The organism is Amycolatopsis oliviviridis (assembly GCF_014654365.1).
Taxonomy (GTDB): Bacteria; Actinomycetota; Actinomycetes; order Mycobacteriales; family Pseudonocardiaceae; genus Amycolatopsis; species Amycolatopsis oliviviridis.
Genome location: NZ_BNAY01000001.1, coordinates 1,080,550 through 1,311,235 on the forward strand (window position 1 = coordinate 1,080,550; position 230,686 = coordinate 1,311,235).

The 230,686-nt window shown below is 69.0% G+C and carries 198 protein-coding genes and 2 pseudogenes (2 of these 200 running past the window's edge); 105 read left to right on the plus strand and 95 right to left on the minus strand.

Annotated elements, in window-relative coordinates:
- From IE302_RS04610 to IE302_RS04620, 3 genes are all read right to left on the minus strand, one after another.
- Positions 1-365, minus strand: partial view of a Glu/Leu/Phe/Val dehydrogenase family protein gene (locus tag IE302_RS04610; protein WP_268246727.1) — the 5' portion only. 703 nt of this gene lie to the left of the window's left edge; the window shows 365 of its 1,068 coding nt (coding positions 1-365); the start codon lies at positions 363-365; its stop codon lies beyond the left edge, outside the window.
- Positions 305-1,204: a DMT family transporter gene (locus tag IE302_RS04615; protein WP_229907594.1), complete on the minus strand. Its 900-nt coding sequence runs from the start codon at positions 1,202-1,204 to the stop codon at positions 305-307. The genes IE302_RS04610 and IE302_RS04615 overlap by 61 nt, the downstream gene beginning before the upstream one ends.
- A 95-nt stretch (positions 1,205-1,299) precedes the next feature.
- The gene (locus IE302_RS04620; RefSeq protein ID WP_191252023.1) at positions 1,300-3,450 is read right to left on the minus strand and encodes a hypothetical protein; all 2,151 of its coding nucleotides are present in this window, start codon (positions 3,448-3,450) and stop codon (positions 1,300-1,302) included.
- 656 nt (positions 3,451-4,106) lie between these two features.
- Here IE302_RS04620 and IE302_RS04625 point away from each other — a divergent pair.
- The 16 genes and pseudogenes from IE302_RS04625 (at position 4,107) to IE302_RS04695 (ending at position 23,748) form a co-directional block, all read left to right on the plus strand.
- Positions 4,107-5,435: a lysine N(6)-hydroxylase/L-ornithine N(5)-oxygenase family protein gene (locus tag IE302_RS04625; protein ID WP_268246728.1), complete on the plus strand. Its 1,329-nt coding sequence runs from the start codon at positions 4,107-4,109 to the stop codon at positions 5,433-5,435.
- The gene (locus tag IE302_RS04630; RefSeq protein WP_229907596.1) at positions 5,432-6,526 is read left to right on the plus strand and encodes an NAD(P)/FAD-dependent oxidoreductase; all 1,095 of its coding nucleotides are present in this window, start codon (positions 5,432-5,434) and stop codon (positions 6,524-6,526) included. Before IE302_RS04625 ends, IE302_RS04630 begins: the two co-directional genes overlap by 4 nt.
- Before the next feature lie 2 nt (positions 6,527-6,528).
- Complete coding sequence (locus IE302_RS04635) at positions 6,529-8,802, plus strand: class I tRNA ligase family protein (RefSeq protein ID WP_191252025.1); 2,274 nt, start codon at positions 6,529-6,531, stop codon at positions 8,800-8,802.
- Positions 8,799-12,092: a non-ribosomal peptide synthetase gene (locus tag IE302_RS04640; protein ID WP_191252028.1), complete on the plus strand. Its 3,294-nt coding sequence runs from the start codon at positions 8,799-8,801 to the stop codon at positions 12,090-12,092. The genes IE302_RS04635 and IE302_RS04640 overlap by 4 nt, the downstream gene beginning before the upstream one ends.
- Complete coding sequence (locus IE302_RS04645; RefSeq protein ID WP_191252030.1) at positions 12,092-13,639, plus strand: AMP-binding protein; 1,548 nt, start codon at positions 12,092-12,094, stop codon at positions 13,637-13,639. Before IE302_RS04640 ends, IE302_RS04645 begins: the two co-directional genes overlap by 1 nt.
- Positions 13,629-13,895, plus strand: coding sequence for a phosphopantetheine-binding protein (locus IE302_RS04650; protein ID WP_191252032.1), 267 nt, complete (start codon positions 13,629-13,631; stop codon positions 13,893-13,895). The genes IE302_RS04645 and IE302_RS04650 overlap by 11 nt, the downstream gene beginning before the upstream one ends.
- A complete protein-coding gene (locus tag IE302_RS04655; protein WP_191252034.1) occupies positions 13,892-14,509 on the plus strand; it encodes a GNAT family N-acetyltransferase in 618 nt (205 codons plus the stop codon). The genes IE302_RS04650 and IE302_RS04655 overlap by 4 nt, the downstream gene beginning before the upstream one ends.
- A complete protein-coding gene (locus tag IE302_RS04660) occupies positions 14,506-15,531 on the plus strand; it encodes a C45 family autoproteolytic acyltransferase/hydrolase (protein WP_191252035.1) in 1,026 nt (341 codons plus the stop codon). Before IE302_RS04655 ends, IE302_RS04660 begins: the two co-directional genes overlap by 4 nt.
- An 18-nt stretch (positions 15,532-15,549) precedes the next feature.
- A complete protein-coding gene (locus IE302_RS04665) occupies positions 15,550-16,305 on the plus strand; it encodes a thioesterase II family protein (RefSeq protein WP_191252037.1) in 756 nt (251 codons plus the stop codon).
- Positions 16,305-17,228 (plus strand): beta-ketoacyl-[acyl-carrier-protein] synthase family protein, encoded by a 924-nt coding sequence (locus IE302_RS04670; protein WP_191252039.1) that lies wholly within the window; start codon positions 16,305-16,307, stop codon positions 17,226-17,228. Before IE302_RS04665 ends, IE302_RS04670 begins: the two co-directional genes overlap by 1 nt.
- Positions 17,218-19,422, plus strand: coding sequence for an iron-containing redox enzyme family protein (locus IE302_RS04675; RefSeq protein WP_191252041.1), 2,205 nt, complete (start codon positions 17,218-17,220; stop codon positions 19,420-19,422). The genes IE302_RS04670 and IE302_RS04675 overlap by 11 nt, the downstream gene beginning before the upstream one ends.
- A complete protein-coding gene (locus IE302_RS04680; protein WP_191252043.1) occupies positions 19,419-20,459 on the plus strand; it encodes a saccharopine dehydrogenase in 1,041 nt (346 codons plus the stop codon). Before IE302_RS04675 ends, IE302_RS04680 begins: the two co-directional genes overlap by 4 nt.
- Positions 20,452-21,306 (plus strand): annotated as a pseudogene (locus IE302_RS04685) (saccharopine dehydrogenase C-terminal domain-containing protein); the annotation flags it as partial. The gene IE302_RS04680 and the pseudogene IE302_RS04685, both read left to right, overlap by 8 nt.
- Positions 21,307-21,419: 113 nt before the next feature.
- Positions 21,420-21,590, plus strand: coding sequence for a hypothetical protein (locus IE302_RS42645; protein WP_229907597.1), 171 nt, complete (start codon positions 21,420-21,422; stop codon positions 21,588-21,590).
- A 20-nt stretch (positions 21,591-21,610) separates the two neighbouring features.
- Complete coding sequence (locus IE302_RS04690) at positions 21,611-22,930, plus strand: ATP-grasp domain-containing protein (RefSeq protein WP_191252045.1); 1,320 nt, start codon at positions 21,611-21,613, stop codon at positions 22,928-22,930.
- Between the two features lie 521 nt (positions 22,931-23,451).
- Positions 23,452-23,748, plus strand: coding sequence for a YkvA family protein (locus tag IE302_RS04695; protein ID WP_191252047.1), 297 nt, complete (start codon positions 23,452-23,454; stop codon positions 23,746-23,748).
- Between the two features lie 450 nt (positions 23,749-24,198).
- On the opposite strand, the gene IE302_RS04700 is transcribed toward IE302_RS04695, so the two are convergent.
- Positions 24,199-25,593: a KamA family radical SAM protein gene (locus IE302_RS04700; RefSeq protein WP_191252049.1), complete on the minus strand. Its 1,395-nt coding sequence runs from the start codon at positions 25,591-25,593 to the stop codon at positions 24,199-24,201.
- 84 nt (positions 25,594-25,677) lie between these two features.
- Positions 25,678-27,072, minus strand: coding sequence for a hypothetical protein (locus IE302_RS04705; protein ID WP_191252051.1), 1,395 nt, complete (start codon positions 27,070-27,072; stop codon positions 25,678-25,680).
- A 52-nt stretch (positions 27,073-27,124) separates the two neighbouring features.
- Between IE302_RS04705 and IE302_RS04710 the strand changes: the two genes are divergently transcribed.
- The 3 genes from IE302_RS04710 to IE302_RS04720 are packed head-to-tail and all read left to right on the plus strand — an operon-like array spanning position 27,125 to position 31,131.
- The gene (locus IE302_RS04710) at positions 27,125-28,735 is read left to right on the plus strand and encodes an amidohydrolase (RefSeq protein WP_191252053.1); all 1,611 of its coding nucleotides are present in this window, start codon (positions 27,125-27,127) and stop codon (positions 28,733-28,735) included.
- Between the two features lie 9 nt (positions 28,736-28,744).
- Entirely contained in the window at positions 28,745-30,337 is a 1,593-nt protein-coding gene (gene lnt, locus IE302_RS04715) for an apolipoprotein N-acyltransferase (RefSeq protein WP_191252055.1), read from the plus strand.
- A 26-nt stretch (positions 30,338-30,363) separates the two neighbouring features.
- On the plus strand, positions 30,364-31,131 hold the full coding sequence (locus IE302_RS04720; RefSeq protein WP_191252057.1) for a polyprenol monophosphomannose synthase: 768 nt from the start codon (positions 30,364-30,366) through the stop codon (positions 31,129-31,131).
- Here IE302_RS04720 and IE302_RS04725 read toward each other — a convergent pair.
- The gene (locus IE302_RS04725; RefSeq protein WP_191253109.1) at positions 31,085-31,882 is read right to left on the minus strand and encodes a DeoR/GlpR family DNA-binding transcription regulator; all 798 of its coding nucleotides are present in this window, start codon (positions 31,880-31,882) and stop codon (positions 31,085-31,087) included. The genes IE302_RS04720 and IE302_RS04725 overlap by 47 nt on opposite strands.
- A gap of 51 nt (positions 31,883-31,933) precedes the next feature.
- Here IE302_RS04725 and IE302_RS04730 point away from each other — a divergent pair, with 51 nt between their 5' ends.
- The 3 genes from IE302_RS04730 (at position 31,934) to IE302_RS04740 (ending at position 34,472) form a co-directional block, all read left to right on the plus strand.
- A complete protein-coding gene (locus IE302_RS04730; RefSeq protein ID WP_229907598.1) occupies positions 31,934-32,308 on the plus strand; it encodes a DUF4406 domain-containing protein in 375 nt (124 codons plus the stop codon).
- Between the two features lie 179 nt (positions 32,309-32,487).
- On the plus strand, positions 32,488-33,618 hold the full coding sequence (locus IE302_RS04735; protein ID WP_229907599.1) for a sigma-70 family RNA polymerase sigma factor: 1,131 nt from the start codon (positions 32,488-32,490) through the stop codon (positions 33,616-33,618).
- A gap of 68 nt (positions 33,619-33,686) precedes the next feature.
- Complete coding sequence (locus IE302_RS04740) at positions 33,687-34,472, plus strand: SDR family NAD(P)-dependent oxidoreductase (RefSeq protein WP_191252061.1); 786 nt, start codon at positions 33,687-33,689, stop codon at positions 34,470-34,472.
- On the opposite strand, the gene IE302_RS04745 is transcribed toward IE302_RS04740, so the two are convergent.
- Positions 34,365-35,375, minus strand: coding sequence for a LysR family transcriptional regulator (locus IE302_RS04745; protein WP_191252063.1), 1,011 nt, complete (start codon positions 35,373-35,375; stop codon positions 34,365-34,367). The two genes, IE302_RS04740 and IE302_RS04745, sit on opposite strands and share 108 nt — an antisense overlap.
- 73 nt (positions 35,376-35,448) lie before the next feature.
- On the opposite strand from IE302_RS04745, the gene dapA reads away from it, so the two are divergent.
- On the plus strand, positions 35,449-36,348 hold the full coding sequence (dapA, locus tag IE302_RS04750; RefSeq protein ID WP_191252065.1) for a 4-hydroxy-tetrahydrodipicolinate synthase: 900 nt from the start codon (positions 35,449-35,451) through the stop codon (positions 36,346-36,348).
- Positions 36,349-36,503: 155 nt separating this feature from the next.
- On the opposite strand, the gene IE302_RS04755 is transcribed toward dapA, so the two are convergent.
- The 3 genes from IE302_RS04755 to IE302_RS04765 all read right to left on the minus strand — a co-directional run bounded on the left by IE302_RS04755 (position 36,504) and on the right by IE302_RS04765 (position 39,267).
- On the minus strand, positions 36,504-36,851 hold the full coding sequence (locus IE302_RS04755) for an RNA polymerase-binding protein RbpA (protein WP_005151365.1): 348 nt from the start codon (positions 36,849-36,851) through the stop codon (positions 36,504-36,506).
- Between the two features lie 226 nt (positions 36,852-37,077).
- Entirely contained in the window at positions 37,078-37,836 is a 759-nt protein-coding gene (locus tag IE302_RS04760; protein ID WP_191252066.1) for a thymidine kinase, read from the minus strand.
- Positions 37,837-37,866: 30 nt separating this feature from the next.
- Complete coding sequence (locus tag IE302_RS04765; protein WP_191252068.1) at positions 37,867-39,267, minus strand: MFS transporter; 1,401 nt, start codon at positions 39,265-39,267, stop codon at positions 37,867-37,869.
- A 270-nt stretch (positions 39,268-39,537) separates the two neighbouring features.
- On the opposite strand from IE302_RS04765, the gene IE302_RS04770 reads away from it, so the two are divergent.
- Positions 39,538-40,212: a transglycosylase family protein gene (locus tag IE302_RS04770; RefSeq protein WP_191252070.1), complete on the plus strand. Its 675-nt coding sequence runs from the start codon at positions 39,538-39,540 to the stop codon at positions 40,210-40,212.
- A 59-nt stretch (positions 40,213-40,271) separates the two neighbouring features.
- Here the strand turns inward: IE302_RS04770 and IE302_RS04775 are convergent, their stop codons facing one another.
- Complete coding sequence (locus IE302_RS04775; RefSeq protein ID WP_191252072.1) at positions 40,272-41,051, minus strand: glycerophosphodiester phosphodiesterase family protein; 780 nt, start codon at positions 41,049-41,051, stop codon at positions 40,272-40,274.
- Between the two features lie 66 nt (positions 41,052-41,117).
- Here IE302_RS04775 and IE302_RS04780 point away from each other — a divergent pair, with 66 nt between their 5' ends.
- The gene (locus IE302_RS04780) at positions 41,118-41,501 is read left to right on the plus strand and encodes a hypothetical protein (RefSeq protein WP_191252074.1); all 384 of its coding nucleotides are present in this window, start codon (positions 41,118-41,120) and stop codon (positions 41,499-41,501) included.
- A gap of 1 nt (position 41,502) precedes the next feature.
- Here IE302_RS04780 and IE302_RS04785 read toward each other — a convergent pair whose 3' ends face one another.
- Positions 41,503-42,483 carry a tyrosine-type recombinase/integrase gene (locus tag IE302_RS04785; protein ID WP_191252076.1) on the minus strand — a complete coding sequence of 327 codons (981 nt, stop codon included), beginning with the start codon at positions 42,481-42,483 and terminating at the stop codon, positions 41,503-41,505.
- A gap of 686 nt (positions 42,484-43,169) precedes the next feature.
- Here IE302_RS04785 and IE302_RS04790 point away from each other — a divergent pair.
- Positions 43,170-43,310 (plus strand): hypothetical protein, encoded by a 141-nt coding sequence (locus IE302_RS04790; protein WP_444541937.1) that lies wholly within the window; start codon positions 43,170-43,172, stop codon positions 43,308-43,310.
- Here IE302_RS04790 and IE302_RS04795 read toward each other — a convergent pair.
- Positions 43,307-44,485 carry an epoxide hydrolase family protein gene (locus tag IE302_RS04795; RefSeq protein WP_191252080.1) on the minus strand — a complete coding sequence of 393 codons (1,179 nt, stop codon included), beginning with the start codon at positions 44,483-44,485 and terminating at the stop codon, positions 43,307-43,309. The two genes, IE302_RS04790 and IE302_RS04795, sit on opposite strands and share 4 nt — an antisense overlap.
- A gap of 82 nt (positions 44,486-44,567) precedes the next feature.
- On the opposite strand from IE302_RS04795, the gene IE302_RS04800 reads away from it, so the two are divergent.
- Positions 44,568-45,134, plus strand: coding sequence for a CGNR zinc finger domain-containing protein (locus tag IE302_RS04800; protein ID WP_191252082.1), 567 nt, complete (start codon positions 44,568-44,570; stop codon positions 45,132-45,134).
- Positions 45,135-45,162: 28 nt separating this feature from the next.
- Here the strand turns inward: IE302_RS04800 and IE302_RS04805 are convergent, their stop codons facing one another.
- Both IE302_RS04805 and IE302_RS04810 read right to left on the minus strand, forming a co-directional pair.
- A complete protein-coding gene (locus IE302_RS04805) occupies positions 45,163-45,981 on the minus strand; it encodes a class I SAM-dependent methyltransferase (protein ID WP_191252084.1) in 819 nt (272 codons plus the stop codon).
- 9 nt (positions 45,982-45,990) lie between these two features.
- Positions 45,991-46,362: a winged helix-turn-helix transcriptional regulator gene (locus tag IE302_RS04810; RefSeq protein ID WP_191252086.1), complete on the minus strand. Its 372-nt coding sequence runs from the start codon at positions 46,360-46,362 to the stop codon at positions 45,991-45,993.
- A gap of 91 nt (positions 46,363-46,453) precedes the next feature.
- On the opposite strand from IE302_RS04810, the gene IE302_RS04815 reads away from it, so the two are divergent.
- Both IE302_RS04815 and IE302_RS04820 read left to right on the plus strand, forming a co-directional pair.
- Complete coding sequence (locus IE302_RS04815) at positions 46,454-47,293, plus strand: SDR family oxidoreductase (protein WP_191252088.1); 840 nt, start codon at positions 46,454-46,456, stop codon at positions 47,291-47,293.
- A gap of 46 nt (positions 47,294-47,339) precedes the next feature.
- On the plus strand, positions 47,340-48,179 hold the full coding sequence (locus IE302_RS04820) for a class I SAM-dependent methyltransferase (protein ID WP_191252090.1): 840 nt from the start codon (positions 47,340-47,342) through the stop codon (positions 48,177-48,179).
- A gap of 1 nt (position 48,180) precedes the next feature.
- Here the strand turns inward: IE302_RS04820 and IE302_RS04825 are convergent, their stop codons facing one another.
- Genes IE302_RS04825 through IE302_RS04840 form a run of 4 tightly spaced genes read right to left on the minus strand, consistent with a single transcriptional unit; the run spans position 48,181 to position 50,893 of the window.
- A complete protein-coding gene (locus IE302_RS04825; RefSeq protein WP_191252092.1) occupies positions 48,181-48,822 on the minus strand; it encodes a class I SAM-dependent DNA methyltransferase in 642 nt (213 codons plus the stop codon).
- Between the two features lie 10 nt (positions 48,823-48,832).
- Entirely contained in the window at positions 48,833-49,591 is a 759-nt protein-coding gene (locus tag IE302_RS04830) for a putative protein N(5)-glutamine methyltransferase (protein ID WP_191252094.1), read from the minus strand.
- A complete protein-coding gene (locus IE302_RS04835; RefSeq protein WP_191252096.1) occupies positions 49,588-50,355 on the minus strand; it encodes an NAD(P)-binding domain-containing protein in 768 nt (255 codons plus the stop codon). Before IE302_RS04835 ends, IE302_RS04830 begins: the two co-directional genes overlap by 4 nt.
- A 10-nt stretch (positions 50,356-50,365) precedes the next feature.
- Entirely contained in the window at positions 50,366-50,893 is a 528-nt protein-coding gene (locus tag IE302_RS04840; protein WP_373307897.1) for a DinB family protein, read from the minus strand.
- A 129-nt stretch (positions 50,894-51,022) separates the two neighbouring features.
- Here IE302_RS04840 and IE302_RS04845 point away from each other — a divergent pair, with 129 nt between their 5' ends.
- The 5 genes from IE302_RS04845 to IE302_RS04865 all read left to right on the plus strand — a co-directional run bounded on the left by IE302_RS04845 (position 51,023) and on the right by IE302_RS04865 (position 54,881).
- A complete protein-coding gene (locus tag IE302_RS04845) occupies positions 51,023-51,547 on the plus strand; it encodes an RNA polymerase sigma factor (protein WP_191252100.1) in 525 nt (174 codons plus the stop codon).
- 41 nt (positions 51,548-51,588) lie between these two features.
- Positions 51,589-52,047, plus strand: coding sequence for a peroxiredoxin family protein (locus IE302_RS04850; protein WP_191252102.1), 459 nt, complete (start codon positions 51,589-51,591; stop codon positions 52,045-52,047).
- Between the two features lie 32 nt (positions 52,048-52,079).
- Complete coding sequence (locus IE302_RS04855) at positions 52,080-52,685, plus strand: TetR/AcrR family transcriptional regulator (protein ID WP_191252104.1); 606 nt, start codon at positions 52,080-52,082, stop codon at positions 52,683-52,685.
- Positions 52,669-54,288: an acyl-CoA dehydrogenase family protein gene (locus IE302_RS04860; RefSeq protein ID WP_191252105.1), complete on the plus strand. Its 1,620-nt coding sequence runs from the start codon at positions 52,669-52,671 to the stop codon at positions 54,286-54,288. Before IE302_RS04855 ends, IE302_RS04860 begins: the two co-directional genes overlap by 17 nt.
- Positions 54,289-54,449: 161 nt before the next feature.
- Positions 54,450-54,881, plus strand: coding sequence for a hypothetical protein (locus tag IE302_RS04865; RefSeq protein ID WP_191252107.1), 432 nt, complete (start codon positions 54,450-54,452; stop codon positions 54,879-54,881).
- A gap of 5 nt (positions 54,882-54,886) precedes the next feature.
- Here IE302_RS04865 and IE302_RS04870 read toward each other — a convergent pair whose 3' ends face one another.
- On the minus strand, positions 54,887-56,047 hold the full coding sequence (locus tag IE302_RS04870; protein ID WP_191252109.1) for a 4-hydroxybenzoate 3-monooxygenase: 1,161 nt from the start codon (positions 56,045-56,047) through the stop codon (positions 54,887-54,889).
- A gap of 54 nt (positions 56,048-56,101) precedes the next feature.
- Here IE302_RS04870 and IE302_RS04875 point away from each other — a divergent pair, with 54 nt between their 5' ends.
- Positions 56,102-56,857: an AraC family transcriptional regulator gene (locus IE302_RS04875; protein WP_191252111.1), complete on the plus strand. Its 756-nt coding sequence runs from the start codon at positions 56,102-56,104 to the stop codon at positions 56,855-56,857.
- Positions 56,858-56,882: 25 nt separating this feature from the next.
- Positions 56,883-57,530 (plus strand): DUF4865 family protein, encoded by a 648-nt coding sequence (locus IE302_RS04880; protein ID WP_191252114.1) that lies wholly within the window; start codon positions 56,883-56,885, stop codon positions 57,528-57,530.
- On the opposite strand, the gene IE302_RS04885 is transcribed toward IE302_RS04880, so the two are convergent.
- Positions 57,467-58,627, minus strand: a complete 1,161-nt coding sequence (locus IE302_RS04885; RefSeq protein WP_191252116.1) for an SWIM zinc finger family protein — start codon at positions 58,625-58,627, stop codon at positions 57,467-57,469. The genes IE302_RS04880 and IE302_RS04885 overlap by 64 nt on opposite strands.
- A complete protein-coding gene (locus IE302_RS04890) occupies positions 58,624-61,341 on the minus strand; it encodes an SCO1167/SCO6262 family helicase (protein WP_191252117.1) in 2,718 nt (905 codons plus the stop codon). The genes IE302_RS04885 and IE302_RS04890 overlap by 4 nt, the downstream gene beginning before the upstream one ends.
- Positions 61,342-61,409: 68 nt before the next feature.
- Here IE302_RS04890 and IE302_RS04895 point away from each other — a divergent pair, with 68 nt between their 5' ends.
- The 5 genes from IE302_RS04895 to IE302_RS04915 all read left to right on the plus strand — a co-directional run bounded on the left by IE302_RS04895 (position 61,410) and on the right by IE302_RS04915 (position 67,656).
- Complete coding sequence (locus IE302_RS04895) at positions 61,410-62,204, plus strand: TetR/AcrR family transcriptional regulator (protein ID WP_191252119.1); 795 nt, start codon at positions 61,410-61,412, stop codon at positions 62,202-62,204.
- 182 nt (positions 62,205-62,386) lie between these two features.
- Positions 62,387-63,523, plus strand: a complete 1,137-nt coding sequence (locus IE302_RS04900) for a sensor histidine kinase (protein ID WP_191252121.1) — start codon at positions 62,387-62,389, stop codon at positions 63,521-63,523.
- Positions 63,520-64,245 (plus strand): response regulator, encoded by a 726-nt coding sequence (locus IE302_RS04905; RefSeq protein WP_181772075.1) that lies wholly within the window; start codon positions 63,520-63,522, stop codon positions 64,243-64,245. The genes IE302_RS04900 and IE302_RS04905 overlap by 4 nt, the downstream gene beginning before the upstream one ends.
- A 179-nt stretch (positions 64,246-64,424) precedes the next feature.
- A complete protein-coding gene (locus IE302_RS04910) occupies positions 64,425-65,162 on the plus strand; it encodes an ABC transporter ATP-binding protein (protein ID WP_229907600.1) in 738 nt (245 codons plus the stop codon).
- 1 nt (position 65,163) lies between these two features.
- Positions 65,164-67,656, plus strand: coding sequence for an ABC transporter permease (locus IE302_RS04915; RefSeq protein ID WP_191252125.1), 2,493 nt, complete (start codon positions 65,164-65,166; stop codon positions 67,654-67,656).
- Here IE302_RS04915 and IE302_RS04920 read toward each other — a convergent pair.
- Complete coding sequence (locus tag IE302_RS04920) at positions 67,639-68,304, minus strand: response regulator transcription factor (protein ID WP_191252127.1); 666 nt, start codon at positions 68,302-68,304, stop codon at positions 67,639-67,641. The two genes, IE302_RS04915 and IE302_RS04920, sit on opposite strands and share 18 nt — an antisense overlap.
- Positions 68,305-68,601: 297 nt before the next feature.
- Here IE302_RS04920 and IE302_RS04925 point away from each other — a divergent pair, with 297 nt between their 5' ends.
- Both IE302_RS04925 and lanKC read left to right on the plus strand, forming a co-directional pair.
- Positions 68,602-69,747 carry a cytochrome P450 gene (locus tag IE302_RS04925; protein WP_191252129.1) on the plus strand — a complete coding sequence of 382 codons (1,146 nt, stop codon included), beginning with the start codon at positions 68,602-68,604 and terminating at the stop codon, positions 69,745-69,747.
- Positions 69,748-72,267 carry a class III lanthionine synthetase LanKC gene (lanKC, locus tag IE302_RS04930; protein WP_191252131.1) on the plus strand — a complete coding sequence of 840 codons (2,520 nt, stop codon included), beginning with the start codon at positions 69,748-69,750 and terminating at the stop codon, positions 72,265-72,267.
- Positions 72,268-72,690: 423 nt separating this feature from the next.
- Here lanKC and IE302_RS04935 read toward each other — a convergent pair whose 3' ends face one another.
- Positions 72,691-73,731, minus strand: coding sequence for a coiled-coil domain-containing protein (locus IE302_RS04935; RefSeq protein ID WP_191252133.1), 1,041 nt, complete (start codon positions 73,729-73,731; stop codon positions 72,691-72,693).
- Between the two features lie 83 nt (positions 73,732-73,814).
- Between IE302_RS04935 and IE302_RS04940 the strand changes: the two genes are divergently transcribed.
- The 3 genes from IE302_RS04940 (at position 73,815) to IE302_RS04950 (ending at position 77,022) form a co-directional block, all read left to right on the plus strand.
- Complete coding sequence (locus tag IE302_RS04940) at positions 73,815-74,948, plus strand: glycosyltransferase (RefSeq protein WP_191252135.1); 1,134 nt, start codon at positions 73,815-73,817, stop codon at positions 74,946-74,948.
- Entirely contained in the window at positions 74,945-76,177 is a 1,233-nt protein-coding gene (locus tag IE302_RS04945) for an RNA polymerase sigma factor (protein WP_191252137.1), read from the plus strand. The genes IE302_RS04940 and IE302_RS04945 overlap by 4 nt, the downstream gene beginning before the upstream one ends.
- A 71-nt stretch (positions 76,178-76,248) precedes the next feature.
- Complete coding sequence (locus IE302_RS04950; protein ID WP_191252139.1) at positions 76,249-77,022, plus strand: alpha/beta fold hydrolase; 774 nt, start codon at positions 76,249-76,251, stop codon at positions 77,020-77,022.
- Positions 77,023-77,108: 86 nt separating this feature from the next.
- On the opposite strand, the gene IE302_RS04955 is transcribed toward IE302_RS04950, so the two are convergent.
- Positions 77,109-77,600 (minus strand): anthrone oxygenase family protein, encoded by a 492-nt coding sequence (locus IE302_RS04955; RefSeq protein ID WP_191252141.1) that lies wholly within the window; start codon positions 77,598-77,600, stop codon positions 77,109-77,111.
- Between the two features lie 32 nt (positions 77,601-77,632).
- Positions 77,633-78,460, minus strand: coding sequence for a Rossmann-fold NAD(P)-binding domain-containing protein (locus IE302_RS04960; RefSeq protein ID WP_191252143.1), 828 nt, complete (start codon positions 78,458-78,460; stop codon positions 77,633-77,635).
- 81 nt (positions 78,461-78,541) lie between these two features.
- Here IE302_RS04960 and IE302_RS04965 point away from each other — a divergent pair, with 81 nt between their 5' ends.
- Positions 78,542-79,480: an AraC family transcriptional regulator gene (locus IE302_RS04965; RefSeq protein ID WP_191252145.1), complete on the plus strand. Its 939-nt coding sequence runs from the start codon at positions 78,542-78,544 to the stop codon at positions 79,478-79,480.
- On the opposite strand, the gene IE302_RS04970 is transcribed toward IE302_RS04965, so the two are convergent.
- Both IE302_RS04970 and IE302_RS04975 read right to left on the minus strand, forming a co-directional pair.
- Positions 79,459-80,412: a helix-turn-helix transcriptional regulator gene (locus tag IE302_RS04970; protein WP_191252147.1), complete on the minus strand. Its 954-nt coding sequence runs from the start codon at positions 80,410-80,412 to the stop codon at positions 79,459-79,461. The two genes, IE302_RS04965 and IE302_RS04970, sit on opposite strands and share 22 nt — an antisense overlap.
- 114 nt (positions 80,413-80,526) lie before the next feature.
- Positions 80,527-81,330: a pentapeptide repeat-containing protein gene (locus IE302_RS04975; protein ID WP_191252149.1), complete on the minus strand. Its 804-nt coding sequence runs from the start codon at positions 81,328-81,330 to the stop codon at positions 80,527-80,529.
- 268 nt (positions 81,331-81,598) lie between these two features.
- Here IE302_RS04975 and IE302_RS04980 point away from each other — a divergent pair, with 268 nt between their 5' ends.
- The gene (locus IE302_RS04980; RefSeq protein ID WP_308436838.1) at positions 81,599-82,780 is read left to right on the plus strand and encodes a S8 family peptidase; all 1,182 of its coding nucleotides are present in this window, start codon (positions 81,599-81,601) and stop codon (positions 82,778-82,780) included.
- Between the two features lie 78 nt (positions 82,781-82,858).
- Here IE302_RS04980 and IE302_RS04985 read toward each other — a convergent pair whose 3' ends face one another.
- Positions 82,859-83,689, minus strand: coding sequence for an SGNH/GDSL hydrolase family protein (locus tag IE302_RS04985; protein WP_191253116.1), 831 nt, complete (start codon positions 83,687-83,689; stop codon positions 82,859-82,861).
- A gap of 152 nt (positions 83,690-83,841) precedes the next feature.
- Between IE302_RS04985 and IE302_RS04990 the strand changes: the two genes are divergently transcribed.
- Complete coding sequence (locus IE302_RS04990) at positions 83,842-85,053, plus strand: PucR family transcriptional regulator (RefSeq protein WP_191252151.1); 1,212 nt, start codon at positions 83,842-83,844, stop codon at positions 85,051-85,053.
- On the opposite strand, the gene IE302_RS04995 is transcribed toward IE302_RS04990, so the two are convergent.
- Positions 85,012-85,857 carry a helix-turn-helix transcriptional regulator gene (locus tag IE302_RS04995; protein ID WP_191252153.1) on the minus strand — a complete coding sequence of 282 codons (846 nt, stop codon included), beginning with the start codon at positions 85,855-85,857 and terminating at the stop codon, positions 85,012-85,014. The two genes, IE302_RS04990 and IE302_RS04995, sit on opposite strands and share 42 nt — an antisense overlap.
- An 85-nt stretch (positions 85,858-85,942) precedes the next feature.
- Here IE302_RS04995 and IE302_RS05000 point away from each other — a divergent pair, with 85 nt between their 5' ends.
- Together IE302_RS05000 and IE302_RS43230 are read left to right on the plus strand one after the other, a co-directional pair.
- A complete protein-coding gene (locus tag IE302_RS05000) occupies positions 85,943-86,722 on the plus strand; it encodes an SDR family NAD(P)-dependent oxidoreductase (protein WP_191252155.1) in 780 nt (259 codons plus the stop codon).
- A 19-nt stretch (positions 86,723-86,741) separates the two neighbouring features.
- Positions 86,742-87,203: a hypothetical protein gene (locus IE302_RS43230; RefSeq protein ID WP_373307900.1), complete on the plus strand. Its 462-nt coding sequence runs from the start codon at positions 86,742-86,744 to the stop codon at positions 87,201-87,203.
- On the opposite strand, the gene IE302_RS05010 is transcribed toward IE302_RS43230, so the two are convergent.
- Positions 87,200-87,796, minus strand: a complete 597-nt coding sequence (locus IE302_RS05010) for a TetR/AcrR family transcriptional regulator (protein WP_191252157.1) — start codon at positions 87,794-87,796, stop codon at positions 87,200-87,202. The two genes, IE302_RS43230 and IE302_RS05010, sit on opposite strands and share 4 nt — an antisense overlap.
- Positions 87,797-87,887: 91 nt before the next feature.
- On the opposite strand from IE302_RS05010, the gene IE302_RS05015 reads away from it, so the two are divergent.
- The 3 genes from IE302_RS05015 to IE302_RS05025 all read left to right on the plus strand — a co-directional run bounded on the left by IE302_RS05015 (position 87,888) and on the right by IE302_RS05025 (position 91,427).
- Positions 87,888-88,676: an MBL fold metallo-hydrolase gene (locus IE302_RS05015; protein WP_191252159.1), complete on the plus strand. Its 789-nt coding sequence runs from the start codon at positions 87,888-87,890 to the stop codon at positions 88,674-88,676.
- A gap of 130 nt (positions 88,677-88,806) precedes the next feature.
- Positions 88,807-90,255 carry an amidase gene (locus tag IE302_RS05020; protein WP_191252161.1) on the plus strand — a complete coding sequence of 483 codons (1,449 nt, stop codon included), beginning with the start codon at positions 88,807-88,809 and terminating at the stop codon, positions 90,253-90,255.
- A 440-nt stretch (positions 90,256-90,695) separates the two neighbouring features.
- Positions 90,696-91,427 (plus strand): dienelactone hydrolase family protein, encoded by a 732-nt coding sequence (locus IE302_RS05025; protein WP_191252163.1) that lies wholly within the window; start codon positions 90,696-90,698, stop codon positions 91,425-91,427.
- A gap of 571 nt (positions 91,428-91,998) precedes the next feature.
- Here the strand turns inward: IE302_RS05025 and IE302_RS05030 are convergent.
- Together IE302_RS05030 and IE302_RS05035 are read right to left on the minus strand one after the other, a co-directional pair.
- Positions 91,999-92,712, minus strand: coding sequence for a class I SAM-dependent methyltransferase (locus IE302_RS05030; protein ID WP_191252165.1), 714 nt, complete (start codon positions 92,710-92,712; stop codon positions 91,999-92,001).
- Positions 92,713-92,753: 41 nt separating this feature from the next.
- Positions 92,754-93,305, minus strand: coding sequence for a dihydrofolate reductase family protein (locus IE302_RS05035; protein WP_191252166.1), 552 nt, complete (start codon positions 93,303-93,305; stop codon positions 92,754-92,756).
- 232 nt (positions 93,306-93,537) lie between these two features.
- On the opposite strand from IE302_RS05035, the gene IE302_RS05040 reads away from it, so the two are divergent.
- Complete coding sequence (locus IE302_RS05040; RefSeq protein ID WP_191252168.1) at positions 93,538-96,519, plus strand: 3-keto-alpha-glucoside-1,2-lyase-like domain-containing protein; 2,982 nt, start codon at positions 93,538-93,540, stop codon at positions 96,517-96,519.
- A 103-nt stretch (positions 96,520-96,622) separates the two neighbouring features.
- Here the strand turns inward: IE302_RS05040 and IE302_RS05045 are convergent, their stop codons facing one another.
- Together IE302_RS05045 and IE302_RS05050 are read right to left on the minus strand one after the other, a co-directional pair.
- A complete protein-coding gene (locus IE302_RS05045) occupies positions 96,623-97,369 on the minus strand; it encodes a dienelactone hydrolase family protein (RefSeq protein WP_191253118.1) in 747 nt (248 codons plus the stop codon).
- 19 nt (positions 97,370-97,388) lie between these two features.
- Complete coding sequence (locus IE302_RS05050; RefSeq protein ID WP_191252170.1) at positions 97,389-97,985, minus strand: helix-turn-helix domain-containing protein; 597 nt, start codon at positions 97,983-97,985, stop codon at positions 97,389-97,391.
- 85 nt (positions 97,986-98,070) lie between these two features.
- Here IE302_RS05050 and IE302_RS05055 point away from each other — a divergent pair, with 85 nt between their 5' ends.
- Positions 98,071-98,664, plus strand: coding sequence for a class I SAM-dependent methyltransferase (locus IE302_RS05055; RefSeq protein ID WP_191252172.1), 594 nt, complete (start codon positions 98,071-98,073; stop codon positions 98,662-98,664).
- A gap of 14 nt (positions 98,665-98,678) precedes the next feature.
- On the opposite strand, the gene IE302_RS05060 is transcribed toward IE302_RS05055, so the two are convergent.
- A complete protein-coding gene (locus IE302_RS05060) occupies positions 98,679-99,446 on the minus strand; it encodes an MBL fold metallo-hydrolase (protein WP_191252174.1) in 768 nt (255 codons plus the stop codon).
- A 90-nt stretch (positions 99,447-99,536) separates the two neighbouring features.
- On the opposite strand from IE302_RS05060, the gene IE302_RS05065 reads away from it, so the two are divergent.
- The gene (locus IE302_RS05065) at positions 99,537-100,175 is read left to right on the plus strand and encodes a CGNR zinc finger domain-containing protein (RefSeq protein ID WP_191252176.1); all 639 of its coding nucleotides are present in this window, start codon (positions 99,537-99,539) and stop codon (positions 100,173-100,175) included.
- Here the strand turns inward: IE302_RS05065 and IE302_RS05070 are convergent.
- Positions 100,166-101,299, minus strand: coding sequence for an FAD-dependent oxidoreductase (locus IE302_RS05070; protein WP_191252178.1), 1,134 nt, complete (start codon positions 101,297-101,299; stop codon positions 100,166-100,168). The two genes, IE302_RS05065 and IE302_RS05070, sit on opposite strands and share 10 nt — an antisense overlap.
- Positions 101,296-101,970 carry a TetR/AcrR family transcriptional regulator gene (locus IE302_RS05075; protein WP_191252180.1) on the minus strand — a complete coding sequence of 225 codons (675 nt, stop codon included), beginning with the start codon at positions 101,968-101,970 and terminating at the stop codon, positions 101,296-101,298. Before IE302_RS05075 ends, IE302_RS05070 begins: the two co-directional genes overlap by 4 nt.
- Positions 101,971-102,220: 250 nt before the next feature.
- Between IE302_RS05075 and rox the strand changes: the two genes are divergently transcribed.
- Entirely contained in the window at positions 102,221-103,648 is a 1,428-nt protein-coding gene (gene rox, locus IE302_RS05080) for a rifampin monooxygenase (protein WP_191253120.1), read from the plus strand.
- Between the two features lie 68 nt (positions 103,649-103,716).
- Positions 103,717-104,106: a VOC family protein gene (locus IE302_RS05085; protein WP_191252182.1), complete on the plus strand. Its 390-nt coding sequence runs from the start codon at positions 103,717-103,719 to the stop codon at positions 104,104-104,106.
- A gap of 29 nt (positions 104,107-104,135) precedes the next feature.
- On the opposite strand, the gene IE302_RS05090 is transcribed toward IE302_RS05085, so the two are convergent.
- The gene (locus tag IE302_RS05090) at positions 104,136-104,582 is read right to left on the minus strand and encodes an Lrp/AsnC family transcriptional regulator (protein WP_191252185.1); all 447 of its coding nucleotides are present in this window, start codon (positions 104,580-104,582) and stop codon (positions 104,136-104,138) included.
- 92 nt (positions 104,583-104,674) lie between these two features.
- Here IE302_RS05090 and IE302_RS05095 point away from each other — a divergent pair, with 92 nt between their 5' ends.
- Together IE302_RS05095 and IE302_RS05100 are read left to right on the plus strand one after the other, a co-directional pair.
- Positions 104,675-105,538 carry an LLM class flavin-dependent oxidoreductase gene (locus tag IE302_RS05095; protein ID WP_191252193.1) on the plus strand — a complete coding sequence of 288 codons (864 nt, stop codon included), beginning with the start codon at positions 104,675-104,677 and terminating at the stop codon, positions 105,536-105,538.
- Between the two features lie 2 nt (positions 105,539-105,540).
- On the plus strand, positions 105,541-105,966 hold the full coding sequence (locus IE302_RS05100) for a nucleoside deaminase (protein WP_005151213.1): 426 nt from the start codon (positions 105,541-105,543) through the stop codon (positions 105,964-105,966).
- Here the strand turns inward: IE302_RS05100 and IE302_RS05105 are convergent.
- Positions 105,957-106,145, minus strand: a complete 189-nt coding sequence (locus IE302_RS05105; protein WP_191252195.1) for a hypothetical protein — start codon at positions 106,143-106,145, stop codon at positions 105,957-105,959. The two genes, IE302_RS05100 and IE302_RS05105, sit on opposite strands and share 10 nt — an antisense overlap.
- A gap of 422 nt (positions 106,146-106,567) precedes the next feature.
- Here IE302_RS05105 and IE302_RS05110 point away from each other — a divergent pair, with 422 nt between their 5' ends.
- On the plus strand, positions 106,568-107,680 hold the full coding sequence (locus IE302_RS05110) for a tyrosine-type recombinase/integrase (RefSeq protein WP_191252196.1): 1,113 nt from the start codon (positions 106,568-106,570) through the stop codon (positions 107,678-107,680).
- Here IE302_RS05110 and IE302_RS05115 read toward each other — a convergent pair.
- A complete protein-coding gene (locus tag IE302_RS05115; RefSeq protein ID WP_191252198.1) occupies positions 107,671-107,859 on the minus strand; it encodes a hypothetical protein in 189 nt (62 codons plus the stop codon). The two genes, IE302_RS05110 and IE302_RS05115, sit on opposite strands and share 10 nt — an antisense overlap.
- A gap of 25 nt (positions 107,860-107,884) precedes the next feature.
- On the opposite strand from IE302_RS05115, the gene IE302_RS05120 reads away from it, so the two are divergent.
- A complete protein-coding gene (locus tag IE302_RS05120) occupies positions 107,885-108,397 on the plus strand; it encodes a CGNR zinc finger domain-containing protein (RefSeq protein ID WP_191252200.1) in 513 nt (170 codons plus the stop codon).
- On the opposite strand, the gene IE302_RS05125 is transcribed toward IE302_RS05120, so the two are convergent.
- Together IE302_RS05125 and IE302_RS43040 are read right to left on the minus strand one after the other, a co-directional pair.
- The gene (locus tag IE302_RS05125; protein ID WP_229907602.1) at positions 108,394-109,539 is read right to left on the minus strand and encodes a putative hexosyltransferase; all 1,146 of its coding nucleotides are present in this window, start codon (positions 109,537-109,539) and stop codon (positions 108,394-108,396) included. The two genes, IE302_RS05120 and IE302_RS05125, sit on opposite strands and share 4 nt — an antisense overlap.
- Before the next feature lie 250 nt (positions 109,540-109,789).
- Positions 109,790-109,921 (minus strand): hypothetical protein, encoded by a 132-nt coding sequence (locus IE302_RS43040; protein ID WP_268246729.1) that lies wholly within the window; start codon positions 109,919-109,921, stop codon positions 109,790-109,792.
- A gap of 268 nt (positions 109,922-110,189) precedes the next feature.
- On the opposite strand from IE302_RS43040, the gene IE302_RS05130 reads away from it, so the two are divergent.
- Positions 110,190-111,731 (plus strand): FAD-dependent oxidoreductase, encoded by a 1,542-nt coding sequence (locus IE302_RS05130; RefSeq protein WP_191252203.1) that lies wholly within the window; start codon positions 110,190-110,192, stop codon positions 111,729-111,731.
- Here IE302_RS05130 and IE302_RS05135 read toward each other — a convergent pair.
- The 4 genes from IE302_RS05135 to IE302_RS05150 all read right to left on the minus strand — a co-directional run bounded on the left by IE302_RS05135 (position 111,715) and on the right by IE302_RS05150 (position 116,429).
- Entirely contained in the window at positions 111,715-112,941 is a 1,227-nt protein-coding gene (locus IE302_RS05135) for a glycosyltransferase 87 family protein (RefSeq protein WP_191252205.1), read from the minus strand. The two genes, IE302_RS05130 and IE302_RS05135, sit on opposite strands and share 17 nt — an antisense overlap.
- Positions 112,942-113,044: 103 nt before the next feature.
- Entirely contained in the window at positions 113,045-113,707 is a 663-nt protein-coding gene (locus IE302_RS05140; RefSeq protein ID WP_191252207.1) for a response regulator, read from the minus strand.
- Complete coding sequence (locus tag IE302_RS05145) at positions 113,704-114,945, minus strand: sensor histidine kinase (protein WP_191252208.1); 1,242 nt, start codon at positions 114,943-114,945, stop codon at positions 113,704-113,706. The genes IE302_RS05140 and IE302_RS05145 overlap by 4 nt, the downstream gene beginning before the upstream one ends.
- 26 nt (positions 114,946-114,971) lie before the next feature.
- Complete coding sequence (locus IE302_RS05150; RefSeq protein WP_191252210.1) at positions 114,972-116,429, minus strand: glycoside hydrolase family 5 protein; 1,458 nt, start codon at positions 116,427-116,429, stop codon at positions 114,972-114,974.
- A 107-nt stretch (positions 116,430-116,536) separates the two neighbouring features.
- Between IE302_RS05150 and IE302_RS05155 the strand changes: the two genes are divergently transcribed.
- Positions 116,537-117,154, plus strand: coding sequence for a TetR/AcrR family transcriptional regulator (locus tag IE302_RS05155; RefSeq protein WP_191252212.1), 618 nt, complete (start codon positions 116,537-116,539; stop codon positions 117,152-117,154).
- 63 nt (positions 117,155-117,217) lie between these two features.
- Here the strand turns inward: IE302_RS05155 and IE302_RS05160 are convergent, their stop codons facing one another.
- Complete coding sequence (locus IE302_RS05160) at positions 117,218-117,955, minus strand: TetR family transcriptional regulator (protein ID WP_191252214.1); 738 nt, start codon at positions 117,953-117,955, stop codon at positions 117,218-117,220.
- A 105-nt stretch (positions 117,956-118,060) separates the two neighbouring features.
- Between IE302_RS05160 and IE302_RS05165 the strand changes: the two genes are divergently transcribed.
- Positions 118,061-118,525, plus strand: a complete 465-nt coding sequence (locus IE302_RS05165; RefSeq protein WP_191252216.1) for a glycogen operon protein GlgX — start codon at positions 118,061-118,063, stop codon at positions 118,523-118,525.
- Between the two features lie 3 nt (positions 118,526-118,528).
- Here IE302_RS05165 and IE302_RS05170 read toward each other — a convergent pair whose 3' ends face one another.
- From IE302_RS05170 to IE302_RS05190, 5 genes are all read right to left on the minus strand, one after another.
- Positions 118,529-119,257 (minus strand): VanZ family protein, encoded by a 729-nt coding sequence (locus IE302_RS05170; RefSeq protein WP_191252218.1) that lies wholly within the window; start codon positions 119,255-119,257, stop codon positions 118,529-118,531.
- Positions 119,258-119,381: 124 nt separating this feature from the next.
- On the minus strand, positions 119,382-119,987 hold the full coding sequence (locus IE302_RS05175; protein WP_191252221.1) for a TetR/AcrR family transcriptional regulator: 606 nt from the start codon (positions 119,985-119,987) through the stop codon (positions 119,382-119,384).
- 27 nt (positions 119,988-120,014) lie between these two features.
- The gene (locus tag IE302_RS05180; protein WP_191252222.1) at positions 120,015-121,088 is read right to left on the minus strand and encodes a hypothetical protein; all 1,074 of its coding nucleotides are present in this window, start codon (positions 121,086-121,088) and stop codon (positions 120,015-120,017) included.
- Positions 121,085-122,557: an FAD-dependent oxidoreductase gene (locus IE302_RS05185; RefSeq protein ID WP_191252224.1), complete on the minus strand. Its 1,473-nt coding sequence runs from the start codon at positions 122,555-122,557 to the stop codon at positions 121,085-121,087. Before IE302_RS05185 ends, IE302_RS05180 begins: the two co-directional genes overlap by 4 nt.
- Positions 122,558-122,630: 73 nt before the next feature.
- A complete protein-coding gene (locus IE302_RS05190; protein ID WP_191252226.1) occupies positions 122,631-124,460 on the minus strand; it encodes an alpha,alpha-trehalose-phosphate synthase (UDP-forming) in 1,830 nt (609 codons plus the stop codon).
- Positions 124,461-124,571: 111 nt separating this feature from the next.
- Here IE302_RS05190 and IE302_RS05195 point away from each other — a divergent pair, with 111 nt between their 5' ends.
- Positions 124,572-125,267 (plus strand): nucleotidyl cyclase domain-containing protein, encoded by a 696-nt coding sequence (locus tag IE302_RS05195; RefSeq protein ID WP_229907603.1) that lies wholly within the window; start codon positions 124,572-124,574, stop codon positions 125,265-125,267.
- 20 nt (positions 125,268-125,287) lie between these two features.
- Here IE302_RS05195 and IE302_RS05200 read toward each other — a convergent pair whose 3' ends face one another.
- On the minus strand, positions 125,288-126,955 hold the full coding sequence (locus IE302_RS05200; RefSeq protein WP_191252228.1) for a phosphotransferase: 1,668 nt from the start codon (positions 126,953-126,955) through the stop codon (positions 125,288-125,290).
- Entirely contained in the window at positions 126,956-131,749 is a 4,794-nt protein-coding gene (locus IE302_RS05205; protein WP_191252230.1) for a hypothetical protein, read from the minus strand.
- A 456-nt stretch (positions 131,750-132,205) separates the two neighbouring features.
- Here IE302_RS05205 and IE302_RS05210 point away from each other — a divergent pair, with 456 nt between their 5' ends.
- Both IE302_RS05210 and IE302_RS05215 read left to right on the plus strand, forming a co-directional pair.
- On the plus strand, positions 132,206-136,099 hold the full coding sequence (locus IE302_RS05210) for an nSTAND1 domain-containing NTPase (RefSeq protein ID WP_373307903.1): 3,894 nt from the start codon (positions 132,206-132,208) through the stop codon (positions 136,097-136,099).
- Positions 136,100-136,252: 153 nt separating this feature from the next.
- On the plus strand, positions 136,253-137,011 hold the full coding sequence (locus IE302_RS05215; protein ID WP_191252234.1) for an SGNH/GDSL hydrolase family protein: 759 nt from the start codon (positions 136,253-136,255) through the stop codon (positions 137,009-137,011).
- Here IE302_RS05215 and IE302_RS05220 read toward each other — a convergent pair.
- Genes IE302_RS05220 through IE302_RS05240 form a run of 5 tightly spaced genes read right to left on the minus strand, consistent with a single transcriptional unit; the run spans position 137,002 to position 139,754 of the window.
- Complete coding sequence (locus tag IE302_RS05220) at positions 137,002-137,574, minus strand: TetR/AcrR family transcriptional regulator (protein ID WP_191252236.1); 573 nt, start codon at positions 137,572-137,574, stop codon at positions 137,002-137,004. The genes IE302_RS05215 and IE302_RS05220 overlap by 10 nt on opposite strands.
- 32 nt (positions 137,575-137,606) lie before the next feature.
- Positions 137,607-138,053 (minus strand): SRPBCC family protein, encoded by a 447-nt coding sequence (locus IE302_RS05225; RefSeq protein WP_191252238.1) that lies wholly within the window; start codon positions 138,051-138,053, stop codon positions 137,607-137,609.
- A complete protein-coding gene (locus IE302_RS05230; protein WP_191252240.1) occupies positions 138,050-138,367 on the minus strand; it encodes a metalloregulator ArsR/SmtB family transcription factor in 318 nt (105 codons plus the stop codon). Before IE302_RS05230 ends, IE302_RS05225 begins: the two co-directional genes overlap by 4 nt.
- Entirely contained in the window at positions 138,367-138,753 is a 387-nt protein-coding gene (locus IE302_RS05235; protein WP_191252242.1) for a VOC family protein, read from the minus strand. The genes IE302_RS05230 and IE302_RS05235 overlap by 1 nt, the downstream gene beginning before the upstream one ends.
- A gap of 32 nt (positions 138,754-138,785) precedes the next feature.
- Entirely contained in the window at positions 138,786-139,754 is a 969-nt protein-coding gene (locus IE302_RS05240; RefSeq protein WP_191252244.1) for a hypothetical protein, read from the minus strand.
- A 120-nt stretch (positions 139,755-139,874) separates the two neighbouring features.
- Here IE302_RS05240 and IE302_RS05245 point away from each other — a divergent pair, with 120 nt between their 5' ends.
- From IE302_RS05245 to IE302_RS05255, 3 genes are read left to right on the plus strand one after another with little or no spacing between them, the layout of a single operon-like run.
- Positions 139,875-140,459, plus strand: coding sequence for an NADPH-dependent FMN reductase (locus IE302_RS05245; RefSeq protein WP_191252246.1), 585 nt, complete (start codon positions 139,875-139,877; stop codon positions 140,457-140,459).
- Entirely contained in the window at positions 140,456-141,913 is a 1,458-nt protein-coding gene (locus IE302_RS05250; protein WP_191252248.1) for a DHA2 family efflux MFS transporter permease subunit, read from the plus strand. Before IE302_RS05245 ends, IE302_RS05250 begins: the two co-directional genes overlap by 4 nt.
- Complete coding sequence (locus tag IE302_RS05255) at positions 141,910-142,290, plus strand: MerR family transcriptional regulator (RefSeq protein ID WP_191252250.1); 381 nt, start codon at positions 141,910-141,912, stop codon at positions 142,288-142,290. Before IE302_RS05250 ends, IE302_RS05255 begins: the two co-directional genes overlap by 4 nt.
- Here the strand turns inward: IE302_RS05255 and IE302_RS05260 are convergent.
- The 3 genes from IE302_RS05260 to IE302_RS05270 all read right to left on the minus strand — a co-directional run bounded on the left by IE302_RS05260 (position 142,280) and on the right by IE302_RS05270 (position 144,783).
- Positions 142,280-142,762: a pyridoxamine 5'-phosphate oxidase family protein gene (locus IE302_RS05260; RefSeq protein WP_191252252.1), complete on the minus strand. Its 483-nt coding sequence runs from the start codon at positions 142,760-142,762 to the stop codon at positions 142,280-142,282. The genes IE302_RS05255 and IE302_RS05260 overlap by 11 nt on opposite strands.
- A gap of 247 nt (positions 142,763-143,009) precedes the next feature.
- Positions 143,010-143,870 (minus strand): NAD(P)-dependent oxidoreductase, encoded by an 861-nt coding sequence (locus IE302_RS05265; protein WP_191252253.1) that lies wholly within the window; start codon positions 143,868-143,870, stop codon positions 143,010-143,012.
- A 10-nt stretch (positions 143,871-143,880) separates the two neighbouring features.
- Positions 143,881-144,783 (minus strand): NAD(P)-dependent oxidoreductase, encoded by a 903-nt coding sequence (locus IE302_RS05270; protein WP_444541933.1) that lies wholly within the window; start codon positions 144,781-144,783, stop codon positions 143,881-143,883.
- Between the two features lie 77 nt (positions 144,784-144,860).
- On the opposite strand from IE302_RS05270, the gene IE302_RS05275 reads away from it, so the two are divergent.
- From IE302_RS05275 to IE302_RS05290, 4 genes are all read left to right on the plus strand, one after another.
- On the plus strand, positions 144,861-148,049 hold the full coding sequence (locus tag IE302_RS05275; RefSeq protein WP_191252257.1) for an AfsR/SARP family transcriptional regulator: 3,189 nt from the start codon (positions 144,861-144,863) through the stop codon (positions 148,047-148,049).
- Positions 148,050-148,196: 147 nt separating this feature from the next.
- The gene (locus IE302_RS05280; protein WP_191252259.1) at positions 148,197-150,776 is read left to right on the plus strand and encodes an FtsX-like permease family protein; all 2,580 of its coding nucleotides are present in this window, start codon (positions 148,197-148,199) and stop codon (positions 150,774-150,776) included.
- Positions 150,769-151,461 (plus strand): ABC transporter ATP-binding protein, encoded by a 693-nt coding sequence (locus tag IE302_RS05285; protein WP_191252261.1) that lies wholly within the window; start codon positions 150,769-150,771, stop codon positions 151,459-151,461. Before IE302_RS05280 ends, IE302_RS05285 begins: the two co-directional genes overlap by 8 nt.
- Positions 151,461-152,123 carry an ABC transporter ATP-binding protein gene (locus IE302_RS05290; RefSeq protein ID WP_191252263.1) on the plus strand — a complete coding sequence of 221 codons (663 nt, stop codon included), beginning with the start codon at positions 151,461-151,463 and terminating at the stop codon, positions 152,121-152,123. The genes IE302_RS05285 and IE302_RS05290 overlap by 1 nt, the downstream gene beginning before the upstream one ends.
- A gap of 81 nt (positions 152,124-152,204) precedes the next feature.
- Here the strand turns inward: IE302_RS05290 and IE302_RS05295 are convergent, their stop codons facing one another.
- Positions 152,205-153,848, minus strand: coding sequence for a tannase/feruloyl esterase family alpha/beta hydrolase (locus IE302_RS05295; protein WP_229907604.1), 1,644 nt, complete (start codon positions 153,846-153,848; stop codon positions 152,205-152,207).
- A 239-nt stretch (positions 153,849-154,087) separates the two neighbouring features.
- Here IE302_RS05295 and IE302_RS05300 point away from each other — a divergent pair, with 239 nt between their 5' ends.
- A complete protein-coding gene (locus tag IE302_RS05300; protein WP_191252265.1) occupies positions 154,088-158,380 on the plus strand; it encodes a GH92 family glycosyl hydrolase in 4,293 nt (1,430 codons plus the stop codon).
- Positions 158,381-158,736: 356 nt separating this feature from the next.
- Here IE302_RS05300 and IE302_RS05305 read toward each other — a convergent pair whose 3' ends face one another.
- Positions 158,737-160,152, minus strand: a complete 1,416-nt coding sequence (locus IE302_RS05305) for an MFS transporter (protein ID WP_191252267.1) — start codon at positions 160,150-160,152, stop codon at positions 158,737-158,739.
- 179 nt (positions 160,153-160,331) lie between these two features.
- On the minus strand, positions 160,332-163,067 hold the full coding sequence (locus IE302_RS05310) for a M36 family metallopeptidase (RefSeq protein ID WP_191252269.1): 2,736 nt from the start codon (positions 163,065-163,067) through the stop codon (positions 160,332-160,334).
- 205 nt (positions 163,068-163,272) lie between these two features.
- On the opposite strand from IE302_RS05310, the gene IE302_RS05315 reads away from it, so the two are divergent.
- From IE302_RS05315 to IE302_RS05330, 4 genes are read left to right on the plus strand one after another with little or no spacing between them, the layout of a single operon-like run.
- Positions 163,273-164,175 (plus strand): RNA polymerase sigma-70 factor, encoded by a 903-nt coding sequence (locus IE302_RS05315; protein ID WP_191252271.1) that lies wholly within the window; start codon positions 163,273-163,275, stop codon positions 164,173-164,175.
- A 31-nt stretch (positions 164,176-164,206) separates the two neighbouring features.
- Positions 164,207-164,965, plus strand: coding sequence for an SDR family oxidoreductase (locus IE302_RS05320; protein WP_191252273.1), 759 nt, complete (start codon positions 164,207-164,209; stop codon positions 164,963-164,965).
- Between the two features lie 56 nt (positions 164,966-165,021).
- A complete protein-coding gene (locus IE302_RS05325; RefSeq protein WP_191252275.1) occupies positions 165,022-168,105 on the plus strand; it encodes a GH92 family glycosyl hydrolase in 3,084 nt (1,027 codons plus the stop codon).
- Complete coding sequence (locus IE302_RS05330; protein WP_191252278.1) at positions 168,102-170,189, plus strand: FUSC family protein; 2,088 nt, start codon at positions 168,102-168,104, stop codon at positions 170,187-170,189. Before IE302_RS05325 ends, IE302_RS05330 begins: the two co-directional genes overlap by 4 nt.
- A gap of 90 nt (positions 170,190-170,279) precedes the next feature.
- Here the strand turns inward: IE302_RS05330 and IE302_RS05335 are convergent, their stop codons facing one another.
- Complete coding sequence (locus tag IE302_RS05335; protein ID WP_191252280.1) at positions 170,280-170,924, minus strand: DUF4360 domain-containing protein; 645 nt, start codon at positions 170,922-170,924, stop codon at positions 170,280-170,282.
- Positions 170,925-171,206: 282 nt separating this feature from the next.
- Positions 171,207-171,848 carry a DUF4360 domain-containing protein gene (locus tag IE302_RS05340; RefSeq protein ID WP_191252282.1) on the minus strand — a complete coding sequence of 214 codons (642 nt, stop codon included), beginning with the start codon at positions 171,846-171,848 and terminating at the stop codon, positions 171,207-171,209.
- Between the two features lie 380 nt (positions 171,849-172,228).
- Between IE302_RS05340 and IE302_RS05345 the strand changes: the two genes are divergently transcribed.
- Entirely contained in the window at positions 172,229-172,717 is a 489-nt protein-coding gene (locus IE302_RS05345) for a MarR family winged helix-turn-helix transcriptional regulator (protein ID WP_191252284.1), read from the plus strand.
- A 44-nt stretch (positions 172,718-172,761) separates the two neighbouring features.
- Positions 172,762-173,751, plus strand: a complete 990-nt coding sequence (locus IE302_RS05350) for a malate dehydrogenase (protein WP_191252286.1) — start codon at positions 172,762-172,764, stop codon at positions 173,749-173,751.
- A gap of 257 nt (positions 173,752-174,008) precedes the next feature.
- Here IE302_RS05350 and IE302_RS43155 read toward each other — a convergent pair.
- Positions 174,009-174,233: pseudogene (locus IE302_RS43155) on the minus strand (MerR family DNA-binding transcriptional regulator); the annotation flags it as partial.
- On the opposite strand from IE302_RS43155, the gene IE302_RS05360 reads away from it, so the two are divergent.
- Together IE302_RS05360 and IE302_RS05365 are read left to right on the plus strand one after the other, a co-directional pair.
- Complete coding sequence (locus tag IE302_RS05360) at positions 174,199-175,035, plus strand: NAD(P)-dependent oxidoreductase (protein ID WP_191252288.1); 837 nt, start codon at positions 174,199-174,201, stop codon at positions 175,033-175,035. The pseudogene IE302_RS43155 and the gene IE302_RS05360 overlap by 35 nt on opposite strands.
- Positions 175,036-175,212: 177 nt before the next feature.
- On the plus strand, positions 175,213-176,046 hold the full coding sequence (locus tag IE302_RS05365; RefSeq protein ID WP_229907605.1) for a helix-turn-helix domain-containing protein: 834 nt from the start codon (positions 175,213-175,215) through the stop codon (positions 176,044-176,046).
- Here IE302_RS05365 and IE302_RS05370 read toward each other — a convergent pair whose 3' ends face one another.
- Entirely contained in the window at positions 176,047-177,144 is a 1,098-nt protein-coding gene (locus IE302_RS05370) for a HesA/MoeB/ThiF family protein (RefSeq protein WP_191252292.1), read from the minus strand. It abuts the gene before it with no gap.
- Between the two features lie 270 nt (positions 177,145-177,414).
- Here IE302_RS05370 and IE302_RS05375 point away from each other — a divergent pair, with 270 nt between their 5' ends.
- The 3 genes from IE302_RS05375 (at position 177,415) to IE302_RS05385 (ending at position 181,179) form a co-directional block, all read left to right on the plus strand.
- Positions 177,415-178,284: a helix-turn-helix domain-containing protein gene (locus tag IE302_RS05375; RefSeq protein ID WP_191252294.1), complete on the plus strand. Its 870-nt coding sequence runs from the start codon at positions 177,415-177,417 to the stop codon at positions 178,282-178,284.
- Complete coding sequence (locus IE302_RS05380) at positions 178,274-178,498, plus strand: DUF397 domain-containing protein (RefSeq protein WP_191252296.1); 225 nt, start codon at positions 178,274-178,276, stop codon at positions 178,496-178,498. The genes IE302_RS05375 and IE302_RS05380 overlap by 11 nt, the downstream gene beginning before the upstream one ends.
- A gap of 233 nt (positions 178,499-178,731) precedes the next feature.
- The gene (locus IE302_RS05385; RefSeq protein ID WP_191252298.1) at positions 178,732-181,179 is read left to right on the plus strand and encodes a DUF6493 family protein; all 2,448 of its coding nucleotides are present in this window, start codon (positions 178,732-178,734) and stop codon (positions 181,177-181,179) included.
- Here IE302_RS05385 and IE302_RS05390 read toward each other — a convergent pair.
- From IE302_RS05390 to IE302_RS05400, 3 genes are all read right to left on the minus strand, one after another.
- Positions 181,162-182,295: an SWIM zinc finger family protein gene (locus IE302_RS05390; protein ID WP_191252300.1), complete on the minus strand. Its 1,134-nt coding sequence runs from the start codon at positions 182,293-182,295 to the stop codon at positions 181,162-181,164. The two genes, IE302_RS05385 and IE302_RS05390, sit on opposite strands and share 18 nt — an antisense overlap.
- 231 nt (positions 182,296-182,526) lie before the next feature.
- Positions 182,527-182,727: a hypothetical protein gene (locus IE302_RS05395; protein ID WP_191252302.1), complete on the minus strand. Its 201-nt coding sequence runs from the start codon at positions 182,725-182,727 to the stop codon at positions 182,527-182,529.
- Positions 182,728-182,808: 81 nt separating this feature from the next.
- Entirely contained in the window at positions 182,809-183,687 is an 879-nt protein-coding gene (locus IE302_RS05400; protein WP_191252304.1) for a TetR/AcrR family transcriptional regulator, read from the minus strand.
- An 88-nt stretch (positions 183,688-183,775) separates the two neighbouring features.
- On the opposite strand from IE302_RS05400, the gene IE302_RS05405 reads away from it, so the two are divergent.
- The gene (locus tag IE302_RS05405; RefSeq protein ID WP_191252306.1) at positions 183,776-185,575 is read left to right on the plus strand and encodes a right-handed parallel beta-helix repeat-containing protein; all 1,800 of its coding nucleotides are present in this window, start codon (positions 183,776-183,778) and stop codon (positions 185,573-185,575) included.
- A 37-nt stretch (positions 185,576-185,612) separates the two neighbouring features.
- On the plus strand, positions 185,613-186,242 hold the full coding sequence (locus IE302_RS05410; RefSeq protein ID WP_191252308.1) for a phosphatase PAP2 family protein: 630 nt from the start codon (positions 185,613-185,615) through the stop codon (positions 186,240-186,242).
- An 84-nt stretch (positions 186,243-186,326) separates the two neighbouring features.
- Here the strand turns inward: IE302_RS05410 and IE302_RS05415 are convergent, their stop codons facing one another.
- The 4 genes from IE302_RS05415 to IE302_RS05430 all read right to left on the minus strand — a co-directional run bounded on the left by IE302_RS05415 (position 186,327) and on the right by IE302_RS05430 (position 191,174).
- A complete protein-coding gene (locus IE302_RS05415) occupies positions 186,327-188,369 on the minus strand; it encodes a M3 family metallopeptidase (RefSeq protein ID WP_191252310.1) in 2,043 nt (680 codons plus the stop codon).
- A 103-nt stretch (positions 188,370-188,472) separates the two neighbouring features.
- On the minus strand, positions 188,473-189,183 hold the full coding sequence (locus IE302_RS05420) for a histidine phosphatase family protein (protein ID WP_191252311.1): 711 nt from the start codon (positions 189,181-189,183) through the stop codon (positions 188,473-188,475).
- Between the two features lie 105 nt (positions 189,184-189,288).
- Positions 189,289-190,128 (minus strand): undecaprenyl-diphosphate phosphatase, encoded by an 840-nt coding sequence (locus IE302_RS05425; RefSeq protein WP_191252313.1) that lies wholly within the window; start codon positions 190,126-190,128, stop codon positions 189,289-189,291.
- Positions 190,128-191,174 (minus strand): LLM class F420-dependent oxidoreductase, encoded by a 1,047-nt coding sequence (locus IE302_RS05430; RefSeq protein ID WP_191252315.1) that lies wholly within the window; start codon positions 191,172-191,174, stop codon positions 190,128-190,130. The genes IE302_RS05425 and IE302_RS05430 overlap by 1 nt, the downstream gene beginning before the upstream one ends.
- A gap of 136 nt (positions 191,175-191,310) precedes the next feature.
- On the opposite strand from IE302_RS05430, the gene IE302_RS05435 reads away from it, so the two are divergent.
- The 3 genes from IE302_RS05435 to IE302_RS05445 all read left to right on the plus strand — a co-directional run bounded on the left by IE302_RS05435 (position 191,311) and on the right by IE302_RS05445 (position 193,620).
- Entirely contained in the window at positions 191,311-192,276 is a 966-nt protein-coding gene (locus IE302_RS05435) for an aldo/keto reductase (RefSeq protein WP_229907606.1), read from the plus strand.
- A gap of 112 nt (positions 192,277-192,388) precedes the next feature.
- Positions 192,389-193,402 (plus strand): YncE family protein, encoded by a 1,014-nt coding sequence (locus tag IE302_RS05440; protein ID WP_191252317.1) that lies wholly within the window; start codon positions 192,389-192,391, stop codon positions 193,400-193,402.
- Positions 193,399-193,620 (plus strand): DUF5703 family protein, encoded by a 222-nt coding sequence (locus IE302_RS05445; RefSeq protein WP_093935187.1) that lies wholly within the window; start codon positions 193,399-193,401, stop codon positions 193,618-193,620. The genes IE302_RS05440 and IE302_RS05445 overlap by 4 nt, the downstream gene beginning before the upstream one ends.
- Here IE302_RS05445 and IE302_RS05450 read toward each other — a convergent pair.
- The 4 genes from IE302_RS05450 to IE302_RS05465 are packed head-to-tail and all read right to left on the minus strand — an operon-like array spanning position 193,613 to position 197,194.
- Positions 193,613-194,356 (minus strand): SRPBCC family protein, encoded by a 744-nt coding sequence (locus IE302_RS05450; RefSeq protein WP_191252319.1) that lies wholly within the window; start codon positions 194,354-194,356, stop codon positions 193,613-193,615. The two genes, IE302_RS05445 and IE302_RS05450, sit on opposite strands and share 8 nt — an antisense overlap.
- Complete coding sequence (locus tag IE302_RS05455) at positions 194,357-194,953, minus strand: winged helix-turn-helix domain-containing protein (RefSeq protein WP_191252322.1); 597 nt, start codon at positions 194,951-194,953, stop codon at positions 194,357-194,359.
- A 40-nt stretch (positions 194,954-194,993) separates the two neighbouring features.
- Positions 194,994-195,872 carry an alpha/beta fold hydrolase gene (locus IE302_RS05460; protein WP_191252324.1) on the minus strand — a complete coding sequence of 293 codons (879 nt, stop codon included), beginning with the start codon at positions 195,870-195,872 and terminating at the stop codon, positions 194,994-194,996.
- Positions 195,872-197,194: a M20/M25/M40 family metallo-hydrolase gene (locus IE302_RS05465; protein ID WP_093935191.1), complete on the minus strand. Its 1,323-nt coding sequence runs from the start codon at positions 197,192-197,194 to the stop codon at positions 195,872-195,874. The genes IE302_RS05460 and IE302_RS05465 overlap by 1 nt, the downstream gene beginning before the upstream one ends.
- A 285-nt stretch (positions 197,195-197,479) precedes the next feature.
- On the opposite strand from IE302_RS05465, the gene IE302_RS05470 reads away from it, so the two are divergent.
- Positions 197,480-197,857: a hypothetical protein gene (locus IE302_RS05470; protein WP_191252325.1), complete on the plus strand. Its 378-nt coding sequence runs from the start codon at positions 197,480-197,482 to the stop codon at positions 197,855-197,857.
- A 133-nt stretch (positions 197,858-197,990) separates the two neighbouring features.
- Here the strand turns inward: IE302_RS05470 and IE302_RS05475 are convergent, their stop codons facing one another.
- The 3 genes from IE302_RS05475 to IE302_RS05485 form a co-directional block, all read right to left on the minus strand.
- Entirely contained in the window at positions 197,991-199,667 is a 1,677-nt protein-coding gene (locus IE302_RS05475) for a threonine/serine exporter family protein (RefSeq protein ID WP_191252327.1), read from the minus strand.
- 213 nt (positions 199,668-199,880) lie between these two features.
- A complete protein-coding gene (locus IE302_RS05480) occupies positions 199,881-201,347 on the minus strand; it encodes a trypsin-like serine protease (RefSeq protein ID WP_191252328.1) in 1,467 nt (488 codons plus the stop codon).
- Between the two features lie 50 nt (positions 201,348-201,397).
- Complete coding sequence (locus IE302_RS05485; RefSeq protein ID WP_229907607.1) at positions 201,398-202,948, minus strand: S8 family peptidase; 1,551 nt, start codon at positions 202,946-202,948, stop codon at positions 201,398-201,400.
- A gap of 228 nt (positions 202,949-203,176) precedes the next feature.
- On the opposite strand from IE302_RS05485, the gene IE302_RS05490 reads away from it, so the two are divergent.
- The 3 genes from IE302_RS05490 (at position 203,177) to IE302_RS05500 (ending at position 208,245) form a co-directional block, all read left to right on the plus strand.
- A complete protein-coding gene (locus tag IE302_RS05490; RefSeq protein WP_229907608.1) occupies positions 203,177-206,026 on the plus strand; it encodes an ATP-binding protein in 2,850 nt (949 codons plus the stop codon).
- Between the two features lie 228 nt (positions 206,027-206,254).
- A complete protein-coding gene (locus IE302_RS05495) occupies positions 206,255-207,007 on the plus strand; it encodes a hypothetical protein (RefSeq protein WP_191252329.1) in 753 nt (250 codons plus the stop codon).
- Positions 207,004-208,245, plus strand: a complete 1,242-nt coding sequence (locus IE302_RS05500; RefSeq protein ID WP_191252330.1) for a DUF4407 domain-containing protein — start codon at positions 207,004-207,006, stop codon at positions 208,243-208,245. Before IE302_RS05495 ends, IE302_RS05500 begins: the two co-directional genes overlap by 4 nt.
- Positions 208,246-208,352: 107 nt before the next feature.
- Here IE302_RS05500 and IE302_RS05505 read toward each other — a convergent pair whose 3' ends face one another.
- Positions 208,353-209,213 carry a DMT family protein gene (locus IE302_RS05505; protein ID WP_191252331.1) on the minus strand — a complete coding sequence of 287 codons (861 nt, stop codon included), beginning with the start codon at positions 209,211-209,213 and terminating at the stop codon, positions 208,353-208,355.
- A 198-nt stretch (positions 209,214-209,411) separates the two neighbouring features.
- Entirely contained in the window at positions 209,412-210,008 is a 597-nt protein-coding gene (locus IE302_RS05510) for a TetR/AcrR family transcriptional regulator (RefSeq protein ID WP_191252332.1), read from the minus strand.
- Between the two features lie 90 nt (positions 210,009-210,098).
- Here IE302_RS05510 and IE302_RS05515 point away from each other — a divergent pair, with 90 nt between their 5' ends.
- The 3 genes from IE302_RS05515 (at position 210,099) to IE302_RS05525 (ending at position 212,652) form a co-directional block, all read left to right on the plus strand.
- Positions 210,099-210,539 (plus strand): nuclear transport factor 2 family protein, encoded by a 441-nt coding sequence (locus IE302_RS05515; protein ID WP_191252333.1) that lies wholly within the window; start codon positions 210,099-210,101, stop codon positions 210,537-210,539.
- A complete protein-coding gene (locus IE302_RS05520; RefSeq protein WP_191252335.1) occupies positions 210,536-211,408 on the plus strand; it encodes a Rossmann-fold NAD(P)-binding domain-containing protein in 873 nt (290 codons plus the stop codon). The genes IE302_RS05515 and IE302_RS05520 overlap by 4 nt, the downstream gene beginning before the upstream one ends.
- A gap of 161 nt (positions 211,409-211,569) precedes the next feature.
- Positions 211,570-212,652 (plus strand): serine hydrolase domain-containing protein, encoded by a 1,083-nt coding sequence (locus IE302_RS05525; protein WP_229907609.1) that lies wholly within the window; start codon positions 211,570-211,572, stop codon positions 212,650-212,652.
- Between the two features lie 154 nt (positions 212,653-212,806).
- Here the strand turns inward: IE302_RS05525 and IE302_RS42655 are convergent, their stop codons facing one another.
- The 3 genes from IE302_RS42655 to IE302_RS05540 all read right to left on the minus strand — a co-directional run bounded on the left by IE302_RS42655 (position 212,807) and on the right by IE302_RS05540 (position 215,262).
- On the minus strand, positions 212,807-213,016 hold the full coding sequence (locus IE302_RS42655) for a dihydrofolate reductase family protein (protein ID WP_229907610.1): 210 nt from the start codon (positions 213,014-213,016) through the stop codon (positions 212,807-212,809).
- A 330-nt stretch (positions 213,017-213,346) separates the two neighbouring features.
- Positions 213,347-214,318 (minus strand): penicillin-insensitive murein endopeptidase, encoded by a 972-nt coding sequence (locus tag IE302_RS05535; RefSeq protein WP_191252339.1) that lies wholly within the window; start codon positions 214,316-214,318, stop codon positions 213,347-213,349.
- A 26-nt stretch (positions 214,319-214,344) separates the two neighbouring features.
- Complete coding sequence (locus IE302_RS05540; RefSeq protein WP_191252342.1) at positions 214,345-215,262, minus strand: peptidoglycan-binding protein; 918 nt, start codon at positions 215,260-215,262, stop codon at positions 214,345-214,347.
- Between the two features lie 146 nt (positions 215,263-215,408).
- Here IE302_RS05540 and IE302_RS05545 point away from each other — a divergent pair, with 146 nt between their 5' ends.
- The 3 genes from IE302_RS05545 to IE302_RS05555 all read left to right on the plus strand — a co-directional run bounded on the left by IE302_RS05545 (position 215,409) and on the right by IE302_RS05555 (position 220,323).
- Positions 215,409-217,109, plus strand: coding sequence for a glycoside hydrolase domain-containing protein (locus tag IE302_RS05545; protein WP_191252343.1), 1,701 nt, complete (start codon positions 215,409-215,411; stop codon positions 217,107-217,109).
- A gap of 74 nt (positions 217,110-217,183) precedes the next feature.
- Positions 217,184-218,800: an FG-GAP repeat protein gene (locus IE302_RS05550; RefSeq protein WP_191252345.1), complete on the plus strand. Its 1,617-nt coding sequence runs from the start codon at positions 217,184-217,186 to the stop codon at positions 218,798-218,800.
- Positions 218,797-220,323: an alkaline phosphatase D family protein gene (locus tag IE302_RS05555; RefSeq protein WP_191252347.1), complete on the plus strand. Its 1,527-nt coding sequence runs from the start codon at positions 218,797-218,799 to the stop codon at positions 220,321-220,323. Before IE302_RS05550 ends, IE302_RS05555 begins: the two co-directional genes overlap by 4 nt.
- 39 nt (positions 220,324-220,362) lie before the next feature.
- On the opposite strand, the gene IE302_RS05560 is transcribed toward IE302_RS05555, so the two are convergent.
- Positions 220,363-221,325 (minus strand): ArsR/SmtB family transcription factor, encoded by a 963-nt coding sequence (locus tag IE302_RS05560; protein WP_191252349.1) that lies wholly within the window; start codon positions 221,323-221,325, stop codon positions 220,363-220,365.
- A gap of 180 nt (positions 221,326-221,505) precedes the next feature.
- Here IE302_RS05560 and IE302_RS05565 point away from each other — a divergent pair, with 180 nt between their 5' ends.
- Entirely contained in the window at positions 221,506-222,504 is a 999-nt protein-coding gene (locus tag IE302_RS05565) for a C40 family peptidase (protein ID WP_191252358.1), read from the plus strand.
- 31 nt (positions 222,505-222,535) lie between these two features.
- Entirely contained in the window at positions 222,536-223,669 is a 1,134-nt protein-coding gene (locus IE302_RS05570) for a peptidoglycan-binding protein (protein WP_191252364.1), read from the plus strand.
- Here the strand turns inward: IE302_RS05570 and IE302_RS05575 are convergent, their stop codons facing one another.
- From IE302_RS05575 to IE302_RS05595, 5 genes are all read right to left on the minus strand, one after another.
- Positions 223,670-224,371, minus strand: a complete 702-nt coding sequence (locus IE302_RS05575; protein ID WP_191252365.1) for a response regulator — start codon at positions 224,369-224,371, stop codon at positions 223,670-223,672.
- The gene (locus IE302_RS05580; protein ID WP_229907611.1) at positions 224,368-225,564 is read right to left on the minus strand and encodes a sensor histidine kinase; all 1,197 of its coding nucleotides are present in this window, start codon (positions 225,562-225,564) and stop codon (positions 224,368-224,370) included. Before IE302_RS05580 ends, IE302_RS05575 begins: the two co-directional genes overlap by 4 nt.
- Before the next feature lie 1,075 nt (positions 225,565-226,639).
- Positions 226,640-227,875, minus strand: coding sequence for an acetyl-CoA hydrolase/transferase family protein (locus tag IE302_RS05585; protein ID WP_191252366.1), 1,236 nt, complete (start codon positions 227,873-227,875; stop codon positions 226,640-226,642).
- Between the two features lie 70 nt (positions 227,876-227,945).
- On the minus strand, positions 227,946-228,821 hold the full coding sequence (locus IE302_RS05590) for a PfkB family carbohydrate kinase (RefSeq protein WP_191253136.1): 876 nt from the start codon (positions 228,819-228,821) through the stop codon (positions 227,946-227,948).
- Positions 228,818-230,686 carry the 3' portion of a hypothetical protein gene (locus tag IE302_RS05595; protein ID WP_191252367.1) on the minus strand. The gene runs 327 nt beyond the window's last position, so only the last 1,869 of its 2,196 coding nucleotides appear in the window; its start codon lies beyond the right edge, outside the window — the gene reads right to left on this strand; the stop codon is at positions 228,818-228,820. Before IE302_RS05595 ends, IE302_RS05590 begins: the two co-directional genes overlap by 4 nt.

A 230,686-nucleotide genomic window follows, 5' to 3' on the forward strand; every position in this document is an offset into this window, starting at 1 on the left:
GTGGCGATCGCCCGGCCGTGGGACAGCAGCCTCTCCGGCGTCTTGTCGGAAGTGTCCGCGGGAATGATGCTCCAGCCGCCTCCGAGGTCCAGCCCCGCCGCGGCGGCTTTCACGGTCATCGCGCGAGCCAGGGCGAGGCATTCCGAGACGGCATCGCTCTCGTTCGGGTATGGGCGCATCCGTACGCCGCCGAGAGCGGGGCCGAGACGGGTGTCGTGCACCGCGACGATCGAGCGCGCTTCGCCCGTCGGGTCCCGGTCGACGACGACTCGTTCGAAGCCGTCGACGGAAACCTCTTCCACAGTCACGTTTCCTCCACCTTTTCTCGCGGTCTGCGTCGGGACACGGCCACGCCGATCAGGCACAGTGCGCCACCGGCGAACGACAGTGCTGCGGGGATCTCGTCGAGCACGACCCAGCTCACGAGGACCACCAGCACCGGGACCAGGTAGGTCGTGGCGCCCAGTTTCCCGGCCGTTGTCCGGGAGAGCGCGTAGGCCCATGTGGAGAAGGCCAGAGCGGTCGGGAACGCGCCCAGATACACGATCTCCAGCAAGGCGCTCGAGGGAGCCGCCGCCACCTCCCGTATCAGCGATCCGGCGAAGGGCAGGCACACCAGCGCCCCGATCGCGTTTCCGAACGTCGTCACCTGCAAGGCCGTCGCGTGCCGCAGTGCCGGCTTCTGGGCGATCACTCCGATCGCGCTGCCCGCCGCGGCGAGGCCGCACAGCGATACACCGATCAGGCTGGCGCTTCCTCTGTCGGAGGACGCGAAACCGACCAGGACCGCGCCGGCGAAGCCCAAGGCCAAGCCCACCATCAGCTGCGCCGGGAAACCCTCTTTGAGTAGCCAGCCTCCCAGCGCGGCCATCAGGATCGGGCCCAGGTTGATCACGAGTGAGGCGGTACCCGCGTCGATGCGTTGTTCACCGGCGTTGAGCGCGACCATGTACACGCCGAACCACGCCACCCCCGAGACCAGAATGCCCGGCCATGCCGCTTTGGGTGGGATGCCTTGCTTGCGTACCAGCAGAAAGGCGCCCAGTACGAGCGCGCCGGTCGCGAGCCTGCCCAAGGCGAGCGCTCCCGCGGAGATGTGTTCCCCGGCATCCCGGATCACCACGAACGCCGATGCCCACAGAACGATCGTGATGCCTGCCGCGGCGAGCGCTCGATAGTCGGTTTCCTGGCGTGTACTGGCCACGTCCGGCTTCGGTCCCCTCGTGCCCTTCCGGGGCCGTCGCTTCTCGTCGCGCTCCGGCGACCTGGCTCCGGCCGCGCTCGCGGCCCGGCTTTCGATCATAACGGTGAGACGGGGAGTCGGCAGCCCAGCGCGGCCAGCCGTGAGGCGGCCTCGTCCCGCCGGTCCGGGAGCAGGCTGAGGGTGCAGGCCAGTTCGAAACGGGCGCCGATCGCCCGCCAACCGGTGACGGCTTCCTCCAGGGCCGCGCGGTCGTCGTGCATTCTGCCGCGAGCGCGGGCGAGACAGGCCGCCGCCCAGAGGTTCTCCGCCGCGGCGGGTTCCGCGGCTGCCAGCCATTCCCCGGCCCGGGGATCGCCCGCGACGATCGCGCTCTCCGCGGCCACGGCCCAGGCATAGGCGTCGTAGAACTGGTGAGTGCTGTCGTACCAACCGCCCTTCGGTGTCAGCGACGTGGACAGCGCGAATTCGACATCGCCCTGGTGCAGGGCGACCCGGGGGAGGACGAAGGCCTCGAAACTCTCCCTGAGCCCGCTGTGCACACCGGGTTCCGACAACGTCAGCGCCCGCGCGGCCCAAGCGTCGTACTCGGGGACATTCCCGCGAAGGGCGTGCGCCATACCCGCGGCCAGGGCGGCGGGGGCCATCCAGCGTGCGGGTGGCCTGCCGAGGCGCTGCCAGGCGTCCCAGGAGATCTCCGCGTATTCCAGAGCTCTGTCGAGGTGACCGCTGAGGAGCAGCGGGACGACGAGCTTGCCTGCCCGCATGTAAAGGCCGCGAAAGGGGTCCTTCCAGGATGCCTCCGCCGCGAGTACCGCCTCCGGCAGCCTCCCTGCCGCGAGCGCGACCAGCGGCACCACGTGCAGCGTGTCCACGATCTCGACGCCGATATTCGGCTCGTGCCGGGGAAGCCTTTCCAGAAGTGACAGCCGTTCCCCACACGAATGGTGCGCGCGGGCGAAGCGGCCGGCGGTGACGTCCGCACTGGCCACCGCGTCCAGCGCGGCCGAGATCAGCACCGGCTGATCGGTGGCGCGTGCGGCGTCCAGCGCGATCGCGGTCAGGTCCAGGTCGGGTGTGGTCTTTTCGCCGGTGGCGTTCCAGGCCCGCGCGGCCGCGAGATAGGCCTCCGCGATGGGATCACCCTCCGGTGCGACTCGTTCGGCCTCGCGCATCAGCTCGACCAGTCGTTCATGCGGGACCAATTCGGTGAACGTGGCGGGAAACCGGTTCCCGACGCAGACCGCGTACGCGAGTGCGATCGCCGCCCCCGCATGGTCCCCGCCCCACTCCGCGCGTTCCGCGGCCTGCTGGAGCAGCGCGAACGCCGGCTCGCCCCGGTGCTCGGCCATGGCGACGTCGGCGGCCGAGCGCAGGTCACGGGCCGCGGCGCGGTCGTCGGGCGCCAGCGTCGCCGCGAGCTCGAAGGTGGTGCGTGCTTCGGCGAGCAGTTGCCGCGCGTACAGAAGTCCGGCCAGCGTGCGGGCGATGTCGTGCTGACGGACGTCCGCGTCCGGCCCGGTCCGGTCGCGCACCGTGGCCCGGAGGTCATCGGCGACGAAGTCGAAGCGATCACGCCAGGCGCCACCGGTTTCGACGAGAGCGCGGAGCTCGGCGGCTTCCTGGGAAGCCCAGTCGAGGCGCCGCTCCAGGGCGTCGCTCTCCGGTCGGGGGAGAAGTTCCATGACATCCGGCGGGAGACGCCAGCCGTCGTCGTCTCGCTGGATCAGGCCTTCCGCTGTGAGCCTGGTCAGGAGGGCCTCGGCGTCTTCCGGGGTGGTTCCGGCGAGCACCGCGGCCATCCGGGTGTCGAAAGTACGGCTGTGAAGGGAGAACCTCGCCACCCGCGTGACCTGCTCCTCGTCGAAAGGGCCGGGTGCCGAGGGCAGCGCGACGACCTGCTCTCCGGGCACACCGAGCGGGGCCGGCGCCTCGGCGAGCACGGTCAAGCCCGGGCATTGGCGGAGAAGGTCGGCGATCGTTCCGGCGACGTCCGCGTTGCTGCGCCTGCCACCTCGGACGACGAGCAGCGGGCTGCCCTGCCGCAGCCGCGTGCGCAGCGCCTCGGCCAGGGGATCGGCGGGGCGTTCCACGACGTTCAGCGCCGCCGCGGCGGTCTGCGGAAACGTGTCGGGGAGATGGCCGGCCGTGATCACCGTGATGTCGGAGGTGATGCTTCCCGCGGCCTGGATCGCCTGGTCGAGCGCTTTCGCCCGGTCGGACGGTGATAGTCCCGTGATTGTCGTCATCCGAGTTTCTGTCAAGCTATCGATACTCTCCTCCGGTTTCCTCACTGATCCAGCTTGTCAGGTCGCGAGGAACTGACAACCCGGGAAAGTATCTTCACGCGTTCGGCGTACGACGAATGCCGGTGAGTCGTTTCGCTATTTCGTCCATAAAGGACGGAATGTAGGCGGAACGGGCGCGGTAATCGTCGGCCATGTGGCGGCGTGGATGGCGGCGGACGGTGCATCGAACGGGCATTTCCGCAGGTTTTCCGTTGTGCAATAACGGAAAATCACTGTTCGGCGTGCGGTGTCGGTGAATCGCGTGCTAGCGTCGATGGGGACACCGGAGAAGGCGCCGAAATGGATGTGCGCGCCTCGTGTTGATGGTGTTCGACCCTGGTTCTCGATGGATTAATCGCGGCAGCAGGTCCTGGGGAACGTCGCTCAAGTGAGCGTATTCAGCCGGATTTCGGACACAGCGCGAATTCGGCGTGTCCTCAAGTTGAAGTCCTGATTAATCGCACTGGTGGGCATCGATCGTCCGTCGGGTGATTCGTCCTGGGGCATGCACGGCCGTGACAGGTGGCGGAGGTACGGGAAGGGATCCCGATGTGCGAGAAGAACGAGCCGACCGCAAGGCGGCAGCCGACTAAGGCCTACGAGGGGAGAGGCGAGTGGTGACCGCTCCGTTGCCGCGTCAGCGACGGCACGAGACCGCCCACTACAGGTGTCTCGGAGTCGGCGTGGGGCCTGCCAATCTGAGCTTGGCGTCCCTGTTGCACGACAGGAACGAGATCACCAACCTCTTCCTCGACAGGGAGGAACGGTTCGGCTGGCACGACGGACAGCAGATACCGGGTGCGACACTGCAGGTGTCGTTGCTGAAAGACCTGGTCACGTTGTCCGAGCCGACCAACCGGTTCTCCTTTCTGTCCTATCTGCACGATCAGGGCAGGATTTACCACTTCATCAACGCCCAGTTCGACGCTGTGCCACGACAGGAGTTCCGCAACTACCTCGAATGGGCGAGCAAGACCAACACGAATGTCCGCTTCGGTGAGGAAGTCCGTGAGGTCGATTTCGACGGGACGTCTTTCGTCGTGCGCACCAGCAAACGGACGGCCTCGGCGGATAATGTCGTGGTGGGGATCGGCACCCGGCCGTGGGTGCCCGAACCGGCTCGCGGAAAGCTGGGCGGCTCGCAGTTCCACGTGAGCGATTTCGTTTCGCGCGATCGGGACTTCGCGGGGAAGCGGGTCGCTGTGGTCGGTGGCGGGCAGTCCGGCGCGGAAGTCTTCCTCGACCTGATTTCCCGCCCGATCGAACGACTTCCGCGCCGCGTCATCTGGATTTCGCGTCGGCACAACTATTTCCCGATCGACGACACGCCGTTCACGAACGAGTACTTCGTCCCCAGTTATTCCGACTACTTCTTCGACCTCGACCGGCCCGCCCGGGTGGCGCTCAACGCGCAGAACGTGCTGACCAGCGACGGGATTTCCGAGTCGACCCTGCGGGAGATCTACCAGCGTTGCTACGCCCGACGCTTCGTCGACGGCGCCGACGACCTCTTCGCGCTCTTGCCCAACCGGACCGTCACCGGAGTGAGAGCCGACCACGACGCGTGGGATCTGACCGTCGAGGGAAACGACGACCCCGGCCTGATCGAGCACGTCGAGTCAGACTTCGTCGTCTGGGCCACCGGCTATCGCCCCGCGACGGCGGACTTCCTGTCGCCGTTGGAGGAGAAGCTCGCCCGCGAAGGCGAGGAATACAACGTGGACAAGGACTTCGCGATCCGCTGGGACGGCCCTCGCGACCGCTCCGTGTTCCTGCAGAACGGGGTCCGCGACCAACGCGGCCTGGCCGACCCGAACCTGAGCCTGGTCGCCTGGCGCAGCCAGCGGATCATGGACCGGCTGCTCGGGGTGCACTCCAACGAACAACTGGAACCGTTCATCGACTGGGCGGGAAAACACACCACCGAACTGCTGGACCGGGCGTGAGAGCGGCGGCAACTGCCGGGATCTCCGGCGTCCGGACGCGGAGCGCGCCGGCCAGGGCGGACATCGCCGTGCTCGGCGGCGGCATCATCGGCTGCCTCACCGCCCGCGAGGTCGCCCGCCGGAGACCGGACGCCTCGGTCCTGCTGATCGACCGTGATCTGGTCGGCGGGGGCGCCTCGCTGCGGTCGGCGGGGTTGCACACCCCGCGTGGTGCCACCCCGGCGGTGCGCGAGATGGCTCGCTTCAGCCAGCGGTACTACACCGAGCTGGTCCGCCGCCGCCCCGATCTGCCCATCCGCCCCGTGGCCATGCGCGTGGTGGGCACCACCGACGACGAGCCGCGCCTGCGCTCGGACTACCTGCCCGAAGCCGGCCTCACCGCGGCCGAGGACCTGCCGGACGGGGTGCGCCCGCCGGCGGGATCGGTCGCCTGGTCCGTCCAGGGCGCCCAGTACGCCGACGTGGCCGCCGTGACCCGTGCCGTGGTCGCCGACCTGCGCACCGAGATCGAGGTCCGCGAGGCAGTCCGGGTCGAGGCGGTGTCCGAGGACGCGGACGGGGTAGGGCTGCGGCTGGGCACCGGTGAGGAACTGACCGCGGGCCGGGTCGTGCTCGCACCCGGCCCGTGGCTGGGAGCTCCCGCGTGGCGATCCCTGGTCGATCCCTTGGCGGCCAGGGTGAAGAGAATCGTCGCGCTGCACGTGGGCGGGCGGCCGGGTCCGGCCGACGCGGCGGTGATCTTCGAACGCGAGGACGCCTTCCTGTTGCCGTTGCCCGGCCGCGGGCACTGGTTGTTCAGCTACACCTGTGCGGAATGGGACGTCGATCCGGACACGCCGTCGCCCGGGCTGACCGGGCGGCACCTGGACGACGCACGGGAGATCCTGCGGCGTCACGCCCCGGGTATGGCGGTGGACCGCCTCTCCGGCCGGGTCTTCTGCGATGCCTACAGCGGCACCGGCGAACCCTTGGTACGTGCACTCGGCAACGGGCGGATCGTGTTCGCCGGCGCGGCGAACGGTTCCGGCTACCGGCTCGCGCCCGCCATCGCCGCACGTGCCGCCGACCTGCTCGAATCGGGAGGAAGTTGATCGTGGACATCAGTACGTTCACCGGCGAAGGGCTGAGCCGCGCGTTCGGCATCGACGTCGCCGCACTGGATCCGGGCGCCGCCGGTGACCTGGGCGTGGGCGCGTCCTGGGGCAGGGTGGCCCCCGGAGTGCGGTCGCTGACCCATCAGCACGACGAGACCGAGGTGTGGGTGCTGGTCGCGGGCGGAGGCGACCTCGTCGTCGACGGTGCCGAACACCGGATCGAGGCCGGGGCCGTCGTGCGCTTCGACCCGTTCGAAACCCACTACGTCACCAACACCGGCGAAACCGATCTCGTGCTGGCGTCGTTCTTCTGGCGTGACACCGCCCGTGCGACCGCCGCCGCCGGGCGATCGGTGCGCCGCCGCTTCAGGGAGCGCCCGGTCTTCGTGTTCTCGTCCGCGCCCACCCCCAACGGCGACCTGCATCTGGGACATCTGGCCGGGCCGTTCTTCGCCGCGGACGCCTACACCCGGTTCCAGCGGATGAACGGGGTGCGGGCCTGGCACCTCTGTGGCAGCGACGACTACCAGAACTACGTCGAGGCCGCCGGGGCCAAGGAAGGGCGCTCCGCTCCGGACACCGCGGCGCACTACAGCGGGCGGATCCGCGAGACCCTCGCGGCCATGGACATCGAGGTCCACCAATTCACCGCGACCAGTGCCGACGACACCTACCCGGACGGCCTGCGTGGCTTCTTCGGCACACTGATCGCGTCCGATCCCGTCCGGCTGGTCGAGGCCGACGCGCTGTTCGACCCGGAATCGGGAAGGTACCTCTTCGAATCCGGCGTCAGCGGCAAGTGCCCGTCGTGTGGGGAGACCACCGGCGGCAACATCTGCGAGGGCTGCAAGGAACCCAACTCGGTCGCCGACCTGGTGGACCCGGTCTCGGCGGAATCCGGTGCCGCACCCCGGCGCGGCACCGTGCGCCGCTATCAGCTGTCCCTGCACGAACTGGCCGATCACGTCCGCGATCACCACCGCAAGGGCCGGGTGCCGTCGTCGGTGAAGGAACTGGCCGCACGGGTCCTGTCGCGCGGCCCGGTCGAAGTCCCGCTGACCCATCCCGCCGACTGGGGCCTGACCCCCGCCGAGTCCGAAGTGGATGGACAGGTGATCTGGTCGTGGATCGACTACGCCTACAGCATCTTGCACGGTGTCGGCGCGCTCGGAGCGCGCTCCGGTGAACAATGGCGTGCCGACGAGCCGGACGCGGACTGGAAGATCGTGCACTTCCTCGGCGCCGACGGGAGCTTCTTCCACCCGATCGTCATACCGGCGCTCTACCGGGCCGCGCATCCCGACTGGGCACCCGACATCGACTACCACATCAACGAGTTCTACCTGCTTCAGGAAAGCAAGTTCTCCACCAGCCGCCGCCACGCGGTCTGGGGACGTGACGTGCTCGGCCCGGAGAGCGCCGACGCCTACCGGCTCTACCTGGCGCTGACCCGCCCGGAGGGCAGGCGCACCAACTTCGACCCCGACGAGTTCGACGCGTTCACCCGGGACACGCTCGAAACCCGATGGCAGGGCTGGCTCGCGGACCTGGGGGAGCGAATCGGCCGCGATCACGGCGGCAAGGTTCCCGACGCCGGAGTCTGGACCCCGGAGCACACCGCGTTCCTGGCCCGGCTCACCGAGCGGCTGGCCGCACTGACCCGGTCACTGGGCGCCGACGGGTTCTCCCTGAACTCCGCCGCCGCCGAACTGCTGGGCCTGGTCGAGGACACCCGCGCGTTCGCGGCCACGGAATCGGCCGCCGCGCAGATCGGGGACTGGGCCGACGAGGCGCGCACCGCCCTCGCTCTGGAACTGGCCGCCGCCCGGCTGCTGGCCACCTGCGGCACGCCGGTCATGCCGCGGTTCGCGAGCGTTCTGGCGGACGCACTGGGACTGCCCGCGGACCGCACCTGGCCGCAGACCGTCGACCTGGTGCCCGCGGGAACAGCCGTCACCCTCGCCGGTCGTGTCTTCTTCGGCGCGAAACCCGAGAGCGCCGCGGAGTCGCCGTTGCTGCCCTGGCTGTCGGGCGTGGTCCGCGAGGTGCTCAGGCTGCCCGCCGACGAGCCGGTCGCGCATCTTTCCCTGACCGAGCTGGGCATGCAGTCCATGCAGGCCGTCGCGCTGCAGTACCAGTTGACCGACCGGCTGGACGCCGACATACCCCTGGAGACGCTGCTCAACGGCGGCGACGTCGCCGGGCTCGCCGACACCCTCGTGAAGGACCTGCCCGGAGACGTGGTGCGCAAGCACGCGGAGGTGGGCCGATGACGACGACCGAACGGGAAACCCCTGCCCAGGTGGTACGGGAACTGCGCTCGCGGGGGCTCACCGTGAGCCTCTCGGGAACCGACCTGAAACTGCAGGGCCCGCGGGACCGGATGGACGCCGATCTGGTCGCGAAGGTCAAGGCGCACAAGGCCGAACTCGTCGGGTACCTGGACGCCCCGCCCGGCACACCCCTGACGGCGTTGCAACGCGGCTACCTGATCGGCCGCGACCGGCAGGTGGAAATCGGCTCCGCCAGCCACGTCTACCATGAGATCTCCGGCTGCTGGGACATCGACCGGCTGGAACGCGCGCTGAACACGGTGGTGGCGCGACACGGCATCCTGCGCACCCGATTCACCGAGGACGGGACCCAGATCGAGCAGCGTTCCGCGCCCGTCCGGATACTCCGATACGACCTGCGCGGCAAACCCACCGACGAGCAGGACGAGCACCGGGAAGCGGTGCGCGCCGAGCGGGCCCACCGGAGCCTGCCCGCCGACGAGGCGCCGTTGCTGGCCGTCGCGGTCACCCGGCTCTCCGACGAGGAGATGCTGCTGCACGTCGACCACGACGGCCTGATCCTCGACGCGATCAGCATCTTCCTGTTCTTCCAGCAGTGGCACTCCGAGTACCTGGGTGAGCCGGCGGAGGCGGGGGAGGAAGCGGCGTTCGCCGACTTCGTCTCCGCACAGGAACGAGCCCGCGGCCGCGCACCTGCCAAGCGGTCCCGGGAATACTGGCTGGCACGCCTGGACGACCTCGCACCGCATCCGGATCTGCCGCTGCGTACCAGCCCGTCTTCGATCACCGAAGCCCGGTTCACCACGCGGTTCGTCCGCCTTGACAGTCCACAATGGACTTCGCTCAGGGAGCTGGCCGCCGGATACGGGCTGACACCGTCCGGATTGCTGCTGGCCGTCTACAGCGAAGTGCTGACCTGCTGGGGCGCGGGTGATCGGTTCACGCTCAACACCACCGTGGCCAACCGGCCGCCGATCCACCCACGGATCCACACCGCGCTGGGGAACTTCGGCGAGACCATGCTGGTGCGGGTGGCACCGGACCCCGGCGCGGGATTCGCGGACCGGGCCCGCGCGATCCAGGCCTCGCTGCGCGAATCGCTGGACAACCGGCACTTCTCCGGCATCGACGTCCTGCGTGAGCTGGCCAGGAACGGCGGCGCGGACGCCAGGATGCCCTACACCTTCAACAGCGCCATCGGCTACGACGGCGCCGACGGTTCGGCGATGGAACTGTTCGGCCCGGAGGTGTACACCGAGAGCCAGACCCCGCAGGTGTGGCTGGACGTGTCACCCTACGAGCAGCACGGCGGGCTCGTGGTGCAGTTCGACAGTGTCGACGACCTGTTCCCTGAAGGGCTGGTCGACGCCGTCGTCGACGGGTGCCGGCGAATGCTCGGTGAACTGCTCGACCCCGGCGCCTGGTCGCGCCGGATCTTCGACCTGCGCCCGGACGACCAGCGCGCCCGCCGCGCGGAAGTCAACGAGACCGCGACCGAGATCCCCGACCCTGTTCTACCGCAACGCTTCCTCGCGTGGGCCGAGTCCACTCCGGACGCCCCTGCGGTGATCACCGGAACAGCCGAGATCAGCTATCGCGAGCTGCTCTCCCACGTCCAGCGAGCGGCGCGCTGGCTGCGGGATCGCGGAGTACGTCGTGACGAGCCGGTCGGGCTGGTGATGACCCGCGGGCCCGAGCACGTCGCCGGGATCCTTGCCGTCGTGCTCGCCGGCGGGGCGTACCTGCCGGTCGACGCCGGGCTGCCCGGGGAACGACGTGCGCTCATGCTCGCCGACGGCGGCACAAGGTTCGTCCTCACCAACGTCGGCCACACCGATGACGAGCGCGCCGTGCTGGACCTGGATCTCACCCGTCCCGCCGAGTCGGTGCCGCCCGTCGAGCCCCTGCCTGACGCCCATCCGGACGATCTGGCCTACGTGCTCTACACCTCTGGCACCACCGGCAGGCCCAAGGGCGTCATGGTCACCCACGGCGCGGTCGCCAACGTCGTCGCCGACTGCAACAGCCGGTTCGGCGTCGAGCCCGGTGACCGGTTCTTCGGCATCAGCATGTTCTCGTTCGACTTGTCGGTCTACGACGTGTTCGGTGCGCTGTCGGCAGGGGCGGCCGTCGTGCTGCCGGACGCCGATCAGTCGGCCGATCCGGGGCACTGGCTGCGGTTGTGCGGCCGGACGGGCGTGACCGTGTGGAACTCGGTTCCCGCCATCGTCGGGCTGCTGCTCGAACAAGCCGAGGCTGACGGCGCCGAGGCGCTGAAGACGCTGCGGCTGGTCATGATGAGCGGCGACCGGCTGCCCCCGGCGCTCCCGGCCGCTCTGCGGGCGGTGTGCCCCGGCGTGGACGTGATCTCGCTCGGCGGGCCGACCGAGACGACCATCTGGAACATCTCGCATCCGGTCGGCACCCATGAGGACGGCTCGGAGTCGATCCCCTATGGCAGGCCCAACGCCAACAACCGGGCCTACGTGCTCGACGCGGCGGGCCGTGACCTGCCGGACTGGGTCACCGGCGAGATCTGCGCGGCGGGCACCGGCCTGGCGCGCGGCTACTGGAACGACGACCAGCGGACCGCCGAGCGGTTCGCCGACGACCCCGTCCGCGGCGAACGGATCTACCGCACCGGTGACCTGGGCCGCTGGCTGCCCACCGGCGAGATCGAGATCCTCGGCCGCACGGACTTCCAGATCAAGGTCAACGGCTACCGCATCGAGGCGGGCGAGGTCGAGACCCGGCTGGTCGCCTTGGACGAGGTCCGCCGAGCCGTGGTGGCCCGCGAGTCCACCGGGCGGGGAGACCGCCTTGTCGCGCATCTCGTGCCCGCCGGGGACGAGCGGCCCACCGTCCACGACCTCGGTGCGCGGCTGCGCGAGGTGCTGCCGCAGTACATGGTGCCTTCCGGGGTCTATTGGCATGACGCGTTTCCCTTGACCCGCAACGGAAAGGTCGACCGCGCGAAGCTGCAGGAACACCAGCCCGGCCAGGCGGCCGCCGCCCAGGTGCCACCGGACACCGAACTGGAGCACGAGGTCGCGCTCCTGTGGGCGGACGTGCTCAAGTCCGGCGTGCCCGCCGCCACCGCGACCCTGTTCGACCTCGGCGGTGACTCGCTGGTCGCGGCCCGGATCCTCGCCGGTGTCCGTAAACGGTTCGGTGTCGGCTTCACCTTGGATCGGTTGCCCGAGCTGGACACCGTGCGCCGCATGGCCGCGATGATCGCCGCCGCTCCGAGGAAGAAGGGAGTCCGTTGATGACCACCCTCGAAACCAGGACCCCGGACGGGCTGCTGAACGCCATCATCGCGGCCCCGCCCGAACCCGGTCACCGGTTGCGGGTCGCGAGGCTCGACAAGACCGAGGAGTTCGACCTGCGCGAGGTCTATGAGATGGCGGGCAGGGTCGCCCGCGCCCTCGCCGACCTCGGTGTCCGGCGCGGCGACCGGGTCGGGGTGCTCGCGCCCAATTGCCTGGAGTGGGTACTGCTGGACCTCGCCGCCCTGCGCGTCGGCGCGGTGACCGTGGGGTTCGACCCGGCGAAGTTCGACGCCGATCCCGTGCTGGCCGTCCGGTACGGCCTGACGGTGCTCTTCGCAGACGGGGACGGCGACCGGGTCCATCCGCTGGCGGACGTCCGGGCACTGGCTGCGGACCGGGACGCTGTCGCGCCCGAACCGGTGCGCTACGGGCCGGAGGACGTCACGACCCTGAAGCTGACGTCGGGCAGCACCGGCGAGCCCAAGGGCATGACCGCGTCGGTCGGCAGCATCGACGCCGGGATCGCCGCCGTGCAGGAGATCTTCCGGCACGGCGCCGACGACGATCTGTTCGTCTTCCTTCCGCTGGCGGTCCTGCAGCAGCGGTACTGGGTCTACTCGGCGTTCCGCCACGGGCATGACGTCACGTTGAGCACCTATGAGGCCGCTTTCCCCACGCTGCGGCGGGTCGCGCCCACCGTGGTGATGGGGGTGCCGGGGTTCTTCGCCACCGCCAAGGCCTTCATCGAGCGCCAAGTGGCCAGGACGGGCCCGGAGACCCCGCCGTCGGAGGCACTGGCCCACGGTGCCCGCCGGGTGTTCGGTGACCGCGTCCGCTACCTGTGGACCGGCTCCGCGCCCGCGTCCGAAGACGTCCTGCGATTCTTCACCGACGCGGGACTGCCCATCTACGAGGGATACGGGCTCAACGAGACCTGCGTCGTGACCAAGAACCATCCCGGCGCGCATCGCCAGGGGAGTGTCGGAAAGGTGCTCCCACACAAAGAAGTCCTGATCGGCGACGACGGCGTCGTGAGCGTCCGCAGCCGGTTCCCGGTGTGCGACCGGTACGAGTTCGCACCACCCGGCGCGTCCGAACGGGTGTTTCCCGAGCCCGGCCTGGTTCGCACCGGCGATCTGGGGGAACTGGACGACGACGGCTTCCTCTACATCAAGGGGCGGGCCGACGACGTGATCGTGCTCGAGAACGGCCGGAAGGTGGTGGTGCGCCCGGTCGAAGACCACATGCGCACCAGTCCCGCCATCGCCGAATGCGTCCTGTTCTGCCCCGCCCAGAGCTACTTGGTGGCGGTGGTGTCCCCGGCTTCACTGCCCGCCGACGAAGCGGCCATCACCGAACAGCTCGCCCGCACCAACGCGGCGTTCGGTGCCGACGAGCAGATCCGCAAGGTGGTCGTCGCCGACGAACCGTTCAGCTCCGCCAACGGACTGCTCACCTCGCAGTTCAAACCACTGCGGTCGCGTATCGCCGACCGCTACCACGACGAGATCCACGACGACCAAGGGAGCGTGCATGTCTGCTGACCTGTCCACCATCGACGACGCGGTGCGGGACAACCTGTCCCGTGTACTGAGCAAACCGGTCGACCCCGCCGACTTCGAACCGGACCGCGATCTCGCCGACGGCTACGGGCTGACCTCGATGCAGAAGGTGATGTTCCTGATGTCCGCCTGCGACGACACCGGGGTCGCGCTGGAGACGTTCACCGAGCCGGACGTGGCCGCCATGAAGACTCTCCGCGACGTCACCGACGCGCTCGCCGGGGCGGTGGCCGAATGACCGGGCCGCGCTGGGCGGACGCCGCCCGTATCGAACTGTCCGACGAGCACGTGCTGCTGCGGCCGATCGCCCAGACCGATCGCGAACCGCTGCGCACGCAGGCGCTGGACCCGGCGATCTGGCGTTACTTCGTCCAGCTCATCGAAACCGACGAACAGTTCGACGCCTTCTTCGACGCCGCCGTCGCCGACCAGGCCAACGGCGACCGGGTCGTGTACGTGATCACCGACCGGGCGTCCGGGCTCATCGCGGGCAGCATGAGCTTCTGCAGCATCAACCAGGACGCCGGACGGCTCGAGATCGGCTGGTCCTGGCTGGGGACGAAGTTCCACGGCAAGGGCGTCAACCACTGGGCCAAATACCTCATGCTGCGCGAAGCCTTCGAACGGCTGGGCGCCGAGCGGGTCGAGTTCAAGACCGACGCGCTGAACGAACAGGCCCGCCAGGGGCTGCGCAACATCGGCGCGGTCGAGGAGGGCATCCTGCGCAGCTTCAACCCCATGCCGGGCAACCGGCGCCGCGACGCCGTCTACTACAGCGTCCTTCGCGCCGAGTGGCCCGAGGTGTCGGCCACCCTGCTGGCGGGGAAGAAGGGCAAGGAGCGAGGCTCGTGACCGTCCCTTTGGTCCGCGCCCACGGTGACCCCCGCACCCGTGGCCGCGCCCACGGCGAGGCGCTGAGAAAGGAACTGCGGGCCTTCCTCAGCGACCGCTTCGCCCGGCTCAACGCGCTCTCACCCGACCCCGTGGACCTCGACGCGTTACGCCCGGACCTCACCGAGTACGCCCGCGCGATCGACGCTCAGCTCCCGGACCTGGCAGAGGAGATCCGCGGCCTGGCTGACGGTGCCGGCATCTCCCACGACGAAGCGGTGCTGCTGCAGATGCGCCGCGAGGTGCTCGGCTACCGGAAACTGCCGACGATGGGCGACTGCACCACCTACGCCCGGACGGGATCCGAGCCGGTGCTCGCGCAGACGGTCGACCTCAACGGCGATCTCGACGACCACATCGCGGTGCTCGACGTCCGGGCTGGACCGCGCCGGTCGCTGGTGCTCAGTTTCGGCGGCCTGCTCGGCTACCTCGGCGTCAACAGCGCCGGGCTCGCAGTCGGGCTGAATCTGGTACTGGCGGGCAAATGGCGGCACGGGCCGTCGCCCTACCTCGCGATCCGGCATCTGCTCGACACCTGCGACAGCGTCACCGAAGCCCTTGACGCGGTGCGTGCCCTGCGGCTCGCCAGCTCACGGTCGCTGACCCTGTGCGACAAGGAAACGGCCGCGTGGGTGGAGATAGCCGACGACGACCTCCGGGTGAGCGAAGGCGCGGAAGTGGCCCACACCAACCATTTCCTGCATCCGGACCTCGCCCCACGGGACGAGCTGACCATCTTCGCGCGCAACTTCTCCGTCCGACGGCTCGACGCCTGCGTCGAGCGGCTCGCCGCGCTGCCGGAACGAGCGTCCACAGAGGACCATTTCGCGTTGCTGTCCCGCGATCCCGTGCGCGTCGCGGGCGACGGTGACATCCGCCGCGACCGGACCGTCGCCGCGGTGGTACTCCGCCCGGAGCGCGGGGAGCTGCATGTGCGCCCCGGCGACCCGGCCGCCTCGTCGACCGAATCCTTCGCGCTGTGACCCGAGAGGAGACACCCGGTGCCCGACTGGTTCCTCACCCGCGGCGATGATCGCCCCGCCAGGGTCTTCTGTTTCCCCTACGCCGGTGGAGACCCGCGTACCTACCTGGAGTGGCAGCCGCTGCTCGACGGCCACGTCGACGTCGTCGCGGTCTGTCCTCCGGGCAAGGCACACCGCGCGCACGAACCACTCCCCGTGTTCGACGAGCTCGCCGACCGGATCGCCGAGGCGATCGCCGATGAGGTCGAGCGGGATCCGCGACCGGCGCAGCTGTTCGGCCACAGTTTCGGCGGGTTGCTGGCCTTCGAGGTCGCCCGCAGGCTGCGGGACGTTCCCGCGATCGGTCATCTGACCGCGTCCGGGATCTCCGCCCCGTCGCTGCTGCCCTCGGAGCGGGTGCTCGGCATCGCCGGGCTGGACGGCGCCGAATTCGCCGAGGCGCTGGTGTTCTTCGGCCAGTTCCCGCCCGACGCCGTCGCGGACGAGGACGTCCTGGCCCTGCTGCTTCCCGGGCTCAAAGCCGATTTCGACCTGGCCGTGGGCTACCGCTACCGGACGGCGCCACCGCTGGAGATCGGCGTCTCGATCATCGTCGGCACCGAGGATCCGCATGTCGGCTCCGCGCAGATCGCCCCGTGGGACACCGAATGCGCCGAGCCGCCGGAGCACGTCCGTGTCCCCGGTGGCCATTTCTACTTCGATCCCGACCCGGGCCCGGTCGTGTCGGTGCTGAGCGCGCACGCCGAATCCGTGACACACGTGGAGGTGATCTGATGCCGGTCTTCCTCGGCGAACCTCGCTACGTTCTCGGCGAGCAGGAGATCGACCACGCGGACCTGCCCGGCCTGGAGACCAAGGCGGAACAGTACGGGCTCGCCCTCGAACCCGCCCTGTGGGGCTGGGGGAGCGTTTTCCGCACCGAACGCGGACTCGACGACCTCGCCGTCGACGCGGGCACGGAAGCACTGAAAGCCGGCGGTACCGACCCGGAAACGGTCGAGGCCCTGGTGCTCTGCTCGACCTACATGCCGGGACCGCCGGAAGGACACGGCACCTTCATCCGGGGCGTACTGACCCGGCTCGGCCTCGGTGACATCCCCGTCTACGGCACGAGCATGGGCCGGTGTGTCAACCTGCTGTCCGGGCTGGACGTCGCCACCGCACTGGTGACCGCCGGGCGGTTCCGGCGCGTTCTCGTCGTCACTGCGGACCGGGTGTTCGACGAAGACACACGGATCACCGGCTACGCGCTGTTCAGCGACGGTGGCGCAGCCTGCCTCGTCGACGCCGACGGCGGCGCCTACGAAGTCCTCGGGTGCTCGTCCGCCCAGGAGACCGCGTCGCTGGACTGGTCGTCCGAGATCAGCTCCGACCTCGCCAAACGGGTCAACGAACAACTCCTCGGTGCCCGGGGGATCGACGTCGGGGAGCTGGACGCCTTGCTGCACAACAACATCTACCTACCGCTGCTGGTGATGAAGGAACGCCAAGCGGGTTTCGGCCCCGGCCAGCTCGACACGACGAACATCAGCCGCGTCGGGCACTGCTTCGCCGCCGACCCGCTGATCAATCTCGCCGACCGCGAAACGGCGGGCCGCATCCGCCCCGGCGGGCACTACCTGCTGGCCGCCAGCGTGCCCGGCTCCCGGATCGCGGTCCTGGTCCGCGCACCGGAAGGAGCGATCGATGACCGTTGAGCCGACTTTCGTCCCCGACGACACCACGACTTCCCTGCCCCGCCGGCCGTTCCGCTTCACGCCTGGGACCGACAGCGCCGTCGACGCGATCATCGCCGCGGGCCCGCGCGAGATGTTCCGCACGCTTCTCCAGGAACGCGAATCCGAGGCGACTCTGCTCCTCGCCCGCCGTCTCCTGCACGCGTTCCTCGGCCACGCTCGCGAACCGGTCGACGATCTGCCCGGCGCCGCCAGTGAGCTGATCGAGCGGGCGCGAGCCGATCTGGCGCCCGCGCTGGAGGCCCTGTCCGCCCTCGAACCGGGAATCCGTGCCGATCTGCTCCGTCAGCGTGGGGTGATCGCCCTGCTCGACGGCTGCTGGCTCGACGCCGTGTCCCAGCCCGCCACACAGCCCGCCGTCGTGGTGAACCGCCTGTTCGCCCATCACTTCGACCTGGCCGGGGGCGGCGAGCCGCTCGAATCCGCACAGCACCGCCGGGCACGGGCGCTGGAAGACCAGGGGGCTGCTCTCCCGGACGTCGCCGCCGCTGATTTCCTCGACCGTGCGGGTGCCCGTCCCGCGACGGTTCTCCTCGCCTGTCTCCCGCTGTCGCTGGCGGTGCTGCCGGGCAACTTCCTGCCCGAGGTCGTCGGCCTGCACCACGCCTTTCACCGGCTGGGTGTCGACGATCTGTTGCTGGGCACCCCGCCGCCGATCCCGGCGGGCGATCTCGACGACCTGCTCGGCGAATACGCCGCCCAGGCGAGCCCGGAAGACCGCGAACGGGTGCTGGCCGCCGTCGCGGTGACCCTGTCGTGCGAACGCGAGCACGTGCGGTTGCTCACCGAACTCGCCGAGTTCCGCAGTACCCAGACGCTGGAGTCGCGGGTCGCCGAGGTGATCTCCCGGCACGCGCCGCTGGCCGGTCGGCAGCACGGCCGGGTCTCGCTGGGTGACCGGCACCTGGTGGACGTGTTCGCCGGGTTCGGCCGCGCCGCCGGTGGCGCCGACCCCGACCTGCTCGCCGCGTTCCTCACCGAATTCCGGGAGTCGCCGTACCTGGCGGAGCGGGACGACGGCGACTGCTGGTTCCTGGCCGCCACCCGGTTCGGCGGGCCGATGTTCGGGATCTTCGACGAAGCCGAAGCCGCGGTGCTCGCCGAATGGGCCGCCACCGTGCACAAGGGAGACCGGCCGTCGATCACCGTGCGGCTCAACACCGTCGGCGACGAGCTCGCCGCCCGGTGGTCGGCCGCGTTCGCCGAGGCCGCACCGGGCGACGTGGTGTTCGACGACACGCCGCCTGCCGACGAGCGCGAGCTGTTCCACCGGCTGGTCAACATCGAGAACCACGCCAACACCCTGCCGGTGGCCATCGAGCGTGCGGAGCGCTGCTTCGCCGAGGCGCGGGTGCTGTTCGAACACGGCGCAGGCGGCCGCTACACCGACGCGAGCTTCTTCGAGTACGACGCCGACGCGCTCTACGCGAGGGCGGAAAGGATCTACTGGGAGAAGCTGGTGGATCCGTACGAGCCACTGCACGAGGTCCCGGACGTGGACGACGTGCTGTTCCGGCAGAGCACCTATCAGCTGACTTACCTGATCGACGGCGCCTGGTTGCATCGCGTCGGCAGGCTGGGCCGCCGGGAACGCGAAAGCGACGGGATGCTGTTCCGCATCCACGCCGACGAGATGGGGAACGGGGACCTGCGCAAGAACCACCTCACCCTGACCCGCCGCGCGATGGCCAGCCAGGGCCGGGACCTTCCGCACATCCGCACCGAGGAGTTCGCAGACCAGGACGAGCTGCCCGACGACATGTACGGCTTCGCGTTGCAGCAGCTGTCGATGTGCCTGTTCCCCGACCGGTTCTACAACGAGATCCTCGGCTACAACCTGGCGATCGAGATGTTCGGCTCCGGCGAGATGCGGCTGCACGAGATCCAGAAGCTGCGCCACCACGGTTTCGACGACTGCTACGAACAGGCGCACCTGACCATCGACAACTTCTCCGCCGGGCACGCCAAGCAGGCCGCCGACATCATCGTCGCGTACCTGGATCGAGTGCGGCGCACCAGCGGGGAATCGGCTGTGCGGGGGGAGTGGCACCGGATCTGGCAGGGCTACGCCTCATTCGCCTACTTCCTGGAACAGCCGCTACTGCGAGAGGTCGCAGCAGTGGCCGAAGACGACAGTGCGGAGCTGGTGCTGTGACCGGGTTGACGTTGCTGATGCGCGAAGAGTCCCGGCCGACCGAACGGCGCGCGCCGTTGTCCCCGGAGACGGCCGGGGACATGCTCCGCGAGGGCGTCGCCATCAGCGTGGAGCGCTCGCCGCGGCGGGTGTTCCACGACGAGGAGTACGCCGCCGCGGGCTGCGCGCTGGTCCCGCCGGGCAGCTGGCCGGACGCTCCGGAAGACGTGTACGTGGTGGGCCTGAAGGAATTACCCGACCGGCCCTGCCTTCTGCGGCACCGGCATGTCTTCTTCGGGCACGCCTACAAGAACCAGCCGGGAGCCCGGGACCTGCTGCGCAGATTCGCCGAGGGCGGCGGAGCGCTACTCGACCTGGAAAGCCTCGTCGACGAGCGAGGTCGCCGGGTCGCCGCTTTCGGGTACTGGGCCGGGTATGCCGGCGCCGCGCTCGCTGTCCTGCGTCACCGCGGCGAACTGGCCGGACCACTGACGCCGACCAGGCGCGAAGATCTCGACAAGGCTCTCGCCGCGCACAGAAAACCCTTGCGGGCCTTGGTCATCGGCGCCCTCGGCCGGTGCGGGCGCGGGGCAGGGGACGCGCTCACGGCGGCGGGCGCGGAGGTGACCCGGTGGGACCTCGAAGAGACCGAGACTCTCGACGTCACGGCCCTGCTCGACCACGACATCCTCGTCAACGCCGTCCTTGCCACCGGGCCGATCACTCCCTTCCTGACCGCCGGGACGCTGCGCCGTCCCCGGCGGCTGTCCGTGGTGGCCGACGTCACCTGCGATGTCGGATCGCCGTGCCACGCCCTGCCGATCTACGACCGGACCACCACCTGGCAGGACCCGGTGCACCGGGTGGACGGACTCGACGTGATCGCGATCGACAACCTGCCGTCGCTACTGCCCTGTGAGGCCACCGTGGACTTCGCCGCGGATCTGGCGCCGTATCTGGCCGCCCTCGGCGATTCCGGCGTGTGGCGCCGCGCCGAAGCCGCGTTCACCGCCGCCTGCACCTCCCACGACCTCCTTCGGAAGGAAGACCATGCCTGACACCCCGACCGTGCACTGGGTCGGCACCGGCCTGTCCACCGGGCCCGGCCTCACCGCCCTCGCCGAGCGGAAACGCGTCGTGCTCTGGGGCCGCACCGAAGCCAAAGCGGCCGCCTGCCTGGCTCGTCTCGGCGCGGCAGGCGAACCTCGGTGCTTAACCCCGGACGCACTGGCCGCGGAGATCACCGCGGGAGACGTCGTCGTCTCGATGCTGCCGGGCACCGAACATCCGCGGCTGCTGGCTCTCTGCCTGGACAACGGCGCGCACTTCGCCTGCAGCAGCTACGCCTCGGACGAGATCCGGAACCGGGCGGAGGAGGCGGCAGCGGCCGGACTCACGGTCCTCACCGAAATCGGGCTGGATCCAGGAATCGACCACCTCTTCGCCGACGCCCTGGTCGAGCGAGCCTCGCGGGCACTGGGACCCGACACGAGAGCCACCGCCGCGTTCACCTCCTACTGCGGCGGCGTGCCCGCCGAGCCCAACGAGTTCCGGTACCGGTTCAGCTGGGCACCCCGTGGCGTACTGACCGCCCTGCTCACACCGGCGCACTACGTCGAGGCGGGCGACAAGCACATCGCGGACCGCCCGTGGGAGGTAGCGCGGCCGCTCGATCTCGACGGGGAACGGTTCGAGGTCTACCCCAACCGGGACAGCCTGCCCTACATCCGCCAGTACGGAATCCCGGAGAGCTGGCGGCTGGACACCTTCGTACGCGGAACCCTCCGCCTCAAAGGCTGGCTCGACGCCTGGGAGGAGGTGTTCACCGAGCTGCGTGAGGGCGACGCCGACCGCATCACCGAGCTCGCGGGAGAACTCGCCGGCCGCTACCCGACACGTGCCGAAGACCGGGACCGGGTGGTACTCGCGGTCGAACTGTCCGTCCGCCGCGAGGACGGCCGAAGACCTGGTCCGGCCGGTATTCGCTGGACCTCACCGGTGAGCCCGGCGCCAGCGCCATGGCCCGGTGCGTTTCCGTTCCGCTCGCCCTCGGCATCGGCGAACTACTCGACGGAGCTCTCCCGGCAGGGCTCGTCCAAGGCGCCCCCGATCCGGTCACCGCAGGGCAGTGGATCGAGAACCTCCTCTCCTGGGGAATCCCGATCCGCAGCACCGGCACCGCCAGCTGAAACCGACCAGAGGAGGCAGCATGACCCAACGGACCGGCAAGCCCGGCGCCGTCATCCTCACCGGCTCGTTCCCGGTGATCCGGCGCAACCCGCTCTATCTCGACGAGGTGACCCGGCGCGGCCTGCGGGTCCTGGTGATCACCGCGGAGTCCTACCGCGAGCAGGCGACCGCCGCGATCGGGGACCCGGACAACCCGGCCTCGCAGATCACCGAGATCGGCTATGTCTCGGGCGACTTCACCGTGCAGGGCGCCTTTCTCGCCGGGGCGATCGCACAGGCCACCGCGTGGCGGACCACGTACGACATCGCGGGTGCCTACGCCGTCGGGGACTACCTGGCCGAGCCGACCGGACTGCTCTGCGACGCACTCGGCGTCCCGTCACCCGGCCTGCGTGCCAGCCGCGCCTGCCGCAGCAAGTTCCTGCAACGCTGGTACGCGCCCGAGCTCAGCCCGCCGTCCCTGACCATCCCCGCCGGAGACCGCGAGTCAGCGGATCTGTCCGGCGTCACCTACCCGGCGGTGGTCAAACCAGCCGGTCGCGCGTCCAGCTCCGGGGTCGAGACCGTGCACGATGAAGAAGAGCTGCGCCGCCGCCTCGCCGGGTATCCCGCCCACGAGGTCGTCCTGGTCGAGGACAAGGTCGACGGCCCGGAGTACTCGGTGGAAAGCCTCGTGCAGCGAGGAGAAATAGTCTTCGCCTCGGTCACCGGCAAGGAAACCACCGACTCGCACGCCCGGACATTCGTCGAACTCGCGCACAGCGTTCCCACCGCCGACGACGGAGTGCGAGACACCGTCCTTGACGCGAACCGCGCACTGCTCGGCACCCTGGCGTTCGCCGACGGCATCGCGCACTCCGAATGGCGCGTCGGGCAAGACGGGGTGCCCCGGCTGATGGAGATCGCCGGCCGCACCCCCGGCGACGGTCTTCTGGTGCTCTATCACCTGGCCACCGGCGCCCCGTTGGAACCGGAGATCATTCGCATCGCCCTCGGCGAGCGTGCCTCCTATCCGCGGCCGACCCGCTACGCCCGGCAGGTCTACCTCGAGCATGTGCCAGGGGAACTGGGCGATGTCACCGTCGACTGGCCGGATGTCGACCCCGTGTGGATCGGCGCCAGCGGCGTGTGGCCGGACATCCTGCCCGGGGCCCCGGACGACGCCCCCACCCTGCGCGCGGTCCTGGTACACCAGCCACGGGGAACGACCCTGGTGCCACTGGGCAGTTCCGATGATCGGTCCGTCAGCTTCTTCATCGACGCGGCCATTCCGGGCGACCTGGACGAACTGGAGAAGCAGGTGCGCGCCGCGATCTCGATCGACGTCATGCCCGATTGACCCCCGTCGATACCCACGCGAAGCTCGTCGGCGAAGTCGCGCAGCCGCAGGGAGTTTTCGTAGAACTCGCCGGTGCGTTCCTTTTCGAAGGCCGCGGCACGGCTGGGGCCGGTCGTGAATCGGAACATCGTGGCGAACGCACGTGAGCCCGGGATGCGGGCTCTGCCGGATGGCGAATTTCGCGCTTCTCGGCGAGTTGGACGACTGAGCTGACTCGAACTTGTCCCGTTCGTAGCGTTCGTTGATCGAGAGAAGCTTCTCGTGCAGGGTCGTACCGCGCCCGCGCGAAGCACCGGCGAGCGGCAGCTCGCGATTGAGGCGGGTGGCCGCATGAGATCTGCCAGGATGGGATGATGGTGTTCTGCTCGCGGCTGCCGACGTGCTCGTCTACCCGTCGGGCGCCGTACTGGTTGAACTCAAGGTGTGATCGGTTTCCGGGGAATATCTACAACCATGGACGGGCTGTCTGCAAGCACTGTGGCATGAGCCCTACGACCGTGTTGTGGTGATGAAAGGATCACATGGAATCTCTGTGGACGACACTCGGCGTTGCGGCCGTGGTGGTGGTCGCCATCCTCGTTCTCGTCGCACTGTTCCTTGTGATCAAACTGGTGCGGAAGCACCGTCAGGTCCATCAGCCTGGCACGCCGGTGCCGACCAAAGCCGCCTACTGGGTCTCCCTGGCCTACACGGTGTTCCCGTTCGACTTGTTGCCCGACCCGGTCTACTTCGACGACATCGTGGTCCTGACCAGCGGGCTGGTCTACGTCAGCAGGTCGCTTACCAAGAAGGCGCGCGACGGCCGCCGAGCGGGTTGAAGCGCGGCGTGTAGCCGACGGCCATGATCGAGGGCTCGGCACCGGCTCAGATGGCGTCAGCGAAGACCGCCTCGTCGCCTTCTGAGCCTTCTGACCTGGCTGTATACGCACTTGTCGCCGACAGGGACCGAACGAGCGAACAGGAGCGGTATGACCGACGATGTGGCCGGCCAAGTGATCAAGGCGGAGCAGGATCCCTTGTTGAAAGAAATTCTTGGTGCCAAATCACGGAGAATTCGACAAGAAGGGGCCAGGATTCGGCTGGATGACGCGTCGTCGAGTGGCTCACTCCGGTTGGCTTCCAGGCCCTCTGACTGTCCATTGTGGATTTCCTGGGCCGTTCGACGTGCGGTCGCGACTGGCAGCAGCCGGTTATGACGGAGGGGGCGTTTGAGGCTCCCACATGAGCCTCAAACGCCCCCTCGACAGGTCTTTCCGACGCCCGGTCCGCTAGGGCTGCCGGGGCTGGTCGCGCCACCAGCGCTGGCCGGCTTCGGGGAGGGTGGAGATCGGGTCGTAGTACGGGTACTTGCGCTGCAAGGCTTCGGGGTCTTCGTGTTCGATCCCGGTGCGGTAGTTCTTGGTCCAGTACGAGATGCCCAGCTCGCGGTCGTACTCGGCCAGCTGGTGCACCCACCGCTTCCCGACGTAGGGCACGTCGCAGACGATGCGCGGAGTGGCGTAGCCGGGCAGATACCCCATGATCGCGTGCTGCAGTTCCTGCGCCTCGTGCACGGAAACCCGCCAGTGCTCGGCGTTCGGGATCATGTCGCACATGTAGAAGTAGTACGGCAGGATGTTCGCTTCGCCCTGGAGCGCGAAGCAGAGGTCCAGCAGTTCCGCCGGGGTCGCGTTGACGCCCTTCATGAGCACGCCCTGGTTCCGCACGTCGCGGACGCCGACGTCGAGCGCGGTCCGGGCGGCTTCGGCGACCAGCGGGGTGACCGACTGCGCGTGGTTGACGTGGGTGTGGATGGCGAGGTTGACGCCGCGGCGCTGGGCGGTGCCGGCGACGCGCTCGAGGCCTTCGACGACCTTCGGCTGGATCCAGTGCTGCGGCAGGGCGGCGAGCGCCTTGGTGGCGAGCCGGATGTCGCGGACGGTGTCGATGTCCATCAGCCGCATCAGGAACGACTCCAGCTGCGGCCACGGCACGTTGGCGACGTCGCCGCCGGAGACCACGACGTCGCGCACGCCGGGGGTCTTCTTGAGGTACTCGATCATCGCGTCCTGGCGGTCGACCGGCTTGAGCGAGAGCTTGTGCTTCTCGATCTGCTCGGTGGAGTTGCCGACGAGGTCCATCCGGGTGCAGTGCCCGCAGTACTGGGGGCAGGTGGAGATCATCTCGGCGAGGACCTTGGTGGGGTAGCGGTGGGTCAGCCCCTCCACGACCCACATCTCGGCCTCGTGCAGAGAGTCCCGTTCGGAGTGCGGGTGGCTCGGCCACTCGGTGTCGCGGTCGCTGCGGACCGGGAGCATGTAGCGGCGGATCGGGTCGGCGTACCAGGCCTCGGTCACCTTCGCCGGGTCGGTGCCCGCGTTGGGCGCCATCGTGTTGATCATCTGCGGCGGCAGCAGCATCGACATCGTGGCCATCTCGCGCTGGTCGGCGAGCATGTCCTCGTAGAAGCGCTCCTCGAGCTGGTCGCCCATCAGGGCGCGCAGCTGCTTGGCGTTGCGGATGCAGTGCACGCGCTGCCACTGCGCGTCACGCCACTCTGCCTCGGTCACGTCATGCCAGCCGGGGAAGCGGCGCCAGTCGGGTTCGACCAGTTCGACTCGGGTGTAGTCGTAGGGCTGATCGTAGGCGGCCACCGGCGAGGTCGGTTCCTGGATCGCAGTCACTTGTACTCCTCGTCGTCGGAAACGCGTGAAAATATCCTGTCACATCGTTCGGACGACGTAAATATTCCTGTCTTGCCCGGAGGGTCAGGCCGACACTGCCTCCTGCTTCGAGCGAGCTCGAAGATGTTCGACGGCAGCGATTCCGGCGATCAACGCCGCCGCGAGCAGGAGCAGACCGGCCGAGTATTCGAGGTGATGAACCGCTTCAAGCTGACTCGATGGCGCGTTCTGGTCTCGGGTGCCGACGGCGGTCATCGCCCCGGCGCCGCCGAACACCAGCACCGACGCCAGCGGCCCCAGCACGGGGACGACGACACCGTCCTCCGCGAGACGAGAGCCGGTCGTGACGATCACCGCGACGACGGTGGCGCACAGCAGCGCCAGCAGCAGCGCGCCCGGGATCACCGCCTCGTGGTCGATCAGCTTCTCCGGCACCCCGCCGGTCCCCAGATCCAGGATGAACAGCACCAGCGCGGACACCACGGCCCCGCCGACCGCGAACTGCACCCTCCAGCGTGTCGCCCCCACCAGGCAACCGGCGGCGACGCCCACCGCGGCCGCCAGCCAGCTCAGCACCGGCTGGAACGCGACCGAGTACACCGCCAGCAGCAGTGGCGCCATCGCACCGACCTGCACACTCGCCGACGTCGCCGCGGCGAAGAACGCGCGCGATCCGGCGATCGCGCACGCGACGACCCCGCCGACGAGCACGATCAGCCCGCCGATGGCCACGACGACCTCCGGATGCCTGCCGATCGACTCGACCGGCAGCTCGAGAACCTCGCTGACCTTCAGCACGTCCACCGCCTGCCCCGCCATCGGCAGCAGCACCGCCAAGATCGCGGCGACGGCGAACCGCGCTGACAGCGGCCGCGGCTCGGGCCAGTCGGGATCCTGCGCACGGGCACCACGAGTGACAACGGCGAGCACGGCTCCAGCGACGCTCAACGCGGTGAGAACCAGGCGCCAGACCAGACCGCCGGGTGTGAGCATGAGCCACGACGCGCCCGCCAAGCTCGCGGCGAACAGCTGCGTCCCGACGGCGAGCCCGATGACCACGAGCCCCGCCGCCCGAGCGCCCCGCCGCAGGAGATCCTGCGCGGCGGCGAGCACGGCCAGCAGCACCACCGGCGGCCCGGCCAGGGCGATGATCGACAGCGACGGATACGCGCCCAGGTCCGGGAACAGGTGCACGAGCGCGGTCGGGAGGGACAGCACGACTCCCGCCACCAGGAGCCACGGCCACCATCTGGTCAGGAACACGGCCGCGAGCACCGCTACCAGAGGCACCAGCGAGACCGCCACCAGATCGGACGGCCAACTCTGCGGCACGGCCAGTGCGATGAGCGGCCGCAGGAGCGACGTGCCCCGGACAGCGGTGAAAACGACCACCGCCCCGAGACCCAAAACCGCCGACAAGGTGGTCCCGACGACGGCTCGACCGGCCCCTGACTTCGTGTTCTCGGCTCCCCAGCTCATTTCGCCGACCCTAACCACGCCGTGATCATCCGCACGCTGCAAACTCGGACGGGTGACCAAAGCGCGAACCACGCTCCTGCTCGGCGGGCGCGTCTACAGCCCCTCGGCCCCCGACGCCACCGCCATGGCGATCACGGACGGCACCGTCGTCTGGGTGGGACAGGACGGCCCGGCCAAAGCACTGCATCCCGACGCCGAGGTGGTCGACCTCGACGGCGCCTTCGTCGCCCCCGCTTTCGTCGACGCGCACGTCCACGCCACCGCGACCGGCCTGCACCTCACCGGGCTCGACCTCTCCGGGATCCGAAGCGCCGGCGAGCTCCTGGCCGCGGTCCGCGACGCCGTCCGGCCCGGGCAGGTGCTGGTCGCGCACGGCTGGGACGAGTCGCGCTGGACCGACGGCCGGCTGCCCAGCCGCGCGGAGATCGACGAGGCGGCCGACGGAACGCCGGTGTACCTGAGCCGGGTCGACGTCCATTCGGCGCTCGTCTCCAGCGCGCTCGTCGCCCTCGCCACCGGCGTGCACGACGCGCCGGGCTGGTCGCCCGACGGACCGCTGACCCGCGACGCGCATCACCTCGTCCGCGCCGCGATGCGGGAGGCGATCTCGCCGCAGCAGCGACGTGAGGCCCAGCGCGCGTTCCTCGCCGAAGCCGCCGCCCGCGGGGTCGTCAGCGTCCACGAATGCGCGGGCCCGGACATCTCCGGCGCCGAAGACCTCACCGACCTGCTCGCGCTCGCCGCGGAGCCGGGCCTGCCGGAGGTCGTCGGCTACTGGGGTGAACGCGGCGGCGTCGACACAGCCCGCGCGCTGGGTGCCAGGGGAGTGGCCGGCGACCTGTTCGTCGACGGCGCGCTCGGCTCCCGCACCGCCGCGCTGCACGAGCCGTACACCGATGCCCACGGCGACTCCGGGACGCTCTACCTCGACGCCCCCGCGATCGCCGAGCATATCGGCGCCTGCACCGAGGCCGAACTGCAAGCCGGCTTCCACGTCATCGGCGACGCCGCGGTGGCCGAGGTCGTCGAAGGATTCCGGCTCGCGGAGAAGACCGTCGGACGGCGGGCGCTGGCCGCCCGGCACCACCGGCTCGAACACGTCGAGATGATCGACGCCGTCCAGGCACGGGAACTCGCGGGCTGGGGCGTCGTCGCGTCGGTCCAGCCGCAGTTCGACGCGGAATGGGGCGGCACGCACGGCATGTACGTCGACCGCCTCGGCGCCGAACGGGCCCCGAAGCTCAATCCCTTCGCCGCCATTGCCGCCGAAGGACTTCTGCTCGCCTTCGGCTCCGACGCACCGGTCACGCCGGTCGACCCGTGGGCAACCGTCCGCGCCGGGACCTATCACCGCACCCCCGGGTCGGGGTTGTCCGCTCGCGCGGCTTTCACCGCTCACACCCGCGCCGGGCACCGTGCCGCCGGGGTCAACGACGGGGTCACCGGCAGCCTGGTCCCGGGCGCTCCCGCGCACTACGCGATCTGGGACGCCGCGGACCTGGTCGTCGCGACCCCGGACTCGCGGGTGCAGCGCTGGTCGACCGACCCGCGGGCGGGGGTGCCGCCGCTGCCGAACCTGGAAGAAGGAGCGACGCTGCCCCGCTGCCTGCGCACCGTCCGCGACGGGCAGGTCATCCACGACGTGTTCACCCGGACGGCCTAGGGTTCAGACGTGTCTGAGACCGTCACGAACGTGGCCCCCGAAGCAGCGCCCCGGAAGCGATTCTCCCGCGCCTGGCTCCTGCGGTTCCTCGTCGCCGCGGCGTCGGGGTTCACGCTGTACCTGAGTTTCGCGCCGCGTCCGCTGTGGTGGCTCGCGCCGCTGGCGTTCACCGGGTTCGCCCTGGCGGTGCACGGACGCCGGTTCCGGGGCGCGTTCGGCTACGCGTTCGTGTTCGGGATGGGGTTCTTCCTGCCGCTGCTGACCTGGCTGCTGGACTTCCTCGGTCCCGATTTCGGGCCGTGGCCGTGGCTCGCGCTGTCGATGGCGCTGTCGGTGTACCTCGGTTTCGGCGGCGCGTTTGCCACCGTCGTGTGGCGGCTGCCGCTGGGGCCGATGTGGGCGGCGCTGGTGATCATCGCGCTGGAGACACCGCGGACCTGGTTCCCGTTCGGCGGTTTCCCGTGGGGCCGCGTGGCGTTCAGCCAGCCCGAGGGCGCGTTCCTCCCGCTGGCCTCGATCGGCGGCGCCCCGCTGGTCGGTCTCGCCGTCGTGCTGACCGGATTCGGGCTCGCGGCGCTGTGCCTGCGGCTCAAGGGAGCCGACCCTCGGCGTTCCCTCGTGGCCGCGTCGGCGCTGACGCTGGTGCCGGTGGTGGCCGGGCTGGCCGTGTGGCCGACGATCGGCACCGACGCCCAGGACGGTGAACTCACCGTCGCCACGGTGCAGGGCAACGCTCCCGACATCGGCCTGGCGCTGGAGGGCCGCCGCGACGAGCTCCGGAACAATCACCTCGCCGAAAGCGGCCGGCTGCTCGAAAAACTCAAGGCGGGCAACACCAAGGTCGATCTGCTGATCTGGCCCGAGACCGCGATGGCCATGCGCACCGGGGACGCGGGTGTCGACCAGATGGTCCGTGACTACGGCACACAGGCGATCATCGGCGCGCTGGTCCGGCTGCCCGACGGCACGGCGCAGAACTCCGCGCTCGTCTGGGATCCGGTGACCGGCCCGGGACAGCGCTACGCCAAGCAGCAGCTCGTCCCGTTCGGCGAGTACGTCCCCGCCCGCGAGGTCGCGAAGCTGGTGACACCGTTCGTCGACAGTGTCGCGAACATGACGCCGGGTGACGGCGCCAACGCCGCCCTGTCGGTCGCGGGGACCAAGGTCGGGGTCTTCATCTGCTACGAGACCGCGTTCGACTATCCGGCCCGGGAATCGGTCGCCGACGGCGCCGAACTGCTCGTGGTGCCGACCAACAACGCCTGGTACGGACCGGGGGAGATGAGCTACCAGCAGCTGGCGATGTCGCGGCTGCGGGCGGTCGAGCACGGTCGCGCGGTGATCGTTTCCGCTACCAGCGGAGTCAGCGCGATCGTCGCCCCTGACGGTTCGATCACCGCCTCCACCAGCCTGTTCACCGCAGACTCCCTGGTGGGGCGCGTACCCCTGAGGCAGCAGACTACGCTGTCGGATCTACTCGGTGTAACGACGGAGTACGGGCTGCTGGCCCTGGCGATCGCCGGGGTTACCGGCGGGTACGTGATCCGTTTCCGCACCCGGCGCGCGAGCGCCGCCAAGGCAACGAGGGAAGCGGCGGGCTGACCCGCCGGAACACGGAGGAAAAGCGGATGGCGCAGGCGCCACGGGGGGCCCAGGGAATCGACCCGGTGCTGGTGGTGGTCCCGACGTACAACGAGCGGGACAACATCGGCCCGATCCTGGAACGCCTGCTCAAGGCACTCCCGGACGTGAACGCCCTCGTCGTCGACGACGGCAGCCCCGACGGGACCGGCGACGTCGCCGACGAACTCGCCAAGGCCGACGAGCGGATCCACGTCATGCACCGGACCGAGAAGGCCGGTCTGGGCGCCGCGTACGTCGCCGGATTCCGCTGGGGTCTCGCCCGGGACTACGCGACGATCGTCGAGATGGACGCCGACGGCTCGCACGCGCCGGAGGATCTTCCCCGGGTACTGGCGGCTCTCGAGGACGCGGACCTGTCCATCGGCTCCCGCTACGTCCCCGGCGGCAGCACGGTGAACTGGCCGTTCCAGCGCAAGGCACTGTCCTGGGTGGCGAACTTCTACGCGAGGATCGCGCTCGGCACGAAGATCAACGACATCACCGCGGGTTTCCGCGCGTACCGCCGGACGGTGCTGGAGAAGCTCCCGCTCGACGAGATCGCCTCGCGCGGCTACTGCTTCCAGATCGACCTGGCGTTCCGCACGGCGCTCGCCGGCTTCGAGGTGGTCGAGGTGCCGATCACCTTCACCGAACGTGAGGTCGGTCAGTCGAAGATGAGCGGTTCGGTCGTGCGCGAGGCGATCGTCCTGGTCGGCATGTGGGGCCTCAAGCGTCGCTGGCAGCAGCTTCGCGGGCTGGCCAAGAAGGGCTGACCCCCAGCACGCTCACGCCGAGCTTCCCCAGTTCCCGCACCGTCGGTTCGTCCGGCGCCGCGTCGGTGATCACGCCCGCGACGTCGGACAGGGGGAGCACGGTGAACGGCGAGGCCGCGCCGATCTTCTCCGAACTGGCCAGCACGTAGGTGTCGGCGGCCCGTTTGGCGAGGGTGCGTTTCATCGCGGCCTCGTCCGAGTCGCCGGTGGTGAGCCCGGTCTCGTGGTGCACTCCGGTGACGCCGAGGAAGAACAGATCGGCGTTGATCCCCTCGGCCGCCTCCGCCGCGGCCGCCCCGCAGGTGACGGCGGAATGCTTGAAAAGCCGTCCGCCGATCAGGAACACCTCGACCTTCGGATGCGTGACGAGCGCGGCCGCGACCGTGGGGCTGTGCGTGACGATCGTCGCTTCGAGGTCGACGGGGAGCGCCTTCGCCAGCGCGAGGGCGGTCGTGCCGCCGTCGAGGATGACGGTCGATCCGAGCCGGATCAACGCTGCTGCACGTTTCGCGATGCGTTCCTTGCCCGCAACGCTGACCGCCATCCGCGTCGCGTAGTCCGCGGTGGCGGGGGAGACCGGCAGAGCTCCGCCGTACACGCGCTGGCAGAGTCCGGCGTCCGCGAGTTCTCGCAGGTCGCGACGGATGCTGTCCTCTGATACGCCGAGTTCGGCGGCAAGGTCCTTGGCCACGATCCGGCCTTCGGTCTTCAGGCGTTCCATCAGCAGATCTCGTCGTTGCGCAGCCAACATGTGCACGTTCCTCCTTGTTCTTGCCGATTGTTGCACATTATGCTCCGCCGCATGAGCAAACCTCTGATGATCCTCATCGCCGGCCCGTTCCGCTCCGGCACCGGCGACGACCCCGAACTGCTCGCCCGCAACCTCGCCCGGCTCGAAGAGGCCGCCTGGCCGATCTTCCGCAGCGGACACGTGCCGATGATCGGCGAATGGGTCGCGCTCCCGGTGCTGCGCGGCGCCGGCGGGAAGACCGTGGCCGACCCGGTCGCCAAGGAGGTCATGTACCCGACGGCCGACCGGCTGCTGCACCACTGCGACGCGGTCCTGCGCCTGCCGGGCGAATCCACCGGCGCCGACCAGGACGTCGCCATCGCACTGTCCCGCGGGTTGCCGGTCTATCACCACATCGAAGACATCCCGGGCTATCAGGCCGCATAATGCGTAACTCGACCGAGCGTGACGTTTATCGGGGAAGGTGAGCCGTGACCGGTCAGGTCTGCGGGGTATGCGAAAGGCCCTTGCCTGCGAAGGCGTCTTCCCGCGGACGCGCGGCCGTCTACTGTTCGGCCGCGTGCCGTCAGCGGGCCTACCGGTCACGGCGCGACCCCGCCCCCGACATGCAAACCCTCATCGCCGAGGTCGGCCGCGTCGCGAACCGGCTGGCACCTCAGCCGCCGGACGTGTTCCTCACCGATCTCACCTCCCTCACCTCCGACGTCGGCAGGCTGCGGCGCATCGCTCAACTGGCACTGCGGACCAAGGACGAAAACGTCACATCGGAGCCCGTGACGGAAACCGTCGACGAGATCACCTTCGCCGGGAGGATCGAGGAGCACCAGCGAGAGCTGCGCGTGCACTGCTACCGCATGGTCGGGTCCTACGACGACGCGGAGGACCTCGTCCAGGAGACATTTCTGCGAGCGTGGCGCGGCCGCGAAGGGTTCGAAGGCCGGTCGAGCTTCCGCGCGTGGCTCTACCGGATCGCCACCAACACCTGCCTCGATTTCCTGCGGCGCAACAAACGGGTCCCACGTCCCTACGACCCGTTGCCCGACGTGGAACAGGGCGAACCGCCTCAGTTCCTGCCCTGGTTGCAGCCGTTCCCGGACGACTCCGCGGAGATCGCCGAGACCAGGGAGACGATGGAGCTCGTCTTCCTGGCCGCCATCCAGCACCTCCCGCCGAAACAGCGGGCCGTGGTGATCCTCAACGACGTCCTCGGCTGGAAGGCCGCCGAAACCGCGGACCTGCTGGAAACCACCGTCGCTTCGGTCACCAGCGCCCTTCAGCGCGCACGCCCCACGCTGCGCGAACGCCTGCCGGAACGCCGCGCGGACTGGGCAAAGACCGTGCGGCCGACCGGGGAGGAGCAGGCGATCCTGCGGCGCTACATGGCCGCCGCCACCGCCAACGGGGACAGCCGGGTCATGGCCGAGCTGCTCAGGGAGGACGTGCTGGTCACGATGCCGCCGAATCCGCTGTGGTTCTCCGGGCGCGAGGTCTTCCTCGACTTCGTCGCCCAATCCCTCGATCCCGCCTCACCGACGTACTTCGGAGAGTGGAAACATCTTCCGGCCGTGGCCAACGGGCTCCCCGCCGCAGCGGGCTACGTCCGGCGGCCCGGCACCCGGATCTACCGGGCACAGGTGCTCGACGTGCTGCGCATCGAAGACGGGAAGATCGCCGAGATCACCGCCTTCGAACCGCACCTGTTCCCCGCGTTCGGACTGCCACTGACGCTGACCTGAAGGACCGATGAGATCTCCGTGCCTTCCGCGTCTCAACGGTCGTAACCGATAACGCGGAAGGAAAACCCATGAGCCTTCAGAACAAGAACGCGATCATCTACGGCGCCGGCGGGGCGATCGGCAACGGCGTCGCCAAAGAGTTCGCCGCACGCGGAGCCCGCGTCTTCCTCACCGGCCGCCACGAACCGGCACTGACGAAGCTCGCCGGCGAGATCAAGGAGGCCGGGGGACGAGCCGAAGTCGCCGTCGTCGACGGCCTCGACGAAACAGCGGTCGACGCGCACGCGGCCTCCGTCGTGGCCGAAGCGGGCAGCATCGACGTCTCGCTCAACCTCGTCCCGCGTGGCGACATCCAGGGCATCCCGCTCGTGGAGATGTCGGTCGAGGACTACGTCCGCCCGATCACCGCAGGCATCACGACGAACTTCATCACCGCACGCGCCGCCGCCCGGCACATGATCGCCCAGGGCTCCGGCGCCATCCTCGCCCTCGACAGCGGATCCGCCCACGGCAGCCCGATGATGGGCGCCACGGGCTCGATCGACGCCGCGCTGGACACCTTCATCCGCAATCTCGCCGTCGAGATCGGACCGCACGGCGTCCGCGCGCTCGGCATCTGGGTCGCGGGCATCCCGGAAACCTTCACGCCCGAGAAGCTCTCCGCGGTGAACAACCAGCTGCCGGCGACCCCCGAAATGGTGCAGAACGTCCTCGACGGCCTCACCGAGGCTCGGATGACCAAGCGCTCACCGCGCCTCGCCGAGGTCGCCGCCACGCTGGCGTTCCTCGCCTCCGACGACGCCATGGGGATCACCGGCACGTTCGTCAACGTGACCAGCATGTACCCCAGCTGACCGAGCTGTCCCCAGCTCCGCCAGCTCCGCCAGCACCGCCCGGATCGCGGGACTCGACTCGGCACTGCGGCGCCACGCGGCATGCACCTCGCGCGTCGGCGGGCGCCGCAGCGGCCGGGCGATGAGCCCCTCGGTCAAAGGCGGTCGCGCCAGCCGCGGGATCAGTGCGAGGACCTCGCCCGAAGCGACCAGCGACAGCTGCGTGGAGAAGTCGTCCACCAGGTGCCGCACGTCGGGCTCCTCGGGCGAACCGGCGAACAGCCGCCGGAACCACTGGTGGCAGACCGTGCCGGGCGGACTGGTCACCCACGCGTGCCCGGCCAGATCCGCACCGTCCAACGGTGACCCGGCTCGTGCCAGCGCGTGGGTCTCGGCCATGACGACGTCGCCGAGGTCGGTGTGCACCAGGCGCCGGGAGAGAGCGGGGGACAGCGGGACGGGCAGGCCGTCCGCGTCGTGCAGGAGCGCGAGGTCGGCGGTCCCGGCGTCGACGCTGTGCAGCGCCTGGTCGGGGTCCTGCTCGCTGATGCGCAGACGGAGACCGGGGTAGCGCGCCAGCAGCCGCGGATGGACGGGGGCGAGCAGCCCGCGGATACCCGTCGAAAACGCGGCCACGCGCAGGACACCGCGAGGCGCGCCCTCCGCGACCGACTGAGCGGCCTCGGCACAACGCTCGAGCGCCTGGAACACCTCCAGCGAGGAGTCGACGACGGCCTGCCCGGCCGGGGTGAGCACGACTCCGCGTCCCGCCGGAGCGAGTACGGGCATCCCGATCTGGCGTTCCAGCCGTTTGATCTGCTGCGACACCGCCGAGGACGTGAAGCCCAGCTCGTCCGCGGCCCGCGCCAGCGTCCCCAGCGCGGCCACCGACCGCAGCGCCCGTAGCGCACCCACCTCGATCATGAATCCAGGCTACGCAATATTGACCAAAAAGCATCGCTGGACCGCAGGTATCGACGCCGAGAGGATCGGCGTCATGACCGAATCGCTCTTCGGCTCCAACCTCGTCGCCATGGTCACCCCGATGGAACCCGGCGGCGCACTCAGCGAACCCGGCCTCACCGGCCTGGTCGACCACCTGCTCACCACCGGCTGCGACGGCATCGTCGTCGGCGGGACCACCGGCGAAGCACCCACCCTGACCGACACCGAAGCCGCCCGGCTCGTCCGCACCGTGACGAACCTGGCCGGGAACAGCGCCCGCGTGATCGCCGGCGTCGGCACCTACGACACCACCACCTGCATCCGACGCGCGAAGGAAGCCGAAGCGGCCGGAGCCGACGCACTCCTGCTCGTCTGCCCCTACTACTCCAAGCCGACCCAGGCCGGGATCGTGGCGCACTGCCTGGCGGTGGCCGATGCCACCGAACTACCCGTGATGCTCTACGACGTCCCCGCCCGTACCGGGACCGCCATGGAGGCGGCCACCCTCATCGAGCTCGCCCGCCACCCCAGGATCCGGGCCGTGAAGGACGCCAAGGGCGACCTGTTCGAAGCGATGTCGGTCATGGCACACAGCCCGCTGGCCTACTACTGCGGCATCGACGAACTCAACCTGCCCTACCTCGCCGCCGGCGCCACCGGCCTGGTCAGTGTCGTGGGCAACGCCTACGCCGACCGCAACGCCGAGCTCATCCGAGCCGTGCGCGGGGGAGAGCTCGACACCGCGCGAGCCCTCAACGCCGCGCTGCTTCCCCTCGCCGACGCGATCATGCGCACCTCACAGGGGGCGATCATGGCCAAAGCCGCACTGGCCGAACTCGGCGTCATCCCACACGCGGCGGTCCGGCTCCCGCTGCTCGAATCGCCACCCGAACACCTGCGGCGGCTGCGCGACGCCCTGACACCTCTCGCCGCCGGCCTGCTCCCTGCCTGACCCGCGCCCGCCGGATGTCATGAAAGGGTCGTTCCTGACGTTTTTTGTCCTGAACGGCCCTTTCATGACATCCCGGAGACGTGACGAAGCCCCCGCGGAGGGAGGTCGCGGGGGCTTCGTCGATTCGTGGTGGGGCTAGCTACTTGTGCCGTGCGTCAGGCGGACCGGGTGGTCCTGCGTCCCTTCAGCTCGGCGAGACGTTCGTTGAGCAGATCTTCGAGCTCCGGGATCGAACGGCGCTCCAGGAGCATGTCCCAGTGCGTCCTCGGGGGCTTGACCTTCTTCTGCTCCGGCTGCCCGCCGTCCACGATCTCGGACTCGCTGCCGTGCAGCCTGCACTCCCACACCGAGGGGATCTCGGCGTCGTCGGAGAAGGGCACCTCGAACTCGTGGTTCTTGGGGCAGGCGTAGCGCACGGTGCGCCGAGGGGCGAGGTCGTGGTTGCGGTCGGTCTCGTAGCTGACCGCTCCCAGCCGGCTTCCACGGAGAACACGGTCGGCCATGATGGGGGTCCTTTCAGTCAGCTCCGGGTGGAGCCAGGGTGATGCTCACCCTATGCAACGACGGAGGGGGCCAGAGGATTCCCTGGACACCATGTCTTTGCTCACGATGAGCTGTGTCACCCGGTGGCAACAGCTTCTCCTAGTAGGAGTGATTTCGCGCTCTGGCGTGACGTCAATACGGCCATCTTGGTGCGGATATCCCCCAGATGGGCTAGTAGTACGCCTGTCACGTCAACCGTAACTGACCGTGTTGGGCCGAGGAGGGCCCCAGGTCGCCCAGTCGAAAGTGCCGACGGCACAATACCTGATAACGGACCGTATTCGGTTCGCCCTCGGAACGTGATGCCGATGAACTTTCAACTAGCGACTGCTCGGTATCCGCCACGACCACAGTGTCCCCGGCCCGCAGAACCTCACCGTCGGCCACCCTCGCGTTGAACCGCCCCGTCTGCCCGCACCAGCACAACACCTCGACCTGAACCGGCTGCAACTCGTCCGCCAGCTCGAACAACCGCGCCGCCCCCGGGAACAGCACACTCCGGAAATCCGTCGCGATACCGAAGCAGTACACGTCGATCTGGACGTCATCGGCCAGTTCAGCCAGCTGATCCACCTGAACAGGTGACAAAAACTGAGCCTCGTCGACGATCAAGTAGTCCACGTGCCGACCGGCCGCCCACTGCTCACGCACCAGCAACCGCAGATCGGTCCCGTTCCCCACCTCGATCGCCTTGCGCGTCAACCCGATCCGGCTGGTGATCTGCGGCTCACCGGACCGGTCGTGCCGCACCAGCACCATCCCGCGACGACCCTGCCGCGCGTGGTTGTGGTCGATCTGCAGCGCCAGCGTCGACTTCCCGCAGTCCATCGGCCCGTAGCAGAACTTCAGCTTCCCGACGACCGGCACACCCCGCCGTGAACCCGCCACCGGCACCGACGACAACGCGTCCGTGGGATCCGGGCCACTCTCCTTCAGTACGGTCACGACGCTCGACCCTATCGGCACCCTCCGCCCTCACAGCACCGCCGGTGGTCGGTTACCCGCAGCCTCGATCGCACGACGCACCGGCACCAGCCACACGAACACGAAGCCGAGCACGAAGAAGATCACCAGCGCGATGATCGCCCACCGGAACGAGCCGGTGATCTGCCCGACCGCCGCGAACAGCAGGGGACCGAGCCACGACGTACCCCGCTCACCCACCACGTACAGCGAGAAGTACTGCGCGTCCTTCCCATCGGGGATCATCTGCCCGAACAACGACCGCGACAACGCGTTCGTCCCGCCCAGCACCAGCCCGATCCCGACCGCCACCGCGTAGAACTGCACCGGCTGACCGGCCTCGATGAAGAACGCGAAGCACAACACGACCACCCAGGCCACCAGACTGCCCAAGATCGTCTTCTTCGCCCCGATCCGAGCCGCGATCGCCCCGTGGATCATCGCCCCGGCGTACGCCAGGAACTGGATCACCAGGATCGTGACGATCAAGACCTGAGTGCTGTACTTCAGCTCGTCCTTCCCGTACTGCGCCGACACCGCCACCACCGTCGTGATCCCGTCGGTGAAGACGAGGTAGCTCCCGAGGAACGCCAACGTCAGGGGATAGGCTCGCGCCTCCTTGATCGTCCGCTTCAGCTCCTTGAACCCGGCCGTCAGCACCGACAGGCCACGCTCGGCCGACTTCGGCACATGAGTCTGGGGGAGCGCCCGCACCGCCGGGACCGTGAACACCGCCCACCAGATCCCCGACGTCAGGAAGCAGATCTGGATCGCCAGATGCTCGCTCACCCCGAAGAAGTCATGCCCCATGAAGAACCCCAGCTGCAACGCCAGCGCCAGACCACCACCGAGATACCCGAACGCCCAGCCCTTCGACGACACCGCGTCCCGCTCGTCCGGCTCCGCGATGTCCACCAGGAACGAGTAGTAGACGACCAGCGCACCGCCGTAGCCGATGTTGGCCAGGATGAACGTCCAGACCCCGACCTCCCAGTTCGTCCCCGCGATGAAGAACATCAGCGCCGACGCCAGCGCCCCCAGGAACGCGAACCCGCCCAGAATCCGCCGCTTGTGCCTGCTCCGGTCCGCGATCGCGCCGGCGATCGGCAGCACCAGCACCTGCGTCACCGTCGCGACCGACAGCAGATACCCCCACAGCGACCCGGCCGGGAAATGCAGCCCGAACAACGAGACGTCGCAGTTCTGCAGCGTGCTCGAAGCACCACTCGAATCGGTGCACGCCCTGTCCCCGTTAAGGGTGAAATTCGTCTTGGCATCCGCGGACGCGATATCGCTCAAATAGAGCGCCCCGAACACCGTGATGACCGACGAATAGAACGGCGAATTGGCCCAGTCGTAGAGGTACCAAGCCCGCCACACCCGCTTGCGTTCACGGGTCACGGCCACCGTCATGCACTGCTCCTGAAGTCGAGAACGTCGAGGTCAGCGGGAGACTACTGGTGATCACGGCGCCCTGTCCGGCACGAGTCCGGACCGTGTTCGTTTCGACGCGCGACGAACTCTTCCCGGCCATCCGCCAGACCATCGTCGGCGTGTCGTTGCCACGAACCACGTGTGTTTCATGTGAGGCTGGTGAGCGAGCTGTGACTCTTGTGAAGCAAGTGTCCGGTATTTACTGTTCCGCTCATGAGGACCCATCGCCTTCGCACAGCACACCGCGTAGTGGCGAGAACGCTCCTGCTCGCCCTCGCCATCACGGGCTTGCAGATCGCCACCACCGGATCCGCCGCCGCGGATCCCCACGGCTCCCACTGGGCCAAGCTCCGCATGTGTGAATCGAGCGGGCGCTACAACATCAACACCGGCAACGGCTACTACGGCGCCTACCAATTCGACCTGCCCACCTGGCGCAGCGTCGGCGGCCAAGGACGCCCCGACCAGGCCAGCCCCCGCGAACAGGACTACCGGGCCCTCTACCTCTACCGCATGCGCGGCTGGCAACCCTGGGAATGCGCCGGCAAACTCGGCTTCCGCAACGACGGCGACGGCCGCAGCAAACGCGTCCCGTCCTATGAGGACTCCGCCTACATCGGCGGGGGAGGACAACCCGCACCGCCGCCCCCGCCCAAGCCGAAGCCCACCCCGCCCGCCCCTCCCGGCGGACCCAAACCCGCCTGGCCCGGCGTCGTCTACGCCTACGGCGACTGCGCCGCACCACTCAAGCAGTTCCAGCTACGGATGAACGCCTACGGCTACGGCTTCACCGGAACCGGCTGCTACTACGACAAGACCCGCGAAGCCGTCCTCGCCCTCCAGCGCGCCAACGGCATCAACGACTCGGGCCGCCTCGGACCCAAGACCTGGGACGCCGCCTGGAACGGCAAACCACCCCGATGACCACCCGCGTTTAGTCCTCTGAATGCGCTCAAAACGCATTCAGAGGACTAAACGCGAAATCACGAAGGCCAAGCACCCCGCTCCCGAAGCACCTCACGCAGCAGATCCGGCCGATCCGTCACGATCCCATGCACCCCCAGATCCAGCAGCGTCCGCATCTCCGCCGGATCGTCCACCGTCCACGTGTGCACCTCGAAACCCCCACGCGTCGCCTGCCGCAGGAACGCCCGGTCCACCACCTTCAACCGCCCCTGCCGCACCGGCACCTGCGCCATCACACCCCGCGACAACGCCCGCAACGACACCAGCGGCACAAAACCGTTCGCCCACATCACCGCCACCGAACGCGGCCCCATCGCCGTCACCAGCTTCGGCCCCGCCAGCTTCCGGATACGCGCCAACCGCGCGTCGGAGAACGACGCCGCCGCGACCCGGTCATGCGCACCGGTCCGCTCGATCGCCCGCACGAAGGGCACCACCGCGTGGTTCGACTTGATGTCGATGTTGAAGCGCGCCTCCGGCAACTCCTCGAGGACGTCCTCCAGCCGCGACAACGGCGCACGCCCCCCGATCTTGACGGACTTCAACTGCGCCCACGTCTGCCGGGAGATCAACCCCGCACCATCGGTCGTCCGATCCAGCGACGCGTCATGATGCACGACCACCACGCCGTCCGACGTCGCGTGCACGTCCGTCTCGAGGTAGCGGTAACCCTCCGTCACCGCCTGCTGGAAGGCAGGCAACGAATTCTCCAGTCCTTCCAGGTCACCGAGGTGCCAGCCCCGATGGGCGAAGGCGCGCGGAAGCGGATCGGCGAGGTACGGAAACAGTGTCGACACCCCTCTAGTGTGCACTTCGGTCGTGGCCCCGGCGTGAGCGTCCGATGGCCAGCTAGGGTCTGGTTCGTGAGGGAAGTGGCCGAACACCCCAAGACGTCCGCCGAAGAGGTGTCCGAGCTACGCCGCGCCGGGGCACCCAAACACTGCGGATGGTGCGGCCGACGGATCGAACAGGGCGGCAATGTCGGCAGGCGCCGCCGCTACTGTGGGCAATCCTGCCGCCAGCGCGCGTACGAACGCCGCACCGCCCTGCAGCGCAGCGGCCTCCCGGAAGACGCCGTCGTCCTCTCCGACACCGAGATCGCCACCCTGCAGGACCGGCTCTTCCAACTCCGCTGCGCCGCGGAAGACGTCGTCACCGCGGCCGACGACGGCGCCTCCATCGCCGAACTCCGCGGTCTCGCCGGTGAGATCGCCCAGGCGGCCAAGGACCTCGAACAGCTCCGCTGACCTACACGATCCCGTCCAGCGCCCGATACGTCCGGTTGCTCGCGGCAGCCGCCCGCTGCTCGCGCCCCGTCGCCTCGATGTAGTTCTGGCTGGTCGCCAGGCTCGCGTGCCCCAGCAGCGCCATGATCTCCGACGCGGTCGCGCCGTCCTCGGCCAACCGCGTCGCGAACGTGTGCCGCAACGCGTGCAGGTTCGCCCCGACCGGCACACGGTCGTGCAACCCCGCCCACCGGTAGCAGGACTTGACCAGGTACTCCAGCGCGCCGCGGCCGATCGGCTCGCCGGCGCGATCCCGGAGGAGGGGAGTGGAGGGTCCGAAGCGCTGCTGGGGGAAACGACGGCGACAGGAGGCCAGGTACTCCTCGATGATCTTCTCCATGATCGGCTGTACCGGGATCGACCGATCGCGGCTTCCCTTGCCGTGGACGTGCAGACGCATCTCACCCTGGCGGCCGACCAGCGACCGTGCCGTCAGCGCTCGCATCTCCGCGGCACGCAGTCCGGCGACCAGCCCGAGCGCGATGACCAGGACGTCCCGCTCGGGCCACGGATCCCGCGTCCGGCGCGAGCCGTCCGCGGCCGCAGCGAGCAATTGCTCCGGGGTTTCCTCGCCTCGCAACGGTTTCGGCGTCAGCGGAGGCGCTTTCGGCCGGGCGACCGCGCCCATCGGGTTGCCCGCGAGCAGCCCGTCGGACACGCAGAAGGTGAGAAACTGGTTCCAGGTCGACCAAGCACGCAAGACCGAGCTCTTGGCGTGGGTGTCCGCGAAGGCACCGAAGGCGTTGCGGAGGGCCTGGGCGGTGAGCATCTCGACGGTGAGTTCGTCAGGGGAGCGGTCCAGCTCGCGGAGCAGGAGAGCGGTGATGCCGGCGAGGTCGCGGCGGTACGCGTCGGTGGTGTGAGGAGAATCCTTACGGGGACGACGTGCGGCGAAAAAGGCTTGCTGTGCCTCGGAAACCCTCATGAGCATCTTGTACCGCATGGCACCGACAGTCTTACACTGGGTTATATTCCGTTTCATGCATAATAGTGATTATGCATGAAACGGAGTGACGGGTCCGGAAACCTCTCGCGGGGGGATCCCGGCTCGCTCGCCGCCCTCAGGTGTGTCATGAAAGGGCCATTCCTGACGTTTTTCGTCCTGAACGGCCCTTTCATGACATTTGAGCCACCTGGACGGCCTCACGACTCACGGGAGGTCGCCTGGCTGCCCGGATCGACGACCCGGGCCGAAGCTGACGCCTCCGCCGATCTTCGGTGATCAAGATCCCCGTATTGATTCGTCACAGTGACGTATTGAGGCCGGGTGATCGGACATCGGTTTCCCGCTACCGGGGGCCGCCTCGGCTCGACTCCGGGACCCACCGGCGGTGGCGTCCAGGGAGAGCTGAAGGGAGCAATGCCCGCATCCGACACGACGAAGGGAGCTTTCCCTGCGTGACATGCGTTGAAAGGCCCCTTCAGCCCGCGCCAGAGACCCCTCTCAGCGCTCGTTATCCAGGTCAGCCAAAGTGCCGATAATGTACATTATGTCAAGTAGCCGGGATGTCGGCGCTCCCCGGCGATTCCAGAGCATATGGTTCGATGGCCCGGTGATTCCGACCGAAGCGGACCTCGTGGACGCGTTGACCACCGCCGCTCGCTCCGCTGTCACGGACGGACGAAGGACTGTTCGGAGCCGCCGAAGCTCGTGCGGGCGTGGTGGTTCTGGTCGAAGTCGTTCCCGACGATGAGAAGAACGCCGACCGGGCCCGCCGCCTCAATCCGCCCGGACCGGCACTGGACGTCTGGCTGGCCGGCTGGTCCTAGGCTGCGCGACCAGTGGCCAGCACCGCCGCGAGGCCTTCCTGGAGGTCCTTGACGAAGTACTCGGGAACCTCCAGAGACGGGAAGTGTCCCCCGGCTTCGGGCGCCCTCCATCGGACGATCTGCCGGTACCGCTCCTGCGCCCAGGGGCGCGGGTACTTCTCGATGTCGCGTGGATACATGGTGATCGCGGACGGGACGTCGACCCGAAGCTCGGGATCGAGCGAGTTGTGGCTCTCGTAATAGATCCGCGCTGACGACGCTCCGGTCCGCGTCAGCCAGTACAGGGTGACGTCGTCAAGAATCCTGTCCCTGGGCATGGTCTCGAACGGGCTGTCTTCGGTGTCCGTCCATTCGGCGAACTTGTCGAGGATCCAGGCGAGAAGTCCGACCGGTGAGTCGACGAGCGAGTAGCCGATCGTCTGCGGGCGGGTCGCCTGCTGCTTCGCGTACGCCGCCCGGTGATGCCAGAAGTCGTAGGTTTCCTCGGTCCACCTGCGCTCGACCGCGGTCAGTCCTTCCGTCGTCAGTCCGGGCAGTCCCTCCGCGAAGGTCGTGTGGATGCCGAGGACGTGCTCCGGGAACCTGCCGCCGAGCACGGTGGTGATGTTGCCTCCCCAGTCTCCCCCGTGCGCCGCGAACTTGTCGTAGCCGAGCCTTTCCATCAGTTCCACCCAGGCGGCGGCGATCTTTTCGGTTCCCCATCCGGTGGTGGCCGGCTTGTCGCTGTAGCCGAAGCCTGGCAGTGACGGGACCACGACGTGGAACGCCGGAGTGTCCGCGCTCTTCGGATCCGCCAGTTCGTCCACTACGTCGACGAACTCGGCGACGCTGCCTGGCCAGCCGTGCGTCAGGATCAGCGGTGTGGCGTCCGTGCGCGGGGATCGACGGTGCAGGAAGTGGATCCCCAGGCCGTCGATGGTCGTGCGGAACTGTCCGATTTCGTCGAGGCGCGCTTCGAACGGCCGCCAGTCGTACTCGGTGCGCCAGTAGTCCACTAGCTCGACGAGGTCGGCGAGCGGGACGCCCTGGTCCCATCGGCGTGGGTCGGGTGCGGCGCGGTAGACCGTCTCGGCTTCCGGGAGTCGTGCCGCGGTCAATCGTGCGCGCAGATCGTCGAGTTCGGCGTCGGTCGCGTGGGCTTCGAATGCTTCGACGTCGCTGGTTGAGCGGGGCATGTGACCTCCTGACCATCGAGGAACCGGCTAAGACGGTTCTAACACGTCGCCGGGTCAGGGTGCAACCGGCTAAGGTGGTTCCATGTCTGCTGGGTTTCCCGACTTCCGCCTCGGTACCGTGCTGGCGACCAGCTTCACGGCGACCCTGACGGAGCGCCGCGGCGACGCTTTGGAGCGCATACCGACGCCGCAGCGGCTCGTCGACTGGCTGGCGGTGAGCGGCCTTGCCGTCGACTCCTGCACCGCCGCTCAGCTCGACCTGGCTCGGGAGTTGCGGGAGTCGATTCATGCCGCCGCGACGGCGGCCGCGATCCACGCCGCTCCCCCGGCGTCGGCTGTCCGCATCATCAACGAACGCAGCATTCAGGGTCGGGCCGCGGCTGTCCTGACGCCCGAGAACACTCGTGAGTGGCGCCTGACTTCGGCGTCCCGGGTGGAAGACGCCCTCGGTGTGATCGCCGCCGACGCGATCAGCATCATTTCCGGCGAGCGAGACGGGAAGCTGGCCTTGTGCGCGTCACCGACCTGTCAGGCTGCCTTCTTCGACACCAGTCAGAGCCGCACGCGCAAATGGTGCGACATGGGTACCTGCGGGAATCGCCAGAAGAAGGCGCGCTTCACTGCCAATCAGCGCAAGAACGCCGGTTGAGCCTGCTCACCACTCCCCTGATCCGAGGTCAGGAGCGTTCTGTGTCGGCGACGTGGACGTTCATCGTGCAGGGGATCCTGCCGTCGGCGTCGGCCAGTTCCGCTGCCTGCGTCAGGAATTCCGCTTCGAGTGACCGTACGACTTCGGAGTCGAGTGGCATGAAGTTGTAGATCATCGAGAGGCGTGCCCACACCTGTTCCGCGGTGCCACCGAGGTCGATGGGTTCGGTGCCCCACGCGACGGGTGAGAAGCCGGCGGGGGCGAGAATCTCGTCGAGGCCGTCCTGGCGCAGGGTGCGGCTGTCCCCCAGCAGGGGAATCCGCTGTTCCGGCGGGGCGCCGTCGAACGCCGGACGGATCAGTTTCTGGAACAGCTCGTAGCTTCCGCTTCCGCCCGCTCGGCCACTGCTGAGGATCAGCGCCAAGCGCCCACCGGGAGCCAGGACCCGGGCCAGTTCCGTGGCGACTTGGTCGATGTCGGACATCAGCATGAAGGCCATGTGGGAGACGCACGCGTCGAAGCCGCCGTCGGGGAAAGGCAGTTCCTGCGCCCGTCCTGTCGTCAGCGGCACGCCGTGGAGGGAGGGTCGCTGACGCGCGAGTGCCAAGTCTGCGCTTGAGAGGTCGACTCCGGCGACCTGGTGGCCTGCCCTGGCGAGTAGGTCGAGGAGGAAGCCGTCACCGCAGCCGAGGTCGAGTACCCGGGTGTGTCCTGAGACGCGGTCTCTGAGGATTTCGTAGCTCGACCGCCCATCGGGTGTGCGGCCGTCGCTCATCATGCCCGACGTCGCTGCCGGGTTCCGGGCGTGGAATTCGCGTAGGAAGGCCTCTTGAGTCGCCGTGGTCATGCTCCCCCGTCATTTCTCGTCGCGTGATCCGAGCCGTTGGGTGATCCGGTCGAACAGCTCCCCCAGCGGCTCGCCGACTTCCCGGCCGAACTCGGTCAGGCCGTAGGTGACCTGGGGTGGTGTGGTCGGTTCGACCTTCCGCCAGATCAGGCCGTCCTGGAGCAGGGCGCGCAGGGATTGGGCGAGCATCTTCTCGCTGATGCCTTCGATGCTCTCGCGGAGTTCGAAGAACCGGAGATCGTTGCTCTGCAGGGAGATCAGCACCCAGATTCCCCAGCGGCTGGTGATGTGGTCGACCATGTCACGGGCTGGGCAGTCGGTGTGAAACACCTCATACCGGGTCTTGGTGTCGGCCTGGGTGATCTGCGCGCCTCCGGTCACGTCGGGAGCTTACCCAGAGGTATGTACTTACCAGAAGTAAGCCCGGCTTCTAGCGTCCTGACCACAGAAGACATCGGACGAGGGAGCTTTCATGATCGTGGTGACCGGGGCTACCGGGAACATCGGCCGGCCGTTGACCGAGGCGTTGGTCGCGGCGGGCGAGCAGGTGACGACGGTGTCGCGGCACGCCGCGGTGGCGCCGGAGGGCGGTCGGCATGCGGTGGCGGACCTGGCGGACCCCGCCGGCCTTGAGCCCACCTTGGCCGGGGCGAAGGCGTTGTTCCTGCTGCTGTCCGGTGAGCTGCACGCCACCGGGGCCGACCCGGCCGACATCATCGGCCGGGCAGCGGCGAGCGGGGTTCGCCGGGTTGTCCTGCTTTCCACCCTGGGTGTGGCGACCAGGCCGTTCGGGGCGACGCGGATCGCGATGCGTGCGCTGGAGGACGTGGTGCGGGAGTCCGGTTCGGATTGGACGATCCTGCGGCCGGGTGGCTTCGCTTCGAATGCTTTGTGGTGGGCGGAGTCCGTGCGTTCGCGGCAGGTGGTCGCGGCGCCGTTCGGGGACACCGGGGTGCCGATCATCGATCCGGCGGACATCGGGGAGGTCGCGGCCGCTTGTCTGCTGGACGATCGGCATCTCGGCGAGGTGTACGAGCTGACCGGTCCGGCGGTGATCACGCCGCGCGAGCAGGCCGCGGCGCTCGCCGGGGTGTTGGGTTCTCCGGTGGGTTTTCGCGAGCTCACCCGGGCCGAGGCCAAGGCGGGGATGGTCCGGAGCATGCCGGCGGAGCTGGCGGACGACACGTTGGACATCCTGAGTTCGCCGACTCTGGCCGAGGTTCGGGTGAGTCCGGACGTGGAGCGGGTGCTCGGTCGTGCGCCGCGGTCGTTCGCTGAGTGGGCTGCCCGGAACGTCGCCGCGTTCCGCTGACGGGTGGCGCTAGGCTCATCGGGAATCGAAACTGGGGGTCACCGAAATGTCCGAGAGCAGCGCTGTGCGCGTCGATCCGTCCAACGAGCGCATGTTGAAGGCGTGGAACGGCGATGAAGGCACGCTTTGGGCGAAGCGTGCGCAGCGGTTCGACGACGGGGTCGCGGCGTACCGCGACACCTTCTTCTCCGCGGCCGGGATCCGGCCGGGAGACCGTGTTCTCGATGTCGGTTGTGGGGCCGGTCAGACGACGCGGGACGCGGCGCGGCTGGCCACCGAGGGGTCAGCGCTCGGTGTCGATCTCTCCGGTGAGATGCTCGGGCTCGCCCGGCGTCTCGCCGAAGAGGAGCGTGTTCCCAACGTCTCGTTCGAGCAGGTGGACGCTCAGGTCCATGGGTTTCCGGACGCGGGTTTCGACGTGGTGATCAGCAGGCATGGATCGATGTTCTTCGGTACTCCCCTGGCCGCGTTCGCCAATCTGGCCAGGGCGACCCGGCCGGGGGGCCGTCTGGTGCTGCTGACGTGGCAGCCGTTGCGGCTCAACGAATGGGTCACGACGTTCCGGACGATTTTCGCGGCGGGCCGCGAGGTTCCGTCGGTGAATCTCGCGCTCAGCGACCCGGGCGAAACCGAGGCGCTGCTGAGCTCCGCCGGGTACGGCGATGTCCGGTGCACCGCGGTGACCAAGCCGATGTATTTCGGGCAGGATGTCGACGACGCGGCCGAGTTCATCGTCGAGCAGCATGGCGGGCGGTTGAGTGGCCTGGACGAGGCCGCCCGGGCGAAGGCGGTCGGGAGGTTGCGTGCCGATCTCGCCGAGCACCAGACCGACCGAGGCGTTTTCTACGGCTCGGCGGCCTGGCTCGTCGAGGCCCGACGTCCTTGATCTAGGGCTTGCGGGCGATGAGGTAGGCCTGCGGGGTGTTCTCGAACTCCTCGGACGGCTCACGGACGAGCTTGGACAGCACGCTGAATCCCGCCTCCCCCAGCTGTTCGGCGATCTTCTCCGGCGAGAGCCGGTACGCGTCGCAGGTGATGTCGTGCCCGTACGCGTGCTCGATGTGGCGCACTTCGTCGCCGACTTGGAACGCCACCATCAGGTGGCCGCCCGAGGCGAGGATCCGGTGGAAGTCGGTGAAGATCTCCGGCAGTCGTTCGCGTGGGGTGTGGATGATCGAGTACCACGCGACGACGCCGGTCAAGGAACCGTCCTCAATGGACAAACCGGGCATCTCCCCGGTTTCGAAGTCCAGGTGCGGGTACCACTTCCGGGCGACGGCGACCATCTCCGGGGAGAGGTCGATGCCGCGGATGTCGAGCCCGAGGCCGTGGAGGTAGTCGGTGATGCGGCCGGGGCCGCAGCCGATTTCGGCGACGCTTCCGCCGCCGGCGGCCTGGACGAGTTCGGCGTACGCGCCGAGCATGGCCCTGTCCCAGGTGGATCCGGCGAGATGGTCGCGGAGGACTTCGGCGTAGTCGGCCGCGACGGTGTCGTAAGCGGTGCGGGTGATGTCGAGGTAGTCGGTCACGGCGGGCACCCTAGCGACGGGCTCCGACAACAATCGTCGCGTACAGGTCGTCGTCGGTGATCACTTCGGGCCGTAAACCGTTGTGCGTCATGGCTTCCGCGGTGCTCGCCGATTGGGTTTCGCCGGTTTCGATCAGCAGGTGCCCGCCGGGGGCGAGCCATTGTGTGGCCTCGGCGGCGACGCGGCGGTGGACGTCGACGCCGTCGTGGCCGCCGTCGAGCGCGACGCGGGGTTCGTGGTCGCGTGCTTCGGGCGGCATCATCGCGATGGCGTCGGTGGGGACGTAGGGGGCGTTGACGACGAGGAGGTCGACGCGGCCCCGCAGTGACGTGGGAAGGGGTGTGTAGAGGTCGCCTTCGAAGACCTCTCCCCCGGCTTCGGCGACGTTGATCCGGGCGCAGCGGACGGCGGCGGGTTCGATGTCGGCCGCGTAGAGCCGTGTTCCGGGGAGTTCGCGGGCGATGGCGGCGCCGAGCGCGCCGGTGCCGCAGCAGAGGTCGAGGACGACCGCGCGCGGTCCGGCGAGGGTGAGGGCGTGGCGGACGAGGAGTTCGGAGCGTTGGCGTGGCACGAAGACGCCGGGTTCGACGGTGATGCGGAGCCCGTGGAATTCGGCCCAGCCGAGGATGACTTCGAGTGGTTCGCCGTCGACGCGGCGTCGGACCATGGTGTCGAGGTCGGCGGGTGTGCGGGCTTCGGCGGTGAGCAGCCGGGCTTCGTCTTCGGCGAAGACGCACCCGGCCGCGCGAAGCCTGGCGATGATGGTCACTTGTCTCGCAGTCTGGCGAGGATTCCGTCGAGGGCCTGGCGGACGGTGTCGGGGACGCCGTTGGTGCGCAGGTCGGTGAGGAAGTGTTCGTTGAGCCCGCCGGGGGTCATGTGCTTGCCGGTGAGGGTTTCGAGGGAGCCGCCCTGCTCGATCAGGGACTGGCCGAGCTGGCCGAAGATGTGGCTGGTGAAGGCGGTCGCGACGGTGTCCTCGATGCCTTGGTCGGTCATCCAGGCGGCGATGGTGCCGAGGTAGTCGAGGTGGGCGGCGAAGGTGGCCGTGGCGCCGCTGAAGATGTCGAGGTCCTTTTCGGCGGCGGGGACGACGCTGCCGCCGATGCTGTCGAAGAGGGCGCGGGCTTCGGCGTTGTCGGGGTACATGGCGGTGAGGCTCTGGCGGCGGGCGGCCGGGGGCAGCGGGATGCTCCGGACGACTTCGCCCGCGGGGGCGGCCCAGTCGCGCAGCCGGTCGAGGGGGACGCCGGCGAGGGCGCTGATCAGGACGTGGTCGGGCCGGAAGGTGAGGTCCTGGAGGACTTCCTCGGCGATCGGCGGGCGGACGGCGAGGACGATGGTCGTGGCGCTGTCGACGACGGCTTGGTTGCTGTCGCGGACTTCGACGTTGGCGAAGCGGGCCGAGAGTTCCTGTCCGACGCTGCGGCTGCGGGGTGAGAGGAAGATCGAGGGCGGTTCGGCGATGTCCTTGCTGAGGCCTTCGACGATGGCGGCGGTGATCTCGCCGGCACCGATGAATCCGTAGTTCATGGTCGCTCCTTCAGGCTCCGGTGTGGCCGTCGACGCGTTCGCGGATGAGGTCGGCGTGGCCGTTGTGCCGGGCGTACTCGCCGATCATGTGGATGTAGAGCATGCGGAGCGAGAACGGGCTGTCGCCGAGGTCGAAGGTGTCGTCGAGGGATCCTTCGGCGGCGGCTTCGTCGGCGAGGCGGATCTCTTCGAGGAGGATGTCGTAGGCCTCTTCGGCTTTGTCGGCGTCGAGGGCTTCGAAGTCGTGGTCTTTGCCGAGGGCGGGGTCGTAGAGGGGGCCGATGTCCTGTGCGGCGTAGCGCAGGCGGAACCAGAAGCGTTCGACCTTGGCCAGGTGCCGGATGAGGCCGAGGAGGGTGAGGTTCGAGGGCGGGACCGACGCCGTGGCGAGCTGTTCTCCGGTGAGGCCGGCGAGTTTGTGGAGGAAGGTACTTCGGTGCCAGTTCAGCAGGGTGGGCAGGAGAACGCGTTCGTCGGCGGCGGTGTCGCCGGACGGACGTGTCACCTCGGGGGCGGTCCAGGTCATGACGGCGATCATGCCATCGGGTGACGGGGGCTTGTGGTGGACGGGACGTGAGCGGGGTCACGGGGCGCGGGCCGAATCCTTTCGTGGGGGGCGTGGCTCTTATGGGGGCCGGGACGAACCCGGCGGGAGAGGGAGGTAGTCGTGGAGTCCGAGTGGCCGAGGGAGTCTTTGGTCGCGGCGGCGCAGGGTGGGGACGCGGACGCCATCGCCGCCTTGGTCTCGGGTTCCCATCCGCATGTGCAGCGGTTCGCGCGCTCGTTGTGCGCGTCGCCGGAGGACGCGGAGGATTCCGCGCAGGAGGCGCTGATCATCCTGTACCGCAAGATCGGCACGTTGCGGGCGACGGGTGCGCTCGTGTCGTGGATGTTCCGGATCGTGCGCAACGAATGCCTTCGGCGGGCGCGGCGGGCGGTGCGTGGTGACGATCTGGCGGTGTCCGGGGCGGTGGTCTCGGCGGAGGACGACGCCTTGGAGCGGCTGGAGGCCCGCCGGGTCGCCGCGGCGATCGCCGAGCTGCCCGCCGATCAGCGTCGTGTCCTGATCATGCGGGACATCCAGGGTCATCCGGGCCGGGTGGTCGCGGACGCGCTCGGCCTGAGCACGGCGGCGATGAAGTCCCGTTTGCATCGGGCGCGGGCGACGGTCCGTCAACTGCTGCTTCCGTAAGTCGAATTCCCCCTTTCCGTCTTATCTCGTAAGGAGTCGTCATGCTCGAAATCGGTTCGACCGTCCCTGACCTCGTGCTGGAGGACACCGCCGGGCAGACCGTCCGGCTTTCGGATCACCGCGGCACGGACCACGTGCTGCTCTACTTCATGCGCTCGACGACGTGCCCTGTGTGCACCGGCCACGTGAAGGATCTCGCCAGGCGGGCCGCGGAGCTGGACGCCGCCGGGGTGCGCGTTCTGGTCGCCGTTCCCGAGGGCCGGGCCGAGGCCGCGGCGTGGCGGGCGAAGCGCGGGCTGTCGCTGCGGGTGGTCACCGGCCGCCAGGGCACTCCGCATGAGGCCTTCGGGCTGGCGAAGAAGATGCTGCAGCAGTCGGGCAGCGTGTTGATCGATCGGGACGGGGTGGTCCGTCACGCGCATGTGGCGACCATGCCGACCAGCGCTTATGACAAGAAGGGGATCGCGGAGGCGATCGAGGGGCTTGCTCGCGTGCGTTGACTGAAGGTGTGAATCGGTGCTTCACTTCTTGGGTGCCGTATCGCCGTACACCCAAGGTCCAGGAGCGACTGGACGCCCAGCGCGACGCCGTCCTCGCGGCGGCCATCGAGCAGCTGGCCGAGCGCGGGTACGCGGGGTGCTCGGTGTCCGCGGTCGCCGAGCGGGCCGGGGTGGCCGTCGGGAGCGTGTACCGCCACTTCCCCACCAAGGTCGCGCTGGTCGTGGAGTTGTTCCGGAAGGTCGTCACGCGTGAGGTCGAGGCGGTGCGTGCGGCGTCGGAGCGGCCCGGCGCGCCGGCGGAGCGGGTCGTGGCGGTCTTCGACACCTTCGCCGGCCGCGCGTTGAAGACCCCGCGGATGGCGTACGCGCTGCTCGCCGAGCCCGTCGACGCGCCGATCGAGGCCGAGCGGCTGGTGTTCCGGCGCGCGTTCCGCGACATCGTCGCCCAGCACGTGGCCGACGGTGTCCGGTCCGGGGTGTTCCCCGCCCAGGACGCCGAGGTCACCGCCGCGGCGCTCGTCGGCGCGGCGGCCGAGGTGCTGATCGGCCCGTTGACCACCGGCAGTGCGGACGAGGTGTCCGGGCTGCGCACTTTCGTCCTGCGTTCTTTGGGAGGTTCCGATGCCGGTCACTCATGAGGTCACCAACCAGGTGCCACCGCTGGTTGAGTACGACGTCGCCGCCGATCCGGCCCTGCTGGAGGGCCTGCAGCGGGCGGACGCCGGCTGGGCGGTGGCGGAACTGCACGCGCTCGGCAGGCTGGCCGGGAGCGAGCAGGCCCAGGAGTGGGGCAGGCTGGTCAACGAGAACGAGCCGGTGCTGCGGACGCACGACCGGGTCGGGAACCGGATCGACGAGGTCGAGTTCCATCCGTACTGGCACGAGCTGATGGACGTCGCGGTGTCCTACGGGCTGCACGCGACGCCGTGGCGGGACTCCCGGCCGGGCGCGCACGCGGCGCGGGCGGCGAAGATGTACGTCTGGGGTCAGGTCGACGCTGGGCATACGTGCCCGATCTCGATGACGTACGCGGCGGTGCCGGCGTTGCGGTTCAATCCCGAGCTGTCCGAACGCTACGAGCCGTTGCTGGCGGCGACGGAGTACGACTTCGGGTTGCGGGAGCCGAGCTCGAAGCGCGGGCTGATCGCCGGGATGTCGATGACGGAGAAGCAGGGCGGTTCCGACGTCCGGGCCAACACGACCACGGCGCGGCCGCTCGGTGACGGCAGCTACGTGATCGTGGGGCACAAGTGGTTCACCTCGGCGCCGATGTCGGACATGTTCCTGACACTGGCCCAGGCGCCCGGTGGGCTGTCGTGCTTCCTGCTCCCCCGCGTCCTGCCGGACGGCTCCCGCAACGGGATCCGGTTGCAGCGGCTGAAGGACAAGCTCGGCAACCGGTCCAACGCGTCGTCGGAGATCGAGTACGACGACGCGATCGGCTGGCTGATCGGCGAGGAGGGCCGCGGGGTCCGCACCATCATCGAGATGGTGAACAACACCCGGCTGGACTGCGCGGTCGGGAGCGCGTCGGGGATGCGGTACGGCGCCGTACGGGCCGTCCATCACGCGCGGCATCGTCGTGCGTTCGGGGCGGACCTGGTGGATCAGCCGCTGATGGGCAACGTGCTGGCGGACCTCGTCGTGGAGTCCGAGGCGGCGACGACGGTCGGGATGCGGCTGGCGGCGGCCACCGACCGGCCGGGTGACGAGCAGGAGCAGGCGTTCCGGCGGCTGGGCCTGGCGGTGACGAAGTACTGGGTGTGCAAGCGCGGTCCGTCGCACGCGGTGGAGGCGCTGGAGTGCCTGGGCGGCAACGGGTACGTCGAGGAGTCGGGGATGCCGCGGCTCTACCGCGAGGCTCCGCTGATGTCGATCTGGGAGGGCTCGGGCAACGTCGCGGCGCTGGACGCGTTGCGGGCGATGGCCAGGCAGCCGGAGTCGGTGGCGGCGTACTTCACCGAGGTCGAGCAGGCAGCCGGTGCCGACGCCCGGCTGGACGACGCGACGGGACGGCTGCGCAAGGAGCTGGCCGACCTGTCCGACATCGAGTACCGGGCACGGCGGCTGGTCGAATCGATGGCGCTGGTGCTGCAGGGCTCGTTGCTCGTGCGGCACGGGACACCGGCGGTGGCCGACGCGTTCTGCGCGTCGCGGCTGGGCGGCGACTGGGGTGTCGCGTTCGGGACGCTTCCGTCCGGTGTGGACACCCGGGCGATCATCGCCCGCGCCGAGGTCTGAGTCCGGCACCTCTCTTTCAACGCTCTGTACCTGCCTGGCCACGTCGTGCGCCGGTCCGGCCGGTTACCCCGGCCGGACCGGCGCCGCGCACTGCGAACAGCCGCAGGATTGCGGAATTCGGGTGCATCCAAGGGCCCGCGGGTCGGCTACGTTCCTCGGTCATGGTCGATCGCCGAAGATGCCTGGTCCTGATTCCCCTGGCACTGCTCGCTTCCGGGTGCGCGAGCACCGAGCCGACTCCGCTCTTCTCGGCGGCGAGTGCGGGACCGTCCACGGAGAACGTGCCGATGATGGAGGCGGCGGCCCCGTCCGGCTCGCCGTTCGTCGCGGTGGACGGACGGGATCTCAAGGCCTGCGCCGACGGGGAGTGCGAGGTACTGGTGCGGACCGGTGACCAGATCCCGAACGACGGCGGGGCCGGGCCGCTTTCGGTCGCGATCCAGGCCGGGCGGGTAGGTCTCGCTCCCGCCTCCGGTGGAATGGGTGAGGCGGTGTCGGGTCCGCCGGGGATGGTTCATCGGATCAACCGGCAGGAGATCGTCGTCGTCGCCGTGCAGGGCAGCGAAGGGATCATCCGGCTCAGCAAGAAGTAGCGCGATCAGTTCAGGCCGGCGATGAATTCGCCGAGCAGCCGGTTCGCCGGACCGGACGTGAACAGGCGCTCGAAATCCGCGCGCGCCACCTGATGACGGAACTCCCCTCGATAGGTCGCGTCCCCGGCGTCGTGGACGGTGTCGGTGAACCAGGTCGCGAACGCCTGGTAGTTCCACACGTCACGCAGGCGGTTGTCGGAGTACGCCGCGAGCAGGCTCGGGTCGTCGTGCCGGTAGTAGCCGACGAGGGCTTCGGCGAAGACGTCGGCGTCGTAGAGGGCGAGGTTCATGCCTTTCGCGCTCGACGGCGGGACGATGTGCGCGGCGTCGCCGAGCAGATGGAGCCCGCCGTGGCTCATCGGGCTGAGCACCTCGCCGCGCAGCGGCAGAGGTTGCTTCTCCACGATCGGGCCTCTCGTGGCGATCGGTTCGCCGAAGCGTGTTTCGAGTTCACTCCAGACGCGCTCGTCCGGCCAGTCCTCGGCGGTGTCGTCGAGCGGGCACTGGAGGTAGAACCGGCTCGCCGTGGGCCCCCGCCCGAACTGGGCCGCGAAGCCGCGCCGGTGGATCGCGAGCAATGTCGGGTGGACGGCGGGCACTTCGGCGAGGACGACCAGCCAGGCGTAGCCGTACTCGTGGGAGTGGCGGGTGAGGCGGTTCTCGGGGATGGCGGCCCGGGTCGCGCCGTGGCTGCCGTCGCATCCGGCGATGAAGTCCCCTTCGATGATCGACCCGTCACCGAGGCGGACGCGGGGGCGGTCGATGTCCTCCACGGTCACTTCGGTGCCGAACCGCAGGTCGCCTCCGTCCTGTTCGAACACGGTGATGAGGTTGCGGACGAGAACCTGCTGGGGACAGAACCGGCCTTCACGGTATTCCTCGGCGGGGAGTTCCAGCCAACGGTCCTGGCCGTCGATGCGGAAGCCGAGACCGGCTTGGACGGGAGTGCCGCCGACGACCCGGTCTTCGAGGCCTCTTTTGCGGAACGCGCGGGTGGCCCGGGTGTCGATGACTCCGGCGCGCTGTCGTCGTTCGACGTGGTCGCGGTCGCGCCGTTCGAGGACGACACAGTCGATTCCCTCGCGCAGCAGGAAGTTACCGAGCGCGAGCCCGGACACCCCGGCTCCCACGATCACGACAGGTTTGTGCTCTTTCGCTGTGGACATGCTTTCGAGTTTCACGCAGGTCGCGTCGTCCTAGTACCGGTATCCTGACGCATTATGCTCGAATTCCGCCAGGGTGCGCCGGGTGACACCGGCCGGGGATCACTGACCCACGGGCAACTGGTCGGCCCGCATTCCCATGTCCGGGGTCAGCTGCTCTACCCGTCCACGGGCGCGCTCGCGACCACCACGGAACGGGGGACCTGGGTCGCGCCCGCGAACCGGGTCACCTGGACTCCGCCGGGCTTCGAGCATTCCCATCGGGCTTACGGCGCGACCGAGGTCAGGCGCATCGACCTGCCCGTCAGGCTGTGCCGGTTCCTTCCCGCCTTGCCGTCGGTCTTCGCCGTGACACCCCTGCTGCGCGAGGTTCTCCTGGCGCTCAGCGACGGGCGCACGCGCGGCCCCGGGCCGCGTCACCGGCTCCGCGGGCTGATCATCGACGAACTGACCGACGCCCCGCAGCAGGAGCTGTACCTGCCCGAACCCGCCGACGACCGGCTGCGAGCGGTGACCTCACTGCTGCACGCCGATCCGTCGAGCTCGGCGACGTTGCGCGAACTCGGGCGAAGCGCCGGTGCCAGCGAGCGCGTGCTCAGCAGGCTGTTCCAGGACGAACTCGGGGTGAGCTTCCGGCAGTGGCGGAGCATGCTCCGCGTCCAGCACGCCCTCGTCCTGCTCGGCGACGGGCACCCCGTGACCACCGTGTCGTCCCGCTTGGGCTGGGCGAACCCCACCAGCTTCATCGAGGCCTTCGTCGGCGTCGTCGGGGAAACCCCAGGTCGCTACCAGGCCGGTTTGAGACACGCTTAGTCCTGTACCTACTAGTATGTACGACATGCATGCGATGCAGTACGAGATCACTCTCCCCGCCGACTACGACATGGGCATCATCCGCGAACGTGTCGCCACGCGCGGGCATCTGCTCGACGACTTCGCCGGCCTGGGGCTGAAGGTGTACGGGATCCGGGAGCGTGGCGTCGACGGCTCGACGCTGAACCAGTACTCGCCCTTCTACCTGTGGCACGACGAGGCCGGGATGAACGCCTTCCTGTTCGGCGGCCCGTTCAGCGGCATCGTCGAGTCGTTCGGGCGTCCCGCCGTGCAGCACTGGACCGTGCTCGGGTTCGAAGAGGGCCCCGCGTTCGGCACTCCGCCTGTCGCCGCGGGAAAGCACGTCGTCTCGATCCCCGCCGAGACCGACCCGGTCACCTTCCTGGGCCAGGCCCTCGACGGGCTTCACGAGCACCTGCGGCGGGACGGGGCACATTCGGGCGCACTGGCCGTCGACCCGCGAACCTGGCAGGTGGTGCGCTACAGCCTGTGGACCGGCGAGGCACCCGAGTCCGACGAGGTCCGGTACCGGATCCTCCACCTGTCCTCGCCACAGCTGGACGAGCTGCGGCGAGGACGGCAGTGGGATCAGCCCAGCAGCGCGGCGAACAGCGCGCCGGGATCGGACTCGGGCGGACCGGCGGGCCACTGATCCCGGTACGGGTACCAGAGCCCGTCCTTGCCCAGCCGCACCTGAACGCCCGTTCCGTGGACGGTGCACCGGTTGCGTTCGACGTCCAGGCCCTCGCCCGGATCGTCCACCACCTCGGCGAAGGCGACCCGTGCCCGGCCCATCGCCTGCGGCGGCGGTGTCCACGCGGTCTCCAGCACCTCGAGACCGGCCCGGCCGCCGTGCCGCCAGGCGAGGACCGCGCGGTCGAAGTCCTCACCCTTGCCGTCCGGGCGCAGGCGATCGGCCGTCTCCGGCCGGGTGGCGGCGAGGCGGACGGCGTCCTGCTTGCGGGTGAGCTTCGGCTGCGACGTCAGCAACGCGGTGGCCGCCTGACCCGCGTTGGCGACCAGCAGGGCGAAGGTCTCCGCCGGGATCCCGGGCGCTTCCGGCACGGTCGGGCCTCCGGAGGGCGCGAACGCGGCGAGGTCCGGCAACGGGCCCGGCTCGTCGGCGTAAGCCCGCTCGGCCGTCACGCCGTCGTCCCCAGTGCGCACGAACCGAGGCGCGTTGCGCCGCTGCAACTCGTCGAGGAGTTCCCGCTCCCCCTTGCCGCGCATCAGCAGCAGCACGAAAGGGTCCGCGTCGAGCAGCCACGACGCCTGGAACGACAGCGCCGCCGCGTGACGGCACGGCAGCTCCCAGCCGGGGCAGTCGCAGTCCGGGTCGAGGTCACCGATCCCGGGCAGCAGATGCACCCCGGCGTCGTCGGCGGCCTCGACGAGATCGTGCGGCATGTCCCGGTCCAGCAACGCGGCGAGATGCCCGGCCCGGGACGCGACCCGGTCGAGGAACCGGTCCCATTCGTCACCGGTCAGCTCCGCGAGACGGACCTCGGTGCGGTACTGGCCCTCCTGGTCGTCGACCACGGCGGCGATCCGCCCGGGGCTGACCGTGATCGGACCGACCCGGCCCGCCGCGGCGTACTTGCGGCCCTGTTTGAGCTGCCGCAGGTCCAGCGCGGTGTCCTCCATCGCGCTGATCCACGCACGGCCCCACCACGAGCGGGCGAACTGGCCGTGTCCGCCCTGCCGCCCGAAGGCGGGGAAACCGCGGACGCGATCGTCGGGCGTGCTCATCGGCGGCTCCTCAACTCGACCAGATCGGCCAGCTCCTCGTCGGTCAGTTCGGTCAGCGCGGCCTCGCCACCGGCGAGCACCGCGTCGGCGAGCGCGCGTTTCTCCCGCAGCATCGCCGCGATCCGGTCCTCGACCGTGCCCTCGGCGATGAGCCGGTGCACCTGCACCGGCCTCGTCTGCCCGATCCGGTACGCGCGGTCGGTCGCCTGGTCCTCCACCGCGGGATTCCACCAGCGGTCGTAGTGCACGACGTGATCGGCACGGGTCAGGTTGAGCCCGGTCCCCGCCGCCTTGAGCGACAACAGGAACACCGGCACCTCACCGGCCTGGAACCGGCGCACGAGATCCTCGCGCTTGGGCACCGGCGTGCCGCCGTGCAGCAACTGCGTGCCGATCCCGCGCTGCGCGAGATGTCGCTCCAGCAGCCGCGCCATGGCGACGTACTGGGTGAACACGAGCACCGCGCCGTCCTCGGCGAGGATCGTTCCCAGGAGTTCGTCGAGCAGTTCGAGCTTGCCCGACCGGCCGTCCAGCACCGCTTCGGCGGGTTCCTTGAGGTACTGCGCCGGATGGTTGCAGATCTGCTTGAGCCCGGTGAGCAGCTTGACGATCCGGCCCCGGCGCGCGATCCCCTCGCTGCCCGCGATCTCGGCCATCAGCTCCCGCACCGTCGCCTCGTACAAGGCAGCCTGCTCGGCGGTGAGCGTCACCGGCCGGTCGGTCTCGGTCTTGGCCGGCAGTTCCGGCGCGATCCCCGGATCGGATTTGCGGCGGCGCAACAGGAACGGGCGGACCAGCCGGGACAGCCGCTCGGCCGCCTCGGGGTCCTTTCCGGACTCGACCGGCTTCGCCCACACACGACGGAAGTCGGCCATGGTGCCGAGCAGTCCCGGCGTCGTCCAGTCCAGGATCGCCCACAGCTCGGAGAGATTGTTCTCCACCGGCGTACCCGTCAACGCCACCCGCGCCGACGACGTCAGCGTCCGCAACGCCTTCGCCGTGCCAGAGCGATGATTCTTGACGTGCTGGGCCTCGTCGGCGACCAGCAGTCCCCAGCGGACTCCTCCCAGGGGGTCCGGGTCGACACGCAAAGTGCCGTACGTCGTCAGCACGAAACCGTCGCCGAGGTCGTCGAGCGAGCGCTCGGTGCCGTGGAACCGTCGCACCGGGACACCGGGAGCGAACCGGGTGATCTCGCGTTCCCAGTTCCCCAGCAGGGAAGCCGGACAGACGACCAGGGTCGGGCCGTCCGCGCGGTGCAGATGCAGCGCGATCAGCGTGATCGTCTTGCCGAGTCCCATGTCGTCGGCGAGGCAGCCGCCGAGCCCGATGGACGTCATGGCGGTCAGCCACTGCAGACCGCGCAACTGGTAGTCGCGCAGCGTCGCGGCCAGCCCCCGCGGCGGGGCCTGCGGTTCCGGTGGCGCGAGCAGCCGCTCCCGCAACGCGGCGAGCCAGCCGTCGGTGAGGACGTCCACCCGCTCGCCGTCGACCTCCGCCGTCCCGCTCAAGGCGGCGCCGAGCGCGTCGATCGGGGTCAGCGGTTTCAAGGCGCGGTCCCGCGCCTTCGCCGCCAGCGCCGGGTCGACCAGGACCCACTGATCGCGCAAGCGCACGACCGGACGGTGCGCCTCGGCGAGTGCGTCCATCTCCGCCGCGGTGAGAGGAGCGCCGCCGAGAGCCAGCTGCCAGTCGAATTGCAACAGCGAGCCGCCGGCGAAGAAGGACGGAAGATCGGCCGATGGCGCGTCACCCCCGCCGACGACGGCCTTCGCGCTCAGGTCGCGGACGAGATCGGCGGGCCAGTGCACGTCGATACCCGCCGTGGCCAGCAAAGGCGCGGCCGTGGTGAGCAATTCGGTGACATCGCCGTCGCCGAGCCCGACCTCGTCGGGGACCGCGGCGCCGAGCAGGGGTTCCAACGGTGGCCACAGCTGCGCGGCGCGGCGCAGGGCCAGCATCACGTCGATCCGCGCCCTCGGGCCGAACCGGTCGTCGCCCGCCCACAGCGCGGCGGCGTCGATCAGGACACCCGGGTCGGCGAGGCTGTGCACCTGGACGACCCCGCTGAAACGCCCGATCGCGAAGTCGTCCCCGGGTGCCTCGATCCGCACCGACACCCGGACCCCGGAGTCCAGCCCGGCCGCGACCTCGGCCGCCCAGTCCCGCAGCTGCGGGACGCGATGCGAGGGCGGAGCGGCGAAAGCTTTGACCCCCGCCGCCTGCGCGGCCGCGGGCGTCCGGGGAAGGGTGTCGGCCACGGCGTCGAGGAACGCGCGCAGCAACGGATACCTCGCGGGAAGCAGATTCCCCTCGCCGGGGATCGCCCGCGCCCGCGCCGGCATCGCCTCGGACAATTCGCGCAACCAGGCCGCGTCGGCGGGTTCCAGCGGGCCCGCGCGCCAGGCGTCCACATCGGACTCCGTGACCCCGGGAAGCAGCCGGCCCGCCTCGGCGAGCTTCAACGCCGCCGCGGCGGCCGTACTCCAGAAGCGCGCGGAGTCGTCGTCGCTCTCACCGAGACGCAGCAGTGCGGGGAGTGCCTCGGCCATCGTGAGCCGGACACAGGGCACCGTGGTGATCTCGGGGAGGGCGACGGTCACCTCCCCGGTCCCCGGCGTGTTCCCTTCGGCGTTCCAGAAGATGAATCCGCTGGCCCGAGGGGGATTCTTCGGTTCGAACACGACACTGCCGAAACCGTCGTGAGACGTCACTCAGCCCCAATCTCTGTACGGTGTACAGTTCAGGATAACACGACTCTGTACAGCGTAGAGAGAAAGTGATGACGGACGCGGACCACACCGGGACGGGCGATCCACGGCGGACCATCGAACTGCTCTGGGGTGTGCGCGAGAAACCCCGCCGCGGCCCCAAACCCAAGCTCACCGTCGACGAGATCGTCACCGCGGCGATCGAGATCGCCGACACCGAGGGCATCAGCGCGCTGTCGGTGCGCCGGGGCGCGGAGAAACTCGGCGTCTCCCCCATGACGATCTACACCTACATCCCCAGCCGCGCCGAACTGCTCGACCTGATGATGGACCGCGTCCACGGCGAGCTGACCGATCCGCCGGAGAGCCACGACTGGCGGGTCACGATGACGATCCTCGCCGAGGAAGCCTGGGAGATGTACCACCGGCATCCGTGGCTGCTGCAGGTCACCACCGGCCGCCTCCCCCTCGGCCCGCACACCTTCGCCAAGCACGAACGAGAACTGGCCGCCGTCTACGCGATCGGTCTCACCGATCTGGAGATGGACGCCGTGGTGGCGATGGTCAACGGATTCGTCCAGGGCATCGCGCGCGGCTCGGTCGAATCGGCGAGTCTCGTACGGCGGTCCGGGCTCACCGACATGGAGTGGTGGACGGCGAGCGCCCCGGTGCTCGCCGAGATCCCCGAAGCCGACGCGGGACTGTTCCCGCTGGCGGCGCGGATCGGCCAGGCCGCGGGAGAAGCGCACGGCGCGGCGAGCGCGCCACTGCACACCTTCCGGTTCGGCCTGGCGCGGATCCTGGACGGGGTCGAGCAGCTGATCAACGGTGATTCCGACGCCTCGGGAGCCGAACTGCCCTCGTGAGCGCCGAGCTCGAAACCCCGCCGGCGTAACGATCTTCGGCCGTCCGGGAACACCGGTGTTCCCGCGGGCCGAAACCTCCGATGCGGTACTTTCGCCGCGATTCGTCTGTTCGTGTCTTCTTCGTTCACGGCCCTGCCCGGCCGACGCGATTTCCGGCAATCATGACCTGGGGGAGGTCTCGCATGACTTGGGTATCGACCTGGTGGCGATCCCGCAGGTCGCCGCCGCCGCTGGTGCAGGACATAGTGCTGGCGGCCGTGTTGTGCGCCATCTGGTGGACGTGGCTGCTCACCCACGCCGAGTCCGGCCAGCGCCTCGCCGTCGAACTCGTGCTCTCCGCCGCGGGCACCTGGCCACTGGCGGTCCGCCACAAATGGCCGCTCCCGGCGTGGGCCGCGGTGCTGGGCGTCGCTGTCGTGGTGGCCTGGGGCGGCTACCCCACCGCACTCGGCGACATCCCCGCGCTGCTGGCCGTGTACAGCGCGGGCAACTTCCTCTCCGGCAGAGCGCAGGTCGTCTCGGGTGTCCTGAGCGTGGTGTGGAGCCAGGCCGTCCCCGCGATCCTGGGCCAGACGACGTCGGTCACGCCGTACCTGAGCGGGTTGCTCCTGTTCGGGACGGCATGGCTGCTCGGCGCGCAGCATCAGCGCACCCGCCAGCTCACCGAGGCACTGCGGCGCGAGCAGGAGAAGAACGCGCAACGCGCGGTGATCGCCGAACGCAGCCGGATCGCCAGGGACCTGCACGACGCGGTCGCCCACCACATCAGCGCGATCAGCGTCCACGCCTACGCCGCGAGCGAGGCACTGGAGGTCAACCCCGCCACGGCCAGGACGAGCCTCCGCCACGTGGGCGCCGCCAGCAAGGCGGTGATCTCCGAGGCCCGCTGGATCGTCGGGCTGCTCGACAGCGACGACGGCGAGCAGCGCACCCAGCCGTCGCTGCGGAACGTCGCCCGGCTGGTCGAACCGGTGCGGGCGGCGGGCAACGAGGTCACCGTGACGATCGCGCCGGCCGCGCTGGAGGTGGCGGAGTCGGTGCAGACCGCCGCCTACCGGATTCTGCAGGAAGCGTTGACGAACGTGGTCAATCACGCCGGTCCGACCACCGTGCGGGCCGAGGTGGAACGGTTTCCGCACGCACTGCGAGTCGAAGTGGTGAACGGCCGCAGCGCGGCCAAGAAGACGTCGAACCCGAGGTCGGGACGCGGACTGGTCGGGATGCGGGAGCGAGTGGCGCTGTTCGGCGGCAGTCTCGAGGCGGGGCCGGTCGACGGCGGCTACCGGGTCGAAGCCGTACTGGTCGTGGAGGAACCGTGACGTTACGGATCATGCTCGTCGACGACCAGGACGTCGTACGTGCGGGACTCCGGCTGCTGCTGGACGGCCGCGGCGAGCTCGAAGTGGTCGCCGAGGCCACCGACGGGCGCCGCGTGCTGGAGACCGCGCTGCGGCACCGGCCGGATGTCATCGTGATGGACATCCGCATGCCGGAGACCGACGGGGTCGATGCGATAACCGAACTGCGCGGTCATTGGCCCGCCGACTTCGGGGAATGCCCGGCGGTGCTCGTGCTGACCGCGTTCGATCTCGACTCTTACGTCTACGCGGCTTTACGCGCGGGCGCGAACGGATTTCTGCTGAAAACGAGCTCCCCCGACGAACTGGCCGCCGGAATCAGTGTCGTCGCGGCCGGTGAATCCATTCTGACGCCGAGCATCACCCGCCGGATCCTGCGTCAGTACATCGCGGACGGCCCACCGATCACGGCTCGCCGCCGGGACCCCGGCACCGCGAAGCCGGACTCGGCGGTGGCCTGCGCCCGCGACCGGCTCGGCGAGCTGACCGCACGGGAACTGGACGTCCTGCGCTTGATCGCGCTCGGGTACTCCAACCTGGAGATCGCGGGTGAACTCGACCTCAGCGAGCCCGCGGTGAAGAGCCGGGTGGCCAGGCTGCTGAGCAAACTGGGACTGAGCAACCGGGTGCAGGCGGCGATCGTCGCGTACGAGACCGGAGTCGCCACATTCAGCTCCGGATAGCCGAAAAGAATCGAAAGATTCGCCGCCCGGAATCTTTAGTCTCAATTGTGCGTAATCAGACTCAACTCTCCGAGTGAACCATCGGAATGCGGCGAAAGAACCAGTTTCCCGGTCGGGATTCTTGTTATCCTCGGCCGATGCGGGTATCTGGGGGAGAAGAAACTCGGAGGGTACGGCCTGTGGCCGGAGCGGGGCCGGTGCAAGTCCGGCTCGATCAGGTGCGCAAGGGGTACGGACGCGGCGAAGGACGGGTTCTCGCTCTGGACGGAGTGTCACTCACCTTCGCCGCGGGTACCTTCACCGCGCTGATGGGTCCCTCCGGTTCGGGCAAGAGCACGCTGCTGCACTGCGCGGCGGGGCTGGACAAGCCGGACGAGGGCCGCATCCACCTCGGCGACACCGAACTCACCCGGCTCGGCGAGTCGAAGCTGCTGGACGTGCGCCGACAGCGGATCGGGGTCGTCTTCCAGTCGTTCAATCTGGTCGCTTCCCTGACCGCCGCGGAGAACGTCGCGCTGCCCGCCAGGCTGGCCGGGCAGAAGGTGCGCCGCGAAGCCGTTCACGAACTGCTGGCCAGGGTCGGGCTGGCCGACCGGGCCCGGCACCTGCCGAGCAGCCTCTCCGGCGGGCAGCAGCAGCGGGTCGCGATCGCCCGCGCGCTGTTCACCGGACCGGACGTGGTCTTCGCCGACGAGCCGACCGGGGCACTCGACACCCGTGCCGGTGCCGACGTGCTGGGACTGCTCCGCGAAACCGTCGACACCTGGGGCCAGACAGTCGTGATGGTCACGCACGATCCGCGAGCCGCCTCGATGGCCGACCGGGTGGTGTTCTTCGCCGACGGGAAGGTCGCCGGTGAGCTGACGTCGCCCAGCGCGGAGCGCATCGGTTCCTGGCTGGCCGAGTTGGGGGCCTGACATGTTCAGGCTCGCGTTCAGCTCTCTGCGCCACCATCTCGCCGGAGCGCTCGGCGCCATCTGCGCCGCCGTGCTCGCGACGGCCCTCGTAGGGGCCTGCGGGATCCTGTTCGAGTCGGCGCTGCGGCAGCCGACCGGCCAGCCACGCGGCTCCTCCGCCGACCTCGTCGTCCGTGCCAAGTCCACTGTGGACATCCCCGTGGAGATCGGCGGCCACGACAAGAACGTGCGACTCGCCCTCGCCGCCCCTCCTCGGATGACCGACGATCTCGCCCGGTCGGCCGCCGCCGTGCCGGGGGTTTCCGCCGCGGTCCCCATGGCCACGTTCGACGTCACCGTCCTGACCGGGCACGCCGCCGCTCAGCTGAGCCGGGCCTGGGAAGCACCGACGCCCGTAGCCGAAGGACGCGCGCCGGACCGGCCGGGCGAAGTGGCGTTCGACCGGAAGCTCGCGGCACGGCTCGGTGTGAGCGTCGGCGACACGGTGCGGACGCTCGAAGCCCCGTCCGGCTTCCGGGTGACCGGGTTGAGCGACGGACCCGAGCAGGCGGTGTACTTCGTGCCCGCCGACGTCGGGCTGCTCACCGGCTCCGATCACTGGATCGACCTCATCGGGGTACGGCTGGCAGACCCCGCCGCACAGCAGGCGGTGGCCGACCGGCTCGCCGGGCTAGCCGGGGTCGAGGTGCTCTCCGGAACGGCGAAGGACGAAGCGCTGGCGGGTTCGGACCGGGGCGCCGTCGAAGGGCTGGTCAGCCTGATCAGCAACATCGGCGGATTCGCGCTCGTGGCCGCCGTGTTCGTGGTCAGCTCGACGCTGGGCCTGGTGTTCGCCAGGCGGCACCGCGAAATCGCCGTGATCAGGGCGATCGGCGCGAGCCGTCGCCAGGTCCGGCGGCTGGTCGCGGTGCAGGCCCTGGGCATCTCACTGCTGGCGGGCGGAGTCGGCTGCGTGCTGGCCGCGCCGGTCGCCGACGGAATCCGCACCTTGTTCGTGCGCTTCGGCTTCACCGACGAGGGCTTCACCCTGATCCGCGGACCGCTGCCGCTGCTGATCGCGGTGACGCTGACCGTCTGCGTCGTCCAGCTCGCCTCGCTGTCGGCCGCCCGGCAGGCGAGCCGCGTCCGGCCGACCGACGCGTTGCGCGAGGCCTCGGTACCGGACCGCCGGATTCCCCTGCTCCGGACCGTTTCCGGTTTGCTGCTCTTCCTCGGCGGGCTCGCGCTGGCGGCGCTCTCCCCCGGGCTCGGCGGAGCGGGCGGGCTCGCCGCCTCCTCGATGGTGCTGGTCGTGCTGATCACCGCGCTCGTCCTGCTCGGCCCGGCCATCAGCCGTCCGGTGATCGCCGTCGCCGGCCGCGCGGTCAGCGGCCTCTCCGGCGCCGCCGGCCTGCTCGCCCGCGCCAACACCGCGCTCCGTCCTCGACTGGTGGCGACGGCCGCGGTGCCGGTCATCCTCGCCGTCGGGCTCACTTGTGGCCTGCTGTTCACCGGCGCGACCGAGCAGCACGCGACGGCGAAACAGGAGGAACAGCGCACCACCGCGGATCTGATCGCGAGCCGATCCGGCGGCCTTACCCCAGGGGCCGTGGCCGCGATCAGATCCGCACCCGGCGTCACCGCGGCCACCGCGATCCATGGCGGTTCCCTCATCGCGGAGGTCAGCGAGCTGGGCGAACGCCGCCCTCTGGCGCATGGCGCCGTCGCGCTCGACACCGGTGACGCCGGGCCCGTACTCGATCTCGGCGTCACCGAGGGAACGCTCACCGGGTTGCGTGGGGCGATGGTCGCGGTGAGTACGACGGTGGCCGAGCCGAACGGCTGGCACGTGGGCGACGAGATCCGCACCTGGGACGCCGCCGGTGCGGCCCGCCCGGTCCGGATCGCCGCCGTGTACCGGCATTCACTGGGGTTCGGGGACTTCGTCCTCTCACCGGACCTGCCGGAGTCGTCCGGCACATCGGCGCGTGCGGTCCTTCTGCGGTCGGCCGATCCACGCGCCACCGCCGGATACCTGAGCGAAGGCGACCTGGGCACGGCCGGCCTTCGCGCACAGTCCAAAACGGACTATCTGGCGAGCCTGACCGTCGACCAGGGCGAAGCCCGGTACGCCGGATACCTGATCATCGGGCTGGTCGCGCTGTACGCGGGGTTGTCCGTGGCGAACACGCTGGTCACGTCGACCCTGCAGCGGCGAGGCGAACTCGCCGGGCTCAGGCTGCTCGGCGCGAACGGCAGGCAGGTGCTGATCATGGTGGGCGGCGAAGCCTGCGTCGTGGCCGTGTTCGGCATGGCGGGTGGGACGGTGGCCGCGCTGGCCGGCCTGATCGCCACGGCCAGGACGCTCGACGGCAGCTGGATCCCGGTGCTGCCGCCGAGCCAATACCTGACCATTCTCGGTGTGGTGTTCGGGATCGTGCTGCTCTCCGCGCTCGTCCCGGCGGCGCTGTCCCTGCGCGGCAGGGCGGCCGAAGTGCTACGTGGCGCGGACTGAGTCGGGGCCCGCCTGCCGGGCGGACAGCAGCCCCGCCGCCACCGCCTTGTTCAGCGCGTCGATCCGTGACACCGCGCCGAGCTTCGTGTAAATATTCGCCAGATGACGTTTCACCGTACCTTGCGAAATGAAGAGCTGCCTCGCGATCTCGTCGTTCTTCAACGCTTGGCAAACAAGCTCCAGCACATCCGTCTCGCGCGCCGAAAGGCGCACCGACGCGGCCGAGGCGAACAACGGCAGATCCTCTCGCGAAATTGTTATCACAATATCGTCCGAACCCACCGAAACGGACTTTATGGTGGCCGCGAGCTGATCGAATAGCACCGTTCTCCGCAAATACGCGGACGCGCCTCTGGTAAGTAATTCACGAACTCGCCCCTGCTCCCTCTCGCCACCGATGAGGACGATTCCGCAGGAGTGCCACCTGTCTATTATGCGAAACGACTCGTCGACATCGATCGAGTCCAGATCCACGATGATCACATCGACCTGGACAGCGTCTTCGACGTCCGCTACCAGCCGGAAAGATGGATCCCTGTCCAGTAATGCGCGCAATCCATTGTGGAAGAGATCGTTTCCACCCATCAGTACCAGGTCAATACATCTTTCAACAATTCTCATGGTCGTGACCCCCACCTCGACCAACACCCAGGATACCGCGACGACGGCGACAGTATATCGGCCGAGCCCCGCGAAGTCGACTATTAAGTGTCATCTCCGTGCGCACTCGCGCATCCCTACGGTGAATCCTTGGACGAATATTAATCGTCGAAATGATCAAAAGGTGTACATCCTTCGTCCTCGTTCGACCCGGTCATGGTGCGCATATTTCCCGAAAGTGAACCGAATGCGTTGACACCGGAACGGCGATCAACCTAGCTTTGTCACTTGTCAACACGGCTAATCGCGGAACGAAACCGGGGGAATTCCATGGGAGGCGATGGCGTGTCAGCGGTCGAAGTCGACTTTCTTTCCGAATCCGCGCTCGCGGACCCGTACCCGGCCTACGCACACCTGCGCCGCGACGCGCCGGTGTACTGGGACGAGGCCAGCGGCGCCTGGCTGGTGACCCGCTACAGCGACTGCGTGGAAGTGCTGCGCGACAGCACGAGGTTCACCTCCGACCCGGCCCGCGCCGGCATTCCGGTGCCCACCACCAGTTACACCCTGCAGACGATGGACCCGCCGGAACACCAGGGACTGCGCGGTCTGTTCACCGCCGCGTACCGGGCACGGGATCTCGACTCCCTGACCGCGGGGCTGAACGCCTTCGCCGCGTCGAGGCTGACCGGCCTGGCCGGGCGCGGCCCGGTCGACCTGCTGGACGGCTACTTCAAGCCCCTCGCGCTGCACGCGATCGCTGAACTCGTCGGCATTCCCGAAGCGCACCGCCCCGCGGTCGCGCTGGCCGCCGAGGCGATGGCGGCCAGCATGGACGGCGTCTTCGACAAGGCGCGCCAGGCGGCCGCGATCAGCTCGCGGGCCACGCTCAGCGGGATCGTCGACCGCTGCATGCGGGCACCCGGCAAGCACGGCATCATCGCCCATGTCGCCAGGCATTACCGCGAGGCGGGCGTGGAGCGCGACGTCGCCGTGCACAGCTTCCGGCTGCTGCTCTCCCCCGGCTACATGTCGGTGGCGAGCGCCGCGGCCAACGCATTCGTCACCCTGCAGGCACACGCGAGCAGGCTGATCGATTGGGACGAGGACATCGCGGTCGAGGAGCTGCTGCGGTTCAGCGGTCCCGTGCAGGCGCTCGGCCGGATGTGCCGTGACGACCTCGATTTCCACGGGTTCGCCCTGCGCCGCGGTGACCTGGTGCTGGCCATGCTCGGGTCGGCCAACCGGGACGAGGACCGGTTCACCGACCCGGACCAGCTCCTGCTCGACAGACGGCCGAACCCGCATGTCGCGTTCGGCTGGGGCGTGCACTCCTGCCTCGGCGCGCTGCTGGCCAAAGTGGTGATCCGCACCGCGATCGGCCGTCTCGAGCGGCAGTTCCCGAACGTCGCGCTCGCCGGCACTCCCGGCTACATCGATCAGGCCGTCGTCCGCTGCCCGGAAACGGTCCCCGTCCACCTGGAGCCCTGAATGACCTCCCTCGAACGCTACGCGTTGGCGAGTGTGGCGAACCCGATGTTCTACGACGACCCCAGCCGCACCGAGGACGAGCTCTACACCGTCTCCACCGTGCCGCCGCCGGAAGGCTGGCGCCGCGCCGAGGAAGGACTGTGGGTTTCGTTCGCCCCGGGGACCAAGATCCCGCGACAGGGCTGGAAGATCCACGTCACCGCTCGGCTCGACGAGGCGGAGAAGACGATCGAGGACGTCCTCGCCTACTGCCTGCGCCACGGTGTCGCCCTGAAGTTCCTCCGCAGCGAGTTCGCGGTCCGGCTGACGAACGGGAAATACGCCCCTCGCGCTTCGAGCGGGAAGGTCCTCACGCTCTATCCCGCCGACGACACGGTGACCGAGCGGATCCTCGACGACCTGGCCACGCTGCTCGCCGATCGCGAAGGCCCGTATGTGCTCAGCGACCTGCGCTGGGGTGATTCCCCGGTCTTCGTCCGCTACGGCGGCTTCGTCGGAACGTTCACCCTCGACAACGACGGCGTGCCGGTCCCGTCCATCGAGGCCCCGGACGGCACGCCGGAACCGGATCTCCGGCTGCCGGTGTTCGCGCCACCGCCGTGGGCGACCGTGCCGGAGTTCCTGGCGAAACGGATGGCCGCGCTCGACGAACAAGCGTCCGGCGAGCTGCCCTACGAGATCACCGAAGCCCTGCACTTCTCCAACGGCGGCGGCGTGTACAAGGGAACCCGGCGCGGCGACGGCTTGGCCGTGGTGGTCAAGGAAGCACGACCGCACGCCGGGCTCGACGCGCTCGGTCGTGACGCCGTCACCCGGCTGACCCACGAGCACGAGTTGCTCACCGAACTGGCGGACACCGGGTTCGTGCCGCGAGTCCATGAGTACTTCACCTTGTGGGAACACCACTTCCTGGCGATGGAGCTGGTCGAGGGACCGACCCTGTATCAGGAGCTGACCCGCCGGAACCCGCTGCTGCGTGCCGGGGGCGACGACGACGATCGTGCCGCGTTCGTGCGCTGGGCGCTGCCCGTGCTCGACGAGCTCGCGGGCATCCTCGCCACGCTGCACGCCCGCGGTTTCGCGTTCGGCGACGTCCATCCGCAGAATGTGCTCATCCGGCCGGACGGGCGGCTGTGCCTGATCGACTTCGAAGCGGCGTCGACCGTCGAGTCGGGGTCGCGCGCGGCGATGGCGGCGCCGGGGTTCCGTCCCCCGGCCGGGCTCGCGCCGGTCGCCGCCGACGAGTACGCGTTCGCCTGTGTGGCACTGTTCGGTTTCCTGCCGCTGACCGCGATGGCCGAACTCGATCCCGGCTGCTTCGAAGACCTGCTCCACCACGCCCGGCGCGAATTCCCGCTGCCGAACGGGCTCGTGGCCCGGATCGCGAGCGCGTTGCGCTTCCCGGAGTCGGTGCCCCTGGTCACCCCCGCCGAAACCACGATGGACGGCCGGTCGTGGGAGTCGGTGTGCCGGTCGATCGGCTCCGCCATCACCGCGAGCGCCACCCTCGATCGCGACGACCGGTTGTACCCGGGGGACGCGATGCAGCTTCCCGGTGCCGGTCTCGGCTTGGCACACGGCGCGGCGGGCGTGTTGTACGCGTTGCACCTGACCGGGCAGCCGGTACCCGACGAGCAGGTCGGCTGGCTGGCGGAGCACGCGCTGACCGGGCATCACCAGGGCCCCGGCTTACTGAACGGGCGGCTCGGCGTCGCGTGGGCGCTGTACCGGTTGGGTGCGCGGGACACGGCGCTGGACCTGCTGAGCCGGAAGCCGGATCGGCCGTTGACCGTCTGCCATCTCGCCGGCGGCCTCGCCGGTCTGGTGCTGGGCAAGCTCGATTTCGCGGAGTGGACGGGCGATTCCGAGCAGACGGAAAGCGCGCTACGCGACGGGCTCCGGCTCCGGGACGCGCTCGACAGCCCGTTCGCACCACAGATTCCTGGTCTGCTCCGGGGTTTCTCGGGGATCAGCCTCGCGTTCACCCGGCTCTACGAAGCGACCGGTGACGCGTCCTGGCTCGACGCCGCGGCGGCCGCCCTGCAAGAGGATCTCGCCCGCTGCGAGCCGGATGCCCAAGGGGCGTTGCACGTCAACGACGGCAGCAGGCTGCTGCCCTACCTGGCCGACGGCAGCGCCGGGGTGGCGCTGGCCGTCGAGGCACTGCTCGAGCACCGGACGGACGCCATGCTGGCGCTGGCCCGCGACGGCCTGCTCGCCGGCTGCCGGGTCCCGCCGTGGAATGTCCACGCCGGGCTGTTCACCGGCCGGGCCGGGCTGATCACGGTGGCGGGCACGGCCGACGACCTGCCGACGCTCCTGCGTCACGCCGTGCCCGCGCCCGGTGGCACCGGCGTGGCAGGCGATCAGCTCCTGCGACTGTCCATGGACCTCGCCACCGGCGCCGCCGGTGTGCTGTCCGCCGTGCACACGGTCCGCCACGGCGGATCCGTGTTCCCCGGTCTGCCCGGCCGCCGGCGTGAGAAACCGGCGGCGGCCGGTGCTGCCCCTGTCCGGTAATCGAAGAAGGAGGTGAAGGAGATGGCCGCGGTTCTCAAGCTGCAGAGCCTGCAGACGTCGAACACGATCGCGCTGTGGAGCTCGCTGACGATTCTCGCCTACTGCCACTGAGAGGACGTGAACATCGTGACCGCAGTTCTCAAGCTGCAGGCGCTGGAGATGCAGAGCGACACCCCGATGTGGAGCTCGGCGAGCGTCTTCGGCTACTGCCACTGACCACCGCTTGACCCTACGAGGAATCCGGAGGAGGTGAAGGAGATGGCCGCGGTTCTCAAGCTGCAGAGCCTGCAGACGTCGAACACCATGGCGCTGTGGAGCTCGCTGACGATTCTCGCCTACTGCCACTGACGGCAGTGATCTGACGGGGTGGTACCTGGCCGGTATCCAGGTACCACCCCTTCGTCACGCGTTGACCTCAGTTTACTACGACCTACTCGTGTCGGCGTCTTGCGCCGAGGGATCCCAGTCCGCGGGCTTGTCCTCGACAACGGGTGGACGGGCGAGTTCGGCCAGCTGCCGGACGACGTCGTCGTACCGCGTCTGATCCGTGACCGCCCGCGCCTGCGCGCGTTCCAGTTCCTCGCCCAGCGCCGTCACCCGCGCCTCGGCCAGGCTGCGGGCGGTGTGCTCCCGCGCCAGCTCGGCCCGGACCCGGTCCAGTTCTCCGCGCAGTCCGACGGATTCCTCCCGTGCGGCGGCACAGTCCTTTTCGGACAAAGTCACCCGCGCCTTGGCCTCGTCGAGCCGGTCCAGCAGGGCTTCGAGTTCGGCCACCGCTCGCGCCAGCGCCGTGTCCCGCTCACCCAGATCCGCCGTCAGCCGGTTCTTCTCCTCGCGGACGGCCGCGAAATCCTCACGAAGCGTCCGGAGATCGGCAGTCAGGGCGTCCCGGGAGCGTTCGGCCGCCACGGTCGCGGCCTCCGCGGCGCCCCGGGCCCGTTCGTGGGCGGCGATCTCGGTCCACGAACGCTGCCGGGTCTCCTCCGCGTCCTTCAAGGCCTGCTCGGCGGTGCGTTCCGCCTTGGCCTTGGCCATCTTGTCGTCGCGTGACGCGGCCAGCGCGGTCGCTCGCGCGGTGTCGGCCTTCGCCGCCGCCTGCTGGGCGTCCTCTGCCTCGCGCCGGGCCGTGGCCGCCTCGGACTCGGCTTCGGTGACGCGGCCCAGCGCCGCCTCGGCGGCGTCGTCGAACCGGGAGCGCATCGCGCCCAGCAACTCCACGAGCGACGCCGCGGTCGGGGTGAACTCGTCGGCGATCCGGCGGACTTCGAGCAGCGGGTCCGCCACGCTCGCCACCGCGGCCGCCCGTCGGGCCCGCGAAGCGGCGTCGGCGTGCGTCTTACTGCAGTAGGCCGACGGCCTGCCGCCCTTGCGTTTGCCCTCGGCGTCGACCGCGGGCGGGGGCAGGGGATTCTCGCAGCCTTCCAGCGCGCACAGCCGGACCTCGTCGGCGTCCGTATCGATCACGGCAAGCAGGGTAGCGCTGCCCGGCGGGGTGGGATGCGGGGCAACGCCGCGAGAACCGCGGTTCCGCCGATAGGGTCGATCGTGTGCGTGTCCTGTTCACCTTCGCCGGCGGCAACGGTCACTTCCGGCCGCTCGTCCCCCTCGCCCATGCCCTCGCCACCGCGGGCCACAAGATCGCGTTCACCGGTGAGCCGTCCATGGTCCCGATCGTCGAGGCGGCCGGTTTCACCGCGTTCCCGTCGGGCCCGAACCTCGGCGGCGACGGGAAACGTCGCCCTCTGCTCCCCGTGGACCGGGACCGCGAGGACGCCGACCTGCGCGACGGTTTCGTCCGCCGCACCGCGCCCTTGCGCGCGGAGGACGTCCTGGCCCTGTCCGAACATTGGGCACCGGACCTGCTCGTCTGCGACGAGGCCGATCACGGTCCGATGATCGCCGCGGAGAAGCTCGGTCTCCCCCACGTCACCGTCCTGGTCATGGCCGCCGGCGCCCTCGTCCGCCCCGACCTCGTGGACGACGCGATCAACGAGGTCCGCGCCGTCCACGGCCTCGCCCCGCAACGAAACCTGGACCTGGCGTACCGCCATCTCGTGCTCTCCCCGTTCCCCGGGAGCTTCCGTGATCCCCGGTTCCCGCTACCGCCGACGGCGCGGTCCTTCCACATCCCTGTTCCCGGCCGCGGAGTGGTGCCGGACTGGTACGTCGAGGGCAGGCCGACGGTCTACTTCACTCTCGGCACGATCTTCAACACCGAGTCGGGCGACCTGTTCACCCGGGTGCTGGCCGGGCTGCGGGAGGTCGACGCGACCTGTGTGGTGACCGTCGGAAACCTCCTGGACCCCGCGGAGTTCGGTCCGCAGCCGGATCACCTCCACCTCGCCAGGTACCTGCCGCAGGACGACGTCCTCCCGTACTGCGACGCGGCCGTCACCCACGGCGGTTCGGGCAGCCTGCTGGGCGCGATCGCCCACGGGCTGCCGATGGTGGTGCTGCCGATGGGCGCCGACCAGCCCCACAACGGCGACCGCGTCACCGAACTCGGCCTCGGCAGGGTCCTCGACGTCATCGACGCGACCCCGGAAGACGTCCGTGACGCCGTGTCCTCGGTGCTGCGGGAACCGGCCTACCGGGCCGCGGCCGCGCGGCTGCGGGACGAGGTCACCGCCTACCAGCCGCCGGAGAAGACCGTTCCGCTGCTGGAAGGGCTGGTCCGGTGACCGCAGAGCTCGACGCCGCGATCACCCGGGCGTTCCGCGAGGAGTCGGGGCAGGTGATCGCCACCCTGATCCGGGTCACCGGGGACTGGGACCTGGCCGAGGAATGCGCCCAGGAGGCGTTCGCGCTCGCGTTGCGCACCTGGCCCCGCGACGGTGTCCCGGAGAAACCCGGCGCCTGGCTGACCACGACCGCGCGCAATCGCGCCACCGACCGGATCCGGCGGGAGGCCGTCGGCGCGGCGAAACTGCGGGAAGCCGCCGAGCTGACCGCGGCCGCCGAACCGGAATGGGACGAGAGCGGCGTCCACGACGACCGGCTCCGGCTGATCTTCACCTGCTGCCATCCCGCGCTGCCGATGGAGGGTCAGGTCGCGCTCGCGTTGCGGACCCTGGCCGGGCTCACCACCGCCGAGATCGCCCGCGCCTTCCTGGTTTCCGAAGCGACGATGTCGCAGCGTCTGGTCCGGGTGAAACGCAAGATCCGGACCGCGGGGATCCCGTACCGCGTCCCGCCGTCGGATCTGCTGCCCGAACGCACGGCCGCGGTGCTGGGCATGCTGTACCTGCTGTTCAACGAGGGGTACTCGGCCAGCACGGGCACCGATCTGCTGCGGACCGACCTGTCCGCGGAGGCCATCCGGCTAGCCCGGATCCTCACCGGGTTGATGCCCGGCGAACCGGAGGTCCTCGGGCTGCTGGCGCTGTTGCTCCTGCACGACGCGCGCCGCGCCACGCGGGTCGACGGCGAGGGCACGCTCGTCTCGCTCGAAGACCAGGACCGCGACGGCTGGAACACCGCCGAGATCGCCGAAGGCACCGAGTTGCTGGAGACCGCGCTTCGCCGCGGGAGCCCTGGGCGATACCAGATCCAGGCCGCCATCGCCGCCTGTCACGCGACGGCGGTCCGCGCTTCCGACACCGACTGGGCGCAGATCGCCGCCCTCTATGGGGAACTGCTGCGTTTCGTGCCCTCACCCGTCGTCGAGTTGAACCGGGCGGTCGCCGTCGCGATGGCCGAAGGTCCCGAAGCCGGACTCGAACTCGTCGACAAGCTCACCGTGGACGGCAGCCTCCCCGGCTACCACCTGCTGCCCGCGACCCGCGCGGACCTGCTCCGGCGTCTCGACCGGTTCGGTGAGGCCGCCGACGCCTACCGTGAGGCGCTCGCACTGGCCGGCACCGACGCCGAGCGCGCCTACCTGTCGGGAAAACTCGCCGAAATCTCCTGACACCGGGTGTCTGTCCGCGGGGACGCCGTTCGTCGGTGAGCGACAGGAACCGAAAAGGAAAGGGTCGGCTCATGGCCACACTCGACGTCCCTGGAGCACGGCTCCACCACACCGTCACCGGCAGCGGTCCGGTGCTGCTGTGCGTTCCCGGCGGTGCCTCGGATTCCGGCATGTTCACCCCGATCGCGGGGCTGCTCGCGGAGCACCACACGGTGATCACCTACGACCCGCGCGGGATCTCCCGCAGCACCCTCGACGATCCCGGCGAGGAGCAACGGATCGAGGTCCACGCCGACGACGCGCTGCGCCTGCTCGACAGCGTGAGCACCGAACCCGCGATCGTCTTCGCGTCGAGCGGTGGGTGCTTGCAGGCTTTCGACCTCGTCGTCCGCCACCCCGGACGGGTGCGGACACTCGTCGCGCACGAACCGCCGCTGATGGCCCTGCTCGACGGGCACCCCGGCGTCTCTCCCGACGAGCTGCTCCACATCCACCGGGAGCACGGCATCGAGGCGGCGATCGGCAAGTTCATGGCCGACGCCGGGTTCGAAGGGGGTGCGGCGGGCATCCCTCCGGAGATGCGCAAGAACTTCGAGTTCTTCATCGTCCACCTGATGAAGGCGATCGTGGACTTCACTCCGGACTACGAGGCACTGAAGGCGTCCGGGACGCGGATCGTCCTCGGCGCCGGGGAGGACTCGGCCGGTCAGCCGGCGCACGAGGCGGCCGTGGCCGCGGCGGGTCGCCTCGGGATCGAGCCGACCCGCTTCCCCGGTGACCACATCGGTTTCGCCTTCGAGGCCACGGCTTTCGCTTCGCGGCTGCGGGCTGTTCTCGCCGCCTGACCCGCGTCCGGATGTCATGAAAGGGGCGTTCAGGACGTTTTTCGTCTTGAACGCCCCTTTCATGACACACACCCGGCGGGCGCGGATCAGGCGCGGACGTGCGCGATCAGCCCGCCCACCAGAGCGCCGAAGCCGCCGATCCCGGCTATCGTGCGGACCAGGTTCCAGCGCTCCCAGACACCTTCGAACTTCGACCGCAGCGCTTCGAAGTCGGTGTTGTCGCCGTCGAAACCGGCTTCCAGCACGTTGTTCAGCGGCACGTTGACCGCCATGGTCACGACCAGCATCACCAGCAGCAGGACGAATCCCGCGATGATCCACGGCAGCGCGGCCCGCAGATCCGACTTGAAGTGCAGTGCCGCCGCCACCGCGGCGAGCAGGGGCGCGCCACCGAAGCTGAGCGCGAACCAGCCGTTGAGGATCGCGACGTTGATCTCCCGCATTCCCGTCACGTACGTCCGGGCGTCGGCCCGCGCCAGCCCCGGCATGACCGAGCACGTGTAGGCGTAGAACAGCCCCGCGATCAAGCCCGCCGCGATGACGGCCGCGATCAGGACGATCTCGCTCAGCGTCGACATTCCTGTCGCCTTTCTTCCGGTTACAGCTAGGTTCATCGATTCCAGACCCCGGTGGCCGCGGCCTTCGCGGCGTAGTCGGAGAAGTCCCTCGCGGGCCTGCCCAGCACCTTCTCGACGTCGCCGGTGAGCGATTCGTTCCGGCCGTCGAGGACCCGGGTGAACAGGTCGGTCAGTCCTTCGATCTCCTCCTCCGGCACACCCTGTTCGGCCGCCCCCGCGGCGAACTCCGCCGGGGAAACCGGAACGTACCGGACATCCCGCCCCGCAGCCTTGCCGATTTCCGCCGCCGCGTCCGCGAAACCCAGCAACCGGGGGCCGGTCAGCTCGTAGACCGCTCCGTGGTGCCCGTCGGTGGTCAGCGCGGTCACCACGACGTCGACGATGTCCTCGACGTCGATGAACGGCTCGGTCACCTGCCCGGCGGGCAGCACGATCTCGCCGGCCAGTACCGGTTCCAGCAGGAAGTGCTCACTGAAGTTCTGCGCGAACCAGCTGGCCCGCACGACCGTCCACTCGGCACCGGAGTCCCGCACGCCCTGTTCGCTGACCACGGCTTCCTCCTCGCCGCGGCCGGAGAGCAGGACCAGTCGCCGGACACCGTGTTCGACGGCCAGTGCCGAGAAGTCGCGGATCGCCTCGGCCGCGCCGGGGAAGGCGAGGTCGGGGTAGTAGGTCACGTAGGCGGCGCCGACCCCGGTGACCGCGGTGGTCCAGGTCGACCGGTCGTTCCAGTCGAACACGGGCCGCGACGCCTTCCGGACCGTGATCCCGAGGTCGGTCAGCCGCTGCGCCACCCGGCTCCCGGTCTTGCCCGTCGCGCCCAGGACCAGGACCGTCTCGTTGTTCTTCGTGTTTGTCATGGCACTAGTCAAGCGCCCCGGGATGAGACGGAACATAGTTCAGAGGCTCGTTTCCATGTTTCATCGTCTACACTTCTCGGCATGGATCCTCTCGCCGGTCTGCTCGACGGACCCCGTGCCCGCGGCGCGTTCCTGCTGAAGTCGGTCATGACCCCGCCGTGGTCGCTGCGCATCGAGGACGAGGCGCCGCTGACGGTCATGGCACAGGTCCGCGGCGACTCCTGGGTCGTCCCCGATCGCGGCGAGGCCGTCCGGCTCGGCACCGGCGACATCGCCATCGCCCGCGGTCCGGACCCGTATCTCGTCGCGGACGACCCGGCCACCCCGCCGCAGGCGATGATCCTGCCGGGACAGGAATGCCTGACACCGGAAGGGAAACACCTCACCGAACTGTCCGATCTCGGTGTCCGCACCTGGGGCGGCGACCCGGACGGCCCCGTCGTGCTGCTCACCGGCACGTACCCGCTGGAAGGCGAGATCAGCAAACGGCTCCTCAACGCGCTGCCGCCGTTGCTGATCGTGCGGGACGAGGAGTGGGAGAACCCGCTCGTGCCGCTGCTCGCCGGGGAAATCGTCAAGGACTCGCCTGGGCAGGAAGCCGTCCTGGACAGGATGCTGGACCTGCTCCTGGTCGCCGCGCTGCGGACCTGGTTCGACCGGCCCGGCGCCGAGGCACCCGCCTGGTACCGCGCGCACCGCGACCCCGTCGTCGGGCGGGCGCTGAAACTGTTGCAGCACAAGCCTTCCGAACCGTGGACGGTGGCCAGCCTCGCGGCCGACACCGGGGTCTCACGGGCCGCGTTCGCCCGGCGGTTCACCGCCGCGGTGGGCGAACCGCCGATGGCGTACCTCGCGAGCTGGCGTATCGCGCTCGCCGCGGATCTCCTGCGCCAGCATCCCGACGTCACGATCGGCGCGGTCGCGCGGCAGGTCGGCTACGGCAGTTCGTTCGCGCTCAGCACCGCGTTCAAACGCGAGCACGGCGTCAGCCCGCAGGGCTACCGCACCGGCGTCGCGTAACGCTCGACGAGTTCCGCGCCGATCCGCGCGAGTTCCTCCTGGACCGACGGAGGGCCCAGCACCTCGATCATCGAGCCCCAGCCGGCGAGCTGCTGGGCGATCATCCACGCCACCGGCGCCGACACCGTCACCCGTACGCGCCCGTCGTCGAGTGTCTCCTCGACCCGCGCCTGCCGTCCGAAGTGGTCCTGGAGGATCGGCAGATGCCGCTCGGCGATGAGCACGGTCGCGCCCAGCCCCGAACGGCGCCGCTCGACCTGATCGACCACCTGGTCCCACGCCCGCGACAGCTCGAAGTCGTCCGGCCGCCCGGCGGGCAGGTCGGTCACCTCTACATCGGACATACGATCGGCCCTGAAGGTGCGCTGCCCCTTCTCGGTGCCGGCGACGAGGTACCAGACGTCGTCCTTGTCCACGAGCCCCCACGGATCCACGACCCGCTCGACCGCTTCCGCGCCCTTCTTCGCATAGCCGAAGCGGACTTTGCGACGGCGGACGATCCCGGCTTGCAGCACGGTGAGCGTTTCGGGTCGTTCCTTCTCCTGTTCACCCCAGCGCGACGGATCGACGACGACCGCATCCGCGGCGGCTTGCGCGTCGGCCCGGAAGGTGTCCGGCAAGGCCCGGACCAGTTTCCGCAGCGCGGATTTGACCTCGGGCGAGATCGACGCCGCCGGACCCGCGAGCAGGAACAACGCCTGCGCCTCCGACGCCGACAGCCCGCTGAGGTCGGTCCGCGCACCGCCGATCAGAGACCAGCCGCCACCCCGGCCGGGTTGCGGATACACCGGAACGCCCGCCGCGGACAGCGCCTCGAGATCGCGGCGGGCCGTGGCCACCGAGATCTCGAGTTCGTCCGCCAGTTCGGCGGCCGTGACGCGGCCACGGGCCTGCATCAGCAGGAGGGTGGCCACCAGGCGATCGGCACGCATGCGCCCAGTCTCGCAGCCGAACCGCTCACCTGATGCGCACTTTGCTCCCGCATTTCGTCCTCTGAATGCGGTAGTTCCCGATACCAACTACCGCATTCAGAGGACGAAATGCGACTACCAGTGCGCGGGCGGGGCGAGCGATCCGGGCAGCTTCGTGGTCGCGTCGCCCTTGGCCGCGTCCAACTGAGACTGGATCAGGAACAGCGCGTCGCGCAGGTCTGCGCCCCGGATGTCGGCGTCACGCAGATCCGCCCCGATGACGTCGGCCTGCCGGAGATCGGCTCCCCGCAGATCCGCGCCGATCAGGTAAGCCCCGCGAAGAAGCGCGCCGCGCAGGTTCGCACCCTTGAGTTTCGCGCCGATGAGGTCGGCGCCGCGCCGGTCCTTCTTCTTGCCGGGTACCTCGGCACGGGCCAGCTCGCTCGCGCGCAGCAGCAGGCCGTTCACCTCACCCCGGTGCGTGTGGACATCCGTTTTCCGCAGCACGCCAGGCGTTTCCAGGGTCATCCGCTCGGTCCGGTCGATCATCCCGGCCAGGTCGTCGCGGATCGTGGCCGACGTCGGCAGCGCCGCCGCCTCGGTGAGGTAGTAGAGCAGTTCCTGCAGGTCCCGCATCACGGGGAAGACCGCGAACATCGACTTCGCCGTCTTCGGCGACTTCCGCCAGTCCTCGCCGCCGAAGGTGATCTGGGAGACCTTCTGGCCCGCGCCGAAGCAGTCGTAGACCGTGCAGCCGGTGAAGCCCTTGGTGCGGAGCTTGTCGTGGATGCCGCACCGGGAGTCCTCGCGCAGGTTCGGGCACGCCTGGCCCGCCGGTTTGGTGATCGCGAAATCGGCCGACGCCGCGAACGCCGGGACGACGCAGCACAGACCGAAGCAGCTCCCGCAGTCGGCGCGCAGGGTGGAAAGGTCTGGCACGGTGGTTCGGACTCCAGATGCTCGGCGAGTGTTCCGCCCACAGGGTACGGCGGGGCCGAAGTGCACTTTCCGTGCAGGGCACCCGCCGCCAATGGCCGCCAGACGAAGGTCGGGTCCTGCCCCATTCAGTCGATATCGGACATGCCGAACGCTCCATAACCTCGATCCCCATGGGATTGGCAGATGCCCTCCCATGCGGTCGAGCTGGACCGCTTTCCGCCGCTGTGGTCTTGACCGGCCGGTCCCCTGCGAACGACAGGACGAACACATGCGAGAGATGAGACAAGCGCGTTGGCTGTCCCGTGCCGGAATGGCGAGCGCGGTCGCGGTGGCGATCAGTGTGACCGCCGCTCCCGCACAAGCCGCCGAAGGACAGATCCTCGCCGCGGGGTCCGCTGAAGCGATCCCGAACAGCTACATCGTCACGTTGAAGGACACCGGCGTCGTGGGCGCGCTGGCGAACCGTTTCGGCGCGAAGGTGGAGCAGGTCTACAGCAGCTCGCTCAAGGGCTTCTCCGCGACGCTGTCGGAGCGGCAGGCCAAGCGCCTCGCCGCCGACCCGTCGGTGGCGTCCGTCGAGCAGAACCAGGTCGTCCACGCGGACGCGACCCAGACCAACCCGCCGTCCTGGGGTCTCGACCGCGTCGACCAGCGCAACCTCCCGCTCGACAAGAAGTACAGCTACACCAGCACCGGCGCGGGCGTGAACGTCTACGTCATCGACACCGGCGTGCGGATCAGCCACCAGACCTTCGGCGGCCGGGCCCGCAACGGCTACGACTTCGTCGACAACGACGCCGTCGCCCAGGACGGCAACGGTCACGGCACCCACGTCGCCGGCACCATCGCCGGTTCGCAGTACGGCATCGCCAAGGGCGCCACGGTCTATGGCGTCCGCGTGCTCAACAACTCCGGCAGCGGCACCACCGCCGGTGTCATCGCGGGCATCGACTGGGTCACCAAGAACCACGTCAAGCCTGCCGCGGCCAACATGAGCCTCGGCGGCGGTGCCTCCACCACGCTGGACGACGCCGTCCGCCGGTCGATCGCCGCGGGCGTCACCTACGGCGTGGCCGCCGGTAATTCCAACGCGAACGCTTCCGGCTTCTCCCCCGCCCGGGTCACCCAGGCGATCACCGTCGGCTCGACCACCAACACCGACGCGCGGTCCAGCTTCTCCAACTACGGGAACCTGGTCGACATCTTCGCGCCGGGTACGAGCATCACGTCGTCGTGGAACACCAATGACACCGCGACGAACACCATCAGCGGCACCTCGATGGCGACCCCGCACGTGGTCGGCGTCGCGGCCCGCTACCTGCAGAACAACAAGACCGCCACACCCGCGCAGGTGGCCACCGCGCTGATCAACGCGGCCACCACGGGCAAGGTCACCAACCCGGGCTCCGGTTCGCCGAACCGGCTCCTGTACTGGGCGCCGACCGCCTGATCCCGTTCTCCGCACCTGTCATGAAAGGGCCGTTCCTGACGAATTTCGTCAGGAACGGCCCTTTCATGACACTCGGCGCTACAACACCTTCCGGATGCTCGGCACCACGGCCGCGAGCCCGGCGGCGTTCGGATGCAGCGGCGCGAAGCTGTTGTTCACCACCGAAGGGATCAGCCCTTCGATCCATTTGACACCGATCGGCTGGCACGCGTCATGACCGATGCTCGGCGTCCGGATGTCGACGTACTTCGCCCCGTGCGCGGCGGACTGTTCGGCCATCCGCGCGTTGAGCCGGTCCATATTGGCCTGGATGTAGTCGGCGTCCTGCGGCAGCACCGGGACGAGCGGCCAGCAACCGCGCGGTTTGATCCCGGTCGGATAGCCGACCATGACGATCTCCGCCTGCGGTGCGCGCCGGCGGATCTGCTCGATCACCGTGCCGTACGTCGCGGCGAAGGCGTCGATCTTCGTGGCGTACTTGTCCACCCCACCCGCCGTGTTCGCCGCCTTGCACGACGTCCCGACCGGCAGCAGGTTCACACATGACGTCGCGAGCCCGACCAGCCCGACGTCGTTGCCACCGATGCCCACGGTCACCAAGGTCGTGTCGGCGGACAGCGCGTCGTACTGCGGCGGGTTGGTGCCGGAGACGATGCCCTTCTGCGGATTGGTGAAGTCGGAGGTGGTCGCGCCGCCGCAGGTGACGTCGCGCAGTTCGTCGACCTTGATCTCCTTCGCCAGCAGGGCCGCGTAGTTGATCGCGGACCGGGCGCAGGTGAACAGATCGGACTGCGGCAGTACCACCGAGCCCGCCGAGAACGAGTCACCCATCGCGACGTAAACCTGGCGTTCGGCCGCGGCGAGGGCCGGTGTCCCGATCGCGACGAGGGTCAGCGCGGTGCCCGCCACCGCGGCCGTCCGAGCGAGTCTTCTCCAGTGGGAACGTGTCACAGCCACCTCCGGCATGCGTCGTCGAATGCTGCGGTCAGGGTCCACCGGGAGCGGGTGAACCACTAGAACGGAGGCGCGCGTTCCTGATCGGAGTTTTGTAGGTTGCCTCTATGACGAAGGCGTCGGCACAGCCGTGGCGCCGGCTGGACGCCTCGGTGCTGAACCGGCTGGAGCCCGACCCCGCGGCGATCGCGTCCGCCGCGATGGACCAGGTCCGTGCCGGGCTGCGGACGCCGCTGGACGATCGGACCGTCGCTAACGTCCAGACCACTCTCGACGTCGCGTTGAACGCGTTCTTCACCGAGATCGGCCAGCCCGGCATCACCACCGACTGCGAGGTCTACCGCGCGCAGGGCCGGGCCCAGCACACCGCGGGCCGCAGCCTGGAGGAGATGCTCGGCTTCTACCAATCGGCGGCGCTGGGGGTCTGGCGGCAGCTGACGTCGGCGGCACCGGCCGTGGATCTGCCGACCCAGGCCATCGTCGAACTCGGCGAGGCGCTGTTCGCCTTCATCGCGGAGCTCTCGGCCGCCGCGGCCGACGGATACGCCGAAGCGCGGTCCCAGGCGGCACGGGCCGGGCAGGCACGGCGGGACCGGCTCCTCGGTCTCCTGCTCACCGAACCACCGGCCGACCCGGACGTCCTCGACGATGCCGCGAACCAGGCCGCGTGGACGCTGCCCGCACGTCTCGTCGTCGCCGTGACCAGCGCCGACGTCGCGCCGAGGTTGCTGGACCGGATGCCGGGAAGCGTGCTGGTCGGCCGTCACCACGACCTCACCGCCGTGGCCATGCCCGCGGACCGGATCGAGTGGTACCTCGGCCGGTTGCGGGACCTGCTCGGCGACGAGCAGGCCGGGGTGGGCCCGGCCGTACCGCTGCGTTCGGCCGCGCTCGGTGCCCGCCGGGCGACCGCGTTGTGGCGGCTGACCCGCACCGGCGCGCTCGGCGGCGACGCCCTCGTCCACACCACCGACCACGGCATCGACCTGCTGCTGACCGCCGATCCCGGACTGGCCGCCGAGTTCTCGGAGGACGTCCTCGCGCCGCTGGCCGAGTTGCCGGAACCGGCGCGGCAGCGGCTCACCGCGACCCTCACGGCGTGGCTCGCGCGACCCGATCAGCCGCAGGCGATCGGCGACGAGCTGCACGTCCACGTCCAAACCGTCCGCTACCGGATCCGGCAGCTGCGGACCCTTTTCGGCGGCACGATCGACGATCCGGCCGGCCGCTTCGCGCTGGCGATCGCGCTGAGGATCGGCCCGCTGGTCACGTCACGCTCAGAGCGGGACGTCCATCCGCTGCGTCCCGACGACCGATAGCAGCCGCAACGCCTCCTCCGACGGGGTCCCGGGGTCGGCGGTGTAGATCACGACCTGCTGGTCGCGGTCGGTGATGTCGAGGACGTCGCAGTTCACGCTGACCGGGCCGACGACCGGATGCCGGAACGTCTTGCACAGGCTGGGCGCGGCGCAGACGTCGTGCGCGGCCCACAGCCGGGCGAAGTCCTCGCTGCCGTCGAGGAGCTCCCGGATGAGGGCGGCGACCTCGGGATCGTCGGGGTAGCGGCCCGCGGTGGCACGCAGGTTCCGGACCGCGCTGGCGGAGAACTCCTCCACATCGGACACGCCGTACATCCGACGCTGCGGTGGTCCGAGGAACGCGCGGCGCACGAGGTTGCGGTCACGACGTGGCAACGCGGAGAAATCCTCCATCAGCGCCGCGGCGAGGTCGTTCCAGGCGAGCACTTCGTAGGTCGCGGACAACACGATCGCCGCCGCCTGCGGAAGGCGCCGCAACAGCGCGAGAATGCTCGGCCGGACCTCCCGCGACGGACCGGGTGGCGGTCCCGGCGGAGCACCGGCGAGGTGGTGCAGGTGATCGCGTTCCACATCCGACAGTCGCAGCGCCCGGGTCAGCCCGCCCAGCACCTCGCGCGAGGGCCGGGGACCGCGAGCCTGCTCAAGCCGCGTGTAGTACTCGGTCGAGATGAACGCCAGCTGCGCCACCTCCTCGCGACGCAGCCCCGGTGTCCGGCGCCGCGACCCGGCGGGAAGGCCGACGTCGGCGGGGGTGATCCGCTCGCGCCTGCTGCGCAGGAAGTCCGCCAGTTGTCGTCTGTCCACCACTCCAGTGTGGACGATGCCGGAACGTCAGCCAGGTACCGCCGATGCCTGGATAGGCGCCGGGGGCGGGGGAAGTCTCGGTGCCATGACCAACACAACGACTGTTCCGGGCCTGCTGGACCGCAAGGTCGCCTTCGTCACCGGCGCCGGACGCGGGATCGGAGCCGCCGCCGCGCGGCTGTTCGCCAGGGAAGGCGCCCGTGTCGTGCTCGCCGCCCGGACCGAGTCCCAGCTGAAGGCCGTGGCCGAGGAGATCCGCGCCGAAGGCGGCGTCGCGGACCACGTGGTGTGCGACCTCGGCGACGCGGCGAGCATCCGCGCGGCCGTCGGCCGTGCCGTGGAAGTGCACGGCAGGCTCGACGTCGCGTTCAACAACGGTGCGACGAACGTGCCGCCCGGCCCGATGGACCGGGTGACCGAAGCCGATTTCGACCGCATCTACGCGGTGAACCTCAAAGGCCCGTGGCTGTCGATGCTCGCCGAGATCGAGGCGATCCGGGCCACCGCGGGGACCGGGGCCATCGTCAACAACACCAGCGTCGGCAGTCTGATGGCCAACCCGGACCTGCCCGCCTACGGCGCGATGAAACGAGGAGTCAACAGCCTCACCGCGTCGGCCGCCGTCACCTACGGCCCGGAAGGGATCCGGATCAACGGTGTCGCCCCCGGTACGACGATGACCGAGATGTTCAGCGAGTGGATGGAGAGTTCGCCGGGCATCCTCGACCAGCTCAACGCCCGGACTCCGCTGGGCCGCGTGGCCGAACCCGAGGAGGTCGCCGAGGCCGCCGCGTGGTTGCTGAGCGACCGCGCCTCCTACGTGACCGGCACGGTCCTGCGGGTGGACGGCGGCATGCTGTCCTGATCTAGCCTGCCGCCGGGAGGTGGCGCCGGAACCACGCGACCAGACCGGCGTCCACCTCGCGAGCGTGCGGGAGCTGCGGCGCGGGCTCGATTCCGGGTTCGTCGGCGAGTGGATGTTCCAGTCCGGGGATCGACAGCAGTTCGGACCGCTCCCCCAGTGCGTCGGCGAGAACGATCGCGTCGGCCCGGCGCTGCTGGAGATCTACGAGAACATCGGCAGGTTGCTCGACGCGCTGGGTGCGCTGGTGAACTACGCCCTCGGCGTCGCCGGGCAGAACGCCGCCAACACCTGGACCCTCGCTGAGAACGACGCGGAGCGGTCGGCCGCCCTGGATGTCATCGCCGCGCGGTGGGCGCAGCTGGATCCCGGCAAGTATCCCTTCGTGCACAAGGCCGCGACGCGGCTGCGCGAGCACGACGACCGCGAGCAGTTCCTGGCCGGGGTGGACATCTTCCTGGCCGGTATCGCGACCCTTCGCTAGCCGATCGCCCGTTCGATCGCGCGGCGCGCCCGGTCCGCGGCCGCCCGGTCATGCTGAAGTTGCATGGCCGCGTTCAGCGCCAGCCCGGCCGCGACGATCTCGAACAGCGCCTGGTCGATGTCGAACCCGGCGGGCAGCTCGCCGCTCTCGACCGCCACGGCGAGGTCCGCCCGCAACTGGCCCTGCCAGCGCGACCACACCTCGGCCACCGCGTCGCGGACCCGGCCGGGCCGGCCGTCGTATTCGGAGAGCGCCGCGGTCATCAGGCAACCGCCGGGCAGCAGCGGCGCTTCCAGGTAGTCCACGGAGTTGGCGCACACCGCCCGCAGTCTCCGCAGTCCCGGCGGCTCGGCCAGCGCGGGCTCGACCACCCGGTGCCAGAAGTCCACGAACGCCTTGTCCAACGTGGAGATCTGGAGCGTCTCCTTGGTGCCGAAATGCTTGTGCACCCCGGACTTGCTCATCTCCAGCTCCTCGGCCAGCCGGCCGATGGTGATGCCGTCCAATCCCTCCTCGGAGGCGATCTCGGCGGCGCGATCGAGGATCCGGCCCCTGGTCGCCTGGGCTTCGGCCACTGAGCGTCGCGGTGACATGTGACGAGAATAGCGTACGTGCGTTCGCTATTGATTTAGCGAACGCACGTACGCTAACTTCGCCGCACTCATCGAGACCAAGGAGTGCGACATGCGGGTTCGACGACTCGGCTGGGCCGGACTGGAGATCGAAGCGAGCGGCGAGCGGCTGGTGATCGACTACGTACAGGACCTGTCGCCGCTGTTCACGGGATGGAAGCCCGGCGAGGGCCTGGCGACCCCGGGCGGACGCGTCAGCGCCGCGCTGGTCACCCACCTGCACCGGGACCACACTGACGCGTCCGCGCTGGCGGACGTGCTGTCACCGGGAGCGCCCGTGCTGCGACCGGCACCCGGCCACGGCGACGAGGTGGACAACGTGACGACGTTGACGGCCGAGCACGAGCTGGCCGTGCACGGGCAGGCGGTCGAGGTCGCGGATCCCTGGTCCACACGCGACCTCGGACCGTTCCGCGTCACCGCGGTCCCGGCCGTCGACGGACTGGGCGATCCGCAGCTGAACTGGGTGGTGGAGGCCGACGGGCAGCGGGTCTTCCACGGCGGCGACACGATGTTCCACGGCTACTGGTGGCGTATCGCCCGCCGATTCGGCCCGATCGACGCGGCGTTCCTGCCCGCCAACGGCGCGGTGGTCGACGCGCCGCACCTCCAGCCGCCGAGTCCGCTGCCCGCGGCGATGGATCCGAGGCAGGCCGCGGCCGCTGCGGAGATCCTCGATGCCCGGTACGCGGTGCCCATGCACTACGAGCCCGAACAGCCGGACAAGGTCTCCGGCTACGTCGAGGTCCTCGATCCGGAGAACGAATTCCGTGTCCACGCCGGAAGGCGCGCACAGGTATTGCCCATCGGGGAATGGCTGGACCTGGGGCCACGGCGGTAGTTGCGGAAATCGACTGGATATGCCTCACGCACCTGTTGGCCTGCAACAATTTTCGACACGAATCCGGGCCGGTCCTGTTGTGCGGATTCGCATTTTATGACCTGCTCCAGGGGCCTATACGGTCGATTTCATGGAATGGAAATTTGCGACGGCCGAAGAACTCGTGGCCGCTCTGCGTGCCGGTGAAGTCACCTCGGTGGAGCTGACCGACGATGCGATCACCCGTATCGAACGGGACGACGAACTGATCAACGCGATCTGCGTGCCGGACTTCGACCGTGCACGGGCCGCCGCGCGCCGAGCCGATCAGGCGCGCGCCGGCGGCGAGGACCGGCCGCTGCTCGGTGTCCCGGTGACGGTCAAAGAGTGCTACGACGTCGCCGGGCTGCCGACGACGTGGGGCATGCCGGCACACCGGGACTTCATGCCCGCCGAGGACGCGGTGCAGGTGACGCGGCTCAAGACCGCAGGGGCGGTGGTGCTCGGCAAGACCAATGTGCCGCTGGGACTGCAGGATCTGCAGAGCTTCAACGAGATCCACGGCACCACCGATAACCCGTGGGATCGCGGCCGGACGCCAGGCGGCTCCTCCGGCGGATCGGCGGCGGCCCTGGCGGCCGGGTTCGGTGCGCTGTCCATCGGGTCCGACCTCGCCGGTTCGCTGCGCACCCCCGCGCATTTCTGCGGCGTCTACGCGCACAAGCCGACACTCGGGCTGGCGGCGAGCCGCGGCATGGTGCCACCGGCCACGCCGGTCTTGCCCGCCGAATACGACCTCGCCGTCGTCGGCCCGATGGCGCGCACCGCGCGCGATCTCACGCTCCTGCTCGACGTCATGGCCGGACCGGACCCGCTGACGCACGGCATCGCGTACGACCTGACCCTGCCGCCCGCCCGTCACCAACGGCTGAGCGACTTCCGGGCGCTGGTCCTCGACGAGCATCCGTTCATCCCGACCGGGTCCGCCGTGCGGGCAGGCGTGAACCGGGTGGCCGACGCGCTCGCCGACGGCGGCGCCCGCGTCGAACGGCACAGTCGGCTGCTGCCCGACCTGGCCGAAGCCGCGACGCTCTACAAGCAGTTGCTGTTCTCGGGGTCCGTCGCGCGTTTTCCCGTTGACGAGTACGAGCAGTTGCAGATCCGCGCGGCCGCACTGAGCCCGGACGACCAGAGCCTCGACGCGGCGGGGCTGCGCGGGATGGTGCTCAGCCACCGCGACTGGATCGAGGTGAACAACCGTCGCGAGCACCACCGGCACGGCTGGCGGCAGCTGTTCGCCGAGTTCGACGCCGTGGTCTGCCCGGTCACGCCGACTCCCGCGTTCCCGCACGATCACGACCCGGACCTGCTGGCCCGCCGGATCGACATCGACGGCGTCGAGTACCCGTTCTTCGACCAGCTCGTCTGGGCCGGTCTGGCCACCATGCCCGGCCTGCCCGCCACCGCCATCCCCACGGGCCTGTCCCCCGGCGGTCTCCCGGTGGGAGTCCAGCTCATCGGCCCCATGTTCGAGGACCGCACTCCGCTGCGGCTGGCCGAACTGCTCGAGCAGCGGATCGGCGGCTTCGTGGCGCCCTAACCCCGTGAACAGGCGCTTCTCAATCGCTTACGCGTTTCGCGTAACTGGTTCCGCGTATGTTTAACGCGCAACCATAGGACGGAAGGTGCACAGTGATAATGCCCCTTATGACTGAGCATTGCTCGAATGACGCCGTCGATCGGAGGAGAACCGGGCGCGAAACACGCGCAGTGGAAGCGGAGATCGCCGGAGGGATCACCCGGGAGGATCGATTTAGGCGCTCTACGGCGATCTGAGAGCGTTTTGCCTGGTCGGAGGCCTGCTTGAAAACCTGTTGGCGGACCGAGGTGACTGTTGCTAGGTTTCCGTGGACCGTGAGACAGACCGAGGAGGTGGTACCCGTGAACCTGATGACGACATGGGTGCTCCCCTCTGGGGTCACGGTCGGGCGATAGGTCGTCCGGGAGCGCCGTTCATGAGCACTCCCGAAAGGCACGACCATGCACTTCACTTCCGAACAACGCCTTGATGACGGTGTCCTCGAGCGCGAGTTCACCCTCGGCGACATCCCGGGCGTCCTGTGGACGTCCGGGGTCGGCCGCGCGCCGGTCCCGCCGATCCTGCTGGGCCACCCCGGCGGGCTGGGCAAGATGCACCCCAGGCTGGCGGCCCGGGCGCGGGGCACCGTGGCGGAGGGCTACGCCGCCGCGACCATCGAGCTCCCCGGAGCCGGTGACAGGCCCCGGCTGACCGCCGTCGACGAAGCCCGCGTCGAACTGCAGCGGGCGGTGAGGGCGGGCAAGCCGGTCAGCGACGAGGTCGTCGAGCGTCTCGTACTCCCCCTGGTGGAACAGGCGGTCCCGGAATGGCAGGCCACCCTGGACGCACTCCAGGCCCTGCCGGAGATCGGCGGCCCGGCTGGGTTCGCGGGCGGGGTGACCGCCATCGGCGTCCGGCTGGCGGTGGTCGAGCCGCGGATCGCGGCCGCGGCGCTGTTCGCCGGGAGCTACGTGCCTCGCAGCATGTTCGCCGAGGCCAGGAAGATCACCATTCCGCTGCATGTCCTGTTGCAGTGGGACGATGAAGGAAACGACCGGCAGCAAGCCCTGGATCTGTTCGACGCCTTCGGCTCCAAGGAGAAGACGTTGCACGCCAACATGGGCGGGCACACCGGCGTCCCGCACTTCGAGGGAGAGGCCGGGAACCGGTTCTTCGCCCGGCATCTGAAGTAGCGACGCCTCGTGAGTGGCGGTTGAGTGTGGAGGATTGGGGACGTTGAACGTCCTGAATCCTCCACACTCGATCTCGTTTGGTGAAGGATTCGGAGGCATGAACGGGCCCCAATCCGTCACGACCTTGATCAACGGAGGATCGGGGACGTTGAGTGTCCCGGATCCTCTGTTGATCAAGGTCTGAGACCGGGCGACCCGCGCGACGATGCGGGAATCGGGACATTCAGCGTCCCGATTCCCGCATCGTCGAGCCCGGCGGCCGCTGAACCGTCACCCTCGCGCAGGTCAGGTGTAGGTCGGTAAACGCCGGTTCGTTCTAACCGTCCTTACCACTCACGACCAGCCCGGCACAGTCGGTACCGGTGCTTGCCCCCACCTGCCGAAGTACATGAAGGCCCCCTTCCTTGCGCCTGGCGCAAGGAAGGGGGCCTTCATGTACTTGGAACGGTGCGAAGGTCGAGTTTCCTTCGCTGAGCCGCGTGAAGGGGGCCTTCACGCGCGCCCGCTGTGACTGCTGGTGCAGATGGGGCGAACGTGGCGATCGTCGATTCCGTGAACCTGCGACCGACCGTCAGACTGCCTCAAGCACGAAGAACAGAAAGCTCAGAAAAGCGGTCCTTCCGGCGAGCTCTTCGGGGAACCGTTCGTAAGCTTCCGGCGCCGGAGGGGGCTCGCTGACGACGGCGGTCCGGAACCCGGCCGCGGTGAAGGCGTCGGTCATCGTATGCAGCGGACGGTGCCAGTAGGTCAGCACGGCCTTCTGCCCGCCGAAGGTGTACTCGTCGTTCCACTTGGCGATCTTGAAGTAGTCGGCTTCGGGGTGGATCAGCTTGTAGATGATCGGGTGATTGACGGCCAGGATCAGCCGGCCGCCGGGCTTCAGCACACGCCGGATCTCCGCCAGTGGCGCGGTCCAGTCCTCCAGGTAGTGCAGGACGAGGGCCACGATGACGTCGTCGAACGCGCCGTCGGGGTACGGCAGCGGGCTGCCGATGTCGGCGACCCGGAGGTCGGCGTCGTGACCGAGCCTTTTCCGGGCCAGCTCCACCATCTTGGCGCTGGCGTCGAAGCCGGACACGAGGGCGCCCCGGTCGCGCAGGGCTTCGGTTATCGGACCCGCACCGCAGCCGGCGTCGAGAATCCGACGGCCGGACACGTCCCCGGCCAGATCCAAGATCGCGGGCCGCGTGTAATAGGCGTTGTTGAGACTGGTCTCGTTCTCGGCCGCGTACGCCTCGGCGAAGCTGTCGTAGTCGTTTTCCGCTAGTTCGGGAGTGGCTGGCATGTGGCCCAATATGGCACGACCGCCCCTTCCCGCGTCGCGGCTTACTTGTCGGCCGCGTAGACCAGTTCGAGGACTCCGGAACGAAACGCCTTGCTTTTCACCAGGCGCAGGTTCATGGGCTGATCCAGCTCGGGGAACAGCGGCGCACCTTTGCCGGCGGCGGCGGGCAGTACCCACAGGTGGTATTCGTCGACCACGCCGAGCTTGATCAGGGAGTGCAGGAACTCGGTACCGCCCGCGGCGACGAGATCCTTGCCGGGCTCGGCCTTGAGTCTGGCGATCTCCTCCGCCGTGTCGCCATTGGCGATCCGGCTCTCGGGCCAGTCTGCGGATTTCAGAGTGCGGGAGAACACGACCTTGGGGATCTCGTTCATGGCCTTGGCGGACGGGTGATCGGAGCCGGGCCAGTAAGAGGCCATGGCCTCGTAGGTGTTGCGGCCCATGAGGAAGGCCCCTGCGTCCCACAACTGGCTGACGAAGTACTCCTCCTGTTCGGGGTCGTCGATGCTCATCATGACCTCCCGGATGCCGTTGTCCCCGTCGGCGCTCTTGCCGTCGAGCGAGACATAAAAGCCCAGGATCAGCTTCCTCATGAGACTTCCTTCCGTGGTTCCTCCGATGATGCGAATACTCTGTCGCCGACAGCATCAACTGTCAAGACAAACTGAGTTGTCGGTGAGACCCTGGTCAATCACACAAGATCGAACACTTTCGCAAAACTCCAACCATCTTTTGTTGACTTCGAGCAAAAGTTCTCGCTAGCTTGAAGTGACGCGGTTGTTGCGCAGCGGAGCCAAGAATCGCGCCTGCCGAGGAGGAGCCCCTATGCGGCTGCCCGTCGCCCTGCTCACCGTGGTCCTGGCCGTCGGGTTTCCCGCCCCGGCCATCGCGCAGTCCGATATCCCAGCGCAGTCCGACATCCCACCGCAGGAACCGGGTGTCACGATGCGCGTGTTCGACGTACAGGTCCCCCTGGACAAGTACTGCACCCTCAAACCCAGCCAGACACCCAACGTCGACAAGCTCATGCCGACGATCGACTGGTCCACCGCCGAACAGTTCGGGTTCGCCGACCGCTTCGTCACCGAGGTGACCGGCTACCTGAAGACCGGCACCGCCGGTACCTACGATTTCCGGCTCACCAGTGACGACGGCGCCCGGTTGCTCGTCGGCGGCGCGCAGGTCATCGACCACGGCGGCAAACACGGGGCGACACCGAAGGACGGTTCGATCCAGCTCGGCGCCGGCGATCAGCCCCTGCGGATCGACCACTTCGACGCGGACTACGACCAGCGGCTCAAACTCGAGTGGAAACCACCGGGCGCGAGCGGTTTCAGTCTCGTACCGACTTCGGCGCTGAGCACCGACGCCGAGGTCACGCGGGTCACCTCCCCCGGGCGTAAGCAGTGCGAAGGGGTCAACGAGTCACCCGGCGACGGCTTGCCGCTGATCGGGGTCCATCCGAACTACACGCTGACGGACTTGCGCCCCAAGGGTTTCGAGCCGCAGGTGACCGGGATGGACTGGTTGCCGGACGGCAGGCTGGCCATCTCCACGTGGGGCGGCGGCCGCGAGACCGTGCTCGGCGAGGTCTATCTGATCGACGGCGTCACCGGCGCGACCGATCCGTCCCGGGTGACGATGAAGAAGATCGCCGGGGATCTCCGGGAGCCGATGGGGCTCAAGTACGTCGACGGCACGATCTACGTGTCGGAGAAGCATCAGCTGACCGCGCTCGTGGACACCACCGATGACGAGGTCGCGGACGAGAAGCGCAAGATCGCGACCTGGCCGTTCGGCGGCAACTATCACGAGTTCGCGTTCGGCCTGCTCTATCGCGACGGGTTCTTCTACGTCACGACGGGCATCGCGATGATCCCCGGCGGTGCGACGGCGGATCCGCAGCCCGTACCCAACCGGGGATCCACGCTCAAGATCGAGAAGGCCACCGGCAAAGTGTCCTATGTGGCCGGTGGGATGCGGACGCCGAACGGACTCGGCTGGGGCCCTGAAGGGGACGTCTTCGTCACCGACAACCAGGGCTCGTACGTGCCGACGTCGAAGCTGGTACGGATCAAGCCGGGCCGATTCTTCAACCACCACACCAATCCCGACGGCCCGTTCGACGATCGGCCGGTGACGCAGCCGGTGCTGTGGATGCCGCACGGCGAGATCTCGAACTCGCCGAGCAATCCGCTGATCCTGCCCAGCGGGGTGTTCGCCGGGCAGATGATCTTCGGCGACGTCACCTACGGCGGTCTGCAGCGCGCGAATCTGGAGAAGATCGGCGGCGAGTACCAGGGCGCGGTCTTCAGGATGACGCAGGGACTGGAGTCGGGAGTCAGCCGGATCAGCCTCGGTCCGGACGGCGCGATCTACACCGGGGGCATCGGCTGGCAGGGCAACTGGGGCCAGGAGGGGAAACTCAAGTACGGCCTGCAGAAGCTGTCGCTGACCGGCGGTGACGCGTTCGACATGCGTGCCGTGCACGCGATCCGCGGCGGGTTCGAGATCGAGTACACCCAGCCGGTGTCGGAGAAGACCGCGCTCGACCTGGCGTCGAAGTACAAGGCCGCCCAGTGGCGGTACGTGGCGACGCCGCAGTACGGCGGTCCGAAGGTGGACGAGGAGACCTTGAAGGTTTCGTCGGCGGCGTTGTCCGCGGATCGCAAGAAGGTGACGCTGAAGGTGGACGGCCTCAAGCCGGGCCGTGTGGTGCACCTGCGCTCCCCTCGTCCCTTCGCCGCGGAGTCCGGCGCGGAGCTGTGGAGCACCGAGGCGTGGTACACGATGAACAAGCTGCCGGACGGTTCGGTTCCGCCGCCCGAGTACGAGGCGGAATCCGCGCAGCTGGCCGGTGGCACGGGATGGAACACCGACCACACCGGCTTCTCCGGTGCCGGGTTCGTCGATCGCAACTGGGAGCCGGGTTCGAGCACCACCTTCGCCGTCGATGTCGCCAAGGGCGGGCGCCACGATCTCGCCTTGCGGTACGCGAACGGTCCGAATCCGAGCCCGGATCCGGTGAGCAAGTCGATGAGCCTGTACGTCAATGGCAAGAAACAGAAGCAGATCTGGCTCGCGAGCACCGGGGCGTGGAACCAGTGGGCGACCCATGTCGAGTCGGCGGAGCTGCGGCCCGGGGCGAATTCGATCGCCTTCGTCTACGAGGCGCAGGACGACGGGCACGTGAACCTCGACAAGCTCACGGTCACTCCGGCCAAGCGGACGGTCCTGTTCGACGGGAAGAACCTCGACGCGTGGGAGTCGGCGAGCGGTGGTCCGGCGACCTGGCCGGTGTCGGGTGGTTCGATGGAATCCTCGGGCGGTGACATCCGTACGAAGGAGACCTTCGGCGATTTCCGGATGCACGCCGAGTGGTTCCAGCCGAACTATCCGCCTGAGCAGACCGGGCAGGCGCGCGGCAACAGCGGCGTCTATCTCCAGGAGCGCTACGAGATCCAGGTGCTGGAGTCCTTCGGGGTCACCCCGCCGAAGACGAACGACGCCGGCGCGATCTACACGAAGAAGGCGCCGGACGTGAACGCGGCGACCGCGCCGGGCACATGGCAGACCTACGACATCAGGTTCCGCGCGGCGCGTCACGACAGCGCCGGGGTCAAGATCGCCGACGCGCGGGTGAGCCTGTGGTGGAACGGGAAACTGGTGCACGACGACGTGGCGATCGACGGCAAGACCGGGGCCGGTCGTCCGGAGGATCCGGCACCGGCCCCGATCCGCCTGCAGGATCACGGTGATCCTGGTGAGAACCCGAGGTTCCGCAACGTGTGGGTGGAACGGATGTAGCCACGATTACCGCCGTACACCGGCCCGTGAAGGCCTCCTTGAGGGACCCAGAGTCCCTCAAGGAGGCCTTCACGGACTTGGCACCTGGCAGGGCACTTTTGCCTTACCAGTCACGACCGTTGTCGAGGAGGGCGAGCAGCCGCTCCCAGTGGCGCTGCGATCCGGCGGCGTCGAAGGCGTCGGTGTCGGCCATGGTGTAGCCGTGGACGGTGCCGGGGTAGATCTCGCAGGTGTAGCCGACGCCGGCCGCGTCGAAGGCCTGGCTGATCTCGGTGATGGCCTCGGGTGTCATGTCCCCCTCGGCGAGTCCGAGGTGGACTTTCGCGGTGAGGGCCGGGATCGCGCGGTGCGGGCTGTCGGGTTCGTCGGTGACCAGAGCGCCCGGGTGGAATCCGGCGACGGCGGCGATCCGGTCGGGGTGGGCGGTCGCGGTGCGCATCGCGAGGACGGCGCCCATGCAGTAGCCGATCACGGCGACCGGTCCGGACCTGACCTCGGGCTGCGCGGTGAGGAAGCCGAGGTAGGCCTCGGCGTCGCTCAGGGCGCGGTCGGGGGTGTGCTCGTTGATGAGCGGCATGATCTGGCCGAAGAGCCCCGACCGGTTCTCGGCGGTGATGTGCTCGGGAAGGTCGAACACCGGTGCCGGGCGGTGCCGGTAGAAGATGTTGGGGACGAGGACGTAATACCCGTGCCCGGCCAGTTCCCGGGCCATGTCCCAGAGGACGGGGCGTGGTCCGAAGGCGTCCGGGTAGAGGAGGACGCCGGGATGCGGGCCGCCGTTGTCGGGGAAGGCGGCGAAGGCGTCGGACTGGCCGTCCGGGGTGGGAATGCTCGGCGTGATGGTGGGAATGACGCTTCTTCCTTTCGTGTCACTGCGACGGCGGGGGCTTCGGCGCGGCGCGGATGTGCGCTCGTTCGCCCTGCCGTCCGATGAGGCTCAAGTACTCGACGGGACCGGCGCCGGTGGCGCCGAACCAGTGCGGGGTGCGGGTGTCGAATTCGGCCGCTTCGCCGGGTTCGAGGACGAGGTCGTGGTCCCCGAGGACCAGCCGCAGGGTGCCATTGAGAACGTAGACCCAGTCGTATCCCTCGTGGGTGCGCAGGTCCGGCTCGGCGTTGTCGTCTCCACGCGGGAGGACGAACTTGTAGGCCTGGATGCCGCCGGGTCTTCGGGTCAGCGGCAGGATGGTCGATCCGTCGGCGCAGGCGATCGGGCGCAGGTTGATCCGTGGGTTGCCGGTCGGCGGCGCGTCGACGAGCTCGTCGAGGGTGAGGCCGTGGGCGCGGGCGAGCGGCAGGAGCTGCTCCAGGGTGGGGCGCCGCAATCCGGCTTCGAGCCGGGACAGCGTGCTGGTCGAGATGCCGGTCTCCTCGGCGAGGTCGGCCAGGGTGATGTCCTGACGTTGCCGGAGTTGCTTCAGCCTCGGCCCGACGGCGTCGAGCGTGCGGCCCAGTGCCTCGTCCATGCCACCAATTTGCCATTCGGCAACAAATTTTGCCATCTCGCCCTCGCGGTGGTCATGATCGCCGGAGACGAACGAGAGGATCGAGATGACGCACGGGTTCGACAAGGAGTACTGGGAGGAGCACTGGCGGAAGAGTGGTGCGGGGAGCCCGCCGAATCCGTATCTCGCCCGTGAGCTCGGAGAGCTGGAACCGGGAACGGCGCTGGACGCGGGGTGTGGCGAGGGCGCCGAGGCGATCTGGCTCGCCTCGCGGGGGTGGCAGGTGACCGCAGCCGACATCTCGTCCGGGGTACTGGCCCGCGCCACCGGGCGTGATGGGGCCGAGCGTGTTCGCTGGGTCGAGGCGGACCTCGGAAGCTGGACCCCGGAAACGCGGTTCGACCTGGTCACGACGCATTACGCGCATCCGGCGATGCCGCAACTGGAGTTCTACGACCGGATCGCGGGCTGGGTGGCGCCCGGCGGCACGCTGCTGATCGTCGGGCACCTCCACACTCAGCACGGTCATGGCCACGGGCACCATTCGCCCGCCGAAGCCTCGGTCACCGCCGCGGCCATCACGTCGCGGCTGGACGAGGCGGTCTGGGAAGTCGTCACCGCCGAGGAGTGCCGTCGGATCCACGGCGATCGGCAGGTTCCCCTGGAGGATGTCGTCGTGCGCGCCACCCGGCGCCCGTAGCCGGTCGACGCGGGTCAGCCGAGCCGCAAGCGGTCGGCCAGGCCTGCGGCGGTGAACGCGGCGACGACGTCATCACGGCCTTCGGTGAAGTGCTCCCAGCTGTCCATGTGCACGGGAACGACCGTGCGGGCGCCGAGGATCCGGGTGGCCTCCGCGGCGAGCGCGCTGTCGAGGACGAGCAGGGCGCCGTCGAAGACCGGCTTCAGGCGTGGGGCGCCGGCGAAGAGCACGGCGGTGTCGATCGGGCCGAATCGGTCGGCGACCTGCCGGACCGCGTCGAGCGAGGCGTTGTCGCCACTGACGTAGACCCTCGGCAGGCCTTGGCCGGTGAGTACGAAGCCGGTGACGTCGCCGCTGACCTTCTCCGCGCCTTCCGGCCCGTGGAGCGCGGGCGCGGCGGTCACGGTGACCGCTCCCCCGTCCGGCCGGGTCAGCTCGATCGTTTCCCAGGTCGCCAGCCCTTTCGCGGTGCCGCCCAGCCGGCCCGCGCCGCTGGGCGTGGTGAGGGTCAGCGGGATGTCGGCCAGCAGTTTCCGCCCGGAGTGGTCGAGGTTGTCGGGGTGTTCGTCGTGGGAGAGCAGGACGGCGTCGACGCGGCCGAGGTCCGCGGGGGCGATCGAGGCGGGTGCCGTCTTGGTCAGGCCCGGTCTCCCGTCGGGCCGGCCGTAGTAGCCGGGTTCGTCGAAGGTCGGGTCGGTCAGGAGCCGCAGTCCGCCGTAGTCGATCAGCGCGGTCGGCCCGCCGAAGACCTGGACGGAGAGCTGGTCACTGATCTTGTTCATCGTTCACCTCACGGATAGGTAGTCTCTCTTCCGTGAGCAACGTTAGCGAGTTCTCACGGAAGAGTGCAATGGTTTCCGTGAGGCTTTCTCATGGTTGAACTCGGCGCCTACCATGAGAACGTGGACGACACCGATCTTGACGCCGCTACCCTGCCGCCCGCGCCGGGGGCCGGGGAGTACGTCGCGCTGGCGCTCGCCAACACCACGATCGCGCTGCCCGGCGGCCAGTTCACCGATCTGCTCGGCACCCCGGCGGCCGCGACGGACTGGCTGGTCGCTCAGGGGCTCGCCCCGGTCGACGCCGGTCTGCAGGAGATGTGCGCGGGGCTGGTCCGGTCGCTGCGAGAGCAGGTGCGGGTGCTGCTCGCGTCGAGGTCGTGCTCGGATCCGGCTCCGCAGAGCGCTCTCAACGCCGTCAACGAGGCGTTGAGCAAGGCGCCCACCGCGGAACTGCTGCGCTGGGACCCGGTCCGGGGGCTGTACCGGACAGCGTCGCATCCGATCACCCAGATCGTCGAGCACGCGCTGGCGACGCTGGCCGCGAACGCCGCGGATCTGCTCACCGGGCCGGACGCCGAGCGCATCGCTGCCTGCGGATCCCCGCCGTGCACCCGGTTCTTCCTGCGCAACGGGCGACGTCAGTGGTGTTCGGTGCGCTGCGGTGACCGCGCCCGTGCCGCCCGCGCCTACGCCAAGCGCTCCCAGCCCGCCGGGGCGGCTCAGCGGTAGGACGCGAAGCGTTCCAGCAGTGCCTTAGGGGCGTCGTCGGCGAAGCAGAGGTCGAGGTTCTCGGCGGATTCGGCCGCCGACGCTTCACTGCGCGGGAACAGCGCCTGCTCGTACACGGCGAGCGCGGCTTCGACATCGCCGGGATGGGCGGCGAGGGCCAGGCCGAGTTCGGCGCCGTCGAACATGGCGAGGTTGGCGCCCTCGCCGGCGAAGGGTGACATCAGGTGGGCGGCGTCCCCGAGCAGGGTGATGCCGGGGACGCGGTCCCAGCGGTGACCGACCGGCAGCGCGTGGATGGGCCGCGGGACCAGCTCGCTGTCCGCGTCGGTGATCAGGGCGCGCAGGCCCGCGTCCCAGCCGTCGAAATGGCGCAGTACGGCGGTTTTCGCGGCGGCGGTGTCGGCGAAGTCGATCGTGGAGATCCAGTCCTCGGCGGTCTTCAGCGCGATGTAGACGTGGAGGCTGCCGGTGATGTCGTGGTGCGCCAGGAAGCCTTTGGCCGCGCCGAGCGCGAAGAACATGCCGCCTCCGATGAGTGCGGCGCTCGCGGGATGGCGGCGTTCGGCGTCGTGCAAGTGCACCTCGACGAAGGAGATCCCCTCGTAGGCTGGCCGGGCGCCGGAGACCAGGGGCCGGACCTTGGACCACGCGCCGTCGGCGCCGATCAGCAGGTCCGTGGTGAACGCCGTGCCGTCGGCCAGGGTGACCTCGTGCCGTCCGCCGCCGAGCGAGCGCGTGCCGGTGACCTTGGCGCCCCAGCGCACGGCGCCTTCGGGCAGCGAACCGAGCAGCAGGTCCCGCAAGTCACCTCGGGCGACTTCCGGACGCCCGCCGTCGCCATCGTCGGCTTCCTCGAAATGCACGACACCGTGCTGGTCGAGGACGCGCATGGCCTCGCCGCCGGGGTGTACGAGCGCGCGGAACTCGTCGTGGAGCCCGGCGGCCCGGAGTGCTTCCTGGCCGGTGTCTTCGTGGATGTCGAGCATGCCGCCCTGTGTCCGCGCGGACGGTGACGCGTCGAGGTCGAACACGGCGGCTTCGACGCCGTTGACGTGCAGGACGCGGGCCAGGGTGAGTCCGCTGAGGCCGGCGCCGATGATCGCGATGGGGTGGTGTGTGGTCATGTCGGGTTCCTTTCGGGTGGTACGGCGGTGTCCGCGATACCGGTGATCAGCACCTGCAGTCCCCAGGACATCCGCTGCGCGGGCCGTCCGGTGAGCAGGTCGGCCGCGTGAGCGGCGATCTGCGGATGGGTCGTCTCGTCGGCGTCGCGGACGGCGCGGGCCAGCGCGTCCCAGTCCTCCGGTGATTCCTGGTCGGCGTGCTCGGCGGCGGTCGCCGTCGCGTGCTGCAGGAGGATGTCGATCCCCCACGCACGCCGTTCGGGTGGCACGCCGCCCTCGGCGAGGAGGGTGAGCAGGGTTTCGCACAGCGCGAGGTAGTTCTCGCCACTGGGCCGGGCGACGAGCGCGGACAGGGCGAGGCCGGGGTACTCCAGCAGCATCGAGGTGTAGGCCGTGAGCAGCCGTTCGATCCGGTCACGCCAGCCGCCCTCGGACGACGGCGGGGAGATCGTGCCGAGGAGCTCGTCCAGGATCGCGGCGTGCAGCTCGGCGGTGTTGCGGACGTAGACGTAGAGCGAGGCCGCGCCGGTGTCGAGTTCCTGCGCCAGGCGGCGCATCGTGACCTTCGGCAAGCCTTCCTCGCGCAGAATCCCGACAGCGGCGGCGACGATGCCGTCTCGGGTCAGCGCGGGTTTGGCCGGTCGTTCCCGGCGGCTCTTCTCGGGTGCCATGCGTTCAGCTTAACGAACATGTTCGTTCCGAACAAGTTCGTAGCGAACATGTTCGACGCAGGTCACAGAGAGCGGGACTACTTCCAATGGGGGTTTGTCCGTGCACTGCGGACTGAAATGACAAAGGCAGAGAGATCGGTACTCCCTGCCACTTCTAACGTATAACGCACCTGGGGGCTTGCGGCAAGACCCCGGCCGTGCCGCAGAATCTCCCGCCGTGAAACACGAGCTCGACACACGGGGGAACTCCTTGATCGACGTGATCATCGCCGGCGGCGGACCGACCGGCATGATGCTGGGCGCCGAACTGCGGCTGCACGGTATCCGCGTGGTCGTCCTGGAGAAGGACCTGGAGCAGTCCAAGGTCGTCCGCTCCATGGGCCTGCACGCGCGCAGCATCGAAGTGATGGACCAGCGAGGCCTGCTGGAGCGCTTCCTCGAACACGGGACGAAGTACCCGGTCGGCGGCTCCTTCGCGGGCATCATCAAACCGCCGCCGTCGCTGGACAGCGCCCACGCCTACATTCTCGGCATCCCCCAGACCGTCACCGATCGCCTGCTGATCGAGCACGCCGCCGAGGTGGGCGTCGAGATCCGGCGTGGCAGGGAAGTGACCGGGCTCAGCCAGGACGACGACGGGGTGGACGTCGAACTGGCCGACGGGACGAAACTGCGCTCGCGCTACCTCATCGGCTGCGACGGCGGCCGCAGCACGGTCCGGAAACTCCTCGGGATCGGCTTCCCCGGCGAACCCGCCACGGCCGAGACACTGCTCGGCGAGATGGAGCTGACCGAGGACTGGGAAACGGTCCTCGCCGTGATGACCGAGGTCCGCAAGACCCAGCTGCGGTTCGGCCTCTCCCCCATCGGCGACGGGGTGTACCGGGTCGGCGTGCCCGCCGAAGGGCTGGCCGAAGACCCCCGGGTCCCGCCGACCTTCGAAGAGATCAAACGGCAGCTCAAAGCCGTCGCCGGGAGCGACTTCGGTGTGCACTCGCCGCGCTGGCTCTCCCGCTTCGGCGATGCCACCCGGCTGGCCGAGCGCTACCGCGTCGGCCGCGCGTTCCTGGCAGGCGACGCGGCGCACATCCACCCGCCCGTCGGCGGGCAGGGCCTCAACCTCGGCGTCCAGGACGCCTTCAACCTCGGCTGGAAACTGGCCGCCGCGGTCACCGGATGGGCACCGCCGGACCTGCTCGACACCTATCAGACCGAACGGCATCCGGTCGCCGCCGCCGTCCTGGACAACACCCGCGCCCAGATGCAGCTGATGTCGCTGGACCCGGGCTCCCAGGCGGTCCGGCGGCTGCTGGCGGAACTGATGGAGTTCGAGGAGGTGAGCCGCTATCTGACCGAGAAGATCACCGCGACCGGGATCCGCTACGACTTCGGCGACGGGCACGAGCTGCTCGGCCGCCGTATGCGGGACCTCGAACTCAAGCAAGGCCACCTCTACGGGCTGACACGCGGCGGCCGAGGCCTGCTGCTCGACCAGACCGGCGGGCTTTCGGCGCGAGGCTGGACGGACCGCGTCGACCACATCGTCGACGTCAGCGAGGAGCTGGACGTCCCGGCGGTCCTGCTACGACCCGACGGCCACGTCGCGTGGGCCGGAGAGGACCAGGAACAGCTGTCCGCCGCGCTGCGCCGCTGGTTCGGAGAGGGCCAAGTGCTCTAGCGCATCGGAGCCACCGGCTATTGGCTGGTGGCGTTCCACACCACTTTCCACGACAGGAGTTGATGACCATGGCCGGAAGGGTCGTGCACTTCGAGATCCCCTTCGAGGACGGCGAACGCGCACGCGGCTTCTACCGTGAGGTCTTCGGCTGGAAGACCGACATCCCGCCGGGGATGGACTACACGATGGTGTTTTCGGGGCCGACCGTCGAGACCGGCATGCCCACGGAGCCGGGTTTCATCAACGGCGGGATGATGGACAAGAAGTCCAGCCCCGCGCCGGGCCCGGTCCTCGTGATCGAGGTCGACAGCATCGACGACACGCTCGCGGTCATCGAGAAGCAGGGCGGTTCGACCCTCGTCGGGCGGACCGCGGTCGGCGACATGGGCTTCTCCGCCTACTTCAAGGATCCCGAAGGCAACGTCAACGGCATCTGGGAGACGGCGAGCCAGGGCTGACACCTTCCCAGGGTCCGTGACCGCGCCGGTCACGGACCCTGCGGTCCCCGGTAGGGCAACGTCTGGTTGTAGACGATGTTGGTGTTCGTGCTCCCGAACAGCGCTAGCTCGTTGACGATCTCCTCCAGCCGCCCCATCGACGGCGCCGCGATCTTCAGCGCGTAGCAGTCGTCACCGGTCGTCCGGAGACATTCGAGGATCTCGGTCCGCTCGGCCAGGAGTTTGTACAACGGCGCGTGCTTGCTGCCCGGGTACTTCAGCCGCACCACCGCGAGCACGACGTAGCCGGCCTTCTCCAGATCGATCTCGGCGCGGTAGCCGGTGATCACCCCGGCCGACTCCAGCCGTTTGACCCGTTCCGTCGTCGCCGACGCGCTCAGGCTGACCCGCTTGCCCAGCTCGGTGAGCGGCAGCCGCCCGTCCTTCTGGAGTTCGACCAGGATCGCCCAGTCCGTCGCGTCGAGAGTCTCGGCCATCGGGCCAGATTACCGGCAGATCCACGGCGCGAAGGCCCTTATGCCGGGAAAGATCCCTTCCCGGTTTTCGGCCGCGCCGATAGCCTTGACCTGTGCGAATAGGTGTAAACGTCCCGAATTTCGGACCGGGGACCGACCCCGGGATCCTCCGCGGCTGGGCCACCACGGTCGAAGGCCTCGGCTACGACCTGCTCATGGTGTCCGACCACGTCGCCATCACCCCCGACGTCGCCGAGCAGTACCCGGCGCCGTTCTACGAACCGTTCACGACCCTGTCGTGGCTCGCCGGTGTGACGAGCCGGATCCGGCTGGGCACCACCGTGCTCATCGTCCCGTACCGGCATCCCCTGCTGATCGCCCGCATGGCCGCGAACCTCAACCAGCTCAGCGGCGGACGGCTCGTGCTCGGCGTCGCGTCCGGCTGGGCCCGCCAGGAGTTCGAGGCGCTCGACGTCCCGTTCGAGAAACGCGGCCGGCTGACCGACGACCACCTCGACGCCGTCCGGAAGGCCTGGGCGGACGACGCCGACTACCGCGCGGGCGACATCCCGATCTGGGTCGGCGGCAACAGCGACGCCGGCATCCGCCGCGCCGTCCGCGTCGGCGACGCCTGGCACCCGCTGCGCGCCACCCTCCCCTGGCTCACCGAGGCGCTCACCAGGGTCAAGACCATCGCCGACGCCCACGATCGGCCAGTCCCCGCCTTCACCCCGCGGATCCTGCTGAACGTCACCGCGAGCCCGATCACCGGACCCGAGCGCCTCGCCGGGGAGGGCACGATCGAGCAGATCGTCGACGACCTCGACCGGCTTCGCCACCTCGGCGCCGAAACGGTCGTGCTCGACCCGTTCTCCGGTGATCCCGAAGAGACCCTGCGGCCGGAAGCCGCGTGGCAGGCTTTGGCGACCGTCGCCGCCCACTGGGAATTGGGCCGATACCGAACCGAACAGGACTGACCATGACCGAAGAAGACGAGAAGTTCCTCCGCCGCGCCATCGAACTCGCCGCGAAGTCCCGCGCCGACGGCGACCCGCCCTTCGGCTCGCTGCTCGTCGGCCCCGACGGCACGGTGCTGGCCGAGGACCACAACACCACGGTGTCGCAATCGGACATCAGCCTGCACCCGGAACTGAAGCTCGCCGTGTGGGCCGCGCGCGAACTGGAGCCCGCCGCCGCGGCGGAGACGACGATGTACACCAGCTGCCAGCCGTGCGGGATGTGCCAGGGTGCCATCGAACGTTCCGGGCTGGGACGGGTCGTGTTCGCCCTTTCCGGTGAACAAGTCAACGCCCTGAAGCCGCCCGCGACCGGCCCAGGCGTACGGCTGGAGGGCCCCGCGTTGTACGACGAGGCCCGCGTCCCCGTCGCCGGGTACTACACCTGAGCCCCGGCGAAACGGAATTCCGGTGGGGCCAGAATCGGCCCCATCGCCGGATTTTCTTTCCGCAGCTCGATTTCCGCGGCCGGTAATTCACTCCAGCATTCCAGTACGCGCGCGGTCGCCTGATTCACGAAACGCGAACCGACACAGGCGGCCGCGCCGAAACCATAGGGAAGATACACCGCCTTGTACCCCTCGGGCGGGTTTTCCCAGCGTTCCGGCCGGTACTCGTCGGCGACAACGCCACCCCGCCGATCTCGATCGCGACATTGTCCATCGACCCGACCGCGTCGTGGACGGCCTTCTGAAACCCGGTGTCACCGTCCCTGTCGGACGCCCAGCGGTACAGCGCGGCCTCCGCCCGGCTGTGCGCGATCCGGCGGCGCAAATTGACGACCGCGGACCGGTCCCGGTCACGCCGGTTCGACAAGGACCACCGGCGGTTTCCCGGTCCGGTCCCACGGGCGATCCCGAGATCGCCGCTGCAACCGGAAACACTCAGGATCAGAAATCCATTTGCGATCCTGTCAATAGCGGAACGAGACGGAATCCGGACAACCGGCGTCGCCGACACGCGGATCTCGTTGTGGCTAGGATGGTCACGATGTCCGCCGAACTCGAGCTGTCGAAGATCCGGCTGCCGGAGACCAGGGCCGAGAACCGGCGACAGGTCCTCGCCGAAGCCGTCGCGCTGCTGCCCGCGCTCCCGCCCGCCGACCCGCTCGACCGGTACGCGATCCGGCACATCACCACGCTCTGGCTCGAGACCGACAAGACCGATCACACCCGCCGCGCCTACTACGCCGACCTCGCCGCGTGGCTCGGCTGGTGCGCCCGCACCGGACTCGACCCGCTCCAGGCCCGCCGCGCCGACGTCGACGCCTGGAAGAACACCCTCACCGTCACCGGCAAGGACGGACTGCCGCGGCCCGCCGCCGACTCCACCGTCGCGCGCACCCTCGCCGGCATCTCCAGCTGGTACCGGTACCTGCAGTCCAACGACATCGCCGACCGCAATCCCGTCTCCGCCGTCAACCGGCCCAAGACCGGCAAGACCCCGCCACTGCCCGCGCTCGGCGGCGAGTCGACCGCGAAACTGCTGAACCACATGGAGAACCGCGCCCGCGCCAACGACACCGAGGCGTCCTGGCGCGACGCCGCCGTCGTCGCGATCCTCTTCTACACCGGCCTGCGCGTCTCCGGGCTGACCACCGCCGCCGTGAGCGACCTCGACACCGACTCCGGGCACACGATCCTGCGCTACACCGCCAAAGGCGGCCACCGCGACTTCGTCCCCCTCGTCCCCGCCGCCCAGCACCCCCTGCGCCGCTACCTCGACCTGCGCGCCGACCGCACCGGCGTCCGCCCCGACGAACTCACCGGCCCGCTCCTCGCGACCATGCCCCACCGCTACGACACCACCAAATCCGGCGGGAAGCCGCTGGCACAACGGGACGTCTGGTTCCTCCTGCGGGCACAGGCCCGCGCCGCCGGACTCGCCGAGGCGAACACCATCTCCCCGCACACCGCGCGGCGCACCACCGGAACCCTGCTGCTGGCCAACGACGTCCCGGTGCAGAAGGTCCAGGACCTCCTCGGCCACGCCGACATCCGCACCACCCGCGACCGTTACGACGCCCACCGCCACAAGCTGGAAACCTCTCCAGTGCACGCGCTTGCGCAACTGCTCGCCGACGCGCGTCACCGTCAGAGCTGAGCCTGCCCCAGCTGGGACCTCGTCGCCCCGATCACGACGCCGTCGACCCGCGCGAGCCAGCTCCCGCACAGACAGCGGACATACTCCAGCCTCCCCTGCGAGACCTGCTGGGACTTCGTCGCGCTTCCAGGCAGTTCCGCCAGCGGCCACGTACACCGCGGGCACACGTTCGATTCCATACCCCGATCGTGCTGTAATGGGTTAATGCACTTCAACCCTTACGGAGGAGCGGCCGCCCAGATCGCCGCCGACCTGATCAATCTCGGCGACACCGCCGGTCCCGCCACCCTGACCGCGATCTTCCAAGACCGCATGACCGTCCCCGCCGTCCAAGACCACGAAGCGACCGAGATCGTCGCCTGGACCAGCAGACTCCGGCACGTCTTCGAAGCGGACCCCGCCGCACGCGTCGACCTCGTCAACGCGCTCCTCCACGACTCCGCGTCCAAGCCCTACATCTCCACCCACGACGGCAAAGCACCCCACCTGCACTACGTCGACGCCCACGCCGGCACCGTCCCCCGGGTCCGCGCCTACACCGCGGGCGGACTCGCACACCTCGTCTGCGACGCCTCGGACCGCTTCGGCGTCTGCTCACGCGAAGGCTGCGAAACGGTGTACGTCGACGTCTCCCGCAACGGACGCCGCCGGTTCTGCTCCACCCGCTGCGCAACCCGTGTCCACGTCGCCGACCACCGCAACCGCCAAGCGTCCTAGATCGCGTACCGCCACGCCGTCAGGGCATGAGCCGAGAACCACGCGCCCAGGACCACCCACGCCACCGCAGCGGCCACCGCCGTCGCCGTCCGCCGCTTCGACAACCCGATCGCGATCGGGATCAGCACCGGGAACGCGGGCAGGATGAACCGGATCTTCGCGTCCGGCAGCCCCCGCGTGCCGATCGCCAGCAACAGCACCCCGACGCCGTACAGCGTCAACGGCCACGGCACCCGCACGAACACCGCCACGACGGCCAACGCCACCGCACCCAGCAGCAGCAACACCGTCAGCGTGCTGAACACCGACTCATCGCCGACCAACCGCGTCAGCACCGAATTCGCGGTCTCCGCCCCGAAGTCGAACTCGGTGTTCCAACCCCGCAACTCGATGTCCTGCCAGCCGGTCAAACTCCCCGTCCGCAGCGCGACGAACCCCAGGTACCCCACCACCCCGAGTGGCGCGATCACCGCACCGGCCAACGCCCACCAGCGCTTCTCGGCACGCCGGAAGACCGCGATCAACGCCGCGACGACCACCACCGCGACCAACACCACCGCCGTCGACCTCGACAACCCCGCCCCGAAAGCGCACAACCCGGCCAGCAACCAACGCCGCTCCAGCACCCCCACCAGCGCCCACACCGCGAACGCGCAGAACACCGCCTCCGTGTAAGCCATCGAGAACACGATCGCCATCGGCGCCCCGGCCCACAACGTCACCAGCAGCAACCCGGTCCGGTCACCCCGATCCGGCGACACCGCGCGCCCGATCCGGATCAACCCGCACGCCAGTACCAGACCACCCAGCACCGACACCGCCAGCGCCGCCGTCACGACGTCCGGCCCGAGCCACATCACCGCGCCGACGAGCTTCGGATACAACGGGAAGAACGCCATCGGCGCATCCGAATACGGCTGCCTCGCCGCGTCCAAAGTCCCCGGCAGGTCGGCGTACCCGTGCACCGCCAGCCGCAGATACCACTGCCCGTCCCACGCGGTCAGCCGATCGGTCAACGTCGCACCACGCCGGGCGGCCAGCAGATCGAGCAACTGGACACTCGCCGTACGGATCACCAGGTACAGCAAGATCGCTCTCGGATACGGCGACCGCGCCAGCCTGTCGAGGACTCTCTCGAACACGCGCGCCGAACGCCCCTGCCGGGGCACACTCTCGGTAACGGCGGGCTGATCAAGGTCATCGACTTCACGGAGCACGCTCAGAGTGTCCACAATACGAGGTCATCTCGCCGTTCGATCGCGAAGATTCGCAGGCCGAAGCACGTGGGAAAGCCCACAAACCGGGCTTGTGACCCCAACTCCGCCCCAGCCGAACTGCATGAAGGCCCCCTTCCTTGCGCCTATCGCAAGCAACGGGGCCTTCATGCGGTGGTTAACGCCGTCGGCGCCTCCGCATCCTGAAGGCCACCACGCCCGCCACGGCGAGGACAGCCACGGTCAGCCACACCGCGGTCGGCACTCCGAACAACAGGCCAGTGGCACCCAGCAGGGATCCGATCAACATGGGTGATTGCTCCTTCAATGGTCGCTATCGCGACGGCGTAACCGTTGATGACGACGCTACGAACACCACCCGGGTGTGTCGTCGGTTCGCGGGAGGAACCGCGGTGGAGCTTTCCCGGACAGGTATCCACCCCGATCTCCACCTCCAGTACCAGGACACCCTGTCCGGAATCCGGCTAGCGTCACCGCCGATCGCCTCAGGGACGACACAGGATCAGGGAGGGTGCGATGGCGAGCATGCATGCGGCAATGCACCAGGACGGTGACCGATGACCGACGTCCTGATCGCGGGTGCCGGACCCACCGGGCTCACGCTGGCCATCGAGCTGGCCCGCCGGGGCGTCGACGTGCGCATCGTCGACCGAGCCGGCGAGCACTTCCCCGGCTCGCGCGGCAAGGGGCTCACCGCACGCACCCAGGAGGTGCTGGACGACCTCGGTGTCGCCGACGAAGTGCTGCACTACGGGTTCCGGCACCTGCCACACCGGCGGTACCTCGACGGCGACCTGGTGGCCGAGACCGACCCGCACGCCCAGCGGGCACCCACACCGGATCGGCCTTACGACGGCGGGCTGCTGATCCCGCAGTGGCGGATCGAACAGATCCTGCGCGCGCGGCTCGCCGAGGACGGCGTGCGGGTGGAACTGGCCGCAGGCCTCGCCGAGTTCGGCCAGTCCGCGCACGGTGTGCATGCGGTGCTGGACACCGGCGAGCGGGTGGCTGCGCGCCTCCTGGTCGGCTGCGACGGCGGCCGCAGCACCGTGCGCAAGGCACTCGGCGTGCGCTTCGAGGGCGAGAGCGGGGAGCAGGCCATGCTGCTCGGAGACGTCGAGCTCAGCGGGCTCGAACCGGACGCCTGGTACCAGTGGACCGTCCGCGGACGCGGGTTCCTGGCCCTGTGCCCGTTCCGCCACGAACGGTCCTGGCAACTGCAGGCCGTACCGTTCAGCGACTTCGGCGCGGAGGGCAGCCTCCCCGAACCCTCGCTGCCGTACTTCCGGCGGATCGTGGACGATCTCGCCGGCGGGCACGGCATCCGGCTCTCGAAGGCAAGCTGGCTGTCCACGTACCGGGTGAACGTGCGGATGGCCGACCGGTTCAGGGTGGACCGGGTCTTGCTGGCAGGCGACGCGGCGCACGTGCATCCGCCGGCCGGCGGCCTCGGCATGAACACCGGCATCCAGGACGCGTACAACCTCGGCTGGAAGCTCGCCATGGTGTGTTCCGGCGCGCGGCAGTCGCTGCTGGACAGCTACCAGGAGGAGCGGCTCCCGGTCGCCTCGTGGACGCTCGGCGTGAGTGCCGAAGGGCTGCGCAGGGTCGCGGATCGGTTCGTCAACGGTGGCAGCACGGACATCGCGGACGGCGCGCCCCCGGACGGCCAGCAGCTCGGGCTCGGCTACCCGGCCAGCTCTCTGTCCGTCGACGGCGACGCCGGGAGTGGACCGCGCGCCGGTGATCGTGCGCCCGACGCGCCCTGCGTGGACAGCTCCGGCACGCCACGGCGGCTGTTCGACGCCTTCCGCGGCCCGCATTTCACTCTGCTCGGCTTCGGCGAGTCCTGCGCCGGTCCACTGCAGGACGTCGGCACCGCCCACTGTGGACTCATCAAGCCGGTGTCGGTCGGCGCTCCGGGCAGCGGTGCCGATCTGGTGGACGTCGAGGGGCACGCGCGGACCGCGTACGGCGTCACCGGGGACACCCTCGTCTTGGTGCGGCCTGATGGCTATCTCGCGCTGCGCGCACCCGGCGCGAGCAGGACTGCCGTGCGGGACTACCTGGACCGGGTCGGCATCAGCCGGGGCGCTTGACCGCCGAGACGTGCTCGCACTGATCCTCACCCATGGCCGTCCCGGCAGGGCGGCGACTTCGGTTTGGCCATTTCGAAGGATCGGAGACCGTCCGGAAAAGACAGACGAGTCCGGCGACGAGCGCCGCGATCAAGTACGCGTTGCCGATGATCGCCTCCCCCAGGTTCCAGGAACGTTCGGCGCCCCCGCCACCCGGGACGACCGAGACCGTCCACCCCGTGAACAGGAGGGCGATCACCACCGCTACCCCACGGTGGCCCCTGGCGGCGAGAAAGCCGAGCGCCGGCACCACCCACACCCAATGGTGCGTCCACGAGATCGGACTGAACAGCAGGGAACATCCGGCCGTCACCAGAAGCGCGAGGCGGTCCTCCCCCGCACGGTGGAAACGGTGCACGAGCCACATCGCGAGCGCGGCGCAAACCGCGGTGAACACCACGATCGCCACCGTGGCCACCGTCCCGTCCGGCATCGTCCGTGTGACGAACGCTTGCCATGACTGGTTTCCCACCCAGCCTTTCGTCACGGCGAAATGGGCGTTGCGGATCGCCGAGGTCCAATAGCGCACGGAGTCTCCCGGCAGGACGACCATCGCCAGCGCCGTCGCTCCGGCGAAGGCCGCCAGCGCCCGGACCGCGTCAGCGAACCGCCTCACCACCAGGAGGTGGACGATGAAGATCAACGGGATCAGTTTGACGGCCGCGACGATCCCGATCGCGATTCCGCGCCACCGCGAATCGCGCAGGAGGACCATGTCGGCCACCACTGCGGCCATCAGGACGAGATTCACCTGGCCGAGGCCGATGGTCTGCCACACCGGTTGCATAGCGAAGGCGCCGAGCAGGAGAAGCGGCAGGTGCGCCCGATCGACGAAGGGCCGAAGCGCGATGTAGAGGGAGGGCGCGGCGGCCAGTGCGAGCAGGCCCCAGCACAGCTGGGTCGGGAGCGCGGTCAACGACGTGAAGAGCAACGCGGCGAACGGCGGGTAGGTGAACGGCAGCTCCGGTGCCCAGCCGGGAAGCGCGAGCAGCGGTGAATAGAGGCTTTCCCCACGGACCACGGCGAATCCGCCCGCCCGGTAGACCGACGAATCGATGCCGAGCGGCGTACCCGAAACCCACCAGAGGATCGCGACCAAGGCGAACCCGGCCGTCGCCCCGCCGACGATCATCGACAACTGATTGGCGCGCAGCGCTTTCGTCCACTTCATGGGGAAACGATCTCCGGGAACGGAGCCCGGAACATCGCCCCCGGGACCGGTCTTGGCCGCGATACCCCGGTAGCCGATCCGGGGCGAAACCCCTACCCCGGTATCAGGGTGTGGTGCCCGGCACGACGAGCCCCGCCTCGTACGCGACCATGACCGCTTGCGCGCGATCACGCACCCCGAGCTTCGCGAAAACCCTGCTGACATGGGATTTCGCCGTCTGCTCGGCGATCACCAGCGCATCGGCGATCTCCGTGTTGGACAGACCGCGCGCGATCAGCCGGAGTACCTCGGTCTCGCGGGCGGTCAGCTCGGCCACGAGGGAGTGACCGGCGTGCGCCGACGCGTGGGTGCGGGTGAACTCGCCGATCAGCCGCCTGGTGATCGTGGGCGCGAAGAGCGCGTTGCCCGCGGAGACCACTCGGACCGCGGTGACCAGGTCGTCCAGCGGGGAGTCCTTCAGCAGGAAACCGCTGGCGCCCGCCCGAAGCCCGCCGAACACGTACTCGTCGATGTCGAAGGTGGTGAGGATCAGCACCCGGACCTCCTGCCGCCCGGCGACGATCCGCCGGGTCGCCTCGATCCCGTCGAGTTCGGGCATGCGCACGTCCATCAGGACGATGTCCGGTTCGAGTTCGGCGCACAGCGCGACAGCGGTGTTCCCCTCCGCGGCTTCTCCGACCACCCGCATGTCCGGCTGCGCGTCGAGCACGGCGCGGAAACTCTGCCTGACCATGGTCTGGTCGTCGGCGATGACCACCGAGATCACGGTTCCGGATGCCTTTCGCGATCGAGGGGAACGGTCAGGACGACCAGGAAACCACCGTCGGGCCTCTTCCCGGTCTCAAGATCCGCCGCGAGCATAACGGCCCGTTCCCGCATCCCCACCAAGCCGTGTCCGCCGCCCGCCCGGTCCGTCCTCTTCGGACTCTCACCGAGGCCGTTCTCGATGACCAGCCGGACGGAGTCCCGTCTGGCCGCGAGTTCCACGGAGATCGACGCGCCGGGAGCGTGCTGGATCGCGTTGCTGAGCGCCTCCTGCGCGATCCGGTACACCGACAACGCGATCCCGACCGGGACGGCGTCGAGGTCGCCGCGGAGATCGAGCTCGCACGTCGTGCCGGCGGCTCTGACCCCTTCGACGAGTTCGACCACCCTGGCCAGCCCCGGCTGTGGCGCGACCAGGAGCGCCTGATCCTCGGATCGGAGCACGCCGAGCAGCCTCCGCAGTTCGGTCAGGCCTTCGCGTGCGGTCCCGGCGAGGTCGGCGAACTCCTGCCAGATCTCGACGTCACGGCCGTTCTCGCTCGCATTGGCGAAGCGGAACCGCGCCGAGTCCGCACGCAACGCGAGGACGGACATGTGATGCGCGACGACGTCATGGAGCTCCCGCGCGATGGCGGCGCGCTCCTCCAGAAGGGCCGCCCTGGCCTCTTCGGCGAGCCGGCGTTCCTGCTGCGCCCTGCGTTCTTCTTCGGCGAGCCTGCGCTGGCGGACGGTGTTGCCGAGGAAGAACACTATTCCGCCGAGCATCACGAGCAGTGCCGCGTCGCGCCAGTCCCGCACGAAGGGCGCCGCGGCGGCGAACGAGATCAGCCCCGCCCAAGTCAGTTCCGCCTGGTCGTTGCTCTCCCCCACAAGGTAGAAGACGAGCGCCGCCGTGAGTGCGAGGCCCGGCGCCCAATGCCAACCCCAGGTGCCGGCGATACCTGGCAAGGTCATCGGGGTGGTCACGATCCCGACGATCAGCACGCGCCATCCCCACAACGGCGAGCGCATCGCGAGCAGACTGGGCAGCACGGTGATGATCACGTTGAACGTCTTCGCGGGCGGTGACACCGAAACGGTATGGAACGTGACGAAACCTGACCAGAACGCCCAGCCGACGATCGTGAGCCGACGCAGCCAGCGCAGCCCCGCCGAACGCTTCGGCGGGGCGTCGGTTCCGGTGAACGCCGTGTAGCGCAGGGCATCCCACCACACCCGCAGGCGTTGTCGGTCGATCATCAGGCGTGACTCTACCTTCGGATCGACTACCGGCCCGTGATGAAGACCGGGGTCGGTGAGGCCGGTACGCGCAGGGTTCCGTCACCTGATTCGACCGGCACCTCGACACCGAAGACATCCACCGCTCGGGCGGTGGGATATGCCCATTCCCGCGTGAATTCGACCGCGGAGAACACATCGGTGTCCCAGCCGGCCGCGCGCTCCCAAGCGACCAGCAGTGGGGTGCGACCGGTTCGCGGGATCTCGAACAAGTACAGATCGGGCAGGTCCTCAACGCTGATCCTGTCGACTCGTTCAGCTCCTTCGAGGTGGCGAGCCAGCAGTTCGAACGTGTCGGCCGCCGGATACCGGTGCTCGATCAGGTCGCCGACGCGGTCCATCAGCCTGAGCTTGTCGAACATCAGCGCGCCCGCCACCCGGCTGCCGGAATCCAGTCGCCGTTCGTAGGACAGCGGAAAGGAGAGACTGCGCCGTGCGCCCGCGGACAGCGCCAGGATGGTGCGCATCACCAGGTCCCGGCACGCCAGCCGGTGACGTTTCGCGTCCAGTTCGGCAGGACATCCGGCCATGAACATCTGCAACGTGGGCGGGAGTTCGCCCATTTTGCCGTAGAGCGCGACCATGGCGGGATCTTCCGCGGTCGCCAGGGTCTCCGCGGTGTCGGGCATCTGTACCTGCCCGAGAAACTGTCGCCGATGTACGGCCAGCACCTCGGTCAGATACGGCATGTTGCCGGGAAACTCGGTCGGTAACGGGCCGCCATGTTCGGCTACCACGACAGGTTTCCGGTATCCGTGCGCGGCCATCTGCGTGTAGCAGGCCTCGACGAGCGCAGCGACCAGATAGGGATCGCCGTACGGGTGCACGTCGAAGATGTCGAAAAGCTCCGCGGCACCGTGCAGAACCTGACCGAAGAAGGCCGACCAGGTCTGGGCTCCGGCCGCGCCGTCACCGAGCATCGCTCCCGGCACCGCGCCGCCGAGGACCACCAGCGCATCAGGGGCGGCCCGTTTCACCGCGTCGCGAAAGAGCTTCAGGTGCGCCAGGTATTCCTCGGCGGTGCCATCCCAGAACAGGGGCAGGCACGGCTCGATCTCGCACTGCCAGAACCGAATCCTGCCTGCCGCGCGCTCCGCGAGCGCGTGCACGAACCATCCGTACCGGTCCGCGTCCGCCGCGGGTGAGGCAGGCAACCACCCCGTCGAATGCCGGGTCGCCCACGGTGAGCCGGACACGACCGTCACCCAGGCTTCGACGGCACCATCGAGCTGATCCAGCATCGCGTCCACCGCGTCCCAGACGAACCGTCCAGGCTCCGGCTCCACCTGTGACCAGCAGACGTTCACCCGAACGATGTCCGCCCCCAGCCCGCGAGCCTGCGGCACGAACGTATCGGGCGGACCGAACAGGCCGTACGACACACCTTGGACCACGCCGATCCGGATGTCCGGCAGCAGATCCCCTGCCGACAAGGTGTGGATCATCGGATACCTCCATGCTTGACAACTTTAGGGGACTATTCGTCCCCTATGGCAGTCAAGTTAGCAGCCCTACGCGCTTTAGAGGACGGGGAGTCCCCTAAAATGGCGGGATGGTCGTTCCCTCACCATCAGGCGGCATCGAGGATCCACGGCGGGCGTCCCGACGCCGCGGCGCCGAGCTGGAACAGGCGATCCTGCAGGCCACACTGAACGAACTGCTCGATGGCGGTTACGCGAACCTGACCATCGATCGGGTCGCCGCTCGCGCCGGCACCAACAAATCAGCGGTCTACCGTCGCTGGCCTCACCGCGCGCCCTTGGCGGTGGCCGCATACCGCCACGCCGCAGTGGTGGAAGACCTGCCCGACACCGGCGACCTGCGCACCGACGCACTCGCCTTGCTGCGTGCCGCGGCCGAGCGAATCGCGTCGCCACAAGGCGAGGTGCTGCGCATTCTCGCCGCGGAGATCCGCGACGAGCCGGAACTGCTGCGCGAGGCTCGCGATCAGCTCGTGGAGTCCGGTACGCGGCGATGGCTCACGGTTCTGGGTCGCGCGGTCGACCGCGGTCAGGCCCGCCCGGAGGCACTCGCGCCCCGCATGGCGACCGTCGCCCTCGACCTGCTCCGCAACGAATATCTCGTCCGCGACGTGACCGTCATCCCGGACAGCACACTCACCGAGATCATCGACACCATCTATCTCCCGCTCGTGCGAACGCACCCCTGAACTGGCCGACTTCACACCCGGTAACCCTCACCTGACTGACACTGAGTGCCAGTGCGGACCGTTCTATTTGTCGTTCAGGGCGGCGTTCACCTTCGCAATGACAGCGTGCAGCGGCGTCGCCGTGCTCATCACTGCCACGACGGTGGTTTCCTCCCCGGCGGGGACCGCGGCGCCTTCGGCACGGAACGCGTCGATGACGAGCGCGAAGGCTTCGGCCGCACTGGCGGTGATGTCGTCCTGGCCGCCGCTGCGCAGCCAGCGGCGGAGCACGTGGTTGTTGGCGGCCGCGATCGCCGCGGCCGCCACGTCCGCCCGCAGGCTCGCGGTCTCGTCGCCCTGCTCCGCGAACCGCGCCCGCAGGTAGCGCGCGAGTACCCGCTGATAGCGGTCGACGGTCGCGACCTCTTTGTCCCGCAACGAAGTCACTGTCCGCGTCAGGGTGAACCGCTTGAGCGAAACGTCGAGTTCCGCGGCGTAGGACTCGAGGACCAGGCTGACCGCGGCGCACGCCATCTCGACCGGGTCCCGCCCCGGGTCCGCGCCGGCGAAGGTGTCTTCCATCTCGGCCACGATCTCGTCGTGGTTGGCGAAGAGCACCTCGTCCTTGGAGTCGAAATACCGGAAGAACGTGCGCCGCCCCACCCCCGCCGCGGCGGCGATCTCATCCACCGTCGTGGCTTCGTACCCCTTGGCCACGAATAGGTCCACGGCCGCGGCGGCGAGCGCGCGACGCAGGCGTCGCCTGCCTGCGGGAGTCGCCCCGGCTCTGGTCACCGGCGCTCGGCGCGGCGAATCGGTCATAGCGGGACGGTAGCAGCCGACTTGCTAGTGACACTGAGTGCCGTTAGGCTGTCGAGGACTACCGGGGTTTCCTGTCCCCATCCCGCCGTTCGGAAGGCGCCGACGATGTCGCTGGACCAGCAAGTGCTTCCGGACGAGTCCCTGGCACGGGATTCGATCCGTCCCCGCGGCGACGCCTTCTACGGCCGCCTCTTCGGCTGGTCGCTGAAATGGCGTGGCTCGCAGCCGTTCCTGGTGCTGGAGAACGGCATCTGCGCGGTGACGCTGCCCAAGATCCACGGCAATCAGGTCCTCGTCCGGCTCGCCGAGACCGGCTGCGCGGGGCCCGCCATGGCGGTGCTGACCCAGCAGGGCCCGCGAGTCGCCGTGCTCGCGGAGTCCGACGGGCTGATCCCGCCTCGGATCTCGCTGCCGCCGCACGTCGAAGTGCTCGCCTGGGGTGCGCTGCTCCCCCTGCCCGCCGACTCCGGACGCGTCGAGGCCCACGCGGAATGGCTCGTGGAGCCCGATCCCCGTCAGCGGTGGCTTCCCAGCCTCGACGCGGTCCTTTCGGGCGTGCGGCCGAGGTAGCGCTCACGCCGCCACCGAGGCCTGGGCCGATACCAGCAGGGCTCCACCGTCCGATTCGGACAGTGTGATCTCGATGCTCGCGCCTTCGGCCAACGGCGGCAGGTCGCACAGGGTCACGCGACCGATCAGCCGTTGCCCGCTGCGCGCGTTCGCCGATGCGGAACGATGGAGTTCGATCCCCGAGCGGCGCCACACGCGGACGGTGCCCGACGGCACCGGCCGGGTACGCCACCGGCTTCCGCACCAGGCCGCGAGCGCGGCACCCGCCGTATTGCACAGCACGTCGTCCAGCGATCCGACCCGGCCGGCGCCCTGCCAGACCTGAAGGCATTCGATCGACACGGACGCCACGAACGCCGTGAAGACGATCCTCGGCACCGGCCTCGCCCAGCCGAAGCGCACCGGCGACAGCGCCGCGAGCGGTGCCAGCAGGAAGACGTTGCCTGCCAACTGAACCAGGGCGAGGTCGGGGTGATCACTGAAGACGGGCAGGACGTCCGCCAGCAGGTGAAGACTCACCGACGAACCACGCCCGACCGTCGGCGCCGGGACGAAAACGATCAGAAGCACCGCGAAAAGCGAAGCCAGCAAAGCGAAATCCAGCACGACCACGAAGGCACGACGCCGTTTCCCGCGAAGCCGCGCCACGAATTCGGCGACGCCCGCACCGGCCGCGGCGGCGAGCAGCGACCACGGTGCGGCCTCGGAGAATGCCTGCCACCACCATCCCATGCACTCCCCTTTCGCCGATGATCGTCTTCGGCGAGGGTGGCAGGATCGTGAAGGCCAGACAAGAACCCTGACTATTGTCGGTGAATAACTACCATCTACGTCGATAGTTCACGGGCTTCGATTGTCACGGGCGTGCGTTCAGGGCGGGCCCGATCCAGCGGTGGACGAGGACGCGGAGTTCGTCGTCGGTGTGCGGCGGCGTCGAGGGATACTGCAGGAACGAGAGGAACAGCCGCATCAGCGTTTCCGCGAGCCCCTCGAAGTCTGCGTCGGTAGTGACGCCCACCGCGGCCCAGTCGATCGGCACGTTCCGAAGGATCCGCGCGCCCAGCGAGAAGGACTGCGACGACGTGACCGCGACGGTGAAGACGTCGGCTTCGCCCGCTTTCAGGAGCAGCCCCAGGTGGGGATCGTCGGGGACCGCCCGGACGCCGAACACCACGGATTCCGCGGCGACCTCGGCGGCGGTGCCGAACGAGGCCAGATGCCGTTCCATGCGTCTGGCGAACTCTTCGACCCGGTCCAGCGCGACAGCGCCGAGGATGTCGGCCAAGCTCGGGAAGTAGCGATAGACGGTCTGCCGGGTGATGCCCGCTTCGGCGGCGACGTCGGAGAGGCTGGTCTTGGCGAGGCCGACGCGGTCGATGCAGGCAGTCGCCGCCTCGACGATCCGGCGGCGAGCCTCCTGCTCGGTTCCGGGCGGGTTGCCCTGCCATCCGTGGTGCCCCATGGCTTCATCTTTCCCGAACGGCGGATCTCAGGCGATGGCAGGTGTCCCGCGACGGACGCGGTACAGCGCGGTGAGCATCAGGCCGGCGGCCGCGAAGCAGGCCAGCACGTAGAGCCCGCTCCCGATCGGGGTGCCGTCTTCGGTGACTCCGTCCTCGGCGGAGAGGTAGGCAGGCAGGGCGCCCAGCCAGAACACGGCCATCCCGGCCAGGTAGACGGCGGGATAGATTCGGGCGAAGGGCGCCAACGGTTCGCCGGGACCGCGATGCCGGGCGAAGATCCAGGTGCCTGCCACCCACAGCAGCGCCAGCTCGGTACCGAGGACCCAGGCCTGCGCGGTCGTGTTCCCGTCGAACAGGCTCGACGGGAGACCGGCGATCGCCATGGTCGGCGGGGTGAGGACACCCGCCAGCGCGATGCGCCCCGCGAGCGACCATCCTCGCCGCGGTCCGCCGGCCAGCCGTATCACCAGCCAGGTCATGGCACCCATCGACACGGAGGCGAAGAGCAGCATGCTGTTCATGGGCACCGAATCCAGCGCGGGGTGGTTGACGATCCGGTTGCCGCCGTTCCAGGCCCACCACTTCAGCTGGGGGCCGAGGTGATCGAAAACCTCGTAGAAGAGCTGGCAGGCGAAGGCGACCGCCACCGAGCCGATCAGCGCGCCCCTGGCCCGGAAGATCCCGAGCGACCGGACGAGTTCGTAGGCGAGCTGGCTGATCATCGGGTAGAACGCCACGATGTAGAGCGGCAGCCGGTCCCACATGAACTGAACGGTGAACCGGTTGTGGGCGAAGATGAAGCCGTACTGGCTCTCCAATCCGAACCATTCCGGGAAGTACAGCGGCGGCTCGATGACGAAGAGGTAGACCAGCGAGGCGCACCACAGGGCCAGGTTGGTCGAATCGCCCTGACGGTGTCGTCGGATGGCGTGCACCAGCGCGAAGATCGCACCCCCGAGGACGAGCAGTTCCAGCAGCGGCATCGTCCAGTGCGCCGCGTCCCATGGTGGACGGAGCGAGAGCCAGGGCGAGACGTCGTGACAGTCGAACCCGAGTCCGCGGGTGACGGCTTCGGCGTCCGGCCCGCATACGGCGCTCATCGGGTGACCGCCGGTTTCGCGGCGCCGCCTTCCGGTGAGTAGTCCGTGACCGGCGGCTCGGCGCGGGCATCGAAGTCGAAGGGGATCCGGTGCCGCCCCAGTGCGGCCCGGATCCGGTAGCGCAGGAGTCCCGCGAGCACCCGCGGGTTCGTCATCATGTCGCGCAGCGACTCGTCGAGGTTGAACACCTTCGCGAAGTGCTCGTCGACGACGTCGTCCTCGCGGGCGGCGCCGACGATGAGCCTGAACGCCGGTCCGGACATCGCCGAGAGAAGTCGGCGCTTCCACTCCCCCGCCTTCTCGGTGCCCACCGCGCAGGCGTAGCCCTGGTCCCGCGCCATCGCCAGACTCCACGGCACGTTGAGCAGCTTTCTCTGCGCGGCAAGGAAAGCAGTGGAGAATCGCGCGTCGAGACGGTCGGCGCGGGCGAGGTGCTCGCGCAGCAGCAGCGCCGATCCCGCGGCGGAGCTGATGCCCTGCGCGTAGAACGGGTTGAACGCGCAGATCGAGTCGCCGACGAACGCCAGGCGCTTCGGCGGGGTGCGGAGCTTGTCGTACCGTCGCCACTTGTTGCCGGTGGACCGGGTCAAGTGGACTTCGGAGGTCGGAGTGGACCGGTCCATCGCGGCCGCGAACAGCGGCGCCCGCACCCGGCGGGCCGACTCGACGAACGCCTCGGTCGTCCGCGGCATTTCGAGTCCCCATGAACCCATGCACGCGATGACCCGGTTGCCCTCGATCGGGAAGAAGTTCACCAGGAACTCGTGCTCGTCCGGATGCGTGCCCTTGTGGGGTGTCGGCATGATCACCAGGTGCTGCCACCACCAGGACCCGGGTCGTTCGTCGGGTGCGGGCAGGTCGTACCAACGCGAGGTGTAGGTGACCTTCGCGTCGAGGGTCCGCACTTCGGGCTCGGGCCAGCCGGCCGCCGCCAGCCAAGCACCGACGGAGGAACCGCGGCCCATCGCGTCCACCACGAAATCGGCGGCGATGTGCTCGTCGCGGTCGGAGAGGGCGACCCCGGTGATTTCGCCGTCCCGGGTGGTCAAGCCGCTCACCGCGACACCTTCGCGGATCACGACGTTGGGCAGCTCCCGGACCTTGTCGCGCAGCACGCGCTCGATGAGGATGCGCGAGCTGTAGATCATCGTCATCGCGCTGCGTTTCCGGGCCGACCAGCCCTCGCCGTCGAGATAGGCGGCGTCCATGGAAGGCATGAGATGCAGTCCGCCGGCGGCGATCAGGTCGTCCTCGAACCCGGGGAACAGCGCACCGATCGCGCGGCGGCCCGAGTTCAGCAGGAAATGCGGATGCTTGCTCTGCGGAACCCCGCGCCGATGTTCGGCCTCGGCGGGGAGCTCGTCGCGTTCGAGGACCAGCACCTCGTCGAAATACGGGGCGAGTGCTCCTGCGGTGCAGAGACCGGCGGCGCTGCCACCGAGGACGACAGCCGTCTTGCCGAGCCGCATACGGATCAACTCCCAGCGTCATTCATACAGATTGACAACTGCCGTATGAATGTATGAATGACGCCGGGCACTGTCAAGGACCGCCTTTGTCGGCGAGACGGGAGGAGGCCGCCTGAAGCGCCGCGACGAACGACGCCGCCCACACGTGACCGTCTCTCGCTCGCAAGCGATCCCTCATCGCTTTCATTCGTTCGCCTTGCTCACCTGGCGACATCGCGATGGCCCGCAGGATCGCGTCCTTCAGCTTCCCGGTGTCGTTCGGATTGACGAGGATGGCTTCACCGAACTCCGCCGCGGCGCCGGCGAACTCGCTCAGGATCAGGACCCCCTCGTCGTCTACGCGGCTCGAGACGTATTCCTTGGCCACCAGGTTCATGCCGTCGCTCAGCGGAGTCGCCACCATGATGTCGGCCGCCCGATACAGTGCTACGACCTCGCTGAAGTCGAGCGCATTGTTCGTGTAGCGCACCGCGGGACTTCCCATCCGGCCGTAGCTGCCGTTGAGGCGCCCGGCCAGTCGATCGACTCTTTCGCGCAAGCTCGCGTACCTCGCCACTCGCTCCCGGCTCAGGGTCGCGACCTGGATGAAAGCAGGAGGACTCGCGACCGACCGCAGGTCTTCGAGAATCTCGCCGTAGGCCACCATGCGTTGCTCGATGCCCTTCGTGTAGTCCAGCCGATCGATTCCGGCGACCAGCACGCCGGGATCACCGAGCTCCGCGCGGATCTGCCGAGCCCGCCTTTCCGTCCGGGGCTGACCGACCAGCTCTTCGACGGCGACGACATCGATCGACGACGGATACACACCGGTCATGACGGTGCGTCCACCCACTTCCACCCCGTCTGCCGAAGTTCTCAGATGAAGGAGTTCTCGGCACAGCAGGAGAAAATTGCCGAGGCTTCTCCGCCCCTGGAAGCCGACCAGGTCGGCACCGAGCAGACCTCGTAAGACCTCGCCACGATCCGGCAACTTCGTGAAGAGCTCGAACGGCGGCATCGGGGTGTGCAAGAAGAATCCGATCCGGAGGTCCGGCCTGCGTTCGCGCAGCATTTCGGGCACCAGCTGAAGTTGATAGTCATGGACCCAGACCGTGGCGCCCGGCGCGGCGGCGTGCACGACCGTTTCCGCGTAACGTTTGTTGATCAGGCGATAGGTCTCACGCCAGGCGCGGTGGAATTCGGGCCGCTCGATCGCGTCGTGGTAAAGCGGCCATAGCGTTGAATTGCAGTGGCCTTCGAGATGCAATTCGATTTCACGCTCGGAGAGCATCACGGGCAGCAGCGAAAGATCAGGTGATGGTTCGACCCGGTCCAGGTCGCAGTCCCGGCGAGCCCAGCCGACCCAGCCACCCTTTCGCTCGGACACCAGGCGCTGGAGGATCTGATCGAGTCCGGCGCCGGCCGCGCTCAGGAAGCCCTTTGTGTGATTGCTGAACGGTATCCTGCTCGTCACCAGCACGAAGTCGAACCGGCGGTCCGCGCCGCGGGCACTCGGACCAGGCGGAGCGGCCATCTCCGCGGCATCCGAGTCCGGCGGTGGCGCGGCGTCCGCCTCCCCCTCGCCGGACGAGGCGAGTTCTGCGAGGCGAGCCAGCCGCCACAGCCGTCGAAACGCCTCCGTGTCCCCGCCGAGCTGGTCGACGATCAGTTCGAGGTGTCCCCATTTGGGGACTTTCGGCCCGCGAAAGGTATTGTGCACGGAAGTGTGACTGAGCACCCCGCGACCGATGCCTGACGCGATCTGCCGAACTCCAGGTTCACCGGCGTCCAGATGCAGTTCGTGCAGCCGGTCGAACAGCTCGGCGACCGCCCCGACCGGTGTCGGTTCACGCCTCAGCGCCACGACATCTCCTTTGGTCTGGTGTTCAATCCTGTCAAGGAACGCCGAGCGAATGGCGTTCATGGCGGTCCGTCTTCGTGTGCCGCGGTCACGTTTCCCCCGCGCTCCGTCAATCGCGCTACCGCCACCCGCACGATCGGTGTGACCAGGAATCGGCGGCGAAGGCGAGCAATCATGGAACTGAAAACGGCGATGATCCGGCCCGCGGCGGCCTTGGCCGCACTGACTCCCCACCTACGTCATCGGTGGCGCTGCCGCCGTCGAGATCCGCAGCACCGGTCCATCATCGTGATCGACTTGGTCGCTTTCGGTGCGCGCGGCGACCTCGCTCAGCTGACCGCGCGCGAGGACCTCGACACCGTGGTCAACGCGGCCTTACGGGCCTCGGGGTTGTCCCGCGCCCGGCTCCGGTTCGAAGACCGCGGCGACGGGATGCTCATCTTCGTCTCGCCCGTCGTGTCCAAAGCGATGCTCATCGACCCCTTCGTTCCCGCACTGCGAACCCGGCTGCACGCCCACAACACGGCGGCTCCGGCAGAACGCCGGATCCGCGTCCGCGTCGCGATCCATGCGGGAGAAGTGGTCCAGGGTCCCCACGGTTGGATCGGAACGGAGCTCAATCTGGCCTGCCGGCTGGTCGATGCGGCGGTGGTCCGTGAGGAGTTCGCTCACCAGCCACAGGCGGACCTCGTGGTCGCGATCTCCGATGTGATCCACCGGGCGGTCGTCAGACACGGACATCGAGGGACGGACGTGGCCTCGTACAAAGGAGTGCGGGTGGCGACGAAGGAGGTCATCACCCGCGCTTGGATCCACAGCCCCCGGGACAGCGCCTGGAAGTTCGTGTCGTCCAGTTCGACCACCGGCTGACCCGGGGATGCTCCGTCCGGTCATGTGCGTGCGGGCAGGGCTGCCGCGGCAGCGGTCAGTTGGTCGTGCGCGGCGATCAGGCCGGCCACTTTCTTCGGCGGCGTCATGTCCCGGTGGTAGCTCATGCGCAACAGCAGGCTGCCCAGGGCCAGATGCCATTCCCACCGATTCCGCTGGTAGTCGGCTTCGGTTCGAAGCTGGTGGCAGATCTGCCGCAGTTGTGAGACGAGCCAGCCGAGTCCGCTCAAACAAGCTGTCGTGATCCCGTCCTGGGAAACCGCGTGAAGATCGGTGGACAGTTCGCCGATCGCCGCCACCAGCCGTCGCCACACTGGAAGTCCGTAGAAGAAAGCGGACTCCGCCCCCGCGTCGATCCCGTACATCAGGAGATCGACGATCAACCTGGCCGGATCGAAGGCCCAGTGCGCCTTTCCGAACTCGCTGAAGTCGATCAGAGCCGGTGACGGATGCCGCCCGGGATAGACCAGGATGTTCCCGCCATGCAGATCGCCGTGCGCGGCGCAGACCCGGCTGAGCTGAGGCAGACTGCGCTCTTGGACGCCCGGCAGCCGCCCCTCGGTGACGAACGAGCCGACGTCCGCGCGCAGCCGGGTAGCGTCGTCGAGCCCTCCCCCGTCGGGGTGGACGAGCAGTGGAGTGAGCTCTTCCATCGCGTCCAGCACGAGGCACTGCCGGAAGTAAGGAAGTTCGAACAGCGACGGCGCGGGCCTGTCGATGTCCTCGCCTGTCGAGTCGTACAGCGCGCCGAGGCAATCGGAGAACAGCAGATCGAAGAGGTCGCACACCAGCTCCGGCGTGGGCCCGGAGCCGAGCCAGCCCCGGAGTGTCAGCGCGTCCCGGTCGAGATGGGCTCCCGTCGCGAACCAGCCGTTGACCGGGCCGACCGGCTGTTCCGGCTGGATCGGGACGACGAACCGTTGCGGCAGCAGCTGACGAGCCCGCAGCACACCCCGCGTCTCCCTGAACAACGCTTCGGCGGTGCGGCCCACCTTGAGCACGTGATGCAAGGTCGGTCCACGCAGTACCTGCGCGGTCGTGGTGCACACGCTCGCGCCGGATGCCCCCGGCACCAGACATTTGACTTCCACGGCGTCGGTGGCGTCGTCGGTGGCCTCGAGTATCAGCCGGTGCAGCTGTGTCAGAGTCGCTTCTCCGACGTCGTACATCAAAGCCTGAACGGCCGGGTCGGTCCGGTCGGCCCGCACCTCGACCTCGACCACGCTCGCGTTGCCGAGCAAATGATCCCGGATCGAGGCCGCCACCGAAGCCGGACTGTTGATCTTCGATTCGGTGGTGAACTCCGCCCGGCGGAGTACTTTGTGCGCTCCCAGTTCCTCGGCACCTGCGAAGAGATCGCGGCGGTGATCATCGCCCATGCTGATCACGAAGATGTAGCCTTTCGGCGCGGTCACCCGGGCCAACTCGACGATTTCCAGTCCCCTGGGCTCGGTGTCGTCGAAATCTTCCCGGTCGAAGAGCAGATCGATCACGAACAGGTCGAACGGAGGAGCCTCCGCGAGCAACTTACGTGCCTCGTTCGGGTCCCCGACCATCGTCCAGGCGACGGACCAGCCTTTGGCCTCCAGCTGCTGACTCAGCCGGAGACTGACCGAATTGCGGTTCTTCTCCAGGTCGTCGACCATCAGTCCTCGAATGAGGTGTCTCATCTAAACTCCCTGCCAGACGGACAACGAGATCTCCGTGGCGAAGGCCCATTCACCGTCGAGGCGAACCCCCGCTATCGAACCGCCGAATGGCCGGAGCTTGTCGTTGAGTGAGCGGAGACCGTGCCCGAGGCGGTCGGTCGCGCGGGTGCCGGTGTTCCGGATGATGAGTCGTATCCGCCGTCGCTCCACCAGGCTGTATTCGACTCGCACCACGGGGGTGGCGCCCGAGATCGCGTGTTGCCCGATATTGGCCACGACGTGCGCGACAGCCTCGTCGAACAACGGGCCCGGGCAGAAGGCCTCGGTGACTTCACCGATTTCACGGCCTGTGCAGGCGAAGGCCATTCCCGACGACTGGAGAAGCCTGTCGACCCGCGGTGCCGGGACCACCGGTGCGGAATCGACCAGTTCGACGAACAGTGCCGTGCGACCGGGCCCGACATGGGTCGTGGTGAACATGCGATGCCACCATCTGAGCCGGCTCAGCAGTTCCGCGTGCTGGCGGCGCCACTCCGGATCCTCAGGCGTCCAGCTTCGCTCGATCAGGTCCTCAAGGCCTTCCTGTACCAGGCGAAGCTCGACGAAGTCCGGGTCGGAGATCGCCGCGAGCAGAAGGCGCTGATCACGTTGGCCGAAGCGATCGGAGACGTAGTCGCCGGTGAGGATGTCGTTCAACACCGTCATGTTGACCAACGCGCGCTCGCACAGCTGCGTGCTGCACTGTTCCCAATCCGACAGGGCTTCTCTGATCCTCGTGCTGGGCGGCCGGGCGAAAACGAGGTCTTCCACGAAGTCCCGGACCCGGAGCAGTGTGGCCTCCATCCGGTGTGCCCGCACGTGTCTGCTGAGCTTCTCCCGAAGCAACCACCAGCCATGCTGGGGGTTGCGCGGGCGTGGCATGGTCTTGATCTCGACCACCCCGAGAAGTTCCTTGACGATCCCCACGGACCTCCGGACCACTCGCGTCTCGTCGTGGCCGAGCATGCTTTCGAGACGGTCACGACATCGGGTGAGTGCGCTTCGCAGGGCCGCGTGATCGATCGGCATGTCCTCCAAAGGACGCCGGAGAAGACGATGGCATTCGAGGAGCAACTGGTCGCTGAACTCCCGTTCGTCCACGGCGACCGCTCGTGCCATCAGCTTGGGCAGCAGTGCGACGAAGGTCTGTGCTTCGGCCGCGGCCATCACCATGACCGCTTGGGTCCGGAACCAGGGGTTGCCGATCTGCGAGCTTCTCAAGGCGGTCTCGCAGATGGCCGCCAGCCGTTCCCGCGCGGCCGCGAACCTGAGCGGGGGAAGTTTCAGCCAGGTCTGCTCGGCCGCGGTGAGCCGCAGTAATCCGTCTCTCGTCCACTTGCCTGGTGAGTCGTCCGCGGGATCGCCGTCATCCAGTCTGGTGATCCGGTCGAGGACCTCCTGCCGTGCGGAGGTCTCTCCCAGCGCTCTCAGCAGCAGACCGCGCCAGCGCAGGTAGTCGGCCATCTCCTCGCCCCGGATCGGTACTTTGAAGACGTCCACCGGTACTTCACCGAAGAGCTCGGCGCGTGTCCGCAGCCTCGTGCGTTGTTTGAGCCGTTCCGCGTGCCCGCGCAGGGCTCGCGGAGCAGACTCCGCGTATTCCTCGTAAAGATCCCTGATCTCGCAGAGAGAACAATCGGGAACGGCGAGACGGCCGAGGCTGCTGGTGGTCAGGAACCGGACCTCCGTGGGAACTGCAGGCCCGGCTCGGCCGTTCCGGCGAGCACGTAGCGCGCTGACCGCACGTAACGCGTCCGAATCCTGTCCGTCCAGTTGATCGAGCAGGACCAAGGCCACGATCGCGGAGGCTCCCGCCTCGGCCGCCAGTCTGATCATCTGATGGATCGAGGTCGAACTCAGCGAACCCCAATCGACGACCACCACGGTCCCCAGCGCCGCGGGTACCGGGAGACTCGCGGGAAACGTCCATCTGCTTCCGGCGACCGCCCTCGGGATCGACTCCACACCGGCGACGGAGGCGCCGTCCTCGGTCAGCACTTCGCTGACAAGCGCGGCCAGCCTCCCCGCGTAGTCGTCCGGGCTACCGGGATGCCAGACCCAGTACCGCGTAAGCAGGCCCTCCGCCCGCAAGTGGTCCGACTGCCACTGCCGTGTGACGTCACCGAACGTGTCGCGGATCGCGGCCCGTACCTTCTCGCCGGCGTCCTTGTCGCGCAGCAGACGATCCAACTGCGGATAGGCACTGAAGTGCCGAGCCTGCGGGATGCTCTCCACGTGACCGAGCCGCAGGGAGTCGTCGTTCTCGGCGCACCAGCCCAGAAGCGTTTCCTCGGCGATCGGCGTGCGACGCGGTGACGGTATCTCGCCCGGCTCGACCGGCCGGCGGTGAATCGGATCGATGTCCACCGGAGGGGCCTCCGGCCGCGGTGTGGCCGCCACGTCCACGGTTACCAGGGACAGGACCGCGATGTCGCGATTGAACATCCGGATCGGCCCCGAATGCGTTCTCGCGTCGACCACACAGACCACGGCGATCGGGACCGCGTGCTTGCCGACGAGGGCGGCGGCGGCCCTGCGAGTGGTGTTCTCGGTCGAGAGTACGTCGGTGCAGATGACGACGTTCGCCCGTCGCGGCACTTGCTCGCTGACCTGGCTTCCGTCCAGGTCGAGTTCCCCGGGCAGATCGTAGAACCGGCCGTCGCGGTAGAGACATTCGCTCAGCTGTGCCGCGAGCAAGGCCGCGGTCGTCGATGCTCGCGCCACGACGAGTGGCCGGTTTCGGTCCTGCCCGGGGAGGGCCGCCTCCTCGACCGCCCGTGCCTGGAGGAAGGTCACGAGGTCACGGCCCACCGTGCCGTTCGCCAGCTGGTCGCCATCGATCCAGCGGTTCGCCACCCTGAGGGTGGGGGTGCGGAAGTACCCCTCTACCACGCCAGGGCCACTTTGCTGGATCGCCTCGGCGAGGTGCTCCCGGACGTACTCGCCCAACGCCCGCACCGCGTCACCCGCCGAGACCCTCAGCACGACCTCGGCGGTGGTGACGGTGATCAGATGCGGGTGCGCGTTGAGGGTCGGCCACAGCCTGTCGGGTTCCCGGCCCACTCCGGTCCAAAGTCGCGCCACTTCGGAAATCGGCAGCGCACCGCCCGCCGCCGTCAGCCCGTCCAGAACGGCACGGAGGCAGACCGAACCGCCACACCACAAGGGGGCTCCGGACGCGCCGAGCACGAGGATCGGGCTCCGGACCCGGTTGCGCTGGCTCAGTTCGCCTTCACGATCCTCGTCCGCGTTGAGGCCCGCGACGCTGAGGTCGAGGAGCCGAGGATCGGCGTTGGGGAAGACCAGGACGAGCGCGGCCTGGTGCGGGGTGAGACTGGCTACGTCGAGTGCTCGCGACAGGGCGGTCTGGACCCCGATCTCCGTGAAGCCCGTCCCAGGTTTCCGAACCTGTGCCGTGGCGACGACTCCCGCGGTCCGGCTTCCGTCCTGTGCGAGCAGGGCCGCCTCGTCCAGGCGTGCGCGGTCGGCGTCCCCGATCCCGTCCGCGGGATGGAGTTGGCAGGTGACGACCTCCCACCGCGCGTCGGCGTGCGCACTGGACCGCCAGGCCCAGGGCCGCGACAGCGCCCGGGTGAGGTAGTCACGGATCGGCAGGATCACCTCGATGACCGTGCCAGGAGCCCACGAAGGCAACTTTTCCTCGAAGATCTCCTGGTCGGCCGCGGCGTAGCTCTTGCCGATCACCGCGTCCGTGGACCGCGTCAGCACGAGGCCGCGGTAGCTGCCGACGAGGCGCGCGACTCGCCAAAGGCCGAGGGTCCCACCGCTTCCAGCGGGATCCGCGCCGATCATGTGCCTGTCGAAGGCGCGAAGCACGAGCTCCCGTGCGGACAACGGAGAAGAGCCCTCGGCCCGTTCTTGCCGCAGCCGGCGGAGAAGGCCATAGCCCGAGTCGGCCACGACCAACTGCAACACCTGGCCGCCGGTGCCGCTTGCGGCCAGGGCATCGGCCAAGCCGTTCGCGGGACGCGGGAGACCGTCGCGACGGCTCACGTAGAGGTCGTCATCCACGAGTACGGCCGCGATCAGCGCGAACGTGGGCCGCGTGGGATCGACTCGCGAATGCACACCGACGTTTTCGACCAGCTCGCGGAGAACCGCTTGGGTGACCGCGCGGGCATCCGAGCGGGACAGCCCCATGTCGGTGAACCGTCCCAAGGCCTCGACGAGCACGTCCGGCGCCGAGGCACCGTGTTCGTCGACCGGCACCCAGCGAAACGGCAGGATTCTGCGGCGGCGCAGGAGTTTGGCCTCGTCGAGCGGCTCGATCGCCGCGGCCGAGGCACCTTCCGGTCGGGAAAGGTGGGGTTCCGGAGCCGCGGAGTCCTCGACCCGGACGGCGCCGGCGGGCCAATGCCCGGGGCGCAGTGCGTCGAAGAAGCCCACGTCACGCATGAACGCCCGAGCCTCTTCCCTGGCCCGTGCCTGCCAAGCGGCATGGCGATCGAGTGTCTCCATCGCGTGCGTATCGCCGGACGGTTCCTCGACCTTCCCGCCTCCGACGACCGGAAGCGCCCCCGTTGGCAGGACGACGGTGGCCGCGACTCCGCCGCGCACAGCGGAGTCCAGGAGAAGCAGGGCGCAGGTCAAGGCTTCGAAGTGCACGAACTCCACGGCCGAGAAGTCGAGCTCGATCCCCTGCTCGACCGCTGCGGGGCGCCATACACCGTCTTCGCCGAATGGGCGGTCTTCGCCGCTCAGACAGCTTTCCCAGGCGGCGACCGTAAGCAAACAAGGCAGTCGGTAAACGATCATCCTTGATATCCCCTCGATGCGCGGATCACCGTTCCCGGTGATGCGAAATAATCATCGTCTGATCGTCTTCCTCTCCATTCGATCACAAGAGTCATTACCCCGTCCGATTGTGTAATTTGTTGTCCAGGTTCTGTCCTTGACGAGACTGGTCGCGCCAGGGTTTGGTAATGGGTCGACAATTCGGAAGGACACCCATGGCCGACTGCTCGCCTGTCGCCCGGCCGGCGGATTCGCCGTCTTCCCGGGTTCGTCGTCAGTCAACCGCAGTTCCCAGGTCCGGCGATACGAATCTTCAGATACTCGGACAACCTCGGACACTCCGGAGGCGGTGGGCGACGTGATTCGTACATTCCCGTACGCGGTCGACCAGACCCTCGTTCGCCTGTTCGGACGACGCCCCACAGCCTCGTGGCAAGGCTTTTCGTGTTCGATTCCGATCAAGGGGAGCATCGACTCGTGACCGCCCCAGAGATAGAACCGAGCCGGTTCAGCGATCGCGAGGAATTCGGAAGCGCACTCGAAACACTTTGCCTCCGCGCCCGGCTGAGCAGGCGGGAGGCCGCGCGCAGGGCCAAAATTCCGGTCACCACGCTGAACGGTTACACGCGCGGGCGAAATCTTCCGCAGAGTGGCGGCGGTTCAGGGTTCGCACGGCTGCTGAAAGTTCTCGGGGTCCATGACGAGAAGCTCCGCGAACGATGGTTCGACGCTATTGAAAGACTACGCAGGCGTCCTGGCCCAGAACCCTCCGGTGGCCCGATTCCGTACCGAGGACTGGAGGCTTTCGGCGAAAACGACACCGACTGGTTCTTCGGACGGACCGCCATCACGGATCTGATCCTCAGCAGGATACGGAATCGCCCCTTACGCGGCCGTCCGTTGTTCGTCGTGGGCGCCTCCGGCGTCGGCAAGTCCTCGGTCCTCAGGGCAGGCGTGATACCCGCGCTCGCCGATCCCGCCGAAGGTGACCGATCGGTCATGTTCATGACGCCAGGAGCTCGTCCCTGCCTGCGGCTCGCCGACCTGCTCGGTGTCGAGCGGGAGGAGGTCGCACGGCAGCTCGACGAGAACCCGGCCGATCTCACGTGGCGACTTCTGCATCCGGCGTTGCGCGATCGGCTCGAGGCCGAGGGGCGGGAAGGTGCCGTCCTGATCATCGATCAGTTCGAGGAACTGTTCAGCGCCGAGGTCGAGCACTCGGAGCGCCAGACCTTCGTGCGCGCGATCGGCTATCTCGCCGACAAGGTCGCGAGCGGCGCCGCCAGCACGGTCGTCGTGCTGGGGATGCGCGCGGACTTCTTCCCGCAGGCAACGGACGATCCGATGCTCGCCGCGGCGCTGGGCGACGGCCAGGTCGTCATCGGACCGATGTCGCGGAAGGAGCTTTCGGACGTCATCGCCGGTCCGGCCGCCAAGGCCAGGCTGTCGCTGGAGCCGGGCCTGGTCGACGTCATCCTGCGGGACCTCGCACCGGCAGGCTCGGCCGCGGCCTGCGACTCCGGCGCGTTGCCTCTGCTCGCCCACGCGCTGCGTATGACGTGGGAGCGCCGCCAGAACGGCAGGCTGACGCTGGAGGCGTACCGGAAGTGCGGAGGGATCCATCAAGCCGTCACCCAGACGGCGGAGGACATCTACGATCGGCTGGGGTCCGTCGCGCGTGGACGAGCGCGCCGTATGTTTCTCCGTCTCGTTCACACCGGTGACGCGCTGCCGGACATTCGCCGCCGGGTCTCGGTCTCGGAGATCGAAGACGGCACCACTGACCAGATCTCCTCCGAAGTCCTGGACCGGTTCGTCCGAGGACGGCTGCTCACCGTCGCCGAGGACGGGGTGGAGATCGCACACGAAGCGATGATCCTCGCCTGGCCGCGACTCCGTGGCTGGCTGGACGAAGACCGCGCCGGTCACGCGCTGCACCGGCGCCTTGGGCATGCCGCATCGGCTTGGCAAGAGGCCGGTGCGGACGTCGACCTGCTCTATCGTGGTGCCCAGCTGGCGGCGGCGAGCGAGTGGGCGGCGAAGGCGGGCCATCGGGCACTGCTCAACGCCACGGAGCGCGAATTTCTCACCGCGTCGAACGCCCGCCACGAGACGGAACAGCGCGACCTGCGCAACCGGAGACGAATCCGGCGTGGGCTCTTCTCGATCATCGCCGTCTGTGTGCTGCTGGCGAGCGCCATGATCACTTACGCGGTTACTCAAACCGCGGCGACCGCCCGGCAGCGGGATTTGACACAATCGAGAGAGCTCGCTTCACAGGCAGACCGGTTCCGTACGAGCGACGTGTCCCTGGCGGCCCAGCTGAGTCTGGCCGCGTACCGCATTTCGCCTACCCCGGAAGCAAGGGCGAGCGTTCTCGACTCCACCGCGAGCCCGATCGCGGCCCGGCTCCTCGGTCCACTGCAGGTCCTCCAGGCGGTCGCCTCCACCCGCGATGGTTCCCTGCTCGCGACGGCCGGTACGGGAAAGCAGATCCAGCTGTGGACGCGTCGCCAGAACGGACAACCGGTCCAGGCCGGTCCGCCCTTCGAGGGCGGGGACGACACGATCTTCTCACTCGACATCAGCCCGCGGGGCGACGTTCTCGTGGCGGGCGGCGGCGATCGTCGGATTCGGGTCTGGAACATCTCGGATCCGGCGCGCCCTGTCCTGCTCGGCAAGCCGATGGCAGACTTCGGCAACACCGTCTACGGGACCGCGTTCAGCCCGGACGGCGCGCTCCTCGCGGTGGGATCGGCGGACAACACCGTTCGCCTCATCTCCATGACCGATCCGGCGAATCCACGGCTGGTGGCGGCTCTGACCGGCTTCACGGGCTACGTTCACACGGTGACCTTCTCCCCTGACGGCCGCACACTGGCCGCGGGGAGCGCGGACCGGACCGTGAGAATGTGGAACGTGGCCGACCCGGCCGAACCGTCGCCGCTCGGCGAGCCGCTGCGTGGGCCGGGCAGGATCCTGAGCCTCGCGTTCGCCGCCGACGGCAGGACACTGGCCGCGGGCAGCGCGGATCGGAACGTCTACCTGTGGAACACGACCGACCTCCGTCGCCCGGCCGCTCTCCCGACGCTCACCGGTGCGACCGGCCGGATCAACGCTCTCGCCTTCGGACCGGACGGCAGCACACTCGCGGCGGGCAGTTCCGACAGTTCGGTCAGGATCTGGGATCGGACGACGGCCCGCGTGATCGTGTCCTTCCCCCATCCCGGGCCGGTGACCGGCACGGAGTTCCTCGACGGCGGCACCGCTCTGGCCACCGTGGCGGCGGACGGCGTCACCCGGCTGTGGCCGTTGCCCGGACAACGGATCGGGAATCGAGCGAACAGCGTCCTGTCGCTGGAGTACGCGGGCAGCACCAACACCCTGATCACGAGCGCCGGATTCACCACGAACACGACCGAACTCTGGGACACCACGGATCCGGCGCGCCCGGCCCGGCGAGGCAGCGTCCTGGCGGCCCCGCACCCCAGCGACACCTTTTCCGGCTCCGTGGCGCTGAGCCCGGACGGTCGCGTCGCCGCCGCAGGCCTCGACAACGGCGGTGTCGTCCTCTACGACCTGACGAACCCCGACGCGCCCGTGATCGCCGGACCGCCCCTACGCGCGAGCGGCAGCCTCGTACAGACTTTGGAGTTCAGCCGGGACGGTCGCCGGCTCGCGGTCGGCAGCGACGAGCACACCGTCACGCTGTGGAACGTGACCGACCTCGGATCGATCACGCGAGTGGCGACCTTGGCCGGGCCGGGCAACAGCGTGTACTCGCTGTCGTTCAGCGCTGACGACACCTTGCTCGCGGCAGGCAGTCTCGACAGCAAGATCTGGCTCTGGGACATCAGTGCCCCCGCTTCGGCACGGCCGCTGAAGCCCCTGGAGGGGTTCAGCGGATACGTTCATTCCGTGGTGTTCGCGCCCAAGGGGAAGCTGCTGGCGGGCGGCAGTGCCGACAAGACGGTCCGCCTTTGGGACCTGGCCGATTCCACCGCACCCCGGGCCCTGGGCAATCCACTGGTCGGCGCGACGAACTATGTCTACTCGGTCGCGTTCAGTCCGGATGGGACCACCGTTGCCGCAGGCGGCTACGACCACACGATCTGGACCTGGGACGTCACGAACCCTGAATCACCGCGTTGGCTCGCGACACTGACGGCGGCTCTGGACTCGATCTTCGTTGTCGAGTTCACCCCCGACGGCCGTGCGCTCACCGCCGGTACCGCGGAGAAGGCCATCCGGCTGTGGGAGACCGACCCGGATCGGGCAGCCGCCCAGATCTGTGCCGCGGTGGGACAGCGGATCACCGAACAAGAGTGGTTCCGCTACGTGCCTGATCGCGCCTACGCACCACAGTGCTGACCCTGGTACCGACGTTGGGGAGAACGCGGCCATGATGGCCGTCCGGGCGGCCGAGGGCGTACCTGAGCAGGGCCGATCCATCCGGGCTCGATCGCCTCGGTAGCATCCGGGTATGCCATCACGACTTGAGGGGCCCGTCCTGTGTCCCGTGCGATGACCAACCGCTTAGTTTGTCTCGGTGACTCCTTCACCGAGGGTGTCGGCGACGAGGACCCGTCGTCCCCCAACGGCGTCCGCGGCTGGGCCGACCGCGTCGCGGGCCGGCTCGCGGCCAACCACCAGGACTTCCGCTACGCCAACCTCGCGATCCGCGGCAAGCTCCTGGGGCAGGTCCTCGCCGAGCAGCTCGAACCGGCACTCGCGCTGGACCCGGACCTCGTGACCTTCTACGCGGGCGGCAACGACCTGATGCGGCCGAAGGTCGACATCGACGCCCTCATCGACGACTACGACGCCGCGGTCGGCAAGGTCGTCGCCACCGGTGCGAGGGTCGTCCTCTTCACCGGGGTCGACGGGGTCGAAGACGCGTTGTTCCGCAAGATCCGGGGCCGCGTCGCGATCTACAACGAGCACGTCCGCGGCATCGCCGCGCGGCACGGGGCGCTGCTGGTGGACATGTGGGCGATGCGCCGATTGCGGGACAGGCGCCTGTGGGCACCGGACCGCTTGCACCTGAACTCGTTGGGGCACAACGAGATCGCCATCGCCGTTCTCGACGTGCTCGGCGAACCGCACAAGCTGACGCCCGCCGAACTCGGTCCGCGACCGCTGCTGAGCCCGCAGGCCCGGCGCACCGAAAACCTCCAGTGGGGCAAGGAACACGCGGTTCCGTGGATCAAGCGCAGGCTGCGTGGCGAGTCGTCGGGGGACACGCTCGCGCCGAAGCGGCCGACGATGGAGCCCTACGCCTGACGCGGCCGGAGACCGTCGAAGAGGATGCAGATCGTCCGGGCCCGTAGTTCGGGCCCGGCGTGCTCCGCCGCCTTCGCCGTCCCGATGATCACCGGGATCAGTTCGTCCACACCGAGGTCCTTGCGGACGTCGCCGGTGTCCTGCGCCCGGCTGAGCAGTACGCCGAGCGCGTCCTTCAACCGGACGCCGATGACCGAACCGGCCGAGGGCACGCTCACGCCGGCCGCGGACAGGGCTTCGAAGTAGGCGTTCTTCGCGTCGGCCATCGCGATCCAGCCGGTCAGGAACCCGAAGAACGCGGCGCCCGGGTCGGGCGAGTCCGCGGCCACCGTGGTTTCCGCTTCGTCGACGAAGCGGTGAAGGCGCGCGTAGAGGACTGCCTCCAGCAGTGCCTCTTTCGTCGGAAAGTGCCGGAACACGGTGCCGACGCCGACGCCCGCCTCGCGGGCGACTTCTTCGGTGGGCGCACTGGTGCCTTTGGCCGTGAAGACGCGCTCCGCGGCCTCCAACACCCGCGTGCGGTTACGGCGGGCATCGGCTCGGAGCGGTTTTTCGTCCGTCACAGCGGGGATCCTAGACCCGTTGTCGAGAGCCGCTACGGGGCCTGGTCCGGGATCTCGTCCAGCACACGCGCCAGCGCCTTGGGAACGCCGGTACGCCAGCCGCCGCCCATGATCCGCCGTGACATCCGCTGGAACTCGTCGTCGGGATCGAAACCCTCGTGACTGAGGAACAGCCGGGTGCCATGGCCTTCGGGTTCGAGCCGCCAGGTGACCGTCCATTCCGGACCCCAGCTGATGCTGAGCAGGCGTTCCTGCTCCACCGCCAGCACCTCGCAGGCGACCGGGCCGCCGGCGAAACCGGCGGCGGGCACGGGGTCCGCGAGCAGTTCGAACCGATGTCCCACAACGGGTTTGATGTCGTTCGGCATCCGGAGCCAGCGCTCCAGCAGCTGCGGTTCGGTCAGCGCGCGCCACACCTTTCGCGGTGGATGCGAAAGGAACTGGTCGACGTGGATGGCCGTCGGGTCTTCGTCGTTCAAAGCTCCTCCTCGTCCAGCAGGTCACGCAGGTTGGCCAGTTTGCCGCGCCAGTACCGCTCGTACGGCGAAAGCCAGTCGGAGACCTCCTGCAGCGGAGCGGCCTCCAGCGAGTAGACGCGATTGCGTCCCTGCCTTTCTTCCCGGACGAGTCCCGCTTCGCGCAGCACGCGAAGGTGTTCCGACAGGCTCGGCCGGCGCATGTCGAATCGTTCGGCGATCTCCCCCGCCGCCCGCGGGCCGTCGAGGAGGATGCTCAGCACCTCGCGGCGGGCCGGGTTGGCGAGCGCGGCGAAGACGTCGTCGTTGACCGGCATCAGCGCGGCCAGTTCCCGTAGCCGGAGGCTTCCAGCAGGCCCATCGCGTTGCCGTCGGGATCCTTCAACGACGTCGCCCGTCCCCAGGGCATCTCCTCCGCGTCTCCGACCTCGACGCCCTGAGCGCGAAGCTCCGCGATGTCGGCGTCGATGTCGGAGGTGCTCAGCTGGAAGTGCACTCGCGTGGCCGGATCGAGCCCGCCGACGGCGCGGTCGACCAGGACTATGCCGGTTTCCGCCCCCTTGGGGCCGACCATGAGGAACGGGCCGTGCGGTCCGCTGACCTCGACGAGCAGATCGAAACCGAGCTTGCCGACGTAGAAGTCCCGGGCCTCGGCCTGGTCGGAAACCGGCACGGTGAGGAACTGGACGCGGTCGATGTTCATGCCGCGACAATACGTAGGAGATTTCCTACATGTCAATCGCCGACGGAAAGGAACGTCTGGGCACGAAGGGACTCAGGGGCAGCCTCTGGATCGTCGAACGACGACGGCCGCCGGACGACTCCCGTCGCTTCCAGGGCGTCCATGAGGTTCCAGATCAGTTCGTGGGCGGCCACGACCACGCCGGCCTCCGGAAGATTCCGCAGCAGCGCGGAGACGACCTCCGCCGCGATCCGCAGACCGATCTCGTGGACGGGATCGCCATCCTGTCGCCGGATGATCGGAATCCTGGACCTCCCTCTGTCGTCCGACCAGAGAGACTCACGCGGAAGGTCCCCGTGAGAGACCACGCGCAGAGCTGACCACAGGGCTGGATCGTCGGCAAGCCGGTTCAAGGCGTTCACCGTGGAATCCGTCCAGACCATCGTCAACCTGACTCCGGCTTCCCGGACTTCGTTGGTACCCATCGCACCCGCACGCGGCGGGTAAACCGCCCAGAAAGCGCCGTTCCAATAAGGACGTTCGACACTCAGCTTGGTGACAGGAAGCAAGCCCTCTTCCATGAGCCGATCCCAGACGAGGCCATCGATCACATAGCCGAAGAACACTCCGTAGGCACAATGCGCCAGCCCCTGATCGGCCAGGACGCCGGCGAGGGTGGACACCTCAGCCTCGATCGCGGGCACGATCGCCTCGGCGAGCCCCGCCATCCGGGCACGCAGTGCCGCCGTTTCCTCGGAGCCGAGCACCGGGAACGTGGTCATCAGCCGATCCCCTTCGACGGAGACGAGGTCGTACGCTCGCAGAAGCGCGATCTGGCTGTCCAGCGGATCAATACCTTGTTCCCACAGTTCCGCGCGACTGACACCCAGGCGAGCGCGGAAGAGAAGGCGACCGTTGTCGTCCATCTTCACAACGTGATGCGGAGTGCTGCGCGCACCGAGGCAGAAGCAGTGAAGCCCCCATTTCGCCAGGTCATCCGGGTCATCACCGAAGTCGTCCATGACAGAAGGCTTACCACAGAATCACCCCTTACAACCTAGACTTATCTAGAGGTCCAGGGATCGTGAGCAGGGCCGCAACGGCTTGAGTTCGCCTATGGACGAACTTCTAGCGTCGTCGCCATGAGCACAGAAACCACCGCACAGTCCCCCATCCGCCTCGCCGTGATCATCGGCAGCGTCCGGCACGAACGGTTCGCAGACGCCATCACGGGCTGGCTGCTGACCGAACTGGCCGCGATCGGCGGCCTGGAGGTCGACCCGATCGACCTCGCCGACGTCGATCTCCCGTTGCAGGGGACGCGCCCCGGCGGCACCGAGACCGCGATCAGCGCCAGGCTGCACGCGGCCGACGCCTATTTGATCGTCACTCCGGAGTACAACCACAGTTTCCCGGCCGCGCTGAAGAACGCGATCGACTGGCACTTCACCGAATGGGCCTACAAACCCGTCGCGTTCGTCGGCTACGGCGCCGGTTCGGGCGGCATCCGCGCGATCGAACAGCTGCGGCTGATCTTCCCCGAGCTGCGGGCCACCACCATCCGTGACGCGGTGATGTTGAACGCGCCGTGGACCCGTCTCGGCCCGAACGGGTACGAAGGCACCGAAGGCGAGCGCGCCGCGCTGGCCGGGACGATGACCGAGCTCGGCTGGTGGGCCCGCACCCTGCGCACCGGACGGGTCGCGGATCAGGCGAGTGCGGCATGAACCGCCTGACCGCGAAGGAACTGCGCATCGCGGCGGTGATCGCGCTCGGCGGCTTGATGGCCGTCCTGGACACCACGATCGTCGCCGTCGCGCTGCCTCGGTTCATGACCACGTTCTCCGCGTCGCTCACCACGATCCAATGGGTCGCGACCGCCTACGCGCTCGCCATGGTCGCGGCGATGCCCCTGGCGGCCACCTTCGCGCAACGCTGGGGTGCGCGCCGGGTGTACCTGATCGCCTTGCTCGTGTTCGCGGCGGCGTCCGCGGCCGCCGGAGCGGCAGGCGATCTGGGCTGGCTGATCGCCGCACGAGCGGTACAAGGGCTCGCCGGCGGCCTCATCAACCCGCTCGGAATGACCATCGGTTTCGGTGCGGTGGACCCGGCCCGCCGCAGCCGGATGACTACGATCACCGGGCTGCCCCTGCTGATCGGGCCGATCCTGGGTCCGTTGCTCGGCGGCTTCCTGCTGGACAGCCTGTCCTGGCGGGCGCTGTTCTTCATCACCGTCCCGCCCGCCCTCCTCGGGGTCGCCGGTGTGCTGCGCTGGGTGCCCGCCGATCCCCCGTCGCCGGAACGCACCCCGATCGACCTCCTGGGCGGTCTGCTGCTCGTCCCCGGCGTCGTCGCGGTGGCCTACGGATTCTCCGAGGAGGCGATCGGTGTCGGGCCCAGGGTGGCGATCGTCGTCGCCGGGCTGGCGCTCATGGCGGTGTTCACGCGCCGTTCGTGGCGTCATCCCGCTCCGCTGCTGAACGTCCGGCTCCTACGTGACCGGACGTTCGGGCGCAACGCCGCGGTCCTGGTCCTGTACGCCGCGCCGTACTTCGGGTCGATGCTGCTGATGCCCGCCTACATCCAGATCATGCGCGGCGACTCACCCATGATCAGCGCGCTGATGATGGTGCCGGGCACGATCGGGATGGGCATCACGATCCAGTTCGCCGCCCGCGTCCTGGAACGCTTCGGCCCGAGGATCGTCGTCGGCACCGGGCTGAGTCTCGCGATCGTCTCGACCGGGCTGACCATGCTCGTCCTCACGCCGGACACGCCGTACCAGGTGCTCGCGATCCTGGGCGTGTTCCAAGGAGCGGGCACCGGAGCGATCATGATGCCCACGATCGTGAGCGCCGGCCGGAACCTGCGCGGCCCGGACCTCGCGTCCGGTTCCGCGATCCTCCCGCTGTCCAGCACCATCGCGAGCGCGGTCGGCACCGCAGTGGTGAGCGCGTTGTTCACCGGGTTGATCGCCGCGGCCACCGGCGGAAGAGGTCTCGCGGCGCTGAGCGACCCGTCGGCGGGCGCGACGCTCGTCGGGGACGTCGTCTCCGCGTACCGCCTGACCCTCCTCGGAGTCCTCGCGGTCATGGTGATCGCCCTGGTGGTCAGGCTGAGGACCTCACCCGCCCCGGTAGCCTCGGCAGAGCACCCCACGACGGCACGGAGCGCAGCATGACGACGCCGACCCCGGCATCACCCCGGCTCGACGCCCATCTGACCATCAGCGAGGTCGCGAGCCGGGCCGGGGTCTCGGCCAACGCCGTCCGGTACTACGAGCGGTACCACGTCATCACCGCGGAGCGCACCCAAGGCAACGCGCGCCGGTTCACCGTCGACGCCATCTGCCGGATCCGGCTCGCGGTCGCCGCCCAGCGCGTCGGGCTCAGCCTCGCCGAAAGCGCGGAGATCCTGGCCGAGATCCCGCCCATGTCCCCCGCCCTCGAAAAGTGGTCTGAGGCCGGGCAGCGGCTCATCGAAGCCGGACAGGCCCGCATCGCCGAACTCACCGCCGTCGTCGACGAGTACCGGACGCTGGAATTCCTCACGAACTGAACGGTCCATCCGCCGCGTTCGACCACCGGAACACCGGCCGGTTCTCCAGACCGGGGTAGGCCACGGCCATACCCCGATCAGGGGACATCGACCACAGCAGGGCGTCGGGCGACGCGGCGTGGTCCGCCCAGTCCGAGGACCACTCGGGGACGTATCGCTCGTAGATGCGACGGATCCGTGCCACGTCCTTGGTCTCCAGCCTCGCGGGCCCGGTCATCCGCACCTGACGGACGTCGTCGGGCGGGTCGAACGTCGCGACCATGACGGCGACTTCACGGTTTTCCCGAGCCGCGTCGAGGAAAGGTGCGGGCCTGCCGTCGAACATCGGGGTGTGGAACCACACTCTGCTCTCCTCGGCGACGAACCACATCATCGCCAGGGCGGTGTTCCCGCGGCCGGTGGTGGTGGCGACGCTGGCAGGCAGCCGCGGCTCGTCGAGGAAGCTCCGCACGGCGAAAATCGGTCCGGTCATGACGCCACCCTGCAACCTCCATCGCGGTCGAGGTCCAGCGCAAGTACATGAAGGCCCCCTTCCTTGCGCCTATCGCAAGGAAGGGGGCCTTCATGTACTTCAAGTATGTGAGGGCGACGGGACCGAGGCAACGGCGCCGTACCCAGCTCGGTACCGGTGGCCGTGAGCGGCAGGGCGGTGTTGCGAAAGGGGCTTCCACAACGCTGAAGGTTGTGAAAGCCCCGTTCGCAACATAAGAGCCGCGTGACTACTTGCGGTCCGCCTTGATGACCTCGAAGAGGCTGGTCCACGAGCTGCGCCCGTGTCCGGCGGCGATCGCCCGGTCGTAGTGCGACTTGACCGCCTCCGGCAGCACCACGTCGATCCCGGCGTCCCGGCTCGCCTGCACGATGTGGTCGGCGGTCGCGCCCATCATCGTCACGTTGGCGTCGTCGCCGGGGTGGTCGCCCTTCTCGATCTGCTCGGCCGCGGCCTCCAGGTAGAAGTCCATCATCTTGAAGTTGTCCTTGGCGTACGGGACGAACTTCTGCAGGGAAACCCCGGCCGAACTCACCAGCGCGCTCGCGTGCATGAACACCGAAAGCGAGTTGAGGAAGATGTCCAGCTGTGCCTGGTAGAACAGCTGCGCCAGCCGGACGTCCTCACCGAGGAAGTCCGCCCGCCCGATCAGCGCCAGAGTCTCGCGGTGCTTCTCGAACACGTCGGCGGGTCCGCTGTAAAAGACGTACGCCTCGTCCTTGCCCACCAGTTCGGCCGGCACCATCACGCCGCCGGCGATGAACTTCGCGCCACGGGCCTCGACCCATTCGGCGGCTTCGCGGGTCTTCTCCGGGGTGTCCGAGCTGAGGTTGACGATCACCCTGCCCGCCAACACATCTTCGGCCTTGCCGAGGATGTCGTACATCGCCGCGTAATCGGTGAGGCTCAGCAGCACCAGTTCCGAGGCCGCCACCGCGTCCGCCGGGGTCTCGACGCGCACGGCACCAGCGGCGACGACGCCGTCCGCACGGCTCGCGGTGCGGTTCCAGACCGTCACGCCGTGGCCGTTCTCCAGGAGTACGCGGACCATGGACTGTCCCATCGGGCCGAGCCCGATCAGTGTGATCATTGCTTTTTCCTTACTTCTTGAGGATTTCGATGACGCCGACGAGGTCTTCGGCGCCGTGTCCGGCGGCGACCCGCCGGTCCATCAGTGACTGCAACGGGGCGAGCAGTTCGGCGCTGACGCCTTGTTCCGCCGCCGCCTTCGCGAGGTTCGGGAAGGCGGCGGCCTGCATCGCGATGTTCGACACGACGTCGTTCGTGTAGTCGCCGCTGTCGATCTGTTCGGCCGAGCGGTCCAGGAAGCCGTTCATCGCCTCCATCCAGCCGCGAAGCAGCGGAGCGAACTCACTCGCCTTGACCCCGGCCGAACCGACCAGGGTGTACGCCTGGATGACGCCGATGAAGTTCCCGTACATCCCGCTGAGCAACGCGAGGTCGTACAGAGGTGCCAGGCCGGGGTCCGCGCCGAGGTAGTTGACGCCGCCGAAGGTGTCGAGCGCCATCCGTGCCCGGCCCAGGACGCCGCCCGAGCCGCTGTAGAAGATGAACGCCGCCGGGGTGCCGATCATCGGCGGGACGGCCATGATGCCGCCGTCCAGGTAGTCCGCGCCCAGTTCCTCGGCCCAGGCGCCCATCTCCCGCGCCTGGCCGGGGGTGCCGTTGGTCAGGTTGATCAGCTGCCGTCCCGCGAGCCCGGCCGCGGCCGGGTCCAGGACCTCGTGCACCGAGTCGTAGTCGAGCAGGCAGGCGATCACGATCTCGTTCGCCGCGAGAGCTTCGGTCACGGTCGACGCGACCGTGGCTCCCTTCGCCGCCACGCCCTCGGCGCGGCTCGCGGTCCGGTTCCACGCGGTGACCGGATGCCCCGCGGCCAGTAGTGCCTCCACGAGCGCGGTTCCCATCGCGCCCAGCCCCAGTACCGTCACCGGGGTCTTGCCGTGTTCGCTCATGGGACCACCGTGACGCCGCTCGCGCACGGATCGCTGCGGATCCGCGCACGGCCTCGCGCACGGTGCGCACGAACTTGTCGGTGCTCCGCGCTAACGTCGGTTTCGTGCGTTTCGGAGTGCTGGGGCCGCTCGCCGCGTGGACGACCGCGGGCGAGCCCGTCGTCGTGCCCGAGGCGAAGGTCCGTCTCCTGCTCGCCGGGCTGCTGAGCCGGGAGGGCAGGGCGGCGTCGGTGTCGTCGCTGACCGACGATCTGTGGGGCGAGCATCCTCCGGGCAATCCGGGCAACACCCTGCAGACCAAGGTCTCCCAGCTGCGCCGCGCGCTCGATCGGGCCGAGCCGGGCGCGCGGGAGATCGTGACGCATCATCCCGCCGGGTACGTCCTCGCCGTCGAACCCGGAGACCTGGACGTCCACCGGTTCCGCGCGCTCACCGCGCGTGCCCGCGACGCCGTCGATCCGCGTGCCCGCGCCGCGCTGCTGGCGGACGCGCTGGCGTTGTGGCGAGGGCCCGCGTACGCCGGGTTCGAGGACGAGCCCTTCGCCGTGGCCGCCGCGCAGCGGCTGGAGGAGGAAAGGCTCCTCGCCGAGGAGGAGCGAGCCGAAGCGCGGCTCGCGCTCGGCGAGCACGGCGTTCTCACCGGGGAGCTGGCCGGTCTGGTCTCGCGGCATCCGCTGCGTGAGCGGCTCCGCGGCCTGCTGATGCGTGCGCTGTATGCCGCCGGGCGGCACAGCGAAGCGCTCGAAACGTACGCCGAGCTGCGGTCCCGGCTGCGTGACGAGTCCGGTCTCGAACCGGGGCCGGACCTCGCGGCCCTGCACCAGGCGGTGCTCACCCGGAGCCCGGATCTCGAACCCGTCCGGGCCGCTGAGCCGATGCGCGGGAATCTGCCGGAGTCGTTGACGGAGTTGATCGGCCGCACGACCGCGGTCAAAGAGGTCGGCGCGCTCGTCACCGACGCCCGGCTGGTCAGCCTCACCGGTCCCGGCGGGGTGGGCAAGACCAGGCTCGCCATCGAGGCCGCGTCGAAGGTCGCGATGGCCGATGGCACGTGGCTGGTCGAGCTGGCGGGCTTGGACAACGTCGAGTGCCCGACGTGCCCGCCCGAGGATCTGGTCGCCGTCGTCCTGACCGCGGTGCTGGACCTCCGGGAAGAGGCCACCTCGGCGAAGACGGTGACGCAGTCGCTGGCAGACGCGCTGCGGGACAAGGAGATCCTGCTCGTCCTGGACAACTGCGAGCAGGTCGTCGAACCGGTCGCGGCGCTGGTGGAGCGGCTCTTGGCGGCGGCTCCCCGCCTGCGCGTGCTCACCACCAGCCAGGAACCGCTCGGCCTGCCCGGGGAGCACGTCTGGGCGGTCCCGCCGCTCGAACTGCCCGAGGACGCGAATTTCGCCGCCGTCCGGGAGTCGAGCGCGGTCCGGCTCTTCGCCGCCCGGGCCGCGGCGGCCGCTCCGGGATTCGCGCTCGACGCGGACAACGCGGCCGTGATCGCCCGGATCTGCCGCACGCTCGACGGGATCCCGCTGGCACTCGAACTCGCCGCCACCCGGGTCCGGACGCTCGGCGTGCACGAACTCTTGGCCCGTCTCGACGACAGGTTCGGCCTCCTGTCTTCGGGCAGGCGTGGCGGTCCTCGCCGTCAGCAGACCCTTCGCGCGATGATCGACTGGAGCTGGAGCCTGCTCAGCGAGCCTGAGCAGATCGTGCTGCGCAGGCTCGCCGTCCACGCCGAAGGCTGCGGGCTCGACGCGGCCGAGTCGGTCTGCGCGGGCGGCGAGATCGCCGCGGCCGACGTCCTGGACCTGCTGTCCAGGCTTGTCGACCGGTCGCTCGTGGTCAGCAGGCCGGGCAGGTCGGGTGAACCGCGGTTCCGGCTGCTGGAGTCCGTTTCGGCGTACGCCCTGGAACACGCCGAGCAGGCGGGCGAACTCGACGACCTGCACCTGCGGCACGCCCGTTTCCACGTCGAACTGGCCGAACGGGGCGACGCCGGGCTGCGCGGCAAGGAACAGCGGCGCTGGCTCGACAGGCTCGACGCGGAGGGGGCCAACACCCGGCGCGCGCTGGAAACGCTGCTGCGGCAAGGCGAACACCGGCTCGCGTTGCGGCTGGTGAACGCGACGACGTGGTTCTGGTTCCTTCGTGGAAGGCTCACCGAGGCCCGGCGCTCACTCAACCTCGTGCTCGACACCGAGATCACCAGCGGAGACGAATACGCGCAGGCCCTCGGCTGGTGCACCGGCATCGCCGTACTCGACGGCACCTGCACCGAGGGCACGGACGAAGACGTCATATGGGGCATCGTCGATCCCGTGGCACGGGCCAGGACGCTGTGGTTCCTCGGCTACGCGTGGTCCACGATCGGCGATCTGTGCCGCGCGGAAAAGCTCACGCTCGGCGCGCTGGAAACCGCCAGGAACATCGGCGACGACTGGAGCGCGGCCGCCGCGCTGAGCGACAGGGCGAGCCACCTGATCGCCGGCGGCGACCTCACCGGCGGTGGGCGGATCGCCGCCCAGAGTGCCGGGATCTTCGACGGGCTGGGCGAGCGCTGGGGCTGGCTGCAGGCGTCGTTCGTGCTCGGCATGCTGGCCTCGATCGCCGGGGACTACGACCATGCCGCCCGCGTCCACCGGGAAAGTCTTCGCCGCGCGGAAGAGCTGGAACTCTGGCCGGAGGTCGCTTACAAGCTGTCCTGGCTCGGCCGGACGGCGCTGCTCACCGGCGACTTCGCGGGCGCTGAGGAGTTCCACGAGCGGGCAAGGGCGTTGGCCGTCGAGCACAGCTTCAAACCCGGTGAGGTCTACGCCGAAACCGGGCTGGCGCTCGGCGAGCGACGGCAAGGGAGGTTCGAGGAAGCGGAGCGGCGGCTGCTGTCCATCCTGGACTGGCATCGCCGGGTGGAATCCGAAGCGGGCAGCACCCTGGTCCTCGCCGAACTCGGGTTCATCGCCGAGCAGCGCGGGGACGCGGCGGAGGCGAAGCGGCTGCATCTGAACGGCCTCGCCGTCGCGCGGCACAGCGAGGATCCCCGCGCCATCGCGCTCGGGCTGGAAGGCCTGGCCGGCGCGGAGGCGGCCGCCGGCTCGTATCGCCTCGCCGCGCGGTTGCTGGGCGCCGCGGCGGCTTCCCGGGAATCGGCGGGCGCTCCCCTGGCGAAGGGGGAACGCGGCGACGTCGACAGGATCACCGGCGGCATCATCGAGGCCCTCGGAGAAAACGCATTCTCCGAGGAGAGCGCCACCGGAGCGGCGACACCGATCGATCATTTGGTGACCGACAGTCAATAAGCAGGCACCCGGCTCACCACAATGGACCATGCCTTACTTCACGTCGGCAACAAACAGTGATTTCTTTCTGTCGCAGAGCCGCCCTGACCGGTAGCGTGCGTAGCCATGCGGGTGAGGTGGGGGGCTCCCGGCGGGCCCAGGGTGACAATGCCGTGGCGAGCGGCTCCGCGGGCGGCACTGACCAGCCCTTTGACGTTGATCATCGCCGCGGTGACGGCGTTGCTGGCCTGTTTCCTCGGCACCGCCGCCGTCCTGCAGGCCTCGGCCGCGGGCGGCGCGGCCGTCCAGTACCAGTCCGGCCTCGCGTGCCCGGACTACTACGGACCTGTCTTCAGCAAGGACAACGTCCCGGCCGCGGTCGCTCCGCAGGTCATCGACTCGGTCCGCAGGTACGCTCCGGCGCACGGTTTCGCCCAGCCGGTCACCTCCCGCTACACGCCTTATCTCTTGGGCACCGAGTTCAACGGCGATCCCAACTACAAGGTCACCATCGCCCATCGGGACCAGGCGGTTCAAGGCCACCTCGACCTCGTGGACGGGACAGCCGCCGCCGGCGGGCTTCTGCTGGGCACCGTCGTGGCCAAGGCGGAGGGAATCAAAACCGGGACGGTCCCGAAGCTTCGAGGCGCTCCGTTCCCTCCGGTGACCGGGCTGTACCGCGACCTCTCCGACCCGGCGCCGCGCTGGTGGTGCTCGCAGCAGCGGAACGCCGTCGTCAGCAGGCTCGCCAACGACCCGCTCGACTCGGTCATGTTCGCTACGGACGGGAAGACGTTCGACGACGCGATCCGCACCTTGGGTGTCCCGGCGATCGCCACGCTGCACATGGCTTTCTACGAGACCCCGCCCAAGACCATCAGCGAGGCTGAGGACCTGCTGGAACGGTCCAAGGCGCTCATCGCCGACGTCAAGGCGGATCTGGGCGCCCGCGGTCTCGGTGACGCGGTCATCGGGTCGCTGCCGTTCGAGCGCTCGGTGGAGATCAGCAACCAGGCCGAATCGAACGTCCTGATCTCGATCCTGCCGCTCGCGGCCATCAGCATCCTGGTCGGCTGCGCCGGGATCGGCACGGTCGCCTTGCAGTGGTACCAGCGACGTCACCCACAGCTGAGGCTGCTGTCCGCGCGCGGCAGCGGGCCGGGAGCGCTGGGGCTGCTCGCCGTGGCCGAACTCGGGCTGCCCATCGTCGTCGGCGGAGCGTCGGGCGCGATACTCGCGCGGCTGTTGCTCGGTGTCTACGGACCACCGGGTGAGCTGGCCGACGGGGCGTTGCTGGCGGGTTCGCTCGTCGCGGCCGTGATCCTGCTCATTTCGCTCGCGCTGCTGGCCGGCGTGATCGCCTTCCGCAGCCATCGGGAGTTCGAACTCGGCAGGGTCCGGTCCGGGCGCCGCAAGGGAATGAAGCTGCTGGCGATCTTCCCGTGGGAACTGGTGACCGCCGGCGTCGCCCTGCTCGGCTGGACCCGGCTCGTCGACTACGGCAAGGGGTCCCGGCTCGGCAACCCGCTCCCCCAGGTCGACCCGCTCGCGCTCACCTATCCGGTGTTCGTCGTGCTCACCGTCGGCCTCCTCGCCGCGCGGCTGGCCTGGCTCGCGTTGCTCGCGTCGCATCGCGCGCGGCTGTGGTCCCGGCCCGCGCTGCAACTGGCGATCCGGCGGCTGGCCAGCGCCCGCGCGCCGGTCACCGGTGTGCTCGTGATCGGCACGCTGGCCATCGGCACCCTGGCGACCGGGATCGGCATCGCCCGCGGCCAGGAGGACGCACTGCAGACGAAGTCGGCCATCTTCGTCGGGGCCGAGACCCGGGTCGACACCGAAAGCGTCGTCGGCACCGGGAAGGTCCAGTTGCCCGCCGGGATCAGCGGTAACACCACGATCGTCGGCGAGCTGACCGGTACCGGCAATGTCGTGCTGGTCGTGGATCCGCAGACCTTCCGGCGTGCCGCCGCGCTCGGCCCGCTCGACGGCGCCGACGTCGACCGGTTGCTGGGCACCCTGTCAAGCCCCGGCCCTGGTATCCCGGCGATCCGGATCGGGAACGACGCCAAGCAGAAACCCGCGCTGGCCGCCGGTCTCCCCGAGGCCAGGACGATCGGCGAGATGCCGATGTTCCCGATCATCGGCACCAAGGCCGGGTACGTGATCTCGCGGGAATCGCTCAGTCCCGCGCAACTGCGCGCGGTACCCAAGTGGAGCGTGCTGTCCGGCTCGTCGATGACGCAGGTGACCGAGGCGCTCGCGTCCGTGGGGGTGGCGACGGCGGTCAACCGCGTCACCCGTGAGTCCGCGCTCGACGCGCTCCCGTTCTACGTCGTGTCCTGGACGTTCTCGTTCATGGCGCTGCTCGGCGCCGTGCTCGGGGTGGTGGCGGTGCTGTCGCTGCTGGTCGCGGTCGAAGTCCGCCGTCGGCAGAACGCGCTGGCGGGCGCGCTGGTCCTGCGAATGGGGATGCGGCCGCGGGCTCTGCTGGCGAGTCACCTGATGGAGCTGGGTGCGCTCAGCGGGCTCGCGGTGGTCATCGGTGTCGCCTGCGGGATCTCGGTCGCGGGTCTTTCGGTGCCGCGCTTCGACCCGGCGACGTTCCTGGCGCCGAGATCGGCGCTGCCCAACCCGACCCCGCTCGCCCTGACCGTGCTGGCCGTCGGCGTGCTCGTCGTGGCGCTGGCGGGCTGGATCGCGATGCGCTCGGTGCGCACCGCCCGGACCGCGGAGTTGATCCGTGCCTGAGAAACCCATCTTCCGGCTGCGCGGGATCGGCGTCGACTACCAGACGCCGGCGGGCACGGTCACCGGCGTCGACGACGTCACCATCGACATCCCGGCGCGCGGGATCACCGTGCTGGCGGGGCCGTCCGGTTCCGGCAAGTCCACGCTGCTGCGGACGCTCGGCCTGTTCGAGCAGCCCGTACGGGGCACGATCTCCTTCCAGGGAACGGAAACCGGCGAGCTGCGGCATCGCGACCGGCGGGCGCTGCGGCGGACCCACCTCGGCCTGGTGTTCCAGAACCCGACCGACAACCTGCTCGGGTACCTGAGTGTCGCCGACAATCTCCGCGCGGCGGCGGAATCGGCCGGGACGGAATGCCTTCCCGACGACATCCTCGATCAACTGGGGCTGGGCGGGACGGGCGCCTGGCGGATCTCCGCGTTGTCGGGCGGGCAGCAGCAGCGCCTCGCGTTCGGCTGCACCCTGGCGCGCCGCTCGACCGTCGTCCTCGCCGACGAGCCGACGTCCCAATTGGACGAAGGATCGGCCGACCGTGTTCTCGACACCTTGAAGTACTTGGCGGATCAGGATTTCGCCGTCATCGTGGCCTCACACGACGATCGGCTCATCGAACTCGGCACCCGGGTCGCGCGGATGCACAAAGGCAGGCTCGAAAGAGTCGAAGAACGGGAGGTCGTGCCGTGATGGCGGAACCCGCCCTCGAGGCCGTCGGGCTGCGCCGCCGGTTCCCCCATCCCAGCGGGGACGTCGAAGTCCTGCGCGGGCTCGAACTGCGCGTGGGCGCGGGGGAACTGGTGACCGTGTCCGGCCGGTCCGGTTCCGGCAAGAGCGCGCTGCTGGCACTGCTGTGCGGTTTCGACTCCCCCGATTCCGGGAGTGTCCTGCTGGACGGCGTCCCGATAGCGGGCGCCCCGGCGTGGCACACGTGCGCCGTCCTGCCGCAGGCGCTCGGTCTCGCGAACGAACTGACGATCGCGGAGAACGTGGCGCTGCCGTTGCGGCTGCGTTCCGACGTGCCCAAGCCCAGCTCGAAGGACATCCACGCGCGGGTCTCGGAACTGCTGGAGGAACTCGGGATCGGCGACCTCGGCGACCGCTATCCGCTCGAAGTCTCGTTCGGGCAGCAGCAGCGGGTCGCGCTCGCCAGGGCGGTCAGCGGGCGGCCCCGGGTCCTGCTCACCGACGAGCCGACGGCGCATCTGGACGCCGGGAGCACGCCGCGGGTGCTGCGGCTGTTGCGGCGCTGTGCCGAGGAGGGCGCCGCGGTCATCGTGGCGACGCACGACGACGAGGTGCACCGGATCGCGGACCGGCGGGTGCGGCTGCTGGACGGCGTTCTTTCCTGACCGGCTCCCCGCGCAATGAAGGGGCCTTTCATAGCAAATTTTGCTATGAAAGGCCCCTTCATTGCAGTTGGCGTGGCGCCTCTAGGGAGCGACGGGGCCGGCCTTGTCGTACAGACCGTTCCCCGCCCAGTTCACTAGATCCTGCGAAGGCCGCGAAGGCGGAACAGGCACGAAGTTCGCCGCGTCGTCGACGCTTCCGGTGCCGTCGTACTTCGCCTGCAACGGGTACGGGAACACCGGACGGGTACGGAAGACCTTGCCGTCGGCGTCGCGGCCGGTGGCGATCGTCCGGTCCGGTGCGTTTCCGCGTTCGACCCAGGAGACCAGTTCCTTCAGCGGGTCGTACTCGGTGAGCTTGTCGCCGGTGGCGCAGTGGTAGAGACCAGGCACCATGAACAGCCGCGCCCAGCCCTGCGTCGCGGCGAGACCGCCGTTGACGCGGGTGAGGCGCTGGTAGTAGTCGAGCGTGCCCGCGGCGGGGATCGCCTGGTCCGCCCAGCCGTGCCAGATCACGAGCTTCCCGCCCGCACGCCGGAATTCACGCAGGTCGGTCGACATCGCGTTGGAGCGGATGCCTTCCGGGGTCAGCCGGTCGAATTCCCGCGCGGTGAAGGTGAACTTGTCGACCGACGAATGCGGTGTCCCGATCGGGTAGGCCATGTACCTCAGGTAGTTGTCGGCGAGTCCGTACGCGGCGGAGACCCCGCCGAACTCGGGCGCCGGGATGGTCCAGCCGTACCAGGACAGTTCGGAGCCGACGGTCTGGCCGCCCGGGTAGAGCTTGCGGCCGCGCTCGTCGGTCGGCGGCGCGTAGATCTTCTTGGTGGCCTCGACCTGGGCCGCGGTGAGACAGCCTGCGTTGTCGGTGCCCGCCGGGCAGGCGAGCGTGGCCGGGTCGAAGCGGCAGGTGCGCGGGTCGTCGATGGCGCCGTCGCCGAGTCCGTCGGCCTTGTCGCAAGAGGACAGTGCGGCGGCGTGCAGCGCCGGGAGCTTGTCCGCGGTAAGGATCGGCTTACCGTCGGCGCCGGTGTTCACCTTGGCGAGCCAGGTCTGATAGACGCCGAGCAGTGGGTCCCAGTAGCCGGCGGGCGCGCCGGCCACGATGCCGTCGAAGTCGTGCGGGTAGCGCTGCGCCAGCAGCAGTGCCTCGCGGCCGCCGTCGGAGCAGCCGCTGAAGTAGGAATTCCGCGGCGGAGCGCCGTAGAACGCCGTGATCAGGCGTTTCGACGCCTTCGAGACCACGTGTGGTGCCCGGAAGGCGAAGTCGTCGCGGGCGGCCTGGTTGTTCTCGGCCCACTTGCCGTCGTCGAAGACGTTCGGTGTGGTGCCGACGTGGCCGTCGTCGGTGGCCGCGACCGCGACGTCGCCACCGTGCGGCAGGCCGCAGTCGGCGAACGGCGGGGTCGTGACGCTGCCGCAGAACCCGCCGCAGCCGAACTGCAGATAGCGGCCCGCGTAGGTCTTGGTCGGCAGCCGTAGCTGGAACTGCACCGCGGGTTCGACGTAACCCCGGACATCGCAGTTCTCCGGTTCGGTCGCCGTCGCCGGCACCACGGTCGCGGTCTTGACATGGGTGACCGCGCCGGGCAGATCGTAGGTCCGCACCAGGTCGGCGCAGGTGCGCACCGGGCGGAAGGTCGTTTCGCCGGCGGTGGCCGCCGGCGCCGTGAATATCGAGCCTGCCGTGATGAGCGCCGCCACGCCGAGCATGGACAACCGCCGCATTTCCCCACCCCAGTTCCCCGGATCGCTCTTGATTGGCTCATTCACCCTGGCCCGGCCGCTGTGCGTTGTCCACCGTGTTTCGGCAGGGCTCGCAGGGGCATCCGGGTTGTCCAGTTCGGGCCAGGTTTGTCCGAGTGTCTTGACATCGATGTCACACCCGAGTTCTTCTCTCTGGGCGCCCCCGGTCCCCTGCCTGTGCGGCGCCCAGCATGCCCCCGCGAGAAAGCATTGGTGCAACGATGCCCCGAAGCGTCAGACCAGTGGTCTGCACCCTCCTGAGCGCCACGGTCGTGGCATCCGCGCTGGTAGCCCTCCCGGCCGCCGCCGCGGCCGAAGAGGCTCCGCCGGACTTCTACTCCTCTTTCGAACAAGGCGAACCGCAGCCGACGTGGAGCGACACCGTCGACGTCGACCCGTCGGGCAAGCCGAAGGCCTTCGGTGTCGACGGCGCGAACGCCACCACCATCCCCGGTGACATCCGCGGCAAGGTCACCGAGACCTCCGCCAACAGCGAGAACACCCCGAACGAGGGGGTGTCGAACCTGGTGGACGGCTCGACCGACACCAAGTGGCTCGCCTGGACCCCGACCGGCTGGGCGCAGGTCGCGCTGTCGGAGCCGACGTCGATCACGCGGTACGCGCTGTCCTCGGCGAACGACTTCGACAACCGCGACCCGCAGGATTGGACGCTGCAGGGTTCCGCCGACGGCCAGGCCTGGACCGATCTGGACAAGCAGACCGGCCAGAAGTTCTCGGACCGGTTCCAGTCCAAGGAGTACCGCCTGCCCGCGGCGAGTGCCGCGTTCAAGTTCTTCCGGTTGAACATCACGAAGAACAACGGCGGCGACATCATGCAGCTCTCGGAGCTGCTCCTGGCCAATGAGGACCCGGCCCCGCCGGCGCTGCCGAACATGCGCAGCTTCGCCGACAGCGGCCCCACGGGCGGCTACACGAACAAGAACCGCGTCGGGTTCACTGGCACGCGGGCGTTCCGCTACTCCGGCAGCCACCAGGCGCAGGGGCACGGCTGGTCGTACAACAAGATCTTCGACGTCGACATCCCAGTGGCGGCGACCTCGGAGCTGTCGTACAAGGTGCAGCCGGAGTTCATCCGCGGCGACCTGAAGTACCCGAGCACGAACGTCGCGGTGGACCTGGCGTTCACCGACGGCACCTACCTGAGCCAGCTCGGCGCGGTCGACCAGTACGGTTTCGGGCTTTCGCCGCAGGGCCAGGGCGCGAGCAAGGTGCTCTACACCAACCAGTGGAACCTGGTGCGCTCGCAGATCGGCGTGGTCGCGAAGGGCAAGACGATCGACCGGATCCTGGTCGGTTACGACAACCCGTCCGGCCCGGGTTCGCTGCAGGGCTGGCTGGACGACATCAAGGTCTCGGCGACGCCGACGCCGCCGGCGAGCCTGCGGCCGTCCGACAACGTGCTGACGACGCGCGGTTCGCTGTCGAACGGATCGTTCTCTCGGGGCAACAACATGCCGGCGACCGCGGTGCCGCACGGGTTCAACTTCTGGATCCCGACGACCGACGCGGGCACGTTGAGCTGGATGTACTCCTACCACTCGCGCAACAACGAGCAGAACCTCCCGGCGCTGCAGGCGTTCTCCGCGAGCCACGCGCCGAGCCCGTGGATGGCGGACCGGCAGACCTTCCAGTTCCTGCCCTCGACCGCGAGCGGCGTGCCGAACCCGGACCGTGAGGCGCGGAAGCTGCCGTTCAAGCACTCCAACGAGACTGCGCGGGCGCACTACTACGGCGTCGACTTCGAGAACGGGATCAAGACCGAGGTCGCGCCGACCGATCACGCGGCGTTGTACCGGTTCAAGTTCCCCGGTGCGGACTCGAACCTGATCTTCGACAACGTCAACAACAACGGCGGGCTCACCCTCGACCCCGCGGGCCGGGCCATCACCGGCTACAGCGACGTCAAGAGCGGGCTGTCCGCCGGTGCGACGCGGATGTTCGTCTACGCCACCTTCGACAAGCCGGTGACCGCCGGTTCGAAGCTGTCGACCGGTTCGGGTGACCAGAAGCGGGACAACGTCCTCGGTTACCTGAAGTTCGACGCGGGCGCCGACAAGACGGTGAACATGCGGATCGCGACCTCGCTGATCAGCGTCGATCAGGCGAAGAAGAACATGGAGCAGGAGCTCGCCCCGAACGCGTCGGTCGAGTCGGTGAGCGAGACCGCGGCGAAGGCCTGGGACGAGAAGCTCAAGGTCGTCGAGGTCGAGGGCGCGTCGAAGGATCAGCTGATCACGCTGTACTCCAACCTGTACCGCCTGTTCCTGTACCCGAACTCGGGCTTCGAGAACGTCGGCACTGCCGAGAAGCCGGTGAAGAAGTACGCGAGCCCGGTGTCGCCGAAGACGGGCCAGGACACCCCGACGCAGACCGGGGCGAAACTGGTCGACGGCGAGTTCTACGTCAACAACGGGTTCTGGGACACCTATCGCACGGTGTGGTCGGCGTATTCGCTGCTGAGCCCGGACACCACCGGCAAGCTGGTCGACGGTTTCGTCCAGCAGTACCGTGACGGCGGCTGGATCTCGCGCTGGTCCTCCCCCGGGTACGCGGATCTGATGACCGGGACGAGTTCGGACGCCGCCTTCGCGGACGCGTATCTCAAGGGTGTCAAGGGATTCGACGTCCAGTCGGCCTACGACTCGGCGGTCAAGAACGCCACCGTGACCCCGCCGAACGGCGCGGTCGGCCGGAAGGGCATCGACGAGGGCACGTTCCTCGGGTACGCGCCGAACACCGCGGACCACGGGTTCTCGTGGGCGATCGAGGGCTACGTCAACGACAACGCCATCGCGAACATGTCGAAGAAGCTCTACGACGAGGCACCGGCCAACGATCCGCGCAAGCAGGAGTACCTGGACAACTACGGGTACTTCACCGAGCGGGCCACGCAGTACGTGAACGTGTTCGACCCGAGTGTCGGCTTCTTCCAGGGCCGTGACGCGGCGGGCAAGTTCACCCGGGCCAAGGACAAGTTCGACCCGGAGGTGTGGGGTATCGACTACACCGAGACCAACGCGTGGGGCATGCGGTTCTCCGTCCCGCAGGACGGTCAGGGCCTGGCGAACCTGTTCGGCGGCAAGGCGGGGCTGGCGTCCAAATTGGACGAATTCTTCGCCACGCCCGAGACCGGGCTGAAGTTCGGCAGTTACGGCGGGATCATCCACGAGATGACCGAGGCGCGGGACGTCCGGATGGGCATGTACGCCCACTCGAACCAGGCCGCGCACCACACGCTCTACATGTACGACTACGCCGGTCAGCCGTCGAAGACGCAGGCGAAGGTCCGCGAGGCGCTGGCCAGGTTGTACGTCGGCAGCGAGCTCGGTCAGGGCTACGGCGGTGACGAGGACAACGGCGAGCAGTCGGCCTGGTGGCTGTTCGGCATGCTGGGCTTCTACCCGTTGCAGGTCGGCAGTTCGGACTACGCGATCGGCTCGCCGCTGTTCACCAAGGCGACCGTGAACCTGCCCGGCGGCAAGAAGATCGTGGTCAACGCGCCGAAGAACAGCGCGAAGAACGTCTACGTGCAGGGCCTGAAGGTGAATGGCAAGGCGCAGTCGTCGACGTCGCTGGCGCATTCGGCGATCGCCAACGGCGGAACGCTCGACTTCGACATGGGCCCGAACCCGTCGTCGTGGGGCACCGGCCCGAACGACGCGCCGAAGTCGATCACCAAGGGTGACGCGGTGCCGACGCCGGTGCACGACCTGACCAAGCCGGTCTCCGGCGCGGACGCCGGTTTCTTCGACAACACGTCGCGGACCGAGGCGAAGGTCAAGGCGCCGATCCAGTACCAGGTGCCTTCGACGAACGAGGCGGGTTCGTACTACACGCTGACTTCGGGCAAGGGCGCGGGCGACGCGAAGAGCTGGGTGCTGAAGGGTTCCTACGACGGGAAGACGTGGGCGGTCGCGGATCAGCGGACCGATCAGACCTTCCAGTGGCGCCAGCAGACCAAGCCGTTCAAGATCGCGAACCCGGCGCACTACGCCTACTACCGGCTCGAGGTCACCGCGACCACGGGCGGAGAGGCGTCGCTCTCGGAGTTCGAGGTGCTGGGCAAGCCGGACGCGGCGTGCACGCAGACCGTCACCGGCGAGCGCAAGGGCCCGCTGACCGTGCGGAGCGGGGTGACCTGTGTGGACGGTGCGACGGTGTCCGGTCCGGTTTCGGTGGCGGCGGGTGCGAGCCTGATCGTCCGCGGTGGATCGATCTCCGGTCCGCTGACGGCGACGGGCGTGGCGCAGATCGTGCTGGACCGGACGAAGGTGAACGGTCCGGTGGCGATCACCGGGGCGACCGGACCGGTCTCGATCGAACTGACCGAGATCGGCGGACCGGTGGCGTTGACGGGCAACAAGGGGCCGGTGCTGACTGCCAGCACGATCGGCGGACCTCTGGCTTGCGCCGCGAACTCCCCCGCTCCGACGGACTACGACCTGCAGAACACCGTCCGCGGCCCGGCCGCCGGGCAGTGCGCGAAGCTGTAGTCCTCCGGTTAGGACATGAAGGCCCCCTTCCTTGCGCCTGACGCAAGGAAGGGGGCCTTCATGTATCACCAGAGGTGTGTTTCGGCGGGTACAAGGACCGGGTACGGCCGAGCAGGCGACCCGTGTGTTGTGAAAGCCACTTTCGCAACCTTCAACGTTGCGAAAGTGGCTTTCACAACACACGGGGGACGTCGCCACTCATGTGACCCCCAAGGACCCCGAGGCGAAGAGGACTTTACGCGCGTGCGATGAGGGGAAAGCCCCTTCACCCCCGCCGGTCCGTGAAGGCCTCCTTGAGAGACCCAGAGTCCCTCAAGGAGGCCTTCACGGACTTGACACCGACAGGACACCCGCGTCTATTCGGGACGGCGGCCGCGGAGGATGCCGAACCCGACAAGCGCCGCGGACAGCAGGGTGAGTGCGAGCCCGGCGTAGGTGGTCGCTTCGAAGAAGTCGGCCGATTCCCGGGCCGCGGCCAGGGCGCCGGGGAAGACCAGCGCCAGGATGGTGCCGCTGAGCGCGATGCCGATCCCGGTGGTGACCTCGCCGGCGGTGTCGACGAGCGCGGCGCCGATGGTGGTCCGGCTGGACGGCAGGCCGCGCATCACGTTGGTGCCCGCCACGACACCGACCACCCGCATGCCCGCCGCGACGAGGGCGAGCGCGACGGCGATCCAGGCGTAGCCGAGCCTGCCGAACGCGGTGTAGAAGGCGAGCCCGCACACGACCGCGGCGGCGCTGAGCCACGCGGCCTTGTTGAGCCCGAGACGCTTCATCAGCGGGGCGACGAGCGCGCCGCCGGCGATCAGGATGACGACCTGGGGCAGCATCCCGATCGCGGCTTCGGCGGGGGCCCAGCCGAGGCCGAGCTGGAGATGCAGTGTCACGAGATAGCTGAGCCCGGCGGTCGCCAGCGCGGCCGCGGCCTTGAGCGCGAGACCGCTGGACACCAGCGGGCGGGCGACGAGTTTCAGGTCCAGCAAGGGATGCCGGGCGGTCTTCTGGCGAAGGACGAAGCCGGTTCCGGCGGCGAGTGCGGCGGCGGTGGCGGCCCAGGGCAGGGCCGCCGCGGCGCCTTCTTCGACGAAGAGGGTGGGGGCGAGCAGCGCGAGGACGATCGTCGCGGTTCCCAGGACTGCGCCCGCGCCGTCGATCGGGTCAGGGTGCAGGTCGGCGGGATCGTCGGCGGGGATGCCGATCCGGATGCCGAGGAACGCGAGGGCGGCGACCGGCACGTTCACCAGCAGCAAGGCCTGCCAGGGCGCGATGGCCAGCGCGAGCCCGCCGGCCGTGGGGCCGAGGGCGAGGCCGACCAGGCCCACGGTCGAGATGAGTGTGGTCGCGCGGACGCGCAGGACGTCCTCGTCGAACAGGCGGAACGCGAGGGCGAGCGAGCCCGGTGTCGTCATCGCCGCCGCGACCCCCATGAGGGCCCGGACGGCGATGAGCTGCCACGCGACGGTGACGAACGCCGTGGCCAGGCTCGCCACGGCGAGGAGCACGAGTCCGGTGAGCATGATCTTGCGCCTGCCCACGCGGTCGGCCAGCGCGCCGAAGGCCAGCATCAGGCCGCCGAACACGACGGCATAGACGCCGGTCACCCATTGCAGGGTGGTCGTCGAGGCGGCCAGTTCGCGGCCGATGGTCGGCAACGCGACGTTGAGGATCGAGTTGTCGAGCATCTCGAACAGGAAGACGGCCGAGAGACCGGCCAGCGCGGGCCAGGCTTCGATCAGGGACCGGGGTTTGTCGAGAGTGCGGGAACGCACCATGACACTCCTTCGAGGTGAAGGAGTGACGGATCGTTCGATACCGCGTATGCGCGTGCTCGGGAGAGGAGCACGTTTCTACCCCGATGTCTCGAGCGTACGACATCTCCGCCCGTGTGTCATGAAAGGGTCGTTCAGGACACTTTTCGTCCTGAACGGCCCTTTCATGACAGGTCAGCGGGTCAGGCGGGAGCGCCCCGGACCGCCAGCCTCTGCACGTCCATGTAGAGGCATCCGGCCGTGGTCGGCTGCGGCGAGCAGGTCAGGTCCGGATAGAACGACAGCTGGTTGGACGCGACGGTCAGGCGCACGAACCGCACACCGGTGGCGCTGCCCGGCGCGAGCTGGAGCGCGGTGAGCTTTTTCAGGTCGGCGGGTTTGAAGTCCCCGCTCCCCGCCTTCACCCAGTTCGTGCCGTCCACCGAGGTTTCGACGGTGACGTCCTTGGCCGCGGCGGGCGGGTCGTCGCCGCAGACGTTGGACGGGTCGATCTCGATGGCGCTGACGTTGACCGGTTTGCCCAGCTTGATCGTCACGAACCGCGTCTCGACCGTGCCGTCGGGGCGGACGACCTTGTCGGTCGACCAGCCGCCACCGCCGCCGAGCACCGATGACGTCGCCAGGTCACCGGGACCGCAGCCGTAGAGGGTGTAGTCGACGCCGTTGAACCCGGCGACCGCGGCACCGGCGGTGCCGGAGGCCCAGTTGAGCCGCAGCGACCAGTCGAGCTTGGTGGTACCCGAGCGCACCGAGACCGTGCGGGTCTCGCTGTCCGCGCCGCCTCCGGAGGCGTAGACCTTCGGATAGGTGCCCGGGACCACGCCGGGGATGCTGTAGCCGCCGGCGGCGTCGGTGACCGCGGACAGCGAGCCGCCGAACCCGGAGTCGTGTCCGCCGAACCGGACGGAGACGCCCGCGAGCGGGGTACCGCTGTCGCGGTCGGTGACCTTGCCGGACACGGTCCCGGTCGGGGTTCCCGCGGGCGGCGGGGTGGAGAAGTCCTCGGCCGGTTCGGTGTCGGCGCCGGTGATCGTCGCGGCGAAGTAGCCCATGCCGCGGGCGGCGAAGGCCTTCCACAGCTTGGCGTGCGCGCGGCCGCCGTTGATCACCGTGTCCGCCTGCAGGATCGCGTTCCGCATGTCCAGGAAGGACGGCGACGCGGGCGAAAGCTCCATCGCGCGGGTGACCAGTGCCCGTGTCAGCGGCACACCGAGCGCGGAGCGGACGTCCCACAGCGTGCTCGCCCAGATCTCGCCGTCGGCGTGGACCTCGGGGAAGCCGATGATCCGGCCGACGTCGCCGTAGGTGTAGCCGCCGGGGCCCGCGCCGGGCGTACCGGGGCACTGCGGCGCGGTGGCACCGACCGGGCAGTCCAGCGGCTGGGTCCGGGCGAGGGGCACGCCGTTGCTGACGTAGTCGCCGCCGAGGAGTTCGCCGGGTGCCGAAGTGTCCTTGATCGCGTTACGCCCGACGAGGTAGTCGAAGGCGTACCAGTCGCTCCACGCCTCGCCCATCGCGCCGGACTGGAAGGTGTTCAGCGTCGAATTGCCCTGCGCGTCGACGACGAGCCGGTTGGACAGGCCGTGGGTGTACTCGTGGTGGATGATCGTGGCGTCGTCGGCGGAGTTCGCTGCGAGGAACGGGTCGTTGGGGTCCCGGGGATCGTGGAACAGGAACATCCCCATCGTCGGTGCCTTGCCGTCCGGCGGGGTGCCCATGAACGCGTTGTCGTAGTAGCCCGGCGTCTCGGCGCCGAGCAGGGTGTGGACCTGGACGGCGTCGCCGTCGACCTTCTCGAAGTTGCCCGCCTCGCGGGTGAACCCGATCGGGAAGGAGGCCAGGTGGTCGTGGAAGCTCCCGACGTAGGCCAGCGCCTGCACGGCGTTCTGTTCCCGGTTCTTCGCCCACGAGCCCGGTGTCTTCGGGTCCCAGGAGCACGGCCTCGCCGCCGAACAGGGCGGGCCGACGACGGCGTTGAAGTCGGTGAACTTGTAGCGGTAGGTGCCGTCGGTGTTCGGCCCGATCTCTTCCTGTGGCTGGAACTTCTGGTCGCCGTTGACGTCGGCGGCGACGTGCGCGACGTTGCCGTCGAGGGTCTTGGCGTCGGCGGGCAGCCAGCCCTTCTGGGTCAGGTTGACCTGCTTCTGCGGGCCGGGCTGGGCCTCCCACGCGAGCCCTTTGGCGCCGTCGGCGTCGTTCGCGCGGCTGACCAGGTTCTTGCGGTAGAGCAGCTTGCCGGTCCCCGCGTCGGTCACTTCCTGGAACATCTTGTCCACGGCGGGTTTGGTCAGCGTGTACCAGGCGGGACGGATGCCGTCGGGGGTGAGGAACGCGACCCGCTCGGCGTCCGGGGCGGGTGCGGCCAAGGCACTCGCGCCGAGCGACTCGGGAAGGCCGCGCACGGGCGAGCCGTCCAGCTGGATCAGCCTGCCGTCCTTGGTGACGTGTGCCTTCAGCCCGTTGCCGAAGACCGTGACGCCGCCGACGGCCTGGGTGAAGGACAGGTGGTGCGTGCCTTCGACGTCGACGTAGTCCTTGCGCAGGGTCAGTTTCGCGGTGTCGCCGGCACTGAGCCCGACGAGTCCTTCCTGCTGCCGCAGGTAGTTCAGCACGATGTCGCGGGGCGACCGGGAACTCGGTCCGGTGAGGAACCCGTCGGTGCGGGCGAGGACGCGGGGTGTGCCGGTCAGCTCGTCGAAATCGAGTACGGCCTGGTTCCCGAGTTCCGCTCGCGCCTTGGCGACGGAGTTCGCCCGGGACGCTGAAAGCCGGTCTTGCGCGGCGAGAGGGTGCGGGCTGGTTCTCGCCGTGTCGCGGACATCGACGTCTTTCCCGGATCTGTCCGGTGTGGTGTGGACGGCGCCCGGTGCCGGTGCCGCGCCGGCTTGGGGCGCTGTGATCAGCGCTAATACTGTCATTGCGGTCACGGCGCACAACGAGGCACGCGAACGCGACGAACGTGACGTCACTCCAGACCCCTCTCTCGGTGGTGACGCAGACGTTCCCTTCGTACCGATACAGTCACTGTGGACGTCAGCGCCGATCAGGTACGGCCATCCCGGTGAGCGGTACCCCCCGGCCGAGAACCGTCCACAGTGGAATGAGCGGGATTCGTAGGGGAAAATGGACGGCGCCACGGAATTCGAGCGGCTGCGGCCTGTCATGTTCGGGCTCGCGTACCGCCTCCTCGGTTCGGCGGCGGAGGCGGAAGACGCCGTGCAGGACGCCTACCTGAAGTGGGCGGGCGCCGAACGCGAGTCGATCGGGTCGCCGCGGGCATGGCTGGCGAAGGTGGTCACCAATCTGTGCCTGAACCGGCTGACCTCGGCCAGGGTCCAACGTGAACGGTATGTCGGGCCATGGCTGCCCGAACCGGTCCTGACCTCGGACGACGTACTCGGTCCGCTGGAGACGGCCGAGCAGCGGGAGTCGGTGTCGCTGGCGATGCTGGTGCTTCTGGAGCAGCTCGGCCCGGTCGAGCGTGCGGTGTTCGTGCTGAAGGAGGCGTTCGCCTACAGCCATCGGGAGATCGGCGCGATCCTCGACATCTCCGAGGTCAACTCGCGTCAGCTGCACAGCCGTGCGCGACGGGCGCTGGACCGGTCGGACGAGCGACGGGTTTCGAACCCGTCGCTCATCGAAGTCGAGAAGCTGGTCGAGAGCTTCCTGTCGGCGGCGCGGAACGGTGACCTGCCCGCCTTGGAGAGTCTGCTGACCGCCGAGGTCACGGCGTGGTCGGACGGCGGCGGCAAGGTCACCGCGGCCCGGCGTCCGGTGCACGGCGCGGCGCGGGTCGCCCGTCTGTACGCCGGGATGTTCGCCTCCGTCGCGCCGGTGTCGATCACGATCGGCGAGGTCAACGGGGGTCCCGCGGTGATCGCGACGGCCGGTGACGCCTTGTTCGGCATTCTCGGGTTCGAGGTGGTGGACGGCCGCATCGCCGGGCTGCGCGCGGTCGCGAATCCGGACAAACTCGCGTACCTCTCGCGGCAGCTGTCACGTTCCGGGTGGCCCTCCGGTTCTTGAGGGTGGAAGCTCTCGTGAACGGAGGACCTGGGTGATGAAACCGATTCTGGTGACCGGCGGTACCGGCGACCTCGGCCGCGAGGTGGTGCGGCGGCTGGCGGCCGAAGATCGGCCGGTCCGGGTCATGAGCAGGCGTCCGCATCCCTCGGACGTCGCCCACGAGTGGGCACAATGCGACCTGAAGACCGGCGACGGTCTCGCGGAGGCTGTCGACGGTGTCTCGGCGATCATCCACTGCGCGTCGACCCTGGGCCGCGGGGACGAGCGGGTGACGCGGAACCTGACCGAAGCGGCGCGGCACGCGGGCAGCCCGCATCTGGTGTACATCTCGATCGTCGGCATCGACGTGATCCGGTTCTTCTACTACGACGAGAAGCTGGCCTCGGAAAAGGTGATCGAGGAGTCCGGCCTGCCGTGGACGGTGCTGCGCGCGACGCAGTTCCACGAGCTGGTCGCGCGGGCGTCGGCGGCGCAGCGGCGGCTGCCGGTGACGTTCATGCCGTCCGGGTTCCGGTTCCAGCCGGTCAGCACCGGCGACGTCGCGGACCGGCTGGTCGCGCTGGCCTCCGGCGAGGCGTCGGGGCGGGTGCCGGACATGGGCGGCCCAGAGGTGCGCGACGCCCGTGACCTGGCGGAGGCGTATCAGCGGTCGGTGAGGCGGAAGAAGCCGATCGTGTCACTGTGGCTGCCGGGCAAGGCGTTCCGGGCGTTCCGCGCGGGCGGCAACCTGACGCCGGAGAACGCGACCGGTGTGGGCACCTTCGAGGAGTTCCTCGCCTCCCGCGTTTAGTCCTCTGGATGCGTCCACACCGAGCCGTGCTCACGGGTGCGAGTTACGGTGACCTGGTGACGATCACCGGATTCTTCTCCTCCTTCGAAACGGGTGATCCACAGCCGGTGGATCCGGCCTTGCGGGTCGGCACCGGACCGGGTTCGTCGCCGACCGCGAAGACGGGCGTCGGGTTCACCGGCGCGCACGCCCTCCGCTACGAGAACACGCTGCGCGCGACGGTGTTCGAAGTGGACATCGAGGTCACCGACCACACGGAACTGTCCTATGTGGTCTTTCCCGAAGCCGAGACCGACGCCGTGCCCACCTACCGCAGCACGTTCGTGGCGCTGGACGTCGAGTTCGCCGACGGGACGGCCGCCGGGTTCAGCGCCGCGGCCCAGGGCCTGGACAAGACGCTGTACGTGGACCAGTGGAATCTGGTGCGGCGCGGGCTGGGCGGGTTCGCCGGACGGCGGATCGCCCGGATCGTCCTGGTCAGCGAACCGCCGGACGGCGCGAGCGCGGGCTGGCTGGACGACGTCCGGATCGTCGACCGCACCGTCGAGGTCCGCGACCCTGTCGACCACGTCCGCACCACCCGCGGCACGCACTCCAGCGACAAGTTCTCGCGGGGCAACAACTTCCCCGCGACCGCTGTCCCGCACGGCTTCAACTTCTGGACCCCGGTCACCGACGCGGGCGTGACGAACTGGCTCTACAGCTACCACCGGCACAACGACGCCGAGAACCGCCCGGCGCTGCAGGCGTTCGCGCTGTCGCATCAGCCGAGTCCGTGGATGGGCGACCGGCACACCTTCCAGGTGATGCCGGGGATCGGCCCGGTCGAAGCCGCCCGTGACCGGCGCGCGCTCGCGTTCTCCCATGACGACGAGATCGACCGGCCGCATCACTACGGTGTCCGGTTCGCCAACGGCATCACCACCGACATCGCCCCGGCGGATCACGCGGCGCTGTTCCGCTTCACCTTCCCGGGTGATCGCGGCTGGCTGCTGTTCGACAACGCCCGCAACCGCGGTGGCCTCCGGCTGGATCCGGCGAACGGCGTGGTCAGCGGCCACACCTGGGTCCGCAGCAGGTTGTCGGCCGGGGCGCGGCGGATGTTCGTCCACGCCGAGTTCGACGTCCCGGCCGAACGCGGCGGGAAGATCCGCCGCCCGGCCTGGCGCACGGTGACCGGGTTCCTGGAGTTCGCGGCCGGTGAGGTGACGATGCGGATCGCGACGTCGCTGATCAGCCTCGCGCAGGCGAAGCGGAACCTCGAACTGGAGATCCCCGCCGGCACGAGCTTCGAGCAGGTCCGCGGCCGGGCCCGCGCGCAGTGGGCGGAGGTGCTGGACCGGGTCGAGATCGAGGGAGCGACCGAGGACCAGCGCACGACGTTCTACTCCAATCTCTACCGCCTGTTCCTGTATCCGAACTCCGCGCACGAGGACACGCCGAAGGGCGTCCGTCACGCGAGTCCGGTGATCCGCCGCCTGTGGCCGAGCACGCGTACCAGGACCGGCGCGAAGATCGTGGACGGCGAGATGTACGTCAACAACGGCTTCTGGGACACCTACCGCACCACGTGGCCGGCGTACGCGCTGCTCACCCCCGGCCGGTGCGGGCGGATGATCGACGGGTTCGTCCGGCAGTACCGCGAAGGCGGCTGGATCTCGCGCTGGTCCTCCCCCGGGTACGCCAACCTCATGACCGGCACCAGTTCCGATGTGGCGTTCGCCGACGCGTACCTCAAAGGTGTGCGCGGCTTCGACGTCGAGGCGGCCTACGAGGCGGGGTTGAAGAACGCGACGGTGACTCCGCGCGGGCAGAGCGTCGGCCGGAAGGGCCTGCACGAGTCGATCTTCCTCCGGTTCACGCCGACGTCGGTCCACGAAGGCCTGTCGTGGGCGCTGGAGGGCTGTGTCAACGACTTCGGCCTGGCCAACCTCGCCGGGGCACTCGGCCACCACGACGACGCCGCGTACTTCCGGCAGCGCTCACAGCAGTACGCGAACCACTTCGACCACCTGATCGGGTTCTTCCAGGGCCGCAACCGTGACGGCAGCCGCCATTTCGCCGCCGAGGGCTACGACCCCGAAGCGTGGGGCGGCGACTTCACCGAGACGAACTCCTGGAACACCGCCTTCTCCGTCCCGCACGACGGCGCCGGGCTGGCCGCGCTGCACGGCGGCATCGAGGCGCTGGAGTCCAAACTGGACACGTTCTTCGCGACGCCGGAGACCGGGCGCAAACCGGGTTCCTACGGCGGGCTGATCCACGAGATGACCGAGGCCCGCGACGTCCGGATGGGACAGTACGGGCATTCCAACCAGCCGTCGCACCATATTCCGTGGATCTACAACTACGCCGGCGCGCCTTCGAAGACGCAGCGGATCGTGCGAGAGATCCTGCGTCGGCTCTACGTGGGCAGCGACCTGGGCCAGGGCTATCCGGGTGACGAGGACAACGGCGAGATGTCCGCCTGGTACGTCTTCGGCGCGCTCGGGTTCTACCCGCTGGCGATGGGCAGCCCCGAGTACGCGATCGGCTCGCCGCTGTTCACGAAAGCGACCGTCCACCTGGAGAACGGGAAGGACCTGGTCATCGAGGCGCCCGGCAACACGGAGGCCACCGTGTACGTCCAAGGGCTGACGATCGACGGACGGCCGCACGAGAGCAGCACGCTGGCGCATTCGGCGCTGGCCGACGGGGCGGTGCTGGAGTTCACGATGGGCGGGCAGCCCTCGGAGTGGGGCCGGTCCCCCGCCGAGCCCGCCGCTCCGAGCCCGCTCACGGACATCACGGCGGGCACCGGTCCCCTGTTCGACGACACCACCAAGACCGAAGTCACCTTCTCCGAACGCGAACCGGTCATCGATTTCCCCGTCGAGGACACTTCCCGCGAGGTCGTGATGTACACGCTGACCTCGGGAAGCCGCCGGGGTGATCCGCGTTCGTGGGTGCTGGAGGGATCCGACGACGGCGAGCGCTGGACGCTGCTGGACCAGCGTGAGGGCGAGACGTTCCGATGGCGCCGTCAGACGCGGCCGTTCGCCCTCGCCGAGCCGGCGCGGCACGCCCGATACCGTCTTCGCGTCACCTCGTCCACCGCCCGGCGGGTCACCCTCGCCCAAGGAGAGCTGCTCGCCCGATGATCTCCCGTATCACCCAGGCCGCGACCGATCGGCTGGTCGCCTCCGATCCCGGCCTGGTCCGGCTCCGGCTCGCTTTCTCGGCCGTGCTCAGCATCGTGGTCGCGGTGCTGGCGATCCTGCCGTTCCATCAGCCGCTCACGGTCACGCTCGTCGCCGCGATCGCCGCGATGACGTCCGCCTTCACCGTCAACGACGAGACCCCGGGCAAGCAGGCGGTGACGCTGCTGCTGGGGCTGGTGCTCGGCGCGACGTCGCTCACCGCGGCCAGTGTGGGTTCGGCGGTACCGCCGCTGGACAGCGTCGTGTTCGTGCTGTTGATCTTCGTCGCGGTCTACGCCCAGCGGTTCGGTTCGCGCGGGATCGCGCTGGGTTCGCTGTCGTTCTTCCTGTTCTTCTTCGCGATGTTCCTGCAGACGCATCTCAAGCAGGTCCCGGTGCTGCTGCTGGCGCTGACGATCGGCATCGCGGCCAACGCGGTGGTCCGGTTCCTCCTGGTACGCAGGCACACCGACGCGGAGTTCCTCCGGATCCGGCGGGCGTTCCGGGCACGGCTCGCCGCGGTGGTGCGCGCGGCGGAAGACCACCTCGCGGTGGGTGGCAGCGAACGCACCCGCAAGCGGCTCCGCACGACGAACTCCCGGATGCACGAGTCGGTGCTGCTCATCGAGGACACCGCACCCGAGGTGACCGGCGCGGACTCGGCGAACCGGCTCCGCCGTCGCGCGATCGAGGTCGAGCTGGCGGTGCAATGGCTGACGATCACCGTGCAGCGCACCTGCGCCGAGGACCTCGACGAGGACGTCCGGGACGATCTGATCGCGCGGATGCGGCGGTTCCGGTCGCTGATCGAGCGCGATCCGCGGGAGCTGCCGCTGATCAGCGAGACCGAAGAGTTCAGCAAGATGCTGGTGGAAGGCAGCCGGATCGACGAGCACGCCGCGCCCGGCGACGGTGTCCGCCGCGCGCTCGCCGAACTCGCACTGGCCGACGTGCGGGCGCAGCGGGTCGCCGAGCACGACGTCTCCGATGCCGCCGACGACCCGGAGGATCCGGAAGAGGAGAAGTCCGCAGCGTTCGCCTACGACAACCAGACGCGCAGCGCCATCCAAGCCGTGGTCGGCGGCGGGCTCGCCGTGCTCGGCGGGGAGCTGGTGTCGAGCCAGCGGTGGTACTGGGCGGTGCTGACGGTGTTCGTGGTGTTCATCGGCTCGTCGACCGCGGGGGCGACGTTCGTCAAGGGCGTCCGGCGGCTCGGCGGGACGCTGATCGGGATCGTGGGCGGGCTGGTGCTGACGCTGCTCGTTTCGGGCAGTGTGCCGGCGACGCTGGCGCTGATCCTGGTCTGCGTGTTCGGCATGGTCTACATGGCGCGGGTGTCGCAGGTGATCATGGCGTTCTTCATCACCAGCATGCTCGGGTTGCTCTACAGCCTGCTGGGGACGTTCAGCATCGAGGTGCTGTGGATCCGGGTCGCGGAGACCGCGGTGGGCGCGGCGGCCGGGGTGCTGGCGGCGGTGGTGATCGTGCCGGTGCGCACGCGCGCGGTGATGCTGGACGACGTCTCGGCGTTGCTGGACGAACTGGACGAGTTCGTCGAGAAGACCGCGGGCCTCCTGTCAGGTGCGGAGAACGTGAGTGTCATCGAGAAGTCGCGTGACCTGGACCGGGCCGTGGACAAGGTCCGCACGACGATCGAGCCGCTCACCCATCCGGTGAATCTCAGCAGCCGCCGCGACTACGGCTGGCACGTGCTCACGACGGTGGAGACGATCGCCTTCCGCGCCCGGCATGTCGCGGCGCGGTCCCAGGCCGGGCTGCTGGTCACCGAGGCGGACCGGCTGCTGCTGTACACCGGGCGGATCCGGGCGAACATCGCGATGCTGGGGAAGGCGATCGGCGACCCCGGCGGTTCGGGGCACGGGACGCTGGTCCGGGACGACGGGACGCCGGTGGCGGACCGGATCGACGATCCGCGGGCGCGTTCGGTGCTCACCAGCCTCGGGCATCTCGACGAGACGGTGATCGCGCTGGGCCGGGCTTTCGGGGTGGAGGCCACGGACCCGGCGCCGTCCGGGACAGGGTGACGGTCTTCTCGTGGGTGGGTGCGGGTGGTCGTGAGTGGTAAGTGCCGTTCTAACGACACTTACCACTCACGAGCCGATACGCCTCAGGGATCAGTTCTTCGGTTTGGGACAGTTCTTCCAGGAGAAGTGGTAGGTCGTCTTGATGGAGCCGTCGGTCGAGTCCATGGTGACGAAACTGGTGGTCTTCTTCGGGTCGGAGCTGCCGACACCGGCCCGCAGTTCCGTGTTGATGTTGAAGTTCCGGTCTTCACCGCACGGTTTGTAGACGATGGCGCCGACTTCGATGTTGTCGGTGAACTGCCAGTTGTCCTCGAACGGGCCCTTGAGGTTGTGGCTCACGTAGGACGTCGGGGAATTGCCCTGGAAGTAGTAGTTGGCTCGTTCCAGGCCGGTGGCTCCCGCGGCCAGGGAGGCGAATCCGCGGTAGTCGGTGCCCGCGATGCCGTAGGTGAATCCCTGCGGTACGTGGACGTAGAGGTTGAGCTGGCAGTTCTTGCGCAGGTCGGTCGGTTTCGCGCCGACCCCGACTTGAGCGGTGTATTCGCTGTAGGTGACGGTGAACGCGGTGTTGTCCGGTGATACCGAAATAGCCGCGGTACCGGGTCTGCATCCGGTTCCGTTGATCGTGACGACGTCGATGACGATCTTGTCGGCCGGCAGGGGCGGCGGCACCCAGCCGGCCGGGGTGACGACCGAGGAGAACAGCGTCACGGCGGCAACCAGCACGTTGAGCATGAGATCCTTCCCAAAGCTTCCACGCGGCGGGAACTGGGTGGATTCGCTGTCAGCGAGACGATCTTCTCCCCGGCCGCCCGCCGATCGGACGAAAACGGATCCGGTCACCGGACTCAGGGGTGACCGCGGAAAACAGGGTCGTCGAGAAGACTCGCCGCCGCCGGGCAGGGCGACGACGAGCCGCGATTTCCTCGGTTCAAGGCGGCCAGCGCCCTGACCGGGTATGGCTGGGAGACGGCCTTCTTCCTGGCCGGGAAGCAGGCCGTCACCCTGGGGACGATGTCAGGAGCCCGGGCAGACCTTCCACGAGAAGTGATAGGTGGTCTTGAACGCGCCGTCGGTCGAATCCATCGTGATGAAACTGGTGGTCTTCTTCGGATCCGATGAACCGGCGGCGACCCGCAGTTCCGTGTTCACGTTGAGGCTCCGGTCCTCACCGCACGGCTTGTAGATGATGACGCCACCCTCGGCCTCGTCCCGGAATTGCCAGTTGTCCCAAATCGGGCCATTGATGGGATGACTCACCTGCGCGGTCGGCGAATTGCCCTGGAAGTAGTAATTCGCGCGCTGCGATGCCTTGGCACCCGACTCGAGCGCGGCGAAACCGCGGTAATCGGCGCTGGCGATACCGTAGGTGAATCCTTGCGGCACGTGGATGTTGAGATTCAGCTGGCAGTTCTTCCGGAAGTCGGTGGGCTTCGCGCCGACGCCGACCTGGGCGGTGTATTCGCTGTAGGTCACGGTGAAGGCACTGTTGTCCCTGGCGACGGCGACCGCGGACGAACCCGGCGGGCAACCGGAGCCGTTGACCGTGACCACGTCGATGACAACGCGGTCGGGAGGCGGTCCCGGCGGCGGCGACCAGCTATTCGGTGTTATTATCGACGAGAAAAGCGACACGGCGGCAACCACTGCATTGAGCATGGGGTCCTTCCCAAAACTTCCACACGGGGGGCGGGGAACTGGGCGGACTCATGCTAGCGAAACGATCCCGGCGATGCCGCCCGCCGATCGGACGAAACCGTCCCGGCAATCGGTTCATGAAATAATATTATGGTCTGTAACCGTTTTCCGGGCCCGGCGAAAACGCCGCCCGGCCCGGAAAACACCATTCGGTTCGCACGATATGGAAATTGTCTTCGCGATTCACGCGTTGACGGTTCCGGCGAGACAGGCAGGTTCAGGCGGCGACCATGCTCGCGGCCTCGCCGAGTACCGCCATCGCCTCGGGTCGCCACGAGCCGGCGGTGGTCCGCCGATCGGGCTCAGGTGGATGCCGGCGATGAGCCAGCGGTCGTCGTCGCGTGCAGAAACCGACCACCGCCCCCATCGGCGTCGTCCTCGCCAAGACCGCGAAGACGGTCGGGCGCGCCTTCGACCAGGCCCTGGCCGCCGACGGCGGCTCACAGCCCGTCTGGCAGATCCTGATCACACTGAAGACCCGGCGCGTGGCCAACCAGCGCGAGCTCGCGGCCGCCGTCGGTATCCAGGGCGCGACGCTGACCCATCACCTCAACGCGATGGAGAGCGGCGGGCTGATCACCCGGCGACGTGATCCGGACAACAGGCGGGTGCATGTCGTCGAACTCACCGACGAGGGTGAGGCGGTCTTCCACAAGCTGACGAAAGCGGCGATCGCGCACGACAAGCGGATCCGCGCCGGATTCAGCGACGAGGAGATCACCACGCTGGCCGGGCTGTTGTCGCGACTCGCCGCGAACGTGACCGGTGGCGGCATCGATCAAGAAAACAGTGACTGGACGCACCCGAACGGCGACTCGGGACAGGACTAGCATCGCGGTACAAAGTCGATGTCGCCTCAAGCTGGAGAACCGCAATGACCCAAGCCCCTGTCAACGTCACCGTCACCGGTGCGGCCGGCCAGATCGGCTACGCGCTGCTCTTCCGCATCGCGTCCGGTCAGCTGCTCGGCCCGGACACCCCGGTGAAGCTGCGGCTCCTGGAGATCCCGCAGGCGGTCAAGGCGGCTGAGGGCACCGCGATGGAGCTCGACGACGGCGCGTTCCCGCTGCTGTCGGGCATCGACATCTTCGACGACCCGAAGCAGGCTTTCGAGGGCTCGAACGTCGCCCTGCTGGTCGGCGCCCGTCCCCGCGCCAAGGGCATGGAGCGCGGCGACCTGCTCGAAGCCAACGGTGGCATCTTCAAGCCGCAGGGCGAGGCCATCAACGCCGGCGCCGCGAGCGACATCAAGGTCCTCGTGGTCGGCAACCCGGCCAACACCAACGCCCTCATCGCGCAGGCGCACGCGCCCGACGTGCCGGCCGACCGCTTCACCGCGATGACCCGCCTCGACCACAACCGCGCGCTCGCGCAGCTGTCGAAGAAGCTGGGCGTACCCGTGACCGAGCTGAAGAAGGTCGCGATCTGGGGCAACCACTCCGCGACCCAGTACCCGTCGATCGCGCACGCCGAGGTGTCCGGCAAGCCCGCGACCGAGGTCATCACCGACCAGCAGTGGCTGGCCGACGAGTTCATCCCGACCGTCGCCAAGCGCGGCGCGGCGATCATCGAGGCCCGCGGCCTGTCGTCTGCCGCGTCGGCCGCCTCGGCCGCGATCGACCACGTCTACACCTGGGTCAACGGCACCCCCGAGGGTGACTGGACCTCGGCGGCGGTCGTGTCCGACGGTTCCTACGGTGTCCCGGAAGGCCTGATCTCCTCGTTCCCGGTCACCGCCGCGAACGGCGAGTACAAGATCGTCCAGGGCCTGGAGATCGACGACTTCTCGCGTGCCCGCATCGACGCTTCGGTCAACGAGCTGGCCGAAGAGCGCGACGCGGTGAAGAAGCTCGGCCTCATCTGAGCCTGAACCACCTCACGAAGGCGGCCGTGTCCCCCGGGACACGGCCGCCTTTCGCTGCCGATGATCGTGTCGAGGTTCGTCCGGGTGGTCTCGAGTTCGCCGATCGCTTCGTCGATCCGGTCCCGCTGCTGTCGCAGCGCGTCGACGAGTTCCGGGCAATCCGGCGTCAGCCAGCCGTCCTCGTCGAGGATGCAGGGCAGGATCTCCAGGATCTGCGCGGTGTTCAGCCCGGCCCCGAGCAGGATCCTGATCCGCCGCACCGCCGCCACGTCGCTCTCGCCGTACACGCGATAGCCGCTCGGCCGCCGCTCCGGTGTCAGCAGGCCCTGCTCCTCGTAGTACCGCAGCGCGCGCTCGCTGACACCTGTCCGCCGCGCGAGTTCCCCGATCCGCATCCGCACCCCAGACTTGACTCTCACGTCAATGTCAAGGTTTAGCTTAGCCGCCATGACCACCGTGACCGTCCTCGGACTCGGCCCCATGGGGCACGCCCTCGCTGCCGCGTTCGCCGCCGCCGACCACCCCACCACCGTCTGGAATCGCACTCCTGGCAAGGAAAACGGCCTCGACGCCACCGTCGCCGCCACGGCGGCCGACGCGATCTCGGCCAGTCCGCTCGTAATCGTCTGCGTACGGGACTACGCCGCGGCCGAATCGATCCTCGATGCCGAGGCGCTCAAGGGCCGCACCCTGGTGAACCTCAGCGGCGGTTCACCGGAACAAGCCCGTGCGATGGCGGACTGGGCGGCCGGGCACGGTATCGACTACCTCGACGGCGTCGTCATGGCGACCACCGACGCGATCGGCGGCCCGGACGCGGCCCTGTTCTTCAGCGGGCCCGCCGGCGTCTACGAGGCGCATCGGTCCACGCTGGCCGCGCTCGGCGAGAACACGCATTACGTCGGGGAGTTCCCCGGACAGGCCGCCGCGTTCGACGCCTCCTTGCAGGACATGCTCTGGACGTCGATGAGCGGTGTGGTGCACATGTTCGCGCTCGCCAAGGCGGAGAACATCGCGGCCGCCGACATCGCCGGACACGCGAAGGCATTGCTCGGCTTCTTCCCGGACATGATCGACCTGCTCGCCGGGCAGGTCGGTGCGGACAGCTACCCCGGTGACCACGGCACCATCGACTCCGCCGCGGCGACCATGGACCACATCCTCGACGCGATCCGCGCGCGAGGCCTCGACAACGGAGTGCTGTCCGCTGCCCGTGCCGAGGCGCAGCGAGCCATCGACGCCGGGCACGGAGAGGATGGCTTCGGCAGACTCGCCGCACTCTGAGCGCCTATTCTTCATCTATGCGACACGATGGGGCTATTCGTGTACTATTCGCAGTGTAGTGCCGCGCGGGCGGTACCATGATCGCGATCTGACCCTGCAGGCCCGCCGGTCCTCGCCCCGTGAAAGGGGATCATGCCCTCCTCACCCGCCCCTGACTCCGACCGCGCAAGGCTCGCGATGAAGCTTCGCGAGATACGCGCGGCCACAGGGATGTCGGGCAACCAGTTCGCCAAGGAACTACGCTGGCCGCAGTCGCGGGTGTCCAAGATCGAGACCGCCGCGCAGTTCCCGACCGGTGACGACATCGTCGCCTGGCTGGCGGCGGCCGACGCCAGCGGCGAGCAGGACGCGGTCACCGAGCTGCTCCGGCGCGCCAGGGTGGAATCGGTTTCGTTCCGCCAGGAATTCCGGAAATCCGGCGGGGCCGGGGCCGTTCAGAGATCGGTCCACGACCTGGAGCGACAGGCGGCGAGGGTCGCCACCTTCCAGCCGGCCATGCTCCCCGGCTTGGTGCAGACACCGGCTTTCATGCGAAAGCTGCTCGCCCTGCCGTCCGGGCCCGTGCACATGGGCGACGCCTCCAGCGCCGACATCGAACAGATCGTGGCCGCTCGTGTCGAACGGCAGGCGCTGCTGTACGAACGGGGCCGGAATCTGCCACTCGTGATCGGCGAGGCCGCCCTGTGGATCCGCGTCGGAGACCTCGAAACCCAGCTCGGCCAGCTGGACCGGCTTCAGTCCCTCGCCGGGCTGCGCACGGTCGACCTCCGGATCCTGCCCTTCGACAAGGCGACACCGATCGCCCCGCTGCACGGGTTCCGGATCTTCGACACCGAATTCGTCGTGGTGGAGACCTTCACCGGTAGGCACCAGTTGCTGGATCCGGACGAGATCGGCTTGTACGAGCGGATGTTCCAACGGCTACAGGAAGAAGCGGTCGCCGGCGAGGAAGCGGCCCGGCTGATCCAGAGCGTCTCGCGACAGCTGGCCACCGGAGACCCGGACCGGTGATCACCCCGCCATCCGGCAGGCCCGGCATTCCGCGTGCGGCTCGTCGAGACTGGTGACGAAACTGTGGTCCATGGTGGCGAGACTGAACCCGTACTGACTGTTCAAACGGAGCGTCGGCGCGTCGGTGATCAACCGCATCGCCGCGTGTGCGACCAGGTTGCCGACCACGCCGGCCGTCACCGCGTTCGCCGCATTCACCGGAACCTCCACCGGCGTCCCCCAGGTCTCCAACGGCGGGCGCAGGGCCTCGCGGTCCTGCTCGGCGAGACGGGCGCATTCGTAGCACGGTCCCGCTCCCGGCCGGTAGATGCCGATGTTGACCTGCGGGCCGTGATAGCCGCCGTAGACCCAGGGCGTGCGTGTGGCGACGCACGCCTGGTTCGCCCGGGCCCTGATATCCGAAGGCTGGTCCGCGACCATCACCAGCACGTCGCAGTCGGCTGTCAGCCTTCTCAGGGAAGCCACGTCCTCGACCTTCGTCGGCTCCCCGGTGACTTCGATGTCGGAATTGGCCGCCCGCAGCCGTTCCACCGCGACCTCCACCTTCAGGCGGCCCAGATCCTTCTCGGTGTAGAGAATCTGACGGCTGAGGTTGGAAAGCTCGACCACGTCCGGATCGACGCAGTGCAGCCGCCCCACCCCGGACATGCACAGCCCCAGGGCCGCGGTGCACCCGACGCCGCCGACGCCGATCACCACCACCCGGGCCTCGGCCAGCCGCACCTGGAAATCCCAGCTCGAATTGCGGCGCTTCAGGTCGATCCAGCGGTACAGCGACCGGCCTCTCGAATGCCGTTCGCGCTGCCGCGCACTCAACGCGGTGCACTCCGGCTCGTCGGCATCCTCGACGTATCCGAGCTCGACCAGCCTTTCGATGGCATCCGCCGCCTCCTCGGCGGAATGAGACGGGAAGCGACGCGCCAGCTCGGCGGCCACCTGACCGGCCGAACGCGTCCCGTCGAGGCTGGCCAGCAGCGCCCACACCACACCGTCCGGGTCCTTCAGTTCGGCGGCGATGCCGAACACCTTCCCGCCGATCCGAATCCAACCGTCCCCGAACCGGACCGGTCGATGCTCGTCTTTTATGCGTGGACGCATCGAAACCTCCCCTGGGTCAGTTGTTGTCGTGGCAGTAGACGTGGTGTACCGCGTCCTCGCGCTCCACCATCACGATCTCGATCATGACCCTCCACCTCCCCCCGCTCGCCCCTCGCCAGCGCGCCCTGTAACCTCCACAATGTAGAGCTCTTGCTTGTAGACATCACAAATGTAGAGCTTCACAATGTGGGGGTCCATGGCATCATCGTGGGCCATGCGGGTGATGTCATGGTCGCACTCAGTAAGCGACCCTTAAGAGACGGTGACTTCGTGAGCACGGTGAATCCCACTGCCGTCAAGCGCTGGATCGCGCTCGAAATGAAGCGCCTCCGGGAAGCCGCCGGCTACGACCGGGCAACCGCCGCGGAGCGCATCGGCAAGGCGACCACGGTCATCGCGCACATCGAGACGATGCGGAATCTACCCGCGCCCGCCGACCTGGAAATCCTGCTCAACTTCTACGGCGTGCCGGACAGGGCACCGTTCTTCCTCGACATGACCCGGCGAGCGAAACGCGGCCGGGACTGGTGGTTCAAATTCAACCGTGCGGTGCCCGAGTGGTTCACGTTGTACCTGGGGCTGGAAACCGGCGCCGCGCGGATCAACACCGTCGATCTGAACGCGCTGCCCGGCCTGTTCCAGACCAGGGATTACGCGCGCGCCATCATGCTGGAAGGCCGGAAGTGGTCCTCCGAGGCCGAACTGGAGGCCATGGTCGACCTGCGCATGGCGCGCCAGGAAATACTGGATCGTCCCGAAGACGCTCCGCAGATTTGGTCGATCCTCGACGAGAGCGTCCTGCGGCGCCAGATCGGCGGCCCGGCGGTGATGCGCGAGCAATTGCAGCACCTGATCGACCTGTCCGAACGGCCCAAGATAGACATCCAGGTCCTGCCCTTCAGTGCAGGAGCCCACGGCGCCTCGGACGGCATGTTCGTCATCCTGACTTATCCACCCGAGTTCAGGGGAGACCCGGGAACGGTTTACGTCGAGAACCGGCGCGAGGGGCTGTATTACGAGAGCGCCGCCGCACTGCTAGATTTCCGCAACACGTTCGAACGTCTTCAGGTGCAAGCTGAGAATCCGCAACGTTCTCGGGACCTGATCCGTGATTTGGTAAAGGAACTTGATGTCCACTGATTCACCCCGCCCTACCCTCAACACTGCGTATGGCTGGTGGAAGAGCAGCTACAGCAACGGGGCGAGCGGTTGCGTTGAGTTCAATGCCTCCGTGCCCGGCTACGTCGGCGTACGGGATTCGAAGCTCGGCGACAAAAGCCCGGTACTCGTCTTCAAACCGCGCGAGATTCGAGCGTTCCTGACGACGCTCACGAACGGAACTGACGCGCCCTGATCCCGTACTGACCATTTTCCGGTACAGCGTCGCCCGGCCCATCCCGAGCTTCCCCGCCGCACCGACCACAGTGGACCTCGCTCTCTTGCCGGTCCGTGAAGGCCTCCTTGAGGGACCCAGGGTCCCTCAAGGAGGCCTTCACGGACCGCCGACCGCCCGCAGACGCCTCCGGTCAGGCACCTTAAGACACGCTCCGCGCCAACACGGATCGCCACTCACGACACAATGGACCCGTGCACCTCGACGCGCTCCTCACCGGCCATCCCTCGGAAGTCCTCACCCGGACCCTCGAACTCTCCCGAGCCGAGCGAAAAGCCCTCCTCCCCGAACTCATGGCCACCTTCAAGGACAGCAGCGAGTTCGTCGAGATCGAACCCAACACCTACGGCGCCCGAAACCCCCAAAAAGGCCAGCAGGCCGCGACCGCACTCTGGGCCGTCCTCCCGGCGAGCGAACCCCTGCTCCGCAGACTCTGGATCGCCTCGCCCACGATCCTCGAACGCGTCCTGCAAGACCGGTCACTCGCCGAACGCAAGACCATCGCCCTGCGCATGATCGGCCACCGAACCGCCTGGGAAGCGATCCGCCGCATGATCCTCGACGGCGACCTCGAACCCATCCGCACCCCGGAGTACCACGCGGGCTGGTTCCGCTGGGCCGGACGCTTCGGCGGAAAACCGCTGGCCGAACGGCTCCGCACCGAGCCCGAAGCACTCACCGAACTCTGGGAACTCCTCGAGGTCGAAGGCAACGGCGACGCCAGCTTCGCCGCCTTCGACAAGTACGTCCGCGACGAAGACAAGTGGTCCACCGCGCTGCTCGAACTCACCAAGACCGGCGATGTCGACCGCACCAGACTGCTCGAACTCACCCTCGACGTCCTCGCCCGCGACTTCGCCGCCTTCCGCGCCCAGTGGTACGCCGCCCTCCACGAAACGCTCGCACCCACACCCGACGAACGCGCGGCGGCCCAAACCCGCTACGCCCGGCTCTGCGGAAGCGGGCTCCCCCGCACCGTCTCCTTCGCCGTCAAAGCACTGTCCCTAGTGGACAAACAAGGCAACCTCGACGACGAAGTCGCCCTCCAGCACCTCCCCGCGGCCGCAGCCGGACGCGGCGCCGCCACCGCCAAACTCGCACTCAAACTCACCACCCGCATCGCCGACCGGCGCCCCGAACTCACCGACCTCGCCAACGAAGTCTTCGAAGCGGCACTCACCCACGAAGCCTCCGACGTGCGCGCCCTCGCCACCGCCCGGCTCGGCGTCACCCCGGAAGCACCGACGGCCGTCGACGTCACCGACTACCCGGAACCCGTGCGACCACCATGGGAACAGCGCACGACGCTGACCATCCCACTCGACATCCCGGACACCCCGGCCGCGATCGCGGAAGCCCTCTCCTCACTTCTCGCCGACCCCGACCAGGCCGACCTCTTCCTGGCCGTCCTCGACGGTGTCCACCGTGTCACCGAAGGCCTCCAGGACGCCCTCAAACCGCTCGTGAAACGCGCCACCAAGATCGCGGGTGAGAAGTACGCCGCGGCCGTCCCCAAACTGGTCGCCACCCTCGTCCTCGGCCTCAGCGGCCGCGACGTCGCCCACCCATCCCAGGTCGACGGCTGGCGCCGCCCGCTCCACCACCGGGTCACCGCTCTGCTGGAAGGCACCGCCTGCCCCGTCTCGGCAGCCACTCACCGAGGCGGCTGGCTCGACCCGGTCGTCTTCGTCACCCGCATGCTCGAACACCCTGAAGCACGCGAGGACGACGTCGCCGACGCACTACTCCGGCTCGCCCCGGACACCCGGCCCGAAGCCCTCTCACTCGCCTCGGAACTCAACGGCCCCCACGCCGACACCATCCGCTACGCCCTCGGCGGACCGGCCATCGAAGACACCGGCTGGGTCGCCCTCGCCGCCGCCCGCGCGCGGCACCCCGAATCCGCCGACCCGGCCGCCGCGCTACGCGGAGACCCCGGGCAGCCGTTCACCTGGACGGCGAAGGTCGGCGCCAACGAATACGGCCTGATCTCGCTGGACATCGGCGAAACCCCGGAGATCGTCTCACCGAAAGCCCCGTGGCTGGGGATACTTTTCGACGATCCGGATCCCCAGTGGCTCGGCTTCACCGATTGCCACGAAGCGGTCGCCTCGCCCTACGACCGCGACTACCTGGAAGCCGGCGTCGCCGGGAACCTGTTCTTCAACGACATCGAAGTCGGCTATCCCGTCGAGAAGGCCGCACTACCGCCCTTCCTGGACAGCCCTTCTGTCCCCGGATACCCCGGAACGATGCTCATCGCCACCACGCTCGTGCTCAAACGTCCCGCCGCGGCCCAACTGGGCACGGACGCCGCGCTGACCCTCCTGGACCGGCGGATGCTCGGTCCTCGCGCACTCGGCGAGGCGCTCGGAGTACTCGGCTCGAACCTCATTCCGACCCGGCTGGCACCCAGGCTCTCGGTCATCGCGAACGAACATCCGGTCGCCATCTTGTCCGCTTTGGACACCTTGCTGCCGAAGCTGGAACACGCACACCGCGGCGTCTTCGCACTGCTGGAACTCGCCGCGGATCTGGTGGACCGCGGAGCGGGCACGATCAGCACCGAAACGAAGGACTGGCTGACGGCCTTCAAAGGCAGCTCGAAAGCAGCGAAGGCGGCCTCACGCCTCAGCCACTGACATCCGGGCCGCCAGCACGTGCGAACACGGCCCCCGGGTCTCCTGATGCTTGGCCCACCATGCGCAGGTACAACCCGCCGGGGACAACCGCACTCGCTGCACCGACCCGGCGCGGACGATCTCGTAGCCACCGTCCGGCAACGATCGGACGGCTCCGGCCGCCATGAGCTCACGCGCCTTCGCCAGCCTGCCGTTCGCCGGAGCAGTTCCACTCGGCAGCTCTCGCGGGAACCAGGTGCCGTCGACGACGTCGTGGCCGGCGCGGCCCGCGACGAGTTCCGGCGTGTCGAGGCCCGCCGCCAAAGCGTTCAGCCAGCCGCCTTCGCCGGAGAAGCCACGGGACGGCTCCGGGGACAACGTCACGACGAGCCGCGCCCGCTCAAGCTGGAGCACCCAGCTCGCGACCTCGCTGTCCGGTCTCGTGTAGACGGTCAGCCCCTGGGCGAACCGGATGAGCGGCTCGACCACCCTCAGCCGGTGCAGCCCGGACGCTGGGATGGAGCCCGGGCCGGACCGTGAAGTCAACCGGAGCCCGCGCCCGGAAGGCACCGCCCATGACCTGCCGACAGCCGTGGGCAGTCGCCGGAGAAAGGCTCGCGTTTCGAGCTTGTCCAGCTTCGCTTTCTCGACAGCGCCCGCGGTGACGGCGGCGACCTCGGCGAAGCCCGCCACCCAACGGTCCGGCAGTGGTACCCGTGACTCGTCGTTCTGCCCGTCGAGAGTGCGAAGTCGGATTCCCTCACCACGAACGGTCAGGTGCAACGGATCCTGCGCCACGACCCCGGCCAAGACCGTTCGTGTGGCGTCGGACAGGTCGACGTTCGTGCATCCCTCGCCGAGGCTTCCCGCGTCGGGAAGATCAAGCCTGGCATAGACACCGCAGCACGGCGAGAAAGCTTCCGCTCGCAGCGTCGTCCGGTCCGCGGTGAACACCGGATCGGACTCGGCGATGAGCCGGTTCACCATCGACGGCGGCATCCAGAACCTCGTGCGGGCGACCTTCCCCAACACGAGCAGCGCCTGGGCGGCCTGTGCTCCAGGTTCGAGGAAACCTTCGAAAAGCACCGGCGTCCCGACGTTCTCTTCGACCGGTTCGAGCAAGATCTCGGTGATCACCGGGCAACCCTAGCCAGCGTCCCCGACACTCCTTGCAGGTTTTGTTCTTGAAATCTTGAATTTGATCTTGCTCAACGCCATACAGTATAGGGCGTTATACACTTTTATCGTCCGAAGCGAGCCGGTGATCGTCGACGGCAGGCCCCGGCCGACGATCCCGGGACCTGCCGTCACCCTCCCCCACCCGGAGGTTCGACGCGCTGGGCGCACTTCCCTCCCCTGGGGCTCGACCTACCGGGCCGATCCCCAAGTGGCGCCCGCGTCCGGGGCAGGGTCCTGATATTCCGCGACCAGGCCGGGGTGGGTGATCGTCACCTCTCCCCCGAAGGACGCGCGTTCCTCCTGGCCACAGGTTTTCCCGGCCGCGTAGCCGATCCCCAGACCCAGCGGCAGCAGTGCGAGTTCGGCGATTTGGATCCAGTTGGCGAACATCGGTCTCCCCGCTCTTCGGTCTGGCTCGTGGACCTCGATGTTATTCGCCAGCTATGCACGCCAGAAGCGGCTATTCGTGTACTATTCGCCAGGCGACGATTCGGCCTGACGTCGGCGATAGGCGCGCTGCTGGCAAGCCCGTGAGCAGTAGTCCCGAGGCCTGCCCCGCCCTCCTCCGTCCAGAGGCTTGCCACAGACGACGCATTCCCCGCCCTCGATTTCGTCACGCATTACCTCACTCCCCTGGCCGTCGATGAGCATCCGCACGCCGTCGAGGGTGCGCTGCAACCCGAATTCGAAGGGATCGAGCGGCGCGTCCATCCCCCCGTCCTTCCACAGCCTTTCCAGCGCCGGATAGCCGTCGAGCCGCTCGAACAGGGACTCGCGTTCGCTCCACCAGCGCTCATGGGACACGCCCGTACTCCGCTGGAGTTCCACGGTCTCCCCCGCCTGGCGCGCGACCGACTCGACGAATCCCCCCACCAGGTTCACCACCGCGATCACCTGCGCCGGCGCCAGACCGCTCCGCGAGGCCACGTCCAGCGCGTGGTCGTACCCGGCCATGATGTTCGGGCCGGGCAGGCGACGGGTCCCGGCGCTGTGCACCAGCCACGGATGCCGCCGGTGCAGCTCCCACGCCCGTCGCGCCCAGCGTTCGAGGCCCGCACGCCAGTCGAGCCCGGCCGAAGACGCCATCGGGAACTCGCCGTACACGGCGTCCCGCATGAGTTCCACCAGTTCCGCCTTGCCGGGAACGTACCGGTAGAGGGACATGGTGGTGGTGCCGAACCGCTCCGCGACCTTGCGCATCGACAGCGCGGCCAGCCCTTCGGCGTCCGCGACTTCGATCGCCGCCGCGACGACGCGGCCGAGACTCAGCCCGGTCCGCTCCGGCTCGGGCGCTCCCCACAGCAGCTCGATCGCGCGCTCCGGATCCGGCTGCGAGTCGTCTTCCGTCACCAGTACTCCCTTGACGCTTGTCGCTCATCCGTGTTTAGGTGATAAACTTCAGTATATCTCATAAACCTCACCGCAGGAGCGCTTCAGCATGCCCGAAATCAGGTTCTTCGTATCTCCCGACGGCCAGGACGACTGGCCCGGGACCGTCGACCGGCCGTTCGCAACTCCGCACGCGGCACAAGAAGCCGTCCGCGCCGCCACCGCCGGGATGACCGGCGATATCGTCGTCTCCTTCACTGCGGGCGTCCACCAACTGGAACGCCCCCTTGTTTTCGACGGCACACAAGGCGATTCCGGCTCGCACGGCCACCGCGTGATCTATCAGGCGCACGGCTACGGAACACCGGAGCAGGCGAAGGTCGAGCTGAACGGCGGCCGGAAGATCACCGGCTGGTCGGCGGGCGACGACGGCGTCTGGACTGCCCCGATCGGCGACCTGGCACCGCGACGGCTCACCGTCGACGGACAGCCGGCGACGCGGGCGGCCCGCACGACCGGACTTCCCGGAAACGTGATGAAAACAGCGACCGGTTACGTCACGGACAGCGTGGAGCCGCAAGCGTGGCCGGACCCGTCCGGCCTGGAGTTCGTGTACCCCGGCGTCTACCCGTGGTCCGAAGCCAGGATCGCCGTGGCGTCGATTTCCGGCGACGCCACCTCGACCACCATCACGATGGCGCAGCCCGCCTTCGACAACGCCGGATCGCTCTACGACTCGAAGTGGTACGGCGCCGGCGGAGACGGGACCTGGGACGGCCTCGCCGCACCATCCGTGCTCGAGAACAACGTCGCCTTCCTGACCGAGCCGGGCACCTTCGCCGTCAGCCGCGCCGAAACGGGCGAGCACGTCCTGCACTACCGGCCACGGCACGGCGACGAGATCGGCAAGACCACCGTCGTGGCCCCTGTGCTCCAAACGCTCGTCAGCGGACAGGGCGTGCGCGACCTCGTGCTGCGCGGCTTCACCTTCGCCGACGCGGCCTGGAACGGGCCCGCCCGCACCGGCGGCTACCTGCACTACCACGGCAACGCCCGCTACGAGCGGGGCGAATTCCAGAAGATCGATCTCGGCGCGGACGTCGGCTACGTCCACGTCCCGGCGGAGCCGGTTCAGTTGCCCGCCAACGTCGACCTCGTGTCGGTCGGCCGGGTCACCATGGCGGACAACCACTTCACCCGCCTCGGCGCGGGGGCCCTGCGGATCGAGGAGTCCACCGACGTCGAAATCCGGGCCAACGTCTTCGACGAGATCTCGGGCAGCGGCCTCGCCGTGCACACGAGTACGCGGGTCTCCCTCCGGGACAATCTGGTCCACCACATCGGCACCGAGTACCGCGGCTCGTCCGCCGTCCTCGTGGTCGAGTCCGAAGAGACGACCGTGGCCCACAACGAGATCCGCGACGTCCCGCACAACGGCATCGTGATCACCGGCGGTGAGCGCGCCAAGGGCACCCAGGTGATCTCGAACCTCGTCGAACGCAGCATGGGGAAGCTGATGGACGGTGGCGGGATCTACCTTTCGGCATCGCAGGGTTCGTCGTTCGCCGGCGGGACGATGGTCCGCGGCAACGTGATCCGTGACGTCCTCACCTCGTACAACTTCGGTCTCTACACCGACTACGGCGCCGCGTGGATCACCGTTCTCGGCAACATCGTCCACGGGGCCGACACCCCGATCGTGCTCCAGGTGGGGCCGCCGATGGAGAACGTCGCCTTCGTGGGGAACTTCTGGGATGTCCGGCCCGACGGCTACGACGATCCGCCCAAGACGGTGACCGTGGCCGCGAACACCTTGCTGCCGAAGGAGACCTTCGAGGAGGCGGTCCTGGCCGATCCGGCGGGCGCCGACATCCTCGCGCGAGCGGGACGCCGAGGTCTGGAACGATGATCACCGCTCTTGCCACGATCTGAGGGGACCACGCACCATGCCGACCCAGCCCACGGAAGCGCCCGGGACCCGCCACCGGCTCGCGCGGATCGCGACCGAGGTGCTCGCACCGTGGGTCTGGGTGCTCGGCCTGCCGCTGATCGTCGCCTGGAAGGTCACCGGCCACCACTTCGGCGAGACCCTGCTCTGGGGTCTCATCGTCGGCGTCACCGGATCGCTGATCCCGATGGCCGTGATCGTGCGGGGTGCCAGGAAGGGCAAGTGGGACAGCCACCACGTCACCGACCGAGCCGGACGACTCGTCCCGTTCGCGGTCTGCATCGGCTCGCTGGCGGCCGGCTTCGTCGTGCTGATCGCGGGAGGCGCACCGCACGAGATGATCGCGCTCGCGGCCGCCGAGCTCGTCTGCCTGGTCGCCGCGCTCGCGATCACCTTCGGCCTGAAATTCAAGATCTCGATGCACGCGATGGTGGCGGCGGGCGCGGCCGTGATGCTCATCCGCGTCTACGGCCCGTGGCTCGCGCTGGTCTTCCTCGGCGTCGGCTGGGTCTGCTGGTCCCGCGTCGAGCTCGGCGATCACACCAAGGCCGAGGTCGCCGCGGGCACGACCGCCGGTGTCGTCCTCGGCGGTGGTGTTTACCTGCTCCTCGAAGCGGTACTGGCTTGAGCCTCGCCGTATAGGCCGTTATACACAAGGGTCGGTTTTCCTGCTCGGGCGTCGCGAAGCCCGAGCAGGAAAACCCCAGGAGTGTCAGGCCCCGGCGAGACCGCGGCGTTCCAGCAGCGGCTCGATCTCCGGGTCGCGGCCGCGGAACGCGCGGAAGGCGGCCATCGGGTCGATGCTGCCTCCCCTGCCGAGCAGTTCCCGGCGGAAGTGGTCGCCGTTCTCCCGGCTGAGCCCGCCGTTCTCACGGAACCACTGGACGGTGTCGGCGTCGAGGACCTCGCTCCAGATGTAGGAGTAGTACCCGGCGCTGTAGCCGCCGCTGAAGATGTGCGCGAAGTAGGTGGTGCGGTAGCGCGGCGGCACGGCCTCCAGCGCGACACCGGCCTTGGTCAGCGCGTCGGCCTCGAACCGCTGGACGTCGTCGACCTTGTCCTCGGTGCCGAGCCCGTGCCACGCCTGGTCGAGGAGGGACGCCGCGAGGTACTCGGTCGTCGAGAAGCCTTCGCCGTACTGCTGCGACGCGAGGAGCTTGTCGACCTGCTCCTGCGGCAGCGGCTCACCGGTCACGTGGTGTTTGGCGTAGTTGGCCAGCACCTCGGGCCACAGCATCCACATCTCGTTGACCTGCGAGGGGTACTCGACGAAGTCACGCGGGACGTTGGTGCCGGAGAACATCGGGTACTCGACGTCGGAAAGCAGCGAGTGCAGCGCGTGCCCGAACTCGTGGAAGGCGGTGACGACCTCGTCGAAGGTCAGCAGGGTCGGCTCCCCCGCCGGCGGCCTGGCGACGTTGAGCACGTTCACCACGACCGTCTTGGTGCCCAGGAGCTTCGTCTGGTCGACGAAGTTGTTCATCCAGGCACCGCCGCGCTTCGAATCGCGGGCGTAGTAGTCGAGCAGGAACAGGCCCAGTTCCGTGCCGTCCGCGTCGAAGACCTCGAAGATCCGGACCTCGGGGTGGTACTTCGGCAGGTCTTCCCGCTCGGTGAAGCTCAGGCCGTACAGCTTGGACGCGGCGAAGAAGACCCCGTCGGTCAGTACCCGGTTCAGCTCGAAGTACGGACGCAGTGCCGCGGTGTCGACCTCGAACCGGTCCTTGCGGACGCGTTCGGCGTAGAACGACCAGTCCCACGGCCGCAGGATCGCGCCGGGGATGTCGGCTTCGAGGTAACGCTGCAGCTCCTCGGCCTCCGCCCTGGCGTTGGCGGCGGCGACCGGGGCGAGGCGTTCGAGCAGTCCCACCGCGGCCTGCGCGGTCTTCGCCGTCTCGTCCTCGATGACGTACGAGGCGTGGTCGGGGAAGCCGAGTACCGCGGCCCGCTCGGCACGCAGCCGGACCATCTGGGCGACGACGTCGTTGTTGTCGAACTCGTTGCCCCGGTTGCCCCGCGAAACGGAGGCGGTGAAGATCCGCTCGCGCAGCGCGCGGTCCTCCAGCGAAGCCAGCGCCGCCTGCGCGGTCGGCAGGGTCAGCTTGAGGACGTACTTGCCCTTCTCCCCCGCGGTTTCGGCGGCCGTGGCGATCTCGTCCTCGCTCAGCCCGGCGAGTTCCGCGACGTCGTCGACGACCACGGCGAGTTCGTTGGTGTCCTTGAGCAGGTTCTGCTGGAAGCGGGTCGACAGCGTCGAAAGCTGCTCGTTCAGCTCGCGCAGGCGCTTCTGGTCGGCTTCCGGGAGTCCGGCGCCGGCGCGGCGGACGTCGGTGTGGTGACGCTCCAGCAGCCGGAGCGACTCGGTGTCGAGGCCGAGTTCGTCCTTGCGCTCGAACAGCGTGTTGATCCGGGCGAACAGCTCCGGGTTCAGGTTGATGGCGTCGGCGTGCGCGGCCAGCCGCGGCGCCATCTCTGCCTGCACGCGCTGGATCTCGTCGTTCGCGTTCGATCCGGCGAGGTTGAAGAACACGCTGGAGACGCGGGACAGCAACCTGCCCGACTTCTCGAGCGCGACGATGGTGTTCTCGAAGGTCGGGGGCTCGGCCGAACCGGCGATCTCGTCGATCTCGGCGGTGTGCTCGGCCAGCCCCGCCTCGAAGGCGGGAAGGAAGTGCTCGTCGGCGATCCGGTCGAACGGCGGAAGGGCGTAGGGCAGCTCACTCGGCGCGGCGAACGGGTTGTCCTGCGAAATCATCGGTGTTGCTCCCGGGTCGTCGAATCTGCTGTTCTGGCCACCTTACGGGCAGTGAGGGGCCGGTGGATGCCGTCCGTGGCGGTGATGCCACCGACGGCGATGGTCACGCTCCGGTGGTACCGCCCACCACCGCGTCGGAGCTCTGTTTTCCCTTGCCTCGCTTGGCTTTCGCCTTGGGTTCGGGTGGTGCGATACCGGCCAGGTCGCCGCCGTTGTCGTTGACCCGCAACACGAACGGACGAGTCTCGGTGTAGCGGACGACCGAAACCGACGCCGGATCGACCACGATCCGCTGGAACGAGTCGAGATGCTGGCCGAGCGCGTCGGCGAGGATCGACTTGATCACGTCGCCGTGGCTGCACAGGAGCCAGACCGCGTTCTCCCCGTGTTTCGCGGTGATCCGGGCGTCGTGCGCGCGGACGGCCGCGACCGAGCGGGCCTGCATCTCGGCGAGCCCTTCGCCGCCGGGGAATACCGCGGCCGAGGGGTGCGCCTGCACTACCCGCCACAGGGGTTCCTTGACCAGATCCTTGAGCGCGCGACCGGTCCATTGGCCATAGTCCACTTCGGACAAACCGGGCTCTTTGACCCTGTCCAGCCCGCGTGCCTCGGCCAGCTTCGCGACCGTCTGGCGGCAGCGGAGCATCGGAGACACGACCAGCTCGGCCAGCGGGATCGGCGCCAGGCGCTCGACGAGCGCGGCCGCCTGCGCCTGACCGGTTTCGTCCAGGCCGACCTTGGGCGTGCGCCCGGCGAGGACGCCCGAGCCGTTCGCCGTGGACTTGCCGTGGCGCAGAAGGATCACAGTACTCACGTGGCCCACCCTACGTGTCGTGCTTTGCCCATTCCCGCGATTCGTCCTCTGAATGCGGTGGTTGCGCGTGCAAGGACCGCATCCAGAGGACGAAATGCGTGGGGTTTACAGGTGCGGACCGGCCTGCGGGTCCAGGACACCGGCGAAGATCAGCACGAACAGCAGGACACCGAGCACGAGCCGGTAGATCACGAACGGCACGAAGCTCTTGGTCTTGATGTAGGACATCAGCCAGGCGATGACGGCGTAGCCGACGCCGAACGCGACCAGCGTGGCCAGGATCGTCGGCCCCCACTGCGCCGGGGCGCCGTCCTTGCCGATGTCGGTCAGCTTGTACAGGCCCGAACCGAACACCGCCGGGAGCGCCAGCAGGAACGAGTACTCCGCCGCTTCGGCGCGGGTGTAGCCGAGCAGCAGCCCGGCGCTGGTGGTGCCACCGGACCGGGAGACACCCGGGATCAGCGCCAGTGCCTGCGCGAACCCGAATCCGAGACCGTGCGGCACGGTCAGGTGGTCGAGTGTGCGCTGCTGCTTCCCGATGCGGTCGGCCACCAGCAGGATCAGGCCGAACACGATCAGCGTGGTCGCGGTGATCCGCAGGTCACGGAAGGTCTCGTCGATGGCGTCCTGCAGCAGCAGGCCCAGCACCACGATCGGCAGCGAGCCGACGATGATCAGCCAGCCCAGCCGGGCGTCGGGGTCCTGCCGCCAGTCCTTCTTGTAGATCGAGAAGAACCAGGCGCGGAGGATCTTCCCGATCTTGCTCGAGAAGTACAGGATGACCGCGAGTTCGGTGCCGATCTGGGTGACCGCGGTGAACGCGGCGCCCGGGTCGTCCCAGCCGGCGAGCGCGGCGGTGATCCGCAGGTGCGCGCTGGAGGAGATCGGCAGGAACTCCGTCAGGCCCTGGACGAGGCCCAGGACCAGTGCTTCGAACCATCCCATCAGGCGACACCGGCCAGTTCGATCGCCTCGGCCGCGACCTCGAGAGCGTGTGCGGAGCTCTCCGGGTCGGGCATGGAGGGCGCGACGGTCAGCGTCGTGACGCCCGCCCCGGCGAAGGCCTGCATCCGTTCGGCGATCCGTTCCTTCGGGCCCAGCAGCGACGTCGCGTCGATGAACTCCAGCGGGACGGCCGCCATGGCGCCCTCGTAGTCCCTGCCCAGGTACTTCTGCTGGACGTCGGCCGCTTCGCTTTCGAATCCCATCCGGCAGGCGAGCTGGTTGTAGAAGTTCTTCTCCCGGCTGCCCATCCCGCCGATGTAGAGCGCCGCGTACCCGCGGACCGCGTCGGCGCAGGCCTTCCAGTCGTCACCGACCACGAGCGGGACGGTGGGGACGACGTCGAAGCCGTCGAGGGAGCGCCCGGCCTTGTCCGCCCCCGCCTGGATCAGCTTCAGCTGCTCACCGGCGTGCTCGGGCGAGAAGAAGACCGGCAGCCAGCCGTTCGCGATCTCGCCGGTCAGTTCAAGGTTCTTCGGGCCGATGGCGGCCAGGTACACGGGGATCTCTTCGCGAACCGGGTGCACGGTCAGGGTCAACGCCTTGCCGGGCCCGCCGGGCAGGGGCAGCTGGAAGTGTTCGCCCTCGTACTTGACCCGGTGGCGGCTCAACGCCTTGCGGACGATCTCGACGTATTCACGCGTGCGCCCGAGCGGCGACGCGAACTTCACGCCGTGCCAGCCTTCGGAGACCTGAGGGCCGGAGACACCGAGGCCGAGGCGGAACCGGCCGCCGGACAGCGTGTCCAGGGTCGCGGCGGTCATCGCGGTCATCGCCGGTGTCCGCGCCGGGATCTGGAACACCGCGCTGCCGACGTCGATCCGTGACGTCTGCGCCGCCACCCACGACAGCACCGTCGGCGCGTCCGAGCCGTACGCCTCCGCGGCCCAGACGACCGCGTAGTCCAGTTCGTCCGCCTTCTTCGCCAATGCCAGGTTGGCCGCGTCGTTTCCCGCGCCCCAATAGCCCAAGTTCAGTCCGAGTCGCACGGCGTGAATGTATCCATCGGAGTGTCACTCCTCCGTTCAGGGTGTTGACAGCCGATGACCCGCCCGGTGGTACTCGATCACGACACGCTCACCTGCTCCGCGTCCCGCACTTGCCTTCCGGCTAGGCTCGCCCGTCGTGGAAAAGCGACAGCTCGGCCGGTCGGGACTGCGGGTCTCGCGGATGGCCCTCGGGACCATGACGTGGGGTGGCGACACCGACTCGGAGGAGGCGGCCAGCCAGCTGGTCGCGTTCGTCGACGCCGGGGGCACCCTGGTCGACACCGCCGACATCTACGGTGAAGGCGAGAGCGAACGCGTCCTCGGCGGACTGCTCGGCGACCTCGTCCCCCGGGACGACATCGTGCTCGCCACCAAGGCCGTCGCCCGCCGCACCGACGGCCCGTTCGGCGGTGGGGCCTCGCGTGGTGCCCTGCTGAGCGCGCTCGAAGGTTCGCTGCGCCGGCTCGGCACCGACCACATCGATCTGTGGCAGCTGCACGCGTGGGACACCACCGTGCCGGTCGACGAGACCCTCGCCGCCCTCGACTACGCCGTGACCAGCGGGAAGGCCCGCTACGTCGGCGTCTCCAACTACTCCGGCTGGCAGCTGGCGACCGCCGCTTCCCGCAGTTCCGCCGTCGCTCCGCTGGTCTCGACGCAGGTCGAGTACTCGCTGCTGGAGCGCGGGGTCGATCGCGAGGTCGTCCCGGCCGCGGAGCACCACGGCATCGGGCTCCTCGCCTGGGCGCCGCTCGGCCGGGGTGTGCTCACCGGCAAGTACCGCTCCGGGACGCCCGCCGATTCGCGCGGGGCTTCGAGTGTTTTCGCGGGCTATGTCGAACATCACCGGACCGATCGCGCGGCCCGGATCGTGCAGGCGGTCGCGACGGCCGCCGACGGCCTCGGAACCTCGCCGCTGGCCGTCGCGCTGGCCTGGGTCCGTGACCGGCCCGGAGTGGTCGCGCCCGTGGTCGGGGCCCGTGACACGGGTCAGCTGACCGGATCGCTCACGGCCGAGGAGATCACGCTCCCGCCCGCCATCCGATCGGCGCTGGACGACGTCAGCGCGATCGAGGTCGGGTACCCGGAACGCGGCCTCTGAGCCTCTCGAATACTGGATTAGGTGACTGTTGGGTGACACAGACGTGACGCGGTGGGGTTACTGGAGGATGCTGGACAAGTCCGTTCGACGAGTAGCAGGTGGAGGCACCAAGGTGGGTCGGCTGTCCGCCGTTTCCCGGATCGCGATCCCGCTCGCCGGTGTCCTGGTGCTCTCGTCCTGCAGTACGGACGACACCCCGAACGACACCTTGCAGATCGTGCAGAACCCCGTCGCGGTGACAGCGGCGGTCTCCCCCGCGGCCGCGGTCAAGCCGGCGGGTTCGGTCTTCGCCGCGCCCGGGGTGAAGGCGCTGGTGACGGACACGGCGAGCAAGACGCTCGTCGTCGCCGTCTCGGAGCCGCCTTCCCTGCGGATCTACGACCTCGCGGCCCTCGACGCCCCGAAGACGACCGTGGCCCTGCCCGGTCCGGCCGAGCGGCTCACCGTGTCGGGTTCACAGGTGCTCGCGAGCGTGCCCGGCAAGAGCCTGCTGGCGAAGGTGTCCTTGCCCGGTGGCGCGCTGGAGACGGTCCCGGTCGCGGGGCAGCCGTCGGCCGGTCTCGCCGACGGCGACGCGACGCTGGTTTCGGTCCGGGACCGCAAGGTCGTCGAGGTGCTGTCCAAGAACGGCGGCCCGAAGACCATCACCGGCCAGATCTACAGCGCCGACGACGTGCTGAACACCGGTGACGGCGTGGTCGTGCTCGACAAGCTGCGCACCGCGCTGTTCGCCGTCGACGTCACCGAAGGCAAGATCGGCGAGGGACTGCGAGCCGGTGACGGCGCCGCCAACGCCGTGACCGACGACCTCGGACGCGTCTTCGTCACCGACGCGCGAGCGGGAGCGCTGCTGGCGTTCTCCACGACGCCGCTGCTGCTTCGTCAGCGCTACCCCGTCCCCGGCGGGGCGTACGGCATCGCCTACGACCGCACCCGTGGCCTCGCCTGGGTCACTCTCACGGAACGCAACGAGGTCGTCGGCTTCGACGTCCGCGGCGGGGAGCCGATCGAGAAACACCGGTTCCCCACCGTGCGGCAGCCAGATTCGGTCACCGTCGACGAGCAGGGCGGCCGTGTGGTCGTCGGCTCGGCCATCGGAGAAGGGATCCAGGTGATCACGCCATGACAGTTGTGGACGAGGCGGTGGTCGAAGGGGATTGGGAATACCGGCGGCTGCAACTGCCTCCCGGTGTTTCCCGGCGGGCGGCGGCGACGCAGCTGTCGATCCACGCCGAGTTCGCCGGCTGGGAGCTCTCGACCGTCCGGCTCTACTCCGATGGGACCAGGAGGGTGTGGTTGCGCCGCAAGCGCACTGCCACACCCCTGCCCGGCATCATCACCTGAACACGCGGCCGAGCCAGTCGGCCCAGAGCCCGTCCTGTTTCGCCGGGTCGACCTCGCCGAACAGGTGATGCATCGCGACCATCGGCCCGACGAAGCCGCGGACGAATCGCAGAAGCGCGTCCGGGGTCCGGATCCCGACGGTCTGCGAGTTCGCGAAGTAGACCTCGCCGTCCACAGTGGACACACCGCTGGTGGACAGGCGGACCCGGTCTCCAGTCTCGGGCCGTCCGGCCAGGCCCAGTTCCCGGCCCAACGTCAGCCACGCGCGATCCCAGTCCTCGATCATCGGCCCGAACACCGTCACCGGCACCGCTTTCCGGCCGGCGAACCGGTTGAGGTACTCGACCAGGGTGCGCAGGAACAGTTCGCCGCCGGTCCTCATCGCCTCGAACTCGTCTTCCCAGTCGTCGCCGGGGAGGAAGCCGCTCGTCACGGTGCGCAGCACGGTGCTGCCGCCGGAACGACCCTCGATGAGGAACTCGTAGGCGACGAACCTCCCGTCCGGTTCCGTTTCCGTGCCGTACACGAGCCGCTCCAGCGGGTCCCAGGCCGTGATCGCCGACGTGGGTTCGTAGCCGCCGAACGCGGTCTTCACGGTGCCGCCGACGCCGCCTTCGACCTCGTTGCGCCCCATGAACCAGGAGGTGATGCCCGGCCCGGTCGCGATGGCGTCCCAGACCTGTTCCGGTGTCGCGTCGACCTCGACTCTGTCGGCGATCTCGAATTCGTGGCCCATTCAGCGCTCCTCAGGCTCGGTCTTGACGCTCGGGTGAACGGCGACGACGATCCGGTGGTCGCGGCCCTGTTCGGCGTCTTCGTCGTGGTACTTGCTCACCAGGTTCGTGATCGCGACGGTGAGTTCCTCGGCGAACGCGGCCCTGTCCGCGGCGGAGGAGAAGCGCACCTCGCCGTCGATCGCGAAGGTCGCGACCCGCTTGCGCGCCTTGGTGGAACCGGTGATCAGCAAGCCGACGTCGCGCACCAGCCTGCCCGCCACCGCGAGCAGCCAGCGGGCGGAAAGGCGGTCCGGCGACTCGGCCGGATCAGGCTGCACGGCCGAAAGCGCCGTCGGCGAGATGACGTAGGAAGACGCCGTCGCGCGCATCATGCGCTCGGTGACGTTGCCCTTGCGCCGCTCCTCGACGAGTTCGACGAGCCCGTGCTTCTCCAGCGCGCGCAGGTGGTAGTTCACCTTCTGTCTCGGCAGGTCCACCCGCGCGGCCAGCATCGTGGCCGACGCCGGTTCGGCCAGTTCGGCCAGCAGCCGTGCCCGGACCGGGTCGAGTGAGACTTCGGCCGCTTCCGCGTCCTCGATCACCGCAACGGAGAACATGGCAAGAAGGTGCCACCGAAAACAGAAGTTGTCAAGAATGTCAGTCTTGTCGGCGAGCCCGGTTCGCCAGGGCCAGGAGCCGGGGTACCACCTGCGGGGCCGCCTCCAGCGGGACGACGTGCCCGACACCGGGCAGTACCACGGACGTCCCGTTCTCCACCGCGCCCGCCAGCTCCTCGACGTCCGCCGTGGGCACGAGCTTGTCCCGCTCCCCCACGATCGCGGTCACCGGCACCGCGCCGACCTGGGACAACGCCGATTCCCGCGTGTAGGCGTCCAGCGCCGGGCGGAAGGCGGACACCGTCTGCGGCCAGTTGCCGCGGATCATCCGCACCGCCAGTTCGACGTCGCCGGGAACCGGGTCGTCCCCGAAGAGCCACCACCGCAGCCCGGCGGTCACCGCCTTGCTCGTGTGCTCCCGCACCAGGCCGATCAGCTTCGTGCCGAACACCATTTCCAGGTCCCGGCCGAGCTTCCCGAGCGCGTTCGGCCAGATCGCGTCCGGCGTGACACCACCCGCCGACATCGCGAGCAGCCCGATTCCCGCCACCCTGGCCGCGAAGACGTCCGGGTGCCGCTGGGCGAGCGACAGGATCGCGAGCCCGCCCATGTCATGGCCGACCAGGACGACCTTGCCGTCCGGGATCACCCTGTCCAGCACCTCGGCCAGGTCGTCGGCGAGATGCCCCATGGTCGCCGACGCGGCCCGGACCTCACCGGATTCGCCGTGCCCGCGCTGGTCGTAGGCCAGCACCGCGAGCGGCTCCTCCGCGGCCTCGGCCAGCACCGGCCCGATGGCCCGCCAGCTCCGCCTGTCGAGGGCGTAGCCGTGCAGGAGCACGACGGTCACCGGCGCCGACGAATCACCCCAGCGCTCGAAGTGCAGGGGTGTCCCGTCGGCCGCCAGCAGACCAGGCATCAGGCCGAGCGGAGGAAGCGGTCGAGCACCCGCACGCCGAACTTCAGCGCGTCGACCGGGACACGCTCGTCGACCCCGTGGAACAGCGCCGAGAAGTCGAGGTCCGCGGGCAGCTGCAACGGGGCGAACCCGAAGTTGCGGATCCCGAGCGACTGGAACGACTTCGCGTCCGTGCCACCGGAGAGCATGTACGGGAGCGTGCGCGCACCCGGATCCTCGGCGAGGACCGCGTTGGTCATCGCGTCGACGAGGGCACCGTCGAAGGTCGTCTCGACCGGCGGGAGCTCCATCCACTCCTTCTCGATGTCCGGGCCGAGGATCTCCTCCAGCTCGGCGTTGAACGCCTCGAGACGGCCGGGCAGGATCCGGCAGTCGACCGAAGCCTCCGCGACCGAGGGGATGACGTTCGACTTGTAGCCCGCGGTGAGCATCGTCGGGTTCGCCGTGTCGCGCAGGGTCGCGCCGATCATCCGGGAGATGTTGCCGAGTTTGGCGACGGAGCCCTCGATGTCGTCCTCGGGGAAGTCCCAGCCGGTGATCTCGGTGACGCCGTCCAGGAACTCGCGGACGGAATCGGTCATGACCAGCGGAAAGCGGTGGTTGCCGAGCCTGGCGACGGCTTCGGACAGCTTGGTGACGGCGTTGTCGCGGTGGATCATCGAGCCGTGGCCCGCCGTGCCGCGCACGCGCAGCTTCATCCAGCGGATGCCCTTTTCGGCCGTCTCGATGAGGTACGCGCGGACGTTGTCCTTCAACGTGATCGAGAAGCCACCGACCTCGCTGATCGCCTCGGTGACGCCTTCGAACAGCTCGGGGCGGTTCTCCACCAGCCACTGCGCGCCGTACTTGCCGCCGGCCTCTTCGTCGGCGAGGAACGCGAAGACGAGGTCGCGCGGCGGAACGATGTTGTTGATCTTGTAGTGGCGGGCAAGCGCGAGCGCCATCCCGCACATGTCCTTCATGTCAACGGCGCCGCGGCCCCAGACGTAGTCGTCCTGGATCGCGCCGGAGAACGGGTGGACCGACCACTCCGAAGCGTCGGCGGGAACGGCGTCGAGGTGACCGTGGATCAGCAGCGCGCCCCGCGACGGGTCCGCGCCCGGCAGCCGGACGATCACGTTGTGGCGGTTCTTGCCGCCGGACTCGACGTAGGTGATCTCGTAGCCCGCGTCGGTGAGCTTCTCGGCGACGTACTCGGCGGCGGCGCGCTCACCGACCAGCGTGTCGGGGTCACCGGTGTTGGTGGTGTCGATGCGGATCAGTTCACTGGTGAGGGTGACTGCCTCGTCGGCGGCGGCTTCGATCAGATTCGGTTCGGTCACCAGGCATTCCTACCATTGGTGGCGCCCGCGGACCCGGCACCACCGCGTGGTGGACGGCGTGTGACCGCCCACTCCTCCGGACGGCATCCTCAGCCTCTGGCCCATGGACGTCCCGGGGCGCCACCCGACGGCTGTGCGACACCCTCACCACTGATTTCCCCGCCGCGAAGACACCCGCTCTGCGCCAACCCCTGACCGACTGGCTTCGCCGTCACGGTGCTCGCCGGCACCCCCGCCGCCAGCACATCCCCAACCACTCAGGTCACCACACCTAGAGTCCCGACAGTGAAAATCTGGACGGAGCCGCCCGCCAAGACCGACGTCGAAGCCGTTGTTCACCGCTACTTCAGCCTCCTGCAGGAAGGGAAGACGACTGAGGCCGAACAACTCGTCGATCACACGTCGGTCAAGCACGTGCTCAAAGCGCTCTGGTCAGCCGCTATCGGTGCGAGCCTGGATAGAGAGCCCGCCGCCGGAGAGTGGGAACGCGACTTGTCCTGGCTCGCCGAGCTCACCCTGGGGAACTTCGCCTGGAACGACTCAAGGAGCAACCTCTACGTCGAGATCACCTTCCGCGAGCAGACAATCGAGGTGGCCTTGGGGTTCTGGATCAAACCTGTCGACGACGGCTGGGTCGTCTCGGGACCGTCCACGCTCTGGTAGGACGCATCGAGCGATGGGTACAGGCCGACGCCGTCCACGAACAGGTAATGAGGCACGACGTGATCGGCGATCTTCTGGAGAACCGGCTGCCAGCCCGGCCCTGCTGCCGGTCCGGGTACACGGCCACGACGGCTCAGAGGGGCGCGGCCGGCCCGAGTTGGGTTTCGTAGTGCCGCATGATCGCGAACAGGTGCCAAGGAGTGCTCCCGAAGTGCACCCGGTCGGCCCGCATGGCGATGGCCACGGCAGTGAGGTTCACCGGGATGGCATCCGCTGCGGCGGCCCGGGTGGCAGCAGTGGCCTTGTCGCCTTGGTCGAGCGCGGCCCGGGCGGCGGAGACCAGAGCGTGTCTGCGGGTGGCGGGCAGCAGTCCGGGGGTGGTCAGCCAGGTGTCGATCTCGGCCACCGCGTCGAACTCGGGGTCCGCCCCCGCCCGGTCGACGACGGCGGCGTAGGCGAGCGCCGTGGCGAAGTCGGCCTCGGCAGTACTGAAGTACTCGACGGCCCGCCTGGCGGAGATCAGCGCTTTCTCCGGCTCGTCGACCTCGGCCATGATCCGCGCCAGCCACAGTTCGAGATCACCACGCGCGGCCACCAACCGCCGCTCGTCCCCCTTGGCGCGTCCGGCGGCGGCCAGTAACTCTTCGGCGATCTCCAGCGCCTGCCCGGCGTCGACCCGCCACGGCCGAATCGCCTGTGGGTCGGTGCGCGCCTGGTCAGCCAAGGCACCCGCGGCGTCGGGCAGCGAGAAGTCGGGATCCGGCCGCACCACGCAGTCCTGCACCCAGCCGTCGATCACCTGGGCGCGCGCGACCGGGCTGAGCGAGGCCAGCAGAGCAGCGTCGCCGAGCTGGCGATTGACCCGCCCCTTACTGATTCCCTTCCAGGCGAAGAACACCGCGGGCAAAACCCCGACGACTGCGGGCACCAGCAGGTCCGACCGCGGGTTGAACATCAGCACGCACACGGCGAGCAGCAGGGCGAATTGCACCGCGAGCCTGCCGGCTTGACCCACGACCGCGGCAGACATCAGGAGCGGCCCCCGGACGAGCCCGTTCCCCACGACCCATGCCACCGCGAAGAGGACAAGGAACGCGAGGACCACCGCCAGGTACCACCTCCACCCGGACAACCAGTCCGCGCGCGCCCACCAACGCATCAGCTGGGCACCACCCGGGCTTGCGGCGTAGACGGCGACCACCAGAGCGAGGTTGAGCTCGGCACAGGTGATCGTCCATCTCCGGGCGCGCAGGAGACGTACGCGCAGCCGGTCGGCCGCCATCAGGTAGGACCCGAGCAGCGCGGCACCGATCAAGCGCCAAGCGGTGTCGCCCAGGGCCTCGCTGGGAACTGCGAACACGGGGATGAACGGGAAAACCGGCGCCACCCGTGCCGCCAACCGCCACCGCTTGTCAGCCCGGCCGCTCTCGCGCACGGCCCATTCGGTGGGCACGTCGGAGCCGCGGGTGGTGTGCAAGAAATGCTGTGTCGCGAAGCCGAACAGCAGGGGCACGACCGCCCAGGTCATCACCTCCGAATCAGGGAAGACCACGAGCGTGAACGCGGCAACGGCGGCCAGTAACCCGAAGCCGCAGAACCCGGCGAACAGGGCGACCGCGGCCAACCACCAGTCAGCCCCGTCGTCGAGCAGATCCGCGACCGCCCCCGCCCCAACCCCGAACGCGACGGCGGCCACCAAGTCGAGCCAGGCCAGCGGTCGTGTCCAGTCGGATCGCTCCAACCGCTTCACAGCAGCCAACACCCCGGCCGCGACGGCAAGGGTGACGGGCAAGACGGTGACATCGGCCATGGAACACCCCCTCACGAGCCGAAAGCGGGAAAGGCAGCAATCACTACAACTGGCCCGCTCACAGGGCTGCCACGGGAATTTTCCCGCCTCTCGCCCGCATCGCCCTCCGATGAAGATCCCCACGACACGCCCACGACGTGACCGGCGATCAGCCCGACTTCTCGAGCGGGGAGCGAGCCCGCGACCGCGTCGGCGGTCGCGGGCTCCAGTGGATCATCGGACGGTGAGGGTGTACTCCGTGGTTCCGGCCTTCCCGGTGCTGTCCGTCGCGGTGATGACCACCTTGTGGGTACCGCGCTGGTACGGGCCCATGACCGTCATTCGCGCAGTGCCGCCGGCGGTGACGGTCTGCGGTGTGAACATCGGCGGATGGGACAGGCCCGCGCCGCTGAGCCGGATGGGGCCTGTACCGCCGGTGACGGTGATCGTCGCGTTGGCGTAACCGCCGGGCGGAACGGTGCCGGTACCGGGCGAGGCGGACGGTCGCGGGCCGTCACCGGGGCCGCCGTCTCCGACCGTGAGCGTGAATTCGGCGGTCTTGGAACCGGAGGCGCCCTTCGCCGTGATGGTGACTTTGTAGATGCCCGCCGGGGTGCTCGCCGCGGTCTGCAGGGTCATTTTCGCGACCTGCCCGGAGTCGACGGCCGACGAGGGCTGGAAGGTGGCGGTCGTTCCGGCGGGCAGGGCGGACGCGCTCAGTTCCAGCTTTTCCGGGCCCTGGTCGCCCGCAGTGGTGGTGACGCTGGTGGAGACGTGCTTGCCGGATTCGGCCTTGCCGGAGGCGGGTGACAACGCCAGGCCGAACTTCCCTTCGCCGGGTTGGGTTCCGCCGATCTCGGCGCGGGCCCAGTCGCCCATCGCATTGGTCAAGCGCGCCATGATGCTGTAGCGGTCGCAGGCGCTGGAGCCCCACGACGAGACCCCGACGATCACCCCGTCCACGATGAACGGACCGCCGCTGTCGCCCGAGCAGTCGGCGGTGCGACCGTCGTTGTAGCCCGTGCACACCATCAGGTCACCGTTGACCCGGATGTCGAAGACCTGGCAACCCGCGGGGTCGTTGACCGGCATGGTGGTCTTGCGGAGTTCGCCGGAGCCGCCGCTCGCCGACGTCTTGCCGTAGCCGAGGGAGGTGCCGGACTTGCCCGGCTGCGTGAGCGCGCTGTCTCCTGAGCCCGCCACCTTGGCCCACTGGCTTTCCGGCACCGGGAGGTCGTCGACGGTGGTGACCACGGCGACGTCGTGGCCCGTCCTCCAGCCGCCGGAGCCGGTGTACTGGGGGTGGGCCTTGAACGAGGCGACGGCCGTGCGGAAAGTCTCGTCGCCGGGGGTGTTCAGGTCGTCGTCGCCGTAGAGGTAACTCTTGGCGCCGGTCGTGTCGACCATGCAGTGTGCCGCGGTCAGGATCTTGCGCTTGCCGACCACGGATGCGGTACAGGACTGTCCCTGCGGGCCTCCGCCCCCGACACGCATACCCGCGATGACGGAGGGGTTCTCCTTGACCGTGGTGCGTTCCCCGTTGACGATCCGGGTTCCCATGCCCGTCGTGCGAAGCTGATCTGTCGGGGTCGCCGCGACGCTGATCCTGTCGGCCGGTGCGGCGTCCGCGATGCTCATGATGGGTGAAGCCGCCGCGGCCAGTGCGAGGGTGAGCGCTACGGCGAAACGTGGTGTTCTCATCGTTCTCCTTCGAGGTCGGAAGAATGGGCGGCGCTGTCTGTCCACTGTGGTCAGAACGTGATCGACCAGCCCGTGAGTGTGCCGACGTCGAATCGGTAGATGTCGCGAACCGAGAGTCGCCACGTGCCGTTCGCGTCCTCGCGTGAGGCGTCGACGGTGAAGCTCTGGTGCACGCCGCCGGATTCGCCGACGCCGCCCGCGTGTTTGAGCGGATAGGACGTTCCGCTCGGCCCGACCAGGTCGATGGCGAGGTCTCCGGTGTAGCCGTGGTCGATGTCCACTCGCACCGCGAGCGTGGCCGATGCCTTGCCGTCGCAGGAATCCTGGCTCACGGAGCTCCCCACCGCGGCGTCCGCGTCGGGGATGGCCACGTCCTGGTCGTTGCTCTTCGTCCCGCACCGGGGCGGCGTGCCGCCACCCAGGTCACCGACGTAGAGCACCTTGTTCGGCGAGTCGGTGCCGGGGTTGGTGATCAGGTCCGGGGTGGCGCCGCGCACCAGTGCGTCGCTGACCTGCTGCGGGGTCGCGCCGGGATTCGCGGCGAGATGGAGCGCCGCCCCGCCCGCGACATGCGGAGAGGCCATGGACGTCCCGCTGGCGGTCCGGAACGAGCCTGCGTTGTCACTGGAGTGGATGTTGCCGCCCGGCGCGAAGAGATCGATGCAGCGACCGTAATTCCCGCCGCGGGTGCGGTCCTTGTTGAACCAGCCGACGGTGAGCGCCTCCGGGACCCGCGCCGGGCTCACGCCGCACGCGTCCTTGCCGTCGTTGCCTGCGGAGACCGCCACGACGATTCCCTTGGCCACCAACGCCTTGACCTGTTCGTCGCCGACACCGAGCACATCCATACCCAGGCTCAGGTTCACGACCGCGGGTTTGACGGCGTTCTTGGCCACCCATTCCATCGCGCTGACCGTGGCGGAGTCCGGGCCGGAACCTTTGCAATCGAGCGAGCGCACGGCCACGACCTTGGCCTTCTTCGCCACACCGACGGTTTTGCCCGCGATCGTCCCCGCCACGTGCGAGCCGTGCCAGTAGCAGTCGCCGGCGTCAGTGTCGTTGTCGAGGAAGTCGTACCCGTGGCTCGCTCGCCCTTCGAACTCGGGATGCTGGGTCTGCACCCCGGAGTCGATCACATAGGCGGTCACCCCCTCGCCCGAATTCGGGAAGGTGTACTTCTTGTCCAGGGTGGTGGTTCGCTGGTCGATCTGATCCAGCCCCCACGACGGCGGACTCGGCTGCTCCCCCTCCGCCCTGGTCGTGCCGTCCTGGTGCACTGTCTTGACCGACGGGTCGGCGGCCAGTCGCCGCGCCTGCCGCTCGGAAAGGCCGCGGACCGCGAACCCGTTCAGAGTGACCGAGTACGTGTCGGTCACCTCTCCGCCGTAGCGCCGGGTGAGTGTCGAGGCTTGACCGTCGGCCGCGGCATGGGCGCCGTCTTCGAGCACCACGATGTACTGCCCGGAGTAAGGGCGGTCGGCCTGGACGACGGCCGCTTCCGCTTGCCGCGCCACGGCCACGCCCGCGGTCGTCACCACTGCCGCGGCGGCGACCGCGACGGTGAACAGGTTCGCCATCCATCTCGTTCTGCTTTGTTGCATCGATTCCTCCATCGCGCGTTGAACGGCCGCAGGGGAGTTGTGCCATCGAGCCGCTCGAGGAATCAGCCTTCGGCCTGGCGGACAGGGGAACAAGTGTGGTCGCGACCCGTACCGGTACCTGATCCTGTGTGGACCCAAGTGCCGTAGCTCGCGGGGTTATGACGCCGCTGCCCGCCGACCTACCATGTCGGGCATTCCTCTGCGGACGGATCACCGACAGGAGCGAGCATGGTCGACGGTTGCGCGGATCCTCTCTCCGGCCGATTCCGCTCACCGCCGATGATCGGCCGGGACGCGGAACTCGCCGCCCTGCTGGCCGCGGCGGGGCACCCTCCGTCGGCTGTTTTCGTCGAAGGCCAGGCCGGTGTGGGCAAGTCCAGGCTGGTCACCGAGTTCGCCGCCGCAGCTGCCCGCGCCGGTGCCCCGCGGGTGGTCATGGGGTCGTGCCAGCCGCTGCCTGAACCGTTCCCGTATGGCGTGCTCCTCGACTGCCTCAGCCAGTGCGGCGACCTGCTGGTCGAGCCCGGCCCGGTGACCGGTGCGCTACGGGACCATCTGCCCGAACTCGCCGACCGTCTGCCACCGGCACCGCGTATCCTCGGCGACCCCGGCGCCGAGCGGCACCGGATCTTCCGCGCCGTGCGCGAACTCCTCCGTTCGCTGGGACCGATCGTGCTCGTGCTCGAGGATCTGCAGTGGGCGGATGAAAAGACCCGCCGGGTATTGCGCTTCGTACTGGCGGACCCGCCGCCGGACTTGGCGATCGTGGTCACCTATCGTCGCGAGGAACTGCCGGCCATGGGACCGCTCGGTCACACCTTCCACAGGCCGCACGGAGTGACCCAGCTCGATCTGGCTCTGCGCCCCTTCGGCGCGGCGGACGTACGCGCCATGATCGACGCCCTGGTGGGAGCCACCGTGACGTCGCGTCGGTTCGCCGAGGCCGTCCTGCACGAGACGGCGGGGATCCCGTTCGTGATCGAAGGAACGGTGCAGGCGCTACGCGACCCGATGCGGGACGTACGCGCCGAAGGCGACTCGGCTCGGCGAGTCCTCGAAGGAATCGACGTGCCGGCCTCGGTGGCGGACGCGATCAAGGAGCGGCTGGGAGCCTTGACCGACGCCGCGCGGACTCTCACCGAGGCCGCCGCGGTGCTGGGCGTCCCGGAGACGCCCGAGGTGCTGGGCGTCGTGGCGGGAGAGGTGACCGCGGCGCACCTGATCGCGTCGGTGGAATCCGGTGTGCTCGTGGAGGAACCGGCCAACAGATACGGTTTCCGGTATGACCTCGCCAGACGCGCGGTGTACGCGTCGCTGCCGGGGCCGCGACGGCGGGAACTGCACGAACGCGCCTTCGTCGCGCTGTCCGCGCTTGACCACACCCCCGTCGCCCGCCTGAGCGCGCACGCCAAAGCTGCAGGCAGGAAAGCCGAGTGGTTGCGCTACAGCGAACTCGCCGCCAAAGTCGCGGAGGACGCGAACGACGTGTCCAGCGCGGTCGACCTGCTGACCGAGGTTTTGCATGACGCGGAGACCAGTCCCGAGGTCGCGAACCGGCTGGCGACCAAACTCTGTGACCACGCCCTGACCGGCCTGCCCGGCGGCATGATGACCGCGCGGGTCGAAAGCCTTCTGTCGGACCCGCGACTGGCCCCGGATGTCCGTGCCCAGGTTCACCTATGGTTCGGACTGCTGCTGCAGCGAGAGACCGGGTCGGTCGAGCGCGGCGCCGAGGAGATCGCCCTCGCCCTCGGCCTGCTCGGCGACCAGCCGGAACGCACCGTGCGCGGCATGGCGGCGATGGCCGGGCCGTATTTGGGGTCCGCGTCCATCGCCGAGCACCAGAAGTCGCTCGACCAGGTCGAAGGGATCCTCGACCACCTGCCCACCCAGGCATCGCGCACCGCGCTGCTGGCCACGACGCTCGGCGGACGGCTGATCGTCGGCGACCCGAGCACCTGGGGCCGCATCTCCCGGCTGCCGTCCCCGTCGGACGTGCACGACCCCGAGGAACTCCACCATCTGGCTCGGGCCCACTGCAACCTGGCGGACGCGTGCTCGTGGATCGGGCACTACGCCAGGGCCCGGGAGTTCCTGCGCGACGGGATCACCTTGGCCAAGCGCGTCGGGTCCTCCTACGTCGTCGGCACAGCCGAGGCCACGGCGGCCCGGCTCGACTGGCTCGGCGGACGATGGCAGGGCCTGGAACAGCGTCTCGACAGCTTGATCGAAACCTATGCGGACCTGCTGCTGACGACGGACCTGCACCTCACGCGAGGCTGGCTGGCCGCGGCACGGGGCGAGTGGGTCCGAGCGGAGGAGGCTTTCCAGGCGGCGACGGGTTCGCACCCGACGGCGCAGATCTTCCCCGTGGGCATCTCGGCCGCAGGCGGCATGGCGGGCATGTTCCTCAGCCGGGGCAAGGCCGCCGCGGCGGAGGAACACGTGAGACACGGCGTGACGATGCTGCGAAGCAAGAACGCGTGGGTGTGGTCGGGCGACATCCTGCCCCAGGCCGTCGACTACTACCTGGCAGTCGGCGACGTCGACGCCGCACGGCTGCTCGTCTCGGAAACAGCCGATGGTCTCCGAGGAGTCGACGCCCCACTGGCCCAGGCGGGACTGGCCGCCTGCCGCGCGCGGCTGACCGCGGCCACGAACGACCATCACGAGGCCGGCCGGCTCTACCGAGAAGCGATCGACCTGCACTGGGACCTGGGCTTGTCCTACCGGGCCACCCAACTCGCCGAGCAAGCCGAGGGCGAAACCTTGACCGACTCCGCGGTGCTCGAAGCCCTGACCCAGTCCTACGACTCCCTGGGAGCCACGGTCGACGCCGCCCGCTGCCGCCACCGCGCTCGCAGTACCGGCACAGCCACCCCGTCGCCCCGAGGCAGACGCGGATACGGCAGTGAACTCTCACCACGCGAACAGGACGTCGCCCGCCTCCTGTCAGGCGGTCACACCAACCAGGAAATCGCCCAAGCCCTGTTCCTGTCCCGTCGCACGGTCGAGGAGTACGTGGTCAAGGTTCGGCGCAAACTGAACGTCTCCTCTCGCCACGACGTCCACCTCTAGAGGCCGGACCGCCGAGGAGACAGACGAGGACGAGCAGGCCCCTGGGGCTGTCTTTCTTCACGACGACACACTCATCCTGCGGAAACAGAGTTCTGATCTCGTCCGTGCGCCGGGCCAACGCCCTGGGTGTGGGCTCACCGGTCTTCGAACAAGCGCGTCCCGCGACGTAACGAGTGTCGCCGGCGCAGCGACTTGGGAACGACTTCACCGGTTCGAACGGGCGGTTCCATGCTGTTTTCCAGGCTGACGAAGGTGATCGTCAGCGCGCTCTCCGTCGCGATCACCACGATGGCGCAGCTCAACCTGCCGAATGCCGGCTTCTGGCCGGATCGGCGGCCGGTGCTGTATCTGGCCATCGCCGGGCTCGTCACGATCGCCGGAATCGAGCTCTTCGGCACCGTGGTCGACCGCCTGCAACTTCCCCGGGTACGCGGGTTCGAACAGGAACTGCGCGCTGTGCTCAGCGCAGGGATTTCCCAACTCGCGCACCACTCCCCCGCGGCCTGGCGGGAGATCGGCGTTTCCGCGTACCAGATCCGCGGGTTGCGCTGGAGCCGCCGGTTGGTCCTGGTCGACTCTCTGCGATTGGGTACCGGCCCGAAAGTCGGTGTGCGCTGGCGGCCGGGCCTCGGAGTGATCGGTACCGCCTATCAGCAACAGGATCTGCTGTCGGTCGACTGGGAATCGTATTTCAAATCGGCCGAGAGTGCGGGGCCGACGGCCTGGCAGGCCAGGACCGAGTTGGACCGCTTCGGGTTGAGCTGGGGTGAGCTGATGCGGACGAAAGCACTCGTCGGAGTCACTGCTTGCCCGGTCTACGGCGAAAACGGCGACCTGATCGGAGTGGTGTGTGCCGACGCGCCGACCGATCTGTCCTCACAGCAGGTCGGCGCGACGATGCGGGACATCGCCAACGCGGTCGGGGACTTGGGAACGCCACCGGCGTCGTGGTGGAGCTATGTGGGACGGCGGGTGGCATGACCGGCCACAGGGTATCCGTCACGTTCGTCGAAGAGGTCGCTCGTTTCCAGGGGACCGCCAGCCAGGTCGCCCGGTTGCGGGCCCGGTCTCACACGCGCACCGAATCACCTGCCGACACCGGCGAGGCCTCGCCGCGAAAGGAACGGCGAATCTCTCCGCCAACCGGTGACAAACGGAGGTGGGACAGGTTTCTGTTGTGGTTGGCAGGTGTCGACTATGGGCTGGCTTCCCGGTCATACGTCGACAGGACGCGCTACGCGACAGTCGGCCTCGCGATCTTGGTGACCGCCCTGGCCGCCGGCATTTCCTTCTTCCTGGTGGTGTCCTCCGCGGGCGTCTCGCCGACGATGTCCGTCCTGCTCTCGATCCCCTGGGCGGTGCTGATAGCCACGGTGCAGCGTTCGCTGGCAGCCTCGGGAACGCGGCGATTCGACTCTTTCGGGCGCACGATCGCGGTCGCCTGCTTCCGGACGGCGATCGCCGTGCTCATCGCCGTGGCCATCGCGCAGCCGCTGATGCTCCGGCTGTTCCAACCCGAGATCGAGAACCAGATCCAGACGACGAGGGTGGCGCAGTCACAGGCGTTCACCTCACGCGAGTACAACAGCGAACTCTTCCGCAACGCCAGGAAAGAACTCGATGCCGCGCGTCTCAGGCTGGACCAGGCACGGATGGCCACGCTCTGCGAGATCACTGGCTCCTGCGGAACCGGGCAGGCAGGGCAAGGCAACCTCGCACGCCAACGAAGGCTCGAGGAAGAACAGGCCCAGACGGACTTCGACGCGGCCAACTCCCGCTACCAGACAGTTCTGGCACAGATCGAGCGATCGAGCCAGGCGGTGGCTATGCGACCGGTCGGGCTTGTGGAGCAGTTCGAGGCTTATTCGGACGTGTCGGACCGCAACCCTTCGGTCGCGGCCGCGTTCTGGGTCGTCGGCGCGCTGTTCGTGACCGTCGAGATGCTGCCTGTCCTCTTGATCGGTGCGGCGCGCAGGCGCGGTACGACCCTTTACGAGAAGCTTCTCGCGATCAACGAACGCTACGAACGGGACAAGTTCGAGTTCGAGGCCGCGCTCGCCGCCGGGCAACGCCTCACCGACGAGTCCGATCCCGAAGTCGACGACGTACTGCGCCGCTTCGAACAGCAGCGAGACGAGATCGATCAGAACACCCAGGCCACGCTCAGCTCAGTCGTCCAACTCGCCGAAGAGCGCGAAATTCGCCATCGAGCCGGCTGAGACGCTCGCCACGATGGCCGTAAGGGCAACGAAACGGCCGGGCGCGGGCTCAGGCGGCGCCGTCATCGACGACAACGTCGGTACAGCCGTGAACGACGGCACGCGATTCAGCGGAGCACACGCGACTGTTGAGCTACGTGGAGGGGTTCCTTGGCTTGGGTGGCGTAGTGGGCGGTGACGATCGCGCCGGCCATGGCCAGGATCAGGCCGGTGATCGTGAAGGCGGTGAAGCCGTCGCGGACGCGGTCGTCGAGGAAGACCAGGCCGATGACCGAGGACAACGCCGTGTTCGTGGTGAACATGATCGCGTTGACCGCCGTCGCGCCGCCCTTCTGCAGGGCCAGGGCGAACGCGACCGCCGCGGCCAGGCCGTTGAGGATCATCGCCCACACGGCCGGTTCCACCAGCATCCCCCAGCCCGAGGACGGCAGGTTCAACGTGCGTGCCGAGACACCGACCACGCTGAAGCCGACCCCCGTCGCGAAGCCGAGCACCTGCGCCGCCCAGGGACGGTCGAAACGCCTGAAGTACCACGCGATCGCCCCGACGACCAGTGCCATCGCGGGCAGGACCCAGCGCCACACCTCCGGAAGCGCCTTGGCCGGCCCCGGCTGCGCCGACAGTCCCAGCAAGACCAGGCCGATCGCCCCGATTCCCAGCGCGGTCCAGCCCGGCGCCGTCAAACGGCTGCCCAGGAACGCGGATATCGCGGCCGTCACCCCGATGCTGAACGCCAGCACCGACTGGACGAGGAACAGGGGCAGCCGGTGCAACGCGGCCGCCGCGCAGGCGAAGCCCACCAGGTCGACGCCGATGCCCAGGAAGTAGATCCACTGGCGGCGCAGCCGCACCAGGTCCAGCGCGCTCCCGCCGTAGGCACCCGCGCGACGGACACCGATCGACTCCAGCACCGAGCCACCACCCGAAGCCAGCGCCGCCACCAGCGCGAAGACGTATCCGACGATCACCCCCGCAGTCTGTCACCCCCGTGCCCCAGCCTCCGGACCAGCACTTTCCTTTCACACCATGATCAGGCTCCGTCACCAGGTGTCACCGATCGGCTTTCTGGCATCCACGGTCCTGCTGCTTCTCCACACCGCGGTTGATCATCGACGCGGATCTTTCCTGGCTCAACGCTCCGGGGTGGATCGACGCTGATACCTCCGTCAGCGCAACGCGCGCACGACGAACGCGGACAGTCTCCGCAGGCTCTCGTCCTCGGTGGCTGTCCCGCGATGCACCGTGGTCCACCAGAACGGGACGCCGCCCAGTGTGTCCAGCGCCAGTTCGATCTCCGCCGGTTCGTCGCGGATCTCGCCTCGTCCGACGGCCCGGTCGAACGCGATCCGGGCCCAGGCCCGCCGGGGTGCGGCGACCCTGGTGGTGAACGCCTCGGCGAGTTCGGGTGAGCGCCGGGTCTCCGCCAGCAGGTCCGGGATGATCATCGCCGGGCGCGGGTCGGCCGACTCCCGGTGAAGGAGGACGAGCATGCCGTGGATGTCGTCCTCGAGGTCGCCGGTGTCCTCGGGTTCACCGTCGGGCACGGTGAGGCGGCTGATCGCCTCCATGACCATGTCGAGCTTGCCCGGCCAGCGTCGGTAGAGCGCGCTCTTGCCGACCCCGGCGTGCTGCGCGACCTGCTGCATCGACAGCCGCCCGACGCCGCCCTGGGCCAGCTGGTCGAGGACCGCGTCAAGCACGGCCTCGGTCAGTTCGGGCCGGAGTACGGCGGCGCCGGCCAAAGGACGACGGGACTCGTTCATGAGAGGACCATAGCAGCGACGGGACGGGACCGTATCGTCGTCATGTACGCTAGCGTCGGAACGCAACCGTATCGACGCAACGGAGAACCCGTGGACGACACGCAACGCCGAGCCCGCGCCAACAAGACCATCGACGCCGCCCTCGACCGCGTCCTCGCGCACGACATGGCGGGCTTCGCGGCACTGTGGGCGCCCGACGGCACGATGAGCTTCCCCTTCGCCGCACCGGGGACGATCGACCACGTCGCGGGCCGGGACTCGGTCGCCACACATCTGTCCGGCTACAACGATCTGCTGCTGCCGGGCGAGATCGTCGAGCAAACCCGGCACGACACCGCGGACCCGGACACCCTCGTGCTGGAGTTCGCGATGGCCGGGACCGTGACCGCCACCGGCCGTCCCTACACGCTGCGCTACATCTGCGTGATCACCGTCGGGGACGAGGGCATCACCGCCTACCGCGATTACTGGAGCCCCGCTGCCGCCACAGAGTTGATCGGCGCCCCCGGCCTCCCGGGCGCCGCCGCATGACCACGCTGATCACGGGCGCGAGCGGCATGACCGGGTTCCGCGTCGCCGACCTGGTCGAGCAGGCCGGTGTCGCCGTCCGGCGCGTGAGCCGCTCCTCCCCCACCCGCTTCGACTGGTACGACGCCACGACCCACGACGCCGCTTTCGACGGGGTCGAGGCGCTCTACCTCATCCCCCCGATAGGCGAGGCACGGCCGGCGGCGGTCGTCGAACCGGTGCTCGACCGCGCGGTCCGCCGTGGACTGCGGCGGACCGTCCTGCTCAGCTCGTCCGCGGTGGAGCGAGGACAAGAGGGCCCCGGCGAGCTGCACGACCTGGTCGCCCGGATCATCCCCGAAGCGGTGGTGCTGCGGCCTTCCTGGTTCACCCAGAACTTCCTCAGCCGCGCACCTGGCGTGCGCAACCTGTGGTCGGGCGAGATCGTGACGGCCACCGGCGACGGCAGGCTCCCGTTCGTCGACGTCGACGACATCGCCGCCGTCGCGGCCGTCGCTCTCCAAGCTCCTGCCGCACCGGATCCGGAGCTCGTCATCACGGGTCCTGAGGCGTTGAGTTACGACGACGTCTGTCGCATGTGGACAGAACACACGGGCGACCCGGCACGGCACGTCCGTTTGAGCGAACAGGAACTGGCCGCGCGGTTCTCCGCGAACGGCGTCCCCGCCGACTTCGCGGCGGTGCTCGCCGCACTCGACACGATCGTCGCCTCAGGAGCCCAGGCCACTGTCACCGACACGGTTCCCTCGCTCACCGGCCGCCCGGCGCGGTCCGTGCGGGAGACGCTCAGCGCGACACTGGCACCCGGCAGGCCGCCCGCACCGCAGATGGTGCAGAGGGACGGGCTGAATGGTTCAACCGGCCTCGGGTGATCTGCTCTGTTCGAGTGGTTGTGATTTTCCGCCGCTGCGGGTGCTGATCACCGAACGCTAGCGTCGGCAAGGCCGGCGGCGGACCGCCGCCCAGGGGAGGGCTTTCGGGCCCAAAGGGGAGATTTCCGATCATGCGAAGAACATTGTTGCGACCCTTGACGATGATCCGACTCGTGGCCTTGCTCACCACGGCCGGACTGATCGCCACCACAGGCACCGCATTGGCCGACACCAGCGCCGACCGCAAGGTCGTGCAGGAGGCGCTGGACCAGCTCACCTCGAGCGGCAGCGCGCTCGGCGTGCAGGCCAGGGTGGCCGACGGGCACCAGCGCTTCACCGCGCGCTCCGGCAAGGCGGAACTGGATTCACACCGCCCGGTACCGGAGAACGGCCGGTTCCGGGTCGGCAGCATCACCAAGACGTTCGTGTCGACGGTGCTGCTGCAGCTCTCGGGCGAAGGCAAGGTCGAGCTGGATGTGCCGGTCGTCCGCTACCTGCCAGGGCTGATCGACGGCCGCATCACGGTCCGCCAGGTCATGCAGCACACCAGTGGCCTTTACAACTACACCAACGCGTTGCCGCTCGACCCCGACCAGTTCGAGAAGATCCGCTACAAGCACTGGACGCCGCAGGAGTTGCTCAAGATCTCCACCGACAAGCCGCTCGACTTCGGCCCCGGGACCCGGTGGAGCTACTCCAACACCAACTATGTCGTCGCGGGCCTGCTGGTGGAGAAGCTGACCGGCAAACCGTACGAGCAGGCCGTCGAGCAGCGGATCCTGAAGCCGTTGCGCCTCGACGGCACCGAGGTCCCCGGCGACGACGCCGACATCCACGGCCCGCACGCCCACGGCTACGTGACCGTCGCCGGGAAGCCGAACGACATCACCCGCATCAACCCGTCGGTCGCCTGGGCCGCCGGTGAGATCATCTCCACGACCCGTGACCTGGACACGTTCGGCGTGGCGCTGGCCGGCGGCAAGCTGCTCAAGCCCGCGCAGCAGCGGGAGATCGGCAAGACCACCGCGATCAGCCCCGGATACGGCCTCGGCTTGGAGGTGCAGACCCTGTCGTGCGGCACCAAGGTCTGGGGCCACAGCGGCGGCATCCCCGGCTACTCCTCGCTGCTGATGACCACGCAGGACACCAAGAAGCGGCTGGAACTCTCGGCCACGAGCGCGCCGACCGCGGGCGGCGACCCTGGTCCGGCGTTGACCAAACTGCTCGACGAAGTCTTCTGCTGACGGCTTCCGGATAGCCGAACAGCGAGGCCGTTCGCACTCCGTGTGTCATGAAAGGGCCGTTCAGGACGAAAAATGTCCTGAACGGCCCTTTCATGACATCCGAGAGCGGGGCCTGCTCGCCCTCCCTGTCCACGTCGCGTAACCCCCGGACGGCTCAGCTGCCGCCGTCGAGCGAGCCATCGCCGACACGGAAGCGCAGATGTGTGGCGATCCCTGTGGCGGGTTCGCCCTGCGGGATCAGCTCGCCGAGGCGGCCGGCGAACAGGCCGGTCCCCCGCCCCAGCAGCACCGGGGCGACGTGAAGGTGGACTTCGTCGAGCAACCTCGCGCCGAGCAGTTGCCCGGCGATGTCCGCGCCCCTCACCAGCCCAGTTACGCAGGCCGAGGCCGAAGGTGCGACGTCCGATGACGACGGCCCCGACGATCGAGTTCACCTGCTCGAAGGCGCGGGCGTCCGGCCCGTCGCCCGCCATCCACTCGTGCAGGCGTTCACCGCCGTCGCCCATGGGCTCCTCCGCCCGGACGTTCGGCCCGGCGGTGAAGCCGTCCAGCGACATCGACACATCCAGCACCACCTTGCTCATCACAAGGCCTCCTTCGCTTCCGAGACGCCGCTGTCCGGCACCTTCACGGAAGAGTCGGAGCCGATCCGGACGCCTCGACACGGCGCGAGGACGTCCGGATCGAGCAGGCGTCAGCAGACGTAGAGGTTGTTCGGGTGCACCGCCTCGCAGTAGCGGACGTGGAGATGGTTGTCGTGGTTGGGATAGCTGGTCGTCAGCCCCTCGTCGATCAGCGTGGGGTCGTTGAAGAAGACGAGCTTCACGTGTCCGGGCGCGGCCGCCCGGATGGTCTTCACCAGTTCACGCGTCGCCGCCCGGTCGTAGGTGGACGAACGCCAGGTGATCCTGCCCGCGGTGCATTGCGCGCTGTCGGTCCGCACCGGCCACAGGTCCACGTCGAGCCCCACCTGGTGACTGCCGTGCCCGGGGATGGTGCCGCCGTGCTCGAAGCCGAAGTCCCCCATCGGGAGTTTCCCCTGGCCGGTCGCCGCGAACACCTTCGCGGCCTGTTCGAGCTGGGCCACGGCGGCACCGGTCCCCCAGTTGGCCGCCGCTCCGTTCCCGTCGGGGTCCTGATCGCAGATCCCCTGGCCGAAGTCGGGATAGTCGTGGTGCCAGACGAGGTTCTTCCACGTGGCGGGCCCGGCGATGCCGTCGACGCCGATGCCCGCGTGCTCTTGAAAGCCGCGGACGGCCGTGGTCGTCGCCGCGTCGAACCGCCCGCTGACCGCCAGGTTCAGCCGTCGTTTGGCGTTCAGTTCCAGCTGCAGCGCTTTGACCGCCTCGCCGCTGTCGCCCGCCCGGACCGTCGGGGCCAATGCCGCCCAGGTCTTCGGCCCCGCGATTCCGTCCACACCGAGGCCTTTGGCGGTCTGGAAGGCGCGCACGGCCGCGACCGTGCCGGGGTCGAACACGCCGGTCGCGGGAGCCGCGTGCCCGTGCTGGGTCAGCAAGTGCTGGATCGCCACTACGTCGACACCCCGGTTCCCGGTGCTCTGGGTGTGGAAGAAGGCGTTGCCGTAGGCGTGGGCCGGGGCCACGGCGAGGACCGTCAGACCGGCCGACGCCGCCAGGACGGCGAGTGCCGCCGCGAATCTGCGCATGGGATTCTCCGGTTCTCGAAGTGGTTTCAGTACGAACAACCCGAGGTGGGCAGGCTCGACGGCGAGGGAGGCGCGACACCGTCGTAGATCGCCAGCAGCAACCGCTGCGGGCAGTGACTGGTCGTGCCGATCTTGACGCCGAAGTGCAGGTGCGGCCCCGTCGAGTTGCCGGTGTTGCCCGTGTAACCGATGAGTTGTCCAGGCTGGACCGCCGCGCCGGACGCCACGGCGTGCTGCGAGAAGTGACAGTAGACGAAACGGGCCCCGTTCGCGCTCAGCACGACACCCTTGCCGCAGGTGCTGTCGTTGACGAGGGCCACCGTGCCCGCGGTGACGGCCAGCGCCCGCGTCCCCGTGCCGACCGGCAGATCGATCGCCGGGTAATCGTGATGCGGGTCGTCGTACTCACTCCGCGGCAACGCGGTCCGTGCGAGCGGCAGCGACCAGCCCGCGACGGACGGGGTCCCGCCGATGAGCCACTGCCACGTCGTGGCGTCGATGAGCGACGTCGCGGGGAGTCCGTGCTTGCCCTTGAAGTCGGTCACCGCGCTCGCGGTGCTCGCCGCGAACGTCCCGTCCGGTTTGACCTGGTAACCGTGGCGCGCCAGCTGGTGCTGCGCGCCGGTCACCGCCTCGCCCTTCGCGCCGGTGTCGAGGTTCACCACCAGCTTGCTCCAGGTCTTGGGACCCACGATGCCGTCCGCCGCCAGCCCCTGAGCGGTCTGGAACGCTTTCACCGCCGCTTGGGTCTTCGGACCGACGATGCCGTCGGGGTCGATCTGCGCGCCGCGCTGCCGGAGAAGGTATTGCGCCGACGTCACTTCAGGCCCGGCGGAATCAGCACCCACCAGCGGCCACGCCGGGGCGGCGGCCGCGTGCGCGGACCCCGCGCCGATCATCACCAAGGCCACGACGGTGGCGAGAAAAGTCAGTAAGCGCCGCATGACACTCCTAGCTCGTCCAGGTACGGACCCGGAACCGTAGGGCGCGGATTCCCCGCGTCGAAAGCCTTTCCACCGGCACGAAAACGCTTCCGGCCGCTCGTCGCGCGCCGATAGCCTCCCGCCCTTCGATTCCGGGAGGAGAACCGATGAAACCGACCTGGCGCGCAGGCGTCACCGCGATCGCCGTCGCACTGCTGACGGCCGCGACCACGACCGCCCCGGCCGCCGCCCCGGCCACGGGCTCGCGCACCGTCACCTACCACGGCTATCAGCTCGACGTCCCCGACGGCTGGCGGGTGGTGGACCTGGCCGCGACGCCGAGTGCCTGCGTCCGCTTCGACACCGAGACCGTCTACTTGGGACACCAGTCACAAGAACCGGACTGTCCCTCGAAACTCCTCGGCCGCACCGCGGGCCTGGTGATCCAACCACTCGGGGAACTGGGGCCCGAGCAGGTCCCGGACGGAGTGGTGACCGCACGGCCGGGGACGGCCGTACCACCGCCGGGCACGCCTTCCCACGAAGGCGCGATCCACGTCGCCGTGCCCGACGCCGGTGTCCTCGTCACCGCCGGGCACACCGACGTCACCGAATCGACCGTGCGGACAGCGCTGGCGGGAGCGCGTCTGGCCCCGGGCGGTGCCCATGCCGATCTGCCTGCCAGACCGAGCAAGGCGGCCGCTGCGGCGCCGATCGTCACACCGGGAAGCTTTCAGGGCAAGGGTTTCGAAACCTGCGCCGCGCCTTCTCAGTCCACTATGGACGCCTGGCGGTCCTCGCCGTACCGCGCCGTCGGCATCTACAGCAGCGGTGATCTCCGTGCCTGCGCGCAACCCAATCTCACCGCGGCGTGGGTCGCGAACCAGGCCGCCCGCGGCTGGCGTTTCATCCTCACCGACGTCGGCAGGCAAGCGCCGTGCACCGGTTACCGGCTGAAGATGTCCACCGACCCCTCGACCGCCCGGCAGCAAGGCAAGGACGCGGCGGCGAGTGCCATCGCGGCGAACACCGCGCTCGGGTTCGGGCCGGGCAGCGTGATCTACAGCGACATCGAGGGCTACTCGTCGACGGCGGCCTGCAAGGCGAGCGTGCTGTCCTACGTCAGCGGCTGGACCGAGGCGCTGCACGCGAAGGGCTGGCTGTCCGGGGTCTACACGAGCGCGGGATCCGGGATCAAGGATCTCGCGAGCGCGTACACGAACACCGCCTACACCAGAACGGATCACATCTGGTTCGCCTGGTGGAACGACAAAGCCGACGTCGACACCGGCTCCTACGCGCCGAGCACGTACTGGGCGAGCCATCAGCGGATCCACCAGTACGCCGGCGAGGTCGCGGAAACCTGGGGCGGGGTGAGGATCTCCGGTATCGATCGCGACTACCTGGACGTCGGACGTACGACGCGGCCGTGCGACACGGTAAGCCTCGACTTCACCGCGTATCCGAAAACCGTCCAGGGCGCGACCGGGAACCTGGTCAAAGCGGCACAGTGCCTCTTGACTCCCGCGGGCAAACCGTCCGGCACGTTCGACGAATCCACGGTGTCCGCCACGAAGGCGTTCCAGCAGTCCCACGGGCTCACCGTCACCGGCGAGATCGAAGCGCACACCTGGACCGCACTACTGTCCACAGGGGACACTCCCACGTTGCGGCAGGGTTCGTCCGGCGCCGCGGTGAACCGGCTGCAACGCGCGCTGACCGCCGCGTCCGGCACGACCCTCGCCATCGACGGCACGTTCGGCCCGAACACCGAAAAGGCGGTCCGTGCCTACCAGACCGCGCACGGACTCGGGGTCGACGGAGTGGTCGGCCAGGCCACCTGGGGCGCGTTGCAGGCGGGGCGGTGAGCGTCGTGCCGGACCTTTTCACACAGGCCGAAACGGTTGTCCCCGCCCGTTCCCGCTTCCTACCGTCGTCCGTCGTGGCGAACAAATGGTTTCCCGTACTGGCGGCCGCGGCCGCACTGACCTTCGTGACCTCACCGGCGACGGCCGCGCCCACCCTCGCGGCGCTCCCGGCCGTCCCTCAGGCCGACGTGAACGGCGACGGCGTCGCCGACCTCGTCCTGTCCACCGGTGCGCGGCTGACCTACAGCGGCGACACCTCCCTCAACCCCCACGATCTCGGCGGTTCCGTGCTGGTGGTGCCCGGCGGGGCCGCCCCGCCCGGCGCGCCCTCGGCGCTGATCAACCAGAACACCACCGGCGTCGGGCTGGGCATGGAGGCGAACGACAAGTTCGGCGCCGCCCTCGCGACCGGCGACTTCAACCGGGACGGACTGGCCGACGTCGCGATCGGCAACCCGGGCGAGTCGGTCGGCGGCCTGGCGAACGCGGGTACGGTCAGCATCCTCTACGGCCAGCGCACCGCGCCCTATCTCCGGGCTCTGCCCGGGGCGCTCGGGACGATCAACCAGGACACCGCGGACGTGCCGGGGGCGATGGAGGCCGGTGACCAGTTCGGCGCCAGCCTGGCCACCGGCGATTTCAACGGTGACGGTTACGCCGACCTCGGCGTCGGCTCACCGGGTGAAGCGATCGAGACGAAGGCACGTGCCGGCGCGGTATGGGTCTTCTACGGCGGGAGTGCCGGGCTCACCGCCCGGAACGCGATCGCGTTCAACCAGGACGACCCGGATCTGGCGGGCGCGTCCGAAGCGGGCGACCTGATGGGCTGGTCGCTGGCGGCCGGGGACGTCACCGGGGACAAGCGGGACGATCTCGCCGTCGTGTCGTCCGGTGAGGTGATCACCGGGACGGCCAACGCCTGGGGGTCGGTCCACCTGCTGCACGGCTCGGCGAGCGGGCTGTCGGCCAAGGCGTCCTCCTACATCAGCGTGGGCAACGCGGCCACCGACGGGAAATGGCGGGGCGCGGTCATCGGCCGCTTCCACGGCGGGGCCAACGCCGATCTGGTGATCCAGGCCGACCGCCGTCGCGGCGGTCCCACCGGATCCGGCGCGCTCGTCGCCGTCCGGGGCGGTTCCGCCGGGCTGACCACCGCGGTCGAGGTGATCGACCAGTCCGGTGACGCGATCCCGGGAAGTCCCGAGGCGAACGACTACTTCGGAGGCTCTCTCGCCGTCGGCGACCTCGACGGCGACACCTTCGACGACCTGGCCGTCGGAGTGCCGAAAGAGGACAACCGCACCGGCGCGCTGTGCCTGCTGCGCGGAGGCGCGACCGGGTTGTCGTCCTTCCCCGCCACGGCGGTCGGCGAGAACACCGCGCCCCTGAACGCCGGCGCGGCGGCGGGCGAGGGATTCGGCTACGGGCTGCGGATCCTCGACATCACCGGTGACGGCAAACCGGAACTGACCGTTTCGGCTCCCTGGGAGAACGGCGGCCCGCAGACCGGAGCGATGTTCGTGCTGAACACCGGGCTCACGGGCAACGCCCTGACCGTGACGGCGGCACGCAAACTCACCCGCACCGAGATCGGCACGGCCACCGCCTTCGGCCCCGGAGCCCCGTTCGCGGGCAACTCCGCCGTGCTGGACGACAACCTGGACTCACCGAAGCAGGGGGATCACCCATGAGCAAGTTGAACCGACGGACGTTCGTCTTCGGTACCGCCGTCACCGTGGGAGCGGTGGCACTGGGCGGCCGGGCGAGCGCCGCGCTGGCCTATCCGTTCAAACTCGGTGTCGCGTCGGGCGACCCGCTGCCCGACGGTGTCGTGCTGTGGACCAGGCTGGCGCCGGACCCGCTGAAGAACGGCAACGGCGGCATGCCGACCACGTCGACCGCGGTGGACTGGGAGGTCGCGACCGACGACAAGTTCGCGAACGTGGTCAGGAACGGCCGGGTCACCGCGGTGTACGCCGACGCCCACTCGGTGCACGTCGAAGTCAACGGGCTGCAACCGGACTACGAGTACTACTACCGGTTCCGCGCCGAAGGGCACATCTCCCCCGTCGGCCGCACCCGCACCGCTCCCGCGTTCGACACGTTCGGACGCGACCTGCTGATGGCGTTCACCTCGTGCGCGCACTACGAAGACGGCTTCTACACCGTGTACCGCCGCATGGCCGAGGAACGCCCCGGCCTCATCCTGCATCTCGGCGACTACATCTACGAAACCAGCAACAAAGCCGAGGATCCGCGTCCCCGGCGTCACGCCGACAAAGCCGAGCTCGTCGATCTCGGCGACTACCGGCGCCGGTACGCGGAGTACAAGATGGACTCCGACCTCCAGGCCGCGCACGCCGCCGCGCCCTGGCTGGTCGTACCGGACGATCACGAGGTCGAGAACAACTACGCCGGGGATCACCGGGCCAACGACAACCCCTCCCTGCCCAACGGCTGGGCCAAGCGTCGCGAGGACGCCTACAAGGCGTACTACGAGAACATGCCGTTGCGGGGCGGGGCGAAACCGAACGGGCACAAGATCCAGCTGTACCGGCGGGTGCGCTGGGGCAGGCTGGCGACCTTCCACATGCTCGACACCCGCCAGTACCGGAGCGATCAGGCGTGCGGCGACGGGTGGAAGTACTGCCCCGAAGCCGGCGATCCGGCGCGGAGCCTGCCCGGCATCGCGCAGGAGAACTGGCTGCTCGACGGGTTCGCCCAGCGGCAGGGAACCTGGGACCTGATCGGTCAGCAGGTCTTCTTCGCCCGGCGGGCCGACGCGAACGGCGCGTCGGGAATGGACGGCTGGGACGGCTACCCGGCCTCCCGCGACCGTATCCAGAAGGGCTGGGTCCAGCGCGGAGTCCGCAACCCGGTGGTCCTCACCGGGGACGTCCACCGGGCCTGGGCGAACGAACTCAAGGTGGACTTCACCAACCCGGCCTCCCCGGTCGTCGGCACCGAACTGGTCACCAGCTCCGTCTCCTCCGGCGGCAACGGCGCCGACACCACGGGCGTTCCCGATCAGGCCGGGAACCCGCACCTCAAGTTCTACTCCCAGCACCGCGGGTACGTCCGGGCGAAGCTGAGCCAGACGAAGATGGACGTCGACTTCCGGGCCGTCAAGAAGGTCACCGTACGCGGAGAACCGGTGACGACGCTGCGCTCGTACGTCGTCGAGGAAGGCCGTCCGGGCCTGCAGGCCCCGTGATCGGAGTCCGGGGCCCGGCCGCGGCCGGGCCCCGGACGTTCAGCCCTCCGCCAACAGCGCGAGGCCGAGCGGGGTGATCGAATGCAGTACGGACTGCCCGTTCTGGCAGCTCGTGATCAGGCCGGCCTCGCGCAGGGTGGCCGCCTGCTGGCTCGCAGTCGGCAGGCTGGTCTCCGTCCGGGAGGCCACTTCGGTGGTCGTACCCGGGCGCTCCCCGATGACCTCGAGGACCCGGGCGCGCGTCCGCCCCAGGAGTGACGTCAGCGGCCGGCCCGTCCCTCCGCCCACCGACCAGCCCACCTTGTGCTCGATCGGATAGACCAGGGTCGGTTCGAGCTCACCGTCCAGGAAGGTCGTCGGCAGCCCCCAGCAGAAGAAGGACGGCGCGAGGCACAGTCCCCGCCCGTTCAGCCGCAGTTCCTGGTCCACCGGATAGTCCAGCTCCAGCACGGGATAGTTCCACCGCGCCGTCGGGTGCACCCGGGCGAGCAGGTGCTCGCATCCCTCCTCGGTCATCATCTTGACCTGCCTGGCCCGTTCCTGTTCGACGCGGCCGCAGATGCGCACCCAGTACGGTGCGAGACAGGCCGCGAAATACCGTTCGACCGAGTCCGCGAGCCGGGTGAGCGTCTCCGGTCTGCCCTCGGCCAGACCGGAAGTCCACGCGGGAAGCCGCCGGTGCCCGGCGAGCACGGTCAGATCGGCCTTGAGCCGCTGTTTCGGGGTACGGCGCAGGGCTTCGAGCCCGTCGGACAGTGACAGGTTCCGCAGGGTCGGGGTGATGAAATCGACCGCGTAACCCGACTGCGGCGCCAGATCCGCCAGCAGCCGGGTGGTGACGTGCGCCGCCTGCGCCACCGATCTTCGCCATTCTTCGAAGATCGCCCCGCCTTCGCGGCCTCGCAGCCGGTACACACTGAGCAGCACCTCCCACATCGGCTGCGGCGCGGCACTGATCCGGGTCCTGGCCAGATCTTCGGGAGTGAAATGAATTTTCAACATCAGCGTCCCCCCTCGCGACGCTCGATGTTAGGGGATCATCGGCGTTCTCTGACACCACCCGGGGCGCAAATACCGCGCCGGACTGGTTCCGCCTACCACCAGGGTTGACCCGCTGAACACCCCCTTTGGGGTGGGCGAAAACCTTTGCCACACCCGTCCGTCCGCTCCGATGCTTGGCCCATGCGAACCATCGCCGCGAGCGTCCTCGCCGCCGTCCTGATCCTTTGTGGACTGATCCAGCCAGTGCCCCGGATCGCCCTCGCGGCACCGGATCCCCACTCCGCGGAACACCCGGCCGCCGATTTGAGGCTCACCCGCGACGACATCCTGACCCGGGCGAAGAGCTGGATCGACGAACGGGTGCCGTACAGCCAGAGCGCGAAGCACACCAACCGATACGGCACGTACCGGCAGGACTGCTCCGGCTACGTGTCGATGGCCTGGGGGCTGAAGACCGCGCGCTGGACGGGCGACATCATGGAGGTCGCCACCCGGATCGAGAAGAAGAACCTCCTGCCGGGCGACAGCCTGTGGGTGCATTCCAGCTCGCACCAGCACATGGCGCTGTTCCTCCGCTGGGCGAACGCCGCGAAGACCCAGGCCGTGGTGTGGGAGGAGTACCGCACCGGAACGGTGGCGTCCGAGCGCACCTGGTCGGCGGACCGGACGGCGGGATTCACCGCGATCCGGTACCGCAACGTCCTCGAAGGCGACGCCAAGACCTGCGCTGCGGTGAGCCTGGATCACCCGCGTTACCCCGAAATCGCACCGGCCGCGACCGGCGACCTCGTCAAGACGGCGCAGTGCCTGCTCACCTCCGCCGGATTCCCCACCGGCGCCAACGGCCCCACCGGCACGTTCGACGACACGACTTCGAGCGCCACGAAACAGTTCCAGACGAGCAGGGGTTTGCCCTCACTCGGCAAGGTCGACTCACACACCTGGACGGCGCTGCTGGCGAGGGGCACCACCCCGCAGGTCCAGGACGGCGCGTCCGGGGACGCGGTGCTGCGCCTTCAGCGCGCGCTGAACGCCGCCCTCGACGCGGGCCTGGAACTCGACGGCAGGTTCGGCGCCAACACCACCGCCGCGGTGAAGCGGTACCAGGGCGCGCACGGGCTGTCCGCCGACGGAATCGTCGGTCCGAACACCTGGGCCGCGCTGCAGGCCGGGAAATAGTCGTCCACTGTGGACACGGAAAGAGGTGGTGATGCCGGTGCGAACGGCACTAATCGGAATGGTCATGGTGGTCGCCGGCGGGCTGGCGGCGGCGGGCGGCGCGACGGCGGCCGAGGCCGCCGATCCGACCGGCGCCGAGCTGAGCGCGGTGGTGGCGACCTGCGGGCAGCAGGTGTCCGCCGGGAAATACGCGGAACGCAGCGGAGGCGCCCGCACGGTTCCCGTGTGCGCGACCGGCGGCGCCGTGCACTGGCGGTCCGGGATGACGATCGACTGCGACGGCCAGCGCACCGAGAAGTGCAACGCTTCGACGGATCCGTCCTGGCAGGGGCAGACGGCGTGGTCGCAGTCGGACGGCAAGCCGCTCAACGCCGAGAAGCTGCCCTACATCGTGGTCCCCGGGATCAGCTCGACCTGGAGCTACGCCCGCTCCGGCATCACCGGAGGGACCGTCGCCGCGGTGGTCTACCAGGGCAGGGTCGCCTACGCCGTCGTCGGCGACGTCGGTCCGGCGGGAGCGATCGGCGAGGGTTCCTACGCGCTGGCCAAGGCACTCGGCATCAACCCCGACCCGCGTTCGGGCGGGGTGTCCGGCAGGGTCGTCGACTACATCGTCTTCCCCGGTGTCAAAGCCGCCCCCATCCAGGACGCGGCCGACGCGGTCACCCGGGGCAAACGGGCCGCGACCGACCTCGTGTCCCGAACCCACGGCTGTGCGAGCGTCGGTGTCGACGGCCTTTATCCGCGACTCGACCCCGGTGCCGCCCTCCCTGAGGTGAAGAAGGCGCAATGCCTGCTGCGGGCCGCCGGACAGGACACGGGTTCCGGTGATCCGAGCGGTGTCCTGGATCCGGCGACCGTGTCCGCGGTGAAGCGGTTCCAGAAACAGGTGGGGCTCGCGGAGGCGGGCTCGGTGGACTCGCACACCTGGACGGCGCTGCTGGCGCGCGGTGCCACCCCGCAGGTTCAGGACGGCTCGTCCGGCGAAGCCGTCTTCAGGCTGCAGCGGTCGCTCAACGCCGCCATCGGCGCGAACCTGACCGTCGACGGTGCGTTCGGCGCCAAGACCACCGCGGCCGTCAAGAGCTACCAGACCTCTCGGGGACTCGACGCCGACGGGATCGCCGGGGCGAACACCTGGCGGGCGCTGCAAGCCGGGAAATGATCACCCTGGGGCTTCCGCGATCCGCTTCCGGAAGCCCCAGGACCCCGGCTCGACGAGACCGGATTCGTAGGCCACGGCGACGACCTGCGCGCGGCTGGACAGGCCGAGTTTCGTCATGGCGCGGTTCACGTGCGTCTTCACCGTGGATTCGCTCACCACCAGTTCGCCGGCGATGCCGCCGTTGGTCATGCCCTCGCCGACCAGCCGCAGCACCTCGGTCTCTCGGGCGGTGAGACAGTCCAGCTCGGGCCCGCGACCGGCGGCCCGCCCGCCCGGCCGGTTCGCGTAGGCCTCGATCAACCGCCGCATGACGGTCGGCGCGAACAGCTGCTCCCCCGCCGCGATCGTGTGGATGGCGGCCACCAGCCGCTCCGCCCGGACGTCCTTGAACAAGAAGCCCGACGCCCCCGCTCGCAGCGCCGAATACACGTACTCGTCCAGGTCGAAAGTCGTCAGTATCAGCACGCGTGTCGGACGATCGGTCTCCGCGGCGAGAATGCGTTCGGTCGCGGCCACCCCGTTCACACCCGGCATTCTGATGTCCATCACCACGACGTCCGGCCGGAGCCGTGCCGCCAGCTCCACCGCCTCCTGCCCGTCGGCGGCCTCGCCGACGACGCTGATCCCGGGCGCCGCCCGCAACAGCGCTACGAGCCCGGCACGGACCAGCTCTTGATCATCGACGACCAGCACCTCGATCACGATCTGTCTCCCCCCGCCTCCCGGTCCCGAATGCGCCCGTCCGCCGCCAGCGGCAGCACGAGCGTCACTGCGAAACCCCCTCCGGAACACGCGCCCGCCACGAGTGTCCCGCCGTACAACTCGGCGCGCTCTCGCATGCCGATCATCCCGTGACCGGCCCCCTCCGAAGACCGCTCCGAGCGGCCGTCGTCGGCGATCCGCACCGTCACTTCGTCCGCGCCGTAGGTCAGCGACACCCTCGCGCTGGCCGGGCGGGCGTGCTTGACCACGTTGGTCAGCGCCTCCTGAACGACACGATAGACGCAAAGTTCCACCCCGTCGGGCAACGAGCGAGCACGACCGCGCGCGGAGACCTCGACCCGCACCCCGGCCGCGCCGACCCTCGCCGCGAGCTCCTCCAGCCCCGCCAGACCGGGGGCGGGGACGTAGGTTTCGTCGTCCTCGCCGGACCTCAACACCGTCAGCATGCGCCGCAGCTCGTCGAGGCCTTCGCCGCTGGTGCGGCCGATGACGTCCAGCGCCGTCCGGCTGGCCGCCGGATTCGAGTCGAACACGTACCGCGCCATCTCCGCCTGCACCGCGATGACCGACATGTGGTGGGCCACGACGTCGTGCAACTCGCGCGCGGTGCGGACGCGTTCCTCCGTGACAGCCCGCCGCGCTCGGTCCTCTTGTTCTTGCCGCAGCTTCGCGGCCAGCTCCCGCAACTGCCCGTTGCGCTGGGCCAGCCGTCCCGCGTTGGCACCGAAAGTCCACGCGACGGCGGTCAGCAGCACGCTCTGGAACACCGCCGTCCACGCCGAGCCGATCAGCTGGGCCTGGATCGCGGTGTAGGTCTCGCAGGCCAAGGTGATCGCCGCGCACAGCGCCGTCACGCGAACGGACCGGTGCGCCGCGACGGTGTACAACCCCAGCAGCAGCGCCAGTGCGCTGGTACCCGGCCAGTATCCGGGCAGCAGGAAGCCCGCCCACGCGAGCAGGAGCAGCACGAAGACCCATGTCGGCGCACGGCGTCGGAACGCCAGGGGCGCGTTGACCAGGACGCTCAGCACGACGCCCACCGCGTCGAAGGGCCGGAAACCCGGGATGTCGATGGCGAAGCCCGCCTCGACCGTGAACCCGATCATGAAAACGGCCAGCAGCCCGTCGGCCACCGCGGGAACGAGTCTTCTCGACGAGGTCGGTGGGCGCACACGGAACGATAGCCCTCACGACGCCCGTGCCGCGTCTGACTCGGGTATGACCTCCGTACCGCACAGGTTGACTCGCCCGGGCGATGCGTCACACCTTCCGGAGGCGCGCCACCGTTCAGTGAAGATCACATGACCACGAGTGATCACGCGTCGTCGGCCGGAAACCCCGTGCCTGCCCCGAAAAAGCGAGAGTCACCCTCGTTTCGTCACCCGTCTCGGTGATTCCCGCCGACTCACCATTCGTGGCAACTGGATCACCGTTTCGTGTCACGCCCCCGCCCACTTGCCGTAGCGGAGGCCCAGCTTCCACATCGACTCGCCCCAGGTCGCTACCCACAGTGTCAACGCTCGCGAAACCCACCCCTGACGCAAAACACGAAAGACTTACGTGTTTATCGTGGGAAGATTCACGACCGGCCGCCCGCCCGGGGAATCGTTTTTTGACAGGGCGCCAACGTGGTGAAAATCTTCGATCGCTCCTCGCGAGAGCACAACCGAACACGAAAATCCGAACAAGGAGCCCCTCAATGCAGATGTTCACCCAGCACGTGCACCACGGCCACGACCTGATCTCGGGTCTGCTCGCGCACCTGGCGCACGTGCTCGGATGGCTGGTCTGACGCTCTAGGCACAAGGGTTTACCGGGGGCCGGTCTGTTGGCGCGGGTCGGCCCCTCCGTGTTTGCGACCCGGTAAAGGGAACATGATCGTGTTCCCTTTACCGGGTTCCGGCATTTCGGCGCCGGACTCATTCTCTTGAGGGCGAGACAAAGGTTTCACGCTCGCCCGCTCACCCACGTGATGGCGTCCGGCGCTTGCCCGCCGGAGGTACATGAAGGCCCCCTTCCTTGCGCCTATCGCAAGGAAGGGGGCCTTCATGTACCTCCCAAGCGGTGAAGGTCGAGTTTCCTCGGCTGAGCCGCGTGAAGGGGGCCTTCACGGACCCTGGCCCACGATCGCGATCTGCCGTGGAGGCCGCGTTGCGCCTCGTGAGTGGTAAGTGTCGTTCTAACGGCACTTACCACTCACGACCACCTGAGCCCAGCGCGGTCTGGTGGAACGGCAGCACTCCGCACTCAAGAAAGCGCGAAACCCAATTCCCTGCCGCGTGTCACGAGTTCTTCCCGCGCCGCGGGATGCGCGACGTTGCCGACGATCTGCCTCGCCTGCTCGCTCGCGTCGTTTCCCCAGATGGTCGCGACACCGTGCTCACTGACCAGGAAACTGTGCTGGAACGAAGTCACCGGCCCGGTCAGCCGGGGCACGACCGTCGAAACGTCGGCCTTCGGATGCCACGACGGCAGCGCGATGATCGCCCGGCCGCCGGGTGAATGCAGCGCCCCGACCACGAAGTCGGTCTGCCCGCCGAATCCCGAGTAGATCGCCCCTCGCACACGGCTCGCGTTGGCCTGTGCGAAGAGGTCCACTTCGAGGGCGCTGTTCACCGAGACCAGCCCGCGCTGCCGGGCGATCACGGCCGGGTCGTTCGTCTTTTCCGTGCGCAGCAGGCGAATCCGCGGATTGCGGTCGAGCCAGCGGTACAGCTCGGCACTGCCGAACACGAACGACGCCGTCACCGGTTCCGCCGGATCGAGGGCCCCGGCTCGGTCGAGCGCGAGCACGCCGTCGCTGAACATCTCCGACCAGATCGCGAGTCCACGCCGTCCGGTCACCGCCGCCAGGGTCGCGTCCGGGATGCCGCCGATGCCCAGTTGCAGGGTCGCGCCGTCGGCGACCAGCCCGGCCACCCGCTCACCGATGGTCCGCGCCGTGTCCCCCACCGGCCGCGGGACCGGTGACAAGAGCGGCTCGGCCACCTCGATGGCGTAGTCGATTTCGTCGACCGGCAAGACGCCGTCGCCGTAGGTGAACGGCATCTCGGGGTTGACCTGCGCGACGACCAGGCCTCCGCGGGCCCGCACCGCCTCGACGGCCGCGGGCAGGATGTTCACCTCCGTGCCCATCGACACCACGCCGTCGACCGGGGCCGAGGTGTGCAGCAGGACGACGTCCGGCGGCAGCGCGGTCTTGAGCAGTTGCGGCACCAGCGACAGCCGGGACGGGAAGTACCGCAACCCCGGGCGGCCGCGCATGCCCGCGCCCACGAACGGCGTCTCCAGCAGGACGCCGTCGCGGTCCGGCATCCCGGCCTGCGCGTTCAACGCGAACAGCCGGTACTCCGCCAGCGCCGCGTCCAGCACCTTCAGTGCTCGCATCGGGGTCGCGAAGTTCCCGCTCACCACCACCCGCGGCCGCGACGCGGGAACGCCCGCCAGGACCGAACCGAGCTGACTTTCCGACAAGACGCGCATGAGCCGATCATGCCCGAGGAACCACACGGCGGCTCCGGATGTTGTCCCATCCCACAGCCATCGCGAACGCTCACCCGAGAAAGGCGTCCACTTCGGCCCTGGTGGGCGAAGTCGCCGGACCATGCCTGGTCACCGCGATCGCGGCGGCGGCGTTCGCCCGGCGCGCGGCGTCGAGCAGCCCGGTCCCGGCCAGCAGTTCGGCGGCCAGTACCCCGCAATGCGCGTCGCCCGCCCCGTTGGTGTCCACAGTGGCCACCGGGACGCCCGGCACGGCGACACTGTGACCGCCGGAGACGACCCGGCATCCGGCGGGTCCCTCGCGGACGACGAGCACCTCGACGTGCTCGCCCACTGTCTCCAGGATCTTCGCTTCGCCGGTGCTGCAGCTCAGGATGTCCACGTGCGCCAGCACCGCCGCGAGGTCGGCGGCGGGGATCTTCCCGGCGAGTGGTCCGGGGTCGAACAGCACGGTGGCCCCGGCAATGCCCGGCAGCCACTCGATGAACACCTTCGCGTTCGGCTCGTCCAGCAGGCTGTACCCGGTGAGGTACACGACGTCGCGGTTCGTCGGCGTGACGGCGTCGAGCAGACCGGGCGGCATCCGGCCCGCGGCACCGGTCCCGGTGACGAACGTGCGCTCGCCGTCGTCCTCCACCAGCGCCACGACGATCCCGGTATCGCCCTCGGCGGACGGCGCGTGCGCGAGCGTGATGCCCTCGGCTGCCATCGCCGCCCGGGCGAGTTCGCCGAAGCCACCGGTGCCGTGCAGGCCGGCGTAGAGGACGTCCGCGCCCGCCCTGGCGGCCGCCGCCATCACGTTGAACCCGCCGCCCGGCAGGAGGTCCGTCGAGGACGCCATGACATCGCCGCCGGGCACCGGCAGTCCCGGCACCCCCATGACGAGGTCCAGTACGACCTGTCCGGTATGGATCAGCCGCCCGTTCACCGGACGCCCACCCACCGGCCGCCGCCCCAGCCGAGCCATCGGCGTCCATTGTGGACTGTTCCGTCGTCGGCGAACCGATATCCCGCGACGACGGCGGCGAGCCCGTCCACCGCCGGTCCGAGGTCGGTGCCCGCCAGGTGCGGGCGCAGTTCGTCGACGATGGTCCACTGCTTCTCTGCGTCACAGAAGCTGAGGAAGAAGATCCCCTGCCGCCACGCGTAAGCCGCGTTCTTGACCGCCGTCAGCGCGGCGTGCCGGTCGGTGGACGGCACGGCGGAGCGACGCAGCGCCCAGCCGAGCGACCGCGCCGCGAGGCCGGGCGCGAGCACCGTCAGCCGGTCCCACAGCCCGAGCCCGTCGGCCAGCACGGCCAGGTTGTGCGTGGTGACGATTTGGCTCTGCTCCAGGACCGCGCCGTTCGCGGCCACGCCGGACAGGCGGCCGTGCCCCGCTTCCGCCGCCCTGTCCTTGCACACCTTGGCGAAGTCGTCCGCTGTCTTCCTGCCCCATCGGGTCGTCGTCTCTTCCCGCCACGTCTCCGGCAGGTCGTAATACCGCGCGTACAGCGAACCCGCCATGACCCGGCTCGCGATCACCGCGGCGTCGCGGAACTTCGTGGTGAAGGTGCCCATGAAGATGTCCGCCGCGACCTCCTCGACCAGCGGGAACCGCAGGCCCGCCTGCTTGGCGAGCGCGGTGAACTCGCTCACCAGCGGGTTCGGCAGGATCGCGTGCGGGAAGGCGGTCAGCGCGAGCATCGTGGTCTGGGCGAGGGTCTGCCGCGCGGCCTCGGCGGTGTCGCGCCGGTGCGCGCGCAGCGGCTCCAGCGCGGCCACCCACGGCAGCTCGGTGAAACCGACCTGGGTCGCCAGATCGAGCAGCAGCAGGCTCCGGCGGCGCCGGAACGCCGCGTACGTCCGGGCGTACAACGCCGACAGCGCCGGGTCTTCGATGTTCGCCGCGAGCAGCGACGCGGTGATCTGCGGCAGCACGGTGGCGAGTACCTCGCCGGAGGTGATCACGTCCCGCGCGACCAGTTCCTCGACCGGGGCCTCCCACGCCCGGTTCACCTTCACGACGACACCGTCCGGCACGCTCCACCCGTCGACGTCCTCGGTGACCGGTTCGACCGACGGGACACCGCCGTCGTCCGCGTAGGCGTCGAGCCGGACGGCGACCGCTTCCGCGAGCTCGGCCTTGGTCGGCCGCTCCACAACGGAAAGTTCCGCCTCCCGCAACGCCGTCCGCCGCTCGGAACCGGGAGCGCCGTGCTTGCCGATCGTGTTGGCGAGCGCACGCCGTACCCATCCGACGTCCCGCGCGGTCAGCGAACGGCTGTCCGTCTCGCACGCGGCCAGCGCGGTCCGCAGCCGGGTGAAGTTGGCGCGAGGATGCGCTGTCACGCCCTCGGTTTCGGCGAGCAACGCCGTCCGGCGAATAGTCCAGTCCGCCGGCCAGACACGGCACGGCCAGCCGCCCGCGACGACGCCGTCGTCCCGCAGGGTGGGCAATTCGCCTTCCACGGTTTCGCACCAGAGAGCGACGAGCCGGTCGTACAGCGGACGCTCGCGCAGCCTGGTGCGCATCGTGGTGATCGCGGACGGCGTCGTGATCGCGCGCAAGGAGGTCTTGACCTGCTTGACGGACTGGAGCCTGACGACGGAACCCGTGGGGGTGGGCGACTGCCCGAAGACCGGTGTCAGCCGCAGCCGGTGCATGAGCGGGCGCATCGCGGCGACGAGGTCGAGCGCCGCCGCGTGGTGGTCGTGCGCGAGCAGCCACGCGACCGTCATCAGCGCGGCGTGTTCCGGGACCTCGACACGGTACGTCCCGGCCGCGAGCGCGCCGAGCAGCGCGGCCTGGCC

Coding starts and splice junctions, on each gene's coding strand:
- IE302_RS05185 (WP_191252224.1), bottom strand. CDS start 122,557: ATGCGGCTCGGCAAGACGGCTGTCGTCCTCGGTGGCAGCGCCGCCGGT.
- IE302_RS05265 (WP_191252253.1), bottom strand. CDS start 143,870: ATGATCACACTGATCGGGCTCGGCCCGATGGGACAGTCCATGGTCCGC.
- IE302_RS05535 (WP_191252339.1), bottom strand. CDS start 214,318: ATGCGCAGATTCGCGGCGGCACTCGCCGTCCTGGCGGCGTCGGCCGGT.
- IE302_RS05020 (WP_191252161.1), top strand. CDS start 88,807: ATGGAATGGAAATTTGCGACGGCCGAAGAACTCGTGGCCGCTCTGCGT.
- IE302_RS05030 (WP_191252165.1), bottom strand. CDS start 92,712: ATGCCAGCCACTCCCGAACTAGCGGAAAACGACTACGACAGCTTCGCC.
- IE302_RS05035 (WP_191252166.1), bottom strand. CDS start 93,305: ATGAGGAAGCTGATCCTGGGCTTTTATGTCTCGCTCGACGGCAAGAGC.
- IE302_RS05490 (WP_229907608.1), top strand. CDS start 203,177: ATGGTCGACGGTTGCGCGGATCCTCTCTCCGGCCGATTCCGCTCACCG.
- IE302_RS04915 (WP_191252125.1), top strand. CDS start 65,164: ATGTTCAGGCTCGCGTTCAGCTCTCTGCGCCACCATCTCGCCGGAGCG.
- IE302_RS05455 (WP_191252322.1), bottom strand. CDS start 194,953: ATGTTCTCCGTTGCGGTGATCGAGGACGCGGAAGCGGCCGAAGTCTCA.
- IE302_RS05365 (WP_229907605.1), top strand. CDS start 175,213: ATGAAGCTTCGCGAGATACGCGCGGCCACAGGGATGTCGGGCAACCAG.
- IE302_RS04670 (WP_191252039.1), top strand. CDS start 16,305: ATGCCGGTCTTCCTCGGCGAACCTCGCTACGTTCTCGGCGAGCAGGAG.
- IE302_RS04640 (WP_191252028.1), top strand. CDS start 8,799: ATGACGACGACCGAACGGGAAACCCCTGCCCAGGTGGTACGGGAACTG.
- IE302_RS05015 (WP_191252159.1), top strand. CDS start 87,888: ATGCGGGTTCGACGACTCGGCTGGGCCGGACTGGAGATCGAAGCGAGC.
- IE302_RS05090 (WP_191252185.1), bottom strand. CDS start 104,582: ATGGCCGAGACTCTCGACGCGACGGACTGGGCGATCCTGGTCGAACTC.
- IE302_RS04950 (WP_191252139.1), top strand. CDS start 76,249: ATGGCCACACTCGACGTCCCTGGAGCACGGCTCCACCACACCGTCACC.
- IE302_RS05475 (WP_191252327.1), bottom strand. CDS start 199,667: ATGGCCGATGTCACCGTCTTGCCCGTCACCCTTGCCGTCGCGGCCGGG.
- IE302_RS05155 (WP_191252212.1), top strand. CDS start 116,537: ATGGTCGTTCCCTCACCATCAGGCGGCATCGAGGATCCACGGCGGGCG.
- IE302_RS05175 (WP_191252221.1), bottom strand. CDS start 119,987: ATGGGGCACCACGGATGGCAGGGCAACCCGCCCGGAACCGAGCAGGAG.
- IE302_RS05075 (WP_191252180.1), bottom strand. CDS start 101,970: ATGGCACCCGAGAAGAGCCGCCGGGAACGACCGGCCAAACCCGCGCTG.
- IE302_RS04865 (WP_191252107.1), top strand. CDS start 54,450: ATGGTCGATCGCCGAAGATGCCTGGTCCTGATTCCCCTGGCACTGCTC.
- IE302_RS05100 (WP_005151213.1), top strand. CDS start 105,541: ATGACCGAAGAAGACGAGAAGTTCCTCCGCCGCGCCATCGAACTCGCC.
- lanKC (WP_191252131.1), top strand. CDS start 69,748: ATGACCTCCCTCGAACGCTACGCGTTGGCGAGTGTGGCGAACCCGATG.
- IE302_RS04885 (WP_191252116.1), bottom strand. CDS start 58,627: ATGAGCACGCCCGACGATCGCGTCCGCGGTTTCCCCGCCTTCGGGCGG.
- IE302_RS05545 (WP_191252343.1), top strand. CDS start 215,409: ATGAAACCGACCTGGCGCGCAGGCGTCACCGCGATCGCCGTCGCACTG.
- IE302_RS05460 (WP_191252324.1), bottom strand. CDS start 195,872: ATGCCTGGTCTGCTGGCGGCCGACGGGACACCCCTGCACTTCGAGCGC.
- IE302_RS05525 (WP_229907609.1), top strand. CDS start 211,570: ATGATCCGACTCGTGGCCTTGCTCACCACGGCCGGACTGATCGCCACC.
- IE302_RS05060 (WP_191252174.1), bottom strand. CDS start 99,446: ATGAACAAGATCAGTGACCAGCTCTCCGTCCAGGTCTTCGGCGGGCCG.
- IE302_RS05215 (WP_191252234.1), top strand. CDS start 136,253: ATGACCAACCGCTTAGTTTGTCTCGGTGACTCCTTCACCGAGGGTGTC.
- IE302_RS04800 (WP_191252082.1), top strand. CDS start 44,568: ATGTCTGCTGGGTTTCCCGACTTCCGCCTCGGTACCGTGCTGGCGACC.
- IE302_RS05280 (WP_191252259.1), top strand. CDS start 148,197: ATGCCGTGGCGAGCGGCTCCGCGGGCGGCACTGACCAGCCCTTTGACG.
- IE302_RS04795 (WP_191252080.1), bottom strand. CDS start 44,485: ATGCCCCGCTCAACCAGCGACGTCGAAGCATTCGAAGCCCACGCGACC.
- IE302_RS04970 (WP_191252147.1), bottom strand. CDS start 80,412: ATGCGTGCCGATCGCCTGGTGGCCACCCTCCTGCTGATGCAGGCCCGT.
- IE302_RS04675 (WP_191252041.1), top strand. CDS start 17,218: ATGACCGTTGAGCCGACTTTCGTCCCCGACGACACCACGACTTCCCTG.
- IE302_RS04705 (WP_191252051.1), bottom strand. CDS start 27,072: ATGAGCTGGGGAGCCGAGAACACGAAGTCAGGGGCCGGTCGAGCCGTC.
- IE302_RS05130 (WP_191252203.1), top strand. CDS start 110,190: ATGACCGACGTCCTGATCGCGGGTGCCGGACCCACCGGGCTCACGCTG.
- IE302_RS05330 (WP_191252278.1), top strand. CDS start 168,102: ATGATCTCCCGTATCACCCAGGCCGCGACCGATCGGCTGGTCGCCTCC.
- IE302_RS05585 (WP_191252366.1), bottom strand. CDS start 227,875: ATGCGCGTCTTGTCGGAAAGTCAGCTCGGTTCGGTCCTGGCGGGCGTT.
- IE302_RS05370 (WP_191252292.1), bottom strand. CDS start 177,144: ATGCGTCCACGCATAAAAGACGAGCATCGACCGGTCCGGTTCGGGGAC.
- IE302_RS05395 (WP_191252302.1), bottom strand. CDS start 182,727: ATGTTCGCCAACTGGATCCAAATCGCCGAACTCGCACTGCTGCCGCTG.
- dapA (WP_191252065.1), top strand. CDS start 35,449: ATGACCGAATCGCTCTTCGGCTCCAACCTCGTCGCCATGGTCACCCCG.
- IE302_RS05260 (WP_191252252.1), bottom strand. CDS start 142,762: ATGACCGGACCGATTTTCGCCGTGCGGAGCTTCCTCGACGAGCCGCGG.
- IE302_RS05010 (WP_191252157.1), bottom strand. CDS start 87,796: ATGTCACCGCGACGCTCAGTGGCCGAAGCCCAGGCGACCAGGGGCCGG.
- IE302_RS05145 (WP_191252208.1), bottom strand. CDS start 114,945: ATGATCGACCGACAACGCCTGCGGGTGTGGTGGGATGCCCTGCGCTAC.
- IE302_RS05120 (WP_191252200.1), top strand. CDS start 107,885: ATGCACTTCAACCCTTACGGAGGAGCGGCCGCCCAGATCGCCGCCGAC.
- IE302_RS05150 (WP_191252210.1), bottom strand. CDS start 116,429: ATGATCCACACCTTGTCGGCAGGGGATCTGCTGCCGGACATCCGGATC.
- IE302_RS05230 (WP_191252240.1), bottom strand. CDS start 138,367: ATGCCGGTCAACGACGACGTCTTCGCCGCGCTCGCCAACCCGGCCCGC.
- IE302_RS05115 (WP_191252198.1), bottom strand. CDS start 107,859: ATGGAATCGAACGTGTGCCCGCGGTGTACGTGGCCGCTGGCGGAACTG.
- IE302_RS05160 (WP_191252214.1), bottom strand. CDS start 117,955: ATGACCGATTCGCCGCGCCGAGCGCCGGTGACCAGAGCCGGGGCGACT.
- IE302_RS05380 (WP_191252296.1), top strand. CDS start 178,274: ATGTCCACTGATTCACCCCGCCCTACCCTCAACACTGCGTATGGCTGG.
- IE302_RS05135 (WP_191252205.1), bottom strand. CDS start 112,941: ATGAAGTGGACGAAAGCGCTGCGCGCCAATCAGTTGTCGATGATCGTC.
- IE302_RS04965 (WP_191252145.1), top strand. CDS start 78,542: ATGGATCCTCTCGCCGGTCTGCTCGACGGACCCCGTGCCCGCGGCGCG.
- IE302_RS04960 (WP_191252143.1), bottom strand. CDS start 78,460: ATGACAAACACGAAGAACAACGAGACGGTCCTGGTCCTGGGCGCGACG.
- IE302_RS05305 (WP_191252267.1), bottom strand. CDS start 160,152: ATGGTGCGTTCCCGCACTCTCGACAAACCCCGGTCCCTGATCGAAGCC.
- IE302_RS05450 (WP_191252319.1), bottom strand. CDS start 194,356: ATGGGCCACGAATTCGAGATCGCCGACAGAGTCGAGGTCGACGCGACA.
- IE302_RS05335 (WP_191252280.1), bottom strand. CDS start 170,924: ATGCTCAACGTGCTGGTTGCCGCCGTGACGCTGTTCTCCTCGGTCGTC.
- IE302_RS04645 (WP_191252030.1), top strand. CDS start 12,092: ATGACCACCCTCGAAACCAGGACCCCGGACGGGCTGCTGAACGCCATC.
- IE302_RS04650 (WP_191252032.1), top strand. CDS start 13,629: ATGTCTGCTGACCTGTCCACCATCGACGACGCGGTGCGGGACAACCTG.
- IE302_RS05250 (WP_191252248.1), top strand. CDS start 140,456: ATGAACCGCCTGACCGCGAAGGAACTGCGCATCGCGGCGGTGATCGCG.
- IE302_RS04990 (WP_191252151.1), top strand. CDS start 83,842: ATGACGAAGGCGTCGGCACAGCCGTGGCGCCGGCTGGACGCCTCGGTG.
- IE302_RS05310 (WP_191252269.1), bottom strand. CDS start 163,067: ATGACAGTATTAGCGCTGATCACAGCGCCCCAAGCCGGCGCGGCACCG.
- IE302_RS05510 (WP_191252332.1), bottom strand. CDS start 210,008: ATGAACGAGTCCCGTCGTCCTTTGGCCGGCGCCGCCGTACTCCGGCCC.
- IE302_RS04755 (WP_005151365.1), bottom strand. CDS start 36,851: ATGGCCGACCGTGTTCTCCGTGGAAGCCGGCTGGGAGCGGTCAGCTAC.
- IE302_RS04900 (WP_191252121.1), top strand. CDS start 62,387: ATGACTTGGGTATCGACCTGGTGGCGATCCCGCAGGTCGCCGCCGCCG.
- IE302_RS05560 (WP_191252349.1), bottom strand. CDS start 221,325: ATGTTGAAAATTCATTTCACTCCCGAAGATCTGGCCAGGACCCGGATC.
- IE302_RS05350 (WP_191252286.1), top strand. CDS start 172,762: ATGACCCAAGCCCCTGTCAACGTCACCGTCACCGGTGCGGCCGGCCAG.
- IE302_RS04720 (WP_191252057.1), top strand. CDS start 30,364: ATGGCGCAGGCGCCACGGGGGGCCCAGGGAATCGACCCGGTGCTGGTG.
- IE302_RS05180 (WP_191252222.1), bottom strand. CDS start 121,088: ATGAGCGCCGTATGCGGGCCGGACGCCGAAGCCGTCACCCGCGGACTC.
- IE302_RS05085 (WP_191252182.1), top strand. CDS start 103,717: ATGGCCGGAAGGGTCGTGCACTTCGAGATCCCCTTCGAGGACGGCGAA.
- IE302_RS42645 (WP_229907597.1), top strand. CDS start 21,420: ATGGCCCGGTGCGTTTCCGTTCCGCTCGCCCTCGGCATCGGCGAACTA.
- IE302_RS04850 (WP_191252102.1), top strand. CDS start 51,589: ATGCTCGAAATCGGTTCGACCGTCCCTGACCTCGTGCTGGAGGACACC.
- IE302_RS05485 (WP_229907607.1), bottom strand. CDS start 202,948: ATGCAACAAAGCAGAACGAGATGGATGGCGAACCTGTTCACCGTCGCG.
- IE302_RS05295 (WP_229907604.1), bottom strand. CDS start 153,848: ATGCGGCGGTTGTCCATGCTCGGCGTGGCGGCGCTCATCACGGCAGGC.
- IE302_RS04785 (WP_191252076.1), bottom strand. CDS start 42,483: ATGCGGTACAAGATGCTCATGAGGGTTTCCGAGGCACAGCAAGCCTTT.
- IE302_RS04880 (WP_191252114.1), top strand. CDS start 56,883: ATGCATGCGATGCAGTACGAGATCACTCTCCCCGCCGACTACGACATG.
- IE302_RS05520 (WP_191252335.1), top strand. CDS start 210,536: ATGACCACGCTGATCACGGGCGCGAGCGGCATGACCGGGTTCCGCGTC.
- IE302_RS04860 (WP_191252105.1), top strand. CDS start 52,669: ATGCCGGTCACTCATGAGGTCACCAACCAGGTGCCACCGCTGGTTGAG.
- IE302_RS05065 (WP_191252176.1), top strand. CDS start 99,537: ATGGTTGAACTCGGCGCCTACCATGAGAACGTGGACGACACCGATCTT.
- IE302_RS05050 (WP_191252170.1), bottom strand. CDS start 97,985: ATGGACGAGGCACTGGGCCGCACGCTCGACGCCGTCGGGCCGAGGCTG.
- IE302_RS04740 (WP_191252061.1), top strand. CDS start 33,687: ATGAGCCTTCAGAACAAGAACGCGATCATCTACGGCGCCGGCGGGGCG.
- IE302_RS05110 (WP_191252196.1), top strand. CDS start 106,568: ATGTCCGCCGAACTCGAGCTGTCGAAGATCCGGCTGCCGGAGACCAGG.
- IE302_RS05245 (WP_191252246.1), top strand. CDS start 139,875: ATGAGCACAGAAACCACCGCACAGTCCCCCATCCGCCTCGCCGTGATC.
- IE302_RS05300 (WP_191252265.1), top strand. CDS start 154,088: ATGCCCCGAAGCGTCAGACCAGTGGTCTGCACCCTCCTGAGCGCCACG.
- IE302_RS05555 (WP_191252347.1), top strand. CDS start 218,797: ATGAGCAAGTTGAACCGACGGACGTTCGTCTTCGGTACCGCCGTCACC.
- IE302_RS05195 (WP_229907603.1), top strand. CDS start 124,572: ATGGAACTGAAAACGGCGATGATCCGGCCCGCGGCGGCCTTGGCCGCA.
- IE302_RS04870 (WP_191252109.1), bottom strand. CDS start 56,047: ATGTCCACAGCGAAAGAGCACAAACCTGTCGTGATCGTGGGAGCCGGG.
- IE302_RS43040 (WP_268246729.1), bottom strand. CDS start 109,921: ATGTTGATCGGATCCCTGCTGGGTGCCACTGGCCTGTTGTTCGGAGTG.
- IE302_RS05570 (WP_191252364.1), top strand. CDS start 222,536: ATGCCGGTGCGAACGGCACTAATCGGAATGGTCATGGTGGTCGCCGGC.
- IE302_RS04655 (WP_191252034.1), top strand. CDS start 13,892: ATGACCGGGCCGCGCTGGGCGGACGCCGCCCGTATCGAACTGTCCGAC.
- IE302_RS05165 (WP_191252216.1), top strand. CDS start 118,061: ATGTCGCTGGACCAGCAAGTGCTTCCGGACGAGTCCCTGGCACGGGAT.
- IE302_RS05025 (WP_191252163.1), top strand. CDS start 90,696: ATGCACTTCACTTCCGAACAACGCCTTGATGACGGTGTCCTCGAGCGC.
- IE302_RS05240 (WP_191252244.1), bottom strand. CDS start 139,754: ATGGACGACTTCGGTGATGACCCGGATGACCTGGCGAAATGGGGGCTT.
- IE302_RS05315 (WP_191252271.1), top strand. CDS start 163,273: ATGGACGGCGCCACGGAATTCGAGCGGCTGCGGCCTGTCATGTTCGGG.
- IE302_RS05190 (WP_191252226.1), bottom strand. CDS start 124,460: ATGAACGCCATTCGCTCGGCGTTCCTTGACAGGATTGAACACCAGACC.
- IE302_RS05170 (WP_191252218.1), bottom strand. CDS start 119,257: ATGGGATGGTGGTGGCAGGCATTCTCCGAGGCCGCACCGTGGTCGCTG.
- IE302_RS04620 (WP_191252023.1), bottom strand. CDS start 3,450: ATGACGACAATCACGGGACTATCACCGTCCGACCGGGCGAAAGCGCTC.
- IE302_RS05425 (WP_191252313.1), bottom strand. CDS start 190,128: ATGGGATGGTTCGAAGCACTGGTCCTGGGCCTCGTCCAGGGCCTGACG.
- IE302_RS04895 (WP_191252119.1), top strand. CDS start 61,410: ATGACGGACGCGGACCACACCGGGACGGGCGATCCACGGCGGACCATC.
- IE302_RS05495 (WP_191252329.1), top strand. CDS start 206,255: ATGCTGTTTTCCAGGCTGACGAAGGTGATCGTCAGCGCGCTCTCCGTC.
- IE302_RS05500 (WP_191252330.1), top strand. CDS start 207,004: ATGACCGGCCACAGGGTATCCGTCACGTTCGTCGAAGAGGTCGCTCGT.
- IE302_RS04980 (WP_308436838.1), top strand. CDS start 81,599: ATGCGAGAGATGAGACAAGCGCGTTGGCTGTCCCGTGCCGGAATGGCG.
- IE302_RS05410 (WP_191252308.1), top strand. CDS start 185,613: ATGCCGACCCAGCCCACGGAAGCGCCCGGGACCCGCCACCGGCTCGCG.
- IE302_RS05200 (WP_191252228.1), bottom strand. CDS start 126,955: ATGAGACACCTCATTCGAGGACTGATGGTCGACGACCTGGAGAAGAAC.
- IE302_RS05255 (WP_191252250.1), top strand. CDS start 141,910: ATGACGACGCCGACCCCGGCATCACCCCGGCTCGACGCCCATCTGACC.
- IE302_RS05480 (WP_191252328.1), bottom strand. CDS start 201,347: ATGAGAACACCACGTTTCGCCGTAGCGCTCACCCTCGCACTGGCCGCG.
- IE302_RS04695 (WP_191252047.1), top strand. CDS start 23,452: ATGGAATCTCTGTGGACGACACTCGGCGTTGCGGCCGTGGTGGTGGTC.
- IE302_RS05235 (WP_191252242.1), bottom strand. CDS start 138,753: ATGAACATCGACCGCGTCCAGTTCCTCACCGTGCCGGTTTCCGACCAG.
- IE302_RS04765 (WP_191252068.1), bottom strand. CDS start 39,267: ATGACGGTGGCCGTGACCCGTGAACGCAAGCGGGTGTGGCGGGCTTGG.
- IE302_RS05205 (WP_191252230.1), bottom strand. CDS start 131,749: ATGATCGTTTACCGACTGCCTTGTTTGCTTACGGTCGCCGCCTGGGAA.
- IE302_RS05290 (WP_191252263.1), top strand. CDS start 151,461: ATGGCGGAACCCGCCCTCGAGGCCGTCGGGCTGCGCCGCCGGTTCCCC.
- IE302_RS05415 (WP_191252310.1), bottom strand. CDS start 188,369: ATGATTTCGCAGGACAACCCGTTCGCCGCGCCGAGTGAGCTGCCCTAC.
- IE302_RS04840 (WP_373307897.1), bottom strand. CDS start 50,893: ATGATCGCCGTCATGACCTGGACCGCCCCCGAGGTGACACGTCCGTCC.
- IE302_RS05445 (WP_093935187.1), top strand. CDS start 193,399: ATGACAGTTGTGGACGAGGCGGTGGTCGAAGGGGATTGGGAATACCGG.
- IE302_RS04815 (WP_191252088.1), top strand. CDS start 46,454: ATGATCGTGGTGACCGGGGCTACCGGGAACATCGGCCGGCCGTTGACC.
- IE302_RS05055 (WP_191252172.1), top strand. CDS start 98,071: ATGACGCACGGGTTCGACAAGGAGTACTGGGAGGAGCACTGGCGGAAG.
- IE302_RS05405 (WP_191252306.1), top strand. CDS start 183,776: ATGCCCGAAATCAGGTTCTTCGTATCTCCCGACGGCCAGGACGACTGG.
- IE302_RS04805 (WP_191252084.1), bottom strand. CDS start 45,981: ATGACCACGGCGACTCAAGAGGCCTTCCTACGCGAATTCCACGCCCGG.
- IE302_RS05360 (WP_191252288.1), top strand. CDS start 174,199: ATGACCACCGTGACCGTCCTCGGACTCGGCCCCATGGGGCACGCCCTC.
- IE302_RS04725 (WP_191253109.1), bottom strand. CDS start 31,882: ATGTTGGCTGCGCAACGACGAGATCTGCTGATGGAACGCCTGAAGACC.
- IE302_RS04745 (WP_191252063.1), bottom strand. CDS start 35,375: ATGATCGAGGTGGGTGCGCTACGGGCGCTGCGGTCGGTGGCCGCGCTG.
- IE302_RS04955 (WP_191252141.1), bottom strand. CDS start 77,600: ATGTCGACGCTGAGCGAGATCGTCCTGATCGCGGCCGTCATCGCGGCG.
- IE302_RS05540 (WP_191252342.1), bottom strand. CDS start 215,262: ATGCGGCGCTTACTGACTTTTCTCGCCACCGTCGTGGCCTTGGTGATG.
- IE302_RS05340 (WP_191252282.1), bottom strand. CDS start 171,848: ATGCTCAATGCAGTGGTTGCCGCCGTGTCGCTTTTCTCGTCGATAATA.
- IE302_RS04730 (WP_229907598.1), top strand. CDS start 31,934: ATGAGCAAACCTCTGATGATCCTCATCGCCGGCCCGTTCCGCTCCGGC.
- IE302_RS05040 (WP_191252168.1), top strand. CDS start 93,538: ATGCGGCTGCCCGTCGCCCTGCTCACCGTGGTCCTGGCCGTCGGGTTT.
- IE302_RS05000 (WP_191252155.1), top strand. CDS start 85,943: ATGACCAACACAACGACTGTTCCGGGCCTGCTGGACCGCAAGGTCGCC.
- IE302_RS04735 (WP_229907599.1), top strand. CDS start 32,488: ATGCAAACCCTCATCGCCGAGGTCGGCCGCGTCGCGAACCGGCTGGCA.
- IE302_RS04835 (WP_191252096.1), bottom strand. CDS start 50,355: ATGAACTACGGATTCATCGGTGCCGGCGAGATCACCGCCGCCATCGTC.
- IE302_RS04820 (WP_191252090.1), top strand. CDS start 47,340: ATGTCCGAGAGCAGCGCTGTGCGCGTCGATCCGTCCAACGAGCGCATG.
- IE302_RS04875 (WP_191252111.1), top strand. CDS start 56,102: ATGCTCGAATTCCGCCAGGGTGCGCCGGGTGACACCGGCCGGGGATCA.
- IE302_RS05565 (WP_191252358.1), top strand. CDS start 221,506: ATGCGAACCATCGCCGCGAGCGTCCTCGCCGCCGTCCTGATCCTTTGT.
- IE302_RS04690 (WP_191252045.1), top strand. CDS start 21,611: ATGACCCAACGGACCGGCAAGCCCGGCGCCGTCATCCTCACCGGCTCG.
- IE302_RS05070 (WP_191252178.1), bottom strand. CDS start 101,299: ATGACCACACACCACCCCATCGCGATCATCGGCGCCGGCCTCAGCGGA.